This is a genomic window from Nocardiopsis sp. iso_237, from assembly GCF_056173345.1.
Genome location: NZ_CM149669.1, coordinates 2289386 through 2513992, shown reverse-complemented (window position 1 = coordinate 2513992; position 224607 = coordinate 2289386). Strand labels below are relative to the sequence as shown.

Here is a 224607-nt window from a genome sequence, read left to right as displayed (position 1 = left end):
GTGAATTCTGCACCAGAGTCGTAAAGAGGATCATTCTCTGGATCATCTTCGTCGAATTCGTAACAGGTCACCGCCCCCAAAAGCACTTCATCCACCAAAACAGGCGAACCCACACTACCGACTCCGGAACAATCCTGAACCTCTGAAGTCGACCACACCTGACGCTCATCACCCAGGCTTCGAGCAACTACTTCTGAATCCTCGCGGAGAAACCAGACTTTGTCGCCCACAGCAACTTGGGCCAGCGATGGCGCAGTCCACTTCTCAGAATTCCCACCACTTTGCGCCTTATCATCAGCCGCATCAAAGGCCTCTGTCCAAGAAGTCTCTCCGGTCACTACATCTAGCACATGCATCCGAAAACCGTCCGTATTTTCAGGGTCAGGTTCCTGGATCACTACATGCCCGCCGTCAGAAGTAACCGACCCAATCACTCTTCCGTGGTCCGGCTGATAATCCCAGCGCGGTTCACCCGTGTGACCCGAAAGAATCGTCACACCAGTACCATCGAATACTGCAACCCCACCGACTACCGGCGCAAGATCAAGCGAATCGACATCGTCCTCCGCCTCCCACTCCCAGGCCAGTTCACTGACAGAAGACGGATGGTCCAAATCAGACACAGGCCGAGAAACGGAATCATCGATCCCCGCAAAAGAACACCCGGACAACAGCACACCCAGGAAGACCAGGGAAGTCCCAAATTTCACAATACCTCCAACATGCGCGGACAGGATCAGGGCCCGGTGGCCGATGCTTTTATCTCCGGGCACCTGGACGGTGCCTTTCACCCCGGCGGCTGGAGCGGTGACCGGCAGGACTGAGTCGTGCATGGGGTCTCGATTCAGTTGAGGTGTCCGGCTCAACCACGCGCTCGGGGGGCCGGAGAGACGGGGCGACGCTAGCAACAGCGGCCGATTCGGAAGGCTGAGACGGTGCTCGTGGGAGTCCGAGACGTTGGTCCGGTTCAGCGGGGAGGGACCCAGGTTGCCTCGACCTGGGCCAACCGGAGGTCTCTCCTAGGGGGTGTCGAACTCACCGTCACGAGCCCTCTGGGCGAAGGCGTTCCACTCGGAGGTGGCGAAGGACAATCCCTCCGAGCCCTTCTCCGATACGCGGCGGTGGTACTCCTCCATCGCCTCCGGCGTGTTCAGCGGGGAGGGAACCCAGGTCGCCTCGACCTCGGTCTCGCCGCGCTGGATCGCGGCCTCCTCCTCGGTGAGGTACTCCTCCGGGATGTCGAACTCACCGTCACGCGCGCCCAGGACGAAGGCCTCCCACTCGGCGGGGGTGAAGAACAGGGTGCCCTTCTCCGGGGACTTGCCGTCGCGCACCGCGCGGAAGCCGTCGTCGAACTCCGCGACCTCCACGACCGCCTCGGACTCCTCCTTGGACAGCGAGGACCGCAACCACACCGCGTGCGTGGTGTCGTGCCACTTCTCGTTGCCCATGGCCTCGGGCGGCAGGTTGTTCTTGGGGTCGGTCATGGTGTGCCTCTGCAAGTCGGGGTGTGCGTCGGGGTGACGGGGGACGAGGTGAAGGGTAACCCGGTCGGGTCATGGGGGTTGGCCGGTTCCAGCCAACTCCGCCGCAACCCGACCACACCGGGTTACTGTGCAGAGGATGACCCCTAGCAGGACGGAGCGCACCGTGGGCGAGCACGACAACCCGGACAAACCCTCCGACGGCGGCTCAGGTGGCAGCGCAGGCGGCGGCCAAGATCCCAACCGGCACGGGGCGGAACCCATCCCGCCCCAGCCCGGAGACGGAGCGGACCCGAACCGGTGACGGACTACCCCGGCGCCCGCCTGGCACGAACCCTCACCTCCACGGGCCAGATCATCGACCCTCTGTGGCACCGGGCCATCCTGCACACCGACCGGGCCGGGTTCATCCCCGACACGGTGTGGGTCACCGCCCGTGACCACCCCGGGTACTTTCGGCCGGTGAGCCGGGACGACCCTGACCACGCCCGGTGGGCTCACGAGGACTACGCGCTCGCCGTTCAGGTTGACGACGGCACCCCGGCCGGTGGCCCCAACGGTGAACCCGGGTGGGGTCGGTTGCGGACGTCGAGTATCAGTCAGCCGTCGCTGGTGGTGGAGATGCTTCAGGCGCTCGATGCCCGGGAGGCGCACCGGGTGTTGGAGATCGGGACGGGTACCGGCTACAACACGGCGTTGCTCTGCCACGCGGTGGGTGAGGAGTCGGTGGTGTCGGTGGAGGTCGACCCCGGCCTGGCGGAGACCGCGGTGAAGAACCTCGCCCAGGCGGGCCACCACCCCACGGTCGTGACAGCTGACGCGGCCGGAACCCCGGAGGCTGGCGCGGAGTTGATCGACAGGGTGTTGTCGACCGTTGCGGCGCGCGGTGAGATCCCGTTCTCGTGGGTGGAGCAGACCAGGCAGGACGGGATCATCGTGACCCCCTTCGAGTTGGGCAACATCCCCGGAGTCCTGGTGAAACTCCGAGTTCACGGGGACGGGGCCGCCACCGGCCATATCATCGGGGACGCCCCGTTCATGACGTCGCGGTCCCAGCGGCCGGACATGCGCCGGGTCCGGGATCTGGTGGACGAGGACGACCCGGCGGCGACGGACGGGCTGATCGAGCTCAACCCGAGGGTGGCCGCGTACCGGCACACCGGCTGGCAGCTCGCTCTGGGACACCTGGTCCCCGATCTGCGGTACGCGGTGTACGAGGCGGCCGAGGACCGGCCGGAGTGGGCTGGGGAGGCGACGGTGTACGTGGCGACCACGGACGGGTCGTGGGCGGTGGCGGAGTACACCCCGGCGGGTGGGGCGTACCAGACTCGGCAGGCTGGGCCTCGGGCGTTGTGGGCGGAGATCACCGCAGCGTGGGACGAGTGGGTGAAGTTCGACTCTCCTGGTCGTGACCGGCTGGGCGTCACCGTGGACGAGCGGGGTACCCATCTGTGGGTGGAAGGGCCCGCCGCGCTTCTCGACCCCGTCAAGAGGGGATAGCCCCGGCGCAACCGCTTTTGGTCCTAGGTTTCGGCCGGACATCGCAGGTACCCTGTGCCGGTAGACACAGAACCGGACCCCGCCATCAACGCTGGCAGGGTCCGGTTCATTTGGTGGAGCTACTTGCTGCGAACCGCGTCGATCAGAGCAGCCCACTCTGAGGCGTCCACCCCCAGGGCGCCGAGATCGCGGTGCTGGGTGTCCCGGATCAGGGTGGTTACCCCTTCGGAAACCTCCACGCAGTTCTGGGCGCCGGTGCTGTAGCTGGACTTGTGCCAGTCACTCATACTTCTGCCTCGTTTCCTTCAAGAAGGCGATGCTCTGCTGGGGAGACCTGGCGGTCGCCTGTAGTGTGCTGAACAGCATCCCGAAGTTGCGCACGTCAATCGCGGTATCGGACTGCGAGCCGCCGTAGATGGACTCGACATGAACCATATCGGGAGCTCCAGCGGACGTGATCAACGTGAACGGTCCATCGAGCCCGGCGTGGGGGTGTTGGTCCCACCCGTGCATCTGGAGCACAATCCGTCGCTCCTCGGCCAGCTCGACGATGGCGTCGATCTGGTCGCGCATGATCTCCGGTGGGCCTATCGGCCGCACAACGGTGATGTCGTCCAAGACGACGTGGTATCGGGGTCCGTCCTCTCGGAGAAGGTCTTTCCTCCACTGGGTTCGGAAGTTCACTCGCTGTTGGATTTCCTTCTTGGAAAGCCAGGGGCCTCCTGCGGAGACAGCCGCTTTCGCATACGACGGCTGCTGGAGGGGTCCAGGGAACAGTGAGGCCTGGTACTCACGGACCATCTCGGAGCCAATCTGGGTACGGTGCAGATTCCCCAGCCAGTCGACGCGCCCAGCCTGGTAAATCTCTTCGTACAGTTTTACGAGCCGCTGCTTTGCGCCGAGGAAGTCGTCTACCTCTGCGACAACCGATGCGTTGAGCTTCCTCCTGCCATTCTCAATGTGGGAGACATGCCCGACCGAACAGTCCAGCTTGCGGGCGAGCGCCGGTTGCTTCATCCCAGTACGCTCGCGGGCAGCAGCCAGGGCTGCGCCGAACCTACCATGTCGGGCGTCGACTTTTTTCTCGACTGACTGTCCTTCCATAAGAGCATGATCGCAGATCCCTTGCTTAAAGTCTACCGAAACTTGTCAAAACTTGCATAGGACTATACGCGATTGCCCACCTGCCTACCTGCCCTTTTCTTGAGGGTCTAGAGATGCGAATGTGTGGCCACACCGAAGCTCGGCGTGAATGGCGAATTCACAATGGGCACCAAACGGGACATAGGGGCACAAAAATGCCCCGACGGCCGAACTCGGAAGGCGCGGCTATCGGGGCGGGTGTCCCACCCATGGAGGAACACGAGGTGAGAACGAATGCAGTGTACCGCCCCCAAACCCCCACGCACTAGGCCAATCGAAGAACGCCACGCCAGCTTCGAGGGAACCCCCCAGGGCGTCACGGAAGCCCGCCAGTGGGCCGTCGCCGCCATCACCCAGCCCGGCTGGGACGTCGAAGACACCACAGACCTCGCCACCGTGGTCAGCGAACTCGCGACCAACGCCGTTGACCACTCCCACAGTGGCGGCGAGGAAGGCAGGTTCACCGTCCGCCTCGCCCTCCACGAAGACCATGTGCGCGTCGTTGTCCGCGACGCCGGCCCCCGCAAGGGCCGTACCCCCACCCGCCGCACACCACAGCCCACGGCGGAGCACGGCCGCGGGCTCGGGATCGTGGACACCCTCTCCCTGGGGTGGGGTGTCGCGACCATCGGTACCGGGGTGTGGGCGGAGGTGGCCCGGTGAGCGTTCTGACCCTGTCGATGGTGCCCCACCACCAGCAGTTCCCGAGGCCGTCGACCCGCGCTGTCCGGGCGCTCACCACTATGGCGAAGGCGTTGGTCCGGTCGGGGTACACCCCGAAGGCGGATCACGCCGAGTGGTCCGTGGACGCTCGCCTCTACCGGGACCGGCACTGGGAGAACGGCACCCCCGTGGGTCACGGGCCGGTCGCCGCCGTGTGCCTGCGCCTGCACCAGCCGGGCCCCGACTCCCTGTGGTGGACCTACGAGTGGCCGCCCCGAACCCCGGACGAGTGGGCGATGCCGTCGTCCGCGACCAGTACCCGCCGTCTCGCTGTGCTCGGGGACGCCCGGTTCCCCGTGCATACCCAGGACCTCGCGGTCATCGACCACCTGTTGGGCAGGGACACGTGATCCGAACGGACCGCCGCCCCCAGATCACTGACCAGCGCTCCCGGTATGTGGACCTGCGGTGGAGGGCGGCGACCACAGGCCCCGGGTTCATTTTGACCCAGGGCCGGGACCACGCCGGGGTCACCTACGCCCTCACCCAGCTCGGGCACACCGACTTCTTCTATTCGCTGGACGAAGTCGAGATGTTCCTGAACCGGCACCCCGCCGCCCCCTGAACCGGTGACCCGCCGACGCACCCCACCGTCCACACGGGGTTCCAGCGGGCCACCACCCCCGGGGCCCGCCTTTCCAGCAGGCGGGTCCCGGGGAACCAAGCACCCTCGGAAAGACCCATGACCACCACACACGACCGCCCCACCCGCGACCTGCACCGCTACCAGGTGTACGGGCTGGCCGCCTTCATGCTCGCGTTCCTCGTGGCCCTCACCCACAACATCCCCGAGCCGGATGCCAGCACCACACCGGTTTTCACCCTCGCGTGGACAGCCCTCTGGACCGCCATCGCCGCCGTCATCGTCCTGTCGTCCTGGCTGTTGGCGCGCGCCGCCGGGCTCGGGGTCCGTGACGGGTTCGGGATCGCCCCCCGCTGGACGCACACCCACCAACGTCTCCTCCGCATCGAACACGACCTCAATGCCGCGATCCTGGGCGCCGTGGCCCTGGCCCTCTACCTGGTAGTACACGGCATCACCGCATTCACCACCCCCGAGCCCGGCAGCGGCCCCCTCCTCCTCCAGCTGTTCACCACGACCACCACAGCGGTCCTCTCCGAGGTTGTGCTCCTGGGCGTCGTCGCGACGCTGGTCGCCCGCTCCCGGATCAGCGATTTCGAGTTCGTGGCCTGGTCCGTCGTGGGCCGTTTCGCGATCACGGACGCCAGTTGGCCCGGTGTCCTGACGGCCACGGTGGGCGGCGCGATCGTCGCCGTGCTGTACCTGCACTGCAACCGGCTGACCCCCCTCATGCTCGGCCACGCCTCGGCTGCCGCTGCCGTCACGGTCCTCAGTGTGTGGCTCGGCGCCCTCGCCTAGAACAGGAGTGTTCAGTGTCCGTGTCCGCGCACGTGCTCGGCCAACGCGCCCGCATCCTGACCGCCCCGGGCCGCTACCTGACCATCGCCCACACCCGTACCCTGACCGGCCACGGCGCACAGACACTGATGCGCCTGACCCAGGAGGGCGCTCTCATCGCCCAGCAGCAGGGCCCGAATCGGTTCACCTACGAGGTCCGGTCCGTCCTGGCCTACTGCCGCCGCCGTAACCCGGGGCCGCTCACCCTGTTCGACGCGCTCACCGCCGCCGACCACGGCGACCACCTCACCGAGGACGAGTTGGACAGCGAGCTGGACCGTACCGGGTCGGGCACCTGGTGGACGCTGGCCCGCCGAGACCAGCAGGTACCGCCGGACTGGCCGTCATGGGCCCGCTGGTTCGAGGGCGAGCACGGCCAGGCCGAACAGGAGTTGATCGGGCAGAGGCCCCGGTGGGCGCAGCAGATCCGGGAAGAGCGGGCCCGCGGGCTGATCCACCGCACCCTGTGGGTTCCCAACACGCCGCTCCGAACGGACTTCGGGCAGTACACCCTGGCCCGGTTCACCCACGTGGTCGCCGCCGGAGGGTCGGTCGACACCCTCCCGGTCTGGAAGGTCGAGCTGCTGGAGGACCAGCATCCCCTCCCCGACTTCGAAATCACCCCGAGGGCTGTGTACGTGCGTTCCCACAACCGGCTCGGGTCCCGGGACGGTGCTGTGCGCATCACGGACCCGGGGCTGGTGGAGGCGACCACGGGGTTCGTGGCCTGGGCCGTCCGGCAGCGCTCCACGCCTCTCGTGGACTTCGTCCGCTGGCACCACCGGGACGCCGCATGACTGACCGTCACGGACCGGCGCACCTCCCGACCTCCGCATCACCGAACAGAAAGGGACACTGATGGGCGTCATCGCACCCGAACTCGTGTACGGCCAAGCAGGCCGGGCTCCTGGAGGAAGAGGCAACCAAGGAAACCTGGCATTACGGGCCCTTCGGTCTGCTGAACGGGCTCCTCCAGACCCGCAGGTACGCGGAGGCCGTCGCGGACGGGCTCCTCCACCTGGCCTACAACCGTGAGCAGATGATCGAGCTGCGCATGAAGCGCGCTGCACAGATGCTGGAGAAGACCGATCTCCGCTTCCGGTTCGTGATCGGTGAGCAGGTCCTCGGACTCGACGCCCCGTACATGGACGAACAGCGCGCCTACCTCCGCCAGATCAACGAGCTGGACCACATCACCATCCGGACCGTGCAGTTCGACGGCCCGGCGGGGGCCACCCCGTTCGCTCTCGTCGGCGGGGAACAGCGAGTGGAATGCGGCGGGATCTACTTCATCGCGCCCGGCGACCCGGCGTGGTGGCGTGCCGAGTTCGAGCGGCATTGGGAGCGGTCCATCCCGCTCACGTCCGTCGCCTAGCCCCCTGAGCTGGTGGGCCGCTGAGAACCCCGTTGTGCAGCCCGGGGGTCCAGTGGTCCACCACGCCGGGGCCCGACTGCCGGAACGGGCTCCGGCACCGCCCGGGTGCCTGCCTCTTGGAGAGGCCCCGGGCACCGGCCCACGGTGATCACGGGCGCCACACCCTGACAGCACCGTGGGCCCTGGTGGGGCCGAGGACAGCAAGCCCTGGCCCCACCAGACCACCCCCTACTACCTGCGAGGAGCACGAAGATGCCCGTCACGTTCGCTTTCGGAGCCGCCGAGTGAACCGCCGTCTGAACGAACAGGCCTGGGAGGAGTTCAACCGGGCCCCCGGTGCTCGTCTCCTCCGCCCCGTCTACAGGCACGAGCTTGCCGCCCTGCGAGCTGACCCGGCCGTGCGTGGTGAAGAGAGGCGGATCGACACCGTCTCCACTCAGCTGAGGCACGACCCGGCCCGAGATGCGTGGCTCGCGGGAGACGAGCAGACCGCCCTCGCTCTCCTGGACCAGGAGACCCCGGACCTGGTCCGACCCGACGTGCACCGTCTCGTCATCGCCCCGATCGCGATGAACGCCTACAGCCGGTTCGCGCTGGCGGCCGCTCAGAAGCTGGCAGAGGCGGGAGCGCAGGTGCGGGTGCTGGGCGACCAGGGCGATCGCATCCCCGAGACGCTGATCTACGGGACTCTCGCATACCGCCTGTGCACCACGGCCGACCATTTCGCTGACGGAGCCGTGCGGGTCGAAGACGCCGATCGCGTCGCGCGTTTGCGGGCGGCCCATGACGACCTCTGGGAACAGGCCCAGGACATCCGTCAACTCGATGTCAACAACCTCTGACCGCCTCCTCCTCACGAAACGAACCATGTGTATCATCCCCGCAACGCCGGACACCCCCGCTCCCTCCCGATGGCGGCGCTTCCTCGCCTACCCCACCGCTCCGGCTGCCACGGCGCCAGACCTGATGCCGAAGCCGCAGCGGCTCTCAGCGCTGACCGCCTACATTGTCCTGCTGCTCGTGTATCTGGCGGTGTTCGGCAGGTCCACCCTGAACGGCATCGCCCTCCTGGCCGCCGACGATGCCATGCCGCGCATCCCCGCACCCCGCACCGACACGTTCTGGGCACTCGCCTTGCCCAACTGGATCATGCACGCCGTCCTGCTCACGGTGGCGGGGCTGGCCGTGTGGTTGATCTGTAAAGCGGTGCTCCGCATCCCCGTCCGCGCGGTGTTCTCCCCTGACGACGAACTCGGTTCCGACGCTGCGAAGGGCCGACGTGTCCAGTGGTGGACGACCTTCGTGTGGGCGTTCCTCGCTCTCCTGGTGACCATGGCCCTCCTGGGTGCGCTCGGGATGCTGATGCCCGCCGACACCGTCGGGGGGTTCACCACGGACACGCGTGCCGACGCCGCGTGGACCGCGCTCATGCTCGGCCCCGCCCAGCTGACCACCGCCCTGCTGGAGGAGCCGGTGGCCCTCGGCCTGGTAGTGCTCCTGCTGGGCGCCGCACACCGGCCCATGTGGGAGATCTGTGCCGTGGCCGCCCTGGTGAAGATCAGCTACCACCTCTACTACGGGCTCCCCGCCATCGCGTTCGCCTTGGTGGCGATCGTCCTGGTCTGGCTCTACCGGCGCACTGGGCGTCTGTGGCCGGTCATCGTCGCGCACGCCGCGTACAACCTGCTCGTCACGATCGTCCTGGTCGCTAGCAGCCCGGCCTCCTGACCACACCCCTCGCGGGTGCCAACCGTCCTCCCCTGAACCCGGAGCGGCACCCGCACCCGGCGGTCCCGCCCCTCTGGGGGGAGAGGCGGAGCCGCCCCCCTTCGTTCCTTCGAGACCAGGAGACGACACTCTTGCGCGCTCCGGCGACTCCCGCGTCCCACACCAACCAGGTCAACAACGTGGTGGAGAACGGTCGTGTCCTCCAGGCCGCACAGCTGAGCGGCAAGATCACCTTCGTCAACACGGTGGTGCGGCCGCGTCCGATCCAGCTCCCCCACCTGCCCGCACCGGGGCCCCGACCGGAGCTGGACGCCCTCACCGCCGCATGGGAGGACGACACGGAGGAGCAGGTCATCGTCCTGCACGGACAGCCCGGGGCGGGGAAAACCCAGCTGGCCGTCCACTTCCTCCACGAGCAGCGGGCCCGGTTCGAGGACGGCATCCTCCTCGCCAACCTCCAAGGCTCGTCCCACCTCGGCCCGGCCGACACCCACCACGTCCTCGACCAACTCCTGCGGACCATCCACGTCGGCGCGGACGCGATTCCCAACGATCTCAGCGGCCGGTCGGCGGCATGGTGGACCTACACCTACGACCGGAACGTCGCGGTATTGGCCGACGACGCCATCTCCGCTGCGCAGGTGTTCCCCACCTGCCCGCGACTGTCTGACCCAGCACGCGATCCTCACCCGTGGCGACCACCGCGCCCGGGTGGTGGTCGCCCCCACCCTGACCATGGCCGATCAGCTGTCCAGGATGGTCCCCGAACTGTCCCCGGGCCGCATCACCCACGTGCCGTGGGGAGTCCCGGACTCCTTGCTCGCTGCCCCTCCCCCACGCCCACCACAGCGCCGCCCCGGACCCCTCCGGTTGTTGTTCGCCGGACGAAGGGGGCCGATGAGCTGGTCGCCGCGTGCCAGGAGGTGGGGGCGCAGCTGAGTGTGGCCGCCCCCATACCCCCATACCCCCACCCGCACCCGCACCCGCACCCGGAGTTCGGTACCTGGGCTGGTTCGACCGTCCCGCACTGTGGGCAGAGTTCGCCCACCACGACCTCCTCGTCGTCTCCTCCACATGGGAAGCGTTCGGTCTGGTCGCGATCGAAGGCCAGGCGTGCGGACTGCCCGTGCTCTACAGTGACGTCCCTGCCCTGAACGACGTCCTGGGCACCAGCGCGATACCGGTCCCGGAGCTGGGCAAACGCACGCTGGCCGCCACACTGTCCTGGCTCTCCACCGACCACCGCGCCCTCGACCAGGTCCGCGAGGCCGGGTACCGCAACGCCGCACGTTTCCCGCTGTCCGTGCTCGCGAACGCGCTCCGCGACCTCTCAGAAGACCTCCTCCAACACCAGTAGGCTCGCCTGCGAACGACCCTGACCAGGAAGGGGCCCGCCCATGCCCGTGGACGCCGACCGCATCAACCCCCTTCTCGACCAGGCCGTGGAAAAGCTGGTGACACCCGGGGCGGTCTGGCTCGTGGGCGGCCCCTCCGGCCCCGAGACCGGCGGGCAAGCCGGGGTCCTGGACCCCACCGACCCCACGGCACCCATGCAGCCGAACACCCTGTTCGACATCGCCTCGCTCACGAAGGTCACCGCGGTCTGGTCGGTGATCGGTACCCTGTGGGACGACGGAGTCCTACGCCTGGATGACCCCCTCGCCCGCCTCCTGCCGGACCTGGCCACCGCCCCCTTGGGGCAGGTGAGCGTGCGCCAGCTCCTCACCCACACCGCTGGGGTTCCACCGCGCGCGCAGCTGAAGGCCCTGTACGGAACCGACCCGGCCGAGATCCGTCGCGGGGTGCTGTATGAGCAGTTGCACCACACCCCTGGGGAGGAGGTGCGGTACACCGACCGGGCCGCGCTCATCCTCGGGTTCCTGGCTGAAGAACTCACCGGCCAAAGCCTGGACGTGCTCGCCCGCGATCGGGTGTGGGCTCCTCTGGGGATGGCGGAAACCCAGTTCGGGCCGTTGCCTGCGGGACTGGTGGACCGGGCAGCCCCGACCGAGTTGGATGAGGACACCGGCCAGCACCTGCGCGGCGTCCCGCACGACTTCTCCGCCCGCCTGCTGGGTGGGGTGTGTGGGATCGCCGGGGTGGTCTCCACCGCCCCGGATGTGGGGCGGTTCCTGGCACACATGCTCGCCCCCGGCGACCGGGCGGGGTTCGGGGAGAAGTGGGTGGCGGAGTCTCTGCGGGTGCAGACCGGCGAGCTCGAACCTCAGCGGGGCCTGTTCTGGCACCCGGCGCCCGGCACCTCTCCGGAGGAGGATGTGTGGGTTCACTACGGGTTCACGGGGACCGGGGCCTGGATCTGCCCACGGCAGCAGAGGTGGGCCGTCCTGATGACGAACAAGCTCTACTACACCCGTGACCGCGGGCCGATCACCGAGCTTCGCGGAGGGTTCCGACAGGCCCTCTTCTCCGTAACGCGCTGATCGTCCTAGGCCCTGCCGCTTGCGGCCAGTGGGTACGTTGCTGCCATGTTTGTCCGTCGCGCCACCCCGGAGGACGGCCCCGCGATCGCCGGGTTGCTGATGCGAGCTGCCCCGCACTTCGAGGTGAAGGACTACCCGTCGGGCTGGTGGCCGGAAGGGATCGAGGTCCTGGTGGCCGTGGAGGATAACCGTCTCGTGGGCTGGGTTGAGGGCGTCCTCGATGGCGTGTACACGGGCCCTGGAGCACTGGTTGCGCCGCCGCACGGGTACGTCCTCGGGATCGTGGTGGACCCGGCGTGGCGGCGTGTGGGGGCCGGTGGGGCGCTGCTGGACGGGTTCGTCGCGGTAGCGCGCACGGCCGGGCTCTCGTGGGTGTTCCTGTTCCCCGAGGAAGGCGATGGAGTGGCCGAGAGGGTCGCGTTCCTGGAGGCGGCCGGGTTCACGCCGGTCGACGACCCCGACGAGGCATGGCCCGCGATGGGTAGGTGGGTCTAGTTCCCCGGGCCGTACATGGCCTCGATGCTGCGCTCCTGCCGCTCCATGGTCGCCTGCAACATCGCCTCAGCCTGCTCGTCGGTGAGGTCGCCCTTGTCCGCGTGGGTGTCGCGGGTCACGTGCCACGTTTTCCCGCTGTAGTTGCTGACGACTTCTTCAACGACATACCGGTCGTCGTCTTGGGGTGTGGTGTTCATGGAGGCACGTTAGCTGGTATTTGTCCGGGTGAGAAGAGCGCCGTCGTGCCTCGCTGCGGGGGGCGTTGTCACAGGTCGGGTTCGGTGTGAAACGAAGAAGGCCCCGACCTATCCTGAAGGTGTCTGAGCATCAGGAAGGCGGAGCCATATGCATTCTACCCCCCTCGCCCTGTCGAAGCTCCCCGAGGCTGAACGCTGTGAGCAGGAGAACGCGCGGGCGCTGCTGTGGAGGCACGTGCTCACGTACTGGGAGCAGGGCAAAGCGAACGGCTGGGACCCGGCCTCCCGGACTGAATGGGAGTCGGTGGCGGGGATGCTGGACTTCGTCCAAGCGCTCACCGCCACTGCCCAGGATTCCCAGAGCGGCGAGACGCGGCCGTTGCTCCTCACGGTTGAGGAGGATGACGGGCTGTGGGTCGCCCGCTCATCGGACCCGGAGTTGGCTTCCCAGGGGTCTACGCGGTCTGCCGCGCTTCGTGCGTTCGCTGAGGCACTGGACCTGTTGGAGGAGGAGGCTGTCTAGCTCTCCGCCTCACTCGCTTGCTTGGGCCGCAGGCCCCTGCGGCTGGGGGCGAGGTGGCCAGGTTCGGCCAGTGGGTGACATGGGTCGGGCTGGAGATGGCCGTTCTGCTGTGCCAGGCCGGGTGGGATGTCAGAATCCGGTCATGCCCCAGCACCGCACCCCTGCCCAGCGCGCCGCGCACGCCGCCCAGTCCCGTGACCGGAGGCGCCGAAGGGCCAAGGCCCGTACTGGCGCACCGCTTGATCCAGCCGGGCGCGGGCGGCTGCTGATGATGGTGCGGCGAGGGCACCATGTCAGCGTCGCGGCTGAGCGACTGGGGGCTTCGGTGACGGCTGTGTGGCAGATGGCGGAGATGTTTCCCGGGTGGGGTGCGGAGTTGGATCGGGCGCTGATGTTGCGGAGGGACCCCGAGATATCGCACGGGTCGGAGTGGTCGTACCGGGTGTATCGGTGTCGGTGTCCGGAGTGTCGGGCGGCGAAGCGCAGGTACCGGTGAGTCGCGTTTTCCCTGGTGAGGGTTCTGTTGGGGACAAACCACACAAACTTTAAAGTTCGACTTTACAAGTTCAAAGTTAGGCTTTAAAGTTTGGGGTGTCGGAACAACCCCGAACCCGAAAGGCGCCCCCCATGAGCGTCACCACCGGCTACACCGAAACCCACCTCCTCTGGGACCAGGAACACGGAAGCCTGACCGCCACCAAGAGGCCCCGCCCAGGAGAGAGCACCACCTTCCGCCACCATCGGGGCGTCGACCGCTACCTCGGACTCCCCCAGGGGCTCCCCGCCTGGGCCGCGAACCGGTACATCAGCGCCATCGAAGACCTCACCACCCAGCTAGCGCGGTTCGCGACCCTCGAACACGTGATCCCCGACGGCTTGGGGGCCAGCGACCGGTACAGGATCGTCTACAGCGACGGGTACGAGCCGTACATGGACGCCCTGGATGACCTCCTGCGCCACGTGTACGGCCGCGGCAGCGAAGGGCCGAACCCGCACCTGTACCAGGCCGAACAGGAACTGCGCGACGCCGACGGGCGCTACGGCTTCACGCCCACCGATGACGCGGTCGACACCCGAGTCCGTGGGATCTTCGTCGAGCGCATCCGGGACCTGATCCTGAACGAGGACTCCGAGTACACCCCCGCCGCCGCCGGGAAGCGCTACACCGTCATCCGCATGGACAAGGCCGGGCACCTGTCCGCGCACACCGCCGAAGGGTGCCCGGCTGATGAGGCGGGCGTTCGCGAGTGGGAGGTGTCCCCGCTGAACTTCCGGCAGGCGAACAGTCTCATGGGGGCGGTTGGCTCCCGTGCGCTGACGGCCGCGAACCCCGCCGCCGTCACCACGTTCGTGGGCGACGCCCGCGAGTCGATGGAGAACACCCTCGCGAAGTTCCTGATCACCGCCGACCAGGTCACCGCGTACATGGCCGAGCACGACATCAAGGACACCCCGGCCCGCCGTGAGAAGACGCTCCGCGCGCTGACCGCCGCCCGGTTCCACAGCAGGTAGGGAGGCGACCGCCCCGGGTCGTAGCCGGGGCGGGCGCCCGCCCGCCAGCATCCCACATCCAGCAGAAAGACGACGCCGTGACCGACGACCAGCAACCCGACCCCCAGCAGTACCTGACCATCCGCGTGGACCGCGCCGGGCTGATGCGCCTACCCGCCGCCGAACGGTTCCACGCCTGCCAGAGCATCCGCACCCCCTCCACCGCCGACCAGGTAGACGACATCCGGGCCGCCGCCGTGCTCGAACTGGTCGAAGCCCACGGCAAGGCGTTCGGCGCGAACTCGGCCGTGGGCCGGATCATCGGCAAGTCCCCCACGTTCGTGGGCCAGCTCCTGGCCGAGGCCAAGCAGGGCCGTGAGTCCTTCGAGGAGCTCCGGGCCCGTCACGACCGCGAGGAAGTGGAGGACATCACCGGGTCGCCCGAAGCGCGTCTGCGCGCCGTCAAGACCCTCGAAGATGTCATCGAGACGTTCCTGCCGGGTGCCGTGTCCGACGCCGAGCAGGGAGAGTACGACTCCGCCTCCGTGGGAGTACAGATGATTTCCGCCGCCGCCGACGACGCGCTGCGCATCCTCCGGGGTGAAGCCGACGAGGCCCGCCTGGGCGAGGCCGAGGCGATCGAGGCGGGGACCGCTCCGCTCCAGGACCACACGTACCGGGTGCGGATGTCCTACCAGGACGAGTCCGGGGAGTGGGTGGAGCACTCCGACCAGGGGTGGGAAGACACCAACGAAGTGTCCATCGCGGATATGGCGTTCGACGCCGGGTACCTGCTCACCAGTCTCACCGAACGCGGCGGCGAGTCCACTCCGGGCCGGGTGTGGCGGCTGGAGGTGTGGGACGACCCGACCAGCACCGGGGTACCGGACTACGTCCACGAGCACATCGAGCACACCCCCTCGGCCGACGAGTGGACGACCTGGAAGATCCTCCGGTCGGCCACCGACGAGGACGGGACCGTGGACACCGAGAAGGCTCGCCAGCTGTGGGCGGAGCACTCCGGTAACCAGGAGCAGGGGGACGAGGCGTGATCAACGTCAGGAAGCTCATGGAAATTCAGCGGTGGGCCCAAGACGGGCGGATCTGGCAGGAGTGGCGGGAGGGCCTGCCCGGCCCCGTCACCTGCCGCGCGGTCGTGCCGGTGGTCGACGCCTACGAGGGTCCTGAATTCGACGCGGTGTGGATGTCCGCCGCACTCCAGTCCGGGCTGAACCGCCGCGCGTTCGTCTCGGGGACGGTCACGATCGGTCAAGCCGGGGCGAGCCATGCCAACCCGGCGAGGCTGCGCCAAGCCATCCTCGCGGCCCGCGACGGCGACCGTGACCGGCTGTTGCGCCACCTGGTCGACATCGCCAAATCCCACCACGTTCAAGCGCCCTACGCGACGAACCCGCTGAACCTGACGAGCTGGGCGCAGGAAACCGCCGCCGCGTTGTCCGACGACCCCGGCAAGGTGTCGGCGGTATGCCGGAAATGGACGATCGACTACAACCGGGCTGTGCAGAAGACCACGCCCGCGCCCGACGAAGCCCAAGAGGAGACCGTTGATGCGCACGCCTGAACACCCCATCACCCAGGTACCCGGCATCACACCCGAACGCCTCAACGAAGCGCTCGCCCTGGACCCTGACCACCGCTGGTACGGGGGGCTGGTCCGGGTCAACTTCGCCCCGACCTCACTGGGCACGGCCGCCGGTCTTCTCGGGGAGGACGCCGACGATGGAGCGCTCGACGCCTTGTGCGTCCTCTTGGCCGTCCGGGGGGCCGGGTCCCGCCTCCGGGTGCATGACGGTGTGGCCGGGTTGGGGCTGTTGACCGGCATCGAGATGATCCAGCGCCAGCGCAACGGCGCGGCCAACCCGAATGCACCGGACCCGCGCCCCCAGAACACCGAGGTCATCCTGAACAGGTTCCGGAGCGTGGTGTTGAGCGGGAACCGGAAACGGACGCTGACCGAGATCCGGCACCGCCTGATCGACGCCGCCAAGCTGTACGGCGACCGCACGTTGTGGATCGACGCTGACCGGTTGGTGCGGGACACCTACGCCGCACTGCACCCCGCCCGGGCGGTTCGGAAGGACTTCATCCAGTTCGCGCTGATGGACCTGTACCGCCGCGAGCCCGAGGAGGTCCAGGGATGAACGACGAGCAGCGGAAGGCCCTCCGGATCGCCCTCAACCAGGGGCGCAAGAACCCGCAACCCGGCCGGGCCACCTGGTGGCACCAGGTGCGCAACCTCAACGCCCGGGAGTTTCAGCCGCTAGGGACACTGCACGAGACCGCGACGAAGGTGTCCCGGGAGACCTACGGCACGGACACCTACCTGGCGACCGCGTTCATGCTGGCCCTGGACAGCTGGCCAGAGCCCAACACGCGGCCCTTGTTCGGTGGTGTGTCCCTGGGCGCCGCGTTGGCCAAGATTCAGGTGAAGCCGTCGCGCTCCCACCTGTCCCTGTCTGAGCAGCACCTGCTCCAGGTGCTTACCGACCATCACCGACCCGAGCCGGTCATGGACGCGACCATGAACGCGGTGCGGCTGTGCTGGAAGTCCAACCAGAGGGTGGATCTGGCGGGTACGGCCGCGCTGCTCGTCGGGTTGTGGGACCCCTCGGATCTGACCCGCCATCAGGCCCGGTTGCGGATCGGTGAGGAGTTCCACAACGCCGTCCAGCACGGTGAGCTCTCGGCAGGGTAAGCGGCGAACGCGCACGCGGGAAGCCACAATCCAACCCCAGAAGGAGCTGACATGAGTAACCGAGACAACATCTTGCCCTTCGGGTACCGCCGCCTGGACATCACCGTCCCGCCCCACGACGAGTGGGGGCACGAGGACGAATTCGACTACCCGCCGGGACGGTACAGCGCCGTGGCCCGCGCGGACATCAATGAGAGGACGACGCTACTGCCGATCGAGTGGGAACCCACGGACGAGCTGATCACCCAGGAACAGGAGCGGTCCCTCATTCGTCGGGCGTGGGAATTCTGGGCGACCGTCCCCGAGGACCAGGAGAAGCAGCGCAAGATCGACGAGAAGGCTGCCCGGTGGAGGCGCGAAAAGTACGGGGAGCGCCCTACCTGCACCATCGAGGGCAAGCACTGTGACAACTGCGGTCGCCGGTTTTCCGTAGGGGGGATGGTGGCGTCCCTCGGCCTTGCGTGCAGCGTGGACTGCTACGAGATGATGTCCGACGACGAAGGTGAGCACGCCTCCAAGTACATGCACTAGGAGTCGACGGACGGCTGTAGCGCAGAACCGCCCCGCACTCCGCGGGGATGAGGTCACCAGACTGGCGGCCCGAGAACCAGCACCGCAACGAGCAGGAGAGACCGATGTCCACCCCGACCATTCGCGCGTTCCGCCGCGTCGGCACGTTCCAGCGCGTCCACACCACCCTGATCACGTACCAGCCCGGTACCCGTGTGGACTGGTACACGGTCACGACCAAGCGCAGTGGAGAGTTCAGCTCCGCGCACCATGAGTGGTTCGATATCAGCGGCGCTCACGGGCCCCAGTACATGAGCGAGAACGAACTGCCCGAGCACCTGCGCGGGCAGACGCACACGCCCGAGCAGATCGCAGAGCAGTACGAGAGCATGATCGCCCAGCTGACGACTCCCGAGCGCGGCAAGGTTGGTGAGGAGATCGAGGTTGCTGACCTGGGCGACCTGGACGAGTTCATCCGGGTCGCCTCCCGTCAGCAGGTCGTCCTAGACGACGATGAGGCCGAGACCGCAGTGGAGCAGCAGTCCGGATCGGGCAGCTACCACCGCGACTGACCAACCGACCAACGAGGCGAGCCCCGGCCAGGTGAAGGGGCCGGGGCCCGCCCCCAGGATAGAAGGCGACATCATCCCCACCTACGGGCCCGGCGGCATGAGCCGCGAGGCGTCCCGACCGGACGGGGTCGTTCTCTCCCTGGCCCCTGTGGCCGGAACCCGCTGACAGCCGCCCACCGGCTCCCGACTGTCACACCGGGGCGCCATCATCTCCCCATGGAGTATGGAGACCTCGACGGCCACGGCATCCACGGGCAGCTCACCACCGGGCCCACCGGTGGGTTGGTCTGCCACGAGTGCGGCCAGGAGAAGACGTTCCTGGGTCGTCACGTCCGTGAGCACGGCATGACCGCCGACCAGTACCGGGAGGCTCACGGGCTCGCCCGGAGCGCCGCTCTCGCCTCCCCTCAGCTCCGTGAGATGTTCAGCGAGCAGGCGTCGGAGAGGGTCGGGTCCCCCGAGTGGAGACGGTTCACAGAGGCGCGGAACCCCAAGGCGGCACGCGAGGAGTCGCGAGCGGCGTTTCGAGAACCGCTCCGGGCGCAGACGTTGGAGTCACGCCGCCAGCAGGCACTCAGGGCCTCCCGATCGCGCCCGGCACGGGTGTGCGAGGTGCCCGGGTGCGGGCGTTGGCAAGCCGGGAGAGGGTGGTGCCGCACTCACCTGGAGCGGTACCGGCGTACCGGCGACGTCCAGGCCGACATCCCGGTCCGGCCACGCATCGGCGGACCGAAAGTGCGTTGAGCAGCCGGGGCTCCCCCTGCCTCGGGGAGACCCCGGCGATCGCGTTTGAGCACGTCAGGCACCATGGGAGTATGCGCAAACCAGAGTGGGACGTGGAACGCGCGCTGGGCCCGTGGATTCTCACGGCGGTGCCGGAACTCCGCGCACACCCACGCGCCGCCGCACGCATCGGATGGCGAATCGCTGTCGCCATGCTTCGGGCGCGTAGCCGAGGAGACGAACCCGCACCACTCGCCCTGTCCTGGACGATCCCGTTCGAGGACCTGGAGGGCATCCTGCCCGTGGACGTGATCAGGCACGTGCGCGGACTCCAGGCGCTGTCTCGCATGACAGTGTCGGACGGCGACCTCACAGAGCGTCTTGAGTATCTGCGGGCGGTCGGCCCCAACCTGCCAGTGAAGGACCTGGATTAGGGCCGCCTACTTCTCCGCGTCCAGCCCCCGGGGCACGTCCTCCGGGGCCAGGTCGGGGCGCAGGCGCGCGTACCTGACCGGATGCCGCCACCGTCGGGACACCACGGCCGAGTCCGGGGAGACCTCGACCACCACGTGCGGTTCCACGCGGGTGTAGTGCTGCCTTCCCTCACTCCCCCACGTCGCCGCGAGGGTCACGGGCCAGGTGATCGTCCGTCTTCACCATGTGCCCCGCGACCTCCTCGGACTCGTCCGGGGAGAGGTCCGTCGTCCGGCCCGCCACCCCCGCAGCCTGGCCTGGCTGGAGGACGCCGGTCGTAGGCCAGAAAGGCACCCACATGCGAGTGGGGCCCGTCCCGCCACACACACCTGAGGCGGTTGTGCGTCCCACGCTGGTCAGGACCACCATCAGACCCAGATACTCGACGTCCTTCGGTGGGAGAGCATGCCGGTCAGGTCTCGCACGTCAAGGGCGTCCAAGGCGCGCCGTGCATCCACGTGACTACGCAGGGCTGACCTGGGACTCTGGGATCCCACTCCACTCATACTCGAAAAGGGAGGACGCCCTCGATGCATTGGCCAAGTCTGGTCGCGAAGCTGCGCCAGATCCACGCGGCGACCGAGGATGAGAGCCTCACTCCAACGGAAGCGGTCGCCGCTCTGCGAGATTGGTGGCCCGCTCTCTCTGAGGCGGACGCAAGCAGCCTCTTAGGCCGACGGGTGGAAGAAGTAGAGATCAGCTTCCTGCTGGACCACTTCGATTCCTGGCTCCGATGGGTGACAGATTCCCCGGAGTATCGTCAAGTCTTGGCCGCATCCATGGATCGAGACCGAAGCCGCGCCGCCGCGTGGACCGAGGAAGCCGGTCGCGTGCTGGACCGCATGCGAGACGACGGTTCCCTGGCCAGAATCACGCTCGCCAGTGACCTAGCTGTCACCTATGGTCTCCCCCACGACCATCCGGGTCATGAGATGGTCGATTTCCTGGCTGTTCTCCTGATCGAGAGAGCTCAAGCCGTGGGAAAGAGTCACCCGATCCACCCCTGAACCAGCGCTTCCTCGTCTATGTCGCCGCTCTTGAGGCGTCTGCTGCTGACAGCGGTCAGGTGCGGGTGACAATGACTGTGGGCAGCGCGGGGTGGCGCGAGGCCAACGGTCGGCCAATCCTGGTCCTGGGAGGGCGGACCGCGGTGAGCAGGGGGCGCTATCGTCGCTTGCGCCATCGTGAATCCCCCGATGGCAGGCCGCAACCACCCGGGAGTCCCGCATGCTGACCCACCATTCCAGCCACCGCACCGCTGCGGGCGTCGTCGAGCGCCTCGTCCACCAGAACCAGGGTGCGGGCGCGGGGACCCACACCGAGTGGCGCTTGGACGGCGAGGAGATCGCCGTGGACGCCGCCGCTGGCCTGCTGTCCCAGGAGGTGCCCCGTGGTGCGTGAGACGACGGTCCGCCCCTGAAGCGGCCGACCCCTTCACCTCGGTTCCACGCCGGCTCTTGTACTCGACCCCCGGTCGTTAGAAGATCAACGACCGGCCAAGCGTGTTGGTTTCCGTTAAAGTATTCGAGATTGCTGAAGGCGTTAGGGCCTTTTTGGTGGTATTGACATAGAAAATGTGAAATGGAATCGCAACTTTCCCTCCCCAGTCCGGCTGGGGTCCTAGTGTTTCACTATGACGAAGCGAAGGCCAAGCTCTTCGCGTTCTGTGGCGTCTGCCTGAACACCAAGCCCATGCCGCACCCTCTTGCTGAAAGTGTGGCTGCCGCAGGGCCACGGTGGGGTCGACGTCGACGGGTGAAGAAGGCGAAGAAGGAAATGAACCGAGCCGTTCGAGTGGTCAAGTGGGAGCATTTCGGGTGTTCCATGAGGAAATGATTTCTCTCTGAAGGGTGAGGAATCCTAGAGCGTGTGTCCTGTGGAGAGGTCGGACCCCGGGCTCGTGACGTCCTGACCGACGGCTCCGACTGGCCGAGCAGACTCGCCTGGCCGCACTCCTGACGCGCTCTCAGGCCGCCCCCGGGCGCCGCGTGCCGTGCAGGGTGGTGGCCCGGCACGCGGGGCTCTTCGGCGCGTTGTTCGGCCGGGGCCATCGCCGCGGCCGCCGGGCCTGCCAGCACGGCCCCGCCTGTAGGGGCAGGGGTGGTGAGGGTGAATTGCCCGGCCACCGGTCCCTCGTCCCGGGGGCGTAGGGTGGTGCGGCGGTGGGCGTGGGCGGCGATCATGAGCTGGCGGCGCCCGCCCCCTCCCGCCCCAGTGAGGGAGTCGGCTCCCCCGGCCAGGATGAGGTCGTCCAGGGCCTCCCCGCCCGGCCCGCCACGTGGACCCAGGAAACGACCCAGGGGGCGCGGGCGTGGCCCACCACCCCGCCCACGATGGCCTCGGTGGTGACGCGGTGCTTCCACTTGCGCCAGTCCCTGCGGCCCGGACGGTAGGAGCGGCGCGCGTCCTTGATCATCACGCCCTCCACCCCCACGGCGGGCATCTCCTCCCACTACTGCATGGCGACCTCGGGGTTGTCGGTCTGCCAGCCGAGTTGAGCGGCGAGGGCTGCTCCACCTGGGATATCAGGCGCACGAGTTCGGCGCGGCGGTGGGTACGTGCGCGGCCCGTCAGGTCCCGGGCCGGCTGCGCCGGGCCGACGTTCATCGTGGTGCGGTAAAAAGGAGTGCCCCTGAGTTTTCAGTCAAACCTGAGGAGACTACCCCCGTGAACTGCAACAATGCGCCAATTCGGCTGGTCGCCGTAAGCGCGGTCTCCGCGTTCGTGCTGACTGCGTGCTCCTCCACTCAGGCGTTCGACTTCACCGCAGAGTCGTTCGAGCCGTCCAAGAGCATTGAATTCCGAGTACCTGAGGAACTCCTTGAGAAGGCCCCGGAATACGCGGAGCGTCGCGTGCTCGATTCCGTCATCCTGACGTCGGCCGAGCCCGCAGACGCGTCGAGGTGCGCTGTGCAGTACCAGTTCGTCTTCGTCGATGGTGGGCTTGAGCGCCTTTTGGGTGCTTCCGAGAGCCACGATGGGAGTGGCACACCGACTCAGTTCGCTTTCAGGAGCCTGACGGGAGAGTCGGAGAAGGACGCTGACCTGGAGGAGGACTTCTCTTCGGCGGTGGTGGAAATGGATTGTGCCGCTTCGCCCTCCGATGATGATAAGACCGTGAGTGTGTCCTTCTTCGCGCTCACAGAAGACGAGAGCGACACCTCAGCCAATTTCGCCAGGGTCGAAGTGGCCGCCATGCAAAGTGGTGAACTCATCGTGCACGAAATCTATACCAGAGGCTGGGAGCTGGACAGCGATGGCAACTGGGTCAGTTAGCGAGTGAACCTTCTGGCGGGGGCTGTGCGCTCCTCCGACTACGCCGCCCTGGAGGCATCCCCTGCGGTGGCGTGGGCAGTCAGCGGCCAGGCGCGGGTGACGGTCACCGTGGGCAGCGCCTCGGGTGAGGCGCGGCGCACCCGCCCGGCCGCGATGAGCAGCTGGTGGTCGAAGAGCACCCGGGCCGCCTGCTGCTGAGCGCCCTCGAACAGGGCGACGTCGATCAACCCGGTGCGGTCCTCCAACGTGGAGAACACCACCCGGCGGCCTGTGCGGGTGGGTGGGGTCTGCACCGAGATCCGCACCCCCGCCACCGTCACCGGCGCCCCGTCGGGCAGGTGGGCCAGGCGGGCGGCGCTGGCCAGGCGGTGGTGCGCGGCCAGGTCCGCGAGGGCCTCCACGTGGGCGTCCAGCAGATGCCCGGTGGTCTCGTAGCCCAGCACGCGGAGTTCCTCGGTGCGCTGTTCGGCCGGGGTCATCGCCGCGGCCGCCGGGCCCGCCACCACACCACCCGCAGGGGTGGTGGTGAGGGTGAGTTGCCCGGCCACCGGTCCCGGTCCCCCGCCCCCGCGGCGGGTGGTGCGGTGGTGGGCGTGGGCGGCGATCATGAGCTGGCGGCGCCCGCCCCCTCCCGCCCCAGTGAGGGAGTCGGCTCCCCCGGCCAGGATGAGGTCGTCCAGGGCCTCGGCGCCCAGGTCGGTGCGGGCCAGCAGGTCGCCCAGGTCGTTGAAGGGCCGCCGCTCCAGGAGTTGGGTGCGGTGGTCATCGGTCAGGGTCGCCACGTCGACCAGGCCGGCGCGTACCCCCCACACCCCACTCTCTTGCTGCTCCATCTGCCACTGGGACCCGGAGGCGTTGACGTCCACCCCCAGGACGGGCACGCCGGAGCGGCGGGCCTCGTGGACCAGGACGCGGCGCGGGTACATGCCCGGATCGTGCGTGAGCAGCCCCGCGAACAGGGCGGCGGGGTGGTGGGCTTTCAGGTAGGCGGACTGGTAGGTGGGCACGGCGAAGGCGGCGGCGTGGGCGCGGCAGAACCCGAACGCACCGAACGCCTCGACCATCTGCCACACCTGGTCGATCACCGCCGGGTCGTGCCCGCGCTGGGAAGCGAGCAGGCGAACTTCGGTTTCGACCTGGTCGCGGCCCACCTGGGTGTCCAGGGCGCGGCGCAGCGCCTCGGCGCGGTCCAGCCCGCACCCGGTGAAGGCGTCCAACACCTTCAGGAGTTGCTCGTGCCAGAGGAGGGCGCCGCCGGTGGGGGCCAGGATCGGCTCCAACGCCGGATGCGGGACCGGGGCGGGTGCCCCGGTGCGGGCGTTCAGGAACATCGAGACCATGTCGGAGCCGACGGGGCCGGGGCGGAACAGGCTGATGTCGGCCACCAGATCGTCGATACCGGCTGGGCGTAGGCGGGAGAGGAGTTCGCGTTGGCCCGGTGACTCGATCTGGAAACACCCCGTGGTGTTCGAGGTGGCCATGAGGTGGGCGGTGTCGGGGTCGGCGTCGGGCAGGGCCTCCAGGTCGGGGCGGGTGCCGGTGGTGCGCTCCAGCTCATCGGTGGCGCGGGCCAGGGCGGACTGCATCCGCACCCCGAGCACATCAAGCTTGAGCAGCCCCCAGGCTTCGACGCCGTGCTTGTCGGCGTGGACCATCGGGTACCCGGCGCGGGAGGGCTGGACGGGCATCCGCGTCCCCATCCCCTCGTCGGAGAGCACCAGCCCGCAGGGGTGCATGGCCACGTGCTGGGGCAACCCGTCCAGCTGCTCGGCCAGGGAGACGAGCTGCTCGACGTGGGTGGCGTCCAGGCTCTGGAGGTGGCGCAGCTCCGGGAGCTCGGCCAGGGTCTGGCGGATGCGGGCGGCCCGCACCCGGGGCAGGGCGGAGGCGAGCCGGTGCACCTCCACCGCGGGCAGGGACAGCGCCATCCCGGCGTCCCGGAGCGCGGAGCGGGCGCGGTAGGTCTCCATCATCGACACCGCCGCGCTCTGCCCGGGGTGGGAGGCGATGACCGCGTCGTAGGCCTCCAGGCGCCGGGCGGACTCCACGTCCAGGTCGATGTCGGGCTGGCCAGGCCGGGAGGGGGTGCAGAACCGCTCCATCAGCAGGCCGTGGTCCAGGGGGTCGATGGCGGAGATGCCGAGCAGGTGCACGACCAGGCTCCCCACCGCCGACCCGCGCGCCGAGCAGCGGATGCCCCGGGCCCGGATCGCGGCCGCCGCGTCGGCCACGGTCAGGAAGTACGGCCACAGGCCCATGCGGTCGATGATGTCGAGCTCGTGAGCGGCGCGTTCGCGGGCGGCCGACGCGCGGGGGCCCTGGTCCAGGCCCAGGCGGGCGGCCCCTTCGGCCACCCGGGTGCGGAGTTCGGCCCGGGCTCCGGGCCGGTCGGGCAGGTGTAGGCGCCCCCATCCCAGGTCGGCCACCGGGTCCAGGACGCAGGAGGTGGCCAGTGCCTGGGTGTGGGCGAGCAGTCGGCGGGCCCGGGTCTGGTCTCCCGCGCACACCCCGGCGGCGACCTCGAACATCTCCTGCCCCGTGGCCAGGTGCGCCCGCTTCACCCGGGGGCCGGGCTCGAACGGGCCGGGGGCGTGGGCGCGGATCCGGTCCAGGGCCCAGGCCACCGGCGCGGCGTCGGGGTCGGGGTAGCGCACGGCGTTGGTGAGCACCACCAGGACCCGCTCGGCGTCCCCCAGACGCAGCAGGTCCCGGGCCACCTGCCGCTGCCCCGGCGCGCCGTGGTCGTGCGGGGCCAGGGCGATCTCGGCGCCGGTTCGCCGCCAGAGCGAGAGGAGTTCGGTCGCCCGTCCCGGGCGGCCTTGGGCCAGGAGGCGGCCCACGTCGGAGTCGGGCCCCAACAACACCACCAACCCGCCCGCGTGGTGGGCGACCTGATCGGGGGTGATGGCCACCGGCCCCTCGGCGGAGTGGGCGGCACTGACCAGGCCGCACACACTCGCCCACCCGGCGGCCCCGCGGGCCAGCAGCACCACGCGCCCGCCCTCCGGGGTGGCCAACGCCAGGTCCGTGCCCAGCAGCGGGTCCAGGCCGGCGGCCGCGCAGGCCGACAGGTGCTCGGCGGCGCCGTGGACGCCGTCGCGGTCGGTCAGCGCCGCTATCTGCTGGCCGCGCGCGGCGGCGGCCGCCACCAGAGCGGCCGGGGGCGCGGTGCCGTGGCGCAGTGAGTAGGACGAGGCCACCCGCAGCTGGACCCACGACATGCAACACCCCTCCCGTTGGTGCGGCCGGGAGGGGAAGACACCGCACAATGATCGAACTTGTGTTCGATATTAGGTGATGTCGGGAGGCGGGCGAACCCTGTGAGCTGTGCCGATGCCCCTGGTCAGGATGGCGCGGCCTGGCCCACCAGAGCCTCGGGCGACGGTGGCGGCATCACGTGGCCCCCACTCCGGCCCTCCGCGGCTTCCAGGAGCGCCTTGTACTCCCTCGCGTCCAGGGCGCGCGTGCCGGAGCTGCCTGAGTTCGCCCGGTTCACCGAGGCGGTCGAGGGCGGCGGGCTACGGTGAACGAACCCCTACCGAGGAGAATCAATGGTTGCTCGGATTGATGACGGCGCGGCCGAGGCCGCCCAGACCCTGCTGGCCGACCACCCGGGTGCCGCGGCGTCGCTGGGGTGGGTCGCCCTGGCGATACGCCGCAGCGGACCGCTGTCGGCCTGGACCGACCTGATGGGCGCCGCCAACACTGCGCCCGACGCTGACCACCGGGCCGCGTGCGCGGAGCTGGTCCGTGCTCTGCTGCCCTGGTGGGCTGCCCGCGGAGTGGATGCGACCACGCCGCGGCAGGTGCTGGAGTGGCTCATGCGGGCCGAGGCCGCCCAGCTCGACCTGCTGCGCCTACAGATTCTGGCGGTCCTGGAGCTGGCCCAGGCCGAGGCGACGTCGACCCCGCGCTGAACACACCCCGGCCCCGGGGCCGCCCCCTGTTGACCAGCCGCTCCCGCGTGGCCCGGCAGTCGCCCAACGCCCGATGGCCGCTAGTCGCCGGTGGTAGTGGTCCCACTGCGCGTACTGCTCCATGGTGGGCGGGGTCTGCACCGAGATCCGCACCCCCGCCACCTCACCGGCGCCCCGTCGGGCAGGCCGATCCTGGACGAGGACGGGTTGGTCAGGAGTGGGACCGCGAGCCCGCCTGGGCACGCGCCTAGCCCACGATCTGGTCCCTCTGGCCCGCACACTGGTCTCATGAGCGCATCCCCTGAGAACGATCACGGCCACAAGCAGCCGTGGCACACGAAGATCCTCGTCGCGGCCGGGGTGGTGGTGGGCGTGGTGCTCCTGATCGGGCTGGCCCTCGCCGCCCGACCCCTGCTGCCCAGCAGTTCGTCTCCGGAGCAGGCCAGCCAGGAGCCCGCTCCGCCCTCCGAGGCCCCCCTTCCCGACGCCGACCCGAGCGTGTGCGGGCTGGAGTCGAGCGAGGGGGTGTTCGAGGCGTTCCCCGCCGGGACCTCCTGGGACTACGTCGGGATCATGCAGGTGCCCTCCCATGAGGACCACGGCCCCGGCCTGCTCTCGGATGAGGGGGTGCCCGGATGCTGGGCGAACAGCGCCGAGGGCGCGGTCAACGCCGCGCTGGCCTACGGGGCGCTGTCCAACGACTACGAGCTCGCGTTGCCCGCGGCCGAGCAGATGCTCGCGCAGGGCCAGGGGCGCGAGAGCGCACTGGGGGGCCTGCGTGAGCAGGGCCCCCAGGTGGAGCGAGGCGAGTTCCGCGGCGTGCGCGTGCTGAGCTTCGACTCCGACAGGGCGCTGGTGGACATCGCGCTCGTCGTGGGCGACCTGCCCTCCGGGCCCCCGGTGTCCTCCGTGGTGGATCTGCGATGGGAGGACGGCGACTGGAGGGTCGCCACCCGCGACGACGGCTCCATGACGGTGCCGCCCTCCCTGGTCTCCGACCCCTCCGACTACATCCCCGTCGGACCAGAGGCCTAGCCCTTGACCCAGGCGCCGTTGCTGTCCAGCTGCCACCGATCACGATTGACGCTCTGCACGAACAGCTCACCGCTCTGCATGATCGAGACCTCAGCCATAAGGAAGAAAGTGGACCCGATGGAGATCGGGCCGTCGTCGAAGGTGTACACGAGTCGCGCCTGGGCGGTGTCGCTGTCGTCGGACGGCGAGACGGCGCACTTCAACTGGACCACCGCTGAGGAGTAGTCCTCTTCGATATCAGTATAGGCCGGAGACTCATTGGTGAGGGCGTTGAACGCGGCTTCCTTCTCCTCTCCCGGGTCGTAACGCTTCTCGGCGAATTCAGTGAACCGCGCCAGGTCGGTGTAGGCGAAGTCGTACTTGATGGCGCACTCGGAAGGGTCTTCCGCTTCGGTCGCAGTCATGGTCACGGAATCGAGCATGCGACGCTCCGCGTACTCCTGGTCCATCTCGATGAGCTCCTCGGGAACCCGAAACTCGATGGTCTCAGCTGGGCCCATCGACGACTCGGTGAAATCGAACACGTTCGGGGATTCAGCCTCGGTCGTCTCCGCCGGATCCACGGCGGAGTCGGCCCTCTCGGAGGGCTCGGAGGAGCAGGCAGTCAGGGCGAGCACAGCGGCCAGACTTGCAGCCACCAGCCGCGCGGGAGGGTTAATGCTGGTCACAGGGTCGATCTCCTCAAACTTGACTGAAAACCGAGGGAGCATAACGCTTTCAGTTTTACCGCACTGAGCGAATCCGAAATACCGAACCCGAGAGGTCAGTACGTCCGAAGCGACGACTCAACAGAAGGTGAAAGGCGCACTGGTCTCATGAGCGGACCCCGTGAGATCGGCCCCCACCAGCTCCCCGAGATCCGGCACCGGCTCGCCACTTGGTACGCCTCCCCCCTCCGCCGCCGCGATGATCCAGCTGTCTCGGGCCACAACCTTGTGATGGCCCTCGCCGGAGCCGACCACTGGCGCGATGCGCTGGAGGGGGCCGGGATTGGTCTACGTCGCCCAGAACGTGTGCGAGACGGCCCAGGAGATGGCCGGGAAGCTGTCCACGATGGCCGTGGACGCCGAGGAGGACCTCCCCCAGCCCCACGGTCTCCTGCTGTGGGAGCGGCCCGCGCTGGTGCCCCCCGGACCCCGAGGACGCATGCGCCTCGCCCGGGGACGCAGTCGTGTGGACCACTCGCGGGCGCGTGATCAAGGTCGCCATGTTCATGGACGCGCGTGTGAGTGACCCGACCCGCCCCAACCGCCTCCTGCGGGCCAACATCGCCTACCTCACTCCTGCCACCTCATGCCGGACCTGATCCCCTGCGGGGAGGTGCCCCTCTCGGCCGACGGACGCGAGGGGCCGTAGGCGAGCCTGATCAACGGGGAGGGGACCGAGGAGGCCACCAGCGACACCATCGCCGTGATGCGCATGCTGCTGGCCACCTGGCTCACCAGCCGGTGAGTCGGCGCTCCCTGCACGAGGTCGAGGCCGTGAGTGCCCCGCACGCCTCAGCCAGCGCATCGCTCGGGCAGGGGGCGACCCCGCCCTCACGGTCGACTACGTGAACCTGCGCCGGTTCACCTCGGCCAGTGGCGCCGCCACGGGAGCCCGGGCTGCGGCTTCGGAGGCCAGCCTGCCGCCGCATCATCCGGCTCCAGTGGGTGGTCAGCCCGCACAGGATCACCGTGCACCGCAAGGAGGAGGGGTCCGTCCTTGGCCATCCCACGGGTGCAGGAAGCCGATCTTGGGTGAGGAGCGGGTGTTCATTCTGCGCCCGCTGACCAGTGAGCGCTCTGCCGGACATCGTCCAGCGCCTAGCTAGGACACACCATAGCGGGACTCATCCGCCAGCACACAAAAGGGCACATAACACTCCTACAAGTGGCAGAATCAACCCGAAATAGGACACATGCCCGAGATAGTCAAGAAGGAGAATATTCACTGGTTTATCAAGGCCATTTTGACAAGAGCCACCAAGGCACTGATTCACCTGAGCGTGGAGTCCCTCACCAAATACGGCCCCAGCTGGTAACCCAAAAGGAAACCAACCAGGGCCGCTGACTGAAACGAGAACACCGGGGTGCACGAGTCGCTTCGTGCACCCCTCTTCGTTCCTGCACCTTCACAAGGGTCCCTTGTGAAGGTGGCTCCATTGTATGCCTCGGGACGACAACAAACGCCGTTTTCCAAGGAACGCCTCGGACGGGGCAAGCTCCACTCACCTGTTTGTACAGGTTTGAGCTGGCCGCACCGCACTTCAGACAGTCGTCCCTCGGAAAGTGTCGAGCAACTTCGGCTTGCGGCGGGGGAGGGCGAGGAACATGGCGTCCGTACCGTGGACGTGCGGCCAGAACTGGACGTACTTCCCCTCGGGCCCGGCGCCGCGCACCGATCCGGGCTGTCGATCGAGGAGGTGGCGCCATCCGTCAGCAGTGGCTGGCCGAACTTGACCACGAGCACGCAAAGAACGTGCGCTGACCGTAAGAGCAGTAACCCGCCAGCACGCCGGTGCGACCGCGACCACGAGGAGAACACATGATCAGCCTGCCCTTCGACACCCTCGCCCAGATCCTGGAGACCTCTTTCGTGGGCGTCGACCCCGAGGCCATGGTGATCGCCAACCCCACCGGCCGGGGCTACGTGCTCTACGTGCCGGGGGAGGACGAGGAGGAGAACCCCCTCTGCCTGGGCGACATTCAGGACCTGCGCGCCGCCGCCCGCGAGCGCGGCTACGAGCTGCCCGACCCTGAGCCCTACGAGTACGGCGAGGAGTTTGACGCTCAGTACTGGCCCACGGTCCGCGTCACCGACGAGGACGACGACCAGGGCTAGCCCCCCCGCAAGGGGCTGCCCGATCGCAGCCCCTTGCAGGGGTCTCCCCGCCCGCCCGTGGTGATCGTGAAACCCCCGCCCGGCAGGGACGGCGGGACTACGGTGAACGAAGGTGCTCCGCCTGCCGCTGCGGTCCGGGAGATCACGCCCAGGCCGGGACCGGCTCGCCCCGCCGAACACCCCGGACCCCGCCGGGGTCCGGCCACCCCCCTTGAGAGGACAGATCCCTGTGGACACCACCCAGGAGAGGGAGACCGGCCACCTGGCTGCCCCCGGCCTGGACCTAACCCAGGTCCAGGGGCTCATCGACGCCGACCCCCACCCCTCTCCCCGGGCGCTGCTCGGGATGAGCCCGCTCGGGGACCTGCTGTGGTGGGACCCCGCCCAGCACGGCCACCTGGAGGTGTGGGCCGGGCGCGAAGCCGGGGCCACCACCCTGCTCAAGGCCCTGACCGTCCAGCTGCTGCGCCGGGGCGTGCCCGGCGCCAGCACCGCCCCCGCCCGCGGGGTTGAGGAGGTGGTCCTCCTGGACGGCGCCACCCTCGCGGGTGCGTGGGCTCCCGAGCGGTGGGGGTATGACTCGGCCACCCACCCGACCCTGCTGCGGAACCCGCAGGGCCCCCTGGAGGCCGTCGAGGCCCTGGCCACCCTCGCGGGCCACGTCCGTGACCCGGACTCGGCCGGGCCGCGGGTACTGGTCGCGGACGGGGTCCACGAGATCATCCGCGCCTGTGGGTGGGCCCCCTCCCGGGGTGGGCCCGCACGGGAGCGCCGTCGCCAGATCCGCCAGGACTTGGCTGACATTCTCACCCTGGGGCCCGTGGCCGGCGTCCACGTCCTGACCAGCTACGGACCGTTCAACACCCCGGTGGCGCCGCCGGGGCAGGAGACGGGGGCGCTGGTGGTGGCGTCCCGGATCGGCTCGGCCGAGCTGGGGCATCGGTGGCCGCACCCCACCGGCGAGATCCCCGACCAGCGCGGCTGGTGGGCACTGCTCCACCACCCCGCCCCAGCCGGGCACGTGCAGGGCATCGCTCCGCCGCTGTCCGAGGAGGGATGGGGACACCTACTGAGCTAACGCCCCCGCTTCGCCCCGTACCGGCCCTGCACCCCTCGAGGCGGTTCTCCCCCGCGCAGAGCGATTGACCCCCGCCACGCGCCCTCGCGCTCCAGAGCGGATCCTCCCGCCGCTCTTCTCCGAACTCTCGGAGCCCCCCTTCGCCCCGCCTGCCGGGGATGGCCCACCCACCATCCGGTGGGGCCCGGGCCCACTTCGACATGCCAACGCCACCAAGCGCGGCACGCACACAACCCAAGGAGAGCCGTGACCAACCAGTTCCCCACCTTCGCCCTGGCCCTCACTGGCCCCGACCATCCGCTCATGTGGGAGGTCGGGCAGGGCGGACTGCTCATCAAGACCCAGGACCGGGCCGCGGGCCGTGCGCTGGCGCGCGACCTGGTCCGGCAGGCCACGGAACAGGCGCCCCCGCTCAGCCCGCACCGGTACGGGCCGCAGGTGTCCTCCAACGAAGGGGTATCGGCCATCACGGTCCTGACCGCGTCTCGTGAGGGGCACTGGCGCGACCTCGCCCAGGTGGAGGTCGTGGAGATCAACGACGAGCACCGGGCGGCCACACAGGTAGCCGCTGAGGTCGAGGCCCGCATGTCCGGTGCGAGCACCCGGCACCGTCCGCTCATGGTGGTCCTCGATGGCATTGAGGTGAGCCAGACCATGCCGGGCCTGGGCCGGATCATGAAGGACGGCCCCGGGGTCGGGGTCGCGGTGGTCGCCCTCGCCGGTGAACGCACCTCCGACGTGCTGCTGGGCCGCGGGAACGGAACGCCGTGGGCCGCTGCCGTGGCTGACGCCCCCTACTACATCGAGGGGCTGACGGCTCCGGACCCCCACTGGATGGAGGTCTACCGGGACCCCCAGCCCGGGGAGTGGTACGCCAACTCGATGCGCGGGCAGGGCTGGGAGCATCTGCAAGCCGTGGTCACGGCGTAGGCACCTGCTCAACACCCACGTCGCTGCGCCCCGGGCATCCGGGGCGCAGCGACGTGGGTGGCAGTACCAATGGTGATAGGGGGCTAGGGATGGGTGGTGGAGCGATCCACCACCTTCCACAAGCCCGAGACCCTACGCGCGCTCCCCCACCTCTCGGATACTGGCTCGCACCTGGTCAACGCGCAGCTGGTAGGACATGCCCTCGTAGATGTCCAACGCCCGCCGGTAGGAGGCCAGCGCCTCCTCCAGCTCCCCGCGCGCGACCCTCACCTCTGCGAGGGTGTCCAGGGCCGCAGCCACGGCGTTCTCGTCACCCACGTGCTCGGCCAGTTCCACCCCGCGCAGCGCCGGAGACAGCGCCTCCCGCGCACGGCCCGCCTGCGACAGGCTCCACGCCCGGCCATTGGTCGCGGCGACCTCCAGGGCGCTGCCCGTGCCGTCGTGCTGTGCCAGCACCACCCCGTACTGACGCAGGGCCTCCTCGTGTCGCCCGCCCCACGCCAGCGCGGCACCCAGGTGGAAGGCGGCCTGCGCGGCGAACTCCGAGCCCACCCGAGCCGCCACCCGGACGGCTTCACGGCCGTGCTTGATGGCCGCCTCGTGCTCACCTTGGCGGCGGTGCGCGGTCGAGAGCACCAGTAGCCGGTCATACACATGCCGATCCTCGCCAAGAGCGTGAGCGGCGGTCAGCCCGAGCACGGCCACCCGCACCGCTTGTTCGGCGTGCGGGCCACGGGCGGTGCGCTCGTCCAGGGCCTGAGCCAGGCGCAGCGACTGGGCGGGGTCGTCTTCGCGGTAGTAGTCGCCGATGGCATCCACGATCTCCTCATGGTGTTCATCCAGCCACTCCTGCGCAGCCCCTTCGGAGAACGCGGCGTCGGGGTGGCCAAGAAGCCCACTCTGGGCCGCAGCGGCGGTGCGCGCGAGCGCCTCGCGCAGGTACCAGGCCGGGGACGGGTCGTCGTTCCCGGCAGGGAAGAAGCCCTGGAAGTGCCAGACTGAGGGGTCTGTGGAGGTGCCCGGCGGTGGGGTGAGTGGGCCGTAGCAGGCCCGGGGGTTGATGTCCTCGATCTCTTCATCGCGTTGGGGAAGGTCTCGGCCGTCGGGCACGGTCAGCATGGTTCCCAACTCCTCTAGGGGCTGGGCCAGGTCCTGGACGGTGTAAACGCCGTCCAGGGTCGTGTTGGCCAGACAGGTAGGACCGCCGATCAGGCGCACCGTGACGTAGTCGGGCGAAGAAGTGGGGGGCGTGGTGTGCTCGCTCATGCCGTCGAGCCTGCCACCCGGCGACCACACACGAGGCGGAATCCGAACTACTCGGTGGCCAAGTCCCGGGGCACGTCCCCTGGCATCAGGTCCGGTCGGGCGCGCTCGACCCTGACCAGATGGCGCCATCGGTCGGAGACCACCGAGGCGTCCGGCGACACCTCCACCACCAGCTCCGGGATGACCCGTGTGTAGTGCACACGCCCGGTGCTGCCCCAGGTGGCCGCGAGGGTCGCGGGCCAGGGGTGGTCGCCCTCGGCCGGGGTGAGCAGCGCGGCGATCTCCTCGGAGGCGGCGGGGGTGAGGTCGACGGTGCGCCCGGCGACCCGCAGGTCGCCCGTGGCCGAGTCCACCCGCCCCAGGATCAGTGCGCGGGGCGCTCGGGCGTGCCCGATCACCCCGCCCACGATCGCCTCCGTGGTCGCCCGGTGCTTCCACTTGAACCAGTCCCTGCGGCCCGGCCGGTAGGAACGGCGCCCGTCCTTGATCATCACCCCCTCCACGCCCACGGCGGGCATCTCCTCCCACCACTGCACGGCGACATCGGGATTGTCGGTCTGCCAGCCGAGCGTGAGCAGCGAGGGCTGTTCCACCAGGCCCATCAGCCGTTCGAGTTCTGAGCGCCGGTGAGAGAACGGGCGCTTAGTCAGGTCCCGGCCACCCACACTGAGCAGGTCGAAGACCACGAGGTGGCACGGGTCAGTCCGGGCCATGGCCCGGGCCCGGCGGGACGAGGCCGAGTTGCGCCGCAGGAGCGCGCCGAAGTCCAGCCGCCCGTCCCGACCCCAGCGGATGATCTCCCCATCCAGCAGGACCCCCTCGGGCAGCTGCGCGGCCAGGGCGTCGACGATCTCCGGGAACCGCTGCGACAACAACCGCCCCTGCTTGCTGGTCAGGCGAACGGGACCGGTCTCGGCCAGGCACCTGAAACCGTCCCACTTCGGCTCGTAGAGCAGGCCGGGGCCGACCGGGAGCTGGTCGACGGCGGTGGCGAGCATGGGTTCCACCCCCGGGCGATACCCGGCGCCCGCTCCGCAGGAGACCAACCCGTGTCCTCGGGTGAGAAAAGTCGAAGGCAAAAGCCCCACCTCGCGCGGGCTTCCGGTCCGGCATCAGGCCCTCGGGAGCCGTCCGGGGGTCCCGAGGCCGACCTCACCCACGGTCTCGTCCAGGCGCTGGACGTCCTTGCGCAACTTCTGGACCTCGTGGCCGATGTCCATCAGCATCGCGATGACGCCGATCGCGGCCACCCGGTCGGCAGGCACACCGTCCAACGCCAAGACGTGGCGTCCGGCCAAGGCGTCCAGACTGTCCTGGGCGTAGTCGTACAGCAGGCTGTTGTGGTGCACGGTGCGCTCATCCTCGGGAACGGTGGCAGAACGTGGGGTGGCGCGTGTGGCGCGTGTCATGGGCGGGGCTCTTCTTTTCGGTGGATGAGGACCAGGAACACGCCCGTTCCGGCCCAGGACCAGCTCCGTCCAGCCCCGCACCCCGGGGCGGCCAGAACTCCGCTCATTCTGGCGGCAGAGAGCTACGGTCAGTACTCGAACGGTGAAACTGGCCCAGAACCCGCCCCCCGGCAGGTTGGCCCCTGCCCTCCCTGCCCCGCTTGTGAATCGAGGCCCCTCATGTCGGCGCTGCTCATGCCCTGCCCGGTCTGCCGGATGCCGGAGAACTCGCTGTGCCGTAATCCCGACGACTCCGTGCGGCGCCTGCATCCGCGCCGTGTGGTCGCCCACATGGCCTTCGAGGCCATCATCGGGCTGGCTCACCGGGTGCCCCAAGCCCTGCGGTGGAGCCTGACCCGGGAGATCCTCCAGACCCCCGACCACAGCGCACCTGCCGCCCAGCGCATCGCCCGCGCCGTGGGCGACACAGAGGCCACCCAACACGAGCTGGCCGACCTCACCGCGTTGCTGGAGGAGGTCATCGGCCGTCTGTCCCAGGACCCGCACGGGGTCCACTCCCAGGTGCTGGTGCGTCAGCTCCGGGACGCTCGCGCCAGCAGCGAGCACTACCGGGCTCTCCTTGCCCAGGCTCAGCGCGAGTTCGCCCAGGACCAGGACGCCACCCTCGCCTCGCAGGACCTGGAGGAGCGGTTGCGGGTGCGGCGGGCCCGCCGCGTTCACACGGACCTGCTCACCGTCGCCGGTGATGCTCCCCCCGCCGGAGCACCTGAGTGGCGGGTCCGGTACCGGACCAACGGGACCTTCCGCGCCGAGCGCGCACGGCCGCTACCCGCCGAGCACCGCGGTGACCAGCTCACCCGGGCCTGGGGGCACGCCCCCACCGCCGACGCCGCACAGCACGCCGTGGCCCACCTGGTCGGCGCCGCCGAACACCGCGTGACCCTTACACCCTCGCAGGCGGGGGCGGACACGGCCCTCATCGAGCCGGACCCGGACCTGTTCGCGCACCCTGACCGGGTGTGGCAGATCCTGGAGGAGGACGAACCCGGCTACCAGGCCTTCCTGGAGAGCTGCGAGCGGGTCCGTGATGACCTGGCACGGGTGCAGGACCTCGACACGTGGGTGGCCGGCCGTACCGAGGAACTCAACACCGCCCACCCCCAGTGCCCGCCGTACATGATGCAGATCGTTCCCTCCCTGCACCCCAACGCCGACCACACCCTGACCCTGGTGGAGGCCATCACGTGGGTGCCCGTCGAGCGCATCGTGGCCACACCCCTGACCACGTGGGGCCAGCGCAACAACAAGCCGTGGCGGCCCGTGGAGCTGGCCCACGACGTCATCGAAGCCGCCGACGAGGAATCGGTTCGGGTGCTGGCTCGGGAGCTGTTCGTGTCCGGGCCGATGCAGCTCAGGCGGATCAATGCCTGGGCGGGGCCGGTGTACACGGTGGGGGACGGCGGTGATGGTCAGCACCGGGCGCACGCGCTGCGCATGCTGGGAGTGGGGTGGGCGGCCGCCCACGTGTCCTGTGACGTGCCCGCGCCGTGCGTGGACATGTTCGGGCTGGTCGCGGACGACGACGCCCAGGGCCGAGAGGAGCGCGCACCGGTGGCCCGATCCGGGAGCGGGTGGCGTTGATCAACGGGTTGCGCAGGCGAGGGATTATCGACGCCTGGTGGGATGCCGACCACGAGGAGGAGTGGTTGTGGTGCCGCTCGATCCCGGCGCCGTGGCTGCTGCGCAACGCCACGGAGGCCGCGGCCGCCAACCGTGTCTACGAGGCCGCCTACCCCGGGGGCGCTCGCCGCGCTCGGTATCCCCGACGGGGTGGGCACCGAGGCGGGCCAGTGGCGGACCTGGCTCACCCGCAGCGAGCTGCGCGAAACTGTCGGCGCCGAGGAGTAGCGTTGATATCTCCACAGCCCTTCGGGCTGTCCACGTTGAGCACCGCTGGGACCGTCCTGGCGGTCCTTGACGTGGGAGAATCATGGATTTTGTGGACGGCCCCCAGGCGTGGGTGGACCAGGTGCGGCCCACCCTGCCCGCGCACGTCAGCATCGAGGCCCTGACCGCCACCAGCGCCTACATGGCGCTGCCGCTGGCCGTGGTGGTGCTGTGGACGGATCGCCCCTACAGCGAGTGCCCCAGGTGTCGACAGGACGTAGCGCGCACTGGTCCCTGCCCGCTTCAGCTGAACGGGGGCAACCCTGCCAACCCCGTGGAGTCGGTGAGCCTCGCTCACCAGTGCGGCGAGTGGCTGGACACCCCGGATGCCTACATCGAGGGCGACGACGTCACCCGTGGGCGCGTGCGTCGGGTCGCGGAGGATCTCGCGGGTCTGTGGCTGTCGGAGGTGCAGGAGCGTCGTCTGCGACGTCGGGCCCGTCTGCGTAGGGAGATCGCAGAACTGGTTGTGAATGACCCGCAGGAGGACGGTGAGAGCGTCCAGGAGTACCGGGACCGCCTGCGGGATAGGCAGTTGGTCTCGCCCGGCCCGTACTGGGATGACGAACAACAGATGTGGGCGGCGTGGGACTACGACCCCGGCGACGACACCGACGTCCTGGTCGAGTACCAGGAACCCGAGACAGGGTGATCGCGGGCATACGGGGCCGCCGCAACGCAGACGGGAGGGCACGGCGACGCCCCGGGGGGCGATCCCCCGGGGCGGTCGGGATCAGCGGTTGAACCGCACCCAGCTGGCGACGGCCTCGTGCACGCGTTCGTCGGGGTGGCTCTCCTCCATGACCGCGAACGCGGCGGTGCGCAGCTCCTCCACCCATATCCGGCCCGCGGTGTCGTTGGGGGCGCCGGTGTTCACCTCCGTGGCGATGCTCGTGACGAGCTTGTCGCTGGGCGTGCCGAAGAAGTTCAGGGCGTAGGAGGCCAGCCGCTCCCGGTGCCGCACCGGGTTCTCGGTGCCCAGCAGGAGGGAGAGGTGGACCGCTATCTTGCCGGTGACGTAGTCGGTCCGGGTGCCGAGGTCATCAGCGACCCTGTCCCAGAAGGGGGCGAAGGTGTCTTCGGCGTGCGGTGGGGGCAGCATCATGAGGAGCTTGATCAGGCGGTTCGTGGCAGCGGAATCGGTGATGCCTACCATGGCGTCCTTTCAGGGGGTTGGGGGTCTAGCGTCGGGCTCGGGGGTGCGGCAGGACGCGGTCGAGGAACTCCTCGCGGATGTCCTCGTCCAGCTCGCTGTCCAGGGTCAGCGCGGTGTGCAGGGAGCGGGAGGTCACGTCCTGGGGGATGTTCAGGCGGCGCTCGGCTTCCCCGAGGACTTCACCGATGACGTGTTGGGCTCGGGTGGGGTGGTGGCGCACGAGCCAGTCCAGCATCTTGGCGACCGGGACGGTGATGCCGTGGAAGGCCTCCTCCTCGGTGCCGTGGATACTTCGGTGCAGGTCTTGGCCCTGGGCGAGTTCGTCCAGGAGGGCGTGCCGGATGGTCACGCTGAGCGCGTCGGTGGGGATGATCCGGTCCAGGCTCTGGGAGACCTCCCAGGCCAGGACGTCGGCGGTCTGGCGGACGGTCTCCTCGTTGCGGTGGCGCAGCGCCCAGAGCTTGCGGCGGGTCGGGTGCTCCCACAGGTAGGAAAAGAATGACTTCGCGAAACGTTGCTTGACCAGGGCCTCTCCGATGTTGAGACGCTGGTCGCTGGTGCGGTCGGCCAGGGCTTCGGCCACGCTTTCGGGGGAGCGGTGGCGCAGCTCCACCCAGGCCTGGGCCACGGGCCGCGACCACGCGCTACGGCCGCCGCTGATCTCCTGCGGGGCAGGGACGTCGGCTTCGTCGCGGGAGATGTAGCCGCGCAGCGTCGAGGACGCGATCCCGGCGAGCTGGGCCATGTCGCTGACGCTCAGAAGTTCGCTCGCCTTGAGTTCGGGGGCGGTCAGGGTCACCACGCACTGCTCCAGAGGCAGGGCGTCGTCGGGGCGGTGCAGCGCCCACAGGGCCAGGTGGTTGAGCCAGCGGCCCGGAGCCGTGGTGTGGTCCTGGAGGGTGGAGATCTTGCGGACGGTGGCCTGGTCCGGGTCGCCGGTGCCGTCGAGCATGTCGGCGGCCGTGACGGTCAGGGCCGCGGGCACCGGGTGGCGCTGGAAGGTCTCGTGGGCGGGGTCCCAGAGCATGGCGGGCCGGTACCAGGTGGTGCCGTCCCACCAGTAGCCGCCTTCGCGCCAGAGCAGGGTGTCGTTCCACCAGCTGGTGTGAACACCGGAGGGGTCACCGTCGGCATAGAGCAGCACGGTGCGCCCGTGTTCGGGGTGGTAGCGCACGGCCCACCCCAGGTCGTGTCGGTAGGCGTCGGTGGTGAAAGCCAACCACCCCTCGCCTTGTTCGTCGTAGCGCCCCCACATGCCTTGGGCCCGTTTGCGGCCGATGTTTTCGATGGCCTTGGGGTTGTCCAGCGGCAGGTGGGAGTCGTCGACGAACGGCAGCCCTGGGATCGGGTGGTCGGTGCGAAGACCGTTCGCCAAGGGGGGAGCAAGGTCCACGATCTGCTGTGTCCTCTCGAAACGGGTGTGCTGTGCCATTACACAGCACACTCGTTCTGCCCTTGGGTATCACCCGGGAAACCCCGCTGCGGCATCTGGCTGCGGCGGTCATGTTCAGGCCGCCGCCTCCAGCTCGACACGTAGAAGAACGCACTGCGGGCCGCCTGGTGCACCGGGCGGCCCGCAGGCGGAGTGGACGCTCAGCGTCCCCGGCCCCGAATGGGCCTGCCGCTCCGACTCTGATCAGCGTACCTGCAACTCTCCTGCCTGGGCTTTCGTCAGATCCAGGCTCTCAGCGCCAGGAGCAACCCCGCGCCCACAAGGACCAGGGACACATCATCAGGACGACCCTCGGCGCGGTCCGCCCGGAACCGCTCCCGACGCACCATCAAGTCCATGCCGCCCGCCATCGCCATGATCACCCCGACCGGGTAGGGTACGCGGGGCGGGAACGCCGGGAGCGGTTCCGGGCGGGTCTTCTCATAGGTTGGTGCTGGTGGCCACTGCTCCGGACGGGAGCCCATCCGCGCGCACCGGCTTCGGGAGCATCTCCACCAGGAGCGCGGCCGCCTCGTGGAACGGTCTGGGCGGCACGGACCGCCGGTAGGAAACCGTGAGCGGGATGCCGTAGTACGCGGTCCCGACCGTGGGCCAGGTCGGATCCAGCGCCGCCCCGTCCGCCAGGCGCCCGACCCAGGCGTGCGGGGTCGCCCAGTTCGAGCCCGGCACTGGGCAGGCGTAGCCCTCCACGTACACCAACCCCGGCACAGCGTCAGCCATCTGAGCAGCGAACTCGTAACAGAACCCAGGCGTCGCCCGATGTTGCTCCAGGTCCGAGGGCAGCGGCGTTGGTGTCCACGCCCGCCCATGGTCCAGGACCAGGGCCTGTGCGGAGGCGTACCGCTCCCCCGCCGCAGGCGGAATCCTGGCAATCTCCTCAATCGAGGCGAGCAGAGCGCAGTCGGCATCGGCCAGGGTCGGGGCCTGCCCGGCGGGCGTTGTCGGAGTCTTCATCGGCTGCTCTCTTCGGTCAGGGCCTCCACCAGGTCCTCACAGGCGCCGGTGAGCCGGTGCGGGGAGTCCGCAGGCAGGTCGAGGCGCTTTGCCCGCGCCAGGTGGTCTAGCAGGGTCAGCAGCTCGGAGACGTTGGCGGTGTCCACGGCGACGATCACCGCGGCCAGGTCGTCGGCTGTGGTCGAGGTGCGGGCGCCGGGGGCGTAGGAGGCCAGGACCGGGAGGCGGGCTTCGTCCACCAGGTCGGTCAGCGGCCGGACCAGACGGTCGGGGAGCCCGGCGCCTTCCAGCAGGGCCCCGATGTGGGTGGGCATGAGCAGGTTGAAGGCGTGTTCCTCGATGGTCCGGACCAGGTGAGTCCACTCCCGCATCCACTCCAGGTGCAGATCGCTCAGCGCGCCGAGCAGGAGCCGTACCCGTGTGGGGTCGCCGCCGGTCAGCACTGGGGCCAGAGCGTGCAGGGCCCCGCGCAGCTCACCGTCGCGGTACTGGTCCTTGACCAGGTCGACGGCGGCGACAAACCCGGTGAGCGGCCCGGTGAGGGCGGCGGCGGCCATCTCGTTCAGCCCGGCCCGCACCAAAACCGGCGCGTACCTGGGACCACCCCGCTGGCTCTGCGCGCGCACCCGCGCGGACGGTACCGCCCAGGCGGGTAGGGACGGGGGGTGGACCGGGTGCAGGTGCCGGGTCAGTTCCTCGGCTCGCACGGCCGCGCGCATGAGGTCGACCAGCACCTGTTGGATCGGTTCGGGGTCCATGGCGTGGCGGTTGAGCACCCCGCGTACCCGACCGGCCTCCTTGCCGTAGAAGTGGTTGAGACGCTGGTGGGGCTCACTCAGCGCGGGATCGGACAGCCAGGAGGCGGACCCGACGGCGTCCACGTCCTCCCACTCTGCGGTGAGGAGGACCGCGCCCAGGCGTTCGGCGGTCAGGGTGGCCAGGGGTGGGGAGAGGGGACGCTCGGCCAGGACGGGGGCGAGCAGGGCGGTGGCGTGGGCGGTGTAGGCCTCCAGGGTTGAGGCGATTCCGTAGTTCGGTGCGGATGTCATCGGTGTTGTTCCTCGTTCTCTTCCGTTTCGACTGCCGTGTTCGTCCTCTTGCAGGTCGTCATGGTCGGTGGCGTGGCGGCACTGAGCGAAGATCGGTAGCCCCTGGCGTCCGTGGTGCAGGGTGCTGATGAGATGGTCGCAGGGCTCGGCGCCGCCACGCTCGGTTTCCAGCTGGCCGGGGCGGATCCGGCCCAGGCTGTCGTTGACGCCTTTGAGGACCTGGTACAGCGGGTCGGTGCTCATCGGCTGCTGCTTCCGAGCTGCTGCCTGGAGTGCTCGATCGCGCTACGGCGTGCGTCGTTCTCGGTGGTCGGGGGTCCACAGGCTCCGCAGGAGCGCGTGTTTAGACCGGTGGTGATGGTGTTCCGGCACATCCACACCTAGGGGCAGCGCGCGGACCCTCCAGCACTGGGTGGATCGCTGGGTCCGCCCAACGGCTTCGGTCCCAGCCTGAGAAGCTGCACGAACGCGCCCCGGAGGAGATCTTCCACCGCTCTGAGCCCTAGGGTCCGATCTCGAGCTGAAAGCGAGCACCGTCCCATGCCATCCACCGACGAGGGCTCCCGATCGACGGGCACTGCCCACCTCTACGACCCGGCCACCGACGCCCTGACGACCACCGGCCAGACGACCGCGTCCAACCCAGGCACCGACGGGGCGCCGGAGGCCGAACCGCTCGGCCAGCTGCCCGACGACGTGCCCGCGCCCCGGGATCGGCCCTCCGCCCTGCACGCGCTGATGGCGCTGATCATTAGGAGCGTCTACAACTCAGGCGCTGCCGGACTGGCGCTGTTCACCCTGGCCCGTGCCATCGAGACGGGCTCCCAGGCCCAGCTGACCGAACCGCTGACGGCCGTGGCGGCCCTGTCCGATGCCGAACGCGTCTACGTCTTGGGGGAGCGCGGCGAACGGCTCTGGCAGCAGGTGGCAGCTGAGTGGGGCGCCAACCCCGACTTGCTCCCGTCGGCCGAGGCTACCCCGGTGCGACGCCTGGACACGGGGGCGTCATCGACTGCGGCCTGGGACGGCAGGGATGACCCCGCACGGCCTGTAGGAAGGGGATGCGGCGGGCGCTCGGCATTTTGAGGGCTGGGTGTCGGTCGCCGGGGCACCGAGAAGCCGCGCAGATGCTTCTGTCAGGTGTGTGCGACAGCTGTTCGCCAGCGGCCTGGGGCATCAGTCGGTGTCATTGTTAAGGCTGCCCCGGCCACCGGGAGGCTACAGCCCGATGCTGCTGGTGGCGTTGTCCTGCGGGTTCCACTGATCGGCCACCCGCAGGTATTTGGCCAGCTCGGGAGAGTTGGGCTGCCACCCGCCGACGCGGGCGATGGCGACCACGTCGTGCCCAGCGTGCCGGGCAGCGGTCGCATACCCCGCGCGCAGGCTGTGCCCGGTCAGGTCCGCGAGGTCGGCGTCGCCGGTGCGCCGCCCGGCCCGGCGGATGACGTCGCCGACCGCGGCCGCCGACACCCCCTCCGCTCGCACGTGCCCGTGGCGGTCCACCCGCCGCAGCGCGGGCCCCGAGGTCACCCCGGCCGTCTGGGACCAGCGCATCCACGCGATGGCCGGACACGTGGCCGGGTCGGAGCCGCGCACGATCGCCACCCTCCGCCCCTGCCCGGTTTTGGAGGAGCGCACCCGCACCACCACACCGCGCAGGGCGCCACCGTCGTAGTCCACCGTCAGGTCTGCGGCCGCGAGCCCGGCCAGCTCCGAGCGGCGGGCTGCGACGGCGAACCCGAGCAGGAGCAGGGCCCGGTCGCGTAGGCCCGCCGGGGTCTCGGGGCAGGCGGCCACCATCCGGCGCAGCCCGTCGACGCTGAGCAGGGGCGCCTGGCCGCGCCCGGCGTCGATATGCTGTTCGGCCAGCCACCGCTCGTGCTCAGCGATGGCCCGCATCGCGTCCTCGCCCGCCCGGTGCGGGACGTGGGCGCCCGTGCGGCGCCAGGAGGAGACGATGCCGGACACCCGGCGACGTAGCGTGGCGGGGGCCGCGTGCTCCACGCCCACTCCGGGGTGGGCGATCATCCACCCGGCGAACACCGTCAGCGCGTCCGGCGACGGTTCGTCGGGGTGCAGGCCAGCGATGGTGCAGTACCGCTCCCAGTGCGCCCAGTCCTGGGCGTAGGCGGCCCTGGTGTTGGGGCGGGTGGAGCGGACACGGATCTGCTCGGCCAGGGCCGCGACGACCTGCTCGCCGCCGCCCGCGCGGGCGTCCAGATCCACCCGTTCGGGTACAGCGTTCAGAGACTGGGTGGGCGCGGTCGTCGTCAGGTCCTGGGGCATGGCGACCAGCCTAGGGTGGACGCAGCGGCCAGGAGATGGACCTTGGTGGGTCGGTCCTGGGTGTGAGCGGAGCTGGGACCAGATGATGTTCATGTCTCCGACTCTCCGACTCCGATGCCCCACTAGTAGTCAAAGATTGGGCGCTCAGTCTCTGCCCACCATGCTGATAGCAGCCATTCGTGATGCTATTTTTCTGACATGAGCGCGAGTGAACTCGAAGTGGGAGCCAGGGAACTTCTCGGAGATATTCAAAGCAAGAGGAGGGTCATATCGGACGAAATGCGTAAAATTTCCCTGAAGCTGGAACAGTTGCGACGGGAGGACGGGCAGCTGCGTGACATCCATCAGCGACTCCAATCGATGCTAGGGCAGCAAGGCGAGATGGTGGAGCACTTCGAGACTCCATCCGATGACTCGGGGCGAAGGTCGGGGATGGACCCCAGCGGACGCAAGGCGACTGTGCCAGTTGCGCAGCGTCGCCGGAAGATCATCGAGACCCTCCAGGATTCCGACAAGGACTGGTGGACATTCAGTGAACTATCGGATGCGATCGAAGAAGTGACGCAAAATGACAGGAATACCCTCCTGGGGTTGATAGATCAGGGAATCATCGAAAAGAAAAAGGACGGCTCACACCCAAGTGGTCTGCCTCGCGTCCTCTTCGGGCTGGCTTCCCCGCAGAAAGAGCAAATTCACCTGTAAGGGGTTGCTAGCTCGCGCCGTGTTCTACACCTGGGAAGCCGGGTGTGAGATGGCGCATGAGCGCGCTCCCTGTTCACCACGGCGGGTTGGGCGCCGGGAGCGGCTTACCCGCGAGCAGCCCGGGTAGGGAAACCCAGGAAAACCCTTTACCGGACATTGGCTCACTGAGGTGGCGCGAACACGTACCGTCCCCGGGACACTGCGACCCTGGGAGGCCCCCCTTGTCCATCGACTCCACCACCATCGACCTCGTGCGCGCCCTGACCGTGCACGACACCATCGCCGAGGCGGCGGCCGCGGTCTACCTCAGCCCCACAGCCGCCTGCCGCAAAATCAGCTCTCTGGAGGCGCTCGTGCAGGGAACCATCGTCAACCGCGGCGGCCAGGGCCGCCCCGTCCAGCTCACCGAACTCGGCCGCCGCTACCTGTCCTGGGGCGAGAGCGCCCGCAGAAGGTTCGACAGGATCGCCGCTCATGGCGAGCAGGAGGCCGGCACCGAGCTGATCCGCGTGGCGGTCCTGGGCGCCGCCCTGGCCGACACCGGCCCGGCCATCCTGGAGGAGTTCCGGGCCCGCTGGCCCGATGTGCGCCTGGCCCACGTGCCCGTGCACTCCCCCACCCTCGCGGACCCGCTCGCAGGCGCCGACATTGCCTTCGGGCAGCTCTTGGGCGATGAGGCCCATGAACTGGGCTACCGCGCCCACACCACCACCACCGCCCCCCGGGCCGTGGTGGTGCCGCGCAGCTCGGACCTGGCCGACGCCGAATGGCTCAGCCCCCACCACGTCGCCGACGCCGAATGGCTCTACGCCGACCCCGGAGGGGCCCGCTACGCCCGGTGGATGGACGACCTACCCCTCGCGGAGGCCTCCCGAGCCACCACCCTGGAGTCCCCGGAGGAGGTCAGCGCGGCCGTGGAGGTCACCGGTAGCGTCGCGCTGCACACCATGTTCGCCGCCGACGCTTTTGAGACCGCGCACACCAAGTTCGTGCCGCTGGCGGGCCGCGCGGTCAAGCTCGGGGTGGCCATCCGCGCCGCCGACCCGCCCCCGGCCCTGGAGGCCCTCTACGAGCTGGCCGTGCTGTGCCACAACAATCTCGACGCGTTGGGAGAACTCAACACCGAGTGAGGGCGCCTGCGTCTCGCCCAAGGGTCAGTCCTCGGTGAGAGGATGAACCCCCGGCCCTGCCGACCCTCGGAGTTCTCGATGACCGATGCACCCACCCGCCGAAGCGCTCGCATCGCGTTGCTCGGCACGGTCATGGCCGGTGTACTCGGCACGGCGTTCACAGTCGTGATCACCGGCTGGAGGGAGTGGGACGAGGTGTCCTGGGTCGTACTGCTCCACGCCGCAGTGGGGGCCTGGGCACTCACACTGTGGCGGTCGGCCTGGCCCGATCGCGTCGGGGCGGTGTGCACCCTCCCCGCGCTCACCCCGATCCTGCTCGCAGTGACCCAACTGGTCTGGGTAGAGCTGTCCGCCGCTGCGGTGGTGTGGGCGTTCGTCGGGGCCGCCATCGTCAGCGTGGGCCGACTGTTCTGGGAGCGCGCCGAACGTCCCCGGCGCATGCTCGGAGTCGTGCGCGACGCCCTGAACCTCCATGACCCCGATTTCGTCCGGCCGATGAGTTGGATGAGCTCCCTCACCACCGTGTACGGGCTGGCCCAAGACATACCGGCGGCCGACCGTGAGCAGTGCGTTGACCGGGCCTGCTCACTGTTGCGCATGGCTGGAGCTGACCCAGCCGTAGCCTCGACCGAGACGTCCACCCACGTCACGGGCAGGTCAACGGTGTCTCGGTGAACCTGGAACTGCGCTGCTCACCCACCGCTGTTGCAAGCTCATAAGGGACGAACACCGAGTGACCTGCGTAGAACAACCCGTGACCGTTCTGTCAAGGGGTTCCAGTTGCGGATATCGCATCCCACACCGCACCCCGCCGTGGTGACCTGATCCCAGGTCGCCCCACCGAATCCTGTACCACCTGGGCGGCCCCGCCGCACGGACCAGGAGGTAGCCAGGATGGACGCGACGCTGACCCGCACCCACCACCACACGAACAGCCCCGGGGCGCCCACCCTGAGCCGCCCCAGCAGCCGGGTGTGGACCACACGGTGGACCGCGAGCCCGGGCGCCAGCCTCCTGGTCGGACGCGGCGCCGAGCTGACGGTCGTGGACCACGGCATGAGCGCCGAGGCCACCGAACGCCTTCTGGCCGAGGTCGCCACCGCCGCCCCGGCCCTGCGACTACGCCGGATGGTGTGGCTGCGCTGGGACCACGGCTCCGGGGAGCGCACCCCTGAGCACGCTGAGCGCCTGCACGCCGGCCAGATCCGGGCCGCCGCGAACTTCGCCCCCGGCTCGCCACACGTGCTCAGCCACCAGAGGCCGATCCCGAGCTTGCCGGGGGTCAGCGTGCACGCCCCCAGCACCGACCAGCTGCTGCTGTGGGACCGCACTGACCGCATCCTCCTGGCCGGGGACCTGCTGGCCCCTGTCGCCCCCGAACTCTGGGGGCTCGCCCCCTCGCAGGCCGAGCAGGCCCTGCGGTGGATCAGCGACTGCGCTCCCCGCCAGGTTGTGGGCAGCCACGGCACTCTGCTCTCCGGCGCCGACATCGAACGCGCCATCACCAGCCGCCTGACCTACCTACGCGTCCTGCGCCAGCAGGCCATCCGAGCCCACCGCAGCGGTGCCACCGAACCCCTGGCCCTGCACCAGGCCCTGACCGAGGGCGTCCTGACGCAGTGGCCCGTCGCTCCCGAGCGCCACCTGATCAACCTCCACGCCGCCCTGGCCGAGCACACCGGCCGGGCCCTGGACATGGACGCCGCGGCCACCGACGTACGACGGATCCTGGCCGAACGCGGCACGCGCCTGCGCTGACCACACGGGCCCGCCCCTTCCTCCCCAGGGGCGGACCCTCTCCCAGCACTCCACCCCACTGGAGTGCGGCCCCCGGCGGTGACCACGCCGGGGCCCCTCGCTTGCCCGTTGGGCGCACCTGCGGCGCAGACGGCAGAATCGTCGCATGCGCACAACACAGGCATATCCCGCTCCCCCGTGAGCCGTGGCGGCATTGGCGCTCAGCTTTGTACTGGCCTGGGAGTGGACCGCCCAGGGGTACTCGGGCGATCTGGATGTGACCCCTCTACCCAAGGGGGCTCTCGTGCGTACCTCCCACGGTGTGTTCGCGCTGGACGGTGCGACCGGGCGGGAGCGATGGAGCTTCACCGTGGACGACGAGGACGTCCGTGCGTTGACCGACGTGTCCTCCTCCGGGGAGCGGGTGCACGTGATGTACCCTAAGCAAGCACCGGACGAGAGGGTCCGGGCAGCTAACGATGAGGAGGACTTCACGCCTACGGTCGCGTGGCGCCGGGTGGTCCTGGACGGAGTCAGCGGGGAGATCGTCGGCGACTTCGAGGAGCCGATCGCTCCCGATGTCGAGAGGCCCGGGCCCTTCAACGTGGGTGTGGCCGGTGACGATGGTGTCTTCCACCTGGAGGGCAGTGACCGGCTCTCGGCCACGATGCTCTCCGACCAGGACGGCTCCGAGCTGTGGCACACCGAGGACCTGTTCACCTGTGAGGGGTCGAAGGTGCACCGGGCCGATCGTCCGGTGGTGTTCTCCGAGGCGGTGGTCGTGCGGGCGGGGTGTGGTTCGATCGAGGCCGAGCTGATCGCTTTGGACCCTGAGGACGGGTCCGTGCTGTGGCACCTGGAGGGTGAAGAAGGAGCGTTTCTGACCTCCGAACGCCGCCACGTTCGCCGCGGGCGAGCTGCTTCCCGTCTACCAGGACCGGGGACCGGAGTACCAGGACGAATGGTTCGGTGAGCTGTACGTGTTCGACCCGGTCTCGGGTGAGGTCGTGGGCGAGGCGACGGGGCTCCAGGACGAGGGCTTGTACCTGGCTCGCACGCTTGAGCAGGGGTTCCTCGTCTCCCAGCGCGACTCCGGAGCGGACTCCGTCCGCTATGAGCTGCGGCGGTTCGATGGCAGGTCCTTGGGCACGGCGGAACAGGCGGTGGAGACCTCTTCACCCGGCGCGTACGTGCTTGCCCTCGAGGACTCGGTGGTGAAGTTCGCGGACTCGAGAGATGGCGGGCCCAAGATCAGCGTGGCCCCGTGGGGTGGAGGAGAAGCGTTCGATGTGGATGTGCCCGAACCCACCCAGGCCCCTCTGCCTTCGGAGCCCAGGCAGCCGGAGAACCGGTTCGAGGCTGTGCCCGGGGCTGTGGTGCTGGTCGACCTGAGCGGCGCCGAGGGTGAGGGTGTCAAGGTGTTGGGCTTTGGTGAGTAGGCAGGAGACGATGACGCCCCGGGGTACCCGTCGCACACTCCTGGAACCCTGCGGTGGGATAGGGTGACCTGCATCATTATCCCCTGTGAGGGATCGGCGGCACCTGTAGACCGTGCCGTGTGCCTGACCCCGACAACAGAGGAGATGCCCTCATGCACGGTCCCGTCCACACCATCCAATTCACCAGTCTGCGGGTCAAGGCCAGCGGCCGTATCGGGTCGAGCTGGCCGTGACCTTCTCGGAACAACTGAGCATGGCCGTGACCTGCGGCTGGGTGACCACCACGCTCACCCGCTACGCCGCTGGCTCCTGCACCGCGACGATGTCCTGGTCGGCACGGTGTGCCGCCGGTGGGATGGCACCTGGGAGGGATTCGAGAGCGAACGTCGGTGCCAGATCACCCGAGCTGCGACACGCCAGGACGCGGTCCAGGCCCTCATGGGTGCGGAGCGCGCTCAGTGAGAGCGTCGAACCGCCGCGGCCAGGGGACATGTCCTGGCGGGCGGCGCTGTCTACTGGCTGAGCGCCTGCCTCTTCACGACACTGTGACCGGCGACCTGCACGGTGCCTCTTCGGTGTCACCCGTCGGCTCGGGTCAGCGCTCCGACAACCTGGATCATGACGGCGCTCCGCGATCTGTCGGGGTAGCCCTGGTAGACGGTGCGCACCTGTCCGCTGGCGGTGAGGGCGTCAGGGTCCTCTCCCTCGCCTCGCACTCGCTCTGTGAGCAGCTGGTAGGGCTCCATGCTTTGAGTTCGAGCCCACTGGCGGACCTGGTCGTCGTCGACCGCGGACACCGCGGCGGCGTAGAGCAGCGCGGCCAGCATGTCGCGGGCGGTCTCAGCGAACGGGTCGACGAAGCCGTCGGCGTCGGGCCCGGAACGACCCATCAGCTCGTCGGCGCGCAGGCGGGCCGCGGCCAGCGTCGGGCGCACAGCAGGGGCGCCGTCCGTCCACTTGGCGACCAGCGCACGGGCGTGTACGCGCCCGGCGTCGGTGAGACGGTAGCCCCGACGCGCAGGACGACCCTCCGCGTTCTCATCGATGTCCTCGAACGTGCCCGTAATCCAGGCGTCCCGCCTCAGGCGGGCCAGGATCGGGTACAGGCGCCCGCTGGAAAGGCGGGTATCCTGCATGAGGTCGTAGCCGAACCGCTGCTGCTCGGGGTCGGTGAGGAAGACGCGCAGCACGCGGACGTGTCGGGGCTCGACGGCGCCGGAGCGGCGCCGCCACCAGGTGGTGATCGGGGTCATGGGGTCGTTCCCTTCTCAGATGGTGGTGTCGACGCTGTCGGGGTTCACGCGGCGGCCCAGAGCGGCGCCCAGAAGGGGCTCGCCGTCAGTGCCGGTGGTCTCCAGCACCGTGCCGGTCATCTCATAGATAGGTGTGTCGCCACCCGGGCCCTCAACGCCACCCACGCCGAGCGGACATCTGAAGACCGAGTACGGACCAAGCCTAGGTGGCACCCGTGAACTCCTCGGCCGACCTCCTGGACGACGCTCTCGCGGGGGTCGAGATCCACTAGGATGATCGTGGGTGGTTTTAAACCCCGGTCTCAAAGTGGTCGCTGCGACTACCAGGGCGATCGCTACGGCACGGTGCACGCGCCAGGTCCGCCCATACAGGTCGCGGTGTCCAGCGGGGTGTTCACACGCTCTCCTCAACCAAGTCCCGCACGCTGGCGTTGTGGTCCTCTTCATGGGTCTGGAATCGACAGACATGCATGTCCTGGGAATCGTAAACCTTCTATAATCGAAGGTCTTTTCTTGGTCGAGGGCCCCGGCGGCGCTCAACCCACGCGACCATGGAAGGTGGGCGGCTCCGGTCAGCGGGTGACGTGCGCACCGCGTGGGGGACACGGTGTACCCCATCGTGTTGAGATGTCTGGGGCTCGCCCCCCGAGAACAGCGCGACCATCATCGACTACTGCCCTACGTGCCCCCTCGACTGGCGGGAAGAAGAAGCCTTCAGGGACTGGCCTACTCAGGAGCAAAAGCCGCCACCGAGGAGCTGTCTCAATTCCGAACACAGGGCAGGAATGAGCGCTACCCTGGAACCTCATTCGCCCTCTGAGGGACCCCTGTACCGTCGTGCCGCCTACCTAAAGCAGACCAGACCAGGAGCCCTTCATGCAGCTGGCCGCCCACTCCTTCCAACGCGCCGGAGCGCACGCCGTAGCCGCCATGTGCGACCGGCACTCCCCCGCACAAGTCGACCTCCAAGACCTTGACCGGGTCGAGGAGATCATCATCAACGACGCACTGCGGGCCGCGCACGCCCCCAAGCAAGGCCCCGGCTACGCCTGGGCGATGGCCCTGGGCGCCGCCTTTCCCAACTCCCCCGTGGCCCACCCCCACCGCTACCACCACAGCCAGGACCAGATCCGCGCCTCGCTCCAAGACCAGTTCGCGGCCGACGACGACGCGCCCTGGTACTGCTCCTGGTGTGACGCCCCGGCCGCGCGACGGTGGGGCAAGAGCCTGCTGCCGCTGGCCGAGTCGTCCTCCTACCTCAACACCGCCCAAGGCGGCGTAGGCGGCGTTCCGCTCTGCCGTCCATGCCGGATCGCGATCTGGGCGCTGCCCTACGCCGCCTACAACAACGGCGCGAACCTGGTCACGGCCGACACCGACGACCAGGAACTGGCCCACGCCCTGACCGTGAAGGCGTTGAAGCGCAACCGCGCGGCCATCGACCAAAACCTGGTCGCGTGGCCGCAGGGATGGAACACCGCCTGGTTGGCCGAGGCACTGGTCGAGCGGCCGAGCGAGCTGATCAGCGAGCGCTGGCGCAACGACAACCGCGAGCCCTTCCTCACCCGCCGGGTCGTGGACACGACCACCGCGCGCTGGTGGGCGCGCCTGCCGGAGGAGATCCGCGCCGAGGTGTGTGCGCTGAACACTCCCAAGCCGGTGTGGGACCTGCTCTCCCAGGACCTACACTCCAGCCCCTCGCGCTACCACCCCTTCACCCTGTTGCACGTGATGTCGCACCAAGCCCGCGAGGCGGCCCTGGAGGAAGCAGACCTTCGGGCCTGGCGGCTCTCGGGCGCAGTGATGCTCCTCGTGGCCTCCGGGTATGCCCAGGAGCGCGGAGTCGACACGGGACCGACCGAAGCGCTGGTGGATCAGATCGCGCCGCTGTTGGGGGATGCCGAGGAGCGGCGGACGTTCGTCGCCGGACGCATGCGGGTCCAGCAGTGGCGCACGTGGCTGGAGCGGGCCTCGGTCGAGCGCCTACTCACGGAGGGGACCGCGTCTGCGCTGATCACCGCAGAGCAGTGGGACTTGTTGTTCGGCGGTGAGGAGACGTTCCTCCACCGGGACCTGTTGGTGGCCGGTGTGCTGTTCCACCACGGCCACCAACAAGTGCCCACCGGCCGGTAGGCCCCTGGGCCGATCGTGGAAGTGCGATCGGCCGTGGGTTATGTGTTCTTCAGGGTCAAGCAAACCAGCGCATCGACATCGCGTCGCCTAGGTCACGGCACTAGACAATGAGACGTCGGTGCAGCTGATGATGGTGGTCGTTGGGGAGCAGGAGTACCAACCGAAGCAGTCGTTCGATCTCGGGAGTCATGTGGGACACAGGAGTGACCTTTCCATCGGAGTCGCGCTGCGGTAGTGAATCATGAGGCCGAACCCTATCCCTTGACCCAACTGCCATTACTGTCCAGCTGCCAGCCTCGGCGATCAACACTTTGAACAAATAGCTCACCACTCTGCATAACTGACACTTCAGCCAGAAGGAAGAGATCGGAACCGATAGAGGTTGCGCCGTCATCGGTGGTATTGACGAACCTCACTTCAGTGGTGTTCACGCTGTCAGAATGCGAGAGGGCGCACTTGACCGGCACCACTGCGGAAGAGTAGTCCTCTTCCATCTCAGGGCCATCAGCCGAAATTCCAGTGAAGACATAATACGCAGCTTCCTGAGGCGGCCTGGCGTCGTAGTATTGCTCGGCGAACTCCGCGAGCCGCGCCAAGTCAGTATCGGTGTAGCCGAAATCGTATCTGACTGCACACTCGGAAGGGCCCTCTGCCTCGGTCGCGGTGATCGTGACGGATTCGAGCATCCGCCGCTCCGCATACTCCGGGTCCATCTCGATGAGCTCGTCGGGAACCCGGAACTCGATGGTCTCAGCCGGACCCATTGTCGATTCGGTGAAATCGAACAGGAACGAGGAATCGGTTTCCTCTACTGACTCCAACGGATCCTCAGCGGAACTAGGCCCTTCAGACGGTTCAGAGGAAGAGCAGGCAGTGAGCGCGAACACAGCAGCCATGCTCGCAGCCGCCAGCCGCACGGCAGGATTAATGCTGTTCACGGGGGTTGATCTCCTCAAAACTTAAATGAGACCCAGGAAGCATATCGCTCTCTGTTTTACCGTACTGCATGCACTTCAGAATCCCATAGATAGGGACGGCCACTCTGTGTCTGGAGCGAACCGCAGGTGCGGGCGGCCTGGGACAACGACCCGCGACGGTACTGGCGTCCTGGTCGAGTAGCTGGCCCCGATTCGACCGAGGCCCGGACGCCACTCTCCCCAGGCCCGGACTGGCCAACGAGCCCGAGTTCGGGGAAAAACCCCCTCCGGCTGCCGGTGAAGCGCGATGCTGAAGGCTCTGCTGGCGAACGAGAAGGAGTCCCACGATGTCCCCCTGGCGCTACGCCGTGAACCTGGCCGCGACCGAGACCGAACGCAAGGAGGTGGCCGAGTTGGTCAACGCCGGGGTCACCGGCAAGTGGATGCCCTTCACTGCTCCCGAGCGGGTGAACGAGGTGTGGGCGGCCATCGTGGAGGCCACAGAGGCCGGCAGCCTGGGCTGGAAGGCCAAGGTCGCCACCGAGGACAAGCCCGGCAAGGACCGGCTCATCTGCGTCTACACCAAGGACTGGCGCGACCGGCGCGACGTGGCCCGCGTCCTGGGTGAGCTGCGAGCGATGGGCATCGACCAGCGTCTGTCCTACAAGGAGGACGCCGCCACCCACGCCCTGCTCTACGGCCAGGGCGCCTCCCTGTACGTGGCCGGCCCCGGCAGGGACGGCTTCAACAAGCGCCGTGACGCCTGCACCGCCCAGGACCAGCACCCGATCTTCGGAGCCCCCGGAGAGGAACCCGAACGCACGGTGGAAGAGATCTTCGAGTGCACCGAGCCCTACGGTCCCTTCCCGAACTGACAGGGAGCACCGCCATGCCAGCCACAGAGGAAGGTGCGCGCCCGGTGGGCACGCTACCGCCCGAGGTCGCCGCGAGCTGTCACTTCGAGCGCAACGTCGACAGCGGCCTGGACCCAATGACCGTGCCGCCCTCCAGCCCCATCGAGGTGTGGTGGAAGTGCGAGCAGGGTCATGAATGGTTCGACCGGATCTCCACCCGCACCTCCCTACCCAAGTGGAAGAACGGGGACGTGGCCGCCTGTCGGAAGTGCACGGGGTTCCGTATCCGCCACACCTACCCCGGGTGCGGGCACAACGAGATGATCACCACCAACGCTGCAGGCAAGCGGCGTCAGCGGTGCTGGCCCTGCCAGAACGCCTGGTGGAAGGCCAACGAAGGGCGTCTCAAGGCTGAGCTGAGTGCCGCGGCGCGCGGGTTCGCCGGGCAGGCCCGCGAGATGATCGACGACATCGAGGTCGAGCAGGCAGCCCCGGTTGCGCTGGTGGCCGAGTGGCGGTGGTGGGCTGCCAAGCATCTCCAGGGCGCTCTGGCTGCCGAGCAGGTCATGGACAAGACCGGACGCGTGGACCAGGTGCTGGGTCTGGTCCGCGACCGGGCTCAGCACCTGGTGCCGACCAAGGTCGAGGCGGGTCGGGCCGCTGCCACCGACGGGGTCATCAACGTGGTGGGGCGTGGCCACTGGGCCCAAGGGTGGCTACACCACCTCACCGGCCGCTCCCCCGACCCTGCGCCCACCGAGGAGGTCGACCAGGCCGCCGAACGGCTCCGCGCCTGGCTCACCGACTGGGCTCGCGCGGCTGTGGCCGACCACGAGGTCGAGGACGGCGCCTCCTCCACCGCTCGGCTGACCACCGCCCTGACCCGGCAGATCAGCGCATGGGCCGAGGAGTTCTACCCCGCTGACTCGGGCGGCCACGTGTATGGCGTGAGCTGGGACTGCCCGTCCTGCCGCCAGGCGCCCAGCGTTACGGGCGCCTGGACGTGGTGCTGTGGCACCCGGTCTCCGTCACCGTCGTGGTCGAGATCGACTCCGCCCCCAACCGCTCCTCGGCCGCCAGGCTGGCCTTCGCCCGCGACGTCGGCGTCCTGCTCCTGTGGGTGCGCTTCGGTCAGGGGTCGGCGGAGGGGCCCGAGGGGTGCCGGTGGTGGACCTGCGCCAAGAGCTCGCGCCCATCCACCAGAGCCGGTGAGCACGGCCCCTCACACAGAATCCGGGGTCTGGCGGCGGGCAGTGCCGTCGGGCTGAAGTCGTGTTCCTCGATTTCGCCCCCAGATCGGAGACAGCCCGGCCATACTGCTGTTCGTGAGCTACACGTTGGTCGAAGCACGGTTCGACTCGGACCTCCATGCGCGCTGGTCAGTCTTCTTCGACGACCTACACGTCAACTACCTGTACACGCCCTGCACGTTCAAGGACAGAACGGGCAGAGACTACTCGCCCGCATTCTGGCTTCCTGAGCAGAAGGTGTGGTTTCACGCCGAGGAAGAACAAGCACCGCGGTGGTGGCACCAGTTCCAACTGACGACCACGACACGGCTGCGGACCACCGGAACACAGAAGGCCGCCCCTCAGTGGCGTGGTGATGCGCTCCTCGCGGTCGGCCCGATTCCCTTTCCGTGCACCATCGACGCGACAGTGTGTCCCTGGCACAACCACAGCGAAGCTGAAATGCGGGTGGATGGGGAGAGCGATTACCAGTGGACGCTGTGCCTAGTGTGCGACAGCTTCGGCGCCACCCACCTCGGGTACGCCGAACGGCTGCCGTGCCGGTGCCTGGATCGCGAGGGCCACAGGAAAGTGGACAACGGCAGCGACCCTCAGATCCTGCGCGCCTACCGTTCTGCCCGAGAGGAGCGCGCCATCAGGCCGACCCGCTTTGGGAACGGAGTCATCCGTTCCGCGATCCTCAAGTCCGGGGGCGCGCCTCAGGTCCAGAGCCGCCGTTGCGCGGGTGCGTGCCGATCGCTCGCGGAGCTGACGGTCGAGGATTCCCCTGGGGGCCCCGGTTCCTTGGAGGGCGCCGGAGCACTGTGTGGGCTGTGTCCGGAGCTCGTGTGCGGGGAGTGCGCGCAGCGGCCGACCGATGAGGTCGGCGGGCACTGCCAGGTGTGCGTGCCACGCCCCTTGTTGAGCGAGTTCAGTGCGCGCAAGGCTCTCAACGAATACGTCACCGTTCAGGCCGGACCCCGAGAGTCTCCTGATTTCGAGAAGGCCTGCGCCTTCTTCAATAGCGATATCAACGAGTCCATGGGAGTCCGTTCTCGGCCCGAAGCCAGCATCGCTGAGCTTGTGGCTGGTCTGAACTACGCCCACGACGAGACCGACTCCGCGGAACCCGGCCTCGCTCACATCGCGACCCGACGCAAGGCGCGCAACGATGCCTACTACAAGGAGCTGCGGGAACGCGATAAAGCCGCCAAGACGAGCCCTCTCAGCCCAGCTCAGCACGACTACCTGGTCAGGCTCGCCCGTCGAGTGGGCCCCGAGGTCTTCGACGCCCACCTGGCGATCGCGATTCGGGGCACTGATATCGCTCCGCGGGCGCGCAGAGAGCTGTGTGTGCGGGTGATCGACCGGTTGACCGGGGCTACCGCGAGCAAACTCATCACGCGGCTCAAGGCCCACCCGCGTAGGCCTGCCCCGAAGTCGACGAGGTCGGCCGCCCCACTCACCGACGATACGGTCTGACGGCAGCCATAATCCCGCTGGAACCTTCAGACGCACCCACACCCCCGCACGCCGCTACGACGACGCTCACCGCTCCGGCAGTTCCGGCCCGCACCGGGCGGTCGGCCTTTCGTCTCGCAGCAGAGCTAGTGTAGGCGCGGCCTCTCCCATTCAGGCAGGGGCCGCCTCTCCTACAGCTGGAGTCCAGGGAGCGAGTGCGGAGGCAGGGATCGCTGTTGTGCTTTCCGGGGTCATCCCTCTTCTGCCGAGCTCTGGAAGCGCAGGAACTCCTGAAAGTCCACAGCGGCGTCGACAAGCAACTTTGTGGCCTTCGGGAGCACGATCCGGTGGTAGTACGCCCACCTGTGATTACGGTCGACGATGTCGTCGTCGACTTCGTGAACAGCGAGGGAGGGGCTCTGGGCGGATCTTCACGCATTCTCCTTGGCTGTGTGTGGGGTGGCACTCCAGCCTGAGAGGACACCATCTCAGATGCGCCCAGCCCGGGTCCTTATCCGTGTTGTTCAGCAGCATGGGCCATGGCGGCCCCGCGAGCCTCAGCCTCGGTACTCGCGGGGCCTCGCGCTCCACATAGTCGACTATGAAGAGGGTTGGTGTATCGGTCCTGGCAGATCCACATCCAGGGGAAACGCGGGTTGTTCTGGTCACGGCGTATCAGCCACCGCATTGGGGTGTCCGACATCGCGGGCTCCTTAAACGTGGTCGTGCCTCAATGAGAATGTTTCACTGCAGACCGTGTTCAGTCACGCATCCATTGGTGTCGATCGTCCAGAGCGTCGAGGCGCTCAGGAGGCAAAGCCCCGATCTGGGTCCAGCTCATCCCCTCCTTTACACGAAGGTCGTGGAGGATCAGCCGGAGCACGGTGGGGTCTTCCACGCCCAGCGACAACGTCACCCTCTGGGCGGCCCATTCTTGTTCACTAAGCCCAGAATCCTGGGGAGGGATCACCAGGGGCCCGTCTGGGCGTGGGCTAACCGGCGCTGTCGCTTCGCCGCCGGTATCCCGCCGCCAGGGTCCGTTGCGTGTCCAGCCCAGGAGCGCCAAGGCCCGATCGAGATCAGCGTCGGCTGCGGGCTCATCAGGGTGGGGGCGTTCGGCGCATTCTGAGTGGTCATCGTGATCGCCGACATAGACGTGCTCGGTATATGGATACTCCTCGATGGTGTACGTGCGCGCAAGGGGTTCGTCTTGATGTGCCGTCATGCTTGGCCTCTCAGATACTGATCATGAGTGGAAGAACGCCTTCAGGGCCCCGATGAGGAGCGGCAGTATCCAGCATGGTTCATTCCTTGTGGTGGTGCACGGGCGGCAGCGAGGCTCGAACCCGGGCCTCCAGTGAGTGCGTGGTGGGCTCGGGCGGCTCCACGAGTCCGGACAGGAGATCAGTGCCCCGGTTCAGTGCCAACTCACGCTCGTGGTCGCCGTTGTCGTGGCCGCTGTGGGCCAATCGCAGCAGCCTCGCGGCACGCTCGAACCGCTCGGGATCGGGCAGGTAGCCAGGCCCGACCCGACGCGCATGGGCCCGAGCTTGTTCCCAGGAGGTCTCCAGGTAGTACACCGCCTGCGCGTAGCGCTCGGTATGACCCCCGGCCTGCGGCTGCATGGCCTGAAAGAAGAGCGCGGTGGCTCGACCTTGACGTCGTTCAGCGCCGGTGCGGCCAAGAATGCCTCCAGGTCGGTTCGGTACTCGCCCCACGCCTCCCGGACCCGGGCGTGCCGTTGTTGTACCCGCTGCACCTGGTCGGCTGCCGATCGGCGTTCCTGGACGCGTACGAGGCGCTCCTCGCGTTGGCCAAACCACCAGTCGCGCACGGCGCGCCAAGCTCGGCGGGGCAGGGACCGTCCGCCGTAGACGGCCGCCCGGGTCCGGGAGGCGTGGGGCGTGGGTTCACGTGTCTCTTCCCTTCTGGCGTTCACCGCGGGTGTAGAGCCCGACGGTCACAACCCCCAACACCGCACCGAAGACGCCCCCCCCACGGGGAAGGGGCGGTGGATTCGCCATTCCAGGCGACGGCCAGCGGGATCAGGAAGGCGGGGATCGCACAGGCGACGATCACGGCGTCGCCGCTGAGCACGGTGCTCCAGAGGGCGGGCGCCAGCGGGGAGTTCACGGGTCCACCAGCTCTTGGTTCCGAAGTAGGATGGCGGTGGCCAGGGGGAGCGCCTTGATAGCCAGGTCCGTGAGGCGACGCTCCTGGGCCGAGGTGATCAGCCGGGCGCGTGCCATGCTCATCAAGGCAGTCTTGGGCAGGACTCCGTGCTTGAGGACGTCGTCCTGGTGCTCGTGGGCAACGTTGGCCAACCCCACCGCCATGCCGTGGATGTCCAAGAGCTTCTGGGCAGCCTGACGCACCTCTCCCCCTTGCTCTTCCTGGGCTTCCTCGCCCACCGGCGCTGTGGATAGGGCTCGGCGTGCCAGCTCCAGCGCGCGCTCCCGTGCCAGCTCATCCGCGTCCTCGTACTGCGCCAGCGCGACCAGAGCCGTAGTGGTCTCGGGCGCGGGCCGCGCCGCCAGGGTGGTCTTCGGCAGATCCAGGGTGGTCAAGCCCAGCCAGAACGGAACCGTGTACTCCCGGGCCTGATCCAGGGTGCCCCCCTCGGAGACGGCGGCCCGCAGGAGCGCGCCGAGCAGGCGACTCGCCAACCAGAGCTCGACCCCGTCGATGGGTTCCTCCAAGGCCTGGACAAGGGTACGGGCGTAGGAGAACAGGTCCTCCGCCGATTCGGCTTGGGCGTCCGGTTCGGCTACTTCCTCCGCCGGTGTGACGGCGGCCCTCAGGTAGTCCGGGGCACCGGTGAGCACGACCAGCAACCGGAGTGCGTTCTCAGTGGCCAGTCCGGCGGCCGCCGCGATTTGTTCGGGGTCGGCCCCCTGCGGCAATCCGAGTGCGGCCGCGATGTCCGCCGGGTCCTGACCGGCGAAGTGCTCGGCGGCGCTGTTCTGGCGCAGGACGGGGTACACCCGCCCGGCGTGGGTGCACACCCGGTTGATCTCCTCCGTGGCGGCGTGTGCGTCGTCGTCGGGGACTCGCTGGTCGTCGATGACGTCGGTGCCGACCAGCGCTCGCAGCGCCAGGGGTTGCAAGGCCTGGAGCAGGGTGCGGGCGCCGGGGCCGGTGAGCAGCGGGACAGCCCAGCGCAGTACCCGCCCTCCGACCTCACCGTCCAGTTCCTCGCGGTGGCCGAACGCGAATCGGCCGGTGTGCAGGTCCAGTTCCAGAGTCACCGGTCGGGGCTGGCCTTGGGCGTCGTGGACCAGCAGGGCGAGCGGGTCGGCGCTGGGCTCCTCCACGCGCACGCGGTTCTCGCGGTAGCGCTCTTGGGCGGTGCGGAGCCGCATGTGTGTTCGAGCAGCCAGGGAGCTCGCGTCCATTCCGGCGGTGCGGGCCGCGCTGCCCGCCGCGACCTCCAGGACCCGGGCCTGTTCGGCGAGGAGGCGGGCCCCGGCCGCCAGGTCAGCGAACGCTTCGGCTCCGTCGAGGCGGGCGCGGCGCATCGCGGCCCGTGCCGAGGCGGGGCTCAGCTCGCCGAACGTGGTGGTGGCCAGGCGCAGGAGGTCGTCGGCGTGCTCCTCGGTGAGACCGGAGGGCCACGCAACGGTGACGGAGCTCTGGTCGGGTCCACCCTGTTGGATGGAGGTGGGGTCGATGGCCGTCATGACATGGCCTGCTTTCGTGTGCGGTGCAGGGCAGCAGCGAGGTTGCCCAGGACGAAGGTCACGATCAGGGCACCCAGGGCCCAGCACAGGCGAGCAGCGACCGGGCCGGGGGCGAGAAGGTACATGGCCACGGCAGGGCCGAACAGGAGAGCCCACGAGCCCAGGAAGCGCCCCGCCGACAGCACGATGGTGAGCCACAGCGAGCGATAGAGCAGCTTCTGGGCCTTGCCCACGACCTGTCCGTGCCACGACTCAAAGGCGGTGTCATCCGTCCGGGGGCGGCGGGTCCCCACGTTGACCACGATCAGTGTCAGTGTCAGGGCTCGGGCCAAGAGGGGGTCCAAGCCCGCAGCCACGAGCCGCACACCGGCCTGCCCATGACGGGCCCACACCCGCCGCAGGTGCTCGGCCTGCTGCTCCAGGGGCACATCGAGCGGTACCGGGTCAGGGCTGCTGGCGTCGCTTCCCTCGTCCATGTCCAGGCGCTAGGCGAGCGCGGCCGTGGCGGCTACGGCGGCGCGCTGCCACCGCCGCGTGCGTGGCCCGGGCAAGTCGCGGTTGAGTTGGCGCAAGTGTGCGGGGTCCAGGTCGGTGGCGCTGGCGTGTACCGCGCGCACCACAGCCTGATGGGCCCGTTCGGCGGCGGTCGTCGGCATGCAGGTGTGGGCGTCCATCAGGGCGTCCGTTCTGTGGGGGGCAGCTCGCCGTCATAGGCCTCGTCGGCCTCCACGTTGATCCCCCATCCCAGGTCGGCGAAGCGGGGCTCAGCGGCCAGGGCGTGTACTTCCTGGACGAAGGCGTTCCACAGCCGGGCGTCAGAGATATCCTCCTCCGAGCCGTGGTTAGACAGTGCCGCGCTCGCGGTCAGGTAGCGGCGTTGACGGCCCATGGTCTTTCCCTTTCGTTAGGAGATCCGTGCCGGGAACACACACCCACTGCTCACGGTCAATGGGGTGTCCGGGGTGTCCTGAAACGGGTGAAGCCGCTCAGTCCTGCGTCCTGATCCACTCGCGCATCTCCGCTCCGGTGATCCTCGTCCCGGACGGCAGAGTCACCGTCACGTCGTCGCCGAACTGGGCACCGGACATCATCCGGATCATCGCCGCGTCCTCGTCCGTCACCTGGTGGGCGTGCAGAGGTGCGAGCTTGTTGTCAACGAAGCTGTCCTGGGCGCGCTCTCGCCCGCGTTCCACTTCGGCTGCGAGAGCCGGGTTGGAGGTGTGCATGCGGGGCAGGATCTCGCGACCCTCGGCGCTGTCCCAGAGGTCCCGCTGGGGATGCTCAGCAAGCACCTGGGGGCGGCAGATCATTTGCGCGTAGGGCGTGAGCGTGCTGGAGGGGGTGTGCTTGGGCCAGAAGACCCGGCCGCCGACTAGCTGGGAGGGGTTGTTCCTGATCCGCCAGATCTTCTCGCAGGTGGGGCAGGTCCACTCGAAGCCGCTCGGCTTGAGCCACCAAAGGAACGGGCGGGGGCACTGCTGTCGGGACTTCTCACCCATGGTCCTACTCAACGGGGGGCTCCTTGCGAGGGCGGCCGCACACGGTCAGCGTGTTCGCGGGCAGTGAGGTGTCTCTGCTGTCGGGGTGCGCGGTGGCCCGCGCTGGGGGTTACTCGTGCACCGTAGCACCCACTCCCCCATCAGCGCGGAGCTCCGCGCAGAACTCCCAATTTCTGTGGATGCGCGGACCACCGCGCATCCATGGAGCCTTGTTCTGTACGCGGACCTCCGCGCAGACGGCTTCGTGGAGTGTGATGCGCGGGCTCCTGCGCATCACCCCATCTGGCCCCGGATGACGCGGACCTCCGCGTACCGGAGCTTCTACGCGGAGATCCGCGCATCCTGACCCTCCATAAGGAAGCTTATGGAGGGTTGGCCCCGTGTCCAGCACCCGGGAGGGCTGTTGCGGTTCACCCCCAGAGCCAGAACGCCGTCAGATGGACACAGCGGGGCGCGGGGGCCGATCGTAATGAATCCACGCCAGCGTGCGACCAGCTTCGCGCGAGAGGTGCGCTGTGTTGCGTACAGACTCAGGGCGAGTGTCTTCAAAAACACAATGTGATGCACGCCACATGACACGGGTGTCATATGACACTCATGTCATATAGTCTGGCTCACATGACATCCACGTCACCCCACAGTGGAACGGGCCGCCACGCCCACCACCCGGGGGCGGCGCCCGCCCACTCCCTCTGCCAAGGAGCCTCCGTGTCCGCTGAGACCGACCGCGCCGACCTCGAACTGACCCGCGCCCACGCTGGGGCCACGCCCGTTCGCCATCAGGAACTGGGAAGGATCCTCGCGGCCAACCTCGCCGACGACCTCCCCGACATCGACCCCCAGACCCGCGCTCGCGTGGCCCTGCACATCGGCAAGATGATCGCCCAGGTCTCCGCAGGCGCCCACGACAAGTCCGGAACCACCTGGGGCAACGTGGTCCTGATCGCCGCGGTCAACCAGGACCAGAGCTGAACCCCGCCAGTCCACGACCAACGGAGCAGAGCCATGCCTGACACGCCCGCGCACCCGCACCTGGCCGCCGATGTCGACCCGCCCACCAACGCCCAGATCCTGGACGAGGCCCACGCGCACAGCACCCGCTTGGCCGCGCGAGCCAACACCAGCGAACGGCTGGGCGTGGACCCCGCCCTGACGGCGGTGTCCCTGGCCGCCGAGGGGCTGTGCGAACTCACCGCCCCCGAGGACCCCGACCTCCGCCTCGCCGCTCGCGACTTCGGCAGGGCCTCTCTGGCCGCCTTGGCCGAACAGACCGACGGCCGCACCTTGGGAGCCCTGCGTGCCTCCACCGCCGAAGCCCACACCCTGGCGTCGCGGGGCGGGCCGCCCGTCGCCCGGGCCCTGACGCTCACCTACACCGATGACCAGGGCGAGCACACCGTGCACCTGCACACCCAACCCACCGGCGCTCTGGAAGTGGACAGCACCGCCATCGACCATCCCCACGCCCATGCCGAAGTCGAGGCCGCCCTGACCACGCTCGTGCGCGCGCTGCGGCACCTGCCCGCCGGAACCTGGCACGTCGACCCCTGACCCGAAGAACCCCGTACCCCGAAAGGACCTCGCTCGTGAACGACAAGCCCCTGCACCCCCACCTGGCCAGCCTGGAGGCCTTCCGCGAGGCCCTAGCCGCTGACGTGGCCTCACCCACCGACGCCGAGCTGCGCGCCTACGCCCGCAGCTTCAACGACCCGGTCCTGGAACTGTGGGCCTTGGGCGATGTCACCGAACTCGCCGAACGCGTCCGCCACGCCGGTGTGGTCCACGCCCGCCTGAACGGAACCAAGGTCAAACCCCTGGCCGAGCACCTGGAGGTGGACGAGCGCACCATCCTGCGCCAGTACCCGCTGCCCCGGATCGAGATCCGTACCGTGCCCGAGCAGGACCCGCTGGAGCTCTACGAGCGCCGCCCCGGATCCACCGCCGCCCAACCGCTGCTCCTCCAGCTCGACCTGGAGGACGGAGACCTGTCCATCTTCGCCTTCCCCGAGGCCGACCCTGCCTCCCGCCCCGAGAGCGTGGACACCGGAGTCCTGGTGCGATGGGACCTGCCCCTGCTCACCCCCAGCGACGCGAACGCGCTGATGCGCCAGGTCAAACCTCTGGCGCAGCGGATGCGGTTCGGCGCCGTGCTGGCCCAGGACGAGACGGGGCTGATGCACGCGAGTCTGGACGATGACGCCGACCAGGCCCGCGCCGCCGTCGACCAGCTCTGCGCGGACCAGATCCACAACGCCCTGGAGGAGCACGACGCCGACACCTTCTTCGGCGGCTCGGCCTCGCGCACCGCGGCCGACCTCGACCTGACCGCAGCCTCCACGCCCGAGCAGATCGCGGCCGCGGCCGCCGCCGCCGAACGTCAGGCCCTGGGGGACGGGGTCATCCTGCTCGGCGCCGCCGAGCACCTGGAGCAGGTGGTGCGGGCGCTAGAGGTGGACACCGAACTGGTCCTAGCCGTCTTGGAAGGCCCCTACACCGGCAACGGAAACGTCGCCGAGTACGGGATCCTCGAACACCTGCTCGGCGAGAACACCGAGGTCACCGCCTGGGTGAACACTCAGCAGTCGCTGCTGGAAGAGAACACGAACCGCTGGATCGCGGTGACCTTCGATCCCGTTGACACTTCCCACCCGAAGAAGGTGTTCGAGGTGGACGAGGACACAGCCCGCGAACTCGCCCAGGAACTTGCCCGAGAGGACGACACGGAATGAGCACCATGGACGACCGAGGCGTCATACGAACCGACTGACCAACCTGGTCCAACAGCATCCTGAGGCAGAGTTCGACTCCACCCCAGCACACTGCCTGGTGGTGGTGCGCTTCACAGCCACGCCAGGCCTGACCGGTGCCGTGGCTTACGACCAGGCGAGCCGATGGGTCGCCGAGGTCAGCTACCGAAGCCCAGGAACGGATCCGGGCCTGCGCCCCGACTTCACGTGCAGTGACGAGGTCGAAACTGAAGCGGAGCTGCACGCGGCACTCACCCGGGCCATCGCCAGAGCCCGCACGAGGCTTCACGTAAAGGCCCCCTGAACGCAAGCTCTGCCACTACACCCTCCCCCCTGCGCCGAAATACACAAGGGTCTGGTCAGGTGCTGCTCCGCGCCGGGCCGGGCCGGTGGAAAGCAACCATGCCTGGACGGTAGCGCTTGCCGGCTCTTTCACAGAACAGCCCTGCCCTCGTGTGCTGGCGTTCTACGCTGGCTCTGCCCGCAAACTCCCCCAGGGAAGGCACGATGACCTCGACCACCACCCGGCATTCCCACCCTGCGCTACGCGAGGCCATGGTGGACCGTCTGGCCCAGGAGCTATCTCTCACCAACCCGGTAGCCGAAGCGCTGCTCGCTGTGCCCCGGCACCTGTTCGTGCCCCACGCCCCGGTGGAGAACGCCTACGCCGATCGAACGGTCTCGGTCAAGGAGGGTCCGGATGGCGACTCCATCAGCTGTGCCTCGCACCCAGCTGTGGTGGCCCGCATGCTCGTCCAAGCGCAGATCGAGCCGGGGATGCGGGTGCTAGAGGTAGGCGCTGGCACAGGCTACAACGCGGCGCTGCTCGCACACCTTGCTGGCTCTGAAGGGCAGGTGGTGAGCATCGACGTCGACCCCGACCTTGTCACAACCGCTCGCGCCCACCTGGAGCAGGCCGGGGCGGACACGGTGCAGGTGCGGTGCGCCGACGGCGCACTGGGAGCGGAGGATCTGGCGCCGTTCGACCGGATCATCGCCACCGTGGGAGCCCACCGTCTGCCCCTGGCGTGGCTGGAACAGCTCGCTCCTGGTGGGGTGTTGGTCGTGCCGATGCGGGTGGTCGGGGATGTGGGCTATGCGCTGGCGCTGCGCCCCCACCAGGACCACTGGGAGTGCGGCAGCGCGGAGCTGTGCAGCTTCATGCCGTTGCGCGAGGGGATCGGGGATGACTCGCGTCGGCTGGTGGACGTGTCCGGCGATGGTGGGGTGCGGTTGCAGGTCAACCGGGAACAGGACATCGCCGATGCCCAGGTGGAGGGGGTGTTGGCCGAGCCCGCACAGACGGTGTGGACCGGGGTGCGGTTCGGTGGCATGGAGCCGCTGGACGCCATGTGGTTGTGGCTGGCGCTGCACCTGGAGAACACGCTCTCGCGGTTGATGTTCAACCGTGAAGGGGAAGCACGTCACGGGTTGGCGCGTGGTCTGGGGTGGGGCGCGATGGCCAGTGTGCCGGTCGGTGAGCGGGGGCTGGCCTACCTCACCCACCGGGTCCTGGAGCCTGAGGGCGCTCGGGGGCCGTGCACGGAGATCGGTGTGGTCGGGCACGCCACGGCCGGACAGGCGCTGGCCCACCGTGTGTCCGATCTGATCAACGTGTGGGCGCCATACCGGCGCACCAGGCCCACCTACACCGTCTATCGCACCGAGGCGCGAACGCCCACCCCTGGCCCTGGAGTGTTCGTGCTGGACCGGGGCCCAGTCCGGCTGGTCCTGACCTGGGATCTGTAGGCGCTCGGGCCGTAGCCTTCCGTCAGGAAGAGGATGCATGTCCACATGGAAGATCGGCTCCAGGGGGAGCCGTCTGGCCCAGACCATGGTGATCGAAGTCCTGGGTCATCTGAGCGCCGTCCACCCTGAGCACTCGTGGGTGCGGCGCACCATCATGAGCGCGGGAGATCAGGACCGCACCAGCAGTCTGCGCGACCTCGCCTCTTCCGGCGCCGGGGTGTTCGCCGGCGCCGTCGAACAGGCTCTGCTCGACGGCGAGATCGACGTGGCCGTCCACTCCCTGAAGGACCTGCCCACCGTCATCACCCCGGGGACGATGGTCGCTGCGGTCCCGCGCCGACACGAGGTGCGCGATGCTCTGTGCGGGGCCACTCTGGAGACGCTCGCGCCCGGGAGCAGGGTGGGCACCAGTGCGCCTCGCCGCGTGGGCCAACTCCGCCACGCCTGCCCCGGGGCGGTGGCGGTTCCGATCCGCGGCAATGTCCCTCCCCGGCTACGGCAGATGCGCGAGCGGGGCTTGTCCGGGGTGGTGTTGGCCGCGGCTGGCCTGCACCGGCTGGATCTGCAGGAGAACATCACCGAGTACCTGGACCCCACCCGGTGGCCGCCCTCCCCCGCACAGGGGGCGATCGCGGTGCAAGTGCGCACCGCCGACACCGCGTTGGCGCGGGTAGTAGCTGCGGTGCACGACGAGGAGGCGGCTGCCACCACACGGGCTGAGCGCGCCCTACTCCAGGTGTTGGGAGGTGGCTGTCACGTCCCCATCGGCGCCTATGCCACCATCCACGCCGGGCAGCTACACCTGCTCGCCTCGGTGACGCCAATCGACGGCTCCACCACCGTCCGCGCGGAGGCCACCGGGTCGGCCGACCAACCGGAGGAGGTGGGCGAGTGTGCAGCGCGTCAGCTCCTTGATGAGGGGGTGGAAGAGGTCCTGGCCTCCAGTGCCTGAGGAGCAAAGCGCTGACTTCAGACTGCGAGGACGACCGCGGACGTTGTGTGGTGTGAACGCGACCGAGCAGGGCAAGCACTGTCCTGGCCGGAGCCTCGCCGCAGCACAAGCATCAGCCGTCCCTTCACCTCGACGAATGGACAGATCCCCATGTACTCCGTCCCCGCCTCTCCCCCGTTTCGCGGGCTCATCCTCGACTTCGTCGGTGTCCTCACCAGCGAGGTGGGCCCCGCGCTGCGAGGCTGGTGCGTGAGCCAAGGCCTGCCTGCCCACGCCTGGAGCCACACTCTGGGGCGCCACCCCGAAGGGCGCCGTCTGTACCAGGAGTTGGAGGCCGGGCGTTTGGCCCAGGCCGAATGGAATCGGTTGACGGCTCCGCTGCTGGAGGTTGAAGAGCACCACAACCTCATGGGGCGGGCGTGGGCGCAGGTGCAGCCTGCCCAGGAGATGATCGAACTGGCACGCGCAGCGCGCCAGGCGGGTGTGAGGACGGCGCTGCTGTCTAACAGTTTCGGCCGCGACCCCTATGACCCATACCAGGCACTCGGTGTGACTGGCCTGTGCGAGGTGACGGTGCTCTCCGAGGTGGAAGGCATCGCCAAACCCGACCCGAGGATCTACCAGCGCACGTTGGACCAGTTGAGGTTGGACAGCGCCGAGTGCGTGTTCGTCGACGACAACCCCGACAATCTCACCTCCGCTCAGGAACTGGGCATCACAACCGTGCACGCCGACGGCAGCCCTGATCTGGCTAAGCGGCTCGGGAACCTACTGGGCATCAGTCACACCAAGGACGACGCCTGAAGGTTCCGTCCTTGCCCGGTTCGCGGACCAGCGTGGTGCGGATGCAGCTCACGGAGTGTGCCAGTCCGACCTGTTTCGCGGCTTGGCTGAGTTGGCGGGACGGCTTCGATGGCCCAGCCGCTTCCTGTTCATCTGGTGCGGTACCCAGCCTCTCGACAGAATGGGTGCCCATGAACTTCCGACAGCTACGGTCAACTTCGACCGGCGCCTCAACCACCCTGACCTACGGTTCCTTCACGATCGAGGTCACCCCGGGTGTGCTCACCGCACCAACGATCGCTTGGTTCCTGCAGGGGGCATGCCCGCTCATGGCCTGGGCGCTGGTTCAGCGGGCTGCCCAGCACGGCCGCGAGTGGGAGTTGGCCATCATCGGAGATGCGCTCGACTGGGGCGATTGGTGGCACATGGGTGCCTTGACCGAGGACCAGGAGTACTTCGTTGACGCCGAGGGGGCCAAGGACGTCGAGGAGGTATGCGAACAGTGGCAGGAGGAACACCGCGAACGCCGCCACCCTGGCCACGACACCGCGCTGCGGACCATCAAGGACTCCTTCTTCCATCTGATCTGGCATGACCCGCGCACCGTGGACCCGGTCACCCGCGAGGTGACTCTGGAGTTCGCCGATCACATCCTGTCCACTGAGGGGTTGGTGGAGTCACCTCCATTACGAGGCGGCATTGTGCCCTGAGCGACCGCCAGTATCGGTCTCGTGGTCCTCGCTGGCTGCAGCGTCGTCCTTGGCACCGCTGAACCGGCTACGGGGTGCTCACAGCACCTCTTTGTCGTACCAGAGAGGGCGCTGCCCGGGAACTGCATCGGGGTCCCATTCCCACGCCGCGTGCAGTGCCCGCGCCAGGACCATGGGGTCACGGCCGAAGTAGCACCAGCCGCCGTCTAGCAGCATCGGCGAGTGGATAGGGGCGACGACCACACGGTAGTTGTAGGCCATCGGCACGATGGAAACGAGGCTGGTGGGGGTGCGCTTGACCTCGTAGACGTCCCACTCGTCCGGTCGATATTCGATCCAGGTGCCATCCCGCATCTGGAGCGGGTCACTGGGTTCCCAGGAGGCTCTGAGGTGGATGCCGTGCTCTTGGTCAAGGTGGGTGTTCCACTGTTCGAGGGTACGTACCGTCACCAGTGCTTCGGGGGTCCATATGTGACTCATGAGGGAAAGCTACAAGAAGGGTTGCGGGCCCTCATAGGTCAAAGGGTGGTCGCTCGGTGGCGCTGACCACTCCGATTCCCTGCGGGGAGCAGACTCACTCACAGGTCGGATAGGTCCTGTTGGACGGGTCGGTTGGCCGTGATCGGCCAGAGCTCCCGAACACCCCTCGAATGTCGTCACTGTGTGTTAGTTGTACGGGCATGGTCCTTGATCGTCGTCGCGTCCAAACAGCTGTGGTCGGCCACTCCGAGAGTGCCGACCCGGCGTACATGCCCCTCGACCCCGACGAAGCCGAACTATTCCGCGACCGCGCCCACGAACACCAGGAGACGTTCTGGTGCGGGCATCTGCTGGGCGGGTGCGGAGGACGGCTGTCGCTGAAGATCATCCACGAACGCGAGACCGTCCCTCACTTCGCCCACCGGGCTGATTCCAACGAGTGCGCCCGATTGCGCAAGGGCGGGGAGAACACGCTGGGCGGGGGCAGCGCTGACCACCTGTACGCTCACCGCCACCTGCGTTCCTGGCTGGGCGAGCGGGCAGTGGACGCTCAGGTCACGTACGAGGGCCTGGCCAAGGGCCGTGCGTGCACCACACTGGTCGTGCCTACCTCTGGCAAGCACCTGCGGCTGGTGTTTACCCACGACCTAGACCACGAACTGCTGGGCCTGGCCAAGTCCGCCGAGGCGCACGACTATGTGTGGCTGGTGCGAGCCAACGAGGCAGTCACTCGCGCTCTAGTCGCCAACGGGGTCCCCTACCGACTGTTCCGGCTCGCCGACGCCGACGGCCTCACTCGCACTGTGCAGGTCGGTATTCGTGACAGTGCGGGCGAGGTCGTATGGACACCACTGGGCGAGTGCGTTCTCCAGGGCGACACCCTCGTCAAGGCCCGCGCTGAGGCCGTCCCCGTGCCCGTTCAGCGCCGCCCCGGGCCCCGCAGCGAGGTGACCACGCCGACGGATCCATTGGAACAAGCATTGCGTGGCTTGCGCTACGTGCTCGACCAGCAGGAGATGGCGAACGTACGTGCCATGGCCCAGCAGGTCCAGATGCGGCTGCGCCAGGCCCGCAACCGAGGGCTTGCCCCCCACCTGCTCGACGAAGCTCGCACCCTGTTGCAACGGGCCAGTGATGCCCTGCCCACACGGGAAGTCCTCGCGCGACCTCGGCAAGTCCCCCTTGTTCCGGAACGCCGCCGCGCGCCCAGTCGGCGCGCTCTCTTGCCCCACCATCGCGTCCAACGAGAGGCCGACAAGTACCTCGGCAAGCTCCAATGGGCCCAGGAACGCCAGCTCAGCCGGGCCTACAACGACAACCGTGCCGCACTGGTCAGTATGCTCACCAGGCCCGAGGTCCCCAAGGACGTGACGGACTGGATCAAGCAACAACTGCGCCAGTTCCCCAAGGACCAGTTCGACCGCTCCACCGCCCCACCCGCGAAAAAGCCACGACGGGCCACAGTGCCGGAAGGCCGCGAACGCAGTCGCAGGGCAGGCACAGGCCAACGCACGGAGCGAATCCGCGCCAAGGCCAACGAACTGCTCGACACCCTCCAGTGGGCGTACAACGGCAGGATGCCGCAGACCTACGACGACACCCGTGCCCAGCTCACCGATCTACTTGGTCGGTCCAGCACCCCGGAAGAGGTCAGGGACAAGATCCGGGCACAGCTGCGTCAGTTTCCCGACAGCCTTGCTATCCGGCCCGTGCCTGCCCCGGCTCCACCTTCGAAGGAGCCCCAAAAGGCCCAGAAGCCGGATCGGCGCAGCCGTCACGGCCGCCGAGGAAAATCCGCGTCTCAGCGGTGGACCCCTGCGCCATCGGGCAGTGCGGATACAGGAATCTTGGCCAACGCCCGTATCGATGAGCGCAGCAGGCGCCTGCTGCAGCAACTCCAGGACGCCCCACAGACGTCGCCCCCTGACAGAACCGAACGCTGAATTCCCCGAGCGGATCCTCCCGGGCGCGTCTACCCTGGATCAGGGCCCCGGCGAGGGCCTGCTCCGAGCCGCGCACCCGGCCACACCGGGACTGCGGCGACCCCGGACAAGGGCGAGCACAGCCCCCATCGCAGACGAGCCTGACCTGTGGCATACCCAAGGCCCGGGGCGGTGTGGGAGCCCGGGGCCGCGAAGGGGAACATCGTGCCGCACGACAAGCTCAAGGACGCCGCCCGCGCCCTGGCCATCAGCGAGGGGTTGTCCTACGTCGACGCTCGGCGCTTGGCCCGCCGGGCCGTGATCGACTACCACTTCCAGGCGCACATCGATGTCGACGCCTATGAGGAGTCGCTGAACGTCTCAACCTGTGCGACAGTTGCACCGTTCATTCCGAGCAAGGGACCCATGAGTAATGAATTGATCTCACGTCAGCCTCGAGACGTGTGCTACACCAGCAGTGGGGCTTCATCTGGGTGACCGTACAGGCCCACACGATCTATAGCGGAATCACCCACGCCACTATCCACATGGCCTATGTCACAGCCAGTGGCTTGTGACACGGGACCGAATCCTCCAGGTGGAATCACACGGACAGGCTCTTTGCGGTTCGCCTTCGCCCCCCAGAAACCGGTCGAATCGGGCGTGAGCGGGGCGAGCAGGATGCCTCTGAGCTGGGTGTCATAGCTGAGCGACGATGACGAGCCAGCGGGTCACGGTTGTCTCCTCAGGGTTGCTCTGGGAATAGGCCTGGTCCAGCATGTGCATCTTCTGTGCGTAGGTGAACCGGCCACCGGGGCGAGCGAAGAGCGGAATGGACAGCCACGCCTTCCGCTCAGCCATGCTGGTGCGCTGAGCAGTGACATCGGTGTCCACCATTCTCATCCCAGCGTCGGCCAGATGACAGGACACGGCCTCCATCGGCAGCTTCGGGCTCTCGTTGTTCACCGGGGGCAGGGTGTACCCATAATCCCTGGCCGCGATGTGGCGGATCAAGGAGTCCAGCGAGGGTCGAGACCTCCCGCCCTGCCCGTCAGGGCGAGTCAGGCCCGCGAAGGCGGAGCCGATGTTGAACACGAAGTGACCACCGGGTCGCAGGACACAGCGAACAGCCCTGAACACGGTGGGGACGTCGGTTTTCCAGATGGCCGAGTTGCACACCACGGCGTCGACCTGGCTGGCCGGGGCGTGCTCGGCCAGCTCCTCGGCGGGTGCGGTGACCCAGGACAGGCGTGTGTCGTTCAGGGTGCGCTGGCCGACGCGTTGCATGGCAGCGGCGTTGTCGAGGGAGATGACCCTGGCCTGGGGCGGGGCAAGGTTGAGGATGGCTTGGGCGGTCGTGCCGGTGCCGCCGCACAGGTCCACGATCAGGCGGCTGTCGGTGAGGTGGGCACGCGCGGCGAGGTCGTGGCTGGTGGCGCTGTACATGGGCCAGGTGCGGGCGAACTCTGCGTAGGCCTCGGCGTTGGCGTCCTCTTCCCAGCCGGTGAGAGCGTCCGTGGTCACCGGCCCCGCCCCGCTTCACGGTAGGACCGGCGCGGAGCGGCCTGACCCGGTGCCTGTGGTGTTCCTGGGAGCGGGTGATTTGGCGCGTTGGGCCCACGGGAGCTGGGCCGCGTCGGTAGGCTACAACCCCTGCCGTTGTCGTGCGCTCTGGAGCTGACCGTGCCTCTCATCGTTGCCTTCCGGACTCGACCTGGAGAGCTGGGCTCTTCGACTGGTGTGGGGGTGTGCCGTGTCGATCGGTGACGCCGAGATCAGGGGTGCGGTGGAGGGCTACCTCGCCCGACACCCGGAGGAGGCAGGCTCCCTCGAGGAGGCGGTACGCCAGCTCACCCAGGGGGCGAACTTCGCGTCGCGGCGCACCTTCCCGATGCACGCAACCGTCGGTGCCCTTCTGGTTCGCGGTGGCGAGGTGCTGCTGGTGGACCACCGGGCGTACGGGATCCTGCTGCAGCCCGGTGGGCACTTGGAGCCGGAGGACGACACGCTGCTGGGCGCGGCGGTGCGCGAGCTGGTCGAGGAGACGGGCATCGACGCCGCCCACGTCACGGTCGCCTCGCCCACCCCTGTCTACGTCGAGTACGGGGCGGTGCCCGCACGTCCGGCCAAGGACGAACCGGCGCACTTCCACTTGGACTTGGGCTTCGCTTTCACCGCGCCCGCGCACCTGGAAGTGGGCAGCCTGCAGGAGGCGGAAGTGACCGGGGCTGGCTGGTACCCGCTGGCTGCCGCCGAACGTCTGGTGGGGGACCGTGTCTCCCGGGCCATTCGCGGGCCGGCCGGGATCGGCTGACTCCTGGAGAGGCCGCCGCGCAGCCGCCTGCACCGGCGGGCCCGGGACGTGAGCGGGTGCCTTCACTCGAAGGAGGCTTTGCGGTCCCGGGTCCGTTTGAGCTCGAAGAACCCGTCCGTTTGGGCGATGAGGACCAGGCCGTCCCACAGCCGCCCGGCGGCTTCGCCGCGGGGGGCCGGGGTCACCACGGGCCCGAACAGGGTCGTCCCGGCGATGCGCAGGACTGGTGTCCCGACGTCGAGGCCGACCGCGTCGAAGGCCTCGTGGTGCGAGGCCCTGATGTGGGGGTCAAAAGCGGTACTGGTGGCCGCGCGCGCCAAGGACTGGGGCAGGCCAACCTCGGCGAGGGCGTCGGTGGTGACGGTCGGGTCGTCCCGGCGACGCTGGTGGTGCAGCCTGGTGCCGATTGCGGTGTACAGGGGACCCAGGACATGGCGGCCGTGCTGCTCGGCGGCTGCTGCGCAGAGCCGCACGTTCCCCCACGCACCCTCCATCAGCTGCCGGTAGGCGGGGCTGAGCCCTTCGCCCTTGCGCTGGATGAGGTTGAGGTAGGCCAGCGACATGATCCGCCAGTCGGCGCGCACGGCCCGCACCGTTTCCACCTCCAGGAGCCAGCGGGAAGTGATCCACGCCCAGGGGCACAGCGGGTCGAACCAGAACGGAACCTCTATGAGGTCGGGGCAGGTGTGGGTCATTGGGTCGGGGGTCCTTCCTTCACCGGGGGTGTGTCTGCTGCGGGTGGTGTAGCCGCTCACAGGTCGAAGAGGTCTTGTTGGACGGGCCGGTTGGCATTGGCGGTGCGCCCGGCGATCTTGACCAGCCCGGCGCGGTCTCCGATGGTTCCCTCGCGGTCGGCGGCGTCGATGAGGTGGGTGAAGACCCGGGCGGTGACCTCTACGTCGGCGGCGGCCCGGTGGCGGTCGGCCGGGTGGGGGATCGTGAAGTGGTGGAGCAGGGTGTCGAGTTTGTAGTTGTCCAGGCCCGGTATGAGGTGCTTGGCGAGCGGGATGGTGTCGATCAGGTCGACGTGGGCCAGGCGGGGGCAGTGGTGGCGCTGGTGGTGGATGATGTTGGCCTCGGTGGCGGCGTGCTGGGCTACCAGCAGGTACCGGCGTTGGTCTGCGAACCGCTGGTCCAGGGCCCCCAGTGCCTGGGCGGGGGTGGGCGCGTTCGTGAAGTGCTCGGGGGTCAGACCGCTCTGTGCGGTGTTGGCCCAGGTCACGGGTGCGAAATCGGGGGGTTGGATGAGGGTTGTGCTGCGGCCGGACTCGGTCCACCCGGTGGGGGTGTAGCGCAGGGCCAGGGCGGCGACCTCGATGGGCTGGGCCGGATGGCCGGCCGGGGTAGTGGCCTCGAAGTCGATGACCACGAAGGTTGTGTCGCCGAAAGCGGGGTCCTCGGTCAGGGCGCCCATGCATCCTCCACCGCTGCGTCGCTGGTTCTGCGGCTCCCCTGCGGGGGCCGGGCGGGTGTGGTCGTGGTCGGGGGGTTAGCGGCCGATGAGGTGGGTGATGGCCCGGGTGGCGCTGGCCAGGTCGGGAGCCTCGCCGCTGTCCTGGCCGGTCCAGGTCCGGCTCAGCGCCCGGTACAGGTCCGACATCACCGGCAGGAACTTCGCAGGCAGCGGCGCTGGGCGTGGCCACCGATCGCGCGGGACACCGCGGGCGATCAGGTCGGCGACCGGTACGGCTAGCCCGTTGTCGACGTACCAATTGCGCAAGACCTGCTTGCCGCAGTGCACCCCCTGGAACAGAAGGCGGCTCTCGTCGGGGGTGCCGGGGCTGTCGGCGACCACCAGGCGGCCATCGCCCGTGAGGAGGAACTCGGCCTTGCCGTCGCAGTGGTCCAGGTCGCGCTCGCGGGCGTGGGCGGTGAGTAGCTCGTTGACCGCGGCCGCCGTGGAGCCCAAGGTCTGGAACAGCTCATCGTTCAACCCACTCAGGTGCTGGGCCTGGTCGCGGGTGAGGAACCGGTTGGTGTCGTCGAGCATCGTCGCATACTCGATGACCGGGCGGGGAAGCTTCTCACCAACCGTAGGGACGGCGTCCAACCCCAGGTCGGCGGGGGTGATCGCGCCGCAGGCGAGGCGGCGGTGCACGGAGCTGCCCTGGGGAAGCTGGTTGCGGAACAGGACCTGGACGGGGACGAGCTGGTTGGCCGCTCCGGCCTTTGGGGGGCTGGTGTCGGGGTGCGGGAGGCGGCCGAGGTCGAACTCGATCCGGTTCGGAGGCAGGAACCGGCGAAAGTGCGTGGGCACCCCCGCCTTCTCCAGCAGGGCGAAGGTGTGGGCGGCCATGCGGGCCGTCGCTTCGCCCTTGCCGGGGATGGCGTCGGGCATGCGCCCGTAGTGGAACACGGTGTAGTGGTCGGTGTACTCGAAAACGCCGACACCGGTCGTGCTGGGGGTGGGCGGTTCGATCACGTGCAGGTTCTTGGTGGAGTGCAGGACGGGCATCAGCATCAGGCTCTCTGGAGGCAACGGTCGAGGGCGCTCATCAGGCGGAGTCGGTGGGGCCTCGCGCAACAACCCCCGGGGCGTGTTCGCTGGTGGGTGTCAGGTGGTGGTCCACGACGGTGAGCACCCGCATGCCTGCGGCGCGGGCGGACGCGATGCCTTCGGGGGCGTCGTCCACGGCCAGACAGGTGCCCGGGGGGACGCCGAGCCGGTGGGCGGCCTGCAGGTACAGGTCGGGGGCCGGTTTGCCGCGCGGGGCGTCCTCTCGTGCGACCATGGCCGCGAACACGTGCTCCAGCCCCAGGGCGTTGATCCCCGGGCTGACCAGGAGGCGGCTGGCACCGGAGGCCACAGCGCAGGGCAGGCCGGCGCGGTGTGCTGTGTGCAGGAGCGCCAGGACGCACGTGATGGGGGCCAGGGTGTGCTGGGCCAGCAGGTGGGTGCGGCTGGTGTGGATGATCTCCTCGTGGGGCAGCTGTCCCCCGCCGGGCAGGGCGGTGAGCAGGTCGTGGATGGACAGGCCGACGTGGCGGCGGTACCACCCCGAGTCCAGGTGCGCCCCGTGCGGGCGCAGTGCCGCCCGTAGGGCCTGCTCGTGGGTACCGGTGGTGTCGGCCAGGGTGCCGTCGAAGTCCAGGACCAGGGCACCGACCCCGTCGGGGAGTTGGGGAGCACAGCCGTCGACGCCCGGGCAGGTCCCGGGGAGGGTTTCGTTCATGCCGGGACCAGCCCGGTGGGCTGCTGGCAGCACAGGCACGGCGCCTGCGGGCCCTGGAAGGGTTCGCGCCAACACCCCAGGCCCCTCCTGGCCTGACCGATCCAGGTGCGGAACAGTGCCGCAGCCTCGCCGGTGTCGATACGGCGCCGGTCCACGAGGCGGTAGCGTGCCGGGTCGGTGGCGGCCAGGCGTTCAAAGAGGACGCCCGCCTGGTGAAGGTAGTGGGCCTGCTCGGGTGTGAACACGCGCCGGTCGCGGCGCTGGGCACGGTCGATGGCCCGGTCCGGGTCGTCGGTGACCAGGATCGTCACATCGGGCAGGGGCCGGTAGGAGGCTGCCAGGTCCAGCAGGGCCTGGGCGGTTTCCAGGGCGGTGTCTGCATCGTGGGGGTGCAGGAGCAGGGCCTGGCACACGGCGGTGCTGTCGACGCTGCGGCCCTCGGCGACGGTACGCCCGCCCGCCAGAGCGGGCAGGACGGTGTCCAGGTCGTGGCGTTTGATGGCCAGGAGCAGCAGGGCCTCGGCCATGGGGGTGCCCGAGCGCAGGAACGGGTCTGGTGCACTGGCCTCGCGCAGCGCGCCGAGGAGATGGTTGCCGAGCCCGGGGCGGCCGTGGGCGCGGGCGGAGAACTCCGCGAGCATCATCGGCCGCTCCACTTCAGGGATGGGGTCCAGGGCGTGGCCCATCAGGTAGTCCTTGCCGACACCGGTGATGCCCTCAACGGAGATCAGCGGGCCGCGGGTACAGGTGGAGTGCGCGGTGGCGGTCATGGGTGAGTGCCTTTCCCTTGGTCAGTAGTGGGGCGTTGGTCAGCTTTCCCAGGTGGTGGCCTCGTGGGCGATGACGGTGGCGTAGCGGTCCAGGTCTGCTTCCCTGTCGTGTTCGGTCACGATCACGGCGAGGGTGCGGTCCAGAATCTGGGCGGCGCCCTGGCATGGAGCCCGGTACGGGTCGGTGAAGGCGGGTCTGGTGTCGCAGGGCACCAGGTGGAAGGTGCCGGTGGAGCTGGGCACCCCCTGCCGGGCCAGGTGCTGGGCGAAGGCGCGGGGGCGGGGCAGGTCCAGGTGCAGCAGCGGGGCGTAGGCGTTCCACTCCTCCCCCGCTGCTGGGGTCAGGGGGCGCAGCCCGGGCACCGGGGCCAGGGCGTGCAGCAGGTAGTGCATCTGGGCGCGACGCAACTCCACCAGCTCCTGCAGGTGGTGCAGGTTGGCCGAAGCGAGCGCGGCCAACGGGGCGGCCAGGCGGGCGTTGGTGCCCACACGGGCCTGGGGGGCCTGGCTCGGCGGGGGCGGTTGCCAATGGGTGCGCCACGCACGGGCGTGCTCAGCGATCTCGGGGCGGTCGGTGGCCAGGAACCCGCCCTCACCGCTCCACAGGATCTTGCCGTCCTTCATGCTGAAACAGCCCACGGCACCGACCGTGCCCGCCCGTTGGGTGTTGCAGCTGGTGCCGATGGCTTGGGCTGCGTCTTCGACGATGGTCAGGCCGTGCTCGGCGGCGAACCCGGTCAGGGCTGTGGGCTCTGCCATGCGGCCCCACAGGTGCACTGCCATGATGGCCCGGGTGCGCGAGGTGAGTTTGCGGGCGGCGTCGTCGTAGTCCACCTCCCGGGTGGCCGGGTCGGAGTCGATGAACACCGGCCGGGCCCCCAGGGCCACCAGGGGCGCCACGCTCATGACCACGCTCAGGGCCGGCACCAGGACCTCCTCGCCCGGCCCGATGTGGCAGGCCGCCAGTGCGGCGTGCAGGGCCGCAGTGCCCGAGGAGACCGCCACCACCTGGGCGACGCCCAACGTCTGGGCCAGAGCGTGTTCCAGGTCTGTGACCGTTGCGCCGCCGCTGGGGTCGGGCATCTGTTCCAGGACGGGGGTGAGCCGGTCAGCGATCAACTGCGTGCGGTCGGGGACAGGGGGGAGCCTCATCGGGGCGCCTCCCCGTCCAGCATCCGCGGCAGGTCCATCAGGGGCCACATGTTCACGCAGTCGCGGCTGAACAGGTCACAGTCCGTGCACGCAGGCTTGGCGGTGAACAGGGTGGCCGCGTCGGCGCCGCGGATGGTGCGCCGCCGCTCAGGCGGGGTGGCGGCGATACGCCGGTCGGAGGGGCAGTCCCACAGCGTGCCGTCGGGTTGGATGAAGAACAGGCGGGCACCGCCGAAGCAGCCTTCGACGTGTGCGCTGACGTGGGTGGAGATGGCCTGCACGAACCGCCGCGTGTAGGAAGGGTCCGGCAGCGCCAGGCGGCCCGGGTCGGCGTAGAGGGCGTCGAGCTCCTCGGCCACGGCCGCCACATCCTCGGGCCGGTGGGCCAGCTCCTCGAAGAGGTTGTGGTCGTTGGCCAGGGAGATCGGCTGGGGAACGTAGTAGTCCACGCCCAGCTCGGTAGCCAGGCGGGCCATATCACCGATCTCCTGGGGGCGGGGGCGCATCACCACGGTGTAGATCCCCACCCGCGGCGAGGGCTTCTCCCCGCGGGCGTCCAACAGCGCACTGATGCCGTCCAGGACCTGGTCGTAGCCGAACCGTCCCGACCGTGAGGGCCGCAATCGGTCGTTGGTGGCCGCGTCGGCGCTGTCCAGGGACACCGACACCCCGTCCACCTCGAGGTCGACGAGGCGCTCCACCACCTGGGGGCGGGTGAGCGGGATGCCGTTGGTGGCGACCACCACCTCACAGCCCGCCTGTTTGATGAGTGCGATCACCTCCAGGGCGCCGGGCCAGTCCAAGGGTTCTCCCCCGGCGATGACCACCCTTTCGACCGGCGAATCGGCCAGGGTGCGGGCGAAGTCCATCAGGGCGCGGGCGGGCAGGTCGGTGCGCGATAGGTGCGACAGGACCCCGAGCTGGTTCGGTGGAGCAACCTTGTGTTCTTCGATGGTCCCGAAGTAGCAGTGCGGGCAGGCGAACGCGCACGGGGAACGCAACCCCCACAGCAGGGTGACATCACGCGGCATGGGCAGCCTCTTTCCGCTTGGCCAGCAGGGCCCGAACCGTGTCTTGGACAGCGCGGGCGCTCTGGGCCGGTGTTCGCCCGGTGGTGTCGATGAGGGTGTAGCGGTCGGGCTCTTGGGCGGCGAGCACACGGTAGAGCTCTTCGGTCTGGTGGATGACGTCCAGGTCCCTGGGCGCGAGCGTGCGGCCGATCCGGGCGGCGAACCGGTCGGTGCTCACCGTGCGGTCACCGGTCAGGAGCAGGGTGGCGTCTGGGAGGCGACACCACTGTCGCGCCGTGGCCAGCACGTACCGGGCCAACCGGGCGGGGTCACTCTCGTTGTAGTGCGCGGCCAAGATCGCGGCCTGGCACACCGCGACCGAGTCCAGGCCGCGGTCTTCCAAGATCACCTCGACCCCCACCGGGCAGTTAGCGGTGAGGCGTTCGCTTTCACGGACCTTCAGGGCGAGCAAAGCCAGGGTTTCGGCAACCGGATGGCCGGTGCGCAGGCACACGTCCCCCTCGGAAGCCAGCGCGGCGATGACCCGCCCGGGCAGCGTGTCGCCGGACTGGTCGGTGAGCTCATCCAGCAACAGGCTCCGCTCGCCCAGCGCGGCGGCCGCGGCCCGAGCGGCGGTGGACTTGCCGACGCCGTTGATGCCCTCGACGCTCACCCACAGCGGGACCGGAGGGGCGGGGGCGGTACAAGAGGTGGGAGTGGTCATGGTGTCCTCCAGCAGGTAGAGGTCTGGTCGGTCGCCGCCGGGCCCCAGCCCGGCCTGGGCTGGCGGCGCACGGGGGCGGGCCCCAGCCCGGCCTGGGCTGGCGGCGCACGGGGGCGGGCCCCGGTTCAGCGCTCATCGGCGCCGCCTTCCCAAGGGAAGATCACCCACCCGCGGGTGGCCTGGCCGATGTAGGTAAAGGTGTCCTGTGCTGGTGTGGGCTGGGTCCAGTTGTCGTTGTTGACCGCGCACACGGCGGTGCGCACCCGGCCGGCTCCCGCCTCGGCCACCAGGCGAGCGGTGGCCGCCAGCGTGTGTCCGCTACCGGCGACGTCGTCCACGACCAGCACGTCCCGGTCGGCCAGGTCGCCTAACGAGGCCGGGTTGACGACCACCGGCTTCGGGGTCTTGGCGGCATGAGGGCTCTCACTTGCGGTGTGGGTGACCTCGATAGCGCGCACGTCGCGCACCTGCAGGCGGTGGGCGAGCCACACAGCGGGGATCGCACCGCCGCGCAGCACAGCTACCACGGTTTGGGGGGCGCCCTCGTTGCTGGCCTGCTCAGCGATGTGGTCGATCATCTCCTCGATCCGGTGCCAGCTCAGGTACACCAGGCCCCCTTCCTGAACTGGTCGGGCCGAGGTGCTGGTGTCGTTGACCGTCATGCGCTCCCCCAAGGGCCGGTGGTCAGGGTGAGGAAGCGCTGGGCGAGCGCCGGGTCTTCGTCCAGGCGGCCGCGGTGCTCCAGCGTGGTGGTGCGGGCGGCCTCCATGCGCACGCCCCGCATGCTCATGCACAGGTGGGTGCCGCGCACGGCCACGGCCACGTCCGGAGTTCCCACGGCAGCGGCGACCCTGTCGGCCACCTGGTGGGTGAACCTCTCCTGTACCTGCAAGCGCGCCGCGCACTGGCGGGCGATGCGCCCGAACTTGGACAACCCCAGCACCTGGGTGCCGGGCAGGTAGCCGGTGGTGACCTCCAGGTGCATCGGCAGCAGGTGGTGCTCGCACAGCGACCACATGCTCATCCCCGAGACCACGACCAGCTGGCCGCTCACCTGGGATTCAGCGAAGCACGCGGTGGTGGTGGTGGCCGCCTCTGCGGACAGGAAATCACTCCACCAGGCAGCGACGCGCGTGGGGGTGTCGGTCAGGCCCTCCCTGTGGGGGTCCTCACCGAGCGCGGTCAGGAGTTGGCCGACCAGGTCGGTGATGCGGTCGACGTCGACCGGCGGCCGCTCGTCGGCCTCGCTCTGGATCGGGTGGGGCGGGCTCTGCTGGGGGGCCGGGCTGAGGGTGTGCGTCATGAGGGCCTCGCTTCCAAGGGTGCGGGCAGACAACGGGTTCGGCGGAGGGCGGGTCAGCGCCCACGGGTTTCGGAGAACGCCATCACGTGCAGGCGCTGGGCCAGGTGCCAGCGGCGGGCCGCGACCTCGTCGGCGAGCACACGGGTGGTTGCCACCAACTCCTGCGGTGTGGTGCCCTCGGGCATCACCCAGATCGGGTCCAGCCCGTACCGGTCGGTGAGGGCGCCGATCTCGTCCAGGTCCGTCTCGGTGCGGGCGACGAACTTGAACACCGCCCGGCCGCTGGCCGCGAACGCCTCCAACACTTGCGGGATGAGGCGTTTGCTCTCGGCGACACCGGCGTTGGCGAGTTTGGGGCTCACGTTGAAACGCACCCCCTGGACCAGCAACCTCGGGTCGGGGGCGATGGTGCCGTTGGTTTCAAATTCCACCCGTTTGCCAACGTCCAGCAGGCTCTGCACCAACACCGCCAGGGGCCGCTGTTGGATCAGTGGCTCGCCCCCGGTGATGACGACCAGCTCCACCTCCGAAGAGCACGCCCAGGACGCCAGGTCGCGCACCGGCTGCCACGACGACTCTGTGCGCAGGTCGAACCGGGACCGGTCCCAGGTGTAGGGGGTGTCGCACCAGGTACAGGTCAGGTTGCACCGCGACAATCTGATGAACAGGGCCGGGGTGCCACAGCTGGGCCCCTCCCCCTGGAAGGTGGGCTGCTCGATCCCGAACGATTCAGCGACGAGCAGACGGGGCTCGCCGGCGGCTGCGGTATTCACCGGGGCTCCACGTCAAAGCGCGCCCAGCTACGCGCGCTCTCCCGCACGCGGACAGCGACCAGGCGGGCGGGCAGCTCCGGTTCGAGGTGGTGAATGAACCACCCGGCCAGGAAACGGGCCAAGCACTCCGAGGTGGGCTCCAAGGACATGACCTCGTGCAGGTTGTGGTGGTCGAGTTCGGTGTCCAGGAACTCCTTGAACGGGGCCAGGTCGCCGAAGTCGGTGACAAATCCCGGCCCGGTCAGGGTCGGGGCGGTGAGAATGACCTCGACCTGGTAGCCGTGCCCGTGCTGGTGTGAGCACTTGTGGTCGGGTGGCAGGCTCACCAGCCGATGCCCGGCCTCGAAGGTGAAGGTCTTGCCGATGGTGAAGGTCCCCGCGGGGAGCGGGACCGCCGTGTCGAGCATGTGTCGTCCTTCAGGTCTGGTGGGTCACGTCCTGAACCGAGCAAGGAGAAGGGGGCGTCGGGGTGTGCGCCGACGCCCGGGCCCGAGGTGATCGTGGCCCCAGGAGCGTTGGCAGGTGGACACAGCCTGTGCCTGGCCTTGCCTTGGGAGCAACAGTGAGAATTCACGGGCCAGAGCCCACCCGTCACACCCGTCCCAGAATCCGTGACTTCTCACGGATCCACCCGAGGCATGGCCTGGCTCACTATCCTCGGTGGAATCGACGATCGTGGAGGTGGCCATGGCGCCGCACGGCCCCGCCTGCGCTCAGCTGATCCGGGCGCAGGCCACAACACACGAGTGGGGCATCCAGGAGACAGCCGAACGCATCCACCGGTGCTGCGGTGTGAGCCGATTGCGCGCCCACCGGCTGGCCCGAGGCTGGACACTGAGCCAAGCGGTGGAGGAGTACCGCCAGATGTGCCAGCACACACCGGGCACAGCGAAGCTGGACCCCGACCAGCTCGGCCGGTGGGAAACCGGCGCCCACCGGCCCCGCACCAGCACCGTCGACCTGCTGTGTCGGCTCTACGCCACCAACACCCAAGGGCTGGGCCTGGCCGGGGACTACGCCCCCGACACCGCCCCTACCCCACCCACCACCCCGCCGGTCTCGGTCCGCGCCCCAGCCGCCCCTCACAGCAGCCACGGGCTGGAAACACGCTCTGAGCAGATGCGGCACCGCCTGGACCGCACCCTCGCCCAGGCCACCGTCACCCCAGCCCAACTCGACCTGATCGACGAGCGCCTCGTCTGGCTCCGCCACCGCTACATCCTCGACCCGCCCGGACCCATGCTGGAGCTGCTCCTGGCCGAACTGGACGAAATCCACACCCTGGCAGCCCAACGCCAACCCGCCACCGTCCAAGCACGCCTGAGCGAAATCACCGCTCTGCTGGCCACCTTGACCGCCGACGCCCACATGAAACTCGGCCAGGTCCGCCACGCCCACAGCTGGTACGGCACCGCCCGCAACGCCGCAGACGACAGCACCACAACCGAACTCCGCGCCCGCGTACGCGCCCAAGCCGCCATGCTGGGCTACTACTACGGGCTGCTGGCCTCCGCCAGCACCCTGGCCCAGCAGGCCCGGATGCTCTCCCGCCACTCCTTCACCCCCACCAGCGCCTTCGCCGCAGCGGCCGAGGCCCGCGCCCGCGCCCGACTCGGAGACAAAGCCGGGGCGGTGCACGCCATCAACGCCGCCCGCGACCACTTCGACCGCTGCGAACACGGCCCCGAGGACGACGCATTCGCCTTCCCCGAACGCCGGCTGCTGCTGTACCTGAGCGGCGCCTACACCCACCTGGGTCACACCGACCGCGCTCGCCAGGTCCAGCACCGGGCCCTGAGCCTGTACCCCGACCACAGCGGAGGGATCGACCCCGCCCTGCTCCGGCTAGAAGAAGCCATCTGCCTGGCTCGCGACCACAGCCTCACCGAAGCCTGCCTGCTCGCCGAAACCACCTACCTCAGCGTGCCCGACCCCCACCGCACCCCCATCCTCGTCGCACGAGCACGCCACGTCATCGAGGTCCTGCCCCCGCGCATGCGCTCAGCCCGCGCCGTCCGCAGCCTGGGAGAAGCACTGGAGCTCCCTCAACAGCGGGGTGACAGCCACCCTGCTGATCGGTCATCGTTGGTCCCATGACTGCACCGGCGCCTCTGCACGGCGGTTTCGCCACCTCTCAGATGTACGACGTCCTGGAACGGGCCTGCGCGCACGTAGGACTCTCCACCGCTGGTGCGGGCCTGCTTCGCGGGCACACCAACGCCGTGGTTCGGCTGAGCGCCGAACCCGTGGTCGTCAAGATCGCCCGCAAGGGCACCCCCGTGGAGGCTGTCGAACGCACCGTCGTTTTCGTCCGCTGGCTCATGGAACAGGGCTTTCCCACGGTGCCTCTGGCACCTGGCATCGAGCAGCCCCAGATCATCGGTGACCACCCGGTGACCTTCTGGACCTACCTGCCCCAGAACAACATCTCGGTTCACGCGGTCGACCTGGCCGAGCCCTTGCGCTCCCTGCACAAACTAGCCGAGCCGCCGGTGCGGCTACGAGTCTTGGACAACGTCGCAGCGATTAGGCGGTCCTTGACGGCGATCACCGCCCTGTCAGTTGAGGAGTTGGAGTTCCTGGACGAGCGAACCAGCGAACTGGAGGCGGCACTCGCCCGAGTCGCGTTCGCTCTGCCATCCGCTGTGGTACAAGGTGACCCCCAGCACCGAAACGCGTTGCGAGATGGCCAGCGCACGGTTCTGTGCGACTGGGACACCGTGGCCTTCGGCCAACCGGAGTGGGACCTGGTGACCGTGGAGATCCACTGCCGACGGTTCGGGTACGAGGTCGAGCACTACCAGCGGTTCGCTCGCAGCTACGGGTTCGACGTGAGGTCCTGGCCCGGGTATCCAGTCCTTCGGGAGCTACGGGAACTACGGATGATCACCACGAACGCCCGGAAGGCCAACCACACACCTGGCACACTCCATGAAGTACGCCGTCGCATCGCGGGATATCGCGGAGACAACGGCGCTCTGCGGTGGAACATCCTGTGACGTGGAGGGCAGACCGCGCCCAGCGCACAGGAGTCGGCGCAGCGACAGGTCTTGGCTAGGTATCACTGGGGGTGTAGCGCCCCGGCATAGCTGATGTTTCCCAGGGGCCACGGCACCACCCAGCCTTCTTCGAAAGCGAAGACTTGGGGGAACATCCTCCACGGGCGATTGCGATCATGTCGCGGCCAAGCTCAGTAGGGTTCGCGAAGATGTAGCCGTTGGTGACTCGACCGTCAGACGCTGCTGTGGAGATTTCCGAAAAGCGCCCCCTACCAGCCGTCTCTGCGCCATGATCATACGCATGAGTTCGTTCACTGTGCATTTGCCAGGCCCCGATGGCCCTCACGACGAGCGGTACATCGATACTCTGCACGGCGTGTGGTCACTGGTATCAGCGGTCTACGGCAGGCCGAACGTTAGGTTGGTCGACCATAGCGGATTGCCCCCAGGCGGACTGCAAGACAACTATGAAGTGGCCGGGCGAGAGTACCCCTGGGACTCACAGCCTGGTTCGGTCAGAGCCCAGACGGTAAGTCCTGAAGAATCTGCTCATCCCACGATCTTGCTTCCGCCTGATCCTGCTGGGCTGCTGTACTCAGCGGCACGGCTGCTGGACGTTGTTGCCCCACTACGTCCCGCTCCATTGATCGTGACGCTTGAGGATGTGGACACACCCACTCCATGGATCGATTTCCACGTGGAGAGTTCTACCGATCGCGACGATCAGTTGCGTACGGTGGACAGCTTCGCGAAAGCACTGGGAGTTCCCGTCCAAGACTACGGACCCCAGAACACGCGGTTCACAGCCGAATTCCAGGGCACCAAAGTCGAAGTGCGAACGTCAATCTCCCGTGAGGAGACCTGGCGCCCCCAGACGCAACTCGTTTATGACGCGTCACTGCACGCGGAGGAACTGCTCGATCTGGCTGGAGTACTGCGTGCGCTTGGCCCGCAGCAAGTGCATGACCTCCGAGTCCGACACAGGGAGCCGAACATCGGGTCCTTGTTCACTCTCACTGTGAACGTTGAGGGCTTGGAGCAACTGGAGAAGCTGAACGGTTCTCCAGTCGAGCCCACCGGCGACGGGTGCTTCAGGTTCACTGACTTGCTGCCGGAACGAGAACTGTTGGTCTACCGGTTGCTGGGTGAGCCTTCACCTGCTGTATGAACATGGGGTAGCTCAGCGACATGTCCAGCGAGTCCTCCAGCAGCGGAGCCAAGGAGGTACCGCGTGGCCACTTCACCGGCCAGGGCCGATCTGCACATGATCGGGGTTTGGCACCAGGCGATCACCGCCTTGGGCCTCCACGCTCAGGACGATGTCAGTCTTAGCCATGGTGTGGGCGGCCGCACGGTGAGCGGCCCCGTCACCCACCCCATCGAGGGCCAAGTGTGGCTACGTGTCACGTCCGCGTCAGCACCGGGGGGCCGGGTGTGGGAGGGCAACCCGTTGGCCGAGAGGCTGCTGCCCGCATGCATCCCCCGGCCTCGGCTACTGGCCGAACACACCTGGGGTCAGAGCCCAGTGTTTCAGGCCCTGCTGTTCTCCTTCGTCGAGGCGTCCCCGGTGTCCGCCTCACCCGACCTGCGCGCACCTCTCCCCCACAGTGTCGACGACGCCTGGTGGACGGAGTTGCGTACCGTTCTTGATCAGCTTGGCCAGGTGCCCGTCCCCGAGGGGCGTCGGAGTCACACGCACGGTTTTCTGACGCGGATCCCCACCCACCTGCCCGATGTGGCAGAGGCCGGGGTCGATCTGGAGGTGAGGACGTGGGTGACCTCGCACGCGGACCTGCACTGGGCCAACGTCACCACCCACCCGCTGGTGCTGATGGACTGGGAGGGGTGGGCTGCGGCGCCGTTGGGGTACGACGCCGCGGTCCTGCACGCCTACGCCCTACCCGAACCCGACGCGGCCTCTGTGGTCCGTGAGGTCTTCGCCGATGTGCTGGACATCGAGGAGGGGCTGCTGGCGCACCTGATCATCTGCGCCGAGATCGTCCAGGCTGGTGAGCGGGACCCGCTCCACGAACGGCTGGCTCCGTACGTACGGCGGTTCGTGCACGACCTACTCGCCAGATAATGCGGCCGCCAGCCACCGCCAGCGAAAACCGGCTGCCCTGGTGCCAGAACTCGTAGCTGTAGGCCGACACCCGGTGTGATTGAGTGGTGAGTAGGTGCGGGTCGCCTTTGGCGTGGAAGATCACTCCGATGCTCTGGCCTGGGGACGAGCGGTGTAGATCCTGGTGGAGGCCGCCCTTGTACCGCAACACCAAAGGAGCCGACCAGGCCCTGTCCGGATCAGTGAAATCCACTCCCACCTCTTGCAGATGCTGGTCGGGTTGGTCGATTGGTTCGGCCAGCACCCGGTATCCGGCTTCGGTGAGGGTGCGGGCCACGTGGGGAGTGAGCAGGGTGCGGCGCTCGGTGGTGCCGCTCTCGTGGGGAAAACCGATGGTTCGAGGGAGCATGGGGCCTCCAACGGGTGCGTGCTGTCAGGTTCACCCGCACGGTGGCCCGAGATCAGATCATGTGTTGTCGAAGCGCTTGTCCATGGCTTGTTCATCGGTTGTCGAGGTGGGGTGGACAGGGATTGGGAGGAGTCGGGCAAGCGGCTGCGGGCTGGGACGCGGGTGGTTACTGTGGCCCACCTGACCTTGCGATCGTGAGGAGCCTTGATGGAGCACGAGGGGTTGTTCGACCTGCCCACGCCCCACGCGGTGCCTGTGGTGATGTGTTTGGATGCCCAGTGGTACGAGCTGATGTGGAACGGGCACAAGACCCACGAGTTCCGGCGCCGGTTCCTCACCACAGCGCCGACCCAGTGGTTCGTGTACCTGACCGCGCCCCAGAGCCGGTTGTGCGCGGTCATCGACCTGGATGTGGCGATCGAGGGAACCCCGCAGGAGATCGCGCAGATCGCTGAGCGGATGCGCCCCGGTAACGGCGCGACGGTGGAGCCGTATCTGGCCAGGGGTGGCCGCGAGGTGGGGTATGCGATGCCGATCCGTCGGGTACGCCAGTTCCCGGGGTTCGCTGCCGTCGAGCTGGAGCAGATGTTGGAGGGCTCCCATCCGCCGCAGGGGTATGTCCTGGTCGACAACCATCCCGGGTGGCGGGCAGTGTGCAACAAGCTGCTGTCCAGCCCCGTGCTCCGTGAGACGACGCTGTCCCCCGCCCCCTGACCTACCTCCCTTGAGGATGTGGTGTGTTGAGGCCCCCCGCGTCACGCCCGAGACCGTTGGATCCGCCGACGAGGTCTGCGATTCTGGGCCAGCACCGTCCCCGCCGATTCGGCCGGCGGGGACGGCACCGTCTCAGTGACCCTTCACGGCACCCAGCATCGCGTTCCACTCCGAGCGGGAGAAGGGCAGGTGCTCCTGGTCCGGGGTCTTGGTATCACGTATCGCGACTGCCGAGCCGTCAGAGCGCTGTCCGATCTCTGCGCACTGGCCACCCGACCCACCGCTGTAGGTCGACTTGCGCCAGTTCACCCATGTATCCAATGTGCTCTCCCTAACTGCCGTACTTAACGTCCATCAGGTGCTGGACGAGCTGACGAGTCTGCTCTGGGCCCAGGGCTCTCTGATGGATCTTCTCGAACAGCCCGTGGTAGTGCTCGGTGTCCACAGGGCGCTCCAAGAAGAGTCCTCCGCGGGCGTACTCGATGTAGACGGCGTCCCCTGAGACCACGTCGTCGATGATCATGGGAAAACGCAAGACGACGAAGTTCCCCTCGGTTCCGGCGTGGGCTCCCGCGCTGAAGGGGAGACAGCGCAGATCCACGTTCGCAAGCCGGGACACTTCCAGCAGGTGCGCGAGCTGTTCGCGCATCACTGCAACTCCACCGACCTCGCGGTGCAGAGCTGATTCGTTGAAGACAGCGGTCACCTGGAGTGGGTGGTCCTCGGTGAGACGTCGCTGGCGGCGCACCCGCGCGGTGACGTGGTCGCTGACCTGTTGGGCGTCGTGTCCATTGGGCATGGCCTCGATGAGCGCCTGCGCGTACTCGGGTGTCTGCGCCAGCCCTGGGATCAGGCCGTCGTCGTAGTTGTAGACCGCCTCCGCCTCGGACTCCGCTCCCAGGTAGGGCGCGAACCAGTCCGGGACGGTAGGCCACCAGCGGTCAAGGTCGCGTTCTTTAGCCAGCTCCACCAGCCGATCACGATCGGCCGGGTCCAGACCGTACATGTCCGCGAGCGCGTAGACCACGGGCGGCGGCCAGGGGTGTTCGGAGCGCTCGTACTTGCTCAGGGTTCCTGCGGAGAACCCCATCTGGGCAGCTGCCGTCGTTCCTTGGATGCCCTTGGTACGCCGAGCTTCACGCATGACCCGGGAAAGAGTTCTTCGGATGATTCCTACGCGTGGCGGCACAGGGGTTCCTCCTGGGTGGTGGTGACGGCGTCCCAAGTTTGACGCATGCACCCACGAAGAACCAAACGACGAAAACCCTCTATTGGAAATTTTCGTACGCAGGGGTTGCGTTGACCGTGTTAGTTGTTGAGAATCAGAGCGTACAGGGAAAGCCCCCTCTCTGTGAGGTGGTTTCGGGGCTTCCTTGACGGCTGCGCCCCTACGACTCGGCCGTGCACCACTCGCGCGCATCAGCGGTTGTCCGCGTCTTCCGTTACACCAGCGAAAACCCTGCGGACAGCGGCTTCCGACACCAGAGGTGACCTGTGCTCGTCTCCCCGCACCAGACCCATGAGATACAGCTGAGCTGCCGCCCGACTTCCGTGGCCACCGGCCGAGAACACGCGGTCGGTCTCCTTCCCCCGGAGACTGAGGTTGAGATCCGCGACGACGTACTCCTCGTGGTCAGTGAGCTGGTGTCCAACGCCGTCCGTGAAGGCGCTCCATCCGAAGGGCTGGTCGGCTTGAGCGCCGACCTGGTCGAGGACGGCCTGATGACCCTCACCGTGGAAGTCACCAACCCCCACAGCGAGACGGTCGACCCCCTCCAGGAACAGACCCCGGACACAGACGCCGAACACGGGCGAGGCCTGCTGCTCGTCGACGCGTTCACCGACTCCTGGGGCACCCGGTTCGACAACCAGGGCCGCCTGATCGTGTGGGCGAGGTGGTCCTGGCTCTCCCTCACCCTGCTCGACCGGGGGTGGCTGACCGGATGGGAGCCGACCCGCGACACGACCGGGACGGTCCTGGCCCACCACGACGACGAAGCCCTGACGCTCCGGGGCAGCGAGACGCTCGCGTCCCTGCACCGGCCCATCGCCTCCGTCAACCAAGTCCTCGCCCTGCGCGCGCACTACCTGGGGTGGGAGATCACCTACGACCGCGCCGAGACCGGACCCATCTGGTTCACGGCCCGCCGCCGCACCCCCGCCACCAACCGCACCCATGGCGTCCTCGACCACCTCACCGCCCGCACCTCCGCCGAGCTGGGCGACCGGCTCGCCGCCCAGTCCTACGCCACTAGCCGCACCGACCGCCACCGCGCACACCGCGCCCTCGGCTGACGCCCACGCTCGAACGGAGACGTCTGCGATGACCACCTCAGCTCTGCCCCAGGAGCCCACGCTCCCCCAGCGGCTGATCCTGGACCGGGAACGCTCCGGCCCCACCCGCGCCTTCTCCCCCGCCCTCCTGCCCGGGGCGGTACAGACCCGCGACTACGCCCATGCCCTGATCACCACCTCCACCCACGGCACTGATCCGGCCACGGCGAGGCAGATGCTGGCGGTGCGGATGCGGCGCCACGACGAACTCCTCCAGGGCGCCGGGCACCACCGGACCTACGTCATCACCGAGCTTGCTCTGGTGTGTGGGCTGGTGGAGGAGAAGGTGATGGAGGCCCAGCTCGCCCACCTGCGCCAGGTGGCGGCGTTGGAGCATGTGGACCTGAGGCTGCTGCCCGCCGATGCCACCGAGCCCTGGACGGTCGGCTTCGTACTCCGCGATGGACAGATCAGCCTCGAAGGCCCCTCTGGGCTGATCTCACTAGCCGCTACCGCCACCCCGTTGTACCAGGCCCACTTCGAACGGCTGGTCGCGGCCTCCCAGACGCTCACACCCCACTCCTTCTAGGGGCTTCTTCGACCGGCCGTCCGTCACCTTCCCCGCTCGGACGGCCCCCACACCAGAGCCCGCGTCCAGGGGAAAGACGCGGGCCTTCCCGGGAGGCGAAGCCGTCCTTCGCCCCCAGGTGTGGGGCCCGGCCCTTCGGCCGGGCCCCACACCCTCCCCTCCTCTCGCCACCGCGGACAGGAAACCCGCCATGCGACTGCGCCCCAACCACCCCCGCATCCACCACCTGCTCCAGACCTCGCACGCCGTGTTCCCGTTGCAGACCCAACCCCACCACTCCGAGCCCCGAGGCCCACCTCACCCCGGCCGCCCCGAGCTGGCACGGGGGCTGATCGCGGTGATCGACCTGCTCGCCTCGACCGGTAGGCCGTTGCGCGAGCACTCCTTCCGCCTCGCCGGGAGGGGCGGGTGAGCTCCACCTCCCGGACTTCACGCGGCGACGCCTGGACCGCCCCGGGGAAGCCCCCGGGCCGGTGCACGCGCCCAACACCTGCCGGGGGTACGTGGAGCGCGTGTTCACCCCCTCCCCTGACATCTCGGACGCCACGGCGGAGGGAGACCGCCGCGCGGCCTCGCCTGGCTTCCCCCGGTGGGACCTGACCTTCCTCTCCCGCCCCTGACCACCTCCCACACCGAATCGAGCCCTCCCATGCCCACCCCCGCCCCCGCCACCCTGATGGAGACCGCCCGGCGCCTCCAAGGCCAAGGCGACCTCGCACACGCCGAACACGTACTCCAGCAGGCCGAGCACCTGCTCGCCTCAGCCGGGGACCGCTCCGCCCGCCGCGCCCAGGTCCATGAGGAACTCGGCGTCCTGGCGCTCCATCAGGGCGACGTCGCTCTGGCGCAGACGCGATTCCTGCGGGTCCTGGAGACGGCCGGGGATGTGGGGTGGGAGGAGCGGGTGTGGCGGGTGCGCCGAAGGCTGGGGGAGGTCGCCCTCGCCGTCGGTGACCACGCCAAGGCCGTCAAAGACCTCACCGCAGCATGGGACCGGGCCGTCGACTACCAGGACCTGGACCAGATCGTGGGGATCGCCGCCCCTCTGACCCGGGCACTGCTGGCGGTGGGAGAGGCCGACCGGGCCCGACCGGTGGTGGAAGTGTCCCTGACCCACGCACAACACCAGCACCTGGGCGCGCACGTGGAGGAACTGCGCTCCCTGCACCCGCTCACCCTCCAGGGGGTCCGGTGCGGGTGAATGTGGGCGCGATGATCCGGGCCAGGCGAGAGCACCGTGGGTGGTCGCTCACCGACGTGGCCGGCATGGTGGGTGTGGGCCAAGCACTCATCGAACAGTTGGAGGCCGGACGGCCTCTGCCGGGACGCCCCGATGTGGTGCGGGCGGTCCTCGACGTCCTGGACATCACCGCGCAGGTGGTGTGGCGGCAGGTGCTGGCGGCGGCTGGTGCCCGCACCGCCGAGGTCGATGTGGGCTGGGTGCCGATGACGGTGGAGATGGCGGTCATCACCGACGTCGCGACCCCCGAGCGCATGGAACAGGCGTGTGAGAGCGTGCTCGAAACGAGCAACCGCCCACCCGGGCTCGTGATCGTCGCACACACCAACGGACCAGAAGGTGAGGGTGAGGAGAGGTCGTTGGACCTCGCCTCCACCATGGGTGCGTGGTTCGGCCCTGCCTACCAGGTGAGGAACGCACCGGGGTTCTCCCTGTTCTGGGATCCGAGCCTGCTCACGCTCCAGCGGTGGGGCACAGACCCGGCGGCCGCGATGGTGCGGACAGCGGCGGGAACGACCCTGACCATCACCCCCCAGGCGCGCGCCGTGACGCACGGGCAGGCCGCCCTGGTGTGCACCACGGACCTGCCCCCCGAACAGGTGGGGTTGCGGCCGCTGAGCACACACCTGTGGGCCACATCCGACCTCCACAGCGCCGTCATACCCAACAGCACGCGCCAGAGCGGTCCCATCACCTCGACCGCGTTCCTCCTCCCCTTGATGCAGGGCGACCCGCTCTACTCAGCGAATTGATTCTGGGATCTTGGCGGCGGAGTCCACCAGCGCACCCGGGGGCCGCAGACGCCCGTGTTCAGACGTGCCGTGCCGTTCTACACCCTCACCGAAGACGCAGGCAGGGCGAATGTCCGGGGGCGAGGAAAACCACTCGCGTTCACCATGAAAGGTCCCATACGCTCAATTCTCAGCACCTCCCGGTGCGCCGGCCCCGGTTCCTTCTTTGCATAGAAACCACACCGGAGCCGCATTGATCTCGGGAGGACACAACTTCGGATGGTGCGCCCGGTGCGCAGGCCGCGGCTACTTCTATTCGGGATAGAGTTGTCCGGGTTCGAATCCCGGCGTCCGACCTGGTCGGACGTGGTGTAATCGGCAGCACGCTAACGTTCCGCGGTCGTCCTGATCTCGGGCGCACCATCCGAAGAGGGCTCCTCCCCGTGCGGAAGGAGCCCTTTTTCATGGCGAAGTTCAACCACACCGCCGCCCGGCCGGTCGGCAAAGGCCCCATCACCAGCGAGGCCACCCCTGCGGGACACACCTTCGAGGGGGCTCCCGGGTACGTGCGCGAGGCCAGGTCGGAGCTGTGGTTGCTCGCGGTGTCCAACATGGTCTCCGAGCACACCTTCTACGAGGCCGCAGCCGACCGCGGCTCCAGGTTCACCGGCCTAGTCCACCAGACTTCCGTCCAGCACCCGGAGTGGTTCACCGGGTTCGTGCGGTGGCTGCGCAACGACGTGCACATGCGCTCGGCCGCGCTCGTGGCCGGGCTGGAGGGTGCGAGGGCGCGGGTGGAGGCGGGCGAGCACGGACACTCCCGCCAGATGGTCGACGCGGCGCTGGCGCGCGCGGACGAGCCCGGCGAGGCGCTGGCGTACTGGACGTCGCGGTACGGCCGGAGGTTGCCCAAGCCGGTCAAGCGCGGCATCGCGGACGCCGTCCAGCGTCTCTACACCGAGTGGTCCATGCTCAAGTACGACACCCCCGCGCACGGCTTCCGCTTCTCGGACGTGCTCAACCTGGTCCACCCCGCGCCCGCAGCGGACAAGCCGTGGCAGGGGCCGTTGTTCGCCCATGCCCACGAGCGGCGCCAGCGCCGCAAGGACGCACCCGACCCGGTACTGTTGCCCGTGCTCGCCCGCAACGCCGCTTTCGGTGAGATGGTGCAGGCCGACCCCGGTCTCCTCCTGGACCCCGACGAGCTCAGGCGCGCCGGGCTGACGTGGGAGGCTGCGTTGTCGCTCGCGGGAGACAGGGTCGACAAGGCGCGGCTGTGGGAGGCGATGATCCCGTCCATGGGCTACATGGCACTCCTGCGCAACCTGAGGGGATTCGACCAGGCGGGGGTGGGCGACGCGGTCGCCGCGAAGGTGGCCGCTCGGCTGGCCGACCCGGACGAGGTCGCGCGCTCCCGACAGCTCCCGATGCGATTCCTGTCGGCATACAGGTCGGTGACGTCCCTGCGCTGGGGCCAGGCGCTGGAGACCGCGCTCACCCACAGCCTCGCCCAGGTGCCGGCCCTGCCCGGCCGCACCCTCGTCCTCGTCGACCAGTCCGGATCGATGGGTATGCGTTTGTCGGCCCGCTCGGACCTGACCTGCGCGGACGCCGCCCAAGTCTTCGGGGCGGCGCTGGCGTTGCGCGCCCAGCACGCGAACCTGGTCCAGTTCGACGGCTACAACGAGGTCGTCCCCGTGGGGCGCGGCGACGCTCTGCTGCGTGTGACCGAGAGGTTCTGGGGGCCGCGGGGCGGCACCCGGACCGCCGAGGCGGTGCGCGCGCACTTCCGGGGCCATGACCGGGTGGTGATCGTCACCGACGAACAGGCCCACGGCGGGTACGGGGGTGGTGATCCGACCGAGGCGGTTCCGGGACAGGTGCCGGTGTACACGTGGAACCTGGCCGGGTACCGGCACGGACACGCGCCCTCGGGCGTCGGGAACCGGCACGTTTTCGGTGGGCTCTCCGACGCGGCATTCGCCATGGTGCCGCTCATCGAGGCGGGCCTGGACGCCGGGTGGCCGTGGGAGGGGTGAAGACCGACCCCACCCCCACCAACCTGAGATGATTCCGGGTTCGGGCTCCGGCGGCTCTGCTGCCGGAGCCCGTGGTGTGTGCGTACGATGCGCCCATGCCCGACAGTGACACCACCGGCCTCGTGTTGCCCTTTCCGTACGTGCCCACCCTGGGGCCCGTGCACCCCGACGCCCTCAACGCCCGACTGTGGGATGAGGTCCTGGCGGCCAACGGCAGCGGCGTGTTCTTGCCGCACGACAAGGACGCCCGTTGGGGCGGAGCCAAGGATGAGACGGTCCTGATCGACGCCATGCACCAGGACGGCGAGGCGCTGGTCATTCCGACCCTGAGCACACGGGGTCGCGGTGTGGTCAAGGTGCACCACTACGGGCCAACGCCCCACGTGGATCGGGCTCTGGAGGAGGCGGGCAAGCTGGCAGCTCAGCACGGTGCGGAGGCCGCGCGAGTCCTGTGGTTCTCCGACCGGGCCGATACCCGGTGGCGCAGTTGCCGTATCCAGCTCAAGACCTTCACCGGGACCGAACCCCACGCCCACGGCCGTGTGGGCAGCCTGGACGCGGAGTCCCTGGCCGTGCAGGCCACCTTCGTGGCCTTCGCCGAGGCTCTCGGGGAGGACGGGTTCGCTTTCCTCGCAGGGAGGAGGCGTGCGAGTGGTCTGGATGGGCCGCTACTCGTCGCGGTGGTCGAGGGCAGGGTTGTTGGGGCCATCGGCCCCATGGCGATCCTCCCGGACTCCCTCGGTGTCCCCCGTCTTCTGCCTCAGTACTTCGGGGTCCTGCCCCAGGCGCGCGGACGTGGGTATGGGCGCGCCTTGTGGCGGGCGGCGATGCGCTGGGGGGTGGAGAACGGGGCCGCGTACCAGCTCCTCCAGACCGAGACCGATGGGGCCTCAGACCACCTGTGCCGCTCCGAGGGGCTGTATTGCCTGGGCTTCGTCTTCACCGCGCAGGTCGGTCCTTTTTTTGGAAGTGGGAGCGGGGCAGGGTTCGCCCTGGCAGGGTTGGTGGACGTGCCCGGACGCCATGAGGCTCACCGATGCCGAGTGGGCCCTGCTCGCTCAACTCCTGCCCACCGATACGCCTAAGGGCAAGAAATGGGCCGACCACCGCAAGATCATCAACGCGATCCTGTTCCGTACCCGCCCAGGAATCCCCTGGCGTGATGTACCCGAAGGCTACGGGCCCTGGGAGACCGCCGCCGGCCGCCATCGCCGCTGGTGCATCGACGGCACCTGGCAGAGAATCGCGGACCGGCTCCGAATCGATGCCTCCAGCGGGCAAGAACTCATGGCGAGCGTGGACTCGACCATGGTGCGAGCCCACTCCCACGCCGCCGGAGCAGCGAAAAAGGGGACCAGGTCCGGGACGAACCGGACGGGGTCGAAGTACTCGGGCGCTTCCGGGGCGGGCTGACCACCAAAATCCACCTGCTCGCCGACTCCCGCCGGCGTCCGCTGGTGTTGGCCACCAATCCCGGCCAGCGCGGGGACAGCCCGATGTTCGAGCCCTTGATGGGTGCCCTGCAACTGCCCAGGAGCACGGGAAGGCCGCACACTCGCCCGGACCGGCTGTTGGGTGACAAGGCCTACTCCAGCCGGGCCAATCGAGAGCACGGGGGCGCCGCGGGATCAAAGCGACGATTGCTCAGCCCCGTGACCAGCGCGAGCACCGCAAACGCCAAGGCTCCGCAGGCGGTAGGCCCCCGGCTCTTGACCGGGTGGCCTACCGGGACCGCAACACCGTGGAGCGGGCGATCAACCTGCTCAAGCAGAATCGGGCGGTCGCGACCCGCTACTGGTGGGTGCGGCGTGAGCCGGGAGTCCTCCATGCTCTGGGCCAGCCCACACCCGCGGAGATCTGACCTGGGGCGGGATCCCCGCCGCGGCACCTGTGCACGGGTCAGTAGGCAGGGTGCACCACGAAGTCGACCCCCCTGACCCGGACGACTTCGCGCCCGTCGTAGAAAACCGCCGTGTCCTCGATATCCGCTGGCCACAGCCCTGGGTAGGTGCGGGAGAAGGCCAACTTGCGCAGATGCTCCAAGTACCCGAAAGCGGTCGTGGGCGGATACAGCTCCCACCCGCCTCGAGCTCGACGCGTGACGCGGAGTTCTTCTACGGTGAACTGGCCGTACTCGCCGGTGAGGGCATCGATGACCTGGACCAGGACCTTGGAGTGCTCCTCGTGGGCTGGACGCAGGACGGGTGGGCGGTGATGGCCGCGGTCCGGAATCGCAATGTCACCAGGCAGCGCGAGGTCCTCTAAAGGGTTGTGGCGCAGCAAGACCTGGTTGCCCAAGGCGGTGTGGAGACGCACCCACCCGGCGCTGGGGTGGACCTGTGTGCGTTGGCGCAGGTGTGCGGGAAGGGCGATCGCTGACCGTGCGTCGGTCAGCATTCGGGCGAGTTCCTGCGCGTCTGGGTGGCTCCCCCATTCCAAGTGCATCAAGCGTGATCCGTCCGAACGCGTATAGCGGGGGTTGGACCACAGCTTGTAGAAGGGCCAACAGCCTTTTACGGGTGCGCCGCGTAGCAGTCCCAGACGTCGTAGGAGCGCTGATCCCAGCTGGGCGGCTTCGGCCGCCACCGGCCCTGGACGCGCCTGTGCGCGCCAGGCGAGGGCGTCGTGTTCGATGGGCAGCAAGTTCTTGGGGCTCTCCGCCCAGGGCCACACGGTCCCCTCAGGGCTGCCGGTGCACAGCCACGTCTGTGCCCACATCCACTGTTGTTGGGAGGCCTCGATCAGGATCCGTCCCGCCAGGTTCAGGTGGCGCAGCACGAGGTAGCGACCATTCCTGCGCACTCTCAGCCCCGGGATCCCGATGAGGTCCTGATCGGGGACCGCGCAGGGCAGGCAGGCGTTCAACACCTGGGTCAGATGGGGTCGGGCGATATGCACGATGAGCGCATCGTGGCCGGGGGTGCATCGCTCGATCGCGAAGGGCGGGTCCTCATGGTGCTCGACCTTGTGCAGGTGGTCGAGGCTGCTGAGGAACAGACTCTCCAGGCGGGCCTGGCCATCAGCAGCTTCGGGGATCACCTGGTTGCACAAGGAGAGCGTGGCGATGGCGCGGCGGGCCACGCTGTGGGGTTCGTGGGTCGCGGTTGCTCGAAGCTTGGCCAGCGATTTATGACGGGACATGGCTTCTCCAGCGTCCCGGCCACGCTCGAAGATCAGCCCTATCGAAGGCACCACTGGAAGTTGGGAGGGTGGGCGATCCCGCCGTTCTCGGCTCGCGCCCCACGCGCCGGGAGCTTTGGGGGAACCGCGGCGCCCTCAGACACCGTGACCAGATCATCACACAATGCATCCCCCGAGGGCAACTTCAACCCCGGGCGCGCCACCTTGACCGGGAGCTCTTGGGCAGGGTGAGCAGCGCGGCGGTGGGAGAGCGCCAGACCGGTAAGGTTCCGCCCCCCGATATGGAGCAGTCGAACACCATGGGATGGGTGGGGTGGGCCCGACGGGGGAAGGCTGAGTTGCGGCGCAGGAGGGCACCGAAGTCCAGTCTCCCTTTGTTCGCTCACCAAGTGATCTCCCCGCCTGGGGTCCCCCGGATTTGTTCGACACGAGACCAACGGCCCGCCAAGTCTGCTCCTAGGATGAGACGAGGTGTAATCATCCGATTCTGAGGAGTCCCCCCGATATGCGTTCAGTGTTCCCCCTGCGTCTGGTCGTTGTGCCCCTGACGTGCGTCCTGGCCACCAGCGCCTGCTCCACCGGGGCCGTGGAGTACGAGTTCGCCGCGGTGCCGGAGGAACCCACCTCCAGCCTGGTCATCCGCCTGCCCCAGGAGGTCGTGGACCAGAGCGAGGACTATCAGCAGGAGCGGGTGTTCGAGTCCTACACGGTCACCGGAGTCGACGCGGAGGATTCCTCCCGGTGCGCCGCCGAGATCGAGTTCGAGTACGCCGAGGGTGGTCTGGAACGGTTGGTGGAGAGTGTCGATCAGGAGCTCGCGGCGACCCCTACCTCGGACAAGTCCACGGGTGAGCGCATGGCCAGTGACCTCAGCCGCGTGAACACCGACGATGTCGAGATGGCCGAGGACTACAGTTCGGCCGTCGTCCCGCTCCAGTGCGCTGTCTCGCCCGGAGACGCGGACGAGACGCTGACGCTGCATTTTCGCACGATCGACGACAGGGCCCTCCCCGACTCGATCGCGATGGTCGAGGTCGGACTCATGGCGGGGGGCGAGCTGTTCGTCATGGACTCGGAGTTCGATGACTGGCAGATGGACGCCAACGGGAACTGGATCAGCACCGACTGACGCCGCCCCTTGAGACGCGGACGCGGGGAGTGAGCGTCGGCTGGTCACTGGTGCGGGCCAACGCGGTGGCCTGGTGTTCGAAGCTTCGCTCGTAGGTGTCCGGCTCGAAGCGTTGGGGATCGGGGGCCGAGTGCTACCCCGGCACTGCATGGCTCAACCTGTGCTGTCCGAGGTCGGCCGAACTTCTGACAGACGGTGAGGGGCGAGCTACTCTCGCTGTGACCTGTCCCCGTGCAAGGAGCGCCATGGGCAAGCACGAAGGCCCACCCCAGCCGATCAAACCGTTGCCCCCTCCCCCACCTCCCAGCCCAGACAGCGGCCCCCCGCCAGGGCGGCGCGGCACGTGACTGAGACTGAGCGCACCCGCCCGGAGCGAGACCAGCTCCGGGCGTTCCTCCTGGAGACCGACGCCATGGCACCCGAGTGGGCGACGGCGTTCGCCGCCGTGGATCGGGCCGCATTCCTGCCCGACCGGATCTGGCCCAACGACGATTCCTGTGCGGACGTCGTGGACCGGCGTACCGACCCCGATGCCTGGTACCGGTGGGCGGACACCAACACCGCGCTCACCACCCAGTGGGACGACAGCACAGCGGACACCACTGCACCAGGCGAGGTGTCAACGTCCTCCTCGTCCATGCCGTCCGTGGTGGCGTCCATGCTCGGCGACCTGGATGCTCGCTCCGGTATGCGTGTGCTGGAGATAGGAACCGGCACCGGGTGGTCGTCAGCACTGCTCGCGGCCCGCCTAGGTGAGGACGCGGTCACCACTGTCGAAGTTGACCCTGTCCTGACCGAGCAGGCCCACCGCCGTCTGGCCGCAGTCGGTCTGCACCCGCACGTCGTCACTGGGAACGGGCTGCTCGGCTACCCAGACCGGGCGCCCTACGACCGACTCGTGGTCACATGCGGGCTGCGCCAGTTACCGTACGCATGGGTGGAGCAGACGAAGCCGGGCGGCATCATCCTGGCCCCGTGGGGCACCGACTACAGCCCGCAGGACGCGGTGGTCCGCTTGGTTGTCGCCGAGGACGGCATCTCGGCCGCAGGCCAGTTCACCGGCCCGGTCCAGTTCATGAAGGCCCGCTCCCAACGTCTGGTGTGGCCACGCCATGACGAGTACGTCACGGACTGGCCCGGAGACGCAGTTCGCTCCTCCACAGAGCTGGCCGTCGAGGACCTGGGGAGCGGCGAGTTCGGTGGCCCGGACTTCCTACTGGGGTTGATGGTGCCTGCCTGCACACACAGTGTCCAGGCCCGCGACGGTGGCGGAGTCGCCTGGTTCTACGGGTTGAACGACCGGTCATGGGCTGCTGTGCGGTGGGAGCCCGCTGCACTAGGTGAGGTGTGGCAGTCCGGGCCACGACGGCTGTGGGACGAGCTCGAAGCGGCATGGCGATGGTGGAACGCCCAGGGCCGCCCAGGGGTTGAACGGTTCGGTCTTACTGTGACCCCGACTGGCCACCAGGTGTGGCTCGACAAGCCCACACTTCCGATAGCGGTCTGACTGAATCTGCCCCATATTCCTGGGGCGTGGATCCGCCAGACAAGGTCGAAGATTCTGGGGCCAACACCGTCCCCGACGTGGCGTCCCACTCCTCCCACGCCTGCCGTAATCTCGGGCCACAGCTCAGTCGGAATACACCCGCACTTGTGTCGACCTGCTGTTCCGCGCGGTCGGCCACACGCCGGGCAGGGGCCCCTACGAAGACCACGAGATTAAGGACAGTTGCTGGTCCGAGTCGCGGCTGTGCCCTTGGCGGGCGCGGTTGGAGTCCAGTAATGTTGTCTCGGGTATTCAGGCAGCCCCCCGGCTCATGGCGAATTCCAGGGGTCGTAGCAACACAATGATCAACTGGCTGTTGCCAGAAGCTTAGCGAGGCGCTCGGTTGGGGTTTCCCAGCCGAGCGTTTTGCGTGGGCGGCTGTTCAGCTCGGCCGCCACGGTGTCGAGGTGCTCGCGGGTGTGCCTGGACAGGTCCGTGCCCTTGGGGAAGTACTGCCTGAGTAGGCCGTTGGTGTTCTCGTTGGAGCCGCGCTGCCAAGGGCTGGCCGGGTTGCAGAAGTAGACCGGGATGTTCGTGGCGAGGGTGAACCCCGCATGGCCTGCCATCTCCGAGCCCTGGTCCCAGGTCAAGGACCTGCGCAGGTGAGGCGGGAGTGTCTGGACCGCCTCGATCAGGGCGTCGCGCGTGCTGGCCGCTGAGTGGCCGAGGGGCAGGTGCGCGAGCATCACGTAGCGGGTGGTGCGTTCGACGAGTGTGCCGATTGCCGACCTGCCGTCCTTGCCGATGATGAGGTCGCCCTCCCAGTGCCCGGGAACAGCGCGGTCGGCGGCCTCGGCGGGCCGGTCACTGATCAGGACCATGTTCGGGATGGCGCGGGGCTGGCGCTTGTAGGACTGCCGGTGCGGCCGGCGCCGAGCGCGTCCGGTCCGCAGGGCTTTGGCGAGTTCGCGGCGGAGTTCTCCGCGGCCCTGGACGTAGAGGGCCTGGTAGATCGTCTCGTGGACCACGTGCATCTCCGGCCGGTCGGGGAAGGCGGTCCGCAGAGCCTGGCAGATCTGTTCCGGGCTCCAGCGCATGGAGAGGTGGTGCTGGATGAAGTCCCGCAGCTCGGGATTTTGGCCGATCTTGCCCACCTTGGGCCGGGGACGGCGCTGTTCGGCGCGGCGGTGGGCGGCATGCGGCCGGTAAACCCAGTCCTTGCCTCGCCACACGGCGCCGTTGCGGCGTATCTCCCGGCTGATGGTGGATGGGCTGCGGTCCAGCTCGGCGGCGATCTGCCGGATGGACGCCTTCTCACGCAGTCGATCGGCGATGTGGATGCGGTCCTCCTCGCGGAGGTACCTGGTCCGGCGCGACATGCCAGAAGCCGAAGCTTCCGAACGTATCGGAGGCTTCGGCTTCCCGCTGGGTGGGGAGTGCCAGCCGTTGCGCCATCTCTTGCCGGTCCGCCGGTTGATCCCGACGATCCGACTGGCTTCCCTGTTGCCGTAGCCCTGCTGCATGAGCTGAAGGTATGCCTCCCGCTCACGCGTCAGACGGCGCCCTCCACCAGGCCCCCGGGCCTCCCGAATCTCGAACTCCATCGCATCCCCTTAACTGGGGTGTTGCGACGACCACTAGAACTCAAGCATGCACCGGGGGGCTTTCTGGTGTTTCAGCCTTCAGCAGCATCAACGCCCGAGACTACCTGCAGGAAGTCCATCCACTCTTTGTTGCGAAAGGCCAGATGCCCCAGGTCACGGTTCTTGGTGTCCCGTACCGCTGCGGCGGTGATTGCTTGAGCGATCTCTGCGCAGTTGTTGCTGCTGGCGGCGCTGTAGGTGGAAGTGCGCCAGCCATCAAAGTTGAGATCCATATTCTCTCAGTTCAGTGGGTATTCAGGGGTGAAGCAACTCCTCCTCCAGGAACCGGGCAGAGTCCTCAACGCTCAGCGCACTCCCCTGGAGACGGTCGAAGACCAGGCTATAGCGCTCCAGTTGCTCGGCTTCCTCGACATAGAGGCCATCACGATCGGTCTCGATGTAGGTCACACGGTCGGTTCCCGCGAAGTGGAAGGTGAGGAAGGCGAAGCCGGTGGCGGCGTGTGCCCCAACCTCGTAGGGCAGGATCTGAATGTCGATCGTGGGTCGTTGGCCGAGGTCGATCAGGTGCTGGATCTGCTCACGCATGACGGCTTTGCCACCGATCTGCCTTCGCAGGATGCTCTCGTCCAGGATGTACCACAGGCGTGGCGGGTGCTCACGCTCCAGGACGCTGCGCTGGCGTTCGACCCTGACGCGGAGCCGTGCCTCCACTTCATCCCGGGGCACCGTGACGTCTAGGGACGATGCCATGAGGGCCTGCGTGTAGTCGCGGGTCTGGCATAGGCCGGGGATGACCAGGGCGGCGAACTCCTCACACTTCTCTGCCTCGGCCTCCAGCGCCAGGAAGGGCCCGGGGAACAGGTCCGAGTAGCGGTACCACCAGTTGGCCGTCTTGGAGTCTTTGGCGATCTGGACGAGCATCGCCGCTTCCTCATCGTTGGCGTCATACAGCGACGTCAGCGCCATGATGTCGGCGGTATTCAGGCGTTTGAAGTGTCCCTGTTCGAGGCGGTTGAGCTTGCCGCGGTCCCAGCCAAGGGACTCTGCGACCTGGGCGTGGGTCAGGCCCGCCGAGGTTCGCAGTGCTTTGAGTCGGCTGATGAGGAACCTGCGGCGGACGGGGATCTCTGGCTCGGGCATGTGCGCCATCTTCTCCACACTCTCAGAGGTCGGCAAGTACCGAGCCCATCAGACGCCACCGTAGACCTTCACATCGAACCCCATAACGGACGTCTTGTTTTGCTACCGTTGCATTTTTGGAGGCGCCCATACATGATGAGGTCACCTGACTCCCCCTGTCCCTAAGAGGCCCCATGCACCCCTCGAAACCGGCAGACCCCCCAGTCACCACCGCCCTCTCCTCAACTCCTTCCTCCGCCCAGGAAGCACGATCTGTGGTCTCGGACCTGCTCAACACCATGGACGCGGTCCCGGTGTTGGAGGATGCGCTGGTCGTGACCAGCGAACTGGTCTCCAACGCGACCCTTGAGGGAATCCGCACTCGTTCAGACTCGATCGGCCTGACCACGCACCTGATCAGTGACGACCTGTTGAGCATCACCGTGGAGGTCACCAACCCCCACACCGACCCCATTCGACTCCCTGAGGTCTCGGACGCCGACCCAGACCGCGAACATGGGCGTGGCCTACTCATCGTCGACGCGTTCTCCCATGCCTGGGGGACCCGCCTTGATGGGAAAGGGCGCCTCGTTGTGTGGACAACGTGGTCTTGGCTCTCCCCCTCGATGCTGAAGCAGAAGTGGCACGAGGGGTGGGACCTGGGTCGTGGGCCAGATGGCGCAGTGACGGCCCATCATCCTGGCGAGGCCCTGACCCTGCGTGGCGAAGCCACACTCGACCTGCGCGAACCGATCGCGGTTGTCAACCAGGTCCTCACGCTTCGGATCCGTCACCCGGAGTGGGAGTTGGCCTATGACCGCAGTGAGAGCGGTCCGCTCTGGGTGGTAGCTCGCCACGGGGTCAACGGTGGTGTCTGTACCTTCACCGCCCGCGCCCGCGTTTGTGCCGAGCTGCGGAACTTGTTGGCGATACGGGGAACGATCCCAGACACCACGCTGTCGAGTTGTTCTGGTTCTGATCGAGCGCCAGCAGCCTTCGCTAATCGGCTGGCCTGGTGAGCGCGATGTCGACCGCCCTGCGCCCACACCGTCCCCAGCGTGACCGCGAAGGCGCCGGATCAGATGTCTGGTCCTGGAGCAGGCCAGGCGGTCATGACACACGAACCGCTCTGCCTGCCCGCACGTGCCGCGCCTACCTGAACCGCAGGTACGGCGTGGATCCGGTGATTGAGGCCGCTGCCCGAACCGCGCGAGCCCACCGTCCCCAAGAACCAACGCCCCCATCGCAGGAATGGGGAGCCCTACGAGCTCTGGTCCGTACCTGGCTCGACCGCACCCACCCCCGGCCCGGAGGCTCCTGATGTCCATCACCACTAGCCAAGAATCCGCCGCTGTCACCAGCCCGGAATTCGCGACGCAGCATCTGGATGTGCTTCGAGCCGCGACCCGCCACCTGGACCCGAAGCGGTGGCTCCTGGCCCCCGACGGCGAGATCGACTGGTCCCTGTTCGCCGGGTACAAGGACGCCTGGGCCTGGATGTCCTCACACTCCGAACTGCACCTCGCCGCCGTCCTAGCCGCTCACTCCGCTGAGATGCACACGTTGACGTGGCAGGCGTGCGAGGCGGCCCCGCCCTGGCTTCGTGTATTCAAGGACGCCGAGGCTGGGATCGCCATGCAGAAGATCGGTGTGCGCTCAGCCGCTCTGTGTGGTCCAGTCCCACTGGCCCGTGCCCTGGGCGGGCTCGGGGCTGCCTACCACAGGGCCGGGGACCTCGACCGGGCCGAGCAGACACTGTTGCGGGCTGAACCACTGTGGCAGACGGCCCGCATCCCCCTCGGGCTAGCGAGTTTGGCTGAGTCGTTGGGTCTGGTAGCCCTCGGCCAAAATGATGCCGGGCTCGCTGAAAGCAGGTTCATGCGCGCGCTCGCACGAGAAGCTGAGGTCGATCGGGCCCGGGGTGTCTGGCAGATCAAACGGCGGCTCGGTGAGACCGCGCACGTAGCTGGACAACACGAGAGAGCTGTGTCGTACCTCAAAGGCGCCTTGGAGTGGTTCACGGATCAGCACGACGTGTACCAGCAGATGCGGATCTCGCTCTCCCTGGCCCGAGCTCACTCTGGGGCTGGCGATCAGGACGCAGCCAAGCGAAGCGTGGCCACCGCTGCGTCGCTGGCCGCCCTGCTCGGCGCTCCGGAGCATGAGCGTGACGTCAGCGACCTTACCGCTGCCCTGCTGGGGCCTCAGTGACCACTCCCCCGCTCAGCGCGGCGACGCACGACGTCTGGCCCGTGCTCACGCACGCCGACCGTGTCACGGCCATCGACCCCCACACACCGAGGTCGAGCTTCTCAACGGTACGCGCGTCGGCCCCCTGGCGCGCGTGGGTTTGCGGTCGCACCCAGCGCGGTCTGCTCACCCAACGTCTGGTGGTCCTGGACTCTGCGATCAGCGACCACGACGTCGCGCAGATGATCACCCGACTCACTCCTGACCTGGCCACCGGCGAGGAGATTCGCCTTCTCCGCCTAGACCCCTCCTGGTCGGCGGCACTACCACCACCCCTGTGGGTCCTCGATGACGAAGGCGCAGTCACCGCCCTGGGAACTCCCGCCGCCCGTGTGTGCGTCTCGTCCAGCCTGGTCTCCGAGGCCATAACGGTCCGAGACCGACTGATGTCCCTGAGCAGCCCGCTGTCCAGCTTCACCACGAACCGGGCTCGCCTGTGGCCCGCCTGACCCGATCGCACTACCCGAACGAGGCACCATGACTGAGATCGTCAAGCAGAGCGCCCGCGCTCTCCTGTTCGACGCCGAGCAGCGGCTCGTGCTCATCAAGCGCACCAAGCCCGGACACAAGCCCTACTGGGTGAGCGTCGGGGGCGGTGTGGAGCCAGAGGACGCCAGCATCGAAGCTGCCCTGAGTCGTGAGATCTGCGAGGAGATCGGGGGCAGAATCAGCTTCGCACGTCAGGTGTTCCTCGTCACCGATGATCACCCCGACGGCGAGGGCGTGGGGATCCAGCACGTCTTCGTAGCTCGGCTGCTCGCCATGAACCTGGGCCGCCGCACGGGGCCCGAGTTCACCGAGCCAGGGCGGGGCACATACGAAGTGGTCCGTGTCCCCGCTACCCACGACGCCCTAGCGGGCATCAATCTCATGCCGCCTCAGTTGGCCGAGTTCACGCGAACGAACCTTCACGGCTTGGTCGCCTTGGTCGATCAGACCGAGCAGGAGCCTCACGAAGGCGCAGGCGATGCCCCGTGATGGCCTTCGTCAGTCTCAACGGGCCCGATGGTTGTGGCAAGACGACGCAGGCGCGCATGCTCGCGGAGAGCTGCGAGGATCACGTCGATCTGGGGCCCGTACATCGGCACGACCCGGTTCCGTGGGCGAGGATCTCAGGCCAGGGATTCAGCTCCTGGTGGTTCTCCACCTCCACGACGGAAGAACTGACCAGGATGCTGTTCGCCGGGCACGCCGCCCGGGCGCAGGCTCGACCTCCGCACCAGGTCGGGATCCTTGACCGCGGCTGGCACATGCTCCTGGCCACAGCGATCGCCACCTGCGCGGTCAAGGATGCCCTGTCGATCGAGGACGCCCAGTCCCGAGTGGTGCCGCTCCTGAACGCGATGGAGCCCGATCCACCTGAGACACCGATCCTGTTGCTGCCGTCAACCGACACCGACCGCAGCCTGTCCCTCGCTCAGCAACGGGACCGACGTCCTTGGACCCAGACCTACCTGCGCTACCAGAGGCACCTGCATCGTGTGCTCCTGCGCATGGCGGACCAGAGCGTGTTCGTCGACGTCATAGCTGGCCAGCACAGCATCGCCGCCACACAGGCACACATCCACCGAACTCTCAAACAGCAGGGGTTCGGCCTCCCCAGCGACCGCGCCCTGCCAAGGAGGGACCAGATCCGTGAACCTCTTGCTCACTGAACCCCTCGATCCGCTGCTCGTGCGGCTCTCTGCCAAGGACCGGGACCGTGTCGCCGACCTCTTCTGCGGATTGCACCACGCGAACGGCTTGCTCTGGTCGGCCGAGGACGAGGTGCGGGGCCACGCGCTCGACGCGGCACGCGTCGCCGAGGGCAAGCGCCTGATCGACCAGCTCAACATGGACCGCGTCCGACACGCTGAACTGCTCGACCAGGTGATCGTTGGCGCGTATCCGACCCCCCATGCGTCCGCTCCTCTCCACACCGAGTCACTCAGTTCGGTGATCGACCGCTTGTCGGTGTCCGTACTGCGGATGCACCACACCGAGCGCGCGGCGGCCCAGGACGCCGAGGTACGCGCACGTGTGGACGGGGTGAAGGCGCAGTTGCGTGAGGTGCAGGCAGGTCTGAGTGCTCTGGTCGAGGACATCGTGGCCGGTCGTCGAAGGCTCCCTCACGGTGCGAGGCACAAGCTCTATGGCGCAGCACGACCCGAGGAGAGTCCCGCCCCCAGTCCGCTGCTGCCACGGGTCGTCGCGCTGGGTGGCTTGAGCGAGTGCGGCAAGTCCACCTCCGGACGCTTCCTGGCCGATGAGGGCGCGGCCCGGTTCAAGATCGGCTACCTCATCGGTCAGGCCGCAGCCCGTAAGGGCCTGGCCGACCCCTACGCCGTGTCGCCGCATCGGCAGGCCGAGCTGCTCTTGGGCGAGCTCAACCGGTTCGCCGAAGCCCACGTGGACACAGATCTGATCACCATCGAGTCGGTGCACAGCGCCGAGTCGATCGCAGCACTCAAACAGATGATGGGCGAGCGCCTGAGTGTGGTGTACCTGGACACACCCCGCCCGGTACGTCTGGCGCGCGCGGGCGGAGACGAAGAGGCCCTGGGTGAGAAAGACCGGGTGAAGATCGGCCGGGGCGCTGACAGGATCTGCGCGGATGTGGTCGTCGACAACTCCGGCAGCGTCACTCACCTGCGCAGCGAGCTCCGGCGTCTGGCCAGCCCCCCGGTCGACGTCCGGTTCAAGACCGTGCGCCCCGAGGAACTCGGGCTGCCCCCCGCAGTCTGCGCGGCGACCTCCCGCCTCATGGACCGGGTGGCCGAGCTCTGTGAGGGCCCCTACCTGGTCGCCCTCACAGGGAGTGCGGTCTGTGGGGAATGGCGAGAAGGCTGGTCCGACCTCGACCTACTACTCATCACCGAGGACGGCGATGGTGGCCCCGCTCTGAGGGGCGCTGTTGAGGACTACCGCTCCGCGCTCCAGGCTTACGCGGACATCCATCTGGGTGCGACCGTCCTGTCCCTGGCCGAGGCCCAGGCCCGTCGGCTCCCGCCCCGGGTGCTCACGGCTCTGGTCCTCCTCCAAGAGGGTGCCCCCGCTCTCCTTGCCGGGCCGGGGCTGCGGTTGCCGGTGATCTCCCGGTGGGAAATCGAACGCATGGCCCCTACCGTCTTGGCCGACGTCATCGCGACCACGCGCAGGCTCCGCCACGACCCCGGGCGCGGTCGAATCCGCTCCCTCTACAAGCACCTGCTCTTGGTCTGTCGACTCCTGCTCATGGAACAGGCGGTGTGGGTGGCAGGCAACGAGGACGTCATTCCCACGGCGCTACGGATGATCCCCGACCTCGGGCCGCTCGACCTGCCGCGCATGGACGCAGTCATCGCGGCCCACCAGTGGGGGGCGGACCAGGACCGAGTGCTGGGCGCGATCGAGAGCGCCGTCGATTCGGTGCTCGTGTGGCACCAGCGGCAGTGTGCCGCATGACCTCTGGAAGGAACATCATGGACTCGCCTACTGGGACGAGCTTCTACGCGGAGGTCGTCCCCCGCTTGGACGCGGGGCCCAACAGTCGACCGGAGCGGGTGCTCCACGCCCTGGACGGGACTCAGGCGTCCGTGGCCCCGGAAGAGGTCGTCGCGGCTGGGCGCTGCCTGTGGGAAGAGCTGTGTCGGGTGGCGCCGTCGGTCAAGGGTGTGGACGCGATCCTCGGGCTCGACGCCGGCGGAATCATCCCAGCCTTGGCTGTCAGCCTGGCCTCAGGACTCCCCTACAAGCTCGCGTGGAAGGTGCAGGTCCCCCTTGAGGGCACCGTCCACTTCGTCGAGGGCCACGCCAACCGCCCCAACGTGTGGGCGTACGGAATCAACCCCGGCACCAGCTACGTCCTGATCGACGACGAGGTGACGACCGGCATCACCTTGGCGAACCTGGCCCGGGCCCTGACCGATCACGGAGCCCGACCGCTGGCCGTGGCGAGCCTGGCCGAGGACACGCGTCACCAGGCACGAGAGTGCATCGAGGGCGACTTGGGAATTCCGTTCGTCTCTCTCACTCGCATCGGAGAAGGGACTTGAGTCCGCCCAGGGTCGCGGTGGCGCGTCACTGGGGAGCCCACGTCTACACTTCCGCTCACGTGACCACGCGCCCACTCGGTTACGAGCGCGCGACGGTTCCCGTCGGACAGGCCCTACCGATACCGCGAGACGATGAGATGCGACGTTCCTTGGAACGCTGCGCGCAGGTCGTCGTGGCCTTCGACGGCAAGATGGGAGACTCACTCCTGGCCTTCGGTGCGGTCAGCGCGGTCACAGACGCGCTCTCGCTCCTGGGAAGGAGCGTCCCCCTGGCCTCGGTGGGCCGGTACGGGGGTCTGTATCCGGACGCTCACGTAGTTTCCCCACGCTCGGCCCGTTTCATCGTTGGTGACGAGCCAGGGGTGGCGCTGGCCGATCCGACCGGTGACGACTACGTCCTGCTCTGCCGTCCTGAGCAGGCTCACTGCGTAGATGACGGCCAGCGAGCCCATACAGCCCTGCCTGCCCGCTACTACCTCGGCGTGGAAGCGCGCTTCGGGCGGCGCCTGCCCGGAAACCCACCGTTCCTGTCACACCTGGGACGACCCAAGGACGCTCCGGTGTACGAGGACCTCACGATCGCCGCCGTCACCGCGACCAGCTGGCCCGAACGCAAGGGCTACTCCGCCCAGGGATTCGCCACGGCGGCGAGCATCATCGGCCAGCGCTTGGGCCGCACCGTACGGCTCCTCCTCGTCTCGGGTCGTGAGGGAGAGGGTCCCCTGCCCACGAACACACGTGGGCTACGAGTGGACTCGGTCAGGGGAGCCGGTCTGAAGCCTCTGATCTCACTGTTCGCTCGGTGCGACGTGGTCCTGGGAACCGACACCGGGCTCACGCACCTGGCCGCGCTCAGCTCCTGTCGCGCGGAAGTTATCGGGCTCTACGGCCGCCACTCCCACAGCAAATGGCGGACCGGACTGCCCCACCACCATGCGCTGGCCACACCCTTCTCCGAACGCATGCACCTCACGGACCTGTGCCCGGTACGCGATGGTCTCGACGAGACGGACGAGGAGGGCTACCTCCCCGTGTCCCAGACCTCCCCACACGCACTCGCCGACACAGCGGTCCTCGCCCTGGAGCTCGCCTACCTATGACGAAACCCAAGCCCCTCATCCGCGTCGGCCGACCCCTGCGGTTCACCCGCAACCGCCTCTACCCCATCAACACCCGCCGACACCGACTCATCGCCAAGGTCATGCCCGACCACGACGGCGCCCGCGCCGAGGCGCGCGGGCACCGTCTCCTGCGTCCGTGGTATCCGGTCCCTGACCTGCACCACCGGATCCGGCTTCCCGGCCGCACCCTCCTGATGTACGAGCAGGTGGACATGGGCGCCGACCGCGGGCTGCTCCTGGACCTGCTCAACACCCCTGATGACGGTGACCACAGCACCCTGGATGCGTATTTGCACCAGCTGACCAGCACGTACCTGCGTGTCTTCACTGCCACGGCGGAACTCAGCCCTGGCGAGTCGGTGGTCGGCAAGCTCTACCGGGACCGGGCCAAGCCCGGCGGGCGCCTCGACGACTACTACGCCCACTGTGACCCCGTGCTCACCGAAGCCGAGGGCGGGCCCAGGCTCAGCGACCTCGCACGAACCGGGGTGTACGTCAACGGACGCCACTACACGCTCGACTGGGCCGGAATGATCGCCTGGCTGCGCGAGGCCTTCGACGCTCCTGTGTGGAGCGTGATCAGCCAGGGTGATCCCACCGATGTCAACCTCGCCGCTCCTCTGGCCTGGTTGGACTACGACACAGCCGGACGCAACGCGCTCGCGGGCGAGATCGCCAACTTCAGCTTCTACATGGCCGTGCTCGGGGGATGGCTGGTCCCCACGCTGAACCCGAAGGCGTTCGCCCAGCATCCCGCCACGTTCGACCGAGTCGCCGCGAACACTCCGCAGATCAGCTCGCACACGCGCGAGGGAGTGCTCCACATCCAGTTCACCGACCACCTGACGCGTGCCCGGCGGCTGGCGCTCCACCGGTACTGGGACCTGCTCGTGCGGCCGGTCGAGGCGCGGCACTTCCCTGGATATGCACTCAGCGCCGCTCTTCGCCCCTACCTGGCGATGCGCATCATCGGCGTGTTCAACCTCGCCGAGCTGGCGTTGGAGCAGCGGCTGTACCTGATCGCCAAGCTCGTCCTGTGCATGGCCCCGGACTTCACGCCCACTCACTTCTTCGGTCTGACGGAGGATGCGTGCCCTACTCCTTGAGCGGCCGTCTGGCCCTGGTGACCGGAGCCACTGGCGGGATCGGATCCGCGGTCGCCCATGCCCTCAACGAGGCCGGAGTCCGAGTCGCACTGGCCGACTTCAACGGTGGAGAACGCACCCGCGACCTGGCTCGGCACATCACGGAAGGCGGAGGAACCGCCAGGTCTTTCGATGCTGATCTGCGCTCGCCGACCGCGCCAGCGGAGTTGCACGCACGTGTGGGTGAGCAGATGGGCGACCCGGACATCCTCGTCAGCGCCGCTGGCGACTACCCCCGCACACCGCACGCCGACCTCACCCAAGACCGGTGGGCAGAGTGCCTCGAACTCAACCTGACGGCCCACCACCTCCTCATTCAGGCCCTGGCCCCGGGAATGATCTCTCGCGGGCACGGCCGCGTCATCACCATCGGCAGCGTCCTCGCCGCAGCCGGTCGACACGACCTGGCCGACTACATCGCGGCCAAGGCCGGACTCGAAGGTCTCACCCGAGCGCTCGCCCGTGAACTCGGCGGGAAGGGGATCACCGTGAACTGCGTCGCCCCGGGGTCCATCCGTGTGCCCGCTGAGGACCAGGTCGTCTCCGACCCCGAAGCGATGGAGGAACGTCAGCTCGCCCGTCAGTGCGTCCAACGCCGCGGCCGACCCGAGGACGTGGCATCTGCTGTGACGTTCCTGGCCAGTGCCGAAGCCGGTTTCATCACCGGACAGACTCTGCGGGTGGATGGAGGGTGGGTCCTTGGCTGAAGTACACCTGATGCGTCATGCCCACTACGTGGGCCACAGCCCCGGCTACCACGCACCGGACACTGCGGTGCTCTCTCCAGCAGGCCGACGAGACACGATCAAAGTAGCCCGAACCCTGCCGCCTGCTGTCGGACTCGTCTCCAGCTCACTCCCCCGTGCACTCCAGACCGCCGAGCTCCTGGCCCACCACTCGGGTCTCCCCCTCATCGCGGTCAACGCAGACCTTCGGGAGTGGCGCAGCCCGAGCGTCATCCAGGGAATGCCTCCTCATGACTTTCCCGAGGACTACGCCCAGTGGCGCGTTGCACGGACCCGGGATCCAGACAGCCGGTACGGAGACGGCGAATCTCTCCAAGAGCTGGGGGAGAGAGCCGAACGAGTGCGCCCTTGGCTGCGCGCACTGGCCGAACGAACTGGTCCCCTGCTCGTGGTCTCCCACAAACTGCTCCTGAGAACGCTGACCGCGGATGGCTCCGCCGTCTTCGACCCGCCTGCGCAGAGTGACTGGGGTTTCCTCGAATGTCGCCGACTACCAGGGTGACGCGACAGCCACCATCGGTGTCAGCCGAACAGCACAGAAACGGAACTCGGCTTCGCCGGGCCGGGAGCACCCCGGCCCCACCAGAGCCTTCTCCCCCGCTCTCCTGCCCGGAGCGGTGCATATCCGGGACTGCGCTCACTTCGCACCAAACTCGCTCCGGGACAAAATCAGGCCTTTCGTTCTTCCGTTGCTGTAACCGCAGCATGGATCCGCAGCCAACACACCACCGCTCCTACACATGGAGGTCATCGATGTCTCACATCACGAAGCGCTTCTTGTCGGGATGGACGATCAGCTGGGACCTGTGTGGCACCCTCATCACCAATGGCGACCGTGAGCTCGCCTCCGCTTGGCGTATCAGAGAGTTCGGCCGAATCCTGCATGAACATGGACACCGCCTCGCGACGGACGTACTGAGCGAGATCGTGGGTCGCACACGGGAGGCAGCAAAGCACCAGCAGCGCACGACCCAGGCGCAGCCGACCTTGGAGTCTCAGGTCGGGGCGCTGCTCGACGAGCTCGCCATCGACCGGGACCAGGAGCTGGTGGACCTCCTGATCAACGTTCACACGCATGCGGTGTTGCAGGCCCGTCCTCAGCCGATGCCCGGGATGGACGCGGCCCTGACCATGGTCAAGGCCGCAGGGGGCCGCCTGGTGTTGACGTCCAACACTCTCGCGACCTCACCGACGGTCCATCGCCGTCTGCTCGCTGATCTGGGTTGGTTGGATATGTTCCACGCCACGCTGTTCTCTGGCGACCTGGGTGTAGCCAAACCCCACCCGGACGTGTTCGCGGCCGTCGCCGAACGGACTGAGTGCCCGCTAGAGCGCATTGTCCATATCGGCAATGATTTGCGCACCGATGTGGACGGCGCTCTGGGCGCCGGATGTCACGCCCTCTACTACAACCCCCACCGTGTGAACGCCCGGCCCGACGTCTCCAGTTTCACCGACCCTGCCGAACTCGCGTCTCTGCTGTTCTCCTTGTGCGGCGCGACCAACTCGCAGCCGACCTCACGGCGTGCCCCCCATGACTGACTTGGTCAATTCCCTCGGCTCCACCGCATGCACAACCCTTGGGACCTTTTCACTCGGACTTAGTCGCTCTCCTGAGCACGGGGCACACGTGGGCTACACCCACAACATCCTCCGATTCAAGCCCCATACGCGGAGGAGACGTGGAGATGTTGGCGCAGATCGCGCGGGCCCTGAACCGAGGTGTATGGGAGATCACCGAGGGCTACCGTCCCTTGGAGTGAGGGAGAGAACGGGTAGTCCGTCACCCGAGCCTCACGTAGGTTCGTCACATGGGATGTGCGGAGAGTGCCGAGGACCGTAGCGCCGGCCGTTGGACCGTTCATGGTGAACGCACCATCTACGACAACCGGTGGGTGCGGTTGAGCAAGGCGGATATCACCACACCCTCCGGAAACAGGTTCGAGCACCACACGGTAACCCTGCCCTCAGCTGCGGTGATCGCCATCGTGGACCGATCCGGAGAGCATGTCCTGATGAGCTACCGGCACCGGTTCGTACCCGACGTGTGGGGGTGGGAGCTGCCCGGCGGCCTGCTGGACCCTGAGGAGACGCCGGAGCAGACGGCCGTGCGCGAGGCCCTGGAGGAGACCGGCCACCGGGTCGGTTCAGTGGAGCGCCTGGCCTCCTTCGAGCCGATGATCGGCACGGTCCGCAGCCCTCACTATGTGTTCGTCGGCCGCGATGCCGAGCTGGTGGCGGATCCGACCGAGTTCGATGAAGGCGTCTACGAGTGGGTGCCTCTGGCCAAGGTCTGCGGTCTGATTTCCGAGGGAGACGTCCAGAGTTCAGGGACCCTTGTCGCCCTGCTCCATATTCTCGCTTCCTGAGGGCATTCGATACCGGAGCATCCGGGGTAGTCGGGCTCGCTGACGGGCCGAACCGGACTGGTTGCCGTGGGCGGTAGTCGGGGCTTCGGAAGAGGCGCGGGGATACGGCACACATGCTGGGCTTCATCTGACCTGAAGGTAGGGGCGCAGGGCCGGGATGCTCGCTTTCTGCTCAGTGCTCAACGCGTCAACGAAGATGCCCGCAGGGCGGCGCCGAGACGGGCACACGATGGTGCGTGTCGGCGTCACGATGAGATCGACGCTCGCGTCGTGGGGGCCTTCGGGTAGGTCCTCCTCCAAGACTTGGAGGTCGTGCACGGTGGTGACGATCAGCGTGTGTGGCCCTATGAGTCCGGAGTCGGCAAGCAATCCCATCTCGATGTCGGAATAGCCCGCTCCCTTGCCGATGCGGACCCCTTCCTGGTTGACGGCAACGCTGCCGCAGACGATCACGTCGACCGGGTGCATCCTGTCAGGGCGAGTACGCGGCGCATGCTTGGAAGCTCCTGCGGCTGTGATGGCAAGGTCTGCGGGCACTGCGAGGTCGTCGGGATTGAGGAGGTAGAAGGGGTCGGTCCCGGCGATTCTCGGCACCGCCATGTACATCACCTTGCCTCCTGTCACCGCGGCCAGGCGGACCTCAGCTTGCGCCTTGTCGGGGTTGGATTTGACGACTCGGGCGGCCTCCCACCGCGGGTGTGCCGCAAGGTGTTCGGCGGCACGGTGTGCTCCGTGGAAGTTGGGGATCTTCCCGCTCACACGCCCAGAGCGACCAATGGCTGCGGCGTCGAGTCGTTCCCATATCCTCTGGCGCAGGCGGTTCTTGGCTCCGGAGATTGTGGCTGTCATCGGATCCCTCGATCAGGTGGCAGGTGTCCAAGGCCAGGGGCGCCTACCCATGCGCCTTCGCAAGCAGTCGAGGCGAAGTTGGGCTTCCGCCCGCATGTGCTCCACCGCGGAGTGTTGAACGAAGTACAGGGTCATGCGAAGCTCGCGGAGATCACGCATGAGGGTGAACCCGGACCAGTCGGTGACGTCATGGCCGCCGTAGACGCGGACGAAGCGGTGGTGGGCCTCCTTGCTGAGCCAGGGCACGGAGGTGGTCTTGATGGCGGTGGAGACGAGGTCCCATTCGGGCGGTCCCACTGAGCAGCGCTCTAGGTCGAGCAGTACGGCGCCATGCGCATGTCGGGCGACGTTGCCGACCCAGGCATCACCGTGGACCACGGTGTGGGGGCGACCGGCGGGGAGCCGGGACCAGGCTTCGCGCAGGGAGTCCAGACGGTTTCTCAGCCAGGCAAGATCATCGTCGGCAAGGCCTACGGCGTCGTCGATGCGCTGGGGTAGGCGGACGAACGGGTCGAGATGCCCCAGATCGAGGTGGGTGGGAACGGGAAGTGCGTGAAGGTCGCGCAGGAGGTGGGCGACGTCCTCGACGGTGCCGCGGGTGTGATCGGGCAGCACCTCCCAGAAGGTGACTGCACGGCCTTCGACCACGACGGGCTGCTCAACGTCCAAGGGCGTGGTGACGGGGAACCCGTGCTCAGCGAGCCAGCGCGCGACCACGACCTCTCGGCGGGCTGCCTTCTCCTGTCCGGGGCGGGCTATGCGGGCCACCAGGTCGGGGAAGCCGATGATCGTGTTCTCCCCGAGACGGATGGGAGACGCAGTCGTGAGAGAACGGTTGAGACCTGTGTGGGTCAGAGCCTGGTCGAGGATGTGCTCGTACGAGTGCGGGGGCCTCATGGGTGCGCCTCGATGCGGTCCGTGATGTGGCGACTCAGGTCGGTAGGGTGCAGCCCACTAGGGGCGCCCTGCAGGAATGAACCTGGTGGTCCATGGAGTACAAGGCGCCTAGCGTGGTCTGGTGACCGTGCCCTCACGTCGAACTGCTTCCGGTGTCCCCAAGCCTCTGTTCTGCTCTTTCCAGCGCGACCTCCCAAGGAAACTGTTCGAAGGCCTTTGAGCCCTGGCCCGCTGGGTGGGGAACGAATCCGCGTTCACCTATGAGCACCTCCACGCCCTCCTCTTCGAGCGCAGCCACGTTCTTCTGGAACGGGGCGCGTCCGGCGTACGCCGAGTTCACGAAGGGCAGCACCACAACCGGTATGCCCAGACCGATGGCCTCGTTGAGAACGTCCAGGGCGTAGTTGCCCGCGATACCCACAGCGAGCTTGTTGATCGAGTTGAAGCTGGCCGGAGCGACGACGATGGAGTCGGCCTTGGGGGAACGTGGGTCGCCCGGTGCACGATGTTGGCTGCGCACGGGGCGGCCCGTCAGTTCCTCGATCATGCCGGTGTCGAAGAAGGACACGGCGGCAGGCGTGGCGATCACCTGCACTGTCCAGCCCCGTGCCTGCGCGGGGCGGATGAGTCGGTGGACTTCTCCGGCTGGCCCCGCCGCGCACACGACGACGTAGAGCGTGGTGGAAGCGGGCATCAGGCCACCCCGGCCCGCTCAGCCAGGTGTCCGATGTCCCGTTTGAGGTGGCCGGTCGACCGCGTCCGGAGGTCGTTGATGAGTCGGTGTACCACTGGCCTCTCCTTCAGTTCCTGTGGTGCTAGTCGTTCCGCTGTGATCAGTGCCCACTGGGCGTAGGTGCGTGCGGTGTCCAGGTGCAACGCGACTTCACGTTCCACTGGAACACCCGCTGCAGGGGAGATTTGCGGTGCGTGGAGCCACCGCCTGTCCGGCGTCTCCGAGTTCGACCGCCGTGCTCACGCGGTGCAAGAGCACGTTCGTGGGCCCGAAGGCGGTCCATTGGTGGTTGTGGTCTCCGTCCAAGCGACGAACAGCGTCTTCTGCCTCGGCGAGCAGAGAGAGCGCTTGGGCGCGATCCTCCTGTCGAGCCGCAGCCACGGCGCCGATCAGCATGAGGGAGCCGTACACCGAGATCGCTTGTGCGGTGGAAGAGGCGTTCATTGGCTCCAGGTGCTTGGCAGTGCTCACCGCGAGGTCGGCCGTTCGGTAGTGACGTTCGCGCATGAGCGCTCGGACGTACGAGTCTGCAGTCGTGGGTGGAGGTGCCTAGGCGGGTGGCGACTGTGGTCAGGAAGGTCGGCGGAGTGCTGGGGCGCTCATGGGCTTTACGGTAACCGCAGCTGCGCCAGGGAGTCCGGGATCTGGCGAAACGCGTCGCTCCCACGGAAGCTGAGAGCGCTACGCCACTCCAGCCGAAAGCCCCCCTTCAAACTGAAAGGGTAAACCCGTTTCCTCACGAAACCTTACGGATTTCAGCGCCTTTCGAGCAGCCAAGAACGAAATACCCTCTTTCCCATTGGCGTGCTCACCTGCATGAGCCAATCGGCGGAGTCTGAGGTCTGGCACGCAGGGCATAATGGCAGCGCAGGGCGTTCTATGCTGAAGATTCACGACATCGAAGGTGGAGGGTGTCCCTCGTGCTGTGCGGTCACTGCGGGCATACGCGCATCTCTGCCCGACGGGGTGGATGCGCCTGCATCCCCGAGACCTTCTGGCAGTCAGAGCTGGTACTTCGCGCGGTAGAAGACCAGGACGCGGCGGTGGTGATCCGCTTGGCCTGCCACCAAATCACCGGGCTTTCCCAGGAGGGCGTGGCCCGGATGACGGGGCTGGCCTCCAGCACCATCAGCCGCATCCTCGCCGGCACCCCCCTGACCCACGCCGACCGCGCCCGCCAAGCGTTGGCGGGGATGGGCGCTCCACCGCCCCAACCACGCACCACGACCGCCCCGAGTGCGGGCCTTGCTTCGGTGCAGCGTCTAATGGAGCGACCCGAACGCGTCGATGGCGCCGCCGTCGCGGTCCTGGGCGCGATGTTGGCAGCCCAGCGGCGACTGGACGATCACGTGGGCGCCGAGGTCGTGTTGCCCTCGGCCCGCTCGCATGCGCAGATCATGGCCGTGACGGCTGATCAGGCCCGCGGACCTCATGCCCAAGCCCTGAGGGTGGTGGCTGCTGAGTGGGTCCAATTCGAGGGGTGGCTGCTGGCCTCCACCGGAAGGCTCAACCAGGCGGTGGGGGTGCTCGATCGTGCTGCGGGCCTGGCCCAGGAGTTGAACGAGGGAACGTTGCTGGCTCAGGCGCACAACTTCGTGGCATACACCGATCGACGCCGTGGAGACGTCCCGGCGTTCCTGTGTGGGTTCTTGCGGGCCTATCACACCCCCGGGGCGCACCCCGCCCAGCGTGTAGGGGATGCGATCCAGGCCGCCCACGGGCACGCCCTGCTAGGACAACGAAGAGACGCCCGCCATTTGCTGGACGAGGCCGCGACCTTGGCCGAGTACGCCGCGACCCTGCCACCCCCGCCCACGGCCTACTGGCTCAACGAGCAGTTTCACCGGCTGAACCTGGGGTTGGCCCATCACGGTTTGGGCCAAGCCGATGTCGCGGTCGATCTGATCTCCTCAGGTCTGGCCGGTCTGCCCGCTGACCAGCGCACCGCCGACTGGACCGTGGAATACCGCCAGGCCTTGGAAAAGGCCCGTCAGTAAGAGCAGGAAGGGAACATTGTGGTCTGCGGCAACTGCGAGCTGACCTGGGCGTTGTGCCAGTGCGTTCCCGCCTGGGTTATGGCCGATCCTCAGTTCCGTACGTGGGTCGCCCACAGGGACCTGACCCCCCTCGTGAGGTTCCTGTTGGCCCACACCGACCTAAGACAAACCCAGGTCGGTGCTGTGTTGGGCGGGCTGCGCCAAGGCACCGTCTCCAAGATCAACTCCGGTGCGCTGCGGGTACAGGACCGGCGCACCCTCGAACATGCTCTTGCCCGGTTCCAGAAAGGACCACCCCCCTCTCAGGTGTCAGCCCCTACTCCCAGGGAACCCTCCTCAGGAGAAAACGCCACCTGGGGGGAGCCCGGCGCCTTGGCCTGCCTGGACACCGCACTCGCACACCAGCCCACGCGACGCTCAGTCATGGCCACCGCGAGCTCCGCCCTAGTGATGGGCTGGGCTCTGGCCGATGCCCCACCCATCGCGCCCCCCACAGTCCCGCCCGTTTCCGACTCCCTGTGCGACCAGTTCGCCGAACTGGTCGATGCCATCCGCATGGCCGATGCACAAGGCGGGGCCAGCGCCACGCTGCGCGCGAGCGTGCGCCCCCAGCTGGCGTTCATGCGCCGCCTCCTGGACGAAACCGCAGTGACTCCTGCTCAACGGCGCCAGCTGATGAGCACCACCGCCGACCTGACCGGCCTAGCCGGATGGATGGCGGTGGACGCTGGCGACCCAGATGCACAAGAGCTCCTGACGGCCGGACTGCGGCTGGCTCATGCGGCTCACGACCCGCTTCTGGGCGCAGGCATCATCTCCTACCTGACCGTGCACGCCTACAGCCATGGGCAAGGCCAGGAGGCCGCGCTCATGGCCTCCACCGCACTCCACCGTGTGCAGGGTCTGGCCAGCCCGCGGGTGGAGTGTTTGCTGTGGATCCGTCAAGCCCGCGGCCACTCAGCCGCGGGTGATGAGCTGCGCGCCCGAACCGCCATGGAGCACGCCCAGCGCGCTTTCGACTTGGGCCCTCGCCAGGACGATCCTCGATGGCTGTACTGGATCGATGAGGGCGAGGTGGCCTGTCAGAGCGGGACCGTGCTCTTGGAGACTGGACACCCCGAGCAGGCCTTGGAGCAGATCGACCAAGCACTGTTGAGTTATAGCCCCGCACACCGACGCAACCAGGCAAGCGCCCAGGTTCGGGCCGCCAAGACCCTGGTGAGGATGGGCGAGCCCGAAGAGGCCAGTGTGCGCGCTCACCGGGTTCTGGACCAGATCGTGGACCTGAACTCCACGCGCACCAACAAGCAGGTGCGGGAGCTACTCACACAGCTCTCCCCCTACCGTGATCTCACCCACGTCGCGCAGGTCTTCGACCACGCCCGCCCCCTGCTGGAGCCTGTCCTGTGAGCTCACCCGTCCTGGTGCTGTGGGACATCGACCGCACCCTGGTCTACGTCGGCAACACCGACCGACTCATCTACCGCGAACTCGCACACGACCTTCTTGGGCATCCGGCTGAGCACCTACCGGCCAAGGGAACCGGCCGCACGGTGCCCTTGGCTGTGCGCGAGCTGCTGCAACGCAACGGCGCCCCTGACGCGAACCTGGACTCCTTGGTGGAGCAGGCGTTGGAGGAACTCCCGGGCCGACTTGACCAACACCGCGCCCACATGCTTGAGCACGGACACCTCCTGCCGGGGGCCGAGCAGGCGCTGGCAGCCGTACGAGCCCACTCCAGCTGGGTGCCAAGTGTGGTCACCGGCAACCTGCAACGCAGCGCCCGTATCAAGTTGGAGGCCTTCAGGCTGGACCGCTATGTCGATACCGCGCTGGGCGGCTACTCCAGCGACGACCCGCACCGGCCCCACCTGGTGGCCCTCGCCCAACAACGCGCCCGCACCGCGCTGGGGGCAACCTTTGACCGAACGAACACGGTGATCATCGGGGATTCACTCGAAGACGTCACCACCGGGTTGGAAGGCGGAGCGCGCGTGATCGGTGTCGCCTCAGGCACCACACCAGGGCCAGACCTGCGCCAGGCCGGAGCTGACCGGGTGGTCACCGACCTGAGACAGGTAACGGCGCTGAGTGCGGCCATCACCGCTCTCACCACCACCTCGCGGTGAAAATTCGCAAGTGAAGACCCCATTATCGAAAACAGGCCCCTGCTCTTCGAACACGAGGAATAGCAGGAATACCAGGAATATTCCTGTATGGAATGGAGTGATCACACCTCCACTTCCATAGTGGGGGCATGGCCGTACACACCCCTTCACCACCCCGATCGGTGCCCGGGCTCCTGTCGGATTTCGTACACACCACCCCCGGCATCGACCACGCCTTGGTCTTCACCCACGACTGCCTCGTCCACGCCTACTCCTCGGAGTTGTCGATGCAACACGCCGAGCAGTGGTCCGCCCTGCTGGGTGGTCTGTGGTCCATGGCCAACCAGTGGGCCGAGGTCGTCGGACGCGGAGCGTGCGACCACATCCTGCACAAGGACCGGGTCGGTCGCGTCCTCATCCTCCCGGCCACCCCAGGCTGCGGCATCGGTTTGCTGCTCAGCTCTGACGCCGACATCAAGAAGTCAGCATTCGCCGCCCAGACCTTCGTCGGCACCCTCGGCCCCCGCCTTCCCCAGGAGGTTCCCACCGCAGTGGGAGAGGCAACCCACCTCAGGGGGGTCTGGGCAGCATGATCACCGCGCACTTCACCGCCCGCACCAGCCCGCCCCGGGCCACCGCCCGCGCCCCCCGGCTGCGGATCAGCGAGTTCACCCTGGTCGCCCCGGCCTTCCACGCCCCCGCACCCGACCCGGGCGCCGTCGACCCCCAATCCAGGGTCCTGGCACTGGCCTGGCAGGCTCGTCGGCCGCTGTCGGCAGTGGAACTCGCCGACCAGGCCGGTTACCCCGTGGCGCTGGTCATCGTCGCCATCACCCACCTCATCGACGAGCGCCGGCTCGTCCCGTGCTCACCCGTGGCGGCCTCCGGTGGCGCTGGCGCGCTGGAGCAGATGTTGGAGGCGGTGCAGGGATATCCCCCGCAGACCGAGACCGCCAAACTCCTCGTGGTGACGCCCCCTTCCACGGAGCCGGAGCTGCGCTCCTTGTTGGGCCACGTGGGGCCGATCCACCCCAGCACATCAGCCTCCCCCGACCAGGGCTTGGGGGTGCTCTATGCCCTGCAGCGCAGCACCGAGACCCTCAATCTGGCCATGACCGGCGTGTGCGGCCTACCCCCACTCATCGCCCGATGGCCGGACCTGACCCGTAACGCCGAAGCAATCGTGCTGCTGGTACGCGACACCGACCTGAACCAGGGCCGTGAGACCACAGGGTGGCTATGCGAGCAGAGCGAGGTCCCGGCCGTCATCGCGGTGCATCTGAGCAGTGAGGACGACTTGGATGCAGCGCAAGTACGAGACGTCCTGTCGGCGCCCGCCACGATGCCCGTGGTGATGATCGACGCCCGTGATCCCAGCTCGGTGCCTATGGTGCTGCGCGACGTGTGCCACCACCTCACTCGTCTGGAGGGGTGGGGATGACTCGCATCATGATCGGCGGAGCCGGACATGCCGGTTTGGGTCTGGCCACTGCCCTGGTCCGCTCCGACGCCGACATCCAGGTCGACCTCTACACCATCCACACCACCGAGGAGCTGCTGCGGACCACCCGTCTGACGCAGATGAGCTTCCCCACCGTCTACGAGATGGAACGGGATGCTCACCTGGACTTCTGGACCGGAGCCGCACCAGTCTTTCGGGACATCAGCTTCGCTGTCTCTACAGGGGATGGGGACCAGCAGTCCTTCGTGGGACATCAACGACGCGTCGGCACTGCGGTGGACCATGGAGCTAAGACTGCGGCGTGGCTCCAGCAGGTCGAACGACAGGAACAGACCCATCCGGGCGGCGCACGCATCCACGTGCAAACGGTCCAGGCCCAGACACTGCGATGGTTCGCGGCCAGCGGCATGTACGACCTGGTGATCGTGGCCACCGGTGACAGCGACTCCCACCTGGCGACGCTGTTCCCTGAAGTGTCGGTCTCGCCCAACAAGCGTGTGATCGTGCAGGCGCACTTCGAGGGCGCGCCTGCTGGATCCGACGTGCAGGTGACCACCACACCTCACGGAGAGATCTTCGTCTACCCGGTACTGGCCTCCCACTGGGAACCGGCTGAGCCCGGAATCGACCCCCCGCCCCCGGAGTTGATCCCGGGCACCGCTGTGCAGGTCTACGCCCGGGAGGGTGGGCCGTTGGACCCCACCACCCTGGTCAATCCTGACACCGGTAAGAGCGTGATCAACTACAGCCCTCGCCCGGCGATGCGGCGCACGGCATGGCAACACGCCATGGGATCCCTTACCGTCCACACGCCAGAGTTGGCCACGTGGTGCGCAGGTGCCCCGCTCCTGGAGCAGTCGTTGCTGATGCGCGATGTCACTCCGCGGGTCCGGCGGCCCGTGTCGCATGTCGGTGGCACACCGATCCTGGGGATCGGGGACGCGGTGCTGACGGTGGACCCGACCTCTGGCCAGGGCGCGAACGCGTCCACGCGGGTCGCGGCTGTTGTCGCCGAGCACATCATCGACCGTGTCAAAGAGGGCAAGCCGTTGGCCGACACGGCGTTCCTGGAGGCCGCCTACGAGGACTACTGGGTCCAGCACGGGCAGCACACCAGCGTCTTCAATGAGCTGGTCACGGGGTTCTGGTCCGGAACCCTGCCTGCGTACATGACCGAGCGCTTCGCCCGGAACTTCACCGATCAGGAGCAGGCCGACCGGATGGTGACCGGGTGGGACGACCCTTCCACTCTCGGTTGGCTCCTCAAGCCCTAACTCTTCTGCCCCCTTAGGGCGGCTCAGCCGCCGATGCGAGGTACCCCCATGCCTAAATCAGCCCCGCCACGCCCCAACGAAGCCAACTCCCGCGTCTACAACCGCCTGGTCATGCAGGTCGTCTACACCATCTGGGTGCACTGGATCAGCCACCGGCTGGCCTGGGGCATCTCCAACCGATGGCTCCGCAGCGCGTACAGGACCTGGCCGGGTGCCGCTCACCTGACGATCGGACCCGGTAACGGACGGGCCCTGCGCTACCTACCGACGCGGGTTCAGGTGCTGCACCTGATGGACCTCAACGCCTCCTGCCTGACCATGGCCGTTCGGCTGCTGCGCCGCCGTCCCCTCACCCCCCACGCGCATCTACAGGACGTACTGGTCCAGTGGAAGGACCTGGACGACGACAGTTTGAACAGCGTCGACTGCGTGATGGTGATGCATTGTCTGCGCGGGGCTTCCATCGCGGACAAGGCCGCGCTCTTCGCCGAAGCCCACCGGGTCCTGAAGGTGAGCGGGGTGTTCTTCGGCGCTACCATCCTGTCCGGCGGCACCAACGTGCGCGTCAACTGGTTCGCTCGGCTGCTCCTGGGCATCTACAACGGCCGCAAAAACGTCTTCTCCAACACCGGCGACACCTCCGATGGCCTCCAGGCTGAGCTGCAGGTGCACTTCCCTAACGTGGACTTCCAGGTACAGGGCTGCACCGGCACGTGGGTGGCGGTGAAGAGATGACCACCCCCACCCCTTCTGAGTCCGCGGTCGCCGTGGTGGGCCTGGCCTGCCGCCTGCCCGGCAACATCCACTCCCCCCAGCAGTTCTGGGACGCCCTGCTCACCGGGCGGGATCTGGTGACCGACCACGCGCCAGAGCACCCTCGCGCCGATATCCTGCCCGCAGCCATCCTCACCGAGGCCGAGCAGGGCTTCGACGCCGACCACTTCGGGCTTTCAGCCACCGAGGTGGCCGCGATGGACCCCCAGCAGCAGATGCTTCTGGAGCTCGTCGACGAGGCCTTCCAGGACGCCGGAATGGCCTTGGCCGACTGGCGCGGCGAGCGGGTGGGCCTGTGGGTGGGCTCCTCCTGCCTGGACCAGGCCCTGCTGCGCTTGGGGCCCGGTCAGGGCGGGACCATGGTCGACACCGCCGGCGCCCTACCCAGCATGCTCGCCAACCGCGTGTCACGACACCCGCTCATCGACTGGACCGGCCCCTCGGAGGCCTTGGACACCGCCTGTTCGGCGTCCCTGGTCGCGGCACACCGCGCCCACCAGGCCCTGCGGTCAGGCGAGGTGGACCTGGCCGTGGTCGCCTCAGCCAACACGCTGAGGTTGGACACCCATACCAGGATGTTCGCCGCCTCTGGCGTGCTCTCCGATGACGGGCGCGTGCACCCCTTCGACCACCACGGCAGCGGATTCGTGCGTGGGGAGGGCGGCGGAGCTCTTATTTTGCAGCGCACCGCCGAGTGCCCCGCCACCGGGACACGGCCACGCGCCCTGGTGGCAGGCAGTCTGACCAACTGCGACGGCGCCGGTTCCCCCATCGGCACCCCCAACGTGGCCGGACAGATCGACCTGCTCACCCGCACCTACGCCCTGGCTGGACTGGGCCCACAGGACGTGGACTACGTCGAGGCTCACGCCACCGGCACCGCGGTCGGGGACGCCGCTGAGTCACGGGCCTTGGGCAGGGTGCTCGGCCGGGCCCGGCCCGAAGGCGATCCGCTTCTGGTGGGCGGAGTCAAGCCGAACGTGGGCCACCTCGAAGGTGGTGCGGGGATCATCGCGATGATCAAGGTCATCCTGTCCCTGGAACACGGGGTGATCCCGCCAACCATTCACCACACCACGCCTCTGTCGGCGATGAAGCGGATGGGTCTGGAGGTCCCCACCACCGCCCGGCCATGGCCCCAACGCGATCACTCACCTGCCGCTGGGATCTCGGCGTTCGGGTTCGGCGGCACCAACGCCCACCTCATCCTCCACCAGGCCCCCACCGAGCCCCCGGAGCCCTCGTCTCCCAGCGAGGACACACCGAGCCACCTGATTCCGCTCTCGGCCAGCAGCCCCACCGCCCTGGCCCAGACCGCGGCCTCCTGGTCCGCCGCCATCATCGGCATCGGATCCGTGCAGGAGGTGGCCGCTGCCGCCGCCCACCGGCGTGACCACCACCACGGGGCGCGCGCGGCCGTGGTCGCCGCTGACGCCGACCACGCGAGCCAGGCTCTGGACGCCGCAGCCCAAGGCCGAACGCACCTCGCGGTGGCTGGGCCTCGACGCCCCGCGTACAAACCGGCCGTGGTGTTCGTCTATCCCGGCCACGGCGCCCACCCCCAGTTCCCCGTCGGCCACGACGGTTTGGCGGAGGAGCCGGCCTTCGCCCAGGCTCTGGAAGTGGCGCGTGTGGCCTCCTTCATTGAGGGCACGGAGCTCGACATCCCCAGCGGATTGGCGCGGGTGCAGCCCTCACAGTGGGCATGGCAGGTAGCTGCCACCGCGCTGTTGGAGTCGTGGGGCATCCACCCGGACGTCGTGGTGGGTCACTCGCTTGGAGAACTCGCCGCCGCTCACACCGCGGGTGTTCTGACCCTGTTCGAGGCAGCCCAGGTGGTGGCTGAGCGCAGCCGCCTGCTGGAACAGGTTGCCCAGGACGGTGAACTGCTGGCCACCTCCCTGAGCGCCGTCCAGGCCCAGGAGCTCGTGCGCCCGTGGCCATCGGTCGCGGTGGCCGCGGTCAACGCCGCCGACGCCACCGTGCTCTCCGGCCCCGTTGAGGACTTGGCCGTGCTCGCGGCCCAGCTCGATCAGCAAGGGGTGTGGACGCGCCGTATCAGCGACGCTCCGCCCGCCCATGGGCCGCTCGTCGACCACCAGGCCGAGCGGTTGCCGGACCTGATCAAGGTTGAGCCGCGGCCCGCCAAGGTGGCGTTGTGGTCCACCGCCACGGCCACGCGAATGCGCGGCCCGGAGATGGAGGCCGCCTACTGGGGGAACCAACTGCGCTCCCCTGTCCTGCTGCACAAGACGATCCGCGCCCTGGCCGAACAGGACCGACCCGTCGTGGTCGTGGAGATCGGGGCCCACTCAGTGCTGGCCAGCACCCTGGCCAGCACCCTGTCCCGAGCCCAGGGACGGTACGAGGTCGACCCGCCCTTGGTCACCACCGCCGGACCCTCCACTGCTCACGAGAATCTTCTGATGGCGCTCGGGCAGCTCTACACCTTCGGGTTGAACCCCACCTGGCCCACACCCCGCACATCGACGCCGGTGTCCTTGCCCCTGCGGGCCTGGACTCGCTCAACTTCTCCCGCTTCTCAACCTGCGGGGGCGATCCAGTTGAGTTCCCTGCCCCCTGAGCAAGCACATGCGGCCATCGTCGAACAGGTCACCGCGCTGATGGAGGGGCTGCTGCCGCACGGGAGCAGGGCCCCGCACGGTGATGTGGGGCTGGCCGAGGCGGGTCTGGGCTCGCTTGCCCTGGCTCACCTGTACACCCAGCTCATCGCCCGTCTCCCCGAGCTCGCGGGCCTGCCCGCCCACACCGTGCACCAGTCCAGAACGATGCCCGAGCTACTGAAGGCCGTCACCCAGCACTGGGCCCCAGTACACCCACCTCACTCCTGAACGGGAAGTCCGACTGAAATGACACCCAAGGTCCAGCAGCACAGCGTCATCGACGCGGCGCTCATCGGCATGAGCATGCGCGTGCCCGGTGCTGCCAGCGCTCCTGATCTGTGGCAGGTGCTGCTGGACCCCAGGCGAGGCCACCACCACGGAGTGGAGCGGGGCCCGATCACGCAGACGTTGGTCCGCCAGCTGATGACCGAGGCACTCGTTGACGCCTCCCTGCCCGCCCGTGCCCTACGAGGTACGCGCACGGGTGTCTACGCGTGCACGCACCCTGATTTCCAGGGCGATCCGGGGCTGGCTACGGATCTACACCACCACCTTGGTCTGTCCGGAACGACGACGAGCGATGTCTCGAAGACCACGGCGGTCCCGCTGCTGCACACCCTCCACCTGGACCTGCGCACCAGGGCCGTCGATCACGCCATCCTCATCGCCCTGGACGAACACCATGACCTGACGCGCGCCATCGCACTGGTCTTCACCGCCACGACCTTGGCCGAGCGCCACCGGGTCTACGCACACGTCACCGGCACCTGGACCACGACCTCCCCGATCGACGACGACTCCCAGGTTGAGGGGCGCGCCCTCCACCAGGCCCGGTCCTGTCCCGAGCAGGTACGCCTGCGGCAGACCAACCCGCTTCCCGACGACGCACCCTCCCCCGAGCCCCTGTACCTCCCTGAGCGCTTGGACGTGCCGGGCAGCGTGCGCGGCCTGGTCGGCGTCGCGGCGACAGCGCTGGCCCTGCACCACCGCCACTACCCCACCCGCAACGCGCTCAGGGCGCTCAGCCGTTCAGGCCCCTTCGAGGTGCCTGCGGCTGTGAGCTTTGAGCGCGACCACGACCGGCGATCCGCCACCGTGCTCCGTAGCGCACCCCCCTTGCCCCGTCCCGCCCACCACGATCCGGTGTCCCTGCCTCACATGTGCCCTGTCTCAGCCTCGTCCCCTACCGACCTGATCCACACCGCCCGCCTGTGCGCTGAGAAGGCGCCCGCGGCTGGATCCGTCACCACTCTGGCCGACACAGCCCTGGAACACTCCGATCACCACCCGGTCCGGGCAGCCGTGATCGCCACCAACCTTGGCCAGGCGATGCAAGGCTTCCGATCGATCCAGGACCACCACCCCAACAGCGACGTCATCGGCCCACGTCTCGTGCCTCAGGTCAGGCCGCAGCTGGTCTACGTCCTGACCGGTCTGGCTGGGGTACACCCCAACGCCGGCGCTGAGCTCATGAGGTTGGAGGAGTACGCCACAGCCGTCGAGGAAGCTCGACGGGCACTGGGCGAGTACAGCAGCGACCCGGTGTGGGGGCCAGGTCAGCGGCTGGTGAACACACAGGACCACCACCACGCCACCTTCATCAGTCAGCTTGCGCTGGCCGCGGCCTGGCGCGCCCGGGGACTGATGCCGGACACGGTGGTGGGCTGCGGCACCGGTGAACCCGCAGCCGCGGTGCTCGCCGGGGCGCTCTCGGTCCAGGAGGGCGCACGCGTGGTGGTCGCACGCGCCAACGCCGTGGCCTCACTACCCCAGGCGAAGAACCTGCTGATCCACGCTTCACGGACCAGGATTGCGCCCCTACTCGCTCCTCTGCGTGACCGGGTGCACGTAGCGGTGCACCTGCACCCCCAACTGTGGTGTGTGGCTGGCCCGCCGGAGGAGCTCGCCGACCTGGAGCGCACCTTGCGCGAGCGCGGTATCGGCACTCACCTCGTGTACGGCGACGCCGCTCACACACCCTCCGCGCTGCCGCTCAAGACCGTGCTGTCCCAAGCGTTGCGTGGCTTGCGGTCCCGTCCTGCCAACCGATCCCACCTGGTCACAGCCAGCCCCTCCCCGGGTCGTGGCCCGCTCCGCTTGGACGCCACGTACTGGGCGAACCAACTCTGCGCCCCGCCCCACCTGGGCGCCGCGCTGCGACTGGCCACGGACACCACACGGCCGAGCGTGATCGTGGAGGTGGCGGCACGCAGCACGCTGGCACGCCCCCTGATGGACGCCGTCGCCTCCCGCCACGACGTCATATCTCTGACCTGCGACCCAGCGCAGAACGCCCATGCCCTGGGCGAGCTCTACATCCGTGGCCATACCCCTCAGCCCGTCCGCAGTCGATCCAACGCGCACATCGTGCTGCAGCGGCCAGCCCAGGCCTCAGAGGATTCCTCGGTGCTCCTGGGCCCGGCCCCCGAGCACACGCAGGACTTCCTGCTGCGCCTGGTGGCCCGCATCGCGGACTCGGAGGGTTCCCTGGCAGCCACACACACCTGGGCCGACCTCGACCTCAGCGAGTACGACCTCGTGCGACTGGTCCGCGACCTACGTCAGGTCCCCGCATGGCGTGACCTGGCCACCGCTGACGTGGATCCGCACCAGCCCCTGTTGGTACTGGCCAAAGCCCTGGCCGCCCGATTGGAAGCCGCGTAGGTCTCCTCAACCCCGCTGCTCCCCTGTACTCCGCTTCGCGGAGCAGCAGCAGAATCACGACCCAGACCCCCGACCTTCTGGACTTGGACATGGAAGCCGCCTTCAGCCCGCACGCCAAGTGCCGCACGGCCGACCCCGACGAGCTTTTCGTCCTCGGGGCCGAGCAGAACAGAGCCAAGCTCATCTGCCGCGGTTGTCCCGAGCAGACCGCATGCCTGGCCGAGGCCCTGGACCACAGAGTCAACTACGGGGTCTGGGGCGGTATGACCGAGCGCGAGCGCCGAGCGCTCCTGAAACGCCGCACAGACGTCACCAGCTGGCGCGGGCTGCTGAGACGGGCCGAGGCGGACTACGGCAGCGCTACCACGTAGCCCAGTTACTGCCCCCACCCCCGTCTTTCGGAAGGAAGCCCGCTTTGTCACCCCTGGAACACGACATCGAACCGCCTACGGTGATCCACCAACCCAACGCAACCTCGCCGCAGGGCACGAACTTTGTGACCATGGCCGACGTGCAGGCGGCCCTGCTCGGAGCTGGAGCTAGCGAGCAAGCCCGTCTACAGGCCCAACTGCTGCACCAGAGGGCCCCGCGAGTCAGAAGCCTGGTGCAGGGCAGTCGTGACTGGACCGGCGCTCTCCTTCGCGAGCTTCGTCCGTGGGACCTAGAGCAGGTGGTGGACCTGGGGTGTGGAATGCCGCGCCGCTCACCGTCTCGTGGACCCGACCCGGTCGACACTCACGAATACGCCTTCGCGACCGGAGCGCATCGCTGCGCCTACGTGGACGTGGACCCCGCAGTGGTCCGAGCTCGTCGAGGCCTGCCCGGATCGCGAGGTGGCTCAGTCATAGCCGATATCACCGATACCAACCACCTGCACCATCAGCTGCACAGGTGCGGAATCGACCCCGGTCGGCCCACGCTGGTCCTGCTCGGGTGGGTGCTGGCCTGCTTGGATGACGCCCAGGCCACCCACGTTCTCGGCTTCCTCGCCGACCATTTCACCACTGGCTTTGTCGCGCTCTCACACCTGAGTGGGTTGGGGCCTGCTCCTGTGGGGTTCACGCGAGCCACCGGGCACTATGTGCGCACGCGTTCGGCCGAGGACCTGAGGTGTCTCCTGGCGTCGGTAGGCCTTGTTCCTCACCAGGGCCCATCCCCGCTTTCCTCATGGCCACTACCTGACTGTCCGACCCCTGGCACTGAGGTGCTCTGTGCGTTGGCTTCGTTCGGCGGCGACCGGTGAGCGAGAACTCTTCTCTGGTCGAGGCCTTGGCCAAGCTCCACGGTGAAAGCTCCCCGGATGAGCTGCGGGCGGTGTACGAAACGCACACCACCGTCACCGTCGCCCATCTCGCCACCGCAACTGGCCGCGGCACCAGCTGGATCTCACGACATCTTCACCAAGCGGTGGCGGTGCTCTTGGCCGCCCAACAGCGCTCACACCAGCGCGGAATGGATCACGGCTATGTGGTGGATGAGGCTGTCATCCGCGGTCGTGTCGGCAGTGCACGGGTGATGGCCGAACAACTCACCGTCCTGCGCAGCCTGGCTGAACAGGGGCATCTGCGGGTCCTTTCGTGGTACAGCGGCCACCGTCCTGCCCGGGATTCCTTCGAGCTGTGCTGGGTCCCCGGGGTGGACACGGTGCTCTACCACCCCAGCACTCGCACCCTCCACCACGGAGCACCTGCCCGAACCGGGGGTGCGATGCGTGACCACCTGAACGAGTTCGCCCACCTGTGGGAGGAGGCCGAGAACACCGATGCCACGGTGCTCCTGATCGACCAGGCCCGCGCCTCGCTGCTCGCCTCCCCCTGGCCTCGCCGATCTGAAGAGACATGACGACTCAGTTTTTCTTCCTTGAAGACCACCAGCTGGACCTCAACGACGACTCGCTCCAGGCCTTGGCCTCGGCCACACACACCACCTTGACCTGGTGGACGGTGCCCGCCCACCAGGTCGCGGTCATCACCGCTCGGGTGCGCACCCTGGCCACGCTCCTAGCGGCGTGCTCGACCCCTGAGATCCGACTGCACCTGACACGGGACGAGCACGTCCAAGCCGACGTCACCGCCCCCACTGGAGTGCTCCTGCACGACCTGCCCACCTGGCAGATCCTCCATGACTGGACGCACACGCGCTACACCACCAGCTCCGCTCGAACCGGGTGCGCCCAGCTCGACTCGCTCCACCAGACCCAATGTTCTCCGGCCACAAAACGTGATGCGCGGTGGAGCGCGTGAGCGCCTCCGCCACGTCGCTGGCCATGATCATCCCCCCACTTCACCGAGCACGAGCTCGTCACCACCACCGTGTGCCTGCCCGGTAGGGCTGCCGCGCACCGGGTGACCTTCGTACTGAGGAACCTTCCGCTATGACTCAGCCACCATCCACACCGAGCGTCGAGGGCGCGACTCGGTTGGTCCGCACCCTCGTCGCCCAGGACCGGGAGGCGGCCGCGCTCCTCACCGCACACCCTGGACCGCACTGGACACCCATGTCGGTCGCAGCCCTGTGGGGGCTCCGGGGATCCGAAGCGCAGGCAAGGCTGACACGGCTTCAACAGCTGGATGTCCTCACCGCGCAGGGCGGGGAGCGTTACACGATGAACCCCTCGGTAAGGGTGGCGTTGGAGCGCAGCGCCGCGACCGTGCTCCTGCCCGGATTGCGACGCGCGCGCACCAGGCTGGTGGCCTACTACACCGACCACGCCATCGCCGCTGACCTGGCCTTGGATCCAGGGCGATGGCGATGGCATCCCCCCGCGGTGGAACAGGTACGCCGCACCCATGAGTGCACCCCAGAGCGAGCCCACCGGTGGTTCCACGAGGAGGCGGACAATCTCGGGCCGGTGATGGAGTTGGCCCACAACACGGGTCATCACCAACAAGCGATCCTCATGGCCGAAGCGGTAGGAACCTGGGACGAGCTCCAACGGCCCCCCACTCTGTCGAGGCTCTTCGAATGCGGAGTGGCCTCCGCCGACGCGGTCGACGACGACGGCGCTCGGGCCGTGATGCACCACGCCATGGCCGCTCACCACCTACGTCGCGACGGCCACCAGGTGGCGCTGGGCTACGCCAACTATGCCCTCGCCCTGTGGTCCAGCACGGGGTCCCAGCGCGCCCACCCCTATCACGAGCGCGGTCTGGTCCATCTCTACCTGCTGCTCGCCCAGGCCCACGACCAGTCCAACGACCTACAACTGGCGGCCCGCTACACCGACCTCGCCGCGCGCGTGGCTCAGTCCGTCGACCACCCCTTCGACACCGCCCTGGTCCGCTACCGGCAGGCACTGGCTCTGCACACCGAGGAGCGCCTGACCGACGCAGTGGCCCTCCTGCGCTCGGCCTTGGCACTCATGAAGCAGACCGGTGAAGTGCTGCGGCAAGCACGCACGCACCGCGCACTGTGCGAAGCCCTTCTGGATCTCGACCAGGCCGAAGCCGCCCGGGAGCACGGACATGCCGCCCTGGACCTGCTCGCACCGCAGACGGCGCCGATGCTGTGCGGGCAGACCCATGAGTCCCTGGCCTGGGTCGCCAGTGCCTTGACCGATCACGAACAGGCCCACACGCACTTCGCGCAGGCACGAGCGTGCTACGCCCCCGTGGATCCCGTGCGGGCCCAGCAGATGCCGAGGGAGGTCCCGTGACGCTGACCCGTACCGATGCCGCGCTGCCGCTGTTTGTTGGTCACGGGACGAGTGCGGAGTTCGCTTCTTCTACCGCGAGCAACCCCTCTCACGAAAGCAGCCACATGCCTTCTCCACTTCCCCGCAGGAGTCGTCCGTCCTCCCCTGCTCCTGGAACGGCTCCCGGTGTCCTCGGCCCTTTTCCTCGCAACCCCTGACAAGAAGACCCTCGATGACTCTTCGCGAAGCACTGCCCCCCTCAGCACCCACTCTTCTCGACGTCGACACCCGAACACCGCCAGTGTCGGACTTCGCGCTCCGACCCCACCAGGTGGAAGCGGTTCGCGCGATCTGCCACGGACTCACGCGTGAGGGCCGCGGAAAGCTGATCATGGCCTGCGGTGGGGGCAAGACCATCACCTCGGCGGCGGTCGCAGCCGAACTGGGGGGCCGCCTGGTCCTGGTCGTGGTCCCGAGCCTGCCCCTGCTCCAGCAGACGGCCAGGGAATGGGAGCGAGTGCTGGGGAGCCGTCTGCACCAGATCATCGGGGTGTGCAGTTCCGCCCGAGTCTCCCTGCACGGCTGCGTCACCGCCCGCGCCACGATCTCCACTGATCCCGATCGGCTGGCGGCTCTGGACCTGGCGCAGGGCACGACCCTGGTCCTGACGACCTACCACAGTGTGCCCACGCTCACCGAGGCCCACCGCCGCCACGGTCTAAAACGCTTCGACCTCGTCGTGGTCGACGAAGCCCACCGCAGCGCCTCCAACCACGACTCGCAGTGGACACAGATCCATGACGACGACACCATCCCGGCACGCCACCGGCTGTACGCGACCGCCACCCCCGTCATCTACAAACCCCGCCCCATAGTCGAGGGGAAGACGGCCAGATCCACCCCCTCGGTGCTGTCGATGGACAACCAGGCTGTGTTCGGTCGTGACCTGTACACCCTCACCTGCGGTCAGGCCATCGATCTGGGGCTGCTGAGCGACTACCTCACGGTCATCAGCGTCGTGAGCTCGTCCGAGGTGGCCGCCCTGATCGGTGAGCGAGCACTCCTACAGGTGGGCGGGCACAGCGTGCCTGCCTCCATGCTCGCCGCCCAGCTGTCCCTGCTGCGCGCCATCACCAAGTACGACCTGCGCTCGGTCATGACGTTCCACGCCAGCGTCGACGCGGCACGCCGCTTCGCCGGCACCCTGGACGCCGCTGCGGACCTGCTGCCCGACCACGAGCACCCCCCGAGGCCGGTGTCGGCCCACCACGTCAGCGGCGAAACCCATACCCACGCCCGTCAGAGCATCCTCGCCCGATTGGGAGACCCACAGGGCCGCTCGGTGGTGGTCTCCAGCGCACGTGTGCTGTCGGAAGGGGTGGACGTTCCCAGCGTGGACTGTGTGATGTTGGTCGACCCCGGCAGCTCCATGGTGCAGACCACGCAACGGCTGGGGCGCGGGCTGCGCCTGAATCCACGCCGCTCCGACCCGACCGTCATCCTGGTACCGGTGTTGGCCGACCCCGACTCCGAGCCGGTGCAGCACGATGCCCTGTCGCCGTTCACCCACGTGTGGGAGGTCATCTCCAGCCTGCGCTCCCACGACACGCGTGTGGCGACCCACCTGGACACCAGCTACGCCTACCGGTCCAGCCACGGCCCCCGTGTGAGCGAGCGCGATGACGTGGAGGGCGCCAGCGCGCTGCGCGGCACACAACGGATCCCGGCATGGCTGAGGATCACCGGCTCTGAGGTCGACACGGCGTTCGCCGAGGCGATCATGGTGCGGGCTGTGGAGGCCACCGCCTCTCCGTGGTGGGCCGCCTTCGTGCTCGCCAGGGACTTTTTCGCCGAGCACGGCCACTGCTACCCGCCCGCGGACCATCCACTCCGGCTCCGCTCGGGCCAGCTGCTCTCCGCCTGGCTGCGCGAGGCCCGACGCCTGTATCGCCGAGGTACGGGTCAGGACCCCCGTCAGCGCCGGGCCCTGGAATCCATCCAGATCACGGATCCGTCCCCGAAGTCGTCGCTGTGGGTGCGCGCGAAGGTGGCCCTCGACCGAGCGGCGGAGCTGCCGCCCGAGCTCGTGAAGGCGCTGCGAAAGGCCTACAGCGAGGGGCGGTTGAGCGAGGAGCAGGCGTCGTGGCTGCGCGAGAAAGGCGTGCCCCTGGCGCGCCCACCCCGGACGTTCGACACCACGATCGAACGCCTGGTCACCGAATACAACAAAGGCGGCCTACCAGAGCCCTACAGCGGCAAGAAAACGAAGGAGGAACGCTCCATCATGAGCGCCATCAGCCGCACGAGGACTGCATGGGGCAGGGGCGAGCTGGCAGACGACCAGAAAAAAACCCTGCGGACCATCGACCTGGATTTCGACACCACCGAGTTCGAGTCCACATGCCTGGCCATCCAGGAAGCCCTGGACATGGGCAAAGACTTCTCCGAACTGTCCTTGGAGCACCGCACATGGATTGGCCAGAGAATCTATGACTGGAAGACCGGGCATGCCTCCAAACAGCGCATAGAACGCCTCAAGGATCTGGGGCTCTCTGCCGACTTCACCTTCATCAATCATGCGTGGTGGAAGAGAGTGCGTGAAATAGCCGCACTACCAGACGCAGCAGTCAGGGGCAGCAGGTCCCCTCATTACAAGTTCCTGGATTCACATCGGAGGAAATGGGACCGCCTGGACTCCGACCAGAAGGAGTACCTGAAGAGCATGGGTGTGGAACCCGGGAAGCCGATGCCGCCGCGCTTCCAGAACCCTCGGGTCCACACCTCCAAAAAGACTTCGAGGGAACGCACCCTCCCCCACCTGTGACGGAGTGATCGCCTTCGCCCTCCCTCGACACGCCCCTTCGACCCTGACCACGTGTTCCGAGACCGCTGACCTCTTCGACGTGCTGATCCTCATGCTCAGCAGCGCTATGGCCAACGTCTGACAGGCAGAGCACACGTCACCTCCACGACCACGCAGTCCCCATCGAACAGATCAAGGCCGCCCCATGACCACTTCAGCAGCGTTCCAGCATCAACTCGCCCACGCTTCCCGGACACGGCTGTCCCGGGACGCCTACCGAGACGAAGTCGCCTTCCTACGGTCCCTGCCCACCACACGCGGAGACGCCTGGCGAGTCGACGGCCTGAGCGGGCGTCTGCGCGATGACGCGGCGTGGGCGGCCCAGTCAGCCGGGGATCGGAGCCGGGCCCGCGAGCTCCTGGCCGCCGATGTCGCAGCGATGCGCTCCCAGCTCCGGGTGTGGAAGCAGGACGGGATCACCCTGCACCGCCTCGTCGTTCTGCCCGACCCTGACCGTATGACTCCGTACCAGGAGTTCGCGATGGAGTCCATTCGGCTGCTGGCGGGAGAGCACGTGCGCGTGACCCGCGAACCCCTGCCCGAGATGACGGTCTACGGGGACAACACGTACCTACTTCGCCTCGACGCGGAGCAGTTCGCGAACGGAGCCGATCGTCTGGACCCCAGCGTCACCCCGACCGTCCGCACCGAACTCAGCAGGGTGTGGAGCGAAGCCGAGAGCATTCGGTGAGCGGCTTCGACACCCCTCTCCCGCGATCTGCCCTCCGGGAACACCAAAGGAGGAATCAGGGAAACGGATTCAATAACCCAGCTAGACCACTTCCCGACCTAAATTCCGAAAGCACAATACCCACTTCCCCCTAGAAAACATTATTTGTGATACCCAATCCAGTGGACCCGCTGGGCCTGGCCCCGAACACCTCCTTGGCGATCGCCATGAACCTCTACTGCTTCGCCGGGTTCGCGACGATCGCCCAGTTCAAGCGCTTCCTACAACGCACGCAACAGGTCCATCCCCACTCCTGGTGCTCCGACTGCCAGTTCTACATCAAGGTTCGGTCCCGATGGAGGTCCAGTCCGCGCCGCCAGAAGCGGGTCCAGGCACGGATCGGTCTTCTCTGGCCTCTGCCCGCGGTCACCCTCACCCTGCTGATGTGGCACCTGAGGGCACACCCCTGCGACGCACCCAATCTCTAGATCTCCAGCCGTCCTAGCTACATGTTCATCCTCGACTCACCAATGAGGCCAGCACACACTCCCCGGTACAGGCACGCTGAACGATTTGGAGCTCACCTTGTCCTCACCCCCTTCCGAGGCCGAACCGTCCACCCCCAACACCGCCACCGGGCAAGACCAAAACGAGGATCTGTCCACCCCGGAGTGGCGGCACTTCGATGACCAGCTCGCCCGGACACGGCTGTGGACCAAACTCACGCGCATGCCCTCCCTCACCGCATCGGCGCTGGGCTGGGCCTGGCGGGCGAACAGGACAGACCTGGTGGTCGCGTTGGGCGCGAGCGGCATCGCCGCCGTCCTGGCGGCGGTGAGCCTGTCCTCGATCACCTGGGTCCTGGAAGCGCTGTTGGCAGAGGGACCCATGGCGAGCCGAGTGCAGTCCGCGCTACCCGCAGTGGGGGTGGTGGCCGGAGTGGCTGCCCTGTCGGGCGTGGCTCGCCTGGTCTCGGACCTGTCCCTGTCCCGGCTGGGCACTCAGATCGAGCGCCTGGTCGAGATCCGCCTGTTCGACCTCACCACCCAGGCCAACCTCATCGCTTTCGACAACGAGGCGTGGGCGGACGCCATGTACCGGGCGCGCGAACGCGGGATGTACGAAGCGCCGCGCCTGGTCACCACCGTGCTGGAGGTCTTGGCCGGGCTGGTCGGCCTGTTCTCCCTCGCTGGAGTCTTGGCCGTCCTGCACCCGATCCTGCTCCCGCTCCTGCTCGTCAGCGTCGTGCCCACGGGGTGGGCGGCCGCCCGCGCAGCCCGTATGGAGTACGGGGCCCAGCGCAGCCTGAGTACGGGACGCCGACGCCGGTGGATCCTCGGAGACCGCATGGCCTCCCGTGACTCAGCCGCTGAACTGCGCTCCTACTCCATGCGCGCCTCACTGATGGCCGACTACACGGCTCTAGCAGACCGGGAACGGGAGACGATGCTGGCGGTGGCCTGGCGCCAGACCCGAACGCGGGCCGTAGGCGGCATGGCCTCCGGAGCGGCCACCGCCCTTACCTACGCCAGTCTGGGCGCTCTGCTGGTGAGTGGGGCGATGCCGCTGGCGGCCGTGGGAACCGCCGTGTTGGCCCTACAACGCGCCCAGGGCCAGATGAACCAACTCCTGTACGGGCTGAACCGGACCTACGAGTCCGGGCTGTACTTCTCCGACTTCGACGAATACTGCACGCTGGCCCGCACCCAGATCCCCCCGCCCTCAACCGCGCCAGAACCCCAACCCCTGGCTCGCCTGGAGGTACGCCAGGCATCCTTCTCCTACCCCACCAGCGAACAGCCCGCGCTCTCTGGCGTCACCGTCAACGTCGATGCCGGAGAGACCATCGCGCTGGTGGGTGAGAACGGATCCGGGAAATCCACGCTGGCCCGACTGATCGGCGGTCTCTACACCCCCCAACAGGGCGACGTCACCTGGAACGGTGTCTGCTTCAGCGCGCTCGGTCCTGCTGTGCGTGAGCGCATCAGCGTCATCATCCAGGACCACACCCGATGGCCCATGACCGCCCAGCGCAACGTCACCATGGCCCAGACCTGTGACCCCGAACGGCTCACGCAGGCAGCGGACCTCAGCGGCACCAACGAGGTCGTCGACGGGCTACCCAAGGGGTGGGACACCCTGTTGGACACCACCTTCTCCAGCGGTGTGAACCTCTCCGGCGGCCAGTGGCAGCGCCTGGCAGCAGCCAGGGGCTTCTACCGCCCGGCCGACCTGCTGATCGCTGACGAGCCCACCGCTGCCCTGGATGCCCGCGCCGAAGCTCGCTTCTTCACCACGATCAGCGAACACGCCTCGCGCACCGGCGCGGCGGTCGTGCTCATCACGCACCGGATGGCCTCGGTGCGCATGGCCGACCGCATCTATGTCCTGGACCACGGCCAGGTCATCGAGCAGGGAAGTCACTCCGAGCTGATGGCCGCCCGAGGCCGTTACCACGAGCTGTACACGCTCCAAGCGGACGCCTACTCGCCATCCCAGACGCCCACTAGCACCGAACTGTCATGACACACACGATCAGCGCACAGGACACCCCCATGCACTCACCGTCCCCGAAACTGCGAGTCAGCCACGCCTACGCACTGATGCTCGTGGCCTGGATGTGTAGCGGGGGCCAAATGCTGGTGCTGGGGTGGCAGGGGACCACCAGTGCCATCTCTTGGGCGGGAACAGCATTCGCTCTGGCTCTGACCGTACTGGTGGTCCTGGCCCAGGGCGCCTCCGCGCGCGACACCGTCGGCATCTGCCCGCGCTGGGCCCCGCGCGCCAGCGGCCGGGGAGAGCAGTGGTGGAACAGCTTCCTCTGGGCCATCGCGGCAGGATTTACCCCCGCTCTCTACTCTTTGGTCCGCGTGAGCGCACCCGAAATTGCGACGTACCCGACAGTGGAGTTCGCGCTCGCCGCACCCTTCCAGCCCCTCGCCATGGCAGTGGTCGCTGTGCTCCTTCTCGGGGCTGCCCAGCGACCGCTGTGGGAGGTCCACACCGCCGCCAGCCTGGCGAGCGTCAGCGCCCTCCTGATCCCGTTCGGGGTCAGCGCCTTGGTGGTGGTGCCCGCCACCATGTGCCTGGTCTGGGTCTACCACCACGCCCGGCGCCTGACCCCTCTGTTCCTCGGCCAAGCCCTGATTCTGCTGGGCGTTCTGGTGATGTCACGAAGCTGAGAAACGCACCCTCTCATTCCCCTTCGCTCACCCCGGGAGTCCGCTTTGAGTACCCCTCGTTGCCCCGACGTGGTTCGGGCAACCCTGGATGGCCGCCGTGTGCGGGTCGCCGCCGCGACCGGCCTTGTGCCTGGTTCCGTGCTTCACCAGCCCATCGACTTCGACGACGTGCGCTCCGGTCTCGTCGCGCTGGCAGCGATCGATTTCCCCCTCGCCCTGCGGGTGAGGCCGTGAGCAGCCTGATCCCCGTAGGTGTGGGCGCACGACCCACCCCGGCTGGGTGGGGGTGGGTCGTCTTGACCCCTGCCACAAGCGAAGAAGGGGTGTTTCGAGGCTCGCGCACGGAATTCGGCTGGCACCTGGGGGGTATCGTCCACGATCTCGTCGCCCCCCACCGTGCTCTCGTGGCCTTTGCCGTCCCCCGAGGGCCCCTGCGTCAGAACCTGCTGAGCGCAGTGGAGGACTACGCGGTCCACCTCGACGAGGACGATCCGGCACAAGAACCGGCCTGGGATCTGGCGACGAGGGCCCGTCACCAGGTCCGCAACCGGTGGCCCGATGCCCTACACATCGCAGCCGACTTCACTAGCGCACCACCCCTGCACCCCTTCGAGGTGCACGGACGTATCGGTCGCATCGCCAGCGATGCCTCCGTGAGCCCGGAGCACGACTGGGGCGGCTGGGCCGTGATCACCGAATCCGGCTGGCACGCCAGTGGCCTTGTGCGCGATGCCCACGGCGGGTTGAACAGCCAGGTGCTGGAATTCATCGCGTTGAGTCAGGCCGTGCGCATGGCCGGGTCGCTCAACTACCCCGTGGTCATCGATGCTGACGAGCAGTCACTGGTCGACAGCGTGCAGATGCTGCGCAAGAAGCCGACGCTGCGAGAGGCCTACCGCAGCCTCGGACACCTCCCCATCCCGGTCATCACTCCTTTGTGGAGGGGTCTGAAAGGGCGCACAGCGCAGACAAAGATCAGGTGGAAGCCACGCAACAGCACCCCCACGCTGCGCTGGGCCGACCGCCTTTCGCGCGAGGTCCGACAAAGTCACACCCCCACCGACGAGACCATCCTTGATCTCACCGGACACCACCGGCAGAGCGCCAGGCTCACCCAACCACCCCCCACTGCACAACCGATTCTGGCTGCGGCGACTGACTGGGGGTGGACGGTGGAGTCCACCCGGGTCACCCCCCTCGAAGGGGGCCGCAATCGCCTCATGTACGCAGTCGTGCTCCGCCGTGGTCAGTGCCGAGTAGCAGCTACCTGGACGCGGGCGCGAAACGGATGGTCGAACGGCCGTTTCATGGTCGACCACGACAACCGAGACACCTATCGAGTGCTGTCGCAGCATGCACTGGATTTCCTGCGATGACCTCCTCACCCACCATCCCCGAACCGTGGTTCCAGGGCGGTGGGGAGGCTGCCTCCGTGCCGCGAGCCAACACCCCGCACCTTCCACTCACTCAACCCCGGGAGCCCGCTTTGAGCACCCCGCGTTGGCCTGGCTGTTTGAGCTGGTCCATGACCCCCACCCTTACTGTGGTCGAGCAGATCAGGCTCGCCAGGAGCGCCGACCTTCAAGTCGAGGTGCACCTGCCCAAGGTCCTCTCACAGGGCCCCGAGACGGTGCGGGCGGCCTTGGACGTCCACCGTGTGCGGGTCACTGCGGCAACAGGCCTCCTACCCGGATCCGTGCTCCGCCATCCCATCGACTTCGACGACGTGCGCCACGGTCTCGCCGCGCTGGCGACGATCGGCTGCCCCCTCGCGGTCCTCGTCCTGGACCACCGCACCTCCCTGCCCCTCCCCCAGGCGGAATACGAGACCGCTGCGCGCGTGCGGACTCTGGCGATCATCGCGGCCGAGTACGGCATCGACCTCGCTGTCGAGGGCTTGGCCACACACCAGGGGCACCCCCCTCTCCACGGGTTTGGGCCCAACCCTGGGATCCGCACCCTGCCCGACGTCGACGAGCTCCTCGACCTGGTGGACAGCGACCTGCCAACGGGAGTGGAGGTGGGGGTCTGCCTGGACTCGGTCTCCTGGGCCGCCGCCGGGTCGCGCCTGGACCACATCAGCAACCTGCGCCACCCCGTTCGCCACGTCCGCGTGGCTGACGTGCCTCTGCGCATGCCCGCCCCCGTCTGGGGGACACCGCAGCGACTGCTGCCCGGTGAAGGCGCACTGGCCTGGACCGACTTCACCCGAGCCCTCGACGGCGTCGGCTACCGGGGGCCAATCAGCGTCGCAGCGACCAACCCCGCCGTACGAGCGCTGCCCGGCCGGACGGTCGCCGCGCGTGCCGCGAGTGCCGTACACCGCCTCGGTTCCACGGCGCAGGAAGCCGGCACCCGGCACGCGGCCTGACCAAGCAGGACGCACAACAGCTGCTCTCTGACCTGACCCACTCCCTAGAACGGAGCCCGATGGAAATCCCTTTCGCCCTGGTCAATCTCAAGGACGGCCTCGAAAACGGACAGGCGCTTTTTCACCTGCACCCGATCTTCGCTGACTACGCCGCCACCGGTACCCGGCCCTCGATCATGGCCATCAACGAAGCCCGCTGGCGGTTGCCGCGCGGCATTCCCGCAGGTGAGGCCACGAGCATCTTCGAGACCATGTTCGGTGGCTGCTACGAGATCAGCATCGGTGAGATCGAGCGCTCGAACAACCCGCCCGGCATCATCTGGGACCCCACGGTGTGGAAGGTGATGGCGGAGTCGGTGGCCCAGACCGATCACCACCGGTGGGGGCGCAACACCTGGACTCTGATCTCCCGCGAGAACCCCAACAAGGCCCTGAAGGTCACCGTCCCGCACCTGGACTACGCCTCCGGCACCCGCAGGCTGATGGAGGCAGAAATCCTCGCCTCCCAGCTCGGCGGACACATCCCCGTCATCTCGGCGGGCGACATGAACTCCACCGCGTCCGGACCGCACTTGCACCATCGGGACTACACCCGCGAACCGCAGCACAAACGCCGGCAGAAAGGAATGCTGCTGCCGTCCGGGGAGTGGGTGGACGACACCCGAGCCCTGGACGTGCTCATCGGCCCCTGGGACCCAGACACCGGCACCCGACGCCACGACGACGGTGCCGGACTGTACGCGATGGCAGAGGTCGACTGGCACCAGCGCGGATGCCCTCAGGAGCTGTTGGCCCCCACCACCTACCACGGCCAGGCTTTGCTCATCGACTGGATCCTCGCCACCAAACAGGTCGGGCTGGTACCCGGCAGCTACCGGGTGTGGGACGACGTCCAGCACCACACCGACCACAAGCTCGTCACCGCGACCCTGACCCTGTGACGTCGAGGATCGCGCCCATGCGTGCCCCTCCACACGTTCAACAGAGCTCCACCACCTCGATATCCGCGACCTCCGAAAGCGAATCCATGGCCACCCTTGCCCGGAAGTTGATCGCCCGCCAGACAGAACTGCTCACGCTGGAGGCGACGTCCCCCACGCGCGGGTTCGTGCCCAGCGTGCTGCCCGGAGTCATGCAGACCCCGGCCTACGCCGCTTCCATCTTCGAAGCGCTGGGGTTCGACACCCACGAGCGCGACGCCGCCGTCAGCGTGCGCATGCAACGCGCCGAACAGATGCGGCGCGCGACCGGCATCCCCGTCACCTACATCATCACTGAACACGCCCTGCACAAGTCCCGGGGTGGTAGCGCAGTGATGGCCGACCAATACGCCCGCTTGGACCACCTGACTCGCCTCAACCATGTCACTCTGCTCGTCCTGCCCGACACCTCCAGCCTCGTGTGGACCAGCAACTTTCTCCTCCTGAACAACGGGTGCCTGGTTGAGACACCCACCGGTTACGTCCAGATGCCGGATCACGACGCTTGGGAGCGCTTGTGGGAGGACCTGATCGCCGCGTCCGCCCCCTACCGCCCCATCAGCAGGAGTGAGTCATGACGTTCGAAACAGCTCCCTCGGGGGCGTCCCGTGATTGAGAACCTGACCCAGATCCCCGGCACTGAACTGGGTCTGGGCGCCTACCTCGCTGACTTTCATCAACGCTTCGACGCGCTGCGTGATGCGGACACGTGGAAGCTCGAACGGCAGCAGGATTTTCACCAGCCGGAAAGCACGAGTTGGTTGGCGTTCCGCGAGGGGCGACATGAGGAGTCACTCCGGCTGATGGAGGAGAAGCGTTCCGCGCTCGAAGCGGAATTCGACGAGCTCGCCCGCGCTGGATGCACGCTACGGCGTGTCCGCGTCGTGGAGAAGCCGTTCACCACGTATCTGCTGTGGGAGCTGCACTCCCTCCACCTGAGATCCCAGTGCGGTGAGGACATCCGCGTCATCTCCCCGCATGCGCTGGCGGATGTGGAACAAGGGCAGGTTCTGCCCGAGGTGGTGGCCCTGGGCGTTGCGGCCACCTACCGGATTCTCTACGACGAGGACGGCGTGCTCGCGGGGGGTGTGCTCCACACCGACGCCGACCTCACCGGACAGTGCGGGGACCAGATCTCCGCCCTGCATGCGAACTCCCAACCCCTCACCGAATACTTCCCTCGCGAGATCGCCCCGAGGAAGTGAGCGCCCACGAACCCCGCAGGTCCAGCAGCAGCCTGCGGGGTTCGTGTGAGCCTCACGGCCGAGACGATTCCGCGCGTGTGACCTGCTGCCAACCACACCAGGAGGCCTTATGCAGACAACGCCAGCTGACTCCCACATCACCATCGTGTCGATGAACGTCCACCACGGGGCGACCCTCCACCAGGACGGGAGCCCCAATGATCGGTGGGATCCCATGGCCTCGATGATCCGGGCCCTGGACCCGGACGTGCTCGCCCTCCAGGAGACCCACACCTGGGCGGACCACAACCACCAACAGCTCCTGCGAGCCGAGGCCTCGACCGGGCTGCGAGCGGTGTGGACCCCTCCGGGCACCAGCACTCTGCTGATGTACCGCCCCTGCCTGGTCCTGTCTCAGTGGGAGGACCGCTACGCAAAGGAGCGCAACGAGCCGGGTTTTCCCGGCATCGGGGTGTTCCGTGTTGCTGGTGTGGTCTCCCCGCTCTCAATCGCCAGCGTGCACCTGGCCCCCGACAGTGAGGTGCTGGCCATGCAGCAGGCCCAGCGGATCTCCTGGCGGTGCCGCCGCTACCTCGGCCCCAACGGTGAGGGGGAGAACGGGGTGTTCATCGGTGACGTCAACCAACACCCGCTCAGACACCCCTTGGACCCACCCCTGCCCAACCCGGCCACGCTTCCGGCCGCCAACTTGTCCGGCCGGTGGAAGGGGCCTCCCGGCGCGGAGGTCCCGAACCGGGACGTCGCACAGATGCTGGCCCGCACCCGCTGGGCGGACGCCGCGCACCTGATCGCGGACCGGACGGGCCGCACCGACGTGCTCGCACCCACGGGGCGCGGCCGGTCGCGGGTCGATCAGGGATGGGTCACCGAAGGTCTGGTCCCGGCCGTGGCTGAGCTTGAGCACCTGGATGTCCCGGGCACCGACCACCGCGGCCTGCGACTCGTCCTGGACACCGCCCTCATCGACCCCGCCCTGGTAGTTACCCCCAACCGCTGACCTGAGTAGGACACCCGTGACCTGGTCCTGGCGACACATGACTCAAGCACTGACCCACCGTGGGTTCCGCCTGTTCTGGACGGGAAAGACCGTCTCCTTCATCGCTGGGGGTGCCTACACGGTCTGCATGACCTACCTCGTGTGGCAGCTCACCGGCAGACCCCTGGCCGTCGGCATGATCCTGATGGTGCAGTTTCTCCCGACCATCATGTTCGGCCCGCTCCTGGGTGGTCTGGTGGACCGGTGGGACCGTCGCCGGTCCATGATCATCCAGCAGGCCCTCACGGCGGTGGTGTCAGCGACCATGTCCATCCTGGTGCTGGCCGACCACGCCCAGGTGTGGTCCATCTACCTCTTGCTCGGCCTGAGCGGTGTCCTGACGGCACTGAGCAACCCCCTCCAAGCAGCGGTGATCTCCGAGACACTCCCCGCGGGCGTCGATCGCAAGTCCGGGGCAGCGCTGAACTCGCTGTCATGGCAAGGCGGAAACCTGCTGGGTGCCGCGATCGCGGGAGCCCTCATCCCGGTGTGGGGTGTGGGAGCGGTGATGGCCCTGGCACCCACCGCTGCGGTTGCCCCGATCATCCTGCTCTGGGCCATGCGCCCCCAGGACCGCACCCCCGCCACCATCGCGACGACCTCCCCGCGCGCCGGTGTGTGGGAGGGGGCGCGGCACGTGCGCGCCAACCCGGACCTGCTGGTCGCGGTGGTACTCGGCGCGGCCGTGTCCATGATCGCCATGGGCACCATCCAAGTGGGGGTGCAACTGCTGGTCCTGGCGGAGTACGCCACCAGCCCCGATCAGGAGGCCCAGCTCCTGGGGTGGGTGGCGGGCGCCGTTGCCGTTGGCGGGATCGGGAGCCAGCTGGCGGCGGGAGGGGGCGGCTACGCCCCCTCGGGGCGGGTGCTGATCCGCGTCGTGCTGGCATTGTCGGGCGCGCTGGTTGTTGTCGCGGTGGCCCCGACCTTGTGGCTGCTCCTGGCGGCGGTAGCGGTGGCGGCTCTGCTCTCCTACGCTCACCAGACCATCGCGCAGTTGGTGAACCTGTCGGCTCCCTCGGAGTTGCAGGGGAGGATCGCCGGGTTGTGGTTCGCGTTGGGGTCCGGTGGGAAGGCGGTCGCGGGACCGGTGGTGGGAGGGATGGCCCAGCTGTTCGGTCCACGGGCCGGGATGGTGGTGTGCGGGGTGCTCCTGGCCGCCGTCGGGGCGCTGGTGGCGGTCCTCTACCGTCGGAAGTCGCCCAGCACAGTGGGGTAGGCACCTACACCTACTCCTGTCGCATCTCCACTCGAAGGTAGCGGGCGCCGAGCCGAAGGGTCACCGGACCGTCCTCCCACGGCAGGTCCTGCCAGACGAAGAACTGGATCCTCTGGATGAGAGCGGCGGCGAGAACCTGCGCGTCGACCTCTTCTTCGTGCGCGGTGACCGTGTACCGGTGACCGTCACGAGACTGCACGGCACACCGGGTGGGGCCCCACTGGGCAGAGAAGGTGCGGGGCTGGGTGAAGGCCTTGGTCCTGCGCTCGATGACCTGCCACGGGTCCTCGCCCGGGAGGGTGTCGTACACAATGAGGTCTGCCTCAGCGTTCCCGGGACCGCGGTCATCGACCGCCAGCAGGCTCACCTGAATCGGCCCTGACCGCTCGGCGTCGGCGGGCAAGCGCCGCACACCGATCTCGTGGGCGTCCCCGGTGAGCTGGACCCGCATCGGAGCGGACCGCGCGGGCCAGGAGGCCTCCACCGGCTCAGCCACGGGCGGTGGGGGCACCGTGAGGTGGGGCGGCGGGTCGAGGTCGAGGTGGCGGTACAGGCCCTCAATCACTGACCACCCGCCCCAGAGTTCGCGTTTCCCCTGCCGCCAGGAGATCAGCTGCCGCCCGGACGCCGTCTGGTAGCCATCGATCTCATGAGCGTCCCACCGTGCGGAGTCCGCCAGGATCTGTGGCAGCAGCGGTTCGTCGAGCCGCAGCTGGCCGATATGTCGCCGCTGCCCAAGCGCGTCATCGCGCAGCGGCGTCATGGTGTGGCGGCCCAGTACCTGGCTGTAGGTCGTCATCTGAGCGGCGTCACCGATGATGTGGTCGGCGGCGATCACGGCGGCCTGCCAGCCGTGCGCAGGGGCGAGCATCATCCCCATGGCCTGGTACCGGCGCGCCCACTGCCGAAGGCCGGGAGTTTCGCTCCATGTCTGAGGGTCGAGGGCGAGCAGGACGTCGTATTCGTCCACGGGTAGTTCGGCCAGCATCGTCGGGAGGAGCCGCGGGGCAACGTGGAGCAGCCCTTCGGGGCTGGGGCTGGCAAGCACCACGACCAGAGGCCGCTGATCGTTGACCCTCCACGCGGACCGGTACCGGTCGCGGTGAGCACGGCCTGCCCGCAGCCGCTCCATGGTCACGTCACCGAACAGGACCCCGTCAGGCCCCACTCCCGACTGGGGCTGGTACAGGTCCCACTGGGTGTGGTCCGTCGCGGACGGTGTCAGGACCAGCTCGTGGGTGTCTTCCGCTTGCGGGCGTGCCTCGATCCCGATTCGATGCGTGGTGGGGGCGACGATGTCGACGGTGAGCTGCGGGTCCTGGTCCAACACGCTGAGAAGGTCCTCCACCCGGTAGTCACCCGGTGCCTGCGCAGGGCGTGTGAGAGCGATGCGCCTCATCGGGAGAACTCGTGGCGAACTCGGTCCCGGACCTGCTGAGCCACACGGGTGTCCCCCGCCCCGCCGGGGTTCAGCAGACCCTCTCCCCCGATCCAGGCCCCCGGCCGCTCCCGCTGCTGACGCTCCACGAGATCGGCCATGCCCTCGACCGCTTCCCTGACCGTCGGATCTTCCAGCAACTGTCGAGCCTCACGCAGAGCACTCTCCTCACACACCGCCGCGCCCGCCGTGGGCGCGAGCCTCCTCGGGGGACAGAGCTCGATGGCTTGGTCCTGGATCTGGGCGCTCCATCCCTGATCCGCCAGATATGAACGCATCGCGTACGCGGCAGCCGCGTGCGCGACGGCCTCAAGCTGGGGCGCGAAGGCGGTGTCTGCTCCGAGGGCTTCCACATGGCCGAGGTGTCCGTGCGGGAGGCGGACGTCCCCCACGCCTCCGTGTACCGCGCGCACTTCACGGCCCAACGCCGCGCTGGTCACCGCCTTCGCGCCCAGTCGGACCGCGCAGGCCCGCGTCCATACATCGCGAGGTACGTCGGTCAAGGGTGACAGGTCCGTGGCCGTGGTGGGCTCGCTGTCCACGATCCAGTCGGCGTACAGCTCCCCCCGCACCTGCCCAGCTCCGATGGTGAGTGCAGTTCCGGGGCGAGGCGGGTGGCCGTTCTCCTGCGAGAACATGTGGGTCTCGACGTCGAGGATCTCGAAGACGAAGGTGCCGGTCAAAGGGCCGAGAACGTGGCGAGAGCGGACAGTGAACAGCCGAGGGCCCTGGCCGATGAGAACTTCGAGCGCGTCACGGTCCATACGACTACGGACCGTGCGGCCCGAACCGTGCTCCATCACTAGCCGCGCGAGCTCCATGTCCGCCTCGATCTGATCGTCCGGCGGGCCGCCTGCCTCTCCCACCGCCATGCGGTCCAGCTCTCGAACGGTGTAGAGCCACGAAGCCCTCGTCGCGGTCCACCAGGCAGGAACGGTGTCCCAGGCACGCAGCCACTCTCGTAGCACTGCCGGGTTGTCACGATCACTCGGGGGGAAAGGCATCGAATCTCCTGTCCATGACTGGCTTCCACATAGAGAATGCCCATCAAGTAAGACGCCCCATGCTATGTCCAGGGTCGCCCTGCACGATGTTGCCGGCAGGGCAGCGCTCAGGCGGCTCTCGCCTATTTCGCGGATCTGAAGACTCCCCCCGACGCACAGCTGGACATGACGAGGCCCCGACCGTCTACCCCCGTACAAGGGCCACGCGTTGGGGTCCCCCTCCCCCGGGCCGTGACTTCCTGCGAACACAGCGGTGTCCCTCCCGGACGGGGAAGGGCACCGCATCTATCGCTGCTGTTCCTGTGCCCGGACCCATCGGAGCATCTCCGCGCCGGTCGTGCTGTTGCCCGAGGGCAACAGCACGACCGCTTCCTCGAAGGTGCTCGCGGCGAGCTTGCGCAGGAGCGCTGCGTCCTCTTCGAGCTCACGCTGGCGGGGTGCCTTGTGCTGGACCTCAACGCTCCGGATCGCATCCCCGAAGAACGTCTTCACCAGCAGATACGTCAGGAAGAAGCAGGAGGCGGTCAGCAGGCTGAGCATTCCCACCGTAGTGGTCACGAGCTCGGCCTTCACTCTTGTCTGTGCGGCCAGGGGCCGTAGGTGACGACGCCTCCACCATCGGGAGCAGGCACCGGCTCCAGGGGTGGCGGGGCTACCTCGGGGTCGCCCCACTCCACGGCCGCCGCAGCGAAGTGTGCGCTCGCGATCAGTGCAGCAGCCGACGCCCTCTCGCAGGCGCCCAGTTCGGTCCCGATCTGATTCCAGGCGTCCTCGGCCCGCCGCACCCAGGTGCGTCCTAGCTGGTAGCTCTCGCTGCTCACCTACTCTCTCCCTCCAGCCAGGTGTTGCCGTCCCTGTCCTCGGTCTTGTTGTGGTGACGCCCTTCGTGCGTGTCCTCCCGGTCGCTCCGCCTCTCCGCGCTCCCGGGTCCAGGCCGGACCGGGTCGAAGGTGAGGGACATGCCGTCGAGAGTTTCCTCGCGATAGTGAGGGCCGACCGGTGGGCGAAGACGCGCGAGAGCCCCGGCGGCGAGGACTCGGCCGTCCGCTCCGTACACGGGCAGGGTCGGCACCAGCAGGTCCGCACGGTCCGGTTGCGCCATGGCCACCGCCCGGGAGACCACCAGCAGCGTGAACCGAGCCGCTGCTGGTACCCCCACCACTCCGATGCTGCGTTCGGTGACCACCGGCCACGGGGTGGTGGCCATGCGGTGACCGGCTTCGTAGGCCACGCGAGCGGGCGTCGGCGCAGCCTCCAGGGTCGTGGATCCGCCATCGGTCAACGACACGGTGATGGGGTGCGGGGTCAGGTTCACCAACGTCCACTCACCCACGGTGATCTTGTGACCTCCGGGTGTGCTGTTCAGGGTGGTGCTCATCGGGGGTCCCCCGCTCCCTGCCACGTCAGCTCGGGGCGGTCCAGGTCGGAGACCTCGAGCTCCAGCTGGTACAGGGGGTGGGTGGTGGGGATGGTGACCTCCCCGATCACCCGCAGGGCCGGGTCGTAGACGGCGAGCCAACCACGCCAGGAGAACGACACGGCGACGTCCGCCAACGCCCCCTGTCCGTGCAGGTCCGTCAGCTGGGCGACCACCCACATCCCGACGGGGCTGGAGGTGGCGGAGTCGGCGTGGCCGATGATGCCCCGGGCGGCGATGTCTGCGGCCAGGCAGGCCGGAGACAGAGCTCGGGTCAGGGTCACCAGCATGTCCAAGGCCAGGTTCACCTGGTCGTGGCCACGGCGTTCGCCTTCGTGGGTAGGGTCAGGCATGGTTCCTCACTCTCTCTCATGCGCATGCGAGTCACTGGGGGCCGAGGTCCGGTAGGAGGTTGCCCCCTCCTACCGGGCCGCTTCATGTGAGCTGGTCGGCGTAGTGGCGGGCGTAGTCCGCCTGGTCGTTGTCGGGCACCACCTCCTCGTGGAGAGGGCACAGGAGGTGGCCGGGCTCTGTGTCAGCCCCGCACTCACCGGGGTCGGACGGCGTCCCGCCGACTTCGGCGGGGCAGGACCACTCCCAGTCCGCAGGGTCCGCAGGCAGGTAGTAGGCGTCCTGCGCGGATGCCATGAGCCTCACCCCCGCATGGCGCTGGTGAGGCTGTTGGCGAGCTCGGTCATGGCGGCCGCCGCCCCGTGGGGGGTGCCGGGGGTCCGCGCGTGTGCGTGCAGGTCGCGGCCCGCCCGCTCCAGGGTCACGTCGCGTTCGGGCCGCCCCTCGTAGTGGCCACGGTCGAGCCGTCGGGCCACGCCGAGCGCCACGTCGATCTGCCTTCGGCCGGAGTGGGGATCCCCGGACGAGAGGGTGTCGGCGTAGGTCGCGACTGTGCCCCACGCCAGGGTGGGCAGCTGGTAGGTGTCTTCGCTCATGTGTCTCACTTCCTGGGTCGGTTGGCGCGAAAGGTCAGACGGGCGGCGACCTTCTCGCGGGGGTCCAGGGCCCGGTACTCGTACTTCGCCCACCTGATCGCCCGCTCGGTGCGGGCGGCGGCGACGGCCGCCAGCCGCTGCTCGTACTGGGCGGGGGTGATCAACCCAGCGCGCAGACGAGCCCGAAGCCGTTCGGCCGACTCGCGGTACTGGCGGTCGAAGGGCAGCTCGTCCACCGGTCCGGGCGCGGACTCGGCCCGCACCTGGGCCAGGGCCACGTCGAACCGGGTCGTGCTCTCCTTGGCGGCGGCCTGGCGGGTGCGCAGCTCCCGCTCACGAATCTCCAACGCGCGGCCGGAGAGCCTGCGGCGAAGCCGTTCGATCTGGATCTCGTAGACGTCCATCTCATCTCCTAGCAGTCGATGCGTCGCAGGTGAGCCACGAGCGCGGCCCGGCTAGGCCAGAACCGGCCCGAAGCCAAGTACCACGCGGGGACGGGTCTGGACTGCCACGTCGCTTCGTCCAGCAGGGCCCCGGTCTCGTCGACGACCTCGATGGCCTCCAGGCCGTGGGAGACGACGTAGAGGTGCACGGCGTCCGCGCGCACGTTGCGCACGTGCGCGGCCTCGAAGCGGCCCGAGTCCGGGAAGTCCGCGAGTGGCCGGGGCAGCTCGGTGGACATCCGTCCGATGCGCAGGAACCCGGCCAGCTGGTGCAGCTGGTTGCTCACCTTGCCGGGGGCGTCGGGGGCGTAGGACGTGGCCATAGAGGCGTAGTACGCACGGTTCTCCTCCCCCGAGTCCTCGAACCTGAGTTCGTCGCGGCCGATGGCGGCTGCCAGCCCGACCGCCGTGACGATCGTGGCGGCCTCGTGGTGACGGTCCGAGGGCAGCGCGGCGACGTACTTCTCGAGATCGCAGAGCAGGTCGGCCAGCTGGCGGTAGGTGAGCTCCATGACGGTGTCCTTCCGAGGGGGGTTAGGCAGCCAGGGCGAAGGGGCGGCGGCTCGGGGTCAGTGACGGGCCGGTGAGCATCTGGACGGCCAGCAGATGCCAGCAGCGCACACCCGCCGGGCAGGAACAGTGGTGGGGGGTGGTGCGGTGGATGTTGGTTCCGGAGGTGCCGACGACGAGGTGGAGGTCATCGTGCAGGAGGACCAGGGCCTAGTCCTCGATGGCTTCGTTGCCGAATGGGAGCACAGCGAAGATGCCGCCAGGTGGCCCCCATCCTGGATCGTGAGGAGGACCTGCTTCCGCTCATCGCCCTGTACATGGGCATTTCGACCTCAGCAGGAAACAGGCCCGAGACCGCCCCGAAGACGTCCTCGCGCACGTAGAGGAAAGCCCACTCCACCGCGCGATCATGGATGCGATCATCGTGCTCACCAAAGTGCTCGCCGCCCGGCTCATGGGACCGATGGGCACGGCGGTGAGCGCGGGCTCTCCATACAGGAGTCGATCGCGGACCACTCCCACCACAAAGCGACCATCGCAGCTGTCATCGCGGAACTGGAGGGCGCTTCGGCAGAGCGCGCCGCGTTCCTGGCCCTGTTCCACGACATCCAGGAGACGCGGTTGACCGATATCCGTACATCGGGAAGCGGTACCTGAAGGCGTCCTCGAACGCGGAGGTGACCGCGGATCACACAGCGGGAATGCCGGAGGGTCTCGCCCGGCTGATCGGTGGCGCGGAGGCGAAGTACGAGGCCAAGGAGTCAGTGGAGGCGCGGTGCGCGAAAGACGTCGACAAGCTCGAATGCCTGTTGCAGGCGGTGGAGTACCGGGACTAGGCGCACACGCAAGCGTGGATCGACACGTCGTTGGTGGCGCTGAAGACTGACAACGAGCAGCGGCTCGCGAAGCTGGCGTTGGACCGGTCGCCGCTGGCGTGGATGCACGAAGCGCGCGACTCCAAGCCCCCAAAGTAGCCGGACACAGAACGGGCCCCGCCGTGTGGTGGGGCCCGTTGCGTGGGGGGTCAGTTTCCGCCGAGCGCGCGGCCGCACGCCTTGCAGGACACGGGCGCGGCCTTGTTGAGCATGGTCACGGGTTCGTCCGCGAGAACAGTTCTCCCGCACGCGGTTGTGTTCGTCTTCGCGGAGTAGGGGCCGTGCGCGGGGGTGATCGCGTGGATGACGGTGCCGCCCTTGACTCGGATGCGGTGCGGGTAGTCGCTCACTTCTCCTCCTTGGCGATGTCGCGGGCGCGGGCTGCCTGGAGCCGCGCCTCCTCCAAGCTCAGACGTGGCTTCGCCGGAGGTTCCGCAGGCATGGCCTGCTTCCTGGCTGCGTATTCGGCCCAGGTGTCGTAGGTGCCCACGCGCTCACCCCGGGCTGCTTGCAGTTGACGGCGCAGGAGGGTTAGCTCTGAGTCGACCACTCCCATGACGGCGTTGATGATGTCGTCGGCGCGAGGGTGGTCGTACACGGCGTCGGTGACCTTGGCGCGCAGGTCCATCACGGCTCCTTCTGGGCCTGCGCCACGATGTGCGGCCACAAGCGGCGGATGGTCTGTTCCAGCTGCCACCGCTGGAACTCCACGGCGATCGAGTTGGGCTGCTTCTCGGGCGGGGCGACGATCGCGGCCATCACAGCAGCGACCTGGTCGTCGGTGGGGTTCGTCATCCTTCTCCTTGTAGTGTTCTTCCGGATCGCCCCCGGTACCAGCGGGGGCGGCCTTCTGCGTCTTCGGGGCAGGATTACCGCCCCGTATGCCGGTCAGGGGTTGGGCATAGCCTTGAGCAGGGTCACGGTCTCCCGCTGCGCGGCAGCGCGAGCGGTCAGGCTGCTCAGTTCCGCGAGCCGTGTCGTCATGTTCATTGCGGCACCGGCGGACACTGTGGTGGGCGTCCATGAGGTGACTGTGCCCTGGACATCGGTGAGGAGCGCCGTGATCCTGCTTTCGGTGGCGGCAAGATCGGATTCAGCGCTGCAGATGATCAAGTGGCGGTCCATGAGGACTCCTTCGGTGCGAGGGACGGTTAGTCGACGGGCGCGTAGCCGGACCTGTAGTTGTCGCCGTTCGGCTTTGTCGCGGAGGGGCGCAGGCTGGTCGCAAGGATGCGGCGGGGGCGCTTGCCGCTGGTGTCGGTGACATCGACCCTGGTGCCACCGCCGTAGGCGGCGACCCGCAGATGGGTCTAATCGAGGGGGTGAAGGTTGCGGAACTCGCGGCCGGGTCGGATGTGATCGTTGCTGTGCATCGGGATCTCCGTTGGTCTCGGTGAGGCGGTTACACGTTCGGGTGAACGTTTCCCGGGATGGTCAGCACTGCCTGGGCCGCGGCCCTGACAGTGTCGGCATCGGAGTAGCTCTCCTGCCGGGCCGCCCCTGATTCGAGCAGGGGCGGCCTTCTGTGTTCGGGGTCAAGCGGGCCGGTGCTCCAGTCGGAGCGGGCCCCAGTTGGTCTGGATGTCCAAGATGGACTGTCCGACCTTCATGGGGTCGTACATGGAGTTGACGCAGTACAGGCTGTCCGTGTCGCAGGGGTCGGTGTAGACGAACCAGAGTTCGTTGTCGACGTCGCGGGCGAGGTCTCCAGCGCGCGGGGTGTAGACGGGCATCGGGGGCTCCCTCGGTCAGGCGGGCGGGTCGACGGGTTCCCAGTCGCGGCCAGCGATCAGGGCCATGGAGCCCTGACCGTCCTTCGTGTAGACCACGGCTCCGGCCTGCCAGTGAGCGTGCGCTTCTTCGTAGCTGCCGCAGCGCAGGTATCCGCCTGTGACGATGTTGCGGACGGCGTAGAGGGTGCCGGGGTCGCGGGGGAGGTCGTCGGCGGTGGGGGTGTCCTCGTGCATGAAGTTCTCCTTCGAGGTGACGGGTTAGGTGGTCATTCGGTGATGATGCGGGCTTCGACCCCGGACGCTTCGAGGATCTTCCGGGCCAGTTCGATCGCGTCGTCTGCGACCTCAGGGAGATCGACGAGGTACTGCACCGCCGTCCACGATCGCGATGATGTAGCCATCTTCGATCTTCAGCTTGGCGCCGTCGGCGTCTTCATTGAAGTAGGGCTTCATGGGATTCCTAGTCTCAACTTTGGTACCGGGGCGTGCGCACCAATCCCCGACCACGCGTAGTGGAATACAACCAGCTAGGAGGACCTCAGGAACAGCTTCATCTGACCCGGCCGGACACTGGCCGTGTCACACACAAACCCGAAGGGGAACATGATCAAGGCTGACCCCGGATACTCCGCTGAATATAAAGAAGTCGAAGCGGGTGAAGACAAGATCAGTCCGTGCACCAGGGAAGTCGTGGCCTGGGCGGACGACGGACACCCTATGGTCATCGCGTTCCAGGACCACCCCACTGCCGGTCACCACAAGGCGCTTGTGCGGGCTGAAAGCCTACCGGGCTATTAAGGCGTCGGCATTGACGGCTCTCCTCTGCCGTTCGCGTTCATCCCTGGAAGCGGCTGGATGGTCGAACGCGATAGTGGTCCACGCGAACCGCTAGTCGCATAGGCGATGTGCACCTACGGAGGCGGCTCCGGGGTGTTCGCACTTCCGGTCTTCACTGAAGAGAACGAGGTCTGGCGGAGCAACGGCCGAACGTGGACGGGCGCAAAGATGAGCGGGGACAGTGACCCCGTACGCGTGATCCCAGAGAAGCGATCCGACCGCGACTGATGTGAGTCCCGCTTGCAGGGCATTGTCTCCATTACCAGGAGGCACACGATGACCCCCACCAACTCGACCTGCTCAGCGAGGGAGTTTCGACCACCACTCAAACCTTTACTTCGTAGATCAGGAAGGGCCAGGGATGGGATTGGATACCGCCATCCACCCGAACACCGTGAGGTGGGTAAGGGCCAGCCAATGTTCACGAGTGCGGTGAGGGCGCGCATGGTCGGGATTCTCACGACGGCCTTTCGCTCTTGCGACAAGCGCTCTTCCGGCTGAGTCACTGGGCGGGTCACCTGATCACCTTGGTGCCCTGGTGGCGTCCACCCGCCAGCAGTACGCACGTACTCCGCGAAACGGCTGTCGGTGGTCATCGCCGTGATCTCGGCGCCGGCTTGGCGAATATGTAGCCCCCGTGGGTGATGTTGGAGACGACCTGGTCGGTCCACACCGACCGCCCGTGCGGTGCGGGTGAGCCACACCCGACTCCCCGTGCGCCAGCTCAGATAGTGGTGGGAAGAATGATCCCCGGTCACGGAACGGTGACTCCGTGACCGGGGATCTCAGGCTTACTCAGCGGTTCACGCCAGGCAGTGTCGGGCCCGATCGGCTCAGTACGGAAGCTCGTTGACCATGGCGTTGCCCTGGGCCTGTGCGACCTGGGCGGGCACGGTCATCGGCTGGCCGACGACGGGCTGCAGATGGGTTTGAGTGGGCACCGCGACAGGAGTCTGCTGGACGGTCTGCACAGGCTGTGGGACCACGGGCTCTGGCTGCTGCCGAGCAGCGGCCGGGATCGGCTGCGCGGGTGCCTGATTCTGGGTGGCCTTGATCTGGGCGCGAGCGTCGCGAACCGACTTCGGCTCAACGAACCAGATGGTGTCGACAACGACCTTAGGACCGGCGTAGACCATCTCACCAGTCGTCTTGTCGCGGTACGAGCCGTCCTTGAGGTGGTAGGAGATGTTGACGATGTCGCCCTCCCTCATCGCAGCGAAGGGAGTCTTGGTCGCATCGGTGGTCTCGCGAATGTAGGTCTCGAAAGGGACCCTCTGCGAGCCCCAGTTGCCGTCGCGGGACTTGAAGTTGTTGTCCATGTAGCCGCTGAACTTGATGTTCTTCGAGCCGTTGGCGTTGCTGAAGGCGACAGGGTCGGCGGCGAGACGAACGGTGGCGTGACCGAAGTTGTTGGGGTTGGTCATGTCGATCTCCTCGGGTGTGCTGTTGAGCAGGGCCCGGGTGGGCCGGACCCCGCGAGGCGGTCGGGTCGTGCTGTTGACCTGTTGCAGGCACCTCCGGGTCGACCTTGTCGATCCAGAGGCGCCACGTTCGAGAGAGCTTCCGGATCAGCTGTGCTGATCGGCTCTCCCCGTCCCGTCCTCAGTCCAGGGCCACCCGGACCTCGTAGGCGATCGAGGCGAAGGGGCCGACGACTCGTCGGCCGACGATCTCGACCAGGCCCTGCTTTTCAAGGGACTCAGCCAACCCTTGGTGCTCGGACCAGCCCTTGATGAACACGCACCCGGGAGCGGGCTCGAGACGGTAAGCGACCAGGCGGGTCGACAGGCGCTCAGGCCCTTCCTCTGTGGCGAGCTCGAGCAAGGACAGTTCCTCGTCGTGGATGAGAGCGCCGGTGGCCTGTACGAGGCCATCGGCAAGGGCGATGGTGACGTTCTCGTGGACAGTGGTGGTGGTCATGTTGTCGGAGCTCCGTTCGTCGTGGATTCGCTACCCGGGCCCTCCGCGTGGGAGGACGTTTGTGTGCCGACCACGGGAGCACGTGAGAGGACTCCTGGCCGGGATGCTTCCAGCACCCGTCTGTAGTGCAAGTGCAGAGATCCTTCCGGGGCGACTCTGTCGGCCCCTCCCCCCTAACCCCGTGACCGAGTCGGCAAAGCCCGCCCACCCCACGGCAGGTTCCTCTCCCCGTGCGCTCCGAGGCAGCTGTTCCGGCCCAGTCCCGCGCGCGCTGTAGCCGCAGGCCGCGCCCGAACCACTTAAGAACGGATGCCAACCACTCATCACTCAGTATCTATTGAATGATTGATCGTATATGATCAACGATTGATTGAAGCAATGCTGTCGATGATTAATTCGATGAAGGATGGGCGGCACGGATGGGATCACGGGCCTGGAGGACGGCCACCGCTCCGATGGCGGCATTCGTGGCCGCAGGGCTGGGCCTGGTCGGCTGCGGTGGTGGCAGTGAGGAGGCGAAGGAGTCGGCCAGCCCGCTCCCGACGACCGCCATTCCGGTATCCGACGAAGAGTTGGGCAAGGCGCTCGACGCGCTGGTCGGCCACGGCCAGTTCGCGAGCTTCGATGAGGGAACCTGCTTCGCCCAGGCCGTCCAGGACTCAGGCGTGTCCGAGGCCGGTCAGGCCTTCATCGTCGAGATCGGCGGTGACGACCTCGCCGAGGTGGCGACGGGACTACGAGCGAGGCAGCTGGGTGAAGACGCCGGGACACTGCTGTCGGAGGACATGCGCGCGGACTTCGACGCTTGCGTCGACGACCAATCCCCCGACGTAGGAGAAGACCCCCCGGGCTACGCGGCGCCCGAGACCCCCGAGCCCAACAAGCAGGGTGAGCCAGACCTGCAGCCCAAGTACGAGGTCGATGAGGACGTCGACATCCGCTCGTCGACCGAGCTAGTTGACGGCGTGGTCTCGATGTTCTCCTCCTTCGCCCTAGACGACAGGCAGAGAACGATGTACTCCGAGTCTGGCGAGTGCATGGCCCGTGCGGTCTTCACGTCGGGGCTGAGCCAGGAGTCCTTGCACTTCATCGCTGGCGGCGCACCAATCGGCACGGGTTCGATCGCTGAGCACCTGGCCAACGACGAGGACAAGGAGATCTGGCACTCCAGCGCCTTCCAAACCGCGCTAGTCGACTGCTCCGAGACCGATAGCGAGGCGGAACCCTCGAGCGCCCCCGGTGGAGCAGGCAGCGGTCAGGGCTCAAGCAGCACGAGTGGGTCTGACTCAGGGAGCTGATCGGACTCGCGGCCGTCCCGACCGAGGCCGAGGAAGTCGCCAGATCGCGAGCGGCGGAATGGGGCACGAAAGGCACGAAATCCGAACGGGAGCGACTCAAACCGATACTACATCGGCAATGGATCCGCATCCATACCACGAATACCGACAAGCATCAGATCGGCAAGTAGTCAATCTGAAGACCAGTCGAATTGCCGGAGGAGGAACACGTGGCGATCACCCAGAGTCGCAGGCGCACTGCCGAGTCAGACTCAGGGCAGAACGGTGAACGAGAGCGCGTCGGGATCAGGCTGAGCTCGGCCGATAGGGAGCGTGCCGCCTACTGGGCCGACAAGCGCTGCTACCCCTCGGTCAACGAATACATGGCTACCGCCGTGATCGAGAAGATCCGTAGGGAGAACGGCGACTTCGACGTCCCCGTCCTCCTCACAGCCAGGATCAACCAGCTCATCGACGAGAATAAGGCCCTGTCGACGAACGTGGCCAACCTCGAACGTGTGATCACCAGCGGCCTGGACAGCCTCATCGGCCTGACCAGGGGCGAGAACTACTTGTTGGACCAGCACGAGGACGGCGAGCTATGAGCAAGGGTGGCGATTTCGACGACGCCCTAACGCCAACGGTGACGAGCGAGGCTATGGAAGTTGACACCTCGTTCCTCGATGCCTACCGCTCCGGCGGGGCCGAGGGCCTGGCCCGGTACCGTCGCGAGGTCGAGGCGGTCGACCCTCTAGAGACCTCGCCGGTGGTGGCCGACGAGCTCGACACCTTCGAGGGCCGTGTCGGCGAGTCCTCCGCAGCCTCTGACTCCAAGGCGGGCGTTCAGCCCCTTGAACAGGCCGATCATAGGGAGGTCGTTTGGCCTTCGGTAACCCGCGGCTGCGACGTGTCGGCCAGTGGGGGCAAGCTGCCGACGACGGCTTTCAAGGTCTCCGACGTCGGCAGCCAGCCGACGGTGCGGGCTCTGCCCGAGGTGATCATGGTCGGCCTGCGCGAGCAGCTGCGGGCCGCTGCCGTGCGTGAGCTCAGCGCGACCGACGACGAGGCAGAGGCCTTCGCTAAGCGGCTGTCCCAGGCCAGCCTCGTCACCGCGTTCCTGCTGGCCCACCTCAACCTGGGCATCGGCGTCGATACGGCCACGGGCCGGGCCACCGAGCTGTTCCGCTCCCGGGATCCGTTGTTGGGCCGGGTGGCCAGTCGCCTTGATGACCTGATTACTGCCGAGGCCGCCCGCGGCGATGAACTGGCCCGGGTGAGGACGGAGCTGCGCCGGGTGCGGAGGACGACCGACGTCCTCGAGCAGGTGCTCGCCTACTCCGTGGCTGACCGGACCGAGCACCTAGCTCGTGGCACTTCCGGGGTCGGTGACCTCAATCTGCGTCACGACAGCGCCATCCGGCTGCGAGATCGGGCCCGCGAGGCGACGCGGAAGCAGAACCAAGTCGAGGCCGACCGTGACGGGCGAAGGCTGAAGTGAACGCCTAGTGCTGCTGGGCCTTCTCTGCTCCGAGGTGCGCCGGGCGGGCCTTGACGCCTGACGGTGGTCGGCAGGGGCGAGAGGAGGACCGGAAAGGGCGTCGGCCGGACCGCGTGCAAATCGGCGACGGCACTTTGGCCCGGCACTGGCCTGGCAACCACTCGTCCACGACGGTATGGCAGTTCATCGCCAGCGGCGTCATCGCATCCACAGATACCAAGGCGCGACGGAGGTGCCGCGGGCTCAACATCGGCGATGAGCGTGAGCACGATGGTGCGCGGCTGACAGGACGCGCCGGACTCGGCAGGCGAAGAAGAAGAGCCCTGGGGGCAGACCCGGGGCTCTTCTTCACGTTCAGCCATTCATTGATTTGCCTTCCAATCCACACGACAAGGCCATCATCGGATAGACTCACTTTGATGATTCAATCGCCCATTCAATAGGAGGGTGCCATGACTGTCGGGATCTTGATGGAGAAGCCGTCCGCCGCGCGCAACGGGAGCAAAGCGTGGGGTGGAATGAAGGGCACCTTCGACGGCGAGCACTACGTCATCGCCCACGCCAGGGGACACCTCTACGAGTTCGCCGCCCCGGACAAGATGGTCGACCCGTCGCTGGCCGACAAGTACAAGAACTGGGATTTGGCCAACCTTCCTTGGGATCTCGGCGACTTTTCCTGGGCCAACGAGCCGATCAAGAACACGGCGCAGGTCCGTAACGACGTCAAACAGGCCCTGTCGGGCTGTGACGAGATCGCCATCGCCACGGACTGGGACGAGTCGGGCGAGGGCGACGCCATCGCCATCAACGCACTCGTCGAGCTGGGGCTGACCGGAAAGAAGATCTCACGCCTGCACTTCACCGACGAGTCGGAGAAGTGCCTGCAGCAGGCGTTCAAGGACCGCCGACCGGTGCAATCAGTACACGACCATCCGGCGTTCAAGAAGGCCCGCTTCCGCTCAATGTTCGATTTCGCCTCGATGCAGTGGTCACGGGCGGCGACGAACATGGCCCGTCAGTCTGGCCAAGACGCGATCCTGCGACAGGGGCGACTGAAGTCGGCGATGGTCAAGCTCGTCGGCGATCAGCTCAAGACCTACAACGACTACGTGAAGCGGCCGTTCTTCCAGATCCGCTTTCGCGACGAGAACGCTGTCGTCTACACCAACCCGGACGAGCCGCGTTTCGACAGGGCCGACCAAGCACCGAAGGGGTACGTCGCCTCGCCGGTGGTCAGGGACAGCGCGGAGATGAGACGGACAACTCCCCCGAAGCTAGTCGACCTCGCGGCGCTGTCGTCGATGCTCGTGAGCAAGGGCGTGAAGGCCCAGGTCACGCTGAAGACCTACCAGGCGATGTACGAGCAGCAGGTCGTGTCCTACCCGCGCACCGAGGACAAGACGATCACCCCGCAGCAGCACGCCGAGCTCGCGCCGCTGGCCGACCGGATCGCCGCGGTGGCGGGCGTGGACACCAAGCACCTAACCCACCGCGAGCCGAGGAAGACTCATGTCAAGCCGGTCGGCGCGCACGGCGCGAATCGCCCGGGCCCGAACGTGCCGTCCTCCCTGGAGGACGTTGAGCGGCGCTTCGGTATCGCTGGCCGCCTCATCTATCAGACGCTGGCGAAGAACTATCTGGCCATGCTCGCTGCGGACTACGAGTATGAACAGCAGAAGGGCCACGTCGAGAAGTACCCCGACTTCAAGGGCATCGCCAACGTGCCGAAGAAGATGGGGTGGAAGTCGATCTTCGACCCCGACGCTGGTGACGAGGACTCGACCAGTGATGAGGACGAGTCCGCCGATGGCCTGGGCGCCAGCGCCGAGCCGTACGTGCATGAGGGAGCGAACAAGCGCCCGGAGCACCCGAGCATGAAGTGGCTGATGAAGCAGCTCGAGAAGAGGGACGTCGGCACCGGCGCGACGCGGACGAGTACGTACTCCGAGGTCACCAATGCCAAGGCGAAGAACCCTCTGCTGGTCGAGAAGGGCAAAAGGCTCACCCTGGCCTCGGCCGGCGAGATGAGCTGGCTGCTGTTGCCGGACACCCGCATCGGCGACCTGTCGCTGACCGAAGAGGTCTACGCCAGCATGCGCGCTGTCGCCGAGGGCAGCGCGGATCCCGACCAGCTCCTAGCCCGGGTCGCTGACTGGGTCCGCGAGGACATCGAGGTGATGACGAGGAACGCCGACATCATGCGCGCGACTCTTGGGCTGACCAAGATCGAGGTGGCGGGTCGCGCGGAGGGAGTGTGGGCCGCCGCACCCGACGGGGCGCAGAAGGTCTCGTTCAAGAAGGTTTGGGCCGGCCACGAGTTCACCGACGCTGAGATCGACCAGCTCCTGGCCGGGGAGACGATCTCATTCGAGGCGACGTCGAAGGCAGGTAAGCCCTTCCCAGCCAAGGGCAGGCTCGGCCTCGGCGAGTTCAAGGGCCGTCGCTATGTCGGCTTCCAGCTCGAGGTCCCTGATCGCCCCGAGGTTTGGTGCAAACGCTCATTCTCCGAGGACGAGAAGCAGGCCTTGGAGGCTGGTGAGATCCTCGAGCTCGACGGCTTCGTCTCCAAGAACCACAAGGCCTTCTCCGCGAAGGTGAGCTGGGACGCGAAGACGAAGCGGATCGTCCCGCACTTCGACGACAAGGCGTCGAAGCCGCAGGTGAAGGCGCGCGCCTGATCCACCGTCCACTCGAGGCGGTTGACCGGCCCGGATGACTCACCAGAACAAAGTCCTCCCTTTAATAAGAGTTCAAGGATGATTCATCCTCGATCTTTGCAGTAGGGCAACTCTATGCATTTCTTCTCTAAGCAATCATTTGGGTCATCTGGCAATGGATAAAGGTGGAAGCGGACGAATGCGAACGATCTCTCAGCCGACGGCTGGACTAGGTGCGCAGCATGCGTGAAGTCAAGAGCGCGTACACGGTCCCGGTTAGTCTGGCCAGGGGCCTGCCGGACCATGAGATCGGTCTTGGCGGCAAGAGCTGGCAGATGCGGCCGATGCCGATTAAGCAGATCGGCTTCTTCCTAGGCGGGGCCCTCTTCGTCGCCTGGTGCGCGACCTCGACCTTCATCGCGGACTCCGGCGCGAAGTTCATCGCGCTCTTCGTCCTGTGGTCGCTGGTCCTCATCCTCTACATGGGCCAGCTGAGCAAGACCAAGGAGCTTCGGATCACGACGGTACCGCCGCTGCTGGCCTACCTGCCGAATTCGGCGCGCCGGGTCTTCACCAGACGGGACTCGAATCCATCGGGCTTCTACTCGATTGTCGGCATCGAGTCGATCGACGAGGACGGCCGCATCCACTACTCCGACGGTGGGCAGGGGCAGGTCTACCTCGTCGTCGGGTCAGCGAGCTACCTGCTTTTCGATGAGGATCGGGTCGGGATCCTCAAGCGCAACGGTGACTTCTGGAAGAAGGTCGAGACGACCTGTGAGCACGTCTTTATCACGACGAAGGAGCCGCAGCGGATCTATCACCAGGTGGCGAACCTCGAGCGGCGCAACCGGGCCTTGGGGGTTCGGGACCCCGATCTCATCGAGCTGCAGAACGAGCAGTACGACATCCTCACCCAGCACGTCGGTGGCAAGTTCGCATCGATTCACCAGTACCTACTGCTCAAGGGCAAGAGCGAGGACGCGCTGCGCCGCGGACACACGATCCTCCAGGCCGAGGTCGAGAACAGCGATCTGATGATCAAGGAGGCCACGATGCTCGACCGCGAAGAGGCCCAGCCGATGCTACGGGTCTTCTACTCCGGCATCGATGACCAGCTCACCTCCGCCGTGACCTGAGCAGGCCCCCTTCTCCCTGAAGACGACGAAGTAAGGACGCGGCGAATCATGGCGCTGAAGATGAAGAGCAGGAAGCAGTTGGGAATCCCGACCGGGGCCGAGGCGGAGAGCGGGCCGGTTGACGGGGCCGAAGCCCAGATGACTACTGACACCCGGCGCGGCCTGCTCGGCTGGTGGGCCCGACGGCAGGAGGAGCGACAACTCGCCGGATCCTTCCCCGCCTACCCGCACCTCATGGCGCTTAAGCCCAAAGAACGCTACCTCTTCCGCTCGGACTACTTCGAAGTCGACGCCTCGGTCGCCTGCGTTCTCGGCTACTTCCACGACGACGCTTCACACGACGCCTTCGCTCCGTTCTGGGGAATCGACAGGATCCCGTCGGGACTCGACGAGCGGGTCACGGCAGTCGTGCTTGAGCAGGTCGTGCGCAAGGACGACAAGTGGGTCGACCAATACACCAAACAGTCGGAGAAGCTCGACTCCCTCGAGAGCAGCGAGCAGGAATCCTCCGGGACGACCTCGTCGAAGCGCAAAGCCGCCAAGGCTTCGGCCGATCGCGAGGTGATCATCGGAGAGCTCCAGGACGGAGCGGCGTACCTGCACGTGCACAACCGCCTCTTCCTCAAGGCACCGGACTTGGAGACCCTCGAGGACACCATCGAGCGGGTCACGCGCCTCTACATCGACCGCTTCGGCACACTCAAGACCGCGGCCTACGTCGGCGAGCAGCGCCAAGAGCTGTCGGGCCTGTTCAAGAACAACGACAAGAAGCGTGGCAAGGGTTTCCACTACACCTCGACTGAGTTCGCTGGCTCCTACTCGCTCGTGACCAACGGCCTCAACGACAAGGACGGCGAGTACGTCGGGTTCATGGTCGGTGACGTCAACTCCTCGGCCGTGCTCATGGGTGTCAACGACTACGCACACCACGTCGTCATCGCCGACCCGACGCTTTCGGAGTTCCTCGAACGTGAGCGGGTGTCGAACATGTGGTGCTCGAAGCTGTCTCAGGCAACGATGCTCGACAACGGTCGCGTCGTCCACCTCGTCCTCGACGGGGCCCAGATGGACAAGCTCGGGCCAGCGTTCGAGCGCCTGACCGCCCGCGTCGACCTCAACTCCGGTGACGTGAACATGTTCGAGATGTTCGGCGATGAGAAGGAGGAGCTGGCGATCTTCTCCACGCACATGGAGAAGCTCAAGCTCATGTTCGAGCAGCTCTACGAATCCTCGGATGGGGCAGTGGCATCGATCATCAGGGGCAACCTCGAGCGAATCGCCACGGACTTCTACATCGACCAGGGCATGTGGCGCGAGAACGCCCAGCACATGCGTAAGAAGCTGCGTGTGGTCGGCATTGACCACGCGCACGTGCCGAAACTTCAGCTGTTCGTGTCCTACCTGGACATGGCACACAAGCGCTTGCTGGCCTCGGAGAAGAACGACCCCGACCAGCTCCGGGCGCTCAACCTGCTCCAAACCATCGGCCGAACGATGCTCTCAACCAACGGCGACCTGTTCAACAACGCCACGGCCACCGCGATTGACGGGGTCCGCGACGCCCGCCGGGTGCTCTACGACTTCTCGCGGCTGATGACGCGCGGGCGCGGTGTGGCCATGGCCCAGTTGGTCAACATCGTCGGCTTCGCCGTGGCTGAGCTCAGCGTGGGTGACACCGTGATCATCCACGGGGCCGACCTCATCGATGACCGGGTGAAGACGTACATCACCGAGCAGTTCGAGCACCTCTTCGACCGGGGAGGACGTGTCGTCTACAGCTACAACGACGTCGACAAGATGCTCTCGGACTCGAAATTCAACAAGTTCGACGCTGCCGACTACACCGTGCTCGGGCCGATGCGTGATTCGACGGTGCTCGAGTACCAGAAGCAGCTGGCTCAGCAGATCCCCCGCGACCTCGCAAACCTCATCACGACCCGCGGCGAGAGCCTGTCGTATCTGCGCCGCGGCGTGACGAATGTCGTCTTCCACCTTGACCTGGCCCTGGGGATCAACCCCTACCGAGAGGCCCAGCGGCGCAAGGTTCGCCTCGAGACGGCCCGGGCTGAGGAGAACGAGCGAATGGCCCAGATCTTCGACGACGACCCGACGCCGGGCGCGAATCTCACGTCATTGGGGATCCCCATCAATGACGATTCGCATGATGGCGCAGCCGAGGTTCGAAAGGTGAAGCCGACCGCAGGGACCACCAAGAAGGTCCCGGGCCACAGCACGGCGAAGAGGGGCAAGCGGACGAAGCGGGCCAAGGAATGAGAAGGGGGGACTCGATGGACCAGATGGGCGCGGCGACCACACGCATGCGAGGCTGGTTCGGCCGTGTTCTGTTCCGGCCGGGGTGGAGCAGGGCCGTCGTCGGCGTGCTTCTCGCCGTACTCGTGGCCCCCTTCCTGTTCGGGCTCCTGGGAAGCACCACGGCTTTCGCTGATGAGAATGCCTCGGAGGGCGAGGACAACTACAGCCTCTACAAGCTCGCGTCCAACGGCGCGGGCTATTTTTCCGACTCCAATGAGCCCGGCGCGAGCCTCGGCGGCGCATGGGACGACATCGCGGAGTCCGAGCCGGGGGCCGCGGGCTCCCTGCTCGGCTACGGCGACTCCACGGTCTCGCAGTTCAAGCGCTGGCTCTCGGCCGGGTTGTCGGGCTCAACGCAGACGATCACGCACAGCTCTCTGAGTCAGGGGGGTGACGCGTTCCTCGCCTACGGCCAGTTCGGGGCGGCCAACAAGGAGCTGGGCTTCGATTCGATGTCAAGCGGGGTCATCGGTGACATCATCGGTGGCTTCGCGGGGTCGGTGGTGTGGGCTGGCTACGGTGTGTCCCTGTTGATATCGGGGCTCTTCTTCGCCTTCATCGAGTTACTCAAGTTCCTTAACCCCTTCGCGTGGTTCCACACGGCCGTCGCCAGCGTGACCACCGCCGGAGGGACCAGCGGGGGCTACCAGCAGGGCCTGGCCGACGGGATGCTCAATAACTGTGAGGGCGGGGACTGCGGGTCCCCGGGGCCCCTGTTGGGCGTGGCGAACTTCATCGGCGAGTGGTACGGCGTGCTTGTCAACCTCTCGTGGAACGTCCTTGTCCCGCTCTTCCTCGGCTTTCTCCTCATCGGCCTCGTGCTGTTCAAGAGAATGGACCGCGGTTCGGCTATCAAGAAGTTCGTCGTGCGCCTGCTCTTTCTCGGGTTCGGACTGCCGATCTTCGGATCGATGTACACCGCCGTCCTTGACAACTTCTCCGAGTCCGGGGTCGACGCCTCAGCTGGCGCCACCCAGGTCGTCCTGTCCAACTACGTCGACTTCAACGCCTGGGCGATGAACTCTCGCCTACTCGTGCCCGAGGACGCGACCATTGGTTGGAACGAGGGCAGGGGCCAGGCCGACCCGAGGTCGACGATGTCAGCCCGGACTTCGGCGTTGGCGATCAACATCGTCTCCCACTCGGCCTACCGCGATGCTGGGTGGGACGCCGGGGGCGTGTCCAACGATCCGGCGGCCGCGTGGAAGGACGCGTCAAACGTCGACCTCACCAAAGAGGAGCCGGGCTCGTGGCAGCAGGTGGCCACAACGCTGGACATCCTCAATCGCTACATCTCCGGAGCGGAGACGCCCGCCTCGGACTTCGAGTCGGGCGTGAAGTCCTGGTTGTCGGAGAACGCCGACGAGGACGTCAAGGAAGACTGGTTCAACAACACGAGCAGCTACGGCGACGTCAAGAAGTTCGGCGACGAGGACGACCCGAAGGCCTCCGAGGCTCCGATGATCTCGACCCAGGGCGAGGGCCTGCAGTCGGAGGTCTCCGACGGCGTGCGGACGTTTACAACGGAGAATCAGGAGAACTCGGCCAAGGCCTGCGGGTTCACGGTGACGACCGAGAACGGTAAGGACCCGGCGAAGTGCAGCATGTCGCCCCTGTCGATGTACAACTACCTCAACAGCTCGTTCTCCTCGGACAACCTCACTTCGTTCAGCTCGGAGAACGCGATGTCGGGCCTCGTGCGAGAGAACCATGCCTCGGTGAGCCAGGTCGGCTCGGGACCAGCGTCGTTCATGTACTGGGCCAACACCGTCACGCTCCTGAGCAGTGTTTGCCTGCTGGGCATCTGGTACGCGTTCGGCATGGTCATCGGCGCACTCAAGCGGACCTTCTCGCTGATCGCGGCGATTCCGTTCGCCACTCTGGGCGCGATCGCGGCAATCAGCAAAGTGATAATCTACTCGGTGGCGATGATTCTCGAGGTCATCCTCACGATCTTTCTCTATCAACTCGTCTCACGGCTGATCATCGGTGTGCCGTCGATCGCCTCCGGGCCGCTGACGAACCTCGTGACCGAGAACGGACTTTTGTCCCAGCTCGGTCTGGGACCGGTGGCGGTAGTCGTTCTCACCTTCCTGTCCACGCTGCTGATCGCCGCCGTGACGTTCATTCTCCTGAGAGTGCGCAAGACCGCGCTCCAGGCTTTGGATGAGGTCGTCACGAAGCTCGTCGACAAGTTCCTCGAGACCGACACCGCCCCTAAAGCAAAGCAGGGCGGGCTCATGCAGGCCGCGGCCGGGGGCCTCGGTGCTGGCGCCGGCATGGCGGCGGGCAACAAACTCGCCCAGGCCACCGGGGGGCAGCTCGGCGGACTGAACAAGCCCAACGGCAGCGGCCAGTCTGGGCCAGGTGGAGGGGATCCGAACAAGTCCAACGCGGGAGGAATCCCGAGCAACGCCCAGCTCGAGGGCGGCAATGTCAAGGCCCTTCAGCCCGGCCAGTCCGGTCCCGGGGAACTGAGCCCCGGGGGCAGGGGGTCGTCTCAGGGCGGCCCGGGCACCTTCAACGGGTCAAAGTCCTCGTCGAGCGAGCACGGATCGGCCGGTCAATCAGGCCAGTCAGAGCAGAGCAGGAAGGGAGGACCGCTGCAGCTCGCCGGCGCGCGTCCGGGATCGACCCAAGCAGACAAGGCCGCGGCCGATGGTGTTGCTCAGCAGGGAGGCCTGTCGAGGCTAGGTTTCGACGCGACGGACCAGAAGAAGGCGGAGATCCCCGGCGGCGGTGTGACGACCGGCGACGTCGCGGGCTCGGTCCCGGGCCCGGTGCCCGGCAGCAAGGGCCGGGTCAACCAGGGCGAGGTCGTCTCCAGCCGTCCCGGGGGTCACGGGTCGCGGGGCGTCGGGCCCGGTGCAGGCCAGACGAACTTGTCCGGTTCGAACGTTGGCGGGGCGATCCCTCTGCCAGCTGGTCCGACCCCCGCAGCGTCAACCGGTTCTGCCGCCGTGACGCCGAAGGCACCTTCGGGCACCGGTTCCAGGGCGATCGGCGGGCCGGGCATCGTCGGCGGTGCTCCCGGCGGCAACGAGTTCTCGCATCGGTATTCGAGCCCGTCCGCCTCGGGGGCGCAGGGTTCGCAGAGCACGGGTGGCCAGCGTTCGGTGGCCCCGCTGCCCACAGCCTCGAAGGGGTCAGGGCAGCCCGCCCCGCAGGGCTTCTCGGGCTCGTCGGCAAGTAGGGACTCGAAGGTCGAGGGTCGCCCCAGCCAGGGGACCCCCAGGGACCGGGAGATCGCGGAGCGCCCGAAGCCGGTTAATCAGCCGGACGGCTCGTAGGAGCCGATCGAATAAGGTCTCGCCCTAAGAGGAGGCGGTCGATGCGACCGCCTCCTCTGCCTGCCCGATAGGCCCGAAGACGGGACTGCGCAACGAGTTCACCGCGGCTGGTGACACTCGGCGTCGTGGTGGCTTGCTGTTCTGCGGGACATCGTCCTGGGCATCGAGCCGTCCTGGCCATCGCCGCCCTGCTGCGCGGGGCAGTGCACGGACTGCGCCCGTGTGGGTCTCGCGGGCGCCACGGTCCGTTTCGGAGAAGTCTGCCGTTGCGCCATTCGCGTCCGGTCTACAGGTTCACGCCCACGCTCAGGCAGGCTTCCTTGCTCGAGTGCTCCAGCTCCATGAGCTGGAAGTATTCCGCTCGCTCCCTCCAGAGCTTCTTGCGGCCCTGGAGGAGCAAGCGGTCCCGGATCTCGAAGTCGTCCATTGCACACCTTCAGAGATGGGGTGTTGCAACGACCACTAGAACTCAAGAGAGCGACTGGGGGCTTCGTCAGTGTCATGGGCGAGGTGTTCTTAGGCCACGCGGTGCTCGCGCAACCACGTGTCGAGATCGTCGATGAGATAGACGACGCGCGATCCGATGCGCACATAGGCCGGACCGTCACCGGTCACGCGCCACTTCTTCAGCGTTCCATACGAGAGCCCGGTGTAGTGTGCGGCTTCTTCGGTAGGCAGGGCAGCACGGTCGGTTCTAACGGAGGTCGTACGTCGGCCCGTGGTGGACCGACCCGCTGCAGTGGGCATCGTAGGCGCTCTCTTTCGTCTTGGCACCGATCCACCCCGGTGCGCGTGTCGGACAGTCTATCCAAATCATGATTAATAGACCACTCTCGTGGTGCGTGACACGCGATTCAGATGAGCACCCATTGGTGATTATGCGTTACCCGTGGTCCATGCAAAGGCGGCAGCAGCCGATGTTTACACTGACCCGATGACACGTGCGACGACAAGCAAGCTGGCTCCGGGGGAGCACACGGCCGAGCGATCGACCCCGAGCCGACTGGCCGACGGCACCTTCCGGCTGAGCTGGACGCTCGTCCTTCGCGACGGACGCAAGGTCAGGAAGGACACCTACGGCGCAACCAAGGGCGAGGTCCGGCGCAAGGCGAAGCGGAAGGCCGAGGAGCTGCTGCGCACCGGAGGCGGGATCTGGAGTCTGTCGGATCCGCTCGCGAAATACATCGAGAAGGTCGCGCGGCCGGCGATCGAGAAGGCCGCGCTTGAGGACCTGAGCAGGGAGAGGTACGAAGCGGCGCTGCGGTATCTCCTGGGCGAATGCAAGAAGTGCAAGAAGGCAGGACGCCGTCACGTGCACGGCTTCAATCAGCACACGATCGGGTCGGGCACGACCCCTCGTGCTCTTGAGGAGACCTTCACGGAGATCGCTCAGCGCCACGGCATCTCGACGGCGAAGTCCTGCCGGACCGTGTGGAACAAGTACATCGCCAAGCGCTTGATCTTCGACGGCGTGATGGACTTCAACCCTGTCAAGGGCGAGCGGCTCACGGACCTGACCGGAGTCGTGAAGCCGGAGCGCAAGCGCGGCGGCCGAGCACTCACGCGTGAGGAGTACGAGCTGGCCCTGACGTGGCTGCTGGACGCTGATCCCGGCGAGTGGCTTGTCTCGCACAAGAAGCACGGCTGGATCTGGCGCCCCGAGGTCCAGATCGCCACGTTCTTCGCAGGCATCGACATGGCCCTGCTCCAGATGGCGACGGGGCTGCGGCAGGGCGAGGGTCGGTTGGTGGACTGGACCATGGCGCAGATCTCCGACGACGGCGTCATGAGCATCGACGTGCCGGAGCACGTCGCCAAGGGCGATCATCCTCGCGTCGTGCTGGTCCTCGACCAGCGGGTCACGGAACGCCTCCTCAAGCGTCGTGACGTCCAGAACGGCGAGGGCCTCATCGTGAGTGCTCCGATGGACACGACGAAGGTCTGGCATCGCATGCGCTGCGGTGAGGTGAGCCGGAAGCTTTACGTGCGTATGGCGAAGGAGACGGGGATCGAACTGTTCGAGAACCAGCGCTCGCACATCTGGCGCACCACGCTGCGCTCGTTCTACGTCGGGCAGGTGTCCGAGGCTGTGCTCAACTCCCAGTTCGGTCACTCCACCGAGGTCGCCAACCTCTACTACACCGACGCCTCCGATCTGGGCGGCCTCGCTCAGGCGGCGAAGCTGGTCGACGACGATGGTGGCGAGTAGCCGCAGTGCTCCGTCGAGCCCCGCACAGCACCGCACAAAATCCCGCACAGTGCGAGTACCTCAGGTCCACGGCGAGCACCCCGTGTCACCGTACAATCGCAGATGCCCGTTCGGCCGAGTGCGGAAAGCGCAGCACTTTGGGGTGGCGGGAGGCTTCCGTGAGTCGGCCAAACAACGTGCCGAGACCGCCGACCGAGCACAGGAAAATACCCCCTGATCTGCGCAGGAGCAGATCAGGGGGCATCGTCGAGGGGATCAGACGTTGAAGCCCAGCATGCGCAGCTGGTCCCGCCCGTCGTCGGTGATCTTGTCCGGACCCCACGGCGGCATCCAGACCCAGTTGATCTTCACTTCGCGCTCGAACTCGTCCAGGGCGCTGTTGGCCTGGTCCTCGATCACGTCGGTGAGCGGGCAGGCCGCACTCGTCAGGGTCATGTCCAGGGTGATCGACTCGTCGTCGTGGTTCACCCCGTAGACCAGCCCCAGGTCGACGATGTTCACGCCGAGCTCGGGGTCGATCACGTCCTTGAGCGCCTCACCGATCTCCTCGGCCAGCGCCTCCTGCTCCGGGGAGCGCGGAGCGGCCTCGGGCTTCTCGGCGGTCTCGGTGTTCGTGGTCTCGTTGTCGCTCATTCAGGCGCCTTCCTTCTCCAAGGACTGCGACACCGCGTCCTTCCAGGCCATCCACCCCAGCAGGGCGCACTTGATCCGAGCCGGGTACTTGGACACGCCGACGAACGCCACGGCGTCCTCCAGCACGTCCTCGTCCGGCTCACCCTTGCCCTTGGACTGCATCAGCTCGGTGAACGCGTCCAGGGTCCGCATCCCCTCGGCGACGGTCCGGCCGATGAGGAGGTCGGTCAGCACCGAGGTGCTGGCCTGGCTGATCGAGCAGCCCATCCCCTCGTAGGAGACGTCGCTGACGACGGCCTCCTCGTCCAGTCCGGCACCGGAGGCAGGGGTCAGCGTCACCCGGAGCGTCACCTCGTCCCCACACGTGGGGTTGATGTGATGCGCCTCGGCGTTGTACGGATCGCGCAGCCCCTTGTGGTGCGGGTTCCGGTAGTGGTCCAGGATGATTTCCTGGTACATCGCGTCCAACTGCATGGTCAGGCAGAATCCTCGTACTAGTCCCGGGTTCCGAAGAACCTCTGGGCGGCCCCGATGGCCTCCACCAGCGCGTCCACGTCCTCCAGCGTGTTGTAGAGGTAGAAGGACGCGCGCGTGGTCGCGACGATACCGAGCTTGCGGTGCAGAGGCCAGGCACAGTGGTGACCGACCCTGACCTCGACGCCGCGGTCGTCCAGGACCTGGCCGAGGTCGTGCGGGTGGATGTCGTCCACCACGAACGACACGGCGCCGCCCCGGTCGACCGCCTCGGTCGGACCCACGATCCGCACGCCCTCGATCGCGCCCACCCGCTTCAGCGCGTACGCGGTGAGCTCGTGCTCGTGCGCGGCGACCCGGTCCATGCCCACCTCGGAGAGGTAGTCACAGGCCGCGGCCAGGCCGACGGCCTGCGGGGCCATCGGCACACCGGCCTCGAAGCGCTGCGGCGGGTCCGCCCAGGTCGAGTGGCTCATGTGCACGACGCCGATCATCGAGCCGCCGCTGATGAAGGGCGGCATGGCCGCGAGCAGCTCCCGGCGTCCCCAGAGCACGCCGATCCCGTTGGGACCGAGCATCTTGTGCCCCGAGAAGGCCAGGAAGTCCACGTCGAGTTCGCGGACGTCCACCGGCATGTGCGGTACCGACTGGCAGGCGTCCAGCAGCACCAGCGCGCCGACCTCACGGGCCCGCGCGGTGATCGGGGCCACCGGGTTGACGGTCCCGAGCACGTTGGACTGGTGCGCGAACGCCACCAGCCTCGTGCGCTCGTTCACCAGTTCGTTCAGGTCCGACAGGTCCAGCCGGCCCTCGTCGGTCACCGGGAACCAGCGCAGCGTCGCGCCGGTGCGCTGGCAGAGCTGCTGCCAGGGCACCAGGTTGGCGTGGTGCTCCATCTCGGTCACGACGATCTCGTCGCCGGGGCCGACCTGGAAACGTCGCAGGCCCTCGTCGGCCGTGGCCGCGTTGCTCATCGCGTACGCGACCAGGTTCACCGCCTCGGTGGCGTTCTTGGTGAAGACCACCTCGTCGGCGTCGGCGCCGACGAACCTGGCGATCGTCTCCCGCGCCGACTCGTAGGCGTCGGTGGCCTCCTCCGCGAGCTGGTGCGCCCCACGGTGCACCGCCGCGTTGTGGCGTTCGTAGAACCCGCGCTCGGCGTCGAGCACCTGGCGCGGTTTCTGCGAGGTCGCCCCGGAGTCGAGGTACACCAGCGGACGCTCGTCACGGACGGTCCGGGAGAGGATCGGGAAGTCCTCCCGGATCGCCTTCGTGTCGAGCGGAGCCGTGTCGGGCTGACCGGGCTCGCGGAGGGTCATGGTTACGCGCCCGCCTTCACGAACCGCTCGTAGCCCTCGGCCTCGAGGACGTCGGCCAGCTCGGAACCGCCGGACTCGGCGATGCGGCCGCCGGAGAAGACGTGCACGAAGTCGGGCTGCACGTACTTCAGGATGCGGGTGTAGTGGGTGATCAGCATGACGCCGAGGTCGTTGCTCGCCTGGGCGCGGTTGATGCCCTCGGAGACGATCTTGAGCGCGTCGACGTCCAGGCCGGAGTCGGTCTCGTCCAGGATCGCGACCTTGGGCTTGAGCAGCTCCAGCTGGAGGATCTCGTGGCGCTTCTTCTCACCGCCGGAGAAGCCCTCGTTCACGCCGCGGGCGGCGAAGGACGAGTCGATGGACAGGTCCTTCATCGCGCCCTGGAGCTCCTTGGAGAACTGGCGGAGCTTGGGAGCCTCGCCGCGCACCGCGCTGACGGAGCTGCGCAGGAAGTTGGACATGGACACGCCCGGAACCTCGACCGGGTACTGCATGGCGAGGAAGACGCCGGCGCGGGCCCGCTCGTCCACCTCCATCTCGAGGATGTTCTCGCCGTCGAGGAGGACCTCGCCCTCGGTGATCTCGTAACGCGGGTGGCCCGCGATCGCGTAGGCGAGGGTGGACTTGCCGGAGCCGTTGGGGCCCATGATGGCGTGGGTCTCACCGGAGTTGATGGTGAGGTCAACGCCCTTGAGGATCTCCTGCCGCTCGTCCTCGTTGATGAGGACGTCGGCGCGCAGACCGCGGATTTCGAACTTCGTCATTTCAGGCCTCAGGAATTCTTGTCATCCAGCGACACGAGCACGTCGTCGCCGTCGATCTTCACGTCGTAGGTGGGGACCGGCTGGGTGGCGGGCGGGTTGACCGGCGCCCCCGAGCGCAGGTCGAAGCAGGAGCCGTGGAGCCAGCACTCGATGGTGCCGTCCTCGACCTCGCCCTCCGAGAGGCGGACCTCGGCGTGCGAGCACACGTCCCGCAGCGCGTAGACCTCACCCTCGGTGCGCACCAGCGCGATGGGGGTCTCGTCGTCGGTCTCGATCCCCAGGACACCTTCCTCGGGGATCTCGTCGAGTTCCGCGACCTTGACCCAACCGCCCTGCTCACTCATGTGCGGCAAGCTTTCGCTCGACCTTCTCCATGACGTGGTCGCGCAGGTCCTGGTCGTCGATGCGGTTGACGATGTCCAGGAAGTAGCCGCGGATGATGAGGCGGCGGGCCTCCTCCTCCGGGATACCGCGCGAACGCAGGTAGAAGAGGTGGATGTCGTCGAGCCGCCCGCTGGCGCTGGCGTGCCCGGCGCCCGCGACCTCACCGGTGAAGATCTCCAGGTTCGGCACGGAGTCCACACGGGTGTCGTCGGTGAGCTGGAGGTTCCGGTTGTTCTCGTACGAGTCCGTACCGGTGGTCCCCTCACCGATGATCACGTCACCGATCCAGACCGCGTGGGCGTCCTTGCCGCTCAGCGCGCCCTTGTAGTCCACCCGCGAGCGGGTGTTGGAGACGTTGTGGTCGATCAGCGAGCGGTGCTCGTGGTGCTGACCGTCACCGGCGAAGTAGAGCCCGTAGAGCTCGGCGTTGCCGCCGCGGTCGTCGTAGGACACGCGCGGGGACAGGCGGACCAGGTTCCCGCCGAGGGTGATGACGATCGACCGGAAGCTGGCGTCCTTGCCGACGCGCGCGTTGTGCTGGCTGACCTCGACGGCGTCGTCGTCCCACTCCTGGAGGGTGACCAGCGTGAGCTTGGCGCCCTCACCGACGTGGACGTCGAGGCTGCCCGCGCGGACACCGGTACCGGTGTTCGTGATGATCACGGTGGCCTCGGCCAGCGGCTTGACGTCGATCAGCAGCTGCTCGAAGGCGGTGCCGCCCAGACCCTTGCGGTCGATGGTGATCGCCTTGTCGGCGGCCAGCGACTGCGGAACGGTGACGACGGTGGCCTTCTCGAACGAGGTGTAGGCCTGCGCGATCACGCGGTTGACGGGCAGACCCGCCTTGCCCAGACGCTCGTCGTCACGGCCGACCGTCTCGACGGTGACGCCCTCGGGGGCGTCCACGGAGACCTCGTCGGCCCCGTCGGCGGAACCCTTCCAGTCGTGCAGCCCCTTGAGGCGGCGCAGCGGGGTGAACCGCCACTCCTCCTCACGCCCGTTCGGGACGGGGAAGGCCTCCACGTCCTTGGAGCCGTGCGTGTCGAGCTTGGAGACAGGGATCTGTCCCAGCCCGTGGCTGTGCGCCTTGGGCTCAGTGTTCGCGGTCGTCAACTTATCCCACCGATCCTTCCATCTGGAGCTCGATCAGACGGTTGAGCTCCAGTGCGTACTCCATCGGGAGCTCCCGTGCGATGGGCTCCACGAAACCTCGGACGACCATGGCCATGGCCTCCTCCTCGCCCATCCCCCGGCTCATCAGGTAGAAGAGCTGGTCCTCGCTGACCTTGGAGACGGTGGCCTCGTGCGCGAGCTCGGTGTCGTCCTCGCGCAGGTCGTTGTAGGGGTAGGTGTCGGAACGGCTGATGGTGTCGATCAGCAGCGCGTCGCACTCCACCGAGGACTTGGCGAGGTGGGCGCCCTCCTGGACCTGGATCAGGCCTCGGTAGGAGGAGCGGCCGCCGCCGCGCGCCACCGACTTGGAGACGACCTTGGAGGAGGTGTTGGGCGCGCAGTGCACCATCTTGGCGCCGGTGTCCTGGTGCTGGCCCTCACCCGCGAAGGCGATCGAGAGGGTCTCACCCTTGGCGTGCTCGCCCATCAGGTAGACGGCCGGGTACTTCATGGTGACCTGGGAGCCGATGTTGCCGTCGACCCACTCCATGGTCGCGCCCTCTTCGGCGATGGCGCGCTTGGTCACCAGGTTGAAGACGTTGTTCGACCAGTTCTGGATGGTCGTGTAACGGCAGCGGGCGTTCTTCTTGACGATGATCTCGACGACCGCGGAGTGCAGCGAGTCCGACTTGTAGATCGGCGCGGTGCAGCCCTCGACGTAGTGGACGTAGGCGCCCTCGTCGACGATGATCAGCGTCCGCTCGAACTGGCCCATGTTCTCGGTGTTGATCCGGAAGTAGGCCTGGAGCGGGATCTCCACGTGCACGTTCTTGGGCACGTAGATGAACGATCCGCCGCTCCACACGGCGGTGTTCAGCGCGGCGAACTTGTTGTCACCGGCCGGGATGACGGAGCCGAAGTACTCCTCGAAGATCTCCGGGTGCTCCTTGAGGGCGGTGTCGGTGTCCAGGAAGACGACACCCTGCTCCTCCAGGTCCTCGCGGATCTGGTGGTAGACGACCTCGGACTCGTACTGGGCGGCGACACCGGCGACCAGGCGCTGCTTCTCGGCCTCGGGGATGCCCAGCCTGTCGTACGTGTTCTTGATGTCCTCGGGCAGGTCCTCCCAGGAGGTGGCCTGCTTCTCCGTGGACCGCACGAAGTACTTGATGTTGTCGAAGTCGATCTTGGACAGGTCCGCGCCCCAGTCGGGCATGGGCTTCTTGTCGAAGAGCTTCAGCGACTTGAGGCGGAGCTTGGTCATCCACTCCGGCTCGCTCTTCTTGTCCGAGATGTCCCGGACGACCTCTTCGTTCAGGCCACGACGGGCCGAGGCTCCGGCCACGTCGGAGTCGGCCCAGCCGTACTCATATGTTCCGAGCCCTTCGAGCTCGGGGTGCGCGACAGAAGTCATGCGCGGACTCCTCCTGGACTCAGACGTCCCTCTGGTGAACTGAGCCGCCCGCCCGCTGGCGGATGGCCTTCTTGGACGCGGGGGTGCCGTCCTCCCCGCTCGCCCCGTCCCCCCGTGGGGTGACGTGCGTGGTGCACACACCGTCGCCGTGGGCGATGGTGGCCAACCTGCGCACCGGGGTGCCCAGTAGCCGCGCGAAGGCCTCGATCTCGGCCTCACAGAGCTGCGGGAACTCGGCGGCCACGTGCGCGACGGGGCAGTGGTGTTGGCACAGTTGGTCGCCGCCACCCGGCGCGGGCGCCTGGCCCGAGGTGGCGGCGTAGCCGTCGTTGGAGAGCGCTTCGGCCAGCAGCCGGACCCTTTGTTCCTGGGGAACGGCGTCCAACAGGGGCTTGTAGCGCTGCTCCAGGTCAGCGACCTGACTCCGGGCGAACTCGCCCACCGCCTCGGGACCGGAGGTCCGCGCCAGGAAGCGCAGGGCGTTGGAGGCGAGGTCGTCGTAGGCGTGGACGAAGGCGTCACGCCCGGCTTCGGTGATGGCGAAGACGCGGGCGGGACGGCCCCGGCGACGACGGCCGTGTGTGGGCCGCGCGTCACGGGCCTCGACCATGCCCTCGACGGTCAGGTTGTCGAGGTGGCGGCGGATGGCCGCCGGGGTGAGCCCGAGCCGTTCCCCCAGTGCGGAGGCGGTGATCGGACCCTTCTCCAGGATGAGCCGGGCGACACGGGCGCGGGTCCCGTGGTCGGGGCCGCTCAGGGGTCGGGGCGCACCGGGTGTACCGGACAGGTCCGACACAGTGTTCCCCTCCCGCTCGTCGCTCGGCTCTCGGTTTAGACAACATCAGTGTGGCTTAAATAAGTCCACCTAGGCAAACCCGGCTTCATGCGCTTGATCACGAAGGTCAGGCTTGCCTAATCTGCGAGTTCACGCGGTGGTCACACACGGACACCCTTTTCGGGCGCCTCACAGCCGAGCCGATTTCCCAATCCGCGAGACCGCAGTATCACCATCCGACCATTCACATGGTCGGAACGGTGAGGGAGCCTGGCGAGAGACCCGCGCCAGCGGACGCCCGCCTCCTCTGGCGACACGACCGCCACCCGGGCACAACCAGGAACCACGCGTCATTCTTCCACCACCCGCACCAAAAACACCTCCGTGTTCCGGCTGTCCGAAGTGGGACGTTCGGTCCGCTCCCGAACTCGGTCAGCTCTCCGAAAGGCGGGGTGGTGAAGCGCGGAGCCCCGACGCACGTAAACTCAGGCCCCATGGACACACCCGCCGTCGAGGTCGTCGACCTGGTCAAGCGCTACGGCGCCACCACGGCCGTCACCGGCCTCACGTTCACCGCGCGCCGCGGCGCGGTGACCGCCCTGCTCGGCCCCAACGGCGCGGGCAAGACCAGCACCATCGAGATCTGCGAGGGCTTCCGCCACGCGGACGGCGGGAAGGTGCGGGTCCTGGGGCTCGACCCGGTCGCCGACGCGACGGCCCTCAAGCCCCGCGTGGGCGTGATGCCCCAGTCCGGCGGGGTGCCCACCGGGGCCCGCGCCGCCGAGTGGCTGCGGCTGATGGCCTCCTTCCACGCCAGCCCGGTCGACCCCGACCTCCTCCTGGAGCGACTGGGGCTGACCTCCGTCTCCGGTACTCCCTTCCGCCGCCTGTCCGGCGGCCAGCAGCAGCGCCTCTCCCTGGCGTGCGCCGTGGTCGGCCGTCCGGAGCTGGTCTTCCTGGACGAGCCCACCGCCGGGCTCGACCCGCAGGCGCGCATGGCCACCTGGGACCTGGTCTCGGCGCTGCGCGAGGCCGGGGTCGCGGTGATCCTGACCACGCACTACATGGAGGAGGCCGAGCGGCTGGCCGACCATGTGGTCATCATCGACCGGGGCTCGGTGGTCACCGAGGGCACCCCGGCCGAACTGACCCAGGGACGGCGCGAGGTGCGTTTCTCCACCTCCGAGCCGGTGGACGCGGGGGCGCTGGAGGCGGCCCTGCCCCCCGGCGGCCGTGTGAGCGCCACCGACACCGGCGGTCGGCAGGAGTACTCCGTGGCCACCGACGACCCCGACGACCTGGGCCCGGAGTTCCTGGCCGCGGTCACCGCCTGGTGCGCCTCCTCCGGTGTCCTCGCGGAGGACCTGCGCGTTCGTCGGCGTACCCTCGAAGACGTCTTCCTCGAAACCACAGGCCGGGAACTGCGCGACTGATGACCGAGCACACCTCCGGGACGGCCGCGTCGGCCGTCACCGACGCCCCGAAGCCCGCCCTCGACGCGAGCCTGTTCACCCCGGCTCCCGGCGCCGCCCCGATGTGGCGGATGATCGCCGCCCAGGCCGGGATGGAACTGCGGGTCATGCTGCGCCACGGCGAGCAGTTCCTGCTGACCATGGTCATCCCCGTGCTGCTGTTGGTGGGGTTCAGCCTGGTCGACGTCCTCGACGTGGGCGAGGGGGCGCGCGTGGACGCGCTGACCCCCGGGGTCCTGGCCCTGGCGATCATGTCCACGTCCTTCACCGGCCTGGCCATCGGAACCGGGTTCGAGCGCCGCTACGGGGTGCTCAAACGCCTGGGCGCCACCCCGCTGTCGCGGTTCGGGCTGCTGGCCGCCAAGACCATCGCCGTGCTCGGCGTGCAGGCCATCCAGATCACCGTCCTCTGCGTGGTGGCGCTGTTCCTGGGCTGGTCGCCGTCGCTGGAGCCCGTGGGCGTGCTGGCCGTGCTCGCGCTGGTGCTGCTGGCCACGGCCGCCTTCAGCTCCCTGGCCCTGCTGATGGCGGGCACGCTGCGCGCGGAGGCGACGCTGGCCGGGGCCAACCTGGTGTACGTGCTGATGCTGGGTCTGGGCGGGGTCCTGTTCCCCACGAGCAGCTTCCCCGGCCCGATGGAACAGGCCGTGTCGGTCCTGCCGATCACCGCGCTCGGCTCCGGTCTGCGCGCCGTGCTCACCGACGGTTCCCTTCCCGGGCTGGGCGCCTTCGCCGTGCTGGCCGCGTGGACGCTGGTCGCCGGCTTCCTGGCGTCCCGGCTGTTCCGCTGGGAGTAGTGTTCCGGTCCGGTCCCCGTCACGGAGGGTCGGCGCCCTAGGGTGTCGGTCATGACCTTCGACATCGACGCGGTGACCGCGATCCTCCGCGAGACCGCGGCGTCCACGATCCTGCCCCGCTTCGGGGCGCTGTCCGAGGACGAGGTGTCGGAGAAGTCGCCCGGCGAGCTCGTCACCGTGGCCGACCGTGAGGCCGAGGTGCTGATCGGTCGCAGGCTCCGCGATCTGGTCGACGCGCCGGTCGTGGGCGAGGAGGCCACCTCCGCCGACCCCGCGCTGGTCGCCGCGCTGAGCAAGGAGCCCTCCGCCTGGGTCGTCGATCCGGTCGACGGCACCCGCAACTTCGCCAAGGGGGACGACAGGTTCGCCGTGATGGCCGCGCTGGTCCGGGAGGGACGGGCCGTGGCCTCCTGGATCCTGCGACCGACCGAGGACACCGTCCACGCGGCCGAACTCGGCTCGGGGGCCTGGCGCGACGGGACACGGCTGCACCGCGCGCCCTCCCCCGCCGACCCGGCCGACCTGCGTGGCATGGTCCAACGCCGCTTCCTCGCCCCGGAGGAGCGCGAGCGCGTGGACGCTGCGGCACCGGGGTTCGCCCGCGTGGGCGGTGGCTCCGGCTGCGCGGGGGTGGACTACCCGCGTCTTCTGGCGGGTGATCTGGACTTCATGATGTTCGCCGACCCCCAGCCCTGGGACCACACGCCCGGGGGCCTGATCCTCGCGGAGGCGGGCGGGGTGAGCCTCCGTCCGGAGGGCACCCCGTACCGCCCCGACGAGGGCGGACGGTTCCTGCTCACCGCCGCCGACGAGCGGACGTGGCGGACCGCCCGGTCACTCCTCCTGGCTCCCTGATCCGGGCCCGCCCCGCGAACCCGGCGAGCAGCACGGCACCGGACACGGCGACCAGTACGGCGCCGACCAGCGGATAGCCCGCTCCCGGCGGGGCCACGGCGAGGAACAGGCCCACGGTCGCCGCCCCCACCGAGGCACCCGCGTTGTGGGCGGTGTTCACCCAGTTCCCGGCACGGGTGCGGTACCCGGCCGCGACCGACTCGTCAGCGAGCAGGTACGCGGTGGTGATGATCGGCGCGCAGCACACGCCGACCACGAACAGCAGCGCCACCAGCGCGGGAACCCCCGGCACCAGCGCGGCCGCCGCGACACCGCCGCCCAGGGCCAGGCCGAGCAGGGCCAGCCGGGTCCGGGTCCCGGCACGCCAGGAGAGGGCTCCGTAGGCCAGACCTCCGAGCGCGCTCCCGGCGGCCTGGGCGGACTCCACCAGGACAACGGCTCCGACCACTCCCCGCTGCTCCGCGAACGCGACGTTGAGCAGGGCGGCCGCGCCCAGGGTGAGCCCGGTGGCGGCGGAGACCGCGACGGCGGAGAGGAAGCCTCCGCGCGCCGTGAGGTGCGGTGTGGTCGGTGCGGGCCGGTCGGTATCGCTCCCTCCCGCCACCGTGGGCCGGGCGGCGTGCCGGGCGCGGGCGACCGGCGAGGTCACCAGGCCCGCGGTCCCCACCACGATCAGGGCCGCGCCCAGAGTGAGACCGGCCGAGGGCGGTCCGACCCACATCAGGGCGCCCAGGAGCAGCGGACCGGCGATGAAGATCAGCTCCTCGGCGACGGTGTCGAGGCTGTAGGCCCGTTGGAGCAGCGCCCTGTCGGAGACCAGGTGGCTCCAGAGGGCGCGGGTGACCGGGCCGAGCGGGGGCGCGCAGGCCCCGGCGACCGAGGTCAGCGCGGCGAGGAGCCCGAGGTGCCCGCCCGGGTTCCAGGAGGCGGCGGCCAGTCCCAGCAGGGCCGACCCGTGGAGCGCGGCCATCGGGAGGAGGGCGCGCAGCGGCCCGTGCCGGTCGACGAGTGAGGCCCGCAGCGGCGACAGGACGGTGGCGGTGAGGCCGAACAGGGCGCCGACCAGCCCGACGTCGGTGTGGGACCCGGTGGTGTGGACGACGGACAGGACCAGGGACAGCGAGACCAGCCCGTACGACAGGCGGCCCAGGAGGGCGGGGACGAGGAAGCGGGGGACCCCCGTGACGCGCAGAACGGCACGGTAGGTCGGCGCCCGGTGGGGCGGGGTCATGGATGTTCTCCGTCAGGGACGGGCGGCACGCCGGGCGCCGCGAGGTGCGTGGACGCCGAGGGACCACGGGGCTCGGCCGTGGTCGGGGCGTCGGTCTACGCACGGGGGGAGAACATGCTCACGAGGGTAGCAAGCGGGGGCCGGTCGTCGTTCCGGCGGGCGCCCGCCCCGTCATCCCTCGATCGGGAGGAGGCGCCACTTCTGGTGGGCGTGGCCGCCGTCCTCGCCCTGGGCGACCAGGGTGCCGTTGTCCGGGGCGCCGCCCTGCCCCTCCAGCGCCTGGCCGGTGGCGCGGTTGAGCAGACGGATCTCCCCCTCGCCGCTCTCGACCACACGCCACTGCTGGTTGTGCTCACCGGTCCGTGTGAGCAGCGCCGAACCGGGCTGTGCCGCCTCGTCGGCGGGGATCTCCAGCAGCTTGCCGCTGCCCACGCCGACGATCTCGTAGAAGTCGTCCTCCACGTGCGTGAACCGCCACTGCTGGTGGGGCTGGTCGTGGCGGTCCCACAGATGGACGGGGGCGCCGTTCTCCGCGGATCCGCCCGCCACGTCCATGACGCGGTCCCCGTGCACGCTCTGGAGGACGTAGACCAGTTCGGGGTCGAGGCCCGCCGGATGGGTGACCTCTTCCTCCTCTTCCTCCTCCTCGGGCTCCTCCTCGTCCTCGGGGGCGTCCGAGGGCTCGACGAGGATGCCCGAGGCCACGGACATCTCCTCGGGCTCGTCGCCCTCGGCGACGTACATCCCCGCGACGTAGCCGCCGAGCCCGACCGCCAGGACCAGGGCCAGGGCACCGGCGACGACCGGCCACCGGGGTACGTAGGACTCCTGGGGGACGGCTCGCTGGGCACTGCGTCGGGAGGACATGGCGGGGACTCTCCTGCGGGAACGGGGCCACCCGTGGTCTCCACGGGCTCGGACCATTTCACACCACTGGGGCACTCGACGCACGTTCGGGCCGCCTGGGCGCTCTCGCCCCTTTCCTCCTGCTCCGGGACGGCGGCGGGTGCGGGGGCCCTCGATAGGGTGACCGACCATGGAAGCCATCGGAATCCCCTGGTTCATCATGGTCCGCCACCTGGGACCGCCCCTGTTCCTGCTCGTGGTGGGTGGCGCGCTCCTCGTGTGGCGGCGGCCCGCCCGTGCCGGGTTGGCCTGGGCCGCGCTCACCGTGAACCTGGTGGCGGCCGCGCTTCCGTTCCTGTGGATCGGGGTCCAGATCCTCACCGGGCGGGGCGACCTCACGGTGATCGGGCTGGTGATGACGCTGCTGCAACCGGGCACGGTGGTCGTGGCCTGGTTGCTGCTCCTGCTGGCGCTGGTGGGCCGCCCCGGGGCCGGAGGCTCGGCCGTTGTCCGTGGGAACGGGGGGAGCCGTGCGGCGGAGAGGGCGCCGCAAAACGTAGGATGACTCAACATGAGTTCCCGGAGCGGCTCCACGAGCCTCCTCTCCCCCAGCGCCGCGCTGGGGTCCCTGCCCCCGGTGTGGCTGGTCATGGTCAGCATCGTCTCGGTGCAGACCGGCGCGGGCGTGGCCAAGAACCTGTTCGAGGTCCTTCCGCCCGCCGCCGTGGTGTGGCTGCGGCTGCTCACCTCGGCGGTACTCCTGTGCCTGCTGGTCCGGCCCGCCCTGAAGGCGCGCAGCCGCACCGACTGGATGGTGGTGATCGGCTACGGCGTCGCCCTGGCCTCGATGAACTACTTCATCTACCAGGCCTTCGCGCGCATCCCGCTGGGCATCGCGGTCACCATCGAGTACCTGGGCCCGCTGGCCATCGCCATCCTGGGCTCACGCCGCCGCGTGGACCTGCTGTGGGCGGGCCTGGCCGGGTTGGGCGTGGCCGCGCTGGGCGTCGAGTTCCGTGAGCTCGACCCGGTGGGTGTGCTGTTCGCGGTGCTGGCCGCCTTCGCGTGGGCGGGCTACATCCTGCTGAGCGCCGCCACGGGGCAGCGGTTCAGCGGCGCCTCGGGACTGGCCATCGCCAGCGTGGTGGGCGTGATCGTGCTGGCACCGGTCGGGATCGTCGAGGGCGGCGCGGCCCTGCTGGACTGGCGCTTGCTGCTGATCGGTCTGGCCGTGGGCGTGCTCTCGTCCGTGGTGCCCTACACGCTGGAGCTGAACGCGCTGCGCCGCATGCCGCCGAGGGTGTTCGGGGTGCTGATGAGCCTCCAGCCCGCGGCTGCGGCCCTGGTGGGGCTCGTGCTGCTGGGCGAGCTGCTGACCGTCTGGCAGTGGCTGGCGGTGGGTTGCGTGATCGCCGCGAGCGCGGGCGCGACCCGGACCTCGGCCAATCGCGAGGCGCGGGAGCGGACGGAGCGTGACCAGACCAACACGGATACGAGCGGGGACAACTAGAGGCCAAGGCCGTGCGCCCGCGTCCATGGGACGGAAGATCACTGCCACGGATCAGGCAAACCTCGCCCTGTCGGGAGTTTCCGCCGGGGTGCGACCGGCAATTCTTGCCTCTGGGACGGCCGACCCATTCCTGAGCACTCGCACTCAAAAGGGGACACCTATGCGTATCGCCGCCAAGCTCGCCCTGACCGCGTTCTTCTCCGCCAGCCTCCTCGGGCTGGGCGCCGGGGCCGCTTCCGCGGAGTCTTCCTCGGTCTACCACCAGTGTGTCCAGGAGCAGCAGCAGCTCGGTCTGCTGAACCTCAACCTGGACCTGCTGAACCAGTGCATCGCCCAGAACAGCCACAACAAGTAGTGGATCAACAGGCCTGACCCACGATCCCGACGGCGGGGGTCCCGGAGCACGCTCCGGGACCCCCGTCCGCGTGCGGACCGCCGTACGGGCACCGCCGATCCGAGGGTGCCCCGAAGCGCGGAGCGCGAACCCCGCGTTCCCCACTGGGCACCCGGCGCAGCGCGTCGCGGCCCAGCGGGAGGGAGGGCCACTCACCGTGACGGCGGCTCCGACACCGCCGCCGAAGCGTCCCCGAAACAGCACCTAGGGACGGACCACTCGGCTGGCCGACTCCGGTGGCGGGGTCTGCGAGCGGTGGGAGCGTCCCAGTTCGGTTCCCAGACCGAAGTAGTGCCGGAAGTTGTAGACCAGCGGGTTCCAGCGGGCGGGATCGATGTGATGGGTTCCGGGCAGCACGATGTCCTCCTCCGCGTGGACGCGGACCACCTCGGCCTCGACGATGACATGGTCGCCGGAGTCGTCCGAGCGCGCGTGACGGACCCTCGCCTCCAGTTGCAGGGGGCACTGCGCCACACGCGGCGGGCCGACCAGGTCCGTCTCCATGGGAGTCAGCCCGGCCGCGCCGAACTTGTCCGCCTCGAAGCGGCAGCCCGGCGGCTTCCCCTCAGGGACGGGATCGCGACCGGTCAGGGGCGCCAGCCGTTCCACGTGCTCCCACAGGTCGGCGGAGGGCAGGTTCACGACCAGTTCCGGGCGCTCCCCGAGGTTTCGGGCGGTCTGCCCGGTGGAGCCGAGGCCCAGGGCGAGCAGCATGCCCAGGGCCCACACGGAGGAGACGGGAGCCAGGTTGGGCGATCCGTCGTCGTTGAGGGTGGACACGAGGGCCACGGGAGTACCGAAGTACAGGATGCTGGGTTCGATCCTCAGGTGGGTCCCGGAGGTGTCCGACGGGTTCTCGACGGTGTCAGTGGTCATGGGCCGTGACACTAGTAACCGATCACTTCGGTGCTGGCCGAAACGTCAGAGGGGACAATGGACCCATGGAAACCGAGCGGGTCGCCCCAGGATTGGCGAAGGTCGCGGGCCTACTGGCCGACCCGACCAGGGCCGGGTTCTGTCTGGCCCTGCTGGACGGGCGGGCCTGGACCGCCGGGGAACTGGCCCGCCACGCCGGGGTCGCGGCCTCCACGTCGACCGAGCACCTCAACGCCCTCGTGGCGGGTGGACTCCTCGTCCAGGAACGGCAGGGGCGCCATCGCTACGTGCGTATGGCCTCTGTCGAGGTCGCCGAACTGGTCGAACGCCTGGCCGTGCTGGGGCCGCGACCGGCTCCTCCCGCGCCCTCCCTGAGGGCGCGTTCCCGCCAGCGGCGCCTGGCGCTCGCACGGACCTGCTACGACCACCTGGCTGGTCGGCTGGGCGTACTGGTCACCGAGGCGATGGTCGAGCGCGGCCTGCTGACTGAGCGCGGCGGCCTGGCGCTGACCCCGGCCGGAGAGCGCTGGAGCACGGAACTGGGGCTCGTGATCGCCCCGAGCACCCGGCGTCCAGCCGTGCGAGCCTGCCTGGACTGGACGGAGCGCCGCTCCCATCTCGCGGGCGCCCTGGGCGCCGCGTTCTGCTCCCACGCGTTCACCTGCGGATGGATCGTTCGCACTGGAACACCCCGCGCCGTCGAGGTGACTGGGGAGGGCATGGAGGCGTTCGGGTCACTGCTCGGTGCCAGGACCGATGAGCTGCGCGTTCCCTGAGGCCCTCGGCCACTCGAACCGGTGGGCGAGGCCGGATCCGGGCCGCTCGGCGCCCGGCCGGTGTGCAGTGGACCTCGCGGGCTGGAGGGCCGTCCCCCGCCTGAGCGTCGCCACGGACGTGACCGAGCACACGCGGCCGCACGAGCCGACGCACACAGCCCGGAAGGCCTCGACGCACCGGGTTTTCGCAGGCCAACACACAGACAGAGGGCGCCTCACTCCCCTCCGAGGGATGTACTACAGTCTGTCGTATGTTTGCATCCCCGGCCTCCGCGGCGACGGCCCTCAACACGATCCCCCCGCTCGCGGCGGACGGACTGGAGGACATCGTCCTCCTCGGAGTCCCCCTCTGGGGCTGGCAGATCGCCGTGGCCGCAGTCGGCGTCCTCGCGCTGGTCCTGCTGGCCCGGACCATCTGGAACCCCACCCAGAAGTCGCTCCGCGCCTGGGCCTTGGGCAACATCGTCGTCAACGCCGGGATCGCCGTCACCGGTGCGACGGTGCGGGTGACGTCCTCGGGCCTGGGATGCTCCGAGTGGCCCAAGTGCACGCCCGACAGCTTCGTGCCCATCGACACCGGGCACGCCGCCCTCAACGCTGCCATCGAGTTCGGCAACCGGACCCTCACCTTCGTGGTGCTGGCGGTCGCCGTGATCACCCTCGTCGCGGTGCTGCGCATGGCCCCGCGCCGCCGCGACCTGGTCCGGCTGGCCGCGATCATCCCGTTCGGTGTCCTGGGACAGGGCGTGGTCGGCGGCATCACCGTCTGGACCGACCTGCACCCGGCCGCGGTGGCCACCCACTTCCTGCTGTCCATGGTGATGGTCTTCGTCACGGTGGCGCTGTACGTGCGCTGCCAGGAGCCCGAGGGGCGCCCCCGGCTTGCCGTGGGCCCGATGCTGCACACGGTGAGCATAGGCCTGGTCGTGGTCGGGTTCCTGCTGCTGATCGCCGGAACCGTGGTCACCGGCACCGGCCCGCACGGCGGCGACGCCGTGGCCCCGCGCTGGGACCTGGACCTGCCCGCCGTCACCCGGGTGCACTCGGTGCTGGGCTGGCTGACCCTCATGGGCAGCGTTCTGGCCACCGTGATCGCCTTCCGCAGCGGCGCCTCCCGCATCGCCCGGACGAGCAGCGTGGGCCTGCTGGTGATCGTGCTGCTCCAGGGGGTCCTGGGCTACACCCAGTACGCCCTGGAGCTGCCCGAGGGACTGGTGGTGCTGCACGTGCTGGGCTCCGCGCTCACCTGGGTGGCCGTCTCCCGCCTGTACTTCGCCACCACGCGCCTGGTCCCCGAGGAGGTCACCGCGGAGGCTGACCGTGCCGGGGAACGTAGTTCCGCTGTGTCTGCGGGGTAGTCGGCTGCTGGGTCCGCGCCTGGGCGATGACGTGTGCGAAGTCCGCCCGACGGAGGAACCCCGAGTCGGTGGGGTTCTCCGCCCAGCCGGGGGTCACCGGCTGGGGGACGCGCCCGAGGAAGGTGTCGCGGGCCACGTGCATCAGCGCGAGGAACGAGTCCCGGTTGACCTTCCAGTCGTCACGGGGCAGTCCCGCGTCGAGCTTCTGGTGCAGCAGGGCCAGCTCGGTGGCGGCCAGCTGGTAGTCCTTCATCGCGGCGCGGCCCCGGGTCCCCGCGTTGCGCGCGGCCCACTCGCGGGCCCGGCGTCTGGCGGTCATCGAACTGAGCATCGTGATGTCGGCCGGGGTGACCAGGCCCGTGGAAATGTAGGGCGGCAGGTAGCGGTCGATCGCCGCGACCTGGCCGCGCCGGTCGTGGGCGGCGATCGCGAGGATGCCGAGCAGGAACACGAAGAGCACCAGGTAGGCCACGCCCAGACCGGTCCAGCCGAAGTAGGTCGAACCGTTCCACATGCCGTGCAGCAGCACCGCCGTCACCCATCCGCCGATCGGCGCGAGGAACCGGAACCGGCCGGTGCGCATGGCCGCGTAGGCCACGCCCAGACCGATCATCGCGGTGTAGACGGGGTGCCCGAACGGCGCGATGAGGCCCCGGATGGCGAAGGTGGCGACGAGGGTGTCGTCGAAGAAGGCACTGAGGAAGTACAGGATGTTCTCGGTGAAGGCGAACCCCGTCGCCACCATCCCGGCGTAGACCACGCCGTCCGTGAAGGTGTCGATCTCGTTGCGGCGCCGCCACAGAAGGATGAGCAGGACCATGCCCTTGGCGCTCTCCTCCACCACGGGGGCCACCAGTGACGTGCTGAGGAAGTCGGCCACACCCTCACCGAACACCGGCGTGGTGAGGTAGGTCAGCCCCCAGCTGTTGAGCAGGAAGGACGCCACGACCGCGACTCCGGCGCCCCACGCGAACGCGAAGAACAGCACCCAGCCGGGTTCGGGTTCGAGCCGGTCGAGCATGAGGATGAGCGGCACGAGGATGGTCACCGGGATGATCGCGGCGACCAGGCTGACCAGGAACCCGGTGGCACCGTCGATCCCCGCTGCGGCTCCCCCGGCCATCGCCAGCAACCACAGGTACGTGAGCATGCCGATCATGCACACCACGCTGACGGTGGTGCCCAGGATGAGGGTCATCGAGTACCGGGAGCGGCGTCCTTGCAGGATCGCCCTGCTGTCGAGTCGGGGCATGGGCACAGATCGTAGCGGGTCAGCGGCCATGAGGCGGGGTCGGAGCCACGACGGTCGCGACCCGCGGGCCGCCTCCGATCCCGTGCCCCGGAGCGGCTGGGTACGAGAGGATCGGAGCATTCGTCCGACACGGAGATGAGGCACGGCATGGACCCGAAGACCGAGCGCACCGGAAGCTCACCCTGGCTCCTGCTCCTGCGCGTCGCGGTGGGCGCCAGCCTGGTCGCGATCCTGTGGGAGTTCCTCACGGCGGGGCAGCTGATCACGTTCAACACCGCCGCGCTGCCGCTGCACTGGGGAGGAGCCTTCGCGGTGCACGTGACCGCCGGCGTGCAGCTGTTGGCCGCCGTCCTGGTGTGGCGCCTCCCCCGTGCCGGATCGCACGCCGGACCCGCGCACGACCGGCTGGTGGCGCTGGTGAGCCTGCTGGCGTTCGTGCTGGGCTTCCCGCAGGCGGCCCTGGGCACCTACGGGCCGCTCCAGGCCCACGTACCGATGGCCCTGCTGCTGGCCTCCACCGTGGTGTGGTCGGCGGTCCTGGTGTGGCGCCGCCCCGCCCGCTGAGCCCTCAGAGGGTGTCCTCCCACCCAGGGCGTTGCGGTGGGCGCGGACGGTGGTCACATGGGTGGTCGCCGCCAGCGAGGCCCCGGACTGGGCGTCGGGCGGGGGCGGCACCGGCTCCCTCGTGGGGGTCCCCCCGCGTTCCCGTGCGGCGGCCACACCGGTCTGGAGTCAGGCCAGATGGACCGACACCACCAGACACACGAGGCGCTGCATCACTCCGGAGTGCCCCGGTTCACGCCCCTGTCGCTGCCTGCGTCGGGGACTCCGGCATCGGCCGGGGGTCTGGTCACCGTGCGGCCTGCCACCGGTCTGCGCCTGACCGCCCATGAGGAACTCCTCGTGGGTGTTCGCCTGCGCCCGGACCACCGGAAGTGACGGCTGGGGCTGCTGAGCCTGACGGGACCGGTGGTGCGAAGCCCCGCGAAATCGACCCTGTGGACAACCCGTCGGGCCCGGCCCCGGCCGGGGAGACTGGAAGGGCCGGAAACCCCGATCGGACGGGAGTGCCGGTGTCGGTGAGGCGGGGAGGTCCGCGCGGGTGTCGGTGCTCTGGGTGGTGGGGTTGTTGTGCGAGTGGAGGGCGTGGGGCAGGAGGCTTTCCACGGCGGCGCGGGCACGGGTGTCGGCCATCGCCAGAGCTGGGGCCGGGCCCTGGCGGGACAGCAGGGTCGGTGTCCTCGACCGCCAGGAGACACCCGTCAGGTCCTTCCATCCAGACCGGCTCCGTGACGGAGACGGTGGGAGGGATGGTCGTAGCCACACGGAGGCTGTCGCGCCCACCCGTGACAGGACGGTCGGTACCCATACGCAACGGCGCCCCTCCGTGGGGAGGAGCGCCGTGCGTGAAGGGTTCGCGGGTATCCCCGCGGATCCGTGTCTAGGAGAGGAAGCGCGCGATGAGCGGGTCGACGGTGACCGCCACGAACAGCAGCGCCAGGTAGGCGTTGGTGAGGTGGAAGAAGTTCATCGTCTTGAGCTGGGCTCCGGTGACCCCCGCCTTGGAGCGGCTGAGCAGGCGGTGGGCCTGGACGACCAGCAGGGCGCCCAGCACGAGGGCGACCACGCCGTAGAACCAGGTGGTCCCGGCCACCGGCCAGAAGATCAGGGAGACGATCACGGTCGCCCAGGTGTAGAGCACCGACTCCAGCAGCACCCGGCGGTCGCTGGCGACCACGGGCAGCATGGGGACCTGGGCGGCCGCGTAGTCCTCCCGGTAGCGCATGGCCAGCGTCCAGGTGTGCGGCGGCGTCCAGAAGAACACCACCAGGAAGAGCACGAACGGCGCCCAGTCGAGGCTGTTGGTGACGGCGGCCCAGCCGATCAGCACCGGCATACAGCCCGCGATGCCGCCCCACACGACGTTCTGCGCGGTGCGCCGCTTGAGCAGCATCGTGTAGACGAAGATGTAGAAGGCGATCGCGAAGACCGACAGCACGGCCGACAACACGTTCACGAGTACGAGGAAGCCGACCGTGGAGCCGATCGCCAGGATCAGACCGTAGGTGAGGGCGCCTCGCGGGGTCACCAGGTCCATCGCGCCGGGACGCTGCCGGGTGCGACGCATCTCACGGTCGATGTCGCGGTCGATGTAGCAGTTCATCGCGTTCGCGCTCGCGGCGGACATCGTGCCGAACACCAGAGTGGCGACGGCGGTCCACAGCGGGGGCACGCCCCCGGCGGCGACGAACATCACCGGGATGGTGGTGATGAGCAGGAGCTCGATGACGCGGGGCTTGGAGAGGGCGACGTAGGCACGGGCGTGGTCGCCGAAGGAGGCCTTGCGGGGGGCCTCGGCGGCGGACGCCCGGGTGTCGGACTCACCGGTGTGGGGTGCGCGGTTGGTGAGGGCCATCAGATCGGCGCCCTCACGTCCGGAGGCACTCGTGTCCCCTGGGGGGCCGGCTCGGTTTCAGACACGCGGATACCTCGACAACTCTTGGGATTCGACACTGCTCGCCACGCGGGGTCGATCGGACCGACAAAGCGGCAGGATCAGCGAAAACCCCGTCAACGACAAAGTGTAGTACTTACCTGTCCGGATCGGTGACCAGCCCCCTCCGTACGGGCGACCTCCGGCCCTGAGGGCCGACCGACCCGGGCGCCGGACTCCCGCTCGGGTGTACAGAAGGTTCGCACAGGCCACTTCGAGCTTCCAACGTGCCACGCGTCCCCGGCCACCGCACCGCGCACCCCGGAGGGCCCGAAGGCCGGAGGCGAAGGGGTGCACGCGGGCCCCTACCCGCCGGTAACGGGAGGTGTCGGGAAACGACATCTCCGGCCACGGACGATAGGCTCGCAGTCGGCCCTGTTCTCGCCCCCGTCACCACGGGGACCGAGCTCCGGACACCGTGACCCAGACGCTGTCGCACCGGCTCAGCGGCCCGAGCCCCGCGCCACGGGGACGTGCCGCACGAGCCGTCGAAGCCGGTCCCGCCCTCCCCCGCGAGCCGCCGACCCGGCGGACCGCCGACGGGGTGCCCGGCGTACAGCCCGCACACACAACCCACGCCCGCCCCGGAACCGGGTGCCCGGGTGCCGAGAAGGAGCAGACAAGTCCGTGAACGCCCACACCCCGAAGAACCTGGACTGGTCGGACCTCGACCTCCGCGCCGTCAACACGGTTCGGGCGCTGGCCATGGACGCGGTAGAGAAGTCGGGTAACGGTCACCCCGGCACCGCGATGAGCCTCGCGCCCGCCGCCTACCTCCTCTTCCAGAAGGTGATGCGGCACGACCCGGCCGCGCCCGACTGGGTGGGCCGGGACCGCTTCGTGCTGTCGATCGGTCACTCCAGCCTCACCCTGTACATCCAGCTCTACCTCGCCGGGTACGGCCTCACCCTCGACGACCTCCGCAGCCTGCGCCAGTGGGACAGCCTGACCCCGGGCCACCCGGAGGTCGGCCACACCGCCGGTGTGGAGACCACCACCGGCCCGCTCGGCCAGGGCGTCGGCAACGCCGTCGGCATGGCCATGGCGGCCCGCCGCGAGCGCGGCCTGTTCAACCCCGAGGCCGGTCCGGGCGCCAGCCCCTTCGACCACCACGTCTACGCGTTCTGCTCCGACGGTGACGTCCAGGAGGGCGTGAGCCACGAGGCCAGCGCCCTGGCCGGAACCCAGAACCTGGGCAACCTCATCATGATCTGGGACGACAACCAGATCTCCATCGAGGACGACACCCGCATCGCGCACAGCGAGGACGTCGTGGCCCGCTACGCCGCCTACGGCTGGCACGTCGAGGAGGTCGACTGGACCGCCACCGGCGAGTACGTCGAGGACGTCGACGCCCTCTACCAGGCGATCCTGCGCGGCAAGGCCGAGACCGAGCGCCCCACCTTCATCCGTCTGCGCACCGTCATCGGCTGGCCCGCGCCCAACAAGCAGAACACCGGCGCCATCCACGGCGCGGCGATCGGCTCCGCCGAGATCTCCGCCACCAAGGAGATCCTGGGCCTGCCCGACGCCCCGTTCGCGGTCGAGGACGCCGTGATCGAGCACACCCGCAAGGCGCTGGACCGCGGCCGCGAGGAGCACACCGCGTGGGACCAGGCCCTGGACGCCTGGCACCGCGGCGCCGGTGAGCACGGCGAGCTCTTCGACCGCCTCCAGTCGGGCAAGCTGCCCGAGGGCTGGGAGGAGTCCCTGCCCTCCTTCGAGGCCAGTGAGAAGGGTGTCGCCACCCGCAAGGCCAGCGGTGAGGTGCTCAGCGCCATCGCCCCGGTGCTGCCCGAGCTGTGGGGCGGCTCCGCCGACCTCGCCGGATCGAACAACACCACCCCCAAGGGCGAGCCGTCCTTCCTGCCCTTCGACCGCGCCAGCACCATGTTCCCGGGCAACCCGCACGGGCGCGTGCTGCACTTCGGCATCCGCGAGCACGGCATGGGCTCGATCCTCAACGGCATCGCCCTGCACGGCCCGACCCGCCCCTACGGCGGCACCTTCCTGGTGTTCAGCGACTACATGCGCCCGGCCGTGCGCCTGGCCGCCCTGATGAAGCTGCCGGTCACCTACGTGTGGACGCACGACTCCATCGGCCTGGGCGAGGACGGCCCCACCCACCAGCCGGTCGAGCACCTGTGGGCGCTGCGCGCCATCCCGGGCCTGGACGTGATCCGCCCGGCCGACGCCAACGAGACCGTCGTCGTCTGGCGCGAGGTCGTGGCCAACGCCGACCGGCCCTCCGCCCTGGCCCTCACCCGCCAGAACGTGCCCACCCTGGACCGGGACGAGTACGCGTCCGCCGAGGGCGCCGCCCAGGGCGGTTACGTCCTGGCCGAGGCCTCCGGGGGCAGCCCCGAGGCCATCGTCATCGCCACCGGCAGCGAGGTGCAGCTGGCCCTGGCCGCCCGCACCGAGCTGGAGGCGGCCGGTACGCCCACCCGCGTGGTCTCCATGCCGTGTGTCGAGTGGTTCGAGGCCCAGAGCCAGGAGTACCGCGAGCGGGTCCTGCCGCCCTCGGTCCGTGCCCGCGTCTCCGTGGAGGCCGGCATCGCCATGGGTTGGCGCTCCTACGTCGGCGACGCCGGCGTCTCGGTGAGCCTGGAGCACTTCGGCGCCTCCGCCCCCTACGAGACGCTCTACGAGAAGTTCGGCATCACCTCCGAGGCCGTCGTCGCGGCGGTCCGCGACAGCCTGGCCAAGGCCGGTAGCTGACGACGCGGGCCGCCGGGACGACCCCCGGCGGCCCGCACTCCGTGTGTGAATTCAGGAAGGCGTGAGACCCACATGAGCACCGCTCTCAAGGACCTGGCCCAGGCCGGTCAGTCCGTATGGTTGGACGACATCAGCCGTGACCGGCTGCGCACCGGCAACCTGGCCGAACTACTGTCGACCCGCCACGTCACCGGCGTGACCTCGAACCCGTCCATCTTCGACAAGGCGCTGGCCGAGGGCGACGCCTACGACGTCCAGGTGCACGAGATGGGCGTGCGCGGGCTCTCGGTGGACGAGGCGGTCCGGCTGCTGACCGCCTATGACATCCGCTGGGCGGCGGACACCCTGCGCCCGGTGTACGACTCCACCGACCGCGTGGACGGCCGGGTCTCCCTGGAGGTGGACCCGCGGCTGGCGCGCGAGACCGAGCGCACCGTGGCCGAGGCCAAGTCGCTGTGGTGGCTGGTCGACCGGCCCAACCTCATGATCAAGATCCCGGCGACCGTCGAGGGCCTGCCCGCGATCACCAAGGTGCTCGGGCACGGCATCAGCGTCAACGTCACCCTGATCTTCTCCCTGGACCGCTACCGCGCGGTCATGGAGGCGTTCCTGGAGGGCCTGGAGCTGGCCCGCGAGAACGGCCACGACCTGTCCCGGATCCAGTCCGTGGCGTCGTTCTTCGTCAGCCGCGTCGACGCCGAGGTGGACAAGCGCCTCCGGGCGGTCGGCACCCCGCGCGCCGAGGAGCTGCTCGGCCGCGCCGCCATCGCCAACGCGCGCCTGGCCTACCGTGACTACGAGGAGGTCTTCTCCTCCGAGCGCTGGAAGGCCCTGGCCGCCGCGGGCGCCACACCGCAGCGGCCGCTGTGGGCGTCCACCGGTGTGAAGGACCCCGCGTACGCGGACACCCGCTACGTCACCGAACTGGTCGCGCCCGGCACCGTCAACACGATGCCGCAGGCCACCCTGGACGCCACCGCCGACCACGGCGAGGTCACCGGGGACACCGTCCGCGGCACCTACGAGGCCGCCCAGGCCGACCTGTCCGGGCTGGCCGAGGTCGGCGTGGACCTGGCCGACGTGACGCGTCACCTGGAGGAGGACGGCGTGGTCAAGTTCGTCGACTCCTGGGAGAGCCTGCTCGGCCAGCTCACCATGAAGCTCGACGAGCTCTCCTGACCCGGACCGTTCCCGGTCACCGACCCGCGTCCGCGCACCGCGCGGACGCGGGTTCCACCAGCCACCAGGCCGTTCCTGACAGGAAGAGACGGAGCCCGTGAAAGAACCGGTGATGCCGGGAGCGGTACCCAACCCGCTCCGCAACGCCCTGGACCGAAGGCTTCCCCGTATCGCCGGGCCCAGCGTGCTGGTGCTCTTCGGCGTCACGGGGGACCTGGCCCGGAAGAAGCTCCTGCCCGCCATCTACGACCTGGCCAACCGCGGGATGCTGCCGCCGGGCTTCGGGCTGGTCGGGTTCGCCCGCCGCGACTGGGAGGACCAGGACTTCGCGGCCGAGGCGTACGAGGCGGTGCGCAAGTACGCGCGGACCCCGTTCCACGAGGACGTGTGGCGCCAGCTCAGCGAGGGCGTGCGGTTCGTGCAGGGCAACCTGGACGACGACGAGGCCTTCGACGAGCTGGCTCGGACCGTCCGTGAGCTGGACGCCCACCGGGGCACCGGCGGCAACTACGCGTTCTACCTGTCACTGCCGCCCAAGCTGTTCCCGACCGTGGTCACCCAGCTCAAGCGCAGCGGCCTGGCCACCCCCGAAGAGGGGGAGGGCGCCGGTGGCACCACGCCGTGGCGCCGGGTGGTGATCGAGAAACCGTTCGGCCACGACCTGGAGAGCGCCCAGGAGCTCAACGCGGTGGTGGACGACGTGTTCCCGCCGTCGGCGGTGTTCCGCATCGACCACTACCTGGGCAAGGAGACGGTCCAGAACATCCTGGCCCTGCGCTTCGCCAACACGCTGTTCGAGCCGTTGTGGAACCGCAGCTACGTCGACCACGTGCAGATCACCATGGCCGAGGACATCGGTGTGGGCGGGCGCGCGGGTTACTACGACGGCATCGGCGCGGCCCGCGACGTCATGCAGAACCACCTGCTCCAGCTGCTGGCGCTCGTCGCGATGGAGGAGCCGGTCGCCTACAGCGCGGACGCGATCCGCGCGGAGAAGGAGAAGGTCCTCTCCGCGGTGACGCTCCCCGACGACCTGGGCAAGGGCACGGCGCGCGGCCAGTACGCGGCCGGGTGGCAGGGCGGCGCGGCGGTCCGGGGCTACCTGGAGGAGGACGGCATCCCGTCCGACTCGGTGACCGAGACCTACGCGGCGCTCCGCCTGGACGTGGGCACACGACGCTGGTCGGGCGTGCCGTTCTACCTGCGCACCGGAAAGCGGCTCGGGCGACGGGTGACCGAGGTGGCGCTGGTGTTCCAGGCCGCCCCGCAGCAACTGTTCGCCCGGGGCGACGTGAGCGAGCTCGGGCAGAACGCTCTCGTGCTGCGCATCCAGCCCGACGAGGGGGTCACCCTGAGGTTCGGGTCCAAGGTGCCGGGCGCCTCCATGGAGGTCCGTGACGTGAGCATGGACTTCACGTACGGGCAGTCCTTCACCGAGGCCAGCCCCGAGGCCTACGAGCGGCTCATCCTGGACGTGCTCATCGGTGACCCGCCGCTGTTCCCGCGCCAGGAGGAGGTGGAGCTGTCGTGGCGGATCCTCGACCCGGTCGAGGAGTACTGGGCCGAGGCGGGCCAGCCCGAACAGTACGGTTCGGGCACCTGGGGTCCGGAGTCGGCCGAGGAACTGCTCGCCAGGGACGGACGCCAGTGGCGCCGCCCGTGAACGCCGGGAGGAACAGATGACGCTCTATCTGCCGCGCACCACGACCTCGCAGATCACTGAGGCGCTCATGGCCGAGCGCCTCAGTGTCGGCGGGGGCGCCATGAACATGGTGCTCACCCTGGTCATCGTCACCGACGAGGCCGACCACTACGACGCCGTCCGCGCGGCCACCGAGGCCGGCCGCGAGCACCCCTCGCGGGTGGTGGCGCTGATCCGCCGCGACCCGGGGGCCGAACCGGCCATCGACGCGGAGATCCGCCGCCCGGGCACCTCCGGTCCCGGCGAGGCGGTGCTGCTGCGCCTGTACGGTCCGCTGGGTGAGCACCCCGACTCGGTGCTGACCCCCCTGCTGGTCCCGGACGCGCCCGTGGTCGTGTGGTGGCCGGGGCAGGGTCCCGCCGACCCGGCCGCCGACCCGGTGGGCAGGCTGGCCCAACGGCGGATCACCGACGCGCTGCGCGCCGAGGACCCGGTAGCCGACCTCCTGGAGCGGGTGGCCCACTACCGTCCGGGTGACACGGACCTGACCTGGACGCGGCTGACCCCGTGGCGTTCGCTGCTGGCCAGCGCCATGGACCAGCCGTGCGGCTGGGTGAACTCGGCCAAGGTGACGGCGGAGCCGCACTACCCGAGCGCCGAGCTGCTGGCCGCGTGGTTGTCCGAGCGGCTGGAGGTGCAGGTGGAACGCGGCACCTCGCACGGCCCCGGCCTGACCGAGGTCCGGCTGACCACCGACGAGGGGGACATCACCGTCTCCCGGGTGGACGGCCGGGTGGCCACGCTGTCCAGGACGGGTCAACCGGACCAGACGGTGGCGCTGGCCCGGCGCGGCGCCTCCCAGGCGCTGGCCGAGGAACTGCGCCGCCTGGACGCCGACGAGACGTACGCGAGCGCGGCCCGTCACCTGGGTCCGCTGCTCGCTGGAAGCGGAGCATGAGGATGACCGAACCGGAGATCGTCCGCACCACCGACGCCCGGCAGCTCGCCGAGAGCGTGGTGTCGCGGCTGGTCAAGCTGATCGTGAGCGCTGAGGCCGAGGGGCGCGAGTTCCACCTGGTGCTCACCGGCGGCGGCGTGGGCATCCAGACGCTGGGTGTCCTGCGGGACGAGGCGCTGGCCAGCGGGATGAGCTGGGGGCACGTCCACCTGTGGTGGGGTGACGAGCGGTTCCTGCCCGACGGGGACCCCGAGCGGAACCAGACGCAGGCCTGCGACGCGCTGATCAACGACATCGACATCCCGTCGCACCAGGTGCACCCGATGCCGTCGTCGGACGGGACCGACCACGGGGAGGCGGAGCGGGCGGCCACCCACTACTCGCAGGCGCTCTCCGTGGCGGCGCGCGGTCGGGGCCCGGTGCCGGAGTTCGACGTGTGCCTGCTGGGCCTGGGCCCGGACAACCACGTGGCGTCGCTGTTCCCGGGGCTGCCGGGGGTGCACGAGAACGAGGCCTCGGCCGTGGCCGTGCACGACTCCCCCAAGCCGCCGCCCACGCGGATCAGCCTGACCCTGCCGTCCATCCGGAGCTCCCGCCAGGTGTGGGTGCTGGCCTCCGGCGCGGCCAAGGCCGACGCGGTCCGCCTGGGTGTGGCCGGTGGCAGCGTGGACGAGGCCCCGGTGGCCGGTGCGCGCGGTAGTGAGAGGACCGTGTTCTGGGTGGACGAGGCCGCCGCCTCGAAGCTGTAGCGGTACGCACGAACGCCCCGGCCGTTACCGGTCGGGGCGTCGTCGTGTCTCAGGAGTGGCGGCGGAGGGGGCTCAGGCGCACGGCGGTCTCGGTCCCGTCGTCGTGCAGGATGTGGCGCTGTGTGGAGGCGTCGGGGAAGAGGCCTTCGGGGACCTGGGTCACCAGCCGGAGCTGGGCCACGGCGTGCGTGGGCATGGTGATCCTGCCCGGCAGGTGGATGGCGAGTTCCTCACGGGCCTCGAAGGTCTGCACATCGACCTTCTCGGCCAGCGCCGCCAACCGCTCCGCATCCGCTGAGACCGGGACCTTGGCCAGCCAGTGCGGCCCCTCCGGAGTGTGTGCCGCCTCCCGCTGTTCGTGGGTCTCACCGGCCCACGTGAACCAGGGAGTCCCCGCGACCGCGGCTCCGTGTTCCTCGGCCAGTGCTCGCAGCTCCGTCACCGCTGCCCGCACCGCCGAGGTGACCTCGTCCCAGTCGTACTGGTCCGGCTGGCCCCGCCGCTTCTCCACGGGGACCGCCCTGACCTCCGCCGAGAGCACCGTCATCTCCGGCACCTCCCGGCGCCGCACCTCGGGCCAGGAGGTGAGGAGACTGCGGGCGGTCGTGATCGCCTCGTCCTCGGTTTCGCGCTGGCGGCGCAACCCCTCGGTGTGTTCGTCGAGCAACCCGGCCGCCGTGTCGGGCGCCTCCACCGCCCGACGCACGTCCCTGACACTCATCCCGGTCCCGCGCAGCGCGCTGACCAGCAGGGCCTCCTGGACCTGCTCGAAGTCGTAGTACCGGTACCCGGTGTCGTCGTCGACCACCGCGGGGACCAGCAGCCCCTCGGAGTGGTAGAAGCGCAGCGTCTGGGGAGAGAGCTCGCTCATCTCGCTGAAGTCCTTGATGGAAAGGCTCATGACGCCAGTCTCAGGCTTGCGGTTACCAGAGGGTCAAGCGGTGGGGCAACGACGTGGGACCGCCTGCTTCACGCAACAGGTCCACTCAGAGGTGATTGACGAAGCCACTCAACGCCCAGTACACGAAGAACGATGGCATCCAGATCAGTGGAAGATACGCGAAGCCCAAGTGAAGTGACGTAGAGACATCTTCCTCCTCACCACCACCTTCCGAAGCCGCAGACGACTGTCGCTCCCTGATTCCTTCAGCAGCCCGGGAAGCACTGGGGCTTCCAAAGACCGACGACAATAATGATCCCTGAAATGCCGGAACATCCACCACACCCCCACCTTTGAGCTCCACGATCAACTCGCCACCACTGGCCCAAACCCGATCGACCCGATCCAACGCCACAGTCGTTTTCAGTGCGAATCCTCGAACAACAAGCAGGCCAGATTCAACCGAAACGTTCCTCCAGAAGCCGATCTTCAGGTTGAACCAGAGCGACAAGGAGAAGAGGCCAGACAAAAAGAGGACGCCTTCGAGCCCTAGCCCTTCACCAATCACGGCAAGCGCAAACAGGGACCACAGAAGGAAACCCAAGGACACGACCAGAAACAGAACTCCCGCACTCCGAAAAACGACCCTTTCCCTTGCCAAATCTCATTCCTCGCAAACAGACAACGATAAAACTCGGAACCAGAAACGCCTTCCAGGCGATCTCCTGACTGCGCCCCCTGGTTGACACCGTCACGCGCAGAGGAGCGCTTCGACCTCGGAGGCCAGGGGCGACGCATGGGATGGCCGCTCGTGTCGAGGGGATGTGAGAACCCGGGGACAACCCTCGCACCTGGGATCAGGGCAGGACTTTAACCAGCACCTACATCGACCCACAATCGTTCGGAGTCCCGACCACGCGAATATGGAACCGGGAACCATCCTTGACATGCGGCAATCAGATCTGGCCGTATCCGGCCACGAAGCCGGGTAAACCAAACCCGGGAACGCTGCGCGCTCCGAGCTTCACGGGGTCCGCACATGCCGCGACCTCGCCTGCATCACACCTGGTCAGAGCTTCCCAACGGAACGTAGGAGACGGAAGGGTCTCGCCGCCGCCCCGGCGGCCGGGGCGGCGTGTGCGTGTCAGAGGCTGCGGAAGTCCAGGCCCTCGATCTCGGTTTCCGGGCCCGTGGTGACGAGGGCGACGATGCGGTCCTCGGGGCCCTCCTCGAAGAGGACGGAGCCTCCGGGGAGGGGCACCTCGGTGCCCTGGGTCGGGAGACCCAGAAGGGTGCCCAGCCAGCGGGCCGAGAACTCGGGGTCGGCGGTCTGGATGACGATCGCCCGGAGGTCGTGGGGCCCTGGGGTGAAGCGACCCCGGACGTACTCGGTGTAGAGCTGCTCGCGGGGCGGGTCGTAGGTGATGAGGAAGGGCGCCCAGAAGGGGGCGTCGGGGAGGAAGACCTCGCGGAAGCTCACGTCGCGGCCCTCGGGGGCGGCGACGACCTCCTCCACGCGGTGTCCCTGCATGCGGAGGCGCTGGGCGGAGGCGGCGGCGTCGGTGACGTTGACCGCGAAGGTCATGGCCCCGCGCCCCCGAGCGGCGACGTCCTCGATGGCGGGGCGCAACACCTTCAGGGCCCGACTGAAGACCCCGGTGTCATAGGCGGACTCGTCGAGGACGGTGAGGATCTCGACGTAGCGCTCGTCCAACCGCCAGGCCCCGTTGCGGAACCCGTCGAAGGGCTCGTTGGTGTGGGCGGGGAACCCTGCCTCGGTGTACCGGCGCACCGCTTCGGGCACGTCGGGCACCCAGTGCAGGAGATGGTCGAACTCGGGTCGCTCAGCGGTCACACCAGATCTCCTTTGATTAGGCCAGGCTAACCTAACCAAAGGAGAGGGTCGTGCGTCAATGCGCGGCGACGAGTTCGCGCACCGCGGTCATGTCGTCGAAGGGCAGCAGCTCGTCGCCGACGATCTGGTGGGACTCGCTCCCCTTGCCCGCGACGAGCACCACGTCACCGGAGCGGGCCACGGAGAGGGCGCGGTCGATGGCGGCGCGGCGGTCGGCGATGCGAGTGAACGGGGTCCCGGTCGACTCGATCCCCTCGGCGACCTGGTCCATGATCGCCTCCGGGTCCTCATGGCGCGGGTTGTCCCAGGTCAGCACGCACCGGTCGGAGTGGGTGCCTGCGATTTCCCCCATCCGGGCGCGCTTGGTGGTGTCCCGGTCCCCGCCGCAGCCGAAGACCGTGAACACCCGTCCCTGGGCGAAGCTGCGGATGGTGCCCAGGACCTGGTCCAGGGAGTCGGGCGAGTGAGCGTAGTCCACGATCACCGAGACCCCGCGCGGCGCGGCGAAGTGCTCGAAGCGCCCCGGGATCTGGGGCATCCGCTCCCACGCGGCCACCAGCCCGGTGAGTTCGTGCCCCTGGACGTGACAGGCGGCCAGCGCGGCGAGCGCGTTGGACACCGAGAAGCGTCCCGGCACGGGGATCGCCGCCGGGTACTTGCGGCCCTCGTGGTGCAGGACGAACCGGGTGCCGGAGGCGTCCACCTCCAGGTCGGTCGCCCGGTAGTCGGCCGGGACCTCGACGGAGTAGGTGACCGTCGCGCCCGGCATCAGCTCCGGGATCGTGGCACCCACCGCATCGTCCACGTTGACCACGGCCCGACGGCACAGCCCCCGGAACAGCCGCAGTTTGGCGTCCCGGTAGTGCTCCATGGTGCCGTGGTCGTCCAGGTGGTCCTGGGTCAGGTTGGTGAAGATCCCGACGTCGATGTGTGAGCCGTCCACGCGGTGCTGGAGCAGGCCCATGGAGGTCGCCTCCAGCACGACGCTGAGCGTGCCCCGGGCGCGCATGCGGGACAGGAGGTACTGGAGATCCGGGGCTTCAGGGGTGCTGAGCAGGGTCCTGGGCATGGGGATCGGGTCGCCGCCGGTCCGGGCCCCGGAGGTGCCGATGACCCCCACCCGGGCCCCGTTGGCGGCACTCAGCAGGGACTCGTACATGGACGACACGGAGGTCTTGCCGTTGGTGCCGGTGACCGCGACGACGTCCATCGCGTCTCCTGGCTCACCGTGGTACCGGGCGCAGACCAGAGCCGCCGCGACCCGGGCGTCGGCGACCCGGACCAGGCAGGTACCGGGTGGAGCGGACAGGTCGTCCCCGCTGGGGGGCTCCTCCACGAGGGCAGCGACAGCGCCCCGGGCGAACGCGGTGGCGACCCCCTCCGGGCCGCCCTCGCGGTGCCCTGGGAGTGCGAGGTAGAGCGAGCCCGGCGCCACCCGGTCGAGGTCGACGCAGGGCGCCGAGGCGATGGGGATATCGGGGTCCCCGTAGATGACCTGGTGGGCATGGCCGTTGAGCAGTGCGCTCAGTTGCAGGGGGTGTCCCTTCCAAGGCGGTGCGGCTGCGGGCGCGGCCGACACCGGTGTACCCGGAGTGTACGCGCCCGCAGCGGCCTCAGGCGGTCCGGGAGGTCCGCCAGTACACCGGGATGACGGCGGCGACCACCAGGTGGGTGAGTTGCAGGACGACGACGGTCGCGGCGGTCGCCCCCACGGTGAGCGGCGGCAGGAACATCGCCACGGTGACGAGCACCGCGACGACCGTCCACACGATGAGGCCCCGTCGGCCCAGGAAGCGCTCACCCAGGGCGAGCACGCCCCATCCGAGCAGGGCGAACACGGCGGTGAAGAGTGTGAGGGCGGGCCACGCGACGGCTCCGGGCTCCTGTCCCTCGGGGGCGACCACCAGGTCCGCGCCCAGCAGCGGCGCCGCGAGGGCGAGGAGGGTGTTGACGACGGTGACCGCGAGCACCGCGGCCAGGCGCGGCTTCCAGGTCGGACGGACGGCGGTCGGGGTTTCGGTGAGGCTTTGGGTCATGGCTCATTCCCTGTTGCGATGGGGTTCGACACGAACCTAAGCGGGGAGGCCGAGACTTCCTATGCGTGATCCGCTCTGATCTATGCGCGATCGTCCACGGGTGAGTACGATGACGGCATGGATGTGCTGAGCGACGTCATCTCGACCGTGCGCACGGGCCAGCCCCGGTCGGCGCGGATCGAATGGCAGGCCCCCTACGCCACACGGTTCCCGGAGATCCCCGGCGCCAAGTTCATGGTGGTCCTTCAGGGGTCCACGTGGCTCCTCACGGAGGGTGCGGAACCCCTGCAGCTGGGCCTGGGCGACGTCCTCTTCCTGCCGCGCGGCCGCGAACACCTGCTGAGCAGCTCCCCCGACGTGTCCGACGGCGGCGTGGACTGCTCCGGTGTGCTGCGCGCCGCAGCGACGGGCGGGGACCCCGTGCCCACGCTGGTGTGTTCGCGGGGGTGGGCGCGCCCCAAGGAGATGCCTCCCGTGCCCGCGTTCGGCGCCGCCACGATCGGGGACGGTGAGGGCGAGCCCAGTTGTGTCACGGTGGGCGGCTCCTACGACGCCAGCGCGTCGACCCCGCATCCGCTGTTGGCCGAGTTCCCCTCCGTGGTGCACCTGCCCGCGAAGGTCGGGCGCAGGTCCGAGCTCCCGTTGGCCGTGGGGCTGCTCGGCCGGGAGCTGGGCACGAACCGGCCCGGTGGGGACACGCTCGTCCCTCACCTGTTGGACATGCTGGTCGTGTACATCCTGCGCACCTATCTGGAGGAGCTGCGGGAGGGGGACGAGAGCGCGGGCCGCGGCTTCGCCGGGGCACTGCGCGACCCCGGGGTGTACGCCGCGATCCAGGCCGTGCACCGCGACCCGGCGCACCCCTGGAGCGTGGCGGAGCTGGGTGAACGGGCCGGGCTCTCGCGTGCCGCCTTCTCCCGCCGGTTCACGGCCCTGGTGCAGCAGTCCCCGCTGGCCTACGTGACGTGGTGGCGGCTGACCACGGCCGCGCGTTTGCTGCGCGAGGAGGACGCCACGATCAGCTCGGTGGCGACGCGGGTGGGGTACTCCTCGCAGTTCGCCTTCGCCAACGCGTTCAAACGCGAGTTCGGCCGGTCCCCCGGCCGGTACCGTGAGGCGGCGCGCGACCTCACGGAGCCGCGGACGCCCGCCGCGCCGCCCGTGAGCTGAGGGTGAGGGCGGTGAAGAGCACCGTGCCGGGGAGCGCGTACGGACCGGGCCCCAGGAAGAGGGAGGCCGCGCTCGCACCGAAGGCCAGGGACGCGAACCCGAGCAGGGTGAGCAGGGCGAGGAGCACCGCCGCCGTTCCGGTGACCCAGCCCGGCCAGCGCGGGGCTCCGGGACGCACGAGGGCCAGCGCCGCGACGGCCGTGCCCAGCGTGGCCACCAGCGGCCCGACCATCCAGACCAGGTAACCGGGTCCGATCCCCTGGTCGGCGTCGGCCGCCAGCCACCCGGTGATCATCAGGTGCGCGACCCCCAGCAGCAGGCCCGCGCCGGCGGCCGCACGGCCGAGCCACGCTGGTGCGGTCCGTGCCGGAACGTGTCCGGCCCCCGTCGACCCGTGCCGGGCTCGTGCCGACCCGTTCTCCGCCCGCTTCACCATGACCGCTCCGCCTTCCCTCGCCGACGTCCTCATGACACGAGTCTGTTCGGCGCGGCGCGGCCCCGCCTCCCCCGTGCGGGGGAGGCTGATCCTCCCCGGGAGGGAGCGGGGCCGCTCAGAGTTCTCCGGGGCAGGAGGCGCCGACGGCGGGGACCACACCGTCCAGGAGGTAGGCGTCCACGGCGCCGTCCACGCAGCCGCGTCCGCCCGCGTAGGCGGTGTGGCCGCCGCCCTCGTAGGTGAACAGGGTGGCGGTGGTCAGCTGGTCGGCCAGTTCCTCGGCCCACGCGTACGGGGTCGCGGGGTCGTCGCGGGTGCCGACGACCAGGATCGGTGGCGCCATGGGGGCACTGAGGTCGCTCGGGGCGAGTTCGGTGTCGGGCCAGGACGCGCAGGGCAGGAACGTCCAGATCTCGTCGCCGCCGAAGAACGGCGACACCTTCTCCGCGCGCCGGGCGCCCTCCAGGAACGCGTGGACGTCGCCGGGTCGTGTGTGGTCGGCGCACTGCACCGCCGTGAACGCGGACGCCGTCGCGCCCTGGTCGTCCCTCGGGGCGGCGTAGCGCCCCAGGTAGGCCTGGACGAAGGGGTCCCGCTCGTCGCGCGCGATCCGGGCCAGCAGGCGCGCGTCGCCCTCCCACTGCCGTTCGGCGTTCAGGGAGTCCCTGAGCAGCGCCAGCATCTCGTGGCGGCCGACACTGCGGTCCCCGACGACGATCGGGTCGGTGTCGAGCCCGGCCAGCAGTGCCTCGGCCTCGGACGGGGCCTCCTCCGCGCCGGTGAACGGGCACTCGGGTGCCCTCTCCAGGCAGTAGGAGACGAAGGACTCCCAGGCGGACTGCGCCCCCTGGCTCTGCTCCACGCCGTCCGCGATCACGCCGCGCTGGGTCTGGAGGGCCCCGTCCAGCACCAGGGCGCGGGTGTTCTCCGGGAACATCTCCGCGTACAGGGCCCCGAGGTAGGTGCCGTAGGAGTAACCCACGTAGCTGAGCTTCTCGTCGCCCAGCGCGTCACGGAGCAGGTCGAGGTCGCGGACCACGTTCACACTGCCCATGTTGGCGAGGAAGTCCGTCCCGACCTCCTCCTCGCAGCTCCACGTGAACCTCTGGGCGGTCCGTTCGAGGTCCCGGAGCCGGTCGTCGCCCACGTCGTCGGGGTCGACGCCCGCCACCTCCTCCAGCGGCCGCTCCATGGCGTCCCACGCGGGGCAGGTGAACCCGGCGCTCTCCCCCACGCCGCGCGGGTCGAAGGAGACGAGGTCGAAGGAGTCGCGGACCCGCCTGCTCAGCGCGAGGGGTCCGGCCTCGAACCGGGCCACCCCCGCGCGGCCGGGGCCGCCGAAGTTGAACACCAGGGATCCCCGGTACTGGTCGGCCGTGCCCTGGGCCGGGTGCCGCACCACGGCGGTCTCGATGGTCCGGCCGCCGGGGTCGCCGTGGTCGACGGGAACGGTGACGGTGCCGCACTCCAGCCGCGCCCTCCAGTCGGGGTCGCCCTCGACCGGTTCGGCCCCGGCCAGTTCCTCCGGGGACAGGCAGGGCCGCCAGTCGACGTGTTGACCGTAGAAGGAGCGCGCCTGGTCCTGCTCGTCGAGGGGGGCAAAGCCCGCCGTCACGACCAGCGCCAACGCCGCTCCCGCGACCCCCAGAGCCCGCACCCGAACACCCGCCCCCGCACAGAGTCCTCCGCCGCCGGATCCCATCCTCCGAGCGATCGGGGGCGGAACCGCGCAGAACATCCCGGAGGGCGGGTAAACAGTCCGTCGTGTCGGGTTTTACCAGGCGGGGCAGGACAGACCGGCCTCCGGGACCGCCCCGTCCAGGAGGTAGGCGTCCACCGGGCCGTCCACGCACTCCATCCCGTAGCCGTAGGCGGTGTGGCCCGCTCCCTCGTAGGTGACCAGCGTGGCGGTGTCCAGCTGTTCGGTGAGCTCCTCGGCCCAGGTGTAGGGGGTGGCCGGGTCACCGAGCGTGCCGACCACGACGATCGGCGGGGCGTCCGGGGCGGAGAAACCGGTGGGCGCCTCCTCGGTGTCGACCCAGTAGGCGCACGGCAGCTGCTCCCAGACCAGGTCGGCGCCGAAGTACGGGGAGTCCGCCGCCGCGCGCTGCGCCGCCTCCCGGTAGACGTCGGGGTCGGTCGGGTCGGCGCGGTCGGCGCAGTTGACGGCGGTCAGAGCTGCTTCGGTGTCCTCGTGGACACCCGGGTCCTCGGAGGATTCCGGCTCGTCGGACGCCTCGGGCTCGTCGGTCTCCTCCTCTTCCTGGCCGAAGGTGTCGTCGTAGAGGCGTTCCAGCTGGGGTCCGGCGCCGTCGACGTCCTCGTCGAGCGCGGCGAGGACCTCCGCCAGCTCGGGCCAGGTGCCCTCGTCGTAGAGCTGGAGGCTCACCATGGTCAGCAGTGTGTCGCCGTCCACGGACCAGCCCCGGACCGTGGGCGGGTCCGCGTCGAGCCGGTCCAGAAGCTCCCCCATGCGGGCGTCGGCGGTGGCCGTGCCGTCGAACGGGCAGCGGGAGGCGTACGCGCACTCGTCCACGAACAGGTCCCAGGCGGCCTGGAAGGCCCCGGCCTGGTCGGTGGCGACCTCCACGTTGGGACGCTCGGTCTCGACGGCGCCGTCCAGCACGAGGGCGCGGGTGTTCTCCGGGAACATCTCCGCGTACAGCGCGCCGATGTAGGTGCCGTAGGAGAAGCCCACGTAGGTCAGCTTCTCGTCGCCCAGGGCGCCGCGGAGCAGGTCGAGGTCGCGGACCACGTTCACGGTGCCCATGTTGGCGAGGAAGTCCTCCCCCACGGTCTCCGCGCAGGACTCGGCGTAGGCGCGGGCGGACTCCTCCAGGTCGGACAGGTCGGCGTCGGCGACGTTCCCGGAGTCGGCCACGGCCTGGCGGGCGCCGTCCATCGCGAACCAGTCACCGCAGGCGAAGCCCTCGCTGTCGCCCACCCCGCGCGGGTCGAAGCCGACCAGGTCGAAGGCGTCCTGGACCGACGCGTCGAAGAGGGGGTGGTCGAGCATCGCGACCCCGGACTCGCCGGGGCCGCCGGGGTTGACCACCAGGGAGCCGATCCGCTCGTCGGCGCCGCCGCTGGCGGGCCGCCGGGCCAGGGCGAGGTCCACGGTGTCGCCGTCGGGGTCGGCGTGGTCGAGCGGCACGGTGAGGGTGCCGCACTCCAGGGTCTCCAGCCAGTCCGGGTCACCGTCCCACTCGGGCGCCTCCTCCAGCTCCTGCTCGCTCAGGCAGGGCGCCCAGTCGACCTCCTGCGGCTCGGGGGCCGCCGCGCCGCCGTCGTCGTCCGGCGCCGCGCACCCGGCGAGAAGGAGCACGAGCACGCCTCCCAGCGCAGCCCCTCGAAACCGACCACTCGTGATCCCCATGCCTCGTACGCCCCGCCGTTCCGGTCCACGTGCGGCCGGACGGCCGCGACCCCATCCTGGGGCACCGGATGGGACACCGCGAACGGGACGACGGTTCCGGAAAGGGACGGGGATCACTCCGGGTTCAGAGCCTGCTCGCGTCCGTGGTGAGGGTTCCGGACGGGTCGGCGCCGCTCTCCGGGTCCACCTCCACGACCAGCGGGTACAGCGGTTCCCCGAAACGCAGGCCCGGGGCCCGGCCCGGTGCGGGCTGGGCGATCCAGTCCACCAGCTCACCTGCGCGGCTCACGTCCCGTCCGGGTCGGGTCAGGGCCACCACGGTGCCCGCGACGTCGCAGCGCACGTTCAGGTGGGTGGTGGCCGCGAACACGCTCTGGGCCCACGCCCCCGGGCTCACGTCCCGCAGGGGTCCGTCCGCCGTGCGCCGCCGTCGGCGCGCCGGTGCGGCCAGCCCCACGGCGCGGTCATCGAAGGTGAGGACCAGCCCGGGCCGTTCCTGCGCGGTCAGGAACCCCTCCGCGTCGGCGAGGGAGACGTCCCACCACACACCGGTCGCGCCCGAGGCCGCCGTCCGGAGCGCCGCCCCCGCCAGGTCGAGCAGTTCCACGTCCACCTGGTCGCGGGCGGGTCCGGTGACCACCTCCTCCAGGGACGCGGTGAGGGGTGCGTACCCGGACAGCACCAGCGACCAGTCGATCCGGGCGCGTCCCTCCAGCTCGCGGCGGCCGTGGGTCAGGCACACGACGGCCCGGTCCCGGGGCAGCTGGTAGGTGGCGCAGGCTCCGCAGTGCCGGGCGGCCCTGGCCAGTCCGAGGCTCATCGCCTTGGTCCCCGTGGTGATGTCGACGACCACCGGCTGGTCGCCCTCCCTTTCCTGCTCGATCCAGCCCTGGACGGCCCGCTGGACCGCGCCGGAGTCGTAGCCGTCCACCGGGTCGGCGGGCAGTCTCACCCGGTCCCGGTAGCCCTCGGAGCGCAGCGCGGCAGCGTCGGCCGGGGGCGCGTCCGGGTGTTCGGCGGCGCGCAGAGCCCCGGCCGCCGCCTCACGTACGCGCGCCCGCAGGCTCTGCCGCGAGGGCAGGACCAGCGCGCGGGAGGGGCGGTGGGCGTGCAGCGCGGCGAGGGCGCCCAGTCGACTGCCGCCCAGGGGTGTGACCAGAAGCGGCCCGTCCTGCGGACCGGGGTGCCGGGCGGGTGGTGCGGGCAGCTGGCCGTCCGACCCGTCGCTGTCGGAGGTGGCGGCCTCCGGGGCTCCCTGGGGGAGCACGGCCGGGACCGCGGGCGGTGTGGGCCCGTCGGCCAGGCTCGGGAAGAAGGCGTCCCGCACGGCAGCGAAGGTGGTGACGCGTTCGGTCAGGGCGTCCAGGTTCCAGACGTGGACGTTGCGGCCGGTGAGCGCCGGGTTGTACGCGGTCACCTGTTCGCGCAGGTCCTCGACGACGGGGCCGGAGTAGACGAACAGGACGAGGGTGGCCCCGCCGAAGACCCGGCGGGCCTTGGCCACGGTCCAGCCCGCGCGGGCCACCACGTCCTCGGCCCGGGTCTTGGCCTCCACGCACAGCACCCGGTGGCGGTGGCGCACCAGGATGTCGAAGTCCGCGACGGATCCGCCCGGGCGGTAGGGGTCGGCCACGCGCCGGGAGCCGAGGACCTCGGTGTCGGGCCGTCCGCCCAGCAGGCCGCGCAGGTGGGAGAGGACGCGCGCCTCCGCCGCGATCCCGTTGCGTTCGCTCTCGGGCAGGTTCGGGTAGGCGTCGGCGAGGGCGGCGTCCCCGCCGTGCAGGAAGCGGCGCAGCGGCGCGGGGTCGCGGTCGCTCACCCACTGGGCGCCGTGCACCCCGGCGAGGGTGCGCAGGTCGATCCCCTGACAGCCCACCGGCTGGTCGGGGCGCGCGGTGTCGGCGCTGCGGAGCAGGTCGCTGTGGGAGTCCAGGTAGAACCGCCAGGCGCGGGCGTGCGGCGGCAGCACCCGTTCGTGGTGCAGCGCGGCGGCCACGCTCATCACCTTGGTGCCGCCGGTGTAGTCGAGGTACCAGGGACGATGGCCGAGCGCGCGGCAGACCGTCTCCAGGAGACCGGTGACGGAGGCGGGGTCGTGCGGGTCCGCGCCCACGCTGAGGACGCGCACGGAGCGCCCCCGGGCGATGCGGCCGACCGCCTCGGCGACGCGGCGGGCCACGGGCAGGGTGCCGTCGCTACAGACCAGGAGCAGTTGGTCGACCGGGAGGGTCAGCGAGGAGAGGAGGGCGGGGGTGGGGTTCTGGCCCACGAGGACGACGGCGATTCGGGGTGCGTCCACGGTTTCCCTTCCGGACGCACCGATCTCGGCCGTCCCCCGACTACAGGAACGGGACCACAGTACTCACCCGTTCCAGGAATGGTTCAGGTAAGCGGGTTTCCCACCCTGCACGCGGGCCCGCACTGGTATCCGTGCGAACGCACCGGAACCGAGGTGAGCACGAAGGAACGGCACCCGGTGACCACCCCTTTGTCGTCGCGCACGAGGTCGGAGGGGACCAGCAGGTCGTCCCGTTCCGGATGGGCGGAACTCACCACGGAGGAGACGATGAACCAGACCCCCTCGGCCGGTGCGGGCAGTCGCGCGCGGGTGCGTTCCTCCGCCAGCAGCGGCACTCCCTCCACCTCGCTCAGGGGAACCCGGATCGCCTCGACCCGCGCCGGTTCGCTCGATCCCCGCCAGGTGCGGATCACGCGCGCGTGCTCGTCGACAACCGTCACCTCGTGCGGCGTCAGATTGACCACGGACATCCAGCGACCTCCCGTAACACTCGTTCCTGTCGGCCGCCCGCTTCACCGGGACGGGCACGACGCACCCCGTTCCGAGGCCCTCACCGCCATCTCTCGGACACCTTCCCACCGCCCGGCGAACAGGGCCCCGGTGAATTCTGAGACCACTGTTACTCGTGACCGGTTTATAAATGGCTCCGAAGCACTTTCGTATTCGGAACCCCGACCAACAATTGACAGTGCGCGCCCGAAGGCAATATTTTGTTGTACGACCTCCCGTTCACGCAGGAGTGTCACCAGCAGGCTCACGACTCACCACGCGTTTCCCCGGAAGGGCTGGGGGAGCGTCCCGGCCCCGGCACACCCGGGGAGAAGAGTTCGTGAGCAAGCATCACTGCTCCGCCGTGGAACTGTTCGGTTCGGCCGCCTTCCTGCGCGTGTTCACGCGCGTGTTGGGGTGTGGGCCCTGCTCCTCGGACGGAACAGCGCAGGGCTGCGCCGGTCACTCCGAGCAGTTCTTCGACTACGTCGACCTGTGCTTCGAGCACTGCCCGTGCGCGAGGCACCGGGGAGAGCCGACCAGCGTCATCGCCACGCGCATGGCCACCGTCATGGGCGGCGCGGCCACGAGTGGCCGGAGCGTCCTTCCGGACGCGGACGCGGTCGGTGCCAAGGCCGTGCCCGAGAGCGGGCGGACGGCCAGGGAGGCCTCAGGCGTGCGCGCGTCCGTGGACCGCACCGCCGCGCACCGGCTGCGCGACGCCCTGGACGACGTCCGACGGGACCGCTCGTACAAGAACCTGCGGCGCGTCTACCCGCAGCCCGCCCCCAACGGCAAGGTCCGCTGCGCCTTCTCCGAACGCCCCCGGCGCTGGGCCCAGCGCCGCGACGTCGCGCGGGTCGCCACCGACGTGGTGGAACAGGAGGCGCTGGCCCTGCTGGTGCTCACCGCGGGGTGGGGCAACCCCGCCGCCGACCTGCCGGAGGACGTCCACCCCGGGGAGTCGGTGTCCTTCACCGAGGACGGCAGCGCGGTGCCCGTCGCGGACCTGCACGGGCGCCCCCTCACGGCCGTCCGGGAACCCCCGATGGTCTCCACCGCCACCGGGGACTACCTGCTGCGCAAGCTCTCCGAACTGGCCGGGGGCCGGGACGCCGACCCGGGCCGCACCCCGGACCAGCGCCGCCGCCTGCACCTGCGCGAGCTCCTGCCGGGCCTCAGCGGTGAGGACGTGGCCCGGCGCCTCACCGGGGTGCTGGGACGGATGGCCGTGGCCATGCCCGGCCACTTCGAGCTGGTGCAGCGCGCCCGTGGGCGGGCCCGCAGCGCCCCCTACACACCCATCCCCGACCTGCCGGACGAGGAGGACGGTGACTCCTACGGAGACGGGGAACCGGACCCGTACGGGCCCCGGCGCGAGGTGCTCCGCCAGACCGAGCGGGCGTGGCTGGTCTGGCTCGCCCGCGAGCTGGCCGCCGAGGCGCAGGCCCACCGGGCGGCCTTCGACGCCGACCCGCGCGGCTCCCTGGACGCCCTGCTGTGCCGACTGTTGGACGAGGGCCCCCAGGCGCCGACGCTGTGGCGCGGTGCCCAGGACGACCCCGACCGCCGCGCCGACCTGCTGGAGGCCCTGGCCGACGTCAGCGGCTGACACGAGCGGAACCGGCCCGGACTCCTGGGCCGGAGACGGCGGGGGGCTCCCGGGGCACCCGGGGCACCCGGGCCGCACGGTCGAGCCCGTCGCGGACGGACCGGCCTCCGGTGGCGTCGCGGCCGCACGCGTTCCAGGCGTGCCCAGGGCGTCACGGCCTCGCGGCGGGCCCCGGGGACGTTACGGCCTCGCGGCCTCGCGGCGTCCCGTCACCGGCGGCGCTTCCGCTCAACGCGTGCCGTCTGGCCGGAAGCGCTCGGTGAGCGGTGGGAGCACCGGGTACTCCGCGAACTGGCGCAGGGACATCACCGCCGTCTCCCCGAACGGCAGCCGCTCCCGCCAACGGCTGGCCAGCAGCACGTCCACCACCTGGTCCACCTCGCGCCAGTCGTCGGCCGATCGGTCGCGGGCGAGGGCCGTGGAGAAGGCGTCCAGGAACGCGCCGACCCGACCGGGACCGGCGGGGGCCACCCCGGCCGCCGGGGCCAGGGAGAGATCGGCGGCACGGGCGCGGCGGTCCACCAGGTGGAGTTCGGGGCGCAGGTGCACGCTGCCCATACCGAGGGACTTGCCCATACCGACCTTGTGCGCGTGCTCGGGGTCGCGCGGGTCGCCGCCGTCCACGGGGTTGCCCAGGAGCAGGGCGCGCAGGAGGGCGCCGAGTTCGGCGTCGGTCAGGTTGGTGAAGGTGACGCGTGAGCGCAGGGTGAGGCCGTCCCGCAGGGGGACGATGTCGCGCTGGGTGTCCTGGGGCGGCTCCGCGCCGGAGCCCCGGGGCAGCACCGTGATCCCGAGGTCGGTCTGGGCGCGTGCGTCGTAGCGGACCGGTGAGCCCAGGCGGGGGTCGTGCCGGTGCAGGTAGGTCTTGTACCCGCCCAGGCGGATACGGCCCTCGTGGGACCACGTGATGACGTCGGGCCGCTCCCCCGACGTCTCGGGGCCCTGGACCAGGTAGTTGGCGAAGCATCCGCGCTGCGGGGAGAGGAGCCGCACGCGCAGGGCGGCGCCGTCGGGGTAGTCGGGGTCGGGGTCGTCGCCCAGGGCGTCACCGAAGGACACCCGACCCTTGAGCGCGCCGGCCTCCCCCGCGAACACGTCGGTGTCACCGAACAGCGCCCGGCACACGTCCACGGTACGCCCGGCCCGGTCCGGCCGGTCAGGGTCCCCGTGCTGCGGGCCGAGCACCGCGTCGGGGACGGCACGGCGGATCGGGTCGTCGTCGCTGACCGCGACCCGGTAGCCGCCGGACCGGCCGAAGGAGACCACCCGGCCGGAGGGGTCGAGGTCGAACCAGACGGGTTCCAGGCCCCTCCGAGGCAGCCCGCCGCCCCCGGTCCCGGCGACCGGCGGCCGTTCGGGCCGGTCACCGGTCGTGCCCAGGGTGTCGGGGAAGGCGGCTCGTTGGTACCCGGTGACCTGCGCCGCCGACTCGAACAGCTCCACCAGCGACTCCGGGACCGGGAGGCGTCCGGCGCGCGGGTCGCGGGGGCGGGGGAACAGGTAGGCGTTGCGCCGCTCCTGCGCCGCGCTCCCCGTGAGCACCAGCAGGGCCGGGATCACCCCGCCGGAACCGCCGTGGGCGGCGAGGTGGGCGCGCGCCCCGGGTTCGTCGGGGGCCACCGCGGCGATCCCGCGCCGTCCCCGCAGGTGCACCGCGTACACCCAGCGGTGCTGGAGGCGGCCGTGCTGTTCGTGGGCGGTGGGGACGTAGGTGCCGTCCCGGGGCGGGTCGGGGAACTCGGCCACGCCGAAGTCCCAGGTGCGCAGGCTCTCCCGGAGCACGTCGAAGGTCACCTTGAGGGCGCGGCCGGGCTCGGGTTCCAGAGCGGTGGCGGGAACCTCCACGGCGTACCAGCCCCCGTCGTCGGGGTCGCGGTACAGGAAGCCCTGCCGGGTGCGGTGCCCCGCGCGGCGCCTGCGGTAGTGGTCGTGCCGCCTGGCCATGACCTGGCGGGCGCGGGTCGACGGGGAGCCGTCGGCGGCGCCGGAGTCCACGCGCACCGGCGCGCGGAAGAACAGCATGGGCGTGTTGACCGGGCCGCTCTCACCGCCGGTGAGCATGCGCAGCGTGTTGCGGACCAGGCCGCGCAGGGTGGAGCCGGGGATCAGGGGAAGGGAGCGGTCCCCGTGCGGGAGGCGGGCGGAGGAGCCCGCGCGTCCTCGACCGGGAGCCTGACCGACGAAGGTGGGGGTGAGCGTGGTCAGGGTGAGGTCGATCCAGCCCGAGTGGGTCCCCCCGACCGTGCGGTCGTGCGAGCGGAGCAGGGACACGGTGTCGTGGTCGGGGTGCAGGGCGGCGGCGGGAACCGGGGTCTCGGCCAACCGGACCAGACCGTAGGGGGCCGTGGCGCGCTGGGGGCCCGCCATCAGCGCTCCCCGCCCGGAGGGTCGACCGGGGCCCCGGTGCCGACGTCGAACTCCGGGCCGGTGGGTTTGGGACCCGACACCAGTCCGGTCAGCCGGTGGAAGGCCACCCCGACCGCGCCGGTCACGGGGTCGGCGGCCCAGTACTCCCGGACCGTCAGCCAGGTACCGGTGCTCTCCAACGCCCCGTGCGGTCGGATCCGCCCCGAGAAGTCGGTCCAGGCGACCGGGAGCACCGCCTCGGTCCCGGAGGGCTCCCGCGTGACGGTGAGCGGCACCCGCCCCTCCAGGGTGCGGGTGGACCCAGGACCGCCCCAGCCCTGGAGCAGGAAGGAGCGGTCGCGGGGGCGCATCCACTCGGGGGGCCGTTCCGGAGCGTCGGTGCTGACCCAGCCCGCCTCCGCGCCCTCCCCCAGACGGATCTGCGCGTGCGGGCCGAACACCAGCACCTCCAGCACACGCCACCGGTCCGTGTCGGGGTCGAGCGACGGCGCCGACAGCTCCTCGGTGGGCGGGGCGTCCGACCTCCGCCACCGGGAGTCGGGGCAGGAGCCGGTGATCCGCCCGTCTCCGAGCTCGGCCAGCAGCCACTGCGGCCCGCCCGGCGGACCCGCCGCGTCGAGGGCCCGGCAGCGCCGACCCCGCACGAGGACGTCGTCGAGGACCGTGTCGACCTCCTCCCCGGAGAGCGGGCGCACGTCGACGCCGACCGGCGACGGGGGTTCGTGGGGGTGCGGGTTCATGAGGGGTCCCCCTCGTCGTCGGGCCCGGGTTCTGGGGCACGGGTGATCTGTCGGTGCAGTTCGGGGAGCCATCCGCGGGCGGTGGCGGCGTCCGGGCCGTCCGGCTCGGTGAGGGCGCGGATCAGGTCCACCTCGTGGGGTGGCGACCCGTCCCCCTCGTGGGTGGTCAGGACCGCCCGGGTGGCGACCAGTCGGCCGCTGCCGCTGCCCGCGCCCGCGCCGAGGGTGTCCAGGGGGACCGTGGCCAGCTCGCGCACGACCAGGGCGAGAAGCCCCCGTACGGCGTCGTCGGGTTCGGTGACGTCGAGGACGACCGGGGCCGAACCGCCGCTGTGGAGTTCGGTGGTGAACAGGTGCCCGTCCACGGCGTCCCCGAAGAGGGAGTCGACGGTCAGGCGTGTGGTGGTCACCGGGGCGCCGCCGCTGAGGGTAGGGGTGGCCCGCAGACGGATCCGTGAGGGTGCGGGCCGGGAGTCGGGCCAGCGGCCGGTGTCGCCGCCCCACCAGTGCCCGTGCCACTCCGGCCAACGGGTCCCCTCCCCCGCCAGGTGTTCGGCCGCGTCCCGGACCAGCCGTTCCCCGATCCGCTTGAACAGGGCGAACAGGGCGGTGTCGCCGAGGACGGGGCGCGGCTCCACCTCGCCGCCCCCGGTGACCGCCGGGCGCCGCCGGTGGACGCGGTCGGCCGGGGTCGGCCGGTCGCCCGCGGGGGTGTCCCCGACGAGCAGGGTCGCGGGGCGTGTCGCCCGCCCCGAGGGGACGGGGTCGGGGCGTTCGGCCACGCGCAGTTCCAGGCGCAGCTCGGACCGTCGCCTCCGGTCCGCGCCCGCCGCCGCGTCCGGCAGGAGGGCGGCGGTGGCCCGCTGCCCGTCCTCGTTCAGGACCGCGCCGAGGGCCCTTGCCAGGTCCGCGTCGGGCTCGGCGGTCTCCAGGGCCCGTTCGGCCTCCCGCCAGCGGGTCGGCCAGTCGCGCGCGTGGTAGGCGAACCACCCGTCCTCGTCGGTGAGGTCGTGTCGGCGGGCGGTCCAGCGGACGGCCCGGACCGCACCGAGTCCGCGTCCCGTGCGCCCACCGAGCCGGATGCCCGGCCCCTCGTCCGCCAGCCCCCGCGCGGCCAGGGCCAGCAGGACGAGCAGGCGGGCCTCCTCCGTGGGGTCGGCCGCCCTCAGCCTGAGGTGCGCGGTGAACACGGTGCCGGCGGGCAGTACCTCCCACTGCCACATACGGCCGGGGTGCACGCTGCCGGTGGCCGGGTCCACGCGGGTTCCCACCCGCACCGTCACCGCTTCGTCCTCGGGAAGGACCGCGTACGCGTCGTCCAGGTCCAGGGCGCTGGAGCGGGCACCCGCCTCCGGGTGGTCCCCCGAACCCAGCAGCGCGGCGGCGCTCTCCGGGTCGGCCGTGCGGGCCAGGAGTTCGTGGCGGAGCAGCCCGGCGAGGGTGGTGGCCCGCAGCCGGGGCGCCCCGCCCCGCGGGTCCCGGTCCAGCCTCAGGTCGACGTCGCTCTCCTCGGCCCGCCCGGCCCCGGCCCGGGCCGCGCCGACGTGGGTGTCGGTGAGCAGGCGGAGCCGGACCGCGCACTCCCAGACCAGGCCGGTGGGTCCGGGGCCGTGCGGGTCGTCCTCGGCGGTCACGTCCGGTCCTGTTCCGCGCGCAGCGTCCGGGCCGCCTCGGCCAGCCAGGAAGACACCAGCAGCAGGGACAGCCGTGCCGAGGCGCGGCGCTCCCAGTGCTCGGCCCGGGTCGAGAGCCCGCTCTCCCGGTTGTCGGACGGCAGTCCGTCCGGGGCGGCCAGGTCCACGGAGGCCAGCGCCCGGGCGTAGGCGGGGTCGTGGGAGAACCGGGGCCGGTTCGCCCGCCACCAGGCCGCCGGTCCGGCGGAGAGCCCGGTGAGCCACGTGTGGACGGTGAGCGGGCGGCCCCTGCCGCCCGGGCGGACCACCCGGGCGCGCTGGAGGGCGCGCACGGCCCTCTCCCTCAGCACCTTGTGGACCGTGTCGCTCTCCTCGTCCGGGCCCTCCAGTGTGTGGCCGAGCGCGGCCAGCGCCTCGTCGGGGGTGTCGTGGGGGCGGACGAGGACCTCACGCAGCCTCCCGAGGAGGCTGGGGGTGAGCGGGGACAGCGTGCCCGCCGAGGCGAGGGCGCGGGCGTGGTCGCGGATGGCGGAGGCGGCGGCGTTCCACATGAGCTCGTCGTACAGGGCGTCCAGCTCCGTGTCCTGCCCGGGGTCGAGGGGGGTGGGGTCGGGCAGGACCCGACCGTCGGACAGGGTGACGGTGCCCTCACGGCGCGCGGGGAGCGGGGTGGAGGCCGGTACGAGCGGGACGGGGCGCGGCGGGGGCGGCTCCAGCAGGGCGAACTGGCCGTGGCCGTCCACCAGGCGCTCACCCAGGGGGTGGGCCTCCAGGTCGCGGACGTGTGCGGTGGTCAGTCCCCCGCCCAGACGCAGCCGCACCACCGACCCCGGGGCCGCCGCCCAGCGCTCGGTCATCGGCCCCCGGTAGGCCCGGTGGTAGGCGCCGACCAGGACGGGTTCGACGTGTGCGGCGACCACCGTGACCGGGGTGTACGGCAGGCGTCGTTCGAGGAGTTCGCGTACGGCCGGAACCAGGGCGTGCGGACGGTCCTGCCCCTGCGCGCCCACCAGGAGCGCCGTGGAGAGCAGGACCAGGTCCACGTCCTGGCCCGCACGCCGGGACCGGTCGGGACCGGTCCACTCCACCCGGTCCGGGGACAGCGGGCGGTCCGGGCGCACCGGTTCCACCGCGACCCCGCCGTGGGCGCGCGTCCCGCCCGAGCCCAGGGTCAGCGTGCCCTCGGCGTCGGAGAGGACCTCGACGACGCGCGCCGCCAGTCCGCGCAGGAAGGCGTGGTCGGGGCCGCGCAGTTGCCATCGGGCCTCGAAGACCTGGCCCGGGTCCATGCTGGTGGTGAAGAAGGGGGCGCCCCGGCCCAGGTAGCGCTCGGCCGTGGTGCGCACGGACGCGCGCAGGGAGCGGTCGGGGGTGAGCGGGTCGCGGACGGCGCGGTGCGGCACCCCCGGCTGGTCGGTTCCCTCGGCGAACAGGTCCACGAGGGTGTCGCCGTCCTTGCCCGGCGAGTACAGGTACGCGGGCGGCGGGTGGGCGACCACCGGGACACCGGGGCGCGCGTGCTGCTCCAACCGGGGGTGGGCGGGGGCGAAGCGGATCAGCTCGCCGCGGGCGACCCACGTGCGCAGTTCGTCCCACAGGCCCGCACGCTGGAGCGCGGCCGCGAGCATCCCCCGCTGGGCGCGCCCGCTCACCGTGGTCTCGGTGTCGACGCGCAGGGGGTCGAAGCCGGTCCGCACCGCGAGGGAGTCGGTGAGCACGTACCGCAGTGGCAGGTAGGCGCTGACGGGTTCGGCGGGGTCCCGGTAGGGGTCGGGGTTCACGTCCTCGCCCCCTGTACGGCCCCGGACGCCCGTGCCGCCCCGCCGCCGAACGCCGTCTCCGCCGGGGCCTCCAGGTGGGGAGGCCGTCCGCAGGGCCGTGCCAGGGAGAGCGTGGTGGCGCGGGGGTCGGGGTCGTCGGGGCGGGACAGGTACACGTCGACCCGGCCCCGGCCCCGCGTGGAGCGCAGGCCGATCTGGTCCGTGGCCAGGCAGGCGCGTGCCAGGCAGCGCCAGTCCACCGCCCGTGGGGGTACCGACCAGGTCAGGGGCGCGGTGAGCACCAGGCCGGGCAGGAGCACCCGGTGGGTGCGCAGCCGGCCGGGTTCGGGGGCGCCGTCCGGACCGATCTCCACCCCCGACTCCAGGGTGGTGTGCGCGTCGGTGACGGCCCTGCGGAGCGCGGCGCGCGCGGGTGCGGCACGGCCCGCGAGGGCGTGGGCGACGGCGGCGCGGACCGCGTCCCCGGGGCGCCCGTGTCCCACGCGCAGCGCGCGGTCGGCGTCGTGTGAGCCCTCCCTGCCGAACACCCTCTCCACCGCCTCGGCCAGGTCGGGCGTGACCGTCGCGGCGCTGACCGCCGCCACGCGCAGGCGGGCGGCGAGCCGGTGCCGGGGCAGACAGGGCAGCCCGTGCGCGTCCGTGACGACGTCGGTGTCGGCGCCGGTGCCGTCCGCGCTGGCCCCCGCGAAGAGCGCCGGGGACACCAGGCGCACCACGATCCGGTCCGGTTCACTCATGGGTTCCCTCCGTCAGTCCCGGATCCAGGTACAGGTCCCGCACGTTGACCGCGTCCAGCAGCTCACCGTGGGTCCACCCCTCGGGCAGCGCCACGGGGTGCCCGGTCGCGCGGGCGCGGCGGTCCAGTTCCGGCCCGGGGTCTGCGCCGGACTCCAGCAGGGGGACCAGCGCCGAGACCAGCCAGCCCCGGTGGTGGGAGTCCCCGTCCGCGAACAGGCCGCCGCGCGGGGAGAGGTAGCGGTCCAGGAAGCGGGTGAAGGCGGACCCGGTCATCGGCAGGGCGGTGCGCGCGGGCACGGCCGCCTGGGCGGCCTCCGTGCGGTCCAGGACCCGGTCGACCCCGTCGAAGCGGGTGGTCCAGGCCACCGCGTGCTCCTCGGCGGCTGCGGGATCGGTGGCGGCCGCCGAACGCCGCCCCGCCTTGGCCAGGGAACACATGGCCTCGCACAGGTCGTAGCCGAGCGCGAGCGGGGCGCCCACCGGCTGGACCGCGATCCCCGCACCCACGGTGGGCACGCACGTGAGATGGGTGCGCGCGTCGGCGCCCACCACGGTGCGGCCCGGGAGGCGGACCCGGGCCAGCGCGCGGTGCAGCGCCACACGGGGGTCCCCGGGGTCGCGGATCCGCTCCGGATCGGCGTCCAGCCACTCCAGGGCGTACCGCACCAGGCTCAGCGCCAGACGGGCGTCGCAGAGGACCGTGAGGTCGTCCCCGGCGACCACGATCGGCCGCACAGGCAACAGGATCGGGCCGGGAGGCTGGTGGTCCAGGGTGAGCTCCGCGCCCGTCCCGTTCCCGGGAACCACGGGCGGCCGCCCCGGTTCGGTCCGGACCGCGGCGGCCACCGCGCGCACCAGGGCCCGGGCCAGCCCCTCCGTGAGTCCGGCGACATGGGTGGACAGCTCCCGCTGGGCCAGCGCCCCGGATCCGGGCGCACCGGGGACTCCCGCCCGTTCGCGGTACTCCCCGAGGAGCTCCCCCAGGCCGTTGACGTCCACGTGCACCACCGCGACCCGGCTCACCTCGCCGTGGTCGCGGCCGAGCCGGTCCACCTCCATGGGCAGGGCCAGGTCCGCGTCGAGTCCGGCGAGCCAGGAGTCGCTGTGGGCGCGGTGCCAGCGACGGCCGATCCCCCGCGCCCGGGCGACGTCGGCCGCCACCCGCTCGTGCACGCGCCGCCCCGTCCCGGCGGGATCCTCCAGGGGCCTGCTGCCGTCCACGGACTCGGCCGGGGCCCCGCTGACCGAGCACACGGCCGTGATCCCGTACCCCGAGGCGGGGGTGTGCA

At 68.8% G+C, this 224607-nt stretch carries 238 protein-coding genes (2 of these 238 only partly in view); 138 read left to right on the top strand and 100 right to left on the bottom strand.

The features are described 5' to 3' along the window. Both AC0VYM_RS11515 and AC0VYM_RS11510 read right to left on the bottom strand, forming a co-directional pair. Positions 1–833, bottom strand: partial view of an outer membrane protein assembly factor BamB family protein gene (locus tag AC0VYM_RS11515; protein WP_475462028.1) — the 5' portion only. Its footprint begins 580 nt before the window's first position; only the first 833 of its 1413 coding nucleotides appear in the window; the start codon lies at positions 831–833; its stop codon lies off the left edge, out of view. A gap of 186 nt (positions 834–1019) precedes the next feature. Next, positions 1020–1487: a DUF397 domain-containing protein gene (locus AC0VYM_RS11510; RefSeq protein ID WP_475462026.1), complete on the bottom strand. Its 468-nt coding sequence runs from the start codon at positions 1485–1487 to the stop codon at positions 1020–1022. A 136-nt stretch (positions 1488–1623) separates the two neighbouring features. Here AC0VYM_RS11510 and AC0VYM_RS11505 point away from each other — a divergent pair, with 136 nt between their 5' ends. Both AC0VYM_RS11505 and AC0VYM_RS11500 read left to right on the top strand, forming a co-directional pair. After that, the gene (locus tag AC0VYM_RS11505) at positions 1624–1788 is read left to right on the top strand and encodes a hypothetical protein (RefSeq protein WP_475462024.1); all 165 of its coding nucleotides are present in this window, start codon (positions 1624–1626) and stop codon (positions 1786–1788) included. Further along, positions 1785–2984, top strand: a complete 1200-nt coding sequence (locus AC0VYM_RS11500) for a methyltransferase domain-containing protein (protein WP_475462022.1) — start codon at positions 1785–1787, stop codon at positions 2982–2984. The genes AC0VYM_RS11505 and AC0VYM_RS11500 overlap by 4 nt, the downstream gene beginning before the upstream one ends. 119 nt (positions 2985–3103) lie before the next feature. On the opposite strand, the gene AC0VYM_RS11495 is transcribed toward AC0VYM_RS11500, so the two are convergent. Next, a complete protein-coding gene (locus tag AC0VYM_RS11495; protein WP_475462020.1) occupies positions 3104–3271 on the bottom strand; it encodes a DUF397 domain-containing protein in 168 nt (55 codons plus the stop codon). Next, positions 3264–4088 (bottom strand): helix-turn-helix domain-containing protein, encoded by an 825-nt coding sequence (locus AC0VYM_RS11490; RefSeq protein ID WP_475462019.1) that lies wholly within the window; start codon positions 4086–4088, stop codon positions 3264–3266. The genes AC0VYM_RS11495 and AC0VYM_RS11490 overlap by 8 nt, the downstream gene beginning before the upstream one ends. Positions 4089–4361: 273 nt before the next feature. Here AC0VYM_RS11490 and AC0VYM_RS11485 point away from each other — a divergent pair, with 273 nt between their 5' ends. The 11 genes from AC0VYM_RS11485 (at position 4362) to AC0VYM_RS11435 (ending at position 12309) form a co-directional block, all read left to right on the top strand. Continuing rightward, positions 4362–4790 carry an ATP-binding protein gene (locus AC0VYM_RS11485; RefSeq protein ID WP_475462018.1) on the top strand — a complete coding sequence of 143 codons (429 nt, stop codon included), beginning with the start codon at positions 4362–4364 and terminating at the stop codon, positions 4788–4790. After that, the gene (locus AC0VYM_RS11480) at positions 4787–5200 is read left to right on the top strand and encodes a hypothetical protein (protein WP_475462017.1); all 414 of its coding nucleotides are present in this window, start codon (positions 4787–4789) and stop codon (positions 5198–5200) included. The genes AC0VYM_RS11485 and AC0VYM_RS11480 overlap by 4 nt, the downstream gene beginning before the upstream one ends. Beyond that, entirely contained in the window at positions 5197–5415 is a 219-nt protein-coding gene (locus AC0VYM_RS11475; RefSeq protein ID WP_475462016.1) for a hypothetical protein, read from the top strand. The genes AC0VYM_RS11480 and AC0VYM_RS11475 overlap by 4 nt, the downstream gene beginning before the upstream one ends. A 117-nt stretch (positions 5416–5532) precedes the next feature. Next, positions 5533–6231, top strand: coding sequence for a hypothetical protein (locus AC0VYM_RS11470; RefSeq protein WP_475462015.1), 699 nt, complete (start codon positions 5533–5535; stop codon positions 6229–6231). A 14-nt stretch (positions 6232–6245) separates the two neighbouring features. Further along, positions 6246–7067 (top strand): hypothetical protein, encoded by an 822-nt coding sequence (locus tag AC0VYM_RS11465; RefSeq protein ID WP_475462014.1) that lies wholly within the window; start codon positions 6246–6248, stop codon positions 7065–7067. Positions 7068–7177: 110 nt separating this feature from the next. After that, positions 7178–7645, top strand: coding sequence for a Scr1 family TA system antitoxin-like transcriptional regulator (locus tag AC0VYM_RS11460; RefSeq protein WP_475463007.1), 468 nt, complete (start codon positions 7178–7180; stop codon positions 7643–7645). 284 nt (positions 7646–7929) lie between these two features. After that, positions 7930–8487, top strand: a complete 558-nt coding sequence (locus AC0VYM_RS11455; RefSeq protein WP_475462013.1) for a DUF6879 family protein — start codon at positions 7930–7932, stop codon at positions 8485–8487. A gap of 124 nt (positions 8488–8611) precedes the next feature. Next, positions 8612–9373, top strand: coding sequence for a lysostaphin resistance A-like protein (locus tag AC0VYM_RS11450; protein WP_475462012.1), 762 nt, complete (start codon positions 8612–8614; stop codon positions 9371–9373). Positions 9374–10286: 913 nt separating this feature from the next. Continuing rightward, entirely contained in the window at positions 10287–10730 is a 444-nt protein-coding gene (locus AC0VYM_RS11445) for a glycosyltransferase (RefSeq protein ID WP_475462011.1), read from the top strand. Between the two features lie 40 nt (positions 10731–10770). Further along, complete coding sequence (locus tag AC0VYM_RS11440; RefSeq protein WP_475462009.1) at positions 10771–11814, top strand: serine hydrolase domain-containing protein; 1044 nt, start codon at positions 10771–10773, stop codon at positions 11812–11814. Positions 11815–11859: 45 nt separating this feature from the next. Continuing rightward, a complete protein-coding gene (locus AC0VYM_RS11435) occupies positions 11860–12309 on the top strand; it encodes an N-acetyltransferase family protein (RefSeq protein WP_475462007.1) in 450 nt (149 codons plus the stop codon). Here the strand turns inward: AC0VYM_RS11435 and AC0VYM_RS11430 are convergent. Continuing rightward, a complete protein-coding gene (locus AC0VYM_RS11430) occupies positions 12306–12506 on the bottom strand; it encodes a hypothetical protein (protein ID WP_475462006.1) in 201 nt (66 codons plus the stop codon). The two genes, AC0VYM_RS11435 and AC0VYM_RS11430, sit on opposite strands and share 4 nt — an antisense overlap. A 148-nt stretch (positions 12507–12654) precedes the next feature. On the opposite strand from AC0VYM_RS11430, the gene AC0VYM_RS11425 reads away from it, so the two are divergent. From AC0VYM_RS11425 to AC0VYM_RS11380, 10 genes are all read left to right on the top strand, one after another. After that, positions 12655–13029 (top strand): type II toxin-antitoxin system HicB family antitoxin, encoded by a 375-nt coding sequence (locus AC0VYM_RS11425; protein ID WP_475462004.1) that lies wholly within the window; start codon positions 12655–12657, stop codon positions 13027–13029. A 627-nt stretch (positions 13030–13656) separates the two neighbouring features. Next, positions 13657–14541, top strand: coding sequence for a hypothetical protein (locus AC0VYM_RS11420; protein ID WP_475462003.1), 885 nt, complete (start codon positions 13657–13659; stop codon positions 14539–14541). 77 nt (positions 14542–14618) lie between these two features. Beyond that, positions 14619–15572, top strand: coding sequence for a hypothetical protein (locus AC0VYM_RS11415; protein ID WP_475462001.1), 954 nt, complete (start codon positions 14619–14621; stop codon positions 15570–15572). Then, positions 15569–16102, top strand: a complete 534-nt coding sequence (locus AC0VYM_RS11410) for a hypothetical protein (protein WP_475462000.1) — start codon at positions 15569–15571, stop codon at positions 16100–16102. The genes AC0VYM_RS11415 and AC0VYM_RS11410 overlap by 4 nt, the downstream gene beginning before the upstream one ends. Then, complete coding sequence (locus AC0VYM_RS11405) at positions 16089–16682, top strand: hypothetical protein (RefSeq protein ID WP_475461999.1); 594 nt, start codon at positions 16089–16091, stop codon at positions 16680–16682. The genes AC0VYM_RS11410 and AC0VYM_RS11405 overlap by 14 nt, the downstream gene beginning before the upstream one ends. Further along, a complete protein-coding gene (locus tag AC0VYM_RS11400) occupies positions 16679–17236 on the top strand; it encodes a hypothetical protein (RefSeq protein WP_475461997.1) in 558 nt (185 codons plus the stop codon). Before AC0VYM_RS11405 ends, AC0VYM_RS11400 begins: the two co-directional genes overlap by 4 nt. Positions 17237–17287: 51 nt before the next feature. After that, the gene (locus tag AC0VYM_RS11395) at positions 17288–17767 is read left to right on the top strand and encodes a hypothetical protein (RefSeq protein WP_475461995.1); all 480 of its coding nucleotides are present in this window, start codon (positions 17288–17290) and stop codon (positions 17765–17767) included. Between the two features lie 104 nt (positions 17768–17871). Further along, a complete protein-coding gene (locus AC0VYM_RS11390) occupies positions 17872–18318 on the top strand; it encodes a hypothetical protein (RefSeq protein WP_475461993.1) in 447 nt (148 codons plus the stop codon). Positions 18319–18534: 216 nt separating this feature from the next. Next, positions 18535–19062: a MucR family transcriptional regulator gene (locus tag AC0VYM_RS11385; RefSeq protein WP_475461992.1), complete on the top strand. Its 528-nt coding sequence runs from the start codon at positions 18535–18537 to the stop codon at positions 19060–19062. Positions 19063–19133: 71 nt separating this feature from the next. Then, positions 19134–19475 carry a hypothetical protein gene (locus AC0VYM_RS11380; protein WP_475461990.1) on the top strand — a complete coding sequence of 114 codons (342 nt, stop codon included), beginning with the start codon at positions 19134–19136 and terminating at the stop codon, positions 19473–19475. A gap of 6 nt (positions 19476–19481) precedes the next feature. Here the strand turns inward: AC0VYM_RS11380 and AC0VYM_RS11375 are convergent, their stop codons facing one another. Further along, positions 19482–19622 carry a hypothetical protein gene (locus AC0VYM_RS11375; RefSeq protein WP_475461988.1) on the bottom strand — a complete coding sequence of 47 codons (141 nt, stop codon included), beginning with the start codon at positions 19620–19622 and terminating at the stop codon, positions 19482–19484. Positions 19623–20045: 423 nt separating this feature from the next. Here AC0VYM_RS11375 and AC0VYM_RS11370 point away from each other — a divergent pair, with 423 nt between their 5' ends. Together AC0VYM_RS11370 and AC0VYM_RS11365 are read left to right on the top strand one after the other, a co-directional pair. Next, on the top strand, positions 20046–20522 hold the full coding sequence (locus AC0VYM_RS11370) for a hypothetical protein (protein WP_475461986.1): 477 nt from the start codon (positions 20046–20048) through the stop codon (positions 20520–20522). A 220-nt stretch (positions 20523–20742) separates the two neighbouring features. Continuing rightward, complete coding sequence (locus AC0VYM_RS11365) at positions 20743–20916, top strand: hypothetical protein (RefSeq protein ID WP_475461985.1); 174 nt, start codon at positions 20743–20745, stop codon at positions 20914–20916. Positions 20917–21694: 778 nt separating this feature from the next. Here the strand turns inward: AC0VYM_RS11365 and AC0VYM_RS11360 are convergent. Continuing rightward, positions 21695–21958, bottom strand: coding sequence for a hypothetical protein (locus AC0VYM_RS11360; RefSeq protein WP_475461983.1), 264 nt, complete (start codon positions 21956–21958; stop codon positions 21695–21697). A gap of 224 nt (positions 21959–22182) precedes the next feature. Here AC0VYM_RS11360 and AC0VYM_RS11355 point away from each other — a divergent pair, with 224 nt between their 5' ends. Beyond that, on the top strand, positions 22183–22791 hold the full coding sequence (locus tag AC0VYM_RS11355; protein ID WP_475461981.1) for a hypothetical protein: 609 nt from the start codon (positions 22183–22185) through the stop codon (positions 22789–22791). Positions 22792–22829: 38 nt separating this feature from the next. Here the strand turns inward: AC0VYM_RS11355 and dnaE are convergent, their stop codons facing one another. Next, a complete protein-coding gene (gene dnaE / locus AC0VYM_RS11350; RefSeq protein ID WP_475461980.1) occupies positions 22830–26012 on the bottom strand; it encodes a DNA polymerase III subunit alpha in 3183 nt (1060 codons plus the stop codon). A 330-nt stretch (positions 26013–26342) separates the two neighbouring features. Between dnaE and AC0VYM_RS11345 the strand changes: the two genes are divergently transcribed. Continuing rightward, positions 26343–26708: a hypothetical protein gene (locus tag AC0VYM_RS11345; protein WP_475461978.1), complete on the top strand. Its 366-nt coding sequence runs from the start codon at positions 26343–26345 to the stop codon at positions 26706–26708. Between the two features lie 288 nt (positions 26709–26996). Continuing rightward, entirely contained in the window at positions 26997–27743 is a 747-nt protein-coding gene (locus AC0VYM_RS11340; RefSeq protein ID WP_475461977.1) for a DUF8175 domain-containg protein, read from the top strand. Here the strand turns inward: AC0VYM_RS11340 and AC0VYM_RS11335 are convergent. Further along, positions 27740–28411 carry a hypothetical protein gene (locus tag AC0VYM_RS11335; RefSeq protein ID WP_475461976.1) on the bottom strand — a complete coding sequence of 224 codons (672 nt, stop codon included), beginning with the start codon at positions 28409–28411 and terminating at the stop codon, positions 27740–27742. The genes AC0VYM_RS11340 and AC0VYM_RS11335 overlap by 4 nt on opposite strands. 322 nt (positions 28412–28733) lie before the next feature. On the opposite strand from AC0VYM_RS11335, the gene AC0VYM_RS11330 reads away from it, so the two are divergent. Beyond that, a complete protein-coding gene (locus tag AC0VYM_RS11330; RefSeq protein WP_475461974.1) occupies positions 28734–28976 on the top strand; it encodes a hypothetical protein in 243 nt (80 codons plus the stop codon). A gap of 44 nt (positions 28977–29020) precedes the next feature. Here the strand turns inward: AC0VYM_RS11330 and AC0VYM_RS11325 are convergent, their stop codons facing one another. Continuing rightward, the gene (locus tag AC0VYM_RS11325; RefSeq protein ID WP_475461973.1) at positions 29021–29239 is read right to left on the bottom strand and encodes a hypothetical protein; all 219 of its coding nucleotides are present in this window, start codon (positions 29237–29239) and stop codon (positions 29021–29023) included. Between the two features lie 1030 nt (positions 29240–30269). Here AC0VYM_RS11325 and AC0VYM_RS11320 point away from each other — a divergent pair. The 3 genes from AC0VYM_RS11320 (at position 30270) to AC0VYM_RS11310 (ending at position 32574) form a co-directional block, all read left to right on the top strand. Next, positions 30270–30566 carry a hypothetical protein gene (locus tag AC0VYM_RS11320; protein ID WP_475461971.1) on the top strand — a complete coding sequence of 99 codons (297 nt, stop codon included), beginning with the start codon at positions 30270–30272 and terminating at the stop codon, positions 30564–30566. A 229-nt stretch (positions 30567–30795) separates the two neighbouring features. Next, positions 30796–31644 carry a hypothetical protein gene (locus tag AC0VYM_RS11315; RefSeq protein ID WP_475461970.1) on the top strand — a complete coding sequence of 283 codons (849 nt, stop codon included), beginning with the start codon at positions 30796–30798 and terminating at the stop codon, positions 31642–31644. A 246-nt stretch (positions 31645–31890) separates the two neighbouring features. Continuing rightward, entirely contained in the window at positions 31891–32574 is a 684-nt protein-coding gene (locus tag AC0VYM_RS11310; RefSeq protein WP_475461968.1) for a hypothetical protein, read from the top strand. 132 nt (positions 32575–32706) lie between these two features. On the opposite strand, the gene AC0VYM_RS11305 is transcribed toward AC0VYM_RS11310, so the two are convergent. From AC0VYM_RS11305 to AC0VYM_RS11295, 3 genes are all read right to left on the bottom strand, one after another. Then, the gene (locus AC0VYM_RS11305; RefSeq protein ID WP_475461967.1) at positions 32707–33840 is read right to left on the bottom strand and encodes a tetratricopeptide repeat protein; all 1134 of its coding nucleotides are present in this window, start codon (positions 33838–33840) and stop codon (positions 32707–32709) included. A 47-nt stretch (positions 33841–33887) separates the two neighbouring features. Beyond that, positions 33888–34838 carry an ATP-dependent DNA ligase gene (locus AC0VYM_RS11300; RefSeq protein ID WP_475461966.1) on the bottom strand — a complete coding sequence of 317 codons (951 nt, stop codon included), beginning with the start codon at positions 34836–34838 and terminating at the stop codon, positions 33888–33890. 114 nt (positions 34839–34952) lie between these two features. Next, positions 34953–35249 (bottom strand): hypothetical protein, encoded by a 297-nt coding sequence (locus tag AC0VYM_RS11295; RefSeq protein ID WP_475461964.1) that lies wholly within the window; start codon positions 35247–35249, stop codon positions 34953–34955. A gap of 219 nt (positions 35250–35468) precedes the next feature. Between AC0VYM_RS11295 and AC0VYM_RS11290 the strand changes: the two genes are divergently transcribed. The 3 genes from AC0VYM_RS11290 to AC0VYM_RS11280 all read left to right on the top strand — a co-directional run bounded on the left by AC0VYM_RS11290 (position 35469) and on the right by AC0VYM_RS11280 (position 37848). Next, positions 35469–36890: a hypothetical protein gene (locus tag AC0VYM_RS11290; RefSeq protein WP_475461962.1), complete on the top strand. Its 1422-nt coding sequence runs from the start codon at positions 35469–35471 to the stop codon at positions 36888–36890. Positions 36891–37022: 132 nt separating this feature from the next. Beyond that, positions 37023–37157 carry a hypothetical protein gene (locus tag AC0VYM_RS11285; RefSeq protein ID WP_475461960.1) on the top strand — a complete coding sequence of 45 codons (135 nt, stop codon included), beginning with the start codon at positions 37023–37025 and terminating at the stop codon, positions 37155–37157. Positions 37158–37239: 82 nt separating this feature from the next. After that, positions 37240–37848, top strand: a complete 609-nt coding sequence (locus AC0VYM_RS11280; protein WP_475461959.1) for a hypothetical protein — start codon at positions 37240–37242, stop codon at positions 37846–37848. 81 nt (positions 37849–37929) lie between these two features. Here the strand turns inward: AC0VYM_RS11280 and AC0VYM_RS11275 are convergent, their stop codons facing one another. From AC0VYM_RS11275 to AC0VYM_RS11260, 4 genes are all read right to left on the bottom strand, one after another. Next, a complete protein-coding gene (locus AC0VYM_RS11275; RefSeq protein ID WP_475461957.1) occupies positions 37930–38352 on the bottom strand; it encodes a hypothetical protein in 423 nt (140 codons plus the stop codon). A gap of 25 nt (positions 38353–38377) precedes the next feature. Further along, a complete protein-coding gene (locus tag AC0VYM_RS11270) occupies positions 38378–39784 on the bottom strand; it encodes a helix-turn-helix transcriptional regulator (protein ID WP_475461955.1) in 1407 nt (468 codons plus the stop codon). A 441-nt stretch (positions 39785–40225) separates the two neighbouring features. Beyond that, positions 40226–40759, bottom strand: a complete 534-nt coding sequence (locus AC0VYM_RS11265; RefSeq protein WP_475461953.1) for a hypothetical protein — start codon at positions 40757–40759, stop codon at positions 40226–40228. Beyond that, positions 40756–42051 (bottom strand): hypothetical protein, encoded by a 1296-nt coding sequence (locus AC0VYM_RS11260; RefSeq protein WP_475461951.1) that lies wholly within the window; start codon positions 42049–42051, stop codon positions 40756–40758. Before AC0VYM_RS11260 ends, AC0VYM_RS11265 begins: the two co-directional genes overlap by 4 nt. Positions 42052–42348: 297 nt before the next feature. Between AC0VYM_RS11260 and AC0VYM_RS11255 the strand changes: the two genes are divergently transcribed. Then, entirely contained in the window at positions 42349–42894 is a 546-nt protein-coding gene (locus tag AC0VYM_RS11255; protein WP_475461949.1) for a hypothetical protein, read from the top strand. Between the two features lie 132 nt (positions 42895–43026). Here the strand turns inward: AC0VYM_RS11255 and AC0VYM_RS11250 are convergent, their stop codons facing one another. Further along, positions 43027–44094 (bottom strand): tyrosine-type recombinase/integrase, encoded by a 1068-nt coding sequence (locus AC0VYM_RS11250; RefSeq protein WP_475461947.1) that lies wholly within the window; start codon positions 44092–44094, stop codon positions 43027–43029. A gap of 198 nt (positions 44095–44292) precedes the next feature. On the opposite strand from AC0VYM_RS11250, the gene AC0VYM_RS11245 reads away from it, so the two are divergent. From AC0VYM_RS11245 to AC0VYM_RS11220, 6 genes are all read left to right on the top strand, one after another. Further along, positions 44293–44796 carry a hypothetical protein gene (locus AC0VYM_RS11245; protein ID WP_475461945.1) on the top strand — a complete coding sequence of 168 codons (504 nt, stop codon included), beginning with the start codon at positions 44293–44295 and terminating at the stop codon, positions 44794–44796. A gap of 221 nt (positions 44797–45017) precedes the next feature. Continuing rightward, entirely contained in the window at positions 45018–45926 is a 909-nt protein-coding gene (locus AC0VYM_RS11240) for a LysR substrate-binding domain-containing protein (RefSeq protein ID WP_475461943.1), read from the top strand. A gap of 78 nt (positions 45927–46004) precedes the next feature. Continuing rightward, the gene (locus tag AC0VYM_RS11235; RefSeq protein ID WP_475461941.1) at positions 46005–46601 is read left to right on the top strand and encodes a hypothetical protein; all 597 of its coding nucleotides are present in this window, start codon (positions 46005–46007) and stop codon (positions 46599–46601) included. Positions 46602–46820: 219 nt separating this feature from the next. Then, on the top strand, positions 46821–47684 hold the full coding sequence (locus tag AC0VYM_RS11230) for an MBL fold metallo-hydrolase (protein ID WP_475461939.1): 864 nt from the start codon (positions 46821–46823) through the stop codon (positions 47682–47684). A 283-nt stretch (positions 47685–47967) separates the two neighbouring features. Then, on the top strand, positions 47968–48636 hold the full coding sequence (locus AC0VYM_RS11225; protein WP_475461937.1) for an outer membrane protein assembly factor BamB family protein: 669 nt from the start codon (positions 47968–47970) through the stop codon (positions 48634–48636). 7 nt (positions 48637–48643) lie between these two features. Beyond that, complete coding sequence (locus tag AC0VYM_RS11220; protein ID WP_475461935.1) at positions 48644–49102, top strand: hypothetical protein; 459 nt, start codon at positions 48644–48646, stop codon at positions 49100–49102. Between the two features lie 578 nt (positions 49103–49680). On the opposite strand, the gene AC0VYM_RS11215 is transcribed toward AC0VYM_RS11220, so the two are convergent. Then, positions 49681–50355 (bottom strand): PadR family transcriptional regulator, encoded by a 675-nt coding sequence (locus AC0VYM_RS11215; RefSeq protein ID WP_475461933.1) that lies wholly within the window; start codon positions 50353–50355, stop codon positions 49681–49683. Between the two features lie 876 nt (positions 50356–51231). Here AC0VYM_RS11215 and AC0VYM_RS11210 point away from each other — a divergent pair. Further along, entirely contained in the window at positions 51232–52488 is a 1257-nt protein-coding gene (locus AC0VYM_RS11210) for a hypothetical protein (protein ID WP_475461931.1), read from the top strand. A gap of 254 nt (positions 52489–52742) precedes the next feature. Here AC0VYM_RS11210 and AC0VYM_RS11205 read toward each other — a convergent pair whose 3' ends face one another. Next, positions 52743–53426 (bottom strand): hypothetical protein, encoded by a 684-nt coding sequence (locus AC0VYM_RS11205; RefSeq protein WP_475461929.1) that lies wholly within the window; start codon positions 53424–53426, stop codon positions 52743–52745. A 326-nt stretch (positions 53427–53752) separates the two neighbouring features. On the opposite strand from AC0VYM_RS11205, the gene AC0VYM_RS11200 reads away from it, so the two are divergent. The 3 genes from AC0VYM_RS11200 to AC0VYM_RS11190 are packed head-to-tail and all read left to right on the top strand — an operon-like array spanning position 53753 to position 56970. After that, complete coding sequence (locus tag AC0VYM_RS11200) at positions 53753–54280, top strand: putative phosphothreonine lyase domain-containing protein (RefSeq protein ID WP_475461927.1); 528 nt, start codon at positions 53753–53755, stop codon at positions 54278–54280. A gap of 14 nt (positions 54281–54294) precedes the next feature. Continuing rightward, entirely contained in the window at positions 54295–55527 is a 1233-nt protein-coding gene (locus AC0VYM_RS11195) for a zinc-ribbon domain-containing protein (protein ID WP_475461925.1), read from the top strand. A 57-nt stretch (positions 55528–55584) separates the two neighbouring features. Then, positions 55585–56970, top strand: coding sequence for a hypothetical protein (locus AC0VYM_RS11190; RefSeq protein WP_475461923.1), 1386 nt, complete (start codon positions 55585–55587; stop codon positions 56968–56970). A 1283-nt stretch (positions 56971–58253) separates the two neighbouring features. On the opposite strand, the gene AC0VYM_RS11185 is transcribed toward AC0VYM_RS11190, so the two are convergent. The 5 genes from AC0VYM_RS11185 to AC0VYM_RS11165 all read right to left on the bottom strand — a co-directional run bounded on the left by AC0VYM_RS11185 (position 58254) and on the right by AC0VYM_RS11165 (position 62140). Beyond that, complete coding sequence (locus AC0VYM_RS11185; protein ID WP_475461922.1) at positions 58254–58574, bottom strand: hypothetical protein; 321 nt, start codon at positions 58572–58574, stop codon at positions 58254–58256. 504 nt (positions 58575–59078) lie between these two features. Next, a complete protein-coding gene (locus AC0VYM_RS11180; RefSeq protein ID WP_475461920.1) occupies positions 59079–60629 on the bottom strand; it encodes a hypothetical protein in 1551 nt (516 codons plus the stop codon). Then, the gene (locus AC0VYM_RS11175; protein ID WP_475461918.1) at positions 60626–61105 is read right to left on the bottom strand and encodes a hypothetical protein; all 480 of its coding nucleotides are present in this window, start codon (positions 61103–61105) and stop codon (positions 60626–60628) included. The genes AC0VYM_RS11180 and AC0VYM_RS11175 overlap by 4 nt, the downstream gene beginning before the upstream one ends. 197 nt (positions 61106–61302) lie before the next feature. Then, positions 61303–61518, bottom strand: a complete 216-nt coding sequence (locus AC0VYM_RS11170; protein ID WP_475461917.1) for a hypothetical protein — start codon at positions 61516–61518, stop codon at positions 61303–61305. Positions 61519–61615: 97 nt separating this feature from the next. Beyond that, complete coding sequence (locus tag AC0VYM_RS11165) at positions 61616–62140, bottom strand: hypothetical protein (RefSeq protein ID WP_475461915.1); 525 nt, start codon at positions 62138–62140, stop codon at positions 61616–61618. 696 nt (positions 62141–62836) lie between these two features. On the opposite strand from AC0VYM_RS11165, the gene AC0VYM_RS11160 reads away from it, so the two are divergent. The 7 genes from AC0VYM_RS11160 to AC0VYM_RS11130 all read left to right on the top strand — a co-directional run bounded on the left by AC0VYM_RS11160 (position 62837) and on the right by AC0VYM_RS11130 (position 69069). After that, positions 62837–63100, top strand: a complete 264-nt coding sequence (locus AC0VYM_RS11160) for a hypothetical protein (protein WP_475461913.1) — start codon at positions 62837–62839, stop codon at positions 63098–63100. 33 nt (positions 63101–63133) lie between these two features. Further along, positions 63134–63679 carry a hypothetical protein gene (locus tag AC0VYM_RS11155; RefSeq protein WP_475461911.1) on the top strand — a complete coding sequence of 182 codons (546 nt, stop codon included), beginning with the start codon at positions 63134–63136 and terminating at the stop codon, positions 63677–63679. A gap of 35 nt (positions 63680–63714) precedes the next feature. Continuing rightward, positions 63715–64857, top strand: coding sequence for a hypothetical protein (locus AC0VYM_RS11150; protein ID WP_475461910.1), 1143 nt, complete (start codon positions 63715–63717; stop codon positions 64855–64857). A gap of 525 nt (positions 64858–65382) precedes the next feature. Beyond that, positions 65383–66624, top strand: coding sequence for a methyltransferase, FxLD system (gene fxlM / locus AC0VYM_RS11145; protein ID WP_475461909.1), 1242 nt, complete (start codon positions 65383–65385; stop codon positions 66622–66624). Between the two features lie 37 nt (positions 66625–66661). Further along, the gene (hemC, locus tag AC0VYM_RS11140; RefSeq protein WP_475461907.1) at positions 66662–67576 is read left to right on the top strand and encodes a hydroxymethylbilane synthase; all 915 of its coding nucleotides are present in this window, start codon (positions 66662–66664) and stop codon (positions 67574–67576) included. A 150-nt stretch (positions 67577–67726) separates the two neighbouring features. After that, on the top strand, positions 67727–68380 hold the full coding sequence (locus AC0VYM_RS11135; RefSeq protein ID WP_475461905.1) for an HAD family hydrolase: 654 nt from the start codon (positions 67727–67729) through the stop codon (positions 68378–68380). Positions 68381–68550: 170 nt separating this feature from the next. Next, positions 68551–69069 (top strand): hypothetical protein, encoded by a 519-nt coding sequence (locus AC0VYM_RS11130; RefSeq protein WP_475461904.1) that lies wholly within the window; start codon positions 68551–68553, stop codon positions 69067–69069. 78 nt (positions 69070–69147) lie between these two features. Here AC0VYM_RS11130 and AC0VYM_RS11125 read toward each other — a convergent pair whose 3' ends face one another. Next, positions 69148–69549 (bottom strand): hypothetical protein, encoded by a 402-nt coding sequence (locus tag AC0VYM_RS11125; RefSeq protein ID WP_475461903.1) that lies wholly within the window; start codon positions 69547–69549, stop codon positions 69148–69150. A 269-nt stretch (positions 69550–69818) separates the two neighbouring features. On the opposite strand from AC0VYM_RS11125, the gene AC0VYM_RS11120 reads away from it, so the two are divergent. Together AC0VYM_RS11120 and AC0VYM_RS11115 are read left to right on the top strand one after the other, a co-directional pair. Next, the gene (locus AC0VYM_RS11120) at positions 69819–71492 is read left to right on the top strand and encodes a hypothetical protein (protein WP_475461901.1); all 1674 of its coding nucleotides are present in this window, start codon (positions 69819–69821) and stop codon (positions 71490–71492) included. A 204-nt stretch (positions 71493–71696) separates the two neighbouring features. Beyond that, a complete protein-coding gene (locus AC0VYM_RS11115; RefSeq protein WP_475461899.1) occupies positions 71697–71969 on the top strand; it encodes a hypothetical protein in 273 nt (90 codons plus the stop codon). 201 nt (positions 71970–72170) lie between these two features. Here AC0VYM_RS11115 and AC0VYM_RS11110 read toward each other — a convergent pair whose 3' ends face one another. Beyond that, positions 72171–72995 (bottom strand): class I SAM-dependent methyltransferase, encoded by an 825-nt coding sequence (locus AC0VYM_RS11110; protein WP_475461898.1) that lies wholly within the window; start codon positions 72993–72995, stop codon positions 72171–72173. Between the two features lie 229 nt (positions 72996–73224). On the opposite strand from AC0VYM_RS11110, the gene AC0VYM_RS11105 reads away from it, so the two are divergent. Next, on the top strand, positions 73225–73785 hold the full coding sequence (locus tag AC0VYM_RS11105) for an NUDIX hydrolase (protein WP_475461896.1): 561 nt from the start codon (positions 73225–73227) through the stop codon (positions 73783–73785). A 62-nt stretch (positions 73786–73847) separates the two neighbouring features. On the opposite strand, the gene AC0VYM_RS11100 is transcribed toward AC0VYM_RS11105, so the two are convergent. The 12 genes from AC0VYM_RS11100 to AC0VYM_RS11045 form a co-directional block, all read right to left on the bottom strand. Continuing rightward, a complete protein-coding gene (locus tag AC0VYM_RS11100) occupies positions 73848–74480 on the bottom strand; it encodes a mycothiol-dependent nitroreductase Rv2466c family protein (RefSeq protein ID WP_475461895.1) in 633 nt (210 codons plus the stop codon). 56 nt (positions 74481–74536) lie between these two features. After that, positions 74537–75199, bottom strand: coding sequence for a 3'-5' exonuclease (locus AC0VYM_RS11095; RefSeq protein WP_475461894.1), 663 nt, complete (start codon positions 75197–75199; stop codon positions 74537–74539). A 75-nt stretch (positions 75200–75274) separates the two neighbouring features. Further along, positions 75275–76246: a phosphoribosylaminoimidazolesuccinocarboxamide synthase gene (locus tag AC0VYM_RS11090; protein WP_475461893.1), complete on the bottom strand. Its 972-nt coding sequence runs from the start codon at positions 76244–76246 to the stop codon at positions 75275–75277. A 34-nt stretch (positions 76247–76280) separates the two neighbouring features. After that, a complete protein-coding gene (locus tag AC0VYM_RS11085; RefSeq protein WP_475461891.1) occupies positions 76281–76958 on the bottom strand; it encodes an HAD family hydrolase in 678 nt (225 codons plus the stop codon). Then, positions 76955–77728: a nucleoside/nucleotide kinase family protein gene (locus tag AC0VYM_RS11080; RefSeq protein WP_475461889.1), complete on the bottom strand. Its 774-nt coding sequence runs from the start codon at positions 77726–77728 to the stop codon at positions 76955–76957. The genes AC0VYM_RS11085 and AC0VYM_RS11080 overlap by 4 nt, the downstream gene beginning before the upstream one ends. A gap of 39 nt (positions 77729–77767) precedes the next feature. Beyond that, entirely contained in the window at positions 77768–78880 is a 1113-nt protein-coding gene (locus AC0VYM_RS11075; RefSeq protein WP_475461888.1) for a DegT/DnrJ/EryC1/StrS family aminotransferase, read from the bottom strand. Next, positions 78877–79911 carry a radical SAM protein gene (locus AC0VYM_RS11070; RefSeq protein WP_475461887.1) on the bottom strand — a complete coding sequence of 345 codons (1035 nt, stop codon included), beginning with the start codon at positions 79909–79911 and terminating at the stop codon, positions 78877–78879. The genes AC0VYM_RS11075 and AC0VYM_RS11070 overlap by 4 nt, the downstream gene beginning before the upstream one ends. After that, positions 79901–80614, bottom strand: a complete 714-nt coding sequence (locus tag AC0VYM_RS11065) for a thymidylate kinase (protein WP_475461885.1) — start codon at positions 80612–80614, stop codon at positions 79901–79903. The genes AC0VYM_RS11070 and AC0VYM_RS11065 overlap by 11 nt, the downstream gene beginning before the upstream one ends. Positions 80615–80739: 125 nt before the next feature. Then, the gene (locus tag AC0VYM_RS11060; RefSeq protein WP_475461884.1) at positions 80740–81276 is read right to left on the bottom strand and encodes a phosphoribosyltransferase; all 537 of its coding nucleotides are present in this window, start codon (positions 81274–81276) and stop codon (positions 80740–80742) included. Beyond that, positions 81273–81917, bottom strand: a complete 645-nt coding sequence (gene folE, locus AC0VYM_RS11055; RefSeq protein WP_475461882.1) for a GTP cyclohydrolase I — start codon at positions 81915–81917, stop codon at positions 81273–81275. Before folE ends, AC0VYM_RS11060 begins: the two co-directional genes overlap by 4 nt. Before the next feature lie 53 nt (positions 81918–81970). Next, positions 81971–82690, bottom strand: coding sequence for a 7-carboxy-7-deazaguanine synthase QueE (locus AC0VYM_RS11050; RefSeq protein WP_475461880.1), 720 nt, complete (start codon positions 82688–82690; stop codon positions 81971–81973). Further along, the gene (locus tag AC0VYM_RS11045; RefSeq protein WP_475461879.1) at positions 82687–83097 is read right to left on the bottom strand and encodes a 6-pyruvoyl trahydropterin synthase family protein; all 411 of its coding nucleotides are present in this window, start codon (positions 83095–83097) and stop codon (positions 82687–82689) included. Before AC0VYM_RS11045 ends, AC0VYM_RS11050 begins: the two co-directional genes overlap by 4 nt. A gap of 253 nt (positions 83098–83350) precedes the next feature. Here AC0VYM_RS11045 and AC0VYM_RS11040 point away from each other — a divergent pair, with 253 nt between their 5' ends. The 4 genes from AC0VYM_RS11040 (at position 83351) to AC0VYM_RS11025 (ending at position 87772) form a co-directional block, all read left to right on the top strand. Next, positions 83351–84787 (top strand): helix-turn-helix domain-containing protein, encoded by a 1437-nt coding sequence (locus AC0VYM_RS11040; protein WP_475461878.1) that lies wholly within the window; start codon positions 83351–83353, stop codon positions 84785–84787. Beyond that, on the top strand, positions 84784–85689 hold the full coding sequence (locus AC0VYM_RS11035) for a phosphotransferase (RefSeq protein ID WP_475461877.1): 906 nt from the start codon (positions 84784–84786) through the stop codon (positions 85687–85689). The genes AC0VYM_RS11040 and AC0VYM_RS11035 overlap by 4 nt, the downstream gene beginning before the upstream one ends. A gap of 301 nt (positions 85690–85990) precedes the next feature. Beyond that, positions 85991–86857: a hypothetical protein gene (locus tag AC0VYM_RS11030; protein WP_475461876.1), complete on the top strand. Its 867-nt coding sequence runs from the start codon at positions 85991–85993 to the stop codon at positions 86855–86857. Between the two features lie 282 nt (positions 86858–87139). Beyond that, positions 87140–87772 (top strand): phosphotransferase, encoded by a 633-nt coding sequence (locus AC0VYM_RS11025; protein WP_475461875.1) that lies wholly within the window; start codon positions 87140–87142, stop codon positions 87770–87772. On the opposite strand, the gene AC0VYM_RS11020 is transcribed toward AC0VYM_RS11025, so the two are convergent. Then, complete coding sequence (locus tag AC0VYM_RS11020) at positions 87672–88160, bottom strand: hypothetical protein (RefSeq protein ID WP_475461873.1); 489 nt, start codon at positions 88158–88160, stop codon at positions 87672–87674. The two genes, AC0VYM_RS11025 and AC0VYM_RS11020, sit on opposite strands and share 101 nt — an antisense overlap. Positions 88161–88367: 207 nt before the next feature. Here AC0VYM_RS11020 and AC0VYM_RS11015 point away from each other — a divergent pair, with 207 nt between their 5' ends. Continuing rightward, a complete protein-coding gene (locus tag AC0VYM_RS11015) occupies positions 88368–88874 on the top strand; it encodes a hypothetical protein (protein WP_475461871.1) in 507 nt (168 codons plus the stop codon). 132 nt (positions 88875–89006) lie between these two features. On the opposite strand, the gene AC0VYM_RS11010 is transcribed toward AC0VYM_RS11015, so the two are convergent. Continuing rightward, positions 89007–89183, bottom strand: coding sequence for a DUF397 domain-containing protein (locus AC0VYM_RS11010; protein WP_475461868.1), 177 nt, complete (start codon positions 89181–89183; stop codon positions 89007–89009). Positions 89184–89205: 22 nt separating this feature from the next. Continuing rightward, the gene (locus AC0VYM_RS11005; protein ID WP_475461866.1) at positions 89206–90018 is read right to left on the bottom strand and encodes a helix-turn-helix domain-containing protein; all 813 of its coding nucleotides are present in this window, start codon (positions 90016–90018) and stop codon (positions 89206–89208) included. A 407-nt stretch (positions 90019–90425) separates the two neighbouring features. Here AC0VYM_RS11005 and AC0VYM_RS11000 point away from each other — a divergent pair, with 407 nt between their 5' ends. The 10 genes from AC0VYM_RS11000 (at position 90426) to AC0VYM_RS10955 (ending at position 97608) form a co-directional block, all read left to right on the top strand. Further along, the gene (locus AC0VYM_RS11000; RefSeq protein ID WP_475461863.1) at positions 90426–91169 is read left to right on the top strand and encodes an ATP-binding protein; all 744 of its coding nucleotides are present in this window, start codon (positions 90426–90428) and stop codon (positions 91167–91169) included. A gap of 28 nt (positions 91170–91197) precedes the next feature. Further along, the gene (locus AC0VYM_RS10995; RefSeq protein ID WP_475461861.1) at positions 91198–91737 is read left to right on the top strand and encodes a Scr1 family TA system antitoxin-like transcriptional regulator; all 540 of its coding nucleotides are present in this window, start codon (positions 91198–91200) and stop codon (positions 91735–91737) included. A 190-nt stretch (positions 91738–91927) separates the two neighbouring features. Next, positions 91928–92149 (top strand): hypothetical protein, encoded by a 222-nt coding sequence (locus tag AC0VYM_RS10990; RefSeq protein ID WP_475461858.1) that lies wholly within the window; start codon positions 91928–91930, stop codon positions 92147–92149. Positions 92150–92210: 61 nt separating this feature from the next. After that, positions 92211–92357, top strand: coding sequence for a hypothetical protein (locus tag AC0VYM_RS10985; RefSeq protein WP_475461856.1), 147 nt, complete (start codon positions 92211–92213; stop codon positions 92355–92357). Positions 92358–92386: 29 nt separating this feature from the next. Continuing rightward, entirely contained in the window at positions 92387–92938 is a 552-nt protein-coding gene (locus tag AC0VYM_RS10980) for a tetratricopeptide repeat protein (RefSeq protein WP_475461853.1), read from the top strand. An 11-nt stretch (positions 92939–92949) separates the two neighbouring features. Continuing rightward, on the top strand, positions 92950–93729 hold the full coding sequence (locus tag AC0VYM_RS10975; RefSeq protein WP_475461851.1) for a helix-turn-helix domain-containing protein: 780 nt from the start codon (positions 92950–92952) through the stop codon (positions 93727–93729). 443 nt (positions 93730–94172) lie between these two features. Beyond that, positions 94173–95747 (top strand): TROVE domain-containing protein, encoded by a 1575-nt coding sequence (locus AC0VYM_RS10970; RefSeq protein ID WP_475461848.1) that lies wholly within the window; start codon positions 94173–94175, stop codon positions 95745–95747. A 95-nt stretch (positions 95748–95842) separates the two neighbouring features. After that, positions 95843–96832, top strand: coding sequence for a GNAT family N-acetyltransferase (locus tag AC0VYM_RS10965; RefSeq protein WP_475461846.1), 990 nt, complete (start codon positions 95843–95845; stop codon positions 96830–96832). Further along, positions 96771–97160 carry an IS5 family transposase gene (locus AC0VYM_RS10960; RefSeq protein WP_475461845.1) on the top strand — a complete coding sequence of 130 codons (390 nt, stop codon included), beginning with the start codon at positions 96771–96773 and terminating at the stop codon, positions 97158–97160. Before AC0VYM_RS10965 ends, AC0VYM_RS10960 begins: the two co-directional genes overlap by 62 nt. 304 nt (positions 97161–97464) lie before the next feature. Further along, positions 97465–97608 (top strand): hypothetical protein, encoded by a 144-nt coding sequence (locus AC0VYM_RS10955; protein WP_475461843.1) that lies wholly within the window; start codon positions 97465–97467, stop codon positions 97606–97608. A gap of 38 nt (positions 97609–97646) precedes the next feature. On the opposite strand, the gene AC0VYM_RS10950 is transcribed toward AC0VYM_RS10955, so the two are convergent. Beyond that, positions 97647–98888, bottom strand: coding sequence for a hypothetical protein (locus AC0VYM_RS10950; protein WP_475461841.1), 1242 nt, complete (start codon positions 98886–98888; stop codon positions 97647–97649). Between the two features lie 505 nt (positions 98889–99393). Here AC0VYM_RS10950 and AC0VYM_RS10945 point away from each other — a divergent pair. After that, the gene (locus AC0VYM_RS10945; protein ID WP_475461838.1) at positions 99394–100017 is read left to right on the top strand and encodes a hypothetical protein; all 624 of its coding nucleotides are present in this window, start codon (positions 99394–99396) and stop codon (positions 100015–100017) included. A 343-nt stretch (positions 100018–100360) separates the two neighbouring features. Further along, positions 100361–101524: a methyltransferase domain-containing protein gene (locus AC0VYM_RS10940; protein WP_475461835.1), complete on the top strand. Its 1164-nt coding sequence runs from the start codon at positions 100361–100363 to the stop codon at positions 101522–101524. A gap of 344 nt (positions 101525–101868) precedes the next feature. Here the strand turns inward: AC0VYM_RS10940 and AC0VYM_RS10935 are convergent, their stop codons facing one another. The 3 genes from AC0VYM_RS10935 to AC0VYM_RS10925 all read right to left on the bottom strand — a co-directional run bounded on the left by AC0VYM_RS10935 (position 101869) and on the right by AC0VYM_RS10925 (position 104247). Next, positions 101869–103026 carry an IS30 family transposase gene (locus AC0VYM_RS10935; RefSeq protein ID WP_475463005.1) on the bottom strand — a complete coding sequence of 386 codons (1158 nt, stop codon included), beginning with the start codon at positions 103024–103026 and terminating at the stop codon, positions 101869–101871. 152 nt (positions 103027–103178) lie between these two features. Then, positions 103179–103379 (bottom strand): DUF397 domain-containing protein, encoded by a 201-nt coding sequence (locus tag AC0VYM_RS10930; protein ID WP_475461832.1) that lies wholly within the window; start codon positions 103377–103379, stop codon positions 103179–103181. Positions 103380–103401: 22 nt separating this feature from the next. Then, positions 103402–104247, bottom strand: coding sequence for a helix-turn-helix domain-containing protein (locus AC0VYM_RS10925; protein ID WP_475461829.1), 846 nt, complete (start codon positions 104245–104247; stop codon positions 103402–103404). Between the two features lie 254 nt (positions 104248–104501). On the opposite strand from AC0VYM_RS10925, the gene AC0VYM_RS10920 reads away from it, so the two are divergent. From AC0VYM_RS10920 to AC0VYM_RS10860, 13 genes are all read left to right on the top strand, one after another. After that, complete coding sequence (locus AC0VYM_RS10920; protein ID WP_475461827.1) at positions 104502–105245, top strand: ATP-binding protein; 744 nt, start codon at positions 104502–104504, stop codon at positions 105243–105245. Positions 105246–105546: 301 nt separating this feature from the next. Next, positions 105547–106437, top strand: a complete 891-nt coding sequence (locus AC0VYM_RS10915; protein ID WP_475461824.1) for a hypothetical protein — start codon at positions 105547–105549, stop codon at positions 106435–106437. Further along, positions 106434–106925, top strand: coding sequence for a DUF6879 family protein (locus tag AC0VYM_RS10910; RefSeq protein WP_475461822.1), 492 nt, complete (start codon positions 106434–106436; stop codon positions 106923–106925). The genes AC0VYM_RS10915 and AC0VYM_RS10910 overlap by 4 nt, the downstream gene beginning before the upstream one ends. 28 nt (positions 106926–106953) lie before the next feature. Next, positions 106954–107454 (top strand): NUDIX hydrolase, encoded by a 501-nt coding sequence (locus AC0VYM_RS10905; protein ID WP_475461819.1) that lies wholly within the window; start codon positions 106954–106956, stop codon positions 107452–107454. After that, a complete protein-coding gene (locus AC0VYM_RS10900) occupies positions 107454–108131 on the top strand; it encodes a P-loop NTPase family protein (RefSeq protein ID WP_475461817.1) in 678 nt (225 codons plus the stop codon). Before AC0VYM_RS10905 ends, AC0VYM_RS10900 begins: the two co-directional genes overlap by 1 nt. Next, complete coding sequence (locus AC0VYM_RS10895) at positions 108112–109899, top strand: DUF4254 domain-containing protein (RefSeq protein ID WP_475461814.1); 1788 nt, start codon at positions 108112–108114, stop codon at positions 109897–109899. Before AC0VYM_RS10900 ends, AC0VYM_RS10895 begins: the two co-directional genes overlap by 20 nt. A gap of 17 nt (positions 109900–109916) precedes the next feature. Further along, the gene (locus AC0VYM_RS10890) at positions 109917–110489 is read left to right on the top strand and encodes a phosphoribosyltransferase (RefSeq protein ID WP_475461811.1); all 573 of its coding nucleotides are present in this window, start codon (positions 109917–109919) and stop codon (positions 110487–110489) included. 137 nt (positions 110490–110626) lie between these two features. Then, positions 110627–111589 (top strand): glycosyltransferase family 9 protein, encoded by a 963-nt coding sequence (locus tag AC0VYM_RS10885; RefSeq protein WP_475461809.1) that lies wholly within the window; start codon positions 110627–110629, stop codon positions 111587–111589. Next, a complete protein-coding gene (locus AC0VYM_RS10880; protein WP_475461806.1) occupies positions 111586–112716 on the top strand; it encodes a hypothetical protein in 1131 nt (376 codons plus the stop codon). Before AC0VYM_RS10885 ends, AC0VYM_RS10880 begins: the two co-directional genes overlap by 4 nt. After that, positions 112701–113462, top strand: a complete 762-nt coding sequence (locus AC0VYM_RS10875) for an SDR family NAD(P)-dependent oxidoreductase (protein WP_475461803.1) — start codon at positions 112701–112703, stop codon at positions 113460–113462. Before AC0VYM_RS10880 ends, AC0VYM_RS10875 begins: the two co-directional genes overlap by 16 nt. Further along, positions 113440–114003, top strand: coding sequence for a histidine phosphatase family protein (locus AC0VYM_RS10870; RefSeq protein WP_475461800.1), 564 nt, complete (start codon positions 113440–113442; stop codon positions 114001–114003). Before AC0VYM_RS10875 ends, AC0VYM_RS10870 begins: the two co-directional genes overlap by 23 nt. A gap of 251 nt (positions 114004–114254) precedes the next feature. Next, a complete protein-coding gene (locus AC0VYM_RS10865; RefSeq protein WP_475461797.1) occupies positions 114255–115043 on the top strand; it encodes an HAD family hydrolase in 789 nt (262 codons plus the stop codon). A 269-nt stretch (positions 115044–115312) separates the two neighbouring features. Next, entirely contained in the window at positions 115313–115870 is a 558-nt protein-coding gene (locus tag AC0VYM_RS10860) for an NUDIX hydrolase (protein WP_475461794.1), read from the top strand. Positions 115871–115993: 123 nt separating this feature from the next. Here AC0VYM_RS10860 and AC0VYM_RS10855 read toward each other — a convergent pair whose 3' ends face one another. The 3 genes from AC0VYM_RS10855 to AC0VYM_RS10845 form a co-directional block, all read right to left on the bottom strand. Further along, on the bottom strand, positions 115994–116719 hold the full coding sequence (locus AC0VYM_RS10855) for a 5-formyltetrahydrofolate cyclo-ligase (RefSeq protein WP_475461792.1): 726 nt from the start codon (positions 116717–116719) through the stop codon (positions 115994–115996). A gap of 12 nt (positions 116720–116731) precedes the next feature. After that, on the bottom strand, positions 116732–117616 hold the full coding sequence (locus tag AC0VYM_RS10850) for a phosphotransferase (protein WP_475461789.1): 885 nt from the start codon (positions 117614–117616) through the stop codon (positions 116732–116734). A 133-nt stretch (positions 117617–117749) separates the two neighbouring features. Next, complete coding sequence (locus AC0VYM_RS10845; protein WP_475461786.1) at positions 117750–118310, bottom strand: flavoprotein; 561 nt, start codon at positions 118308–118310, stop codon at positions 117750–117752. Between the two features lie 950 nt (positions 118311–119260). On the opposite strand from AC0VYM_RS10845, the gene AC0VYM_RS10840 reads away from it, so the two are divergent. The 26 genes from AC0VYM_RS10840 (at position 119261) to AC0VYM_RS10715 (ending at position 148412) form a co-directional block, all read left to right on the top strand. Next, entirely contained in the window at positions 119261–120346 is a 1086-nt protein-coding gene (locus AC0VYM_RS10840; RefSeq protein ID WP_475461783.1) for a helix-turn-helix domain-containing protein, read from the top strand. Positions 120347–120769: 423 nt separating this feature from the next. After that, complete coding sequence (locus AC0VYM_RS10835) at positions 120770–121756, top strand: hypothetical protein (protein WP_475461780.1); 987 nt, start codon at positions 120770–120772, stop codon at positions 121754–121756. Next, on the top strand, positions 121753–122475 hold the full coding sequence (locus AC0VYM_RS10830; protein ID WP_475461778.1) for an HAD family hydrolase: 723 nt from the start codon (positions 121753–121755) through the stop codon (positions 122473–122475). The genes AC0VYM_RS10835 and AC0VYM_RS10830 overlap by 4 nt, the downstream gene beginning before the upstream one ends. Positions 122476–122603: 128 nt before the next feature. Then, complete coding sequence (locus AC0VYM_RS10825) at positions 122604–123047, top strand: roadblock/LC7 domain-containing protein (RefSeq protein ID WP_475461775.1); 444 nt, start codon at positions 122604–122606, stop codon at positions 123045–123047. Further along, the gene (locus AC0VYM_RS10820) at positions 123044–123895 is read left to right on the top strand and encodes a hypothetical protein (protein ID WP_475461772.1); all 852 of its coding nucleotides are present in this window, start codon (positions 123044–123046) and stop codon (positions 123893–123895) included. Before AC0VYM_RS10825 ends, AC0VYM_RS10820 begins: the two co-directional genes overlap by 4 nt. Positions 123896–123903: 8 nt before the next feature. Then, positions 123904–125190 carry a hypothetical protein gene (locus AC0VYM_RS10815; protein ID WP_475461769.1) on the top strand — a complete coding sequence of 429 codons (1287 nt, stop codon included), beginning with the start codon at positions 123904–123906 and terminating at the stop codon, positions 125188–125190. Positions 125191–125238: 48 nt separating this feature from the next. Next, complete coding sequence (locus tag AC0VYM_RS10810; protein ID WP_475461767.1) at positions 125239–125925, top strand: class I SAM-dependent methyltransferase; 687 nt, start codon at positions 125239–125241, stop codon at positions 125923–125925. Then, a complete protein-coding gene (locus AC0VYM_RS10805) occupies positions 125922–128816 on the top strand; it encodes a beta-ketoacyl synthase N-terminal-like domain-containing protein (protein ID WP_475461764.1) in 2895 nt (964 codons plus the stop codon). The genes AC0VYM_RS10810 and AC0VYM_RS10805 overlap by 4 nt, the downstream gene beginning before the upstream one ends. Positions 128817–128834: 18 nt before the next feature. Then, on the top strand, positions 128835–131252 hold the full coding sequence (locus tag AC0VYM_RS10800; RefSeq protein WP_475461762.1) for an acyltransferase domain-containing protein: 2418 nt from the start codon (positions 128835–128837) through the stop codon (positions 131250–131252). Positions 131253–131341: 89 nt separating this feature from the next. Next, positions 131342–131623, top strand: a complete 282-nt coding sequence (locus tag AC0VYM_RS10795) for a WhiB family transcriptional regulator (protein ID WP_475463003.1) — start codon at positions 131342–131344, stop codon at positions 131621–131623. Positions 131624–131754: 131 nt separating this feature from the next. Continuing rightward, on the top strand, positions 131755–132495 hold the full coding sequence (locus AC0VYM_RS10790) for an SAM-dependent methyltransferase (RefSeq protein ID WP_475463001.1): 741 nt from the start codon (positions 131755–131757) through the stop codon (positions 132493–132495). After that, positions 132492–133094 carry a Scr1 family TA system antitoxin-like transcriptional regulator gene (locus tag AC0VYM_RS10785; RefSeq protein WP_475461760.1) on the top strand — a complete coding sequence of 201 codons (603 nt, stop codon included), beginning with the start codon at positions 132492–132494 and terminating at the stop codon, positions 133092–133094. The genes AC0VYM_RS10790 and AC0VYM_RS10785 overlap by 4 nt, the downstream gene beginning before the upstream one ends. Next, the gene (locus tag AC0VYM_RS10780) at positions 133091–133495 is read left to right on the top strand and encodes a hypothetical protein (RefSeq protein WP_475461758.1); all 405 of its coding nucleotides are present in this window, start codon (positions 133091–133093) and stop codon (positions 133493–133495) included. The genes AC0VYM_RS10785 and AC0VYM_RS10780 overlap by 4 nt, the downstream gene beginning before the upstream one ends. Before the next feature lie 131 nt (positions 133496–133626). Further along, the gene (locus AC0VYM_RS10775) at positions 133627–134907 is read left to right on the top strand and encodes a hypothetical protein (RefSeq protein WP_475461756.1); all 1281 of its coding nucleotides are present in this window, start codon (positions 133627–133629) and stop codon (positions 134905–134907) included. Between the two features lie 211 nt (positions 134908–135118). Beyond that, on the top strand, positions 135119–137710 hold the full coding sequence (locus tag AC0VYM_RS10770) for a helicase associated domain-containing protein (RefSeq protein WP_475461753.1): 2592 nt from the start codon (positions 135119–135121) through the stop codon (positions 137708–137710). Positions 137711–137894: 184 nt separating this feature from the next. After that, positions 137895–138440: a DUF6879 family protein gene (locus AC0VYM_RS10765; RefSeq protein WP_475461750.1), complete on the top strand. Its 546-nt coding sequence runs from the start codon at positions 137895–137897 to the stop codon at positions 138438–138440. A gap of 146 nt (positions 138441–138586) precedes the next feature. Further along, complete coding sequence (locus AC0VYM_RS10760; RefSeq protein ID WP_475461747.1) at positions 138587–138907, top strand: hypothetical protein; 321 nt, start codon at positions 138587–138589, stop codon at positions 138905–138907. Between the two features lie 97 nt (positions 138908–139004). Next, entirely contained in the window at positions 139005–140945 is a 1941-nt protein-coding gene (locus AC0VYM_RS10755; RefSeq protein WP_475461744.1) for an ABC transporter ATP-binding protein, read from the top strand. Next, positions 140942–141601 (top strand): hypothetical protein, encoded by a 660-nt coding sequence (locus tag AC0VYM_RS10750; protein ID WP_475461741.1) that lies wholly within the window; start codon positions 140942–140944, stop codon positions 141599–141601. The genes AC0VYM_RS10755 and AC0VYM_RS10750 overlap by 4 nt, the downstream gene beginning before the upstream one ends. Before the next feature lie 404 nt (positions 141602–142005). Continuing rightward, positions 142006–142977 (top strand): hypothetical protein, encoded by a 972-nt coding sequence (locus tag AC0VYM_RS10745; RefSeq protein WP_475461739.1) that lies wholly within the window; start codon positions 142006–142008, stop codon positions 142975–142977. A gap of 149 nt (positions 142978–143126) precedes the next feature. Further along, positions 143127–143972: a sugar phosphate isomerase/epimerase family protein gene (locus tag AC0VYM_RS10740; RefSeq protein ID WP_475461737.1), complete on the top strand. Its 846-nt coding sequence runs from the start codon at positions 143127–143129 to the stop codon at positions 143970–143972. A gap of 59 nt (positions 143973–144031) precedes the next feature. Beyond that, the gene (locus tag AC0VYM_RS10735) at positions 144032–144913 is read left to right on the top strand and encodes a hypothetical protein (RefSeq protein ID WP_475461734.1); all 882 of its coding nucleotides are present in this window, start codon (positions 144032–144034) and stop codon (positions 144911–144913) included. Positions 144914–144999: 86 nt separating this feature from the next. Continuing rightward, positions 145000–145530 carry a Scr1 family TA system antitoxin-like transcriptional regulator gene (locus tag AC0VYM_RS10730; protein ID WP_475461731.1) on the top strand — a complete coding sequence of 177 codons (531 nt, stop codon included), beginning with the start codon at positions 145000–145002 and terminating at the stop codon, positions 145528–145530. Between the two features lie 30 nt (positions 145531–145560). After that, positions 145561–146157: a DUF6879 family protein gene (locus AC0VYM_RS10725; protein WP_475461729.1), complete on the top strand. Its 597-nt coding sequence runs from the start codon at positions 145561–145563 to the stop codon at positions 146155–146157. Positions 146158–146266: 109 nt separating this feature from the next. Then, positions 146267–147154, top strand: coding sequence for an endonuclease/exonuclease/phosphatase family protein (locus AC0VYM_RS10720; RefSeq protein WP_475461726.1), 888 nt, complete (start codon positions 146267–146269; stop codon positions 147152–147154). 37 nt (positions 147155–147191) lie between these two features. Continuing rightward, complete coding sequence (locus tag AC0VYM_RS10715; protein WP_475461724.1) at positions 147192–148412, top strand: MFS transporter; 1221 nt, start codon at positions 147192–147194, stop codon at positions 148410–148412. A 10-nt stretch (positions 148413–148422) separates the two neighbouring features. Here AC0VYM_RS10715 and AC0VYM_RS10710 read toward each other — a convergent pair whose 3' ends face one another. The 11 genes from AC0VYM_RS10710 to AC0VYM_RS10660 all read right to left on the bottom strand — a co-directional run bounded on the left by AC0VYM_RS10710 (position 148423) and on the right by AC0VYM_RS10660 (position 154324). Beyond that, complete coding sequence (locus AC0VYM_RS10710) at positions 148423–149811, bottom strand: hypothetical protein (protein WP_475461722.1); 1389 nt, start codon at positions 149809–149811, stop codon at positions 148423–148425. After that, complete coding sequence (locus tag AC0VYM_RS10705) at positions 149808–150854, bottom strand: hypothetical protein (RefSeq protein ID WP_475461719.1); 1047 nt, start codon at positions 150852–150854, stop codon at positions 149808–149810. Before AC0VYM_RS10705 ends, AC0VYM_RS10710 begins: the two co-directional genes overlap by 4 nt. A 285-nt stretch (positions 150855–151139) precedes the next feature. Beyond that, a complete protein-coding gene (locus tag AC0VYM_RS10700) occupies positions 151140–151412 on the bottom strand; it encodes a hypothetical protein (RefSeq protein WP_475461716.1) in 273 nt (90 codons plus the stop codon). An 11-nt stretch (positions 151413–151423) separates the two neighbouring features. Then, positions 151424–151675: a hypothetical protein gene (locus AC0VYM_RS10695; RefSeq protein ID WP_475461713.1), complete on the bottom strand. Its 252-nt coding sequence runs from the start codon at positions 151673–151675 to the stop codon at positions 151424–151426. Continuing rightward, on the bottom strand, positions 151672–152232 hold the full coding sequence (locus AC0VYM_RS10690; protein WP_475461711.1) for a hypothetical protein: 561 nt from the start codon (positions 152230–152232) through the stop codon (positions 151672–151674). Before AC0VYM_RS10690 ends, AC0VYM_RS10695 begins: the two co-directional genes overlap by 4 nt. Then, positions 152229–152624 carry a hypothetical protein gene (locus tag AC0VYM_RS10685; protein ID WP_475461708.1) on the bottom strand — a complete coding sequence of 132 codons (396 nt, stop codon included), beginning with the start codon at positions 152622–152624 and terminating at the stop codon, positions 152229–152231. The genes AC0VYM_RS10690 and AC0VYM_RS10685 overlap by 4 nt, the downstream gene beginning before the upstream one ends. 82 nt (positions 152625–152706) lie before the next feature. Beyond that, positions 152707–152919 (bottom strand): hypothetical protein, encoded by a 213-nt coding sequence (locus AC0VYM_RS10680; RefSeq protein ID WP_475461705.1) that lies wholly within the window; start codon positions 152917–152919, stop codon positions 152707–152709. A 5-nt stretch (positions 152920–152924) separates the two neighbouring features. After that, positions 152925–153218: a hypothetical protein gene (locus tag AC0VYM_RS10675; RefSeq protein WP_475461702.1), complete on the bottom strand. Its 294-nt coding sequence runs from the start codon at positions 153216–153218 to the stop codon at positions 152925–152927. Between the two features lie 5 nt (positions 153219–153223). Next, positions 153224–153622, bottom strand: a complete 399-nt coding sequence (locus AC0VYM_RS10670; RefSeq protein ID WP_475461700.1) for a hypothetical protein — start codon at positions 153620–153622, stop codon at positions 153224–153226. A gap of 8 nt (positions 153623–153630) precedes the next feature. Continuing rightward, positions 153631–154173: a hypothetical protein gene (locus tag AC0VYM_RS10665; protein ID WP_475461697.1), complete on the bottom strand. Its 543-nt coding sequence runs from the start codon at positions 154171–154173 to the stop codon at positions 153631–153633. 22 nt (positions 154174–154195) lie between these two features. Next, positions 154196–154324: a hypothetical protein gene (locus AC0VYM_RS10660; protein WP_475462999.1), complete on the bottom strand. Its 129-nt coding sequence runs from the start codon at positions 154322–154324 to the stop codon at positions 154196–154198. Here AC0VYM_RS10660 and AC0VYM_RS10655 point away from each other — a divergent pair. Beyond that, positions 154268–154828, top strand: a complete 561-nt coding sequence (locus AC0VYM_RS10655; protein ID WP_475461695.1) for an HD domain-containing protein — start codon at positions 154268–154270, stop codon at positions 154826–154828. The two genes, AC0VYM_RS10660 and AC0VYM_RS10655, sit on opposite strands and share 57 nt — an antisense overlap. Positions 154829–154872: 44 nt before the next feature. After that, positions 154873–155007 carry an HD domain-containing protein gene (locus AC0VYM_RS10650; protein ID WP_475461692.1) on the top strand — a complete coding sequence of 45 codons (135 nt, stop codon included), beginning with the start codon at positions 154873–154875 and terminating at the stop codon, positions 155005–155007. 188 nt (positions 155008–155195) lie between these two features. On the opposite strand, the gene AC0VYM_RS10645 is transcribed toward AC0VYM_RS10650, so the two are convergent. The 9 genes from AC0VYM_RS10645 to AC0VYM_RS10605 form a co-directional block, all read right to left on the bottom strand. Continuing rightward, the gene (locus AC0VYM_RS10645) at positions 155196–155396 is read right to left on the bottom strand and encodes a hypothetical protein (protein WP_475461689.1); all 201 of its coding nucleotides are present in this window, start codon (positions 155394–155396) and stop codon (positions 155196–155198) included. Continuing rightward, complete coding sequence (locus AC0VYM_RS10640; protein WP_475461687.1) at positions 155393–155674, bottom strand: hypothetical protein; 282 nt, start codon at positions 155672–155674, stop codon at positions 155393–155395. Before AC0VYM_RS10640 ends, AC0VYM_RS10645 begins: the two co-directional genes overlap by 4 nt. Continuing rightward, a complete protein-coding gene (locus AC0VYM_RS10635; protein ID WP_475461684.1) occupies positions 155674–155841 on the bottom strand; it encodes a hypothetical protein in 168 nt (55 codons plus the stop codon). The genes AC0VYM_RS10640 and AC0VYM_RS10635 overlap by 1 nt, the downstream gene beginning before the upstream one ends. A gap of 93 nt (positions 155842–155934) precedes the next feature. Further along, on the bottom strand, positions 155935–156171 hold the full coding sequence (locus AC0VYM_RS10630; RefSeq protein ID WP_475461680.1) for a hypothetical protein: 237 nt from the start codon (positions 156169–156171) through the stop codon (positions 155935–155937). 410 nt (positions 156172–156581) lie between these two features. Then, a complete protein-coding gene (locus tag AC0VYM_RS10625) occupies positions 156582–156779 on the bottom strand; it encodes a hypothetical protein (RefSeq protein ID WP_475461677.1) in 198 nt (65 codons plus the stop codon). A 15-nt stretch (positions 156780–156794) separates the two neighbouring features. Beyond that, a complete protein-coding gene (locus AC0VYM_RS10620; protein ID WP_475461676.1) occupies positions 156795–157013 on the bottom strand; it encodes a hypothetical protein in 219 nt (72 codons plus the stop codon). A gap of 32 nt (positions 157014–157045) precedes the next feature. Then, the gene (locus AC0VYM_RS10615; protein ID WP_475461674.1) at positions 157046–157180 is read right to left on the bottom strand and encodes a hypothetical protein; all 135 of its coding nucleotides are present in this window, start codon (positions 157178–157180) and stop codon (positions 157046–157048) included. 1269 nt (positions 157181–158449) lie between these two features. Continuing rightward, positions 158450–159040, bottom strand: coding sequence for a hypothetical protein (locus tag AC0VYM_RS10610; RefSeq protein WP_475461671.1), 591 nt, complete (start codon positions 159038–159040; stop codon positions 158450–158452). Between the two features lie 178 nt (positions 159041–159218). Further along, positions 159219–159536 carry a hypothetical protein gene (locus AC0VYM_RS10605; protein ID WP_475461668.1) on the bottom strand — a complete coding sequence of 106 codons (318 nt, stop codon included), beginning with the start codon at positions 159534–159536 and terminating at the stop codon, positions 159219–159221. Positions 159537–159991: 455 nt separating this feature from the next. Here AC0VYM_RS10605 and AC0VYM_RS10600 point away from each other — a divergent pair, with 455 nt between their 5' ends. The 7 genes from AC0VYM_RS10600 to AC0VYM_RS10570 all read left to right on the top strand — a co-directional run bounded on the left by AC0VYM_RS10600 (position 159992) and on the right by AC0VYM_RS10570 (position 171710). Beyond that, the gene (locus AC0VYM_RS10600; protein ID WP_475461666.1) at positions 159992–160834 is read left to right on the top strand and encodes a hypothetical protein; all 843 of its coding nucleotides are present in this window, start codon (positions 159992–159994) and stop codon (positions 160832–160834) included. A gap of 209 nt (positions 160835–161043) precedes the next feature. Next, positions 161044–161418, top strand: coding sequence for a hypothetical protein (locus AC0VYM_RS10595; RefSeq protein ID WP_475461663.1), 375 nt, complete (start codon positions 161044–161046; stop codon positions 161416–161418). Beyond that, positions 161415–162311 carry a hypothetical protein gene (locus tag AC0VYM_RS10590; protein ID WP_475461660.1) on the top strand — a complete coding sequence of 299 codons (897 nt, stop codon included), beginning with the start codon at positions 161415–161417 and terminating at the stop codon, positions 162309–162311. The genes AC0VYM_RS10595 and AC0VYM_RS10590 overlap by 4 nt, the downstream gene beginning before the upstream one ends. A gap of 452 nt (positions 162312–162763) precedes the next feature. Continuing rightward, positions 162764–164989: a DNA topoisomerase gene (locus AC0VYM_RS10585; protein WP_475461657.1), complete on the top strand. Its 2226-nt coding sequence runs from the start codon at positions 162764–162766 to the stop codon at positions 164987–164989. 221 nt (positions 164990–165210) lie between these two features. Then, a complete protein-coding gene (locus tag AC0VYM_RS10580) occupies positions 165211–166107 on the top strand; it encodes a hypothetical protein (RefSeq protein ID WP_475461655.1) in 897 nt (298 codons plus the stop codon). Between the two features lie 48 nt (positions 166108–166155). Next, a complete protein-coding gene (locus AC0VYM_RS10575; RefSeq protein ID WP_475461652.1) occupies positions 166156–168381 on the top strand; it encodes a hypothetical protein in 2226 nt (741 codons plus the stop codon). 14 nt (positions 168382–168395) lie between these two features. Further along, positions 168396–171710 carry a hypothetical protein gene (locus tag AC0VYM_RS10570; protein WP_475461649.1) on the top strand — a complete coding sequence of 1105 codons (3315 nt, stop codon included), beginning with the start codon at positions 168396–168398 and terminating at the stop codon, positions 171708–171710. A 286-nt stretch (positions 171711–171996) separates the two neighbouring features. Here the strand turns inward: AC0VYM_RS10570 and AC0VYM_RS10565 are convergent, their stop codons facing one another. Then, positions 171997–172137, bottom strand: a complete 141-nt coding sequence (locus tag AC0VYM_RS10565) for a hypothetical protein (protein ID WP_475461646.1) — start codon at positions 172135–172137, stop codon at positions 171997–171999. Between the two features lie 89 nt (positions 172138–172226). Next, the gene (locus tag AC0VYM_RS10560; protein WP_475461644.1) at positions 172227–172457 is read right to left on the bottom strand and encodes a helix-turn-helix transcriptional regulator; all 231 of its coding nucleotides are present in this window, start codon (positions 172455–172457) and stop codon (positions 172227–172229) included. Between the two features lie 187 nt (positions 172458–172644). Here AC0VYM_RS10560 and AC0VYM_RS10555 point away from each other — a divergent pair, with 187 nt between their 5' ends. Then, entirely contained in the window at positions 172645–173919 is a 1275-nt protein-coding gene (locus tag AC0VYM_RS10555) for a hypothetical protein (protein WP_475461641.1), read from the top strand. Between the two features lie 255 nt (positions 173920–174174). Here AC0VYM_RS10555 and AC0VYM_RS10550 read toward each other — a convergent pair whose 3' ends face one another. From AC0VYM_RS10550 to AC0VYM_RS10515, 8 genes are read right to left on the bottom strand one after another with little or no spacing between them, the layout of a single operon-like run. Continuing rightward, positions 174175–174552 carry a metal-sulfur cluster assembly factor gene (locus tag AC0VYM_RS10550; RefSeq protein WP_378739282.1) on the bottom strand — a complete coding sequence of 126 codons (378 nt, stop codon included), beginning with the start codon at positions 174550–174552 and terminating at the stop codon, positions 174175–174177. Beyond that, positions 174553–175026, bottom strand: a complete 474-nt coding sequence (gene sufU / locus AC0VYM_RS10545; protein ID WP_475461638.1) for a Fe-S cluster assembly sulfur transfer protein SufU — start codon at positions 175024–175026, stop codon at positions 174553–174555. It abuts the gene before it with no gap. Positions 175027–175046: 20 nt separating this feature from the next. After that, the gene (locus AC0VYM_RS10540; protein ID WP_475461635.1) at positions 175047–176345 is read right to left on the bottom strand and encodes a cysteine desulfurase; all 1299 of its coding nucleotides are present in this window, start codon (positions 176343–176345) and stop codon (positions 175047–175049) included. A 2-nt stretch (positions 176346–176347) separates the two neighbouring features. Then, positions 176348–177109 carry a Fe-S cluster assembly ATPase SufC gene (gene sufC / locus AC0VYM_RS10535; protein WP_475461633.1) on the bottom strand — a complete coding sequence of 254 codons (762 nt, stop codon included), beginning with the start codon at positions 177107–177109 and terminating at the stop codon, positions 176348–176350. A gap of 8 nt (positions 177110–177117) precedes the next feature. Next, positions 177118–177453: a non-heme iron oxygenase ferredoxin subunit gene (locus AC0VYM_RS10530; protein WP_475461630.1), complete on the bottom strand. Its 336-nt coding sequence runs from the start codon at positions 177451–177453 to the stop codon at positions 177118–177120. After that, entirely contained in the window at positions 177446–178606 is a 1161-nt protein-coding gene (gene sufD / locus AC0VYM_RS10525) for a Fe-S cluster assembly protein SufD (RefSeq protein WP_475461628.1), read from the bottom strand. Before sufD ends, AC0VYM_RS10530 begins: the two co-directional genes overlap by 8 nt. A 1-nt stretch (position 178607) precedes the next feature. Next, entirely contained in the window at positions 178608–180020 is a 1413-nt protein-coding gene (gene sufB / locus AC0VYM_RS10520) for a Fe-S cluster assembly protein SufB (RefSeq protein WP_475461625.1), read from the bottom strand. A 19-nt stretch (positions 180021–180039) separates the two neighbouring features. Next, the gene (locus AC0VYM_RS10515; RefSeq protein ID WP_475461622.1) at positions 180040–180816 is read right to left on the bottom strand and encodes a helix-turn-helix transcriptional regulator; all 777 of its coding nucleotides are present in this window, start codon (positions 180814–180816) and stop codon (positions 180040–180042) included. A gap of 473 nt (positions 180817–181289) precedes the next feature. On the opposite strand from AC0VYM_RS10515, the gene AC0VYM_RS10510 reads away from it, so the two are divergent. From AC0VYM_RS10510 to AC0VYM_RS10500, 3 genes are read left to right on the top strand one after another with little or no spacing between them, the layout of a single operon-like run. After that, a complete protein-coding gene (locus AC0VYM_RS10510) occupies positions 181290–182228 on the top strand; it encodes an ABC transporter ATP-binding protein (RefSeq protein WP_475461620.1) in 939 nt (312 codons plus the stop codon). After that, positions 182228–183064 (top strand): ABC transporter permease, encoded by an 837-nt coding sequence (locus tag AC0VYM_RS10505; protein ID WP_475461617.1) that lies wholly within the window; start codon positions 182228–182230, stop codon positions 183062–183064. The genes AC0VYM_RS10510 and AC0VYM_RS10505 overlap by 1 nt, the downstream gene beginning before the upstream one ends. Positions 183065–183115: 51 nt before the next feature. After that, a complete protein-coding gene (locus AC0VYM_RS10500; RefSeq protein ID WP_475461614.1) occupies positions 183116–183919 on the top strand; it encodes an inositol monophosphatase family protein in 804 nt (267 codons plus the stop codon). Here AC0VYM_RS10500 and AC0VYM_RS10495 read toward each other — a convergent pair. Both AC0VYM_RS10495 and AC0VYM_RS10490 read right to left on the bottom strand, forming a co-directional pair. Beyond that, positions 183861–185150 (bottom strand): MFS transporter, encoded by a 1290-nt coding sequence (locus AC0VYM_RS10495; RefSeq protein ID WP_475461611.1) that lies wholly within the window; start codon positions 185148–185150, stop codon positions 183861–183863. The genes AC0VYM_RS10500 and AC0VYM_RS10495 overlap by 59 nt on opposite strands. A 171-nt stretch (positions 185151–185321) precedes the next feature. Beyond that, positions 185322–186017 carry an RICIN domain-containing protein gene (locus AC0VYM_RS10490; protein ID WP_475461608.1) on the bottom strand — a complete coding sequence of 232 codons (696 nt, stop codon included), beginning with the start codon at positions 186015–186017 and terminating at the stop codon, positions 185322–185324. 169 nt (positions 186018–186186) lie between these two features. On the opposite strand from AC0VYM_RS10490, the gene AC0VYM_RS10485 reads away from it, so the two are divergent. From AC0VYM_RS10485 to AC0VYM_RS10475, 3 genes are all read left to right on the top strand, one after another. Continuing rightward, positions 186187–186561, top strand: a complete 375-nt coding sequence (locus tag AC0VYM_RS10485) for a hypothetical protein (RefSeq protein ID WP_475461606.1) — start codon at positions 186187–186189, stop codon at positions 186559–186561. A 6-nt stretch (positions 186562–186567) separates the two neighbouring features. Continuing rightward, positions 186568–187506 carry an EamA family transporter gene (locus AC0VYM_RS10480; RefSeq protein ID WP_475461604.1) on the top strand — a complete coding sequence of 313 codons (939 nt, stop codon included), beginning with the start codon at positions 186568–186570 and terminating at the stop codon, positions 187504–187506. Positions 187507–187666: 160 nt separating this feature from the next. Then, on the top strand, positions 187667–187861 hold the full coding sequence (locus AC0VYM_RS10475) for a hypothetical protein (RefSeq protein WP_017545115.1): 195 nt from the start codon (positions 187667–187669) through the stop codon (positions 187859–187861). Positions 187862–188104: 243 nt separating this feature from the next. Here the strand turns inward: AC0VYM_RS10475 and AC0VYM_RS10470 are convergent, their stop codons facing one another. Then, positions 188105–188776 carry a flavin reductase family protein gene (locus AC0VYM_RS10470; RefSeq protein ID WP_475461601.1) on the bottom strand — a complete coding sequence of 224 codons (672 nt, stop codon included), beginning with the start codon at positions 188774–188776 and terminating at the stop codon, positions 188105–188107. Positions 188777–188841: 65 nt separating this feature from the next. Here AC0VYM_RS10470 and AC0VYM_RS10465 point away from each other — a divergent pair, with 65 nt between their 5' ends. Beyond that, the gene (locus tag AC0VYM_RS10465; protein ID WP_475461598.1) at positions 188842–189552 is read left to right on the top strand and encodes an ArsR/SmtB family transcription factor; all 711 of its coding nucleotides are present in this window, start codon (positions 188842–188844) and stop codon (positions 189550–189552) included. Positions 189553–189803: 251 nt separating this feature from the next. Continuing rightward, positions 189804–190910, top strand: a complete 1107-nt coding sequence (locus tag AC0VYM_RS10460; RefSeq protein ID WP_475461596.1) for a COX15/CtaA family protein — start codon at positions 189804–189806, stop codon at positions 190908–190910. On the opposite strand, the gene AC0VYM_RS10455 is transcribed toward AC0VYM_RS10460, so the two are convergent. Beyond that, complete coding sequence (locus AC0VYM_RS10455; protein ID WP_475461594.1) at positions 190855–192162, bottom strand: PrsW family intramembrane metalloprotease; 1308 nt, start codon at positions 192160–192162, stop codon at positions 190855–190857. The two genes, AC0VYM_RS10460 and AC0VYM_RS10455, sit on opposite strands and share 56 nt — an antisense overlap. A gap of 147 nt (positions 192163–192309) precedes the next feature. Between AC0VYM_RS10455 and AC0VYM_RS10450 the strand changes: the two genes are divergently transcribed. Beyond that, positions 192310–192726, top strand: a complete 417-nt coding sequence (locus AC0VYM_RS10450; protein ID WP_475461591.1) for a hypothetical protein — start codon at positions 192310–192312, stop codon at positions 192724–192726. An 877-nt stretch (positions 192727–193603) separates the two neighbouring features. Here the strand turns inward: AC0VYM_RS10450 and AC0VYM_RS10445 are convergent. Then, positions 193604–194578, bottom strand: a complete 975-nt coding sequence (locus AC0VYM_RS10445; protein WP_475461588.1) for a heme o synthase — start codon at positions 194576–194578, stop codon at positions 193604–193606. A 705-nt stretch (positions 194579–195283) separates the two neighbouring features. Here AC0VYM_RS10445 and tkt point away from each other — a divergent pair. From tkt to pgl, 5 genes are all read left to right on the top strand, one after another. Further along, positions 195284–197377, top strand: a complete 2094-nt coding sequence (tkt, locus tag AC0VYM_RS10440; protein WP_475461585.1) for a transketolase — start codon at positions 195284–195286, stop codon at positions 197375–197377. Between the two features lie 72 nt (positions 197378–197449). After that, positions 197450–198556 carry a transaldolase gene (gene tal, locus AC0VYM_RS10435; RefSeq protein WP_475461583.1) on the top strand — a complete coding sequence of 369 codons (1107 nt, stop codon included), beginning with the start codon at positions 197450–197452 and terminating at the stop codon, positions 198554–198556. Between the two features lie 112 nt (positions 198557–198668). Next, positions 198669–200219, top strand: coding sequence for a glucose-6-phosphate dehydrogenase (gene zwf, locus AC0VYM_RS10430; RefSeq protein WP_475462998.1), 1551 nt, complete (start codon positions 198669–198671; stop codon positions 200217–200219). A gap of 16 nt (positions 200220–200235) precedes the next feature. Next, positions 200236–201156, top strand: a complete 921-nt coding sequence (locus AC0VYM_RS10425) for a glucose-6-phosphate dehydrogenase assembly protein OpcA (protein ID WP_475461581.1) — start codon at positions 200236–200238, stop codon at positions 201154–201156. A 2-nt stretch (positions 201157–201158) separates the two neighbouring features. Further along, a complete protein-coding gene (gene pgl, locus AC0VYM_RS10420; protein ID WP_475462996.1) occupies positions 201159–201905 on the top strand; it encodes a 6-phosphogluconolactonase in 747 nt (248 codons plus the stop codon). Between the two features lie 49 nt (positions 201906–201954). Here the strand turns inward: pgl and AC0VYM_RS10415 are convergent, their stop codons facing one another. The 5 genes from AC0VYM_RS10415 to AC0VYM_RS10395 all read right to left on the bottom strand — a co-directional run bounded on the left by AC0VYM_RS10415 (position 201955) and on the right by AC0VYM_RS10395 (position 206676). Next, a complete protein-coding gene (locus AC0VYM_RS10415) occupies positions 201955–202806 on the bottom strand; it encodes a MerR family transcriptional regulator (RefSeq protein ID WP_475461578.1) in 852 nt (283 codons plus the stop codon). Between the two features lie 85 nt (positions 202807–202891). Continuing rightward, positions 202892–203389 carry a hypothetical protein gene (locus AC0VYM_RS10410; RefSeq protein ID WP_475461577.1) on the bottom strand — a complete coding sequence of 166 codons (498 nt, stop codon included), beginning with the start codon at positions 203387–203389 and terminating at the stop codon, positions 202892–202894. A 540-nt stretch (positions 203390–203929) separates the two neighbouring features. Continuing rightward, positions 203930–204640, bottom strand: coding sequence for a VOC family protein (locus tag AC0VYM_RS10405; protein WP_475461574.1), 711 nt, complete (start codon positions 204638–204640; stop codon positions 203930–203932). A gap of 55 nt (positions 204641–204695) precedes the next feature. Continuing rightward, positions 204696–206219: a UDP-N-acetylmuramoyl-L-alanyl-D-glutamate--2,6-diaminopimelate ligase gene (locus AC0VYM_RS10400; protein ID WP_475461572.1), complete on the bottom strand. Its 1524-nt coding sequence runs from the start codon at positions 206217–206219 to the stop codon at positions 204696–204698. Between the two features lie 34 nt (positions 206220–206253). Beyond that, positions 206254–206676: a DUF6069 family protein gene (locus tag AC0VYM_RS10395; RefSeq protein WP_475461569.1), complete on the bottom strand. Its 423-nt coding sequence runs from the start codon at positions 206674–206676 to the stop codon at positions 206254–206256. A gap of 117 nt (positions 206677–206793) precedes the next feature. On the opposite strand from AC0VYM_RS10395, the gene AC0VYM_RS10390 reads away from it, so the two are divergent. After that, positions 206794–207846, top strand: coding sequence for an AraC family transcriptional regulator (locus AC0VYM_RS10390; protein ID WP_475461567.1), 1053 nt, complete (start codon positions 206794–206796; stop codon positions 207844–207846). Here AC0VYM_RS10390 and AC0VYM_RS10385 read toward each other — a convergent pair. The 5 genes from AC0VYM_RS10385 to AC0VYM_RS10365 form a co-directional block, all read right to left on the bottom strand. Next, a complete protein-coding gene (locus AC0VYM_RS10385; RefSeq protein WP_475461565.1) occupies positions 207806–208315 on the bottom strand; it encodes a hypothetical protein in 510 nt (169 codons plus the stop codon). The two genes, AC0VYM_RS10390 and AC0VYM_RS10385, sit on opposite strands and share 41 nt — an antisense overlap. 82 nt (positions 208316–208397) lie before the next feature. After that, the gene (locus tag AC0VYM_RS10380) at positions 208398–209909 is read right to left on the bottom strand and encodes an alpha/beta hydrolase (protein WP_475461562.1); all 1512 of its coding nucleotides are present in this window, start codon (positions 209907–209909) and stop codon (positions 208398–208400) included. 147 nt (positions 209910–210056) lie between these two features. After that, on the bottom strand, positions 210057–211658 hold the full coding sequence (locus AC0VYM_RS10375; RefSeq protein WP_475461560.1) for an alpha/beta hydrolase: 1602 nt from the start codon (positions 211656–211658) through the stop codon (positions 210057–210059). Positions 211659–211782: 124 nt separating this feature from the next. Then, a complete protein-coding gene (locus tag AC0VYM_RS10370) occupies positions 211783–213957 on the bottom strand; it encodes a PDDEXK family nuclease (protein WP_475461557.1) in 2175 nt (724 codons plus the stop codon). 83 nt (positions 213958–214040) lie between these two features. Next, complete coding sequence (locus AC0VYM_RS10365; protein ID WP_475461555.1) at positions 214041–214427, bottom strand: hypothetical protein; 387 nt, start codon at positions 214425–214427, stop codon at positions 214041–214043. A 359-nt stretch (positions 214428–214786) separates the two neighbouring features. On the opposite strand from AC0VYM_RS10365, the gene AC0VYM_RS10360 reads away from it, so the two are divergent. Next, positions 214787–216058, top strand: coding sequence for a hypothetical protein (locus tag AC0VYM_RS10360; protein ID WP_475461552.1), 1272 nt, complete (start codon positions 214787–214789; stop codon positions 216056–216058). Between the two features lie 228 nt (positions 216059–216286). Here AC0VYM_RS10360 and AC0VYM_RS10355 read toward each other — a convergent pair whose 3' ends face one another. The 6 genes in view from AC0VYM_RS10355 to AC0VYM_RS10330 are tightly spaced (each overlapping or abutting the next) and all read right to left on the bottom strand, a layout consistent with a single transcriptional unit that may run on beyond the window. Further along, positions 216287–218425: a TIGR03986 family type III CRISPR-associated RAMP protein gene (locus AC0VYM_RS10355; RefSeq protein WP_475461549.1), complete on the bottom strand. Its 2139-nt coding sequence runs from the start codon at positions 218423–218425 to the stop codon at positions 216287–216289. Beyond that, the gene (locus AC0VYM_RS10350) at positions 218425–219165 is read right to left on the bottom strand and encodes a hypothetical protein (protein WP_475461547.1); all 741 of its coding nucleotides are present in this window, start codon (positions 219163–219165) and stop codon (positions 218425–218427) included. Before AC0VYM_RS10350 ends, AC0VYM_RS10355 begins: the two co-directional genes overlap by 1 nt. Next, complete coding sequence (locus AC0VYM_RS10345; RefSeq protein ID WP_475461545.1) at positions 219162–220799, bottom strand: RAMP superfamily CRISPR-associated protein; 1638 nt, start codon at positions 220797–220799, stop codon at positions 219162–219164. The genes AC0VYM_RS10350 and AC0VYM_RS10345 overlap by 4 nt, the downstream gene beginning before the upstream one ends. Next, on the bottom strand, positions 220796–222580 hold the full coding sequence (locus AC0VYM_RS10340) for a hypothetical protein (RefSeq protein ID WP_475461542.1): 1785 nt from the start codon (positions 222578–222580) through the stop codon (positions 220796–220798). Before AC0VYM_RS10340 ends, AC0VYM_RS10345 begins: the two co-directional genes overlap by 4 nt. Next, the gene (locus tag AC0VYM_RS10335; protein ID WP_475461539.1) at positions 222577–223317 is read right to left on the bottom strand and encodes a hypothetical protein; all 741 of its coding nucleotides are present in this window, start codon (positions 223315–223317) and stop codon (positions 222577–222579) included. The genes AC0VYM_RS10340 and AC0VYM_RS10335 overlap by 4 nt, the downstream gene beginning before the upstream one ends. Then, positions 223310–224607: the 3' portion of a hypothetical protein gene (locus AC0VYM_RS10330; RefSeq protein ID WP_475461537.1), read on the bottom strand. The gene runs 463 nt beyond the window's last position; the window shows 1298 of its 1761 coding nt (coding positions 464–1761); its start codon lies off the right edge, out of view; its stop codon occupies positions 223310–223312. Before AC0VYM_RS10330 ends, AC0VYM_RS10335 begins: the two co-directional genes overlap by 8 nt.

Bases quoted from the DNA above. Each gene is read 5' to 3' on its own strand.
- AC0VYM_RS10800 (WP_475461762.1), top strand. From the start codon at position 128,835: ATGACACCCAAGGTCCAGCAGCACAGCGTCATCGACGCGGCGCTCATC.
- AC0VYM_RS10720 (WP_475461726.1), top strand. From the start codon at position 146,267: ATGCAGACAACGCCAGCTGACTCCCACATCACCATCGTGTCGATGAAC.
- AC0VYM_RS10640 (WP_475461687.1), bottom strand. From the start codon at position 155,674: ATGGACCTGCGCGCCAAGGTCACCGACGCCGTGTACGACCACCCTCGC.
- AC0VYM_RS10685 (WP_475461708.1), bottom strand. From the start codon at position 152,624: ATGCCTGACCCTACCCACGAAGGCGAACGCCGTGGCCACGACCAGGTG.
- AC0VYM_RS11075 (WP_475461888.1), bottom strand. From the start codon at position 78,880: ATGAGGCTCCCCCCTGTCCCCGACCGCACGCAGTTGATCGCTGACCGG.
- AC0VYM_RS10935 (WP_475463005.1), bottom strand. From the start codon at position 103,026: ATGCAGCAGGGCTACGGCAACAGGGAAGCCAGTCGGATCGTCGGGATC.
- AC0VYM_RS10610 (WP_475461671.1), bottom strand. From the start codon at position 159,040: ATGACCAACCCCAACAACTTCGGTCACGCCACCGTTCGTCTCGCCGCC.
- AC0VYM_RS10615 (WP_475461674.1), bottom strand. From the start codon at position 157,180: ATGGCTACATCATCGCGATCGTGGACGGCGGTGCAGTACCTCGTCGAT.
- AC0VYM_RS11070 (WP_475461887.1), bottom strand. From the start codon at position 79,911: ATGCCGCGTGATGTCACCCTGCTGTGGGGGTTGCGTTCCCCGTGCGCG.
- AC0VYM_RS11015 (WP_475461871.1), top strand. From the start codon at position 88,368: ATGGAGCACGAGGGGTTGTTCGACCTGCCCACGCCCCACGCGGTGCCT.
- AC0VYM_RS10975 (WP_475461851.1), top strand. From the start codon at position 92,950: ATGATCCGGGCCAGGCGAGAGCACCGTGGGTGGTCGCTCACCGACGTG.
- AC0VYM_RS10625 (WP_475461677.1), bottom strand. From the start codon at position 156,779: ATGCCCGTCTACACCCCGCGCGCTGGAGACCTCGCCCGCGACGTCGAC.
- AC0VYM_RS11275 (WP_475461957.1), bottom strand. From the start codon at position 38,352: ATGGTAGGCATCACCGATTCCGCTGCCACGAACCGCCTGATCAAGCTC.
- AC0VYM_RS11485 (WP_475462018.1), top strand. From the start codon at position 4,362: ATGCAGTGTACCGCCCCCAAACCCCCACGCACTAGGCCAATCGAAGAA.
- AC0VYM_RS11045 (WP_475461879.1), bottom strand. From the start codon at position 83,097: ATGCTCGACACGGCGGTCCCGCTCCCCGCGGGGACCTTCACCATCGGC.
- AC0VYM_RS11005 (WP_475461866.1), bottom strand. From the start codon at position 90,018: ATGCGTGAAGCTCGGCGTACCAAGGGCATCCAAGGAACGACGGCAGCT.
- AC0VYM_RS10715 (WP_475461724.1), top strand. From the start codon at position 147,192: ATGACTCAAGCACTGACCCACCGTGGGTTCCGCCTGTTCTGGACGGGA.
- AC0VYM_RS10395 (WP_475461569.1), bottom strand. From the start codon at position 206,676: ATGACCCAAAGCCTCACCGAAACCCCGACCGCCGTCCGTCCGACCTGG.
- AC0VYM_RS11385 (WP_475461992.1), top strand. From the start codon at position 18,535: ATGGAGTATGGAGACCTCGACGGCCACGGCATCCACGGGCAGCTCACC.
- AC0VYM_RS10960 (WP_475461845.1), top strand. From the start codon at position 96,771: ATGAGGCTCACCGATGCCGAGTGGGCCCTGCTCGCTCAACTCCTGCCC.
- AC0VYM_RS10805 (WP_475461764.1), top strand. From the start codon at position 125,922: ATGACCACCCCCACCCCTTCTGAGTCCGCGGTCGCCGTGGTGGGCCTG.
- AC0VYM_RS10390 (WP_475461567.1), top strand. From the start codon at position 206,794: ATGGATGTGCTGAGCGACGTCATCTCGACCGTGCGCACGGGCCAGCCC.
- AC0VYM_RS10355 (WP_475461549.1), bottom strand. From the start codon at position 218,425: ATGGCGGGCCCCCAGCGCGCCACGGCCCCCTACGGTCTGGTCCGGTTG.
- AC0VYM_RS10780 (WP_475461758.1), top strand. From the start codon at position 133,091: ATGACGACTCAGTTTTTCTTCCTTGAAGACCACCAGCTGGACCTCAAC.
- AC0VYM_RS11170 (WP_475461917.1), bottom strand. From the start codon at position 61,518: ATGGGCCGTCAACGCCGCTACCTGACCGCGAGCGCGGCACTGTCTAAC.
- AC0VYM_RS10415 (WP_475461578.1), bottom strand. From the start codon at position 202,806: ATGAGCCTTTCCATCAAGGACTTCAGCGAGATGAGCGAGCTCTCTCCC.
- AC0VYM_RS11510 (WP_475462026.1), bottom strand. From the start codon at position 1,487: ATGACCGACCCCAAGAACAACCTGCCGCCCGAGGCCATGGGCAACGAG.
- AC0VYM_RS11425 (WP_475462004.1), top strand. From the start codon at position 12,655: ATGCATTCTACCCCCCTCGCCCTGTCGAAGCTCCCCGAGGCTGAACGC.
- AC0VYM_RS10590 (WP_475461660.1), top strand. From the start codon at position 161,415: ATGAGCAAGGGTGGCGATTTCGACGACGCCCTAACGCCAACGGTGACG.
- AC0VYM_RS11180 (WP_475461920.1), bottom strand. From the start codon at position 60,629: ATGACGGCCATCGACCCCACCTCCATCCAACAGGGTGGACCCGACCAG.
- AC0VYM_RS10495 (WP_475461611.1), bottom strand. From the start codon at position 185,150: ATGACCCCGCCCCACCGGGCGCCGACCTACCGTGCCGTTCTGCGCGTC.
- AC0VYM_RS10505 (WP_475461617.1), top strand. From the start codon at position 182,228: ATGACCGAGCACACCTCCGGGACGGCCGCGTCGGCCGTCACCGACGCC.
- AC0VYM_RS10770 (WP_475461753.1), top strand. From the start codon at position 135,119: ATGACTCTTCGCGAAGCACTGCCCCCCTCAGCACCCACTCTTCTCGAC.
- AC0VYM_RS11255 (WP_475461949.1), top strand. From the start codon at position 42,349: ATGCCATCCACCGACGAGGGCTCCCGATCGACGGGCACTGCCCACCTC.
- AC0VYM_RS11420 (WP_475462003.1), top strand. From the start codon at position 13,657: ATGAGCGTCACCACCGGCTACACCGAAACCCACCTCCTCTGGGACCAG.
- AC0VYM_RS10925 (WP_475461829.1), bottom strand. From the start codon at position 104,247: ATGCCCGAGCCAGAGATCCCCGTCCGCCGCAGGTTCCTCATCAGCCGA.
- AC0VYM_RS11125 (WP_475461903.1), bottom strand. From the start codon at position 69,549: ATGAGTCACATATGGACCCCCGAAGCACTGGTGACGGTACGTACCCTC.
- AC0VYM_RS10655 (WP_475461695.1), top strand. From the start codon at position 154,268: ATGCCAGCAGCGCACACCCGCCGGGCAGGAACAGTGGTGGGGGGTGGT.
- AC0VYM_RS11320 (WP_475461971.1), top strand. From the start codon at position 30,270: ATGATCAGCCTGCCCTTCGACACCCTCGCCCAGATCCTGGAGACCTCT.
- AC0VYM_RS10890 (WP_475461811.1), top strand. From the start codon at position 109,917: ATGGACTCGCCTACTGGGACGAGCTTCTACGCGGAGGTCGTCCCCCGC.
- AC0VYM_RS10425 (WP_475461581.1), top strand. From the start codon at position 200,236: ATGACGCTCTATCTGCCGCGCACCACGACCTCGCAGATCACTGAGGCG.
- AC0VYM_RS10585 (WP_475461657.1), top strand. From the start codon at position 162,764: ATGACTGTCGGGATCTTGATGGAGAAGCCGTCCGCCGCGCGCAACGGG.
- AC0VYM_RS11365 (WP_475461985.1), top strand. From the start codon at position 20,743: ATGCTGACCCACCATTCCAGCCACCGCACCGCTGCGGGCGTCGTCGAG.
- AC0VYM_RS10775 (WP_475461756.1), top strand. From the start codon at position 133,627: ATGACTCAGCCACCATCCACACCGAGCGTCGAGGGCGCGACTCGGTTG.
- AC0VYM_RS11095 (WP_475461894.1), bottom strand. From the start codon at position 75,199: ATGGGCGCCCTGACCGAGGACCCCGCTTTCGGCGACACAACCTTCGTG.
- AC0VYM_RS10680 (WP_475461705.1), bottom strand. From the start codon at position 152,919: ATGGCATCCGCGCAGGACGCCTACTACCTGCCTGCGGACCCTGCGGAC.
- AC0VYM_RS11155 (WP_475461911.1), top strand. From the start codon at position 63,134: ATGCCTGACACGCCCGCGCACCCGCACCTGGCCGCCGATGTCGACCCG.
- AC0VYM_RS10995 (WP_475461861.1), top strand. From the start codon at position 91,198: ATGACCACCTCAGCTCTGCCCCAGGAGCCCACGCTCCCCCAGCGGCTG.
- AC0VYM_RS10540 (WP_475461635.1), bottom strand. From the start codon at position 176,345: ATGACCCTCCGCGAGCCCGGTCAGCCCGACACGGCTCCGCTCGACACG.
- AC0VYM_RS11195 (WP_475461925.1), top strand. From the start codon at position 54,295: ATGCCAGCCACAGAGGAAGGTGCGCGCCCGGTGGGCACGCTACCGCCC.
- AC0VYM_RS10605 (WP_475461668.1), bottom strand. From the start codon at position 159,536: ATGACCACCACCACTGTCCACGAGAACGTCACCATCGCCCTTGCCGAT.
- AC0VYM_RS11405 (WP_475461999.1), top strand. From the start codon at position 16,089: ATGCGCACGCCTGAACACCCCATCACCCAGGTACCCGGCATCACACCC.
- AC0VYM_RS10705 (WP_475461719.1), bottom strand. From the start codon at position 150,854: ATGCCTTTCCCCCCGAGTGATCGTGACAACCCGGCAGTGCTACGAGAG.
- AC0VYM_RS11250 (WP_475461947.1), bottom strand. From the start codon at position 44,094: ATGCCCCAGGACCTGACGACGACCGCGCCCACCCAGTCTCTGAACGCT.
- AC0VYM_RS11390 (WP_475461993.1), top strand. From the start codon at position 17,872: ATGTCCACCCCGACCATTCGCGCGTTCCGCCGCGTCGGCACGTTCCAG.
- AC0VYM_RS10665 (WP_475461697.1), bottom strand. From the start codon at position 154,173: ATGGAGCTCACCTACCGCCAGCTGGCCGACCTGCTCTGCGATCTCGAG.
- AC0VYM_RS11020 (WP_475461873.1), bottom strand. From the start codon at position 88,160: ATGCTCCCTCGAACCATCGGTTTTCCCCACGAGAGCGGCACCACCGAG.
- AC0VYM_RS11370 (WP_475461986.1), top strand. From the start codon at position 20,046: ATGCATTGGCCAAGTCTGGTCGCGAAGCTGCGCCAGATCCACGCGGCG.
- AC0VYM_RS11260 (WP_475461951.1), bottom strand. From the start codon at position 42,051: ATGAGCACCGACCCGCTGTACCAGGTCCTCAAAGGCGTCAACGACAGC.
- AC0VYM_RS11300 (WP_475461966.1), bottom strand. From the start codon at position 34,838: ATGCTCGCCACCGCCGTCGACCAGCTCCCGGTCGGCCCCGGCCTGCTC.
- AC0VYM_RS10850 (WP_475461789.1), bottom strand. From the start codon at position 117,616: ATGAGGCCCCCGCACTCGTACGAGCACATCCTCGACCAGGCTCTGACC.
- AC0VYM_RS10765 (WP_475461750.1), top strand. From the start codon at position 137,895: ATGACCACTTCAGCAGCGTTCCAGCATCAACTCGCCCACGCTTCCCGG.
- AC0VYM_RS11185 (WP_475461922.1), bottom strand. From the start codon at position 58,574: ATGCAGCCGCAGGCCGGGGGTCATACCGAGCGCTACGCGCAGGCGGTG.
- AC0VYM_RS11400 (WP_475461997.1), top strand. From the start codon at position 16,679: ATGAACGACGAGCAGCGGAAGGCCCTCCGGATCGCCCTCAACCAGGGG.
- AC0VYM_RS11440 (WP_475462009.1), top strand. From the start codon at position 10,771: ATGCCCGTGGACGCCGACCGCATCAACCCCCTTCTCGACCAGGCCGTG.
- AC0VYM_RS11290 (WP_475461962.1), top strand. From the start codon at position 35,469: ATGTCGGCGCTGCTCATGCCCTGCCCGGTCTGCCGGATGCCGGAGAAC.
- AC0VYM_RS10630 (WP_475461680.1), bottom strand. From the start codon at position 156,171: ATGGACCGCCACTTGATCATCTGCAGCGCTGAATCCGATCTTGCCGCC.
- AC0VYM_RS10845 (WP_475461786.1), bottom strand. From the start codon at position 118,310: ATGCCCGCTTCCACCACGCTCTACGTCGTCGTGTGCGCGGCGGGGCCA.
- AC0VYM_RS11235 (WP_475461941.1), top strand. From the start codon at position 46,005: ATGACCGATGCACCCACCCGCCGAAGCGCTCGCATCGCGTTGCTCGGC.
- AC0VYM_RS10750 (WP_475461741.1), top strand. From the start codon at position 140,942: ATGACACACACGATCAGCGCACAGGACACCCCCATGCACTCACCGTCC.
- AC0VYM_RS10385 (WP_475461565.1), bottom strand. From the start codon at position 208,315: ATGAGGACGTCGGCGAGGGAAGGCGGAGCGGTCATGGTGAAGCGGGCG.
- AC0VYM_RS10445 (WP_475461588.1), bottom strand. From the start codon at position 194,578: ATGGCCCTCACCAACCGCGCACCCCACACCGGTGAGTCCGACACCCGG.
- AC0VYM_RS10965 (WP_475461846.1), top strand. From the start codon at position 95,843: ATGCCCGACAGTGACACCACCGGCCTCGTGTTGCCCTTTCCGTACGTG.
- AC0VYM_RS10480 (WP_475461604.1), top strand. From the start codon at position 186,568: ATGAGTTCCCGGAGCGGCTCCACGAGCCTCCTCTCCCCCAGCGCCGCG.
- AC0VYM_RS10795 (WP_475463003.1), top strand. From the start codon at position 131,342: ATGGAAGCCGCCTTCAGCCCGCACGCCAAGTGCCGCACGGCCGACCCC.
- AC0VYM_RS11340 (WP_475461977.1), top strand. From the start codon at position 26,997: ATGAGCGCATCCCCTGAGAACGATCACGGCCACAAGCAGCCGTGGCAC.
- folE (WP_475461882.1), bottom strand. From the start codon at position 81,917: ATGACGCACACCCTCAGCCCGGCCCCCCAGCAGAGCCCGCCCCACCCG.
- tal (WP_475461583.1), top strand. From the start codon at position 197,450: ATGAGCACCGCTCTCAAGGACCTGGCCCAGGCCGGTCAGTCCGTATGG.
- AC0VYM_RS10980 (WP_475461853.1), top strand. From the start codon at position 92,387: ATGCCCACCCCCGCCCCCGCCACCCTGATGGAGACCGCCCGGCGCCTC.
- AC0VYM_RS11065 (WP_475461885.1), bottom strand. From the start codon at position 80,614: ATGACCACTCCCACCTCTTGTACCGCCCCCGCCCCTCCGGTCCCGCTG.
- AC0VYM_RS10915 (WP_475461824.1), top strand. From the start codon at position 105,547: ATGTCCATCACCACTAGCCAAGAATCCGCCGCTGTCACCAGCCCGGAA.
- AC0VYM_RS10335 (WP_475461539.1), bottom strand. From the start codon at position 223,317: ATGAGTGAACCGGACCGGATCGTGGTGCGCCTGGTGTCCCCGGCGCTC.
- AC0VYM_RS10870 (WP_475461800.1), top strand. From the start codon at position 113,440: ATGGAGGGTGGGTCCTTGGCTGAAGTACACCTGATGCGTCATGCCCAC.
- AC0VYM_RS11395 (WP_475461995.1), top strand. From the start codon at position 17,288: ATGAGTAACCGAGACAACATCTTGCCCTTCGGGTACCGCCGCCTGGAC.
- sufU (WP_475461638.1), bottom strand. From the start codon at position 175,026: ATGCAGTTGGACGCGATGTACCAGGAAATCATCCTGGACCACTACCGG.
- AC0VYM_RS11245 (WP_475461945.1), top strand. From the start codon at position 44,293: ATGAGCGCGAGTGAACTCGAAGTGGGAGCCAGGGAACTTCTCGGAGAT.
- AC0VYM_RS11360 (WP_475461983.1), bottom strand. From the start codon at position 21,958: ATGCCCGCCGTGGGGGTGGAGGGCGTGATGATCAAGGACGCGCGCCGC.
- AC0VYM_RS11265 (WP_475461953.1), bottom strand. From the start codon at position 40,759: ATGAAGACTCCGACAACGCCCGCCGGGCAGGCCCCGACCCTGGCCGAT.
- AC0VYM_RS11380 (WP_475461990.1), top strand. From the start codon at position 19,134: ATGCGCAAACCAGAGTGGGACGTGGAACGCGCGCTGGGCCCGTGGATT.
- AC0VYM_RS10455 (WP_475461594.1), bottom strand. From the start codon at position 192,162: ATGCCCCGACTCGACAGCAGGGCGATCCTGCAAGGACGCCGCTCCCGG.
- AC0VYM_RS10550 (WP_378739282.1), bottom strand. From the start codon at position 174,552: ATGAGCGACAACGAGACCACGAACACCGAGACCGCCGAGAAGCCCGAG.
- AC0VYM_RS11030 (WP_475461876.1), top strand. From the start codon at position 85,991: ATGAGTTCGTTCACTGTGCATTTGCCAGGCCCCGATGGCCCTCACGAC.
- AC0VYM_RS10650 (WP_475461692.1), top strand. From the start codon at position 154,873: ATGCCGGAGGGTCTCGCCCGGCTGATCGGTGGCGCGGAGGCGAAGTAC.
- AC0VYM_RS10730 (WP_475461731.1), top strand. From the start codon at position 145,000: ATGGCCACCCTTGCCCGGAAGTTGATCGCCCGCCAGACAGAACTGCTC.
- AC0VYM_RS10510 (WP_475461620.1), top strand. From the start codon at position 181,290: ATGGACACACCCGCCGTCGAGGTCGTCGACCTGGTCAAGCGCTACGGC.
- AC0VYM_RS10815 (WP_475461769.1), top strand. From the start codon at position 123,904: ATGATCGGCGGAGCCGGACATGCCGGTTTGGGTCTGGCCACTGCCCTG.
- AC0VYM_RS10470 (WP_475461601.1), bottom strand. From the start codon at position 188,776: ATGACCACTGACACCGTCGAGAACCCGTCGGACACCTCCGGGACCCAC.
- AC0VYM_RS10865 (WP_475461797.1), top strand. From the start codon at position 114,255: ATGTCTCACATCACGAAGCGCTTCTTGTCGGGATGGACGATCAGCTGG.
- AC0VYM_RS10620 (WP_475461676.1), bottom strand. From the start codon at position 157,013: ATGCACGAGGACACCCCCACCGCCGACGACCTCCCCCGCGACCCCGGC.
- AC0VYM_RS10835 (WP_475461780.1), top strand. From the start codon at position 120,770: ATGGCCACCGCGAGCTCCGCCCTAGTGATGGGCTGGGCTCTGGCCGAT.
- pgl (WP_475462996.1), top strand. From the start codon at position 201,159: ATGACCGAACCGGAGATCGTCCGCACCACCGACGCCCGGCAGCTCGCC.
- AC0VYM_RS11280 (WP_475461959.1), top strand. From the start codon at position 37,240: ATGGATTTTGTGGACGGCCCCCAGGCGTGGGTGGACCAGGTGCGGCCC.
- AC0VYM_RS10820 (WP_475461772.1), top strand. From the start codon at position 123,044: ATGATCACCGCGCACTTCACCGCCCGCACCAGCCCGCCCCGGGCCACC.
- AC0VYM_RS10490 (WP_475461608.1), bottom strand. From the start codon at position 186,017: ATGTCCTCCCGACGCAGTGCCCAGCGAGCCGTCCCCCAGGAGTCCTAC.
- AC0VYM_RS10860 (WP_475461794.1), top strand. From the start codon at position 115,313: ATGGGATGTGCGGAGAGTGCCGAGGACCGTAGCGCCGGCCGTTGGACC.
- AC0VYM_RS11120 (WP_475461901.1), top strand. From the start codon at position 69,819: ATGCCCCTCGACCCCGACGAAGCCGAACTATTCCGCGACCGCGCCCAC.
- AC0VYM_RS11080 (WP_475461889.1), bottom strand. From the start codon at position 77,728: ATGACCGCCACCGCGCACTCCACCTGTACCCGCGGCCCGCTGATCTCC.
- AC0VYM_RS11490 (WP_475462019.1), bottom strand. From the start codon at position 4,088: ATGGAAGGACAGTCAGTCGAGAAAAAAGTCGACGCCCGACATGGTAGG.
- AC0VYM_RS10465 (WP_475461598.1), top strand. From the start codon at position 188,842: ATGGAAACCGAGCGGGTCGCCCCAGGATTGGCGAAGGTCGCGGGCCTA.
- AC0VYM_RS10560 (WP_475461644.1), bottom strand. From the start codon at position 172,457: ATGCCCACTGCAGCGGGTCGGTCCACCACGGGCCGACGTACGACCTCC.
- AC0VYM_RS10735 (WP_475461734.1), top strand. From the start codon at position 144,032: ATGGAAATCCCTTTCGCCCTGGTCAATCTCAAGGACGGCCTCGAAAAC.
- sufC (WP_475461633.1), bottom strand. From the start codon at position 177,109: ATGACGAAGTTCGAAATCCGCGGTCTGCGCGCCGACGTCCTCATCAAC.
- AC0VYM_RS11135 (WP_475461905.1), top strand. From the start codon at position 67,727: ATGTACTCCGTCCCCGCCTCTCCCCCGTTTCGCGGGCTCATCCTCGAC.
- dnaE (WP_475461980.1), bottom strand. From the start codon at position 26,012: ATGTCGTGGGTCCAGCTGCGGGTGGCCTCGTCCTACTCACTGCGCCAC.
- AC0VYM_RS10690 (WP_475461711.1), bottom strand. From the start codon at position 152,232: ATGAGCACCACCCTGAACAGCACACCCGGAGGTCACAAGATCACCGTG.
- AC0VYM_RS10530 (WP_475461630.1), bottom strand. From the start codon at position 177,453: ATGAGTGAGCAGGGCGGTTGGGTCAAGGTCGCGGAACTCGACGAGATC.
- AC0VYM_RS11060 (WP_475461884.1), bottom strand. From the start codon at position 81,276: ATGACGGTCAACGACACCAGCACCTCGGCCCGACCAGTTCAGGAAGGG.
- AC0VYM_RS10460 (WP_475461596.1), top strand. From the start codon at position 189,804: ATGTTTGCATCCCCGGCCTCCGCGGCGACGGCCCTCAACACGATCCCC.
- AC0VYM_RS11270 (WP_475461955.1), bottom strand. From the start codon at position 39,784: ATGGCACAGCACACCCGTTTCGAGAGGACACAGCAGATCGTGGACCTT.
- AC0VYM_RS11435 (WP_475462007.1), top strand. From the start codon at position 11,860: ATGTTTGTCCGTCGCGCCACCCCGGAGGACGGCCCCGCGATCGCCGGG.
- AC0VYM_RS11495 (WP_475462020.1), bottom strand. From the start codon at position 3,271: ATGAGTGACTGGCACAAGTCCAGCTACAGCACCGGCGCCCAGAACTGC.
- AC0VYM_RS10600 (WP_475461666.1), top strand. From the start codon at position 159,992: ATGGCGGCATTCGTGGCCGCAGGGCTGGGCCTGGTCGGCTGCGGTGGT.
- AC0VYM_RS10555 (WP_475461641.1), top strand. From the start codon at position 172,645: ATGACACGTGCGACGACAAGCAAGCTGGCTCCGGGGGAGCACACGGCC.
- AC0VYM_RS10885 (WP_475461809.1), top strand. From the start codon at position 110,627: ATGCGACGTTCCTTGGAACGCTGCGCGCAGGTCGTCGTGGCCTTCGAC.
- AC0VYM_RS10580 (WP_475461655.1), top strand. From the start codon at position 165,211: ATGCGTGAAGTCAAGAGCGCGTACACGGTCCCGGTTAGTCTGGCCAGG.
- AC0VYM_RS10945 (WP_475461838.1), top strand. From the start codon at position 99,394: ATGCGTTCAGTGTTCCCCCTGCGTCTGGTCGTTGTGCCCCTGACGTGC.
- AC0VYM_RS10565 (WP_475461646.1), bottom strand. From the start codon at position 172,137: ATGGACGACTTCGAGATCCGGGACCGCTTGCTCCTCCAGGGCCGCAAG.
- AC0VYM_RS10855 (WP_475461792.1), bottom strand. From the start codon at position 116,719: ATGACAGCCACAATCTCCGGAGCCAAGAACCGCCTGCGCCAGAGGATA.
- AC0VYM_RS10575 (WP_475461652.1), top strand. From the start codon at position 166,156: ATGGCGCTGAAGATGAAGAGCAGGAAGCAGTTGGGAATCCCGACCGGG.
- AC0VYM_RS11450 (WP_475462012.1), top strand. From the start codon at position 8,612: ATGCCGAAGCCGCAGCGGCTCTCAGCGCTGACCGCCTACATTGTCCTG.
- AC0VYM_RS11090 (WP_475461893.1), bottom strand. From the start codon at position 76,246: ATGCTGATGCCCGTCCTGCACTCCACCAAGAACCTGCACGTGATCGAA.
- AC0VYM_RS10990 (WP_475461858.1), top strand. From the start codon at position 91,928: ATGCGACTGCGCCCCAACCACCCCCGCATCCACCACCTGCTCCAGACC.
- AC0VYM_RS10365 (WP_475461555.1), bottom strand. From the start codon at position 214,427: ATGTCCGTGGTCAATCTGACGCCGCACGAGGTGACGGTTGTCGACGAG.
- AC0VYM_RS10970 (WP_475461848.1), top strand. From the start codon at position 94,173: ATGGCGAAGTTCAACCACACCGCCGCCCGGCCGGTCGGCAAAGGCCCC.
- AC0VYM_RS10930 (WP_475461832.1), bottom strand. From the start codon at position 103,379: ATGGATCTCAACTTTGATGGCTGGCGCACTTCCACCTACAGCGCCGCC.
- AC0VYM_RS10570 (WP_475461649.1), top strand. From the start codon at position 168,396: ATGGACCAGATGGGCGCGGCGACCACACGCATGCGAGGCTGGTTCGGC.
- AC0VYM_RS10485 (WP_475461606.1), top strand. From the start codon at position 186,187: ATGGAAGCCATCGGAATCCCCTGGTTCATCATGGTCCGCCACCTGGGA.
- AC0VYM_RS10475 (WP_017545115.1), top strand. From the start codon at position 187,667: ATGCGTATCGCCGCCAAGCTCGCCCTGACCGCGTTCTTCTCCGCCAGC.
- AC0VYM_RS11345 (WP_475461978.1), top strand. From the start codon at position 26,343: ATGGTTGCTCGGATTGATGACGGCGCGGCCGAGGCCGCCCAGACCCTG.
- AC0VYM_RS10350 (WP_475461547.1), bottom strand. From the start codon at position 219,165: ATGAACCCGCACCCCCACGAACCCCCGTCGCCGGTCGGCGTCGACGTG.
- AC0VYM_RS11035 (WP_475461877.1), top strand. From the start codon at position 84,784: ATGACTGCACCGGCGCCTCTGCACGGCGGTTTCGCCACCTCTCAGATG.
- AC0VYM_RS11470 (WP_475462015.1), top strand. From the start codon at position 5,533: ATGACCACCACACACGACCGCCCCACCCGCGACCTGCACCGCTACCAG.
- hemC (WP_475461907.1), top strand. From the start codon at position 66,662: ATGTCCACATGGAAGATCGGCTCCAGGGGGAGCCGTCTGGCCCAGACC.
- AC0VYM_RS11295 (WP_475461964.1), bottom strand. From the start codon at position 35,249: ATGACACGCGCCACACGCGCCACCCCACGTTCTGCCACCGTTCCCGAG.
- sufB (WP_475461625.1), bottom strand. From the start codon at position 180,020: ATGACTTCTGTCGCGCACCCCGAGCTCGAAGGGCTCGGAACATATGAG.
- AC0VYM_RS10825 (WP_475461775.1), top strand. From the start codon at position 122,604: ATGGCCGTACACACCCCTTCACCACCCCGATCGGTGCCCGGGCTCCTG.
- AC0VYM_RS10740 (WP_475461737.1), top strand. From the start codon at position 143,127: ATGACCCCCACCCTTACTGTGGTCGAGCAGATCAGGCTCGCCAGGAGC.
- AC0VYM_RS10880 (WP_475461806.1), top strand. From the start codon at position 111,586: ATGACGAAACCCAAGCCCCTCATCCGCGTCGGCCGACCCCTGCGGTTC.
- AC0VYM_RS10635 (WP_475461684.1), bottom strand. From the start codon at position 155,841: ATGACGAACCCCACCGACGACCAGGTCGCTGCTGTGATGGCCGCGATC.
- AC0VYM_RS11430 (WP_475462006.1), bottom strand. From the start codon at position 12,506: ATGAACACCACACCCCAAGACGACGACCGGTATGTCGTTGAAGAAGTC.
- AC0VYM_RS10675 (WP_475461702.1), bottom strand. From the start codon at position 153,218: ATGAGCGAAGACACCTACCAGCTGCCCACCCTGGCGTGGGGCACAGTC.
- AC0VYM_RS10950 (WP_475461841.1), bottom strand. From the start codon at position 98,888: ATGTCCCGTCATAAATCGCTGGCCAAGCTTCGAGCAACCGCGACCCAC.
- zwf (WP_475462998.1), top strand. From the start codon at position 198,669: ATGCCGGGAGCGGTACCCAACCCGCTCCGCAACGCCCTGGACCGAAGG.
- AC0VYM_RS10450 (WP_475461591.1), top strand. From the start codon at position 192,310: ATGGACCCGAAGACCGAGCGCACCGGAAGCTCACCCTGGCTCCTGCTC.
- AC0VYM_RS10500 (WP_475461614.1), top strand. From the start codon at position 183,116: ATGACCTTCGACATCGACGCGGTGACCGCGATCCTCCGCGAGACCGCG.
- AC0VYM_RS10905 (WP_475461819.1), top strand. From the start codon at position 106,954: ATGACTGAGATCGTCAAGCAGAGCGCCCGCGCTCTCCTGTTCGACGCC.
- AC0VYM_RS10790 (WP_475463001.1), top strand. From the start codon at position 131,755: ATGGCCGACGTGCAGGCGGCCCTGCTCGGAGCTGGAGCTAGCGAGCAA.
- AC0VYM_RS11085 (WP_475461891.1), bottom strand. From the start codon at position 76,958: ATGAACGAAACCCTCCCCGGGACCTGCCCGGGCGTCGACGGCTGTGCT.
- AC0VYM_RS10375 (WP_475461560.1), bottom strand. From the start codon at position 211,658: ATGGGGATCACGAGTGGTCGGTTTCGAGGGGCTGCGCTGGGAGGCGTG.
- AC0VYM_RS11230 (WP_475461939.1), top strand. From the start codon at position 46,821: ATGGACGCGACGCTGACCCGCACCCACCACCACACGAACAGCCCCGGG.
- AC0VYM_RS10900 (WP_475461817.1), top strand. From the start codon at position 107,454: ATGGCCTTCGTCAGTCTCAACGGGCCCGATGGTTGTGGCAAGACGACG.
- AC0VYM_RS11210 (WP_475461931.1), top strand. From the start codon at position 51,232: ATGCAGCTGGCCGCCCACTCCTTCCAACGCGCCGGAGCGCACGCCGTA.
- AC0VYM_RS11305 (WP_475461967.1), bottom strand. From the start codon at position 33,840: ATGAGCGAGCACACCACGCCCCCCACTTCTTCGCCCGACTACGTCACG.
- AC0VYM_RS11130 (WP_475461904.1), top strand. From the start codon at position 68,551: ATGAACTTCCGACAGCTACGGTCAACTTCGACCGGCGCCTCAACCACC.
- AC0VYM_RS11100 (WP_475461895.1), bottom strand. From the start codon at position 74,480: ATGACCCACACCTGCCCCGACCTCATAGAGGTTCCGTTCTGGTTCGAC.
- AC0VYM_RS11175 (WP_475461918.1), bottom strand. From the start codon at position 61,105: ATGGACGAGGGAAGCGACGCCAGCAGCCCTGACCCGGTACCGCTCGAT.
- AC0VYM_RS10810 (WP_475461767.1), top strand. From the start codon at position 125,239: ATGCCTAAATCAGCCCCGCCACGCCCCAACGAAGCCAACTCCCGCGTC.
- fxlM (WP_475461909.1), top strand. From the start codon at position 65,383: ATGACCTCGACCACCACCCGGCATTCCCACCCTGCGCTACGCGAGGCC.
- AC0VYM_RS10710 (WP_475461722.1), bottom strand. From the start codon at position 149,811: ATGAGGCGCATCGCTCTCACACGCCCTGCGCAGGCACCGGGTGACTAC.
- AC0VYM_RS11215 (WP_475461933.1), bottom strand. From the start codon at position 50,355: ATGACCCCGATCACCACCTGGTGGCGGCGCCGCTCCGGCGCCGTCGAG.
- AC0VYM_RS11505 (WP_475462024.1), top strand. From the start codon at position 1,624: ATGACCCCTAGCAGGACGGAGCGCACCGTGGGCGAGCACGACAACCCG.
- AC0VYM_RS11200 (WP_475461927.1), top strand. From the start codon at position 53,753: ATGTCCCCCTGGCGCTACGCCGTGAACCTGGCCGCGACCGAGACCGAA.
- AC0VYM_RS10670 (WP_475461700.1), bottom strand. From the start codon at position 153,622: ATGGACGTCTACGAGATCCAGATCGAACGGCTTCGCCGCAGGCTCTCC.